The sequence below is a fragment of the Bacillus sp. ISL-78 genome, assembly GCF_018613455.1.
Taxonomy (GTDB): Bacteria; Bacillota; Bacilli; order Bacillales; family DSM-1321; genus Peribacillus; species Peribacillus frigoritolerans.
Genome location: NZ_JAGGQC010000013.1, coordinates 212,467 through 381,675 on the forward strand (window position 1 = coordinate 212,467; position 169,209 = coordinate 381,675).

Consider the following 169,209-nt stretch of genomic DNA (forward strand, 5'->3'; position numbering starts at 1 on the left):
ATGATGATGGGCGGCCAAAACGGTAGCCAGCCAGGCATGATGATGGGCGGCCAAAACGGAGGTCAGCCACCAGGCATGATGATGGGCGGCCAAAACGGAGGCCAGCCACCAGGCATGATGATGGGCGGCCAAAACGGAGGCCAGCCACCAGGCATGATGATGGGCGGCCAAAACGGAAGCCAGCCAGGCATGATGATGGGCGGCCAAAACGGAGGCCAGCCACCAGGCATGATGATGGGCGGTCAAAACGGAGGTCAGCCACCAGGTATGATGATGGGCGGTCAAAATGGATTTCAGCCAGGCATAAAGGAGATGCAAATAGGAGGTCCTCCAGGGATGATGGGCAGTCAAAACGGAGGCCAGCCAGGCATGATGATGGGCGGTCAAAACGGAGGCCAGCCAGGCATGATGATGGGCGGTCAAAACGGAGGCCAACCAGGCATGATGATGGGCGGCCAAAATGGAGGCCAGCCAGGCATGATGATGCCGGGACAATTTGGCGGTCAGCCGGACATGATGATGGGTGGTCAAAACGGAGGTCAGCCAGGCATGATGATGGGCGGCCAAAACGGAGGCCAGCCAGGTATGATGATGCCGGGACAATTTGGCGGTCAGCCGGACATGATGATGGGTGGTCAAAACGGAGGTCAACCAGGAATGATGCCGGGACAATTTGGTGGTCAGCCGGACATGATGCGCGGGCAGCTTGGGGGGCAACCAGAAGCTATGTTACCTGGACAAATGGGAGGCCAACCAGGCCAATTCGGGGGCGTTCGTGCACCTGAAACATTTGGGATACCGACATATGTAGATGAAAGCGATGACTACTAATCATCAAGGAGACAGTGTTTTTAACACTCGTCTCCTCTCTTATTTAAATCGTAAGCCAAAGAATGTCCACCATATCCAAAGCAGTGTCTATTTAATAACTTTTGAAAAAGGTCATTCAGTGATCCTTAAAGGATTTGACAGTTTTGAAAAATGGGATCGACAAAGAGAACTGACTTCTTTATTAAAACAAAAGGGATTTCATCAAACGTATTATATTCATCAGCATTTAATGCCCTTTCAATTTAAAGGGAAGTGGTATGGCAGTATGGACTATTTTCCGCCGAACAAGAAAAAATTCAGGTTTTCCAATGATAAGGACCGCTTAGAAGGCATTGAGTTACTGGAAAGCTTCCATGATGTGTCGGAAAATCTCTCCATTAACGCGCCTATGTTCAATCAATCAAAAAAGTGGAAAGAACGCTTATCACTATTTAAAAAGAACTTTTCTTATGTTCGCCAATATGTTTCCGAAGATATTATCAAGGAATGGATTAGATGGGGGGAATGGTCACTAGAGGGGTTTGATAAATATCAGTCTTTATGGGATAAGGAAAAGAAAGTCATCATTCATGGTGATTGTGCCCACCATAATTTCTTGCGGAGAGCGGACGGCACGTTGACTTTAATCGATTTTGACTTAATGGCAAGTGCCCCAAGGTGCATTGATTATTTACAGTATGCAAATCGAATTTCGCCACAACTGGAAGATGCGGCCAACGAGCTGTGGGAAGTGCCGCAATTGCAAAGGTATCAGTCAGACCTGGCTTTTTTATATGCTTTAACATACCCTACCGATATCTTCCGTGAATGGAATCGCCTTAATAAAAGTTCTTCCCAGCTTCATTCGGTCTGGAAAATGACCGTGGAAGGTTTTTCGGAGCGAATGGAGATGAATAAAAAATTGGAGAAAAGGATTTCTTCCCTTAATAGGAATTAAAACGGGTTTTTGGCCGTATCTTACAGAGTACATTTCCCGTTCGACACCCATGCTAATTATGAGCGGAATATAGCTCATTCTATTGCAATGGGAGGGTTATTGGTGCAGAAAATAAAATGGGCACAGCCACTTTGTACGGTATTGGCCGCCGTCAGTTTGGTTGGATGTGCTAATAATGATACAGCGGAAAATGAAAATATCACGAATGATACAGGGTACCATGAAAAAGATGCATTGGTGCGAAACATCAATTATGAGAATATGGTGCATGGTTTATACAATAAAGATGATGCGTACAGTAAGAGTGACCGTAACTACCATGGACATGAAAGTAAGCCGCTAAAGGCAAAATCATCTTATTATAATTCTTATGAAGGTTCTTTAGCCGACAGAGTAAATGGTGTCGCCAATAAAGTGGAGCCGGTTAGCGATGCCAGGACAATCATCATGCAAGATGAAATGCTGGTAGCCTTGCTGCTTGATGACTATAGCCAAGCAAAAGATGTTAAACAAAGAATCAAAAAGGAGATCGGACCGCTTACCAATGGCCGTACCCTATATGTAACCACCGATGAAGGTGTCTACTTCAGGACGATGACACTTGATAATAATCTTCGGGATGGCGATACGAGGGAAATGATCATTTTGGATGCCAATGACATGTTCGATAACCTTAACATCCACGAAAATCACTTAAAATAATTTGTGGGCTGACCCGACTTGGAGTCAGCTCTTTTTGATTTTTTTCTGGTTAATAATCCTTATTTGGGTCAAACTACATAAAAAGTAAACGCCTTAAGAGGTGAGTATATTGTTTAATCAATTTAGAATCCAATTTTTCATGGCACTTTTCATATTGCCATTTTGCTTGACCGTTTTTGCGGAAGAAACCGTTCAAAAGGAAAATGATCCCATTGAAAGGAAGGTCATTCTTCAGCGTATGTATTTGGATGGCGAGTTAAGTGAAGAGAAATTGACAGAAACAATTTGGTCGATGGAGGACTTTTGGGCAAAATATGAAGGATGGCAAGTAGTCGATCAAAGTGAAGAGCAGATTGTCATGAAGAAAATTGAGAATGACATATCTCCGCTGTTAAAAGCGAATGGTTACCTTGGGATGAGGGAAGATGGTACATTATCCATTTTTATTGGAAGGCCTGAGCACGCCAAGATCATTCATACATTCTACCAAATAGACGTTGGTAAACTTGAAGCATACAAGCAGGAGGAACTGCAAAAAGGGATTCCAATCATGAATAAAGACCAATATAAACAGCTCATTAAAGAATATGAGCCATATTCGGTAAACTAGGGTGGGATGATATCCCATCCTTCAGACTGTAGACTAAAACTCGATAGTAATGGAGTTGTCTGCAGTTTTTTTGGTGTTTACCATTACCGTTGATTTCCACTGTGGGCACTCGCTTTCCGCGAGCGTTCCACCCTTGGCGCTTTTGCGCCAGTCGGGTCTCCCTTGGACGCAAGTCTTGCACGCCTGTTTCAATCAACTTTGTTTTAGCTTTGAGGTGACACTCGGAATTCCTTGTGGATAGACTTTGCCGAATATGAAATAACTTTTAATGAACAACACCCCTTTTTATGATAAAATGAGAGGTACAGCAAAATCAGGGAGAGAATTAATTTGTATGATTATATAAAAGGCAAGGTCGATTATATCGGACCTGAATACATAGTTGTGGAAAATGGGGGGATCGGATATCAAGTGATGACGCCGAATCCTTTTATTTTTTCCGCTCAATACCAGAAAGAAATCCAAGTTTTCCTGTATCATTATGTTCGTGAGGATTTGGTGGCATTATACGGATTTCAGACTCGTCAAGAAAAGGCGTTATTCACAAAATTATTGAATGTAACCGGAATCGGGCCGAAGGGTGCTCTAGCCATATTGGCATCAGGCCAGGTTGATCAAGTGGTACAGGCGATCGAAAATGAAGATGAATCATTTTTGGTGAAATTCCCGGGAGTCGGAAAGAAAACGGCACGGCAAATGATTCTCGACTTAAAAGGGAAACTGGAGAACATTATACCGGATGCGTTTCCAAGCTTGTTTAACGAAGGAGTCACGGCTGCAATCAGTCCAAATGGTTATTCGGAGGAATTGGATGAAGCCATTCTTGCATTGAAGGCTCTTGGTTATTCTGAAAAGGAAGTTCAAAAGGTTGCCAAGAAATTGCAGGCTGAAGATATGACGACCGAGCAATATATTAAGAAATCATTGCAAATGATGTTAAGATAAGGAGTGGCGCAATGGAGGAGAGAATATTCAATCAGGAAGCCGATTTGAACGAACTGTCCTTTGAACAAAGCCTGCGGCCGCAAAACTTAAAGCAATATATCGGACAGGATAAAGTGAAAGCGAATTTGAGTGTATACATCGAGGCGGCAAGGATGCGTGAAGAAACGCTCGATCATGTACTTTTATATGGACCGCCTGGTCTTGGTAAGACGACGCTTGCCGTCATCATCGCCAATGAAATGGGTGTAAATATCCGCACGACTTCCGGTCCCGCCATTGAGCGGCCGGGAGATCTGGCGGCCATTTTGAGTGCACTTGAACCAGGTGATGTATTGTTCATTGATGAGATTCACCGTCTTCCCCGTGTCGTTGAGGAAGTGCTATATCCGGCTATGGAGGACTTTTGTCTGGATATAGTAGTCGGTAAGGGACCGGAAGCCCGATCGATCAGGATCGACTTGCCGCCGTTCACCCTCGTAGGGGCCACGACACGGGCAGGCTCGCTGTCTGCACCGCTCAGGGACCGATTTGGTGTTTTGAGCCGTCTTGAATATTATACGGAAAACCATTTGACTGATATCATCATCCGTACAGCAAGAATCATGGATACGGAAATGGATGATCAAGCAGCGGCAGAGCTTGCAAGAAGGTCAAGGGGCACCCCGAGAATTGCCAATCGCCTTTTACGGAGGGTCAGGGATTTCGCCCAGGTGCGCGGTGATGGGACGATAACGGCAGAGCTTGCCGATTATGCGCTTGAATTAATGCAGGTCGACCGTTTAGGACTCGATCATATTGACCATAAATTACTTAAAGGGATCATTGAAAAATTCCGTGGCGGGCCAGTGGGCCTGGAAACGATTGCGGCAACCATTGGCGAAGAGGCACATACGATCGAAGATGTGTATGAACCATATCTGTTGCAAGTCGGTTTTCTTCAGCGTACCCCTAGAGGCCGGATGGCAACACAGCTTGTTTATGAGCATTTCGGAATGGAGATGCCTGAATGATGAATATACCAAAGATGGTCATGATTCTGGGTGTGGTTATATTCGTGATTGGTTTTGCGATGAAATATGTTCATCTCGGCAGGCTGCCGGGAGATATTTTTCTGAAAAAGGGGAATACGACTTTTTACTTTCCTATCGTTACATCAATCATCGTCAGTGTTGTGTTGTCCGCGATTTTTTATTTGATCGGCCGTTTTAAATAATGATTACAGCTTGATAGACACGTAAGGAAGTGGAACAGATGAAATTGGATATGTTTGATTTTCATTTACCGGAGGAACTGATTGCACAAGTTCCTTTGGAGGATAGGGAAGCAAGTAGATTGATGGTACTGGACAAAGAAACCGGTAAGCTCCAGCATGATGTATTCAGCCATATCACGGAATATATCAAACCGGGAGATTGCCTGGTGTTGAATGATACAAAAGTGCTTCCGGCCCGACTATACGGCAGTAAAGAAGGGACGGGAGCAAAGATCGAAGTATTGCTGCTTAAGCAAGAGCATGATGATGTCTGGGAAACGCTTGTGAAGCCGGCCAAACGGATTAAGGAAGGCTCGACGATCGTTTTCGGCGATGGTAAGCTGAGTGCCGTCTGTACAGGTGTACTCGAGCATGGCGGCCGTATCCTTGAATTTAAATATGATGGCATATTTTATGAAATACTGGAGAAGCTGGGCGAAATGCCGTTACCTCCATACATCAAGGAGCAACTCGATGATCAGGACCGCTATCAAACCGTATATGCGCGGGAACGGGGATCTGCAGCGGCACCAACCGCTGGTCTGCATTTTACGGAGGATTTGCTTGAGAAACTTAAAGGGATGGGTGTCCACATCGCCTTCATCACGCTGCATGTCGGGCTTGGAACATTCCGTCCGGTAAGCGTCGACGATATTGACAGCCATGAAATGCATTCGGAATTTTATCAAATGACGGAAGGCACTGCCAGATTACTGAATGACGTAAAGGAAAAAGGCGGGAAAATCATTACGGTCGGCACTACGTCCACAAGGACATTGGAAACGATTGCGTCCCGCAATGATGGGGTTTTCAAGGAAGAGAATGGCTGGACGAGCATCTTCATTTATCCTGGCTATGAGTTCAAGGGGATCGATGCGATGATAACGAACTTCCATTTGCCTAAATCGACTTTAATCATGCTTATTTCTGCACTTGCAGGCAGGGAGCATGTCCTTCATGCCTATGAAACGGCTGTGGAAGAAAAATATAGGTTCTTTAGTTTTGGAGATGCAATGTTAATTAAGTAATATAAGAGTGAGAAGCTCTTGAAGGGAGTTATTGCGTTGACTGCAATACGATATGAGTTAATCAAAACATGTAAACAGACAGGGGCACGGCTAGGCCGGGTCCATACGCCGCATGGTTCTTTTGAAACGCCGGCATTTATGCCGGTTGGAACGATGGCTACTGTCAAAACGATGTCCCCGGAAGATTTGAAACAAATGGGGGCAGGCATCATCCTGAGCAATACGTACCACCTATGGCTGCGTCCGGGGCATGAAATCATCAAGGAAGCTGGCGGATTGCATAAGTTCATGAACTGGGATCGGGCGATTTTGACCGACTCAGGCGGCTTTCAAGTCTTCAGTTTAAGCGAGTTCCGCAAAATTGAAGAAGAGGGTGTGCATTTCAGGAACCATCTGAATGGCGATAAATTATTTCTATCTCCGGAAAAAGCGATGGAAATACAAAATGCGCTTGGCTCCGATATCATGATGGCCTTTGATGAATGTCCGCCATTTCCGGCGACTGAAGAGTATATGAAGAAGTCGGTTGAACGGACATCGCGCTGGGCGGAACGCTGTTTGAATGCGCATGAGCGTCCAAATGACCAAGGGCTGTTCGGAATCGTTCAAGGCGGGGAGTTTGAAAATCTTCGCAAACAAAGTGCAAAAGACCTTGTCTCCCTTGACTTCCCGGGTTATGCTATTGGAGGACTATCTGTAGGGGAACCGAAGGATATCATGAACCGCGTCCTTGAGTTTACAACTCCGCTGCTGCCATCTGACAAACCGCGCTATCTTATGGGGGTCGGTTCACCGGACTCATTGATCGACGGTGCACTCCGCGGTGTTGATATGTTTGACTGTGTACTGCCGACGCGAATCGCGCGTAATGGTACGCTCATGACGAGTAATGGACGGCTGGTTGTAAAAAATGCGAAGTATGCACGCGATTTTGGTCCAATCGATGAAAATTGCGATTGCCATGTTTGCAAGAATTATAGCCGGGCATATATCCGCCATTTGATTAAATGTGAAGAAACCTTTGGAATTCGCCTTACGACTTACCACAATCTTCATTTTCTGTTAAACTTGATGGAACAGGTCAGACAAGCTATTCGAGAAGATCGTCTTGGAGACTTTAGGGAAGAGTTTTTTGAGCAGTATGGTTTCAATGAACCAAATGCGAGAAACTTCTAATTCCATAAATATTTTAATGAACGAAAGGAGTGAATATACTTAAATGGGTTCTTTAGCACAAATACTTCCGTTGATTTTAATGTTCGTATTGTTCTATTTCTTATTGATCCGTCCGCAGCAAAAACGCCAAAAGGCTACGCAAAACATGCAAAGCAGTTTGAAAAAAGGTGATAAAGTTGCTACTATCGGCGGCATGCACGGGACAATCGATGCAATCGATGAACTGCAAATCGTCATTAAATCACCAGACGGCACAATACTTACTTTTGACCGTGCAGCAATCCGTGAAATTACGGAAAGCGCACCGAATAAAGAAACATCCCTATAAAACAAACGAAAACCGGGCCATGTGCCCGGTTTTTTGCTGTCTAATTTTAATCGGAGCGTGAGTCGGAACTCATGTTGACCCCAAGAACGCCACCCATCATGGCCGTAACCACAAAACAGCCATAGTATATCCATTGCTTGATGGTGAAAAGGGCATCGTGACCTAAATATTGAAAAAGGAACACGACCAACAGATAAAGCAGCCCAGTGCTTCCGCCCAAGAATAGTCCTTGCTTTTGCCCTTTGCCTCCTGATATGAATCCACCAATGAACAGCGATAAAAAGGACACGATCATGACCACGTATGTCAGGGATGATTCCGTCAATGAAGTAAAGCGAAGAAGGGTGGAAACGATTAAACTAGCAATCATCGCTATGGCAAAGATGGAGCCTACGCCATAAATTACGGCGACACTCATTTTTTTAGTTTCGATGGGTATTCCTCCTTTTTAAAAGGCTGATACGTATAGCCTGTTTATGTGTTTGTACAAGCATATTCCCGATATCGAACCTTTAGACCAGGTTTAAGAAGCTTCCCGTAAAATTAGAAAAGATTATAGAGTAATTTATCAGTTCCCAAGCCATGCTATGGATGAAGGAAGTGTTGTTGAATTGGATATTTATCTAGGGATTATATTACGAACGGCGATAATCTATCTGGTCATCTGGTTCCTTTTTCGAATGATGGGTAAGCGGGAAGTTGGGGAACTGAGCGTTCTTGATTTAGTGGTTTCCATCATGATAGGGGACATTGCTGTGCTATCCTTTGAAGATTTGGAAAAACCGTTTATCCGACAGACTATCCCGATGTTTGTTCTCGCGTTCCTCCAAATCACATTGGCATTTGCCTCATTGAAAAGTGTTCGATTTCGCTATTTCATGGACGGTAAGCCGCAGATCATCATTAATCAGGGGAAAATAGATGAAAAGGCGATGCGCAGACAACGATATAATTTTGATGACTTATTGACGCAACTTCGTGAACAAGGAATTATTGATATAAACGAAGTGCAATTTGCCATCCTTGAAACTTCAGGAAAGCTCTCAGTGATTAAAAAAAGCGACGAAGAAGGAGTGGAAAATCAGGTACCATTCCCGCTGATTGTCGACGGAGAGATACAAGAAAAAAATCTTGATAAAATTGGAAAAAATCATGTTTGGCTTTTGAATCAGTTAAAGGAACATGGAGACACGAAGGTTAAAGAGATTTCGATTTGCGGGTACATAGATGGCCAATTTTACATCGATAAAAATGAAATAAAGAAATGACCGAAGCCTTTGAGTGCTTCGGTTCACTTTATTTCCAAGCCAATTTTGACAAAAAGCCGCCAACTACAGGAATCCTGATCAGATCGGCCTTTTTTATGCTGCCGGTCATGAGCAGGAAAAATGTGAACAGCAGGATAACGACGGTTACGGAAAGCAAAAGCCGTATGCCGATAGGTTGTGAAGAAAGCGGGAATTGATAAAGATAATAACCGCCCCATCCTGAAATTAACGCAAGGACCAGAGCAGACATATAGCTTCGGAAATGAAGCGTGAAAGGGACGACCTTCAGCACGGTTGAAAAATGCAGGAAAGTAACGAGCATCGTACCGACGGCTATCCCGATTGCGGCTCCCATGATCCCGAAACTTTCCTTTGAAGCCAGCAGCCAGATCACACCGATTTTAAGGATGTTCCCAGCCAGGCTGTTGAACATGGCGGCCTTTGCAAGGTCCAGTGCTTGCAGCATGGATTGCAGCGGATATTGAAAATAATAAAGGATGAAAAAAGGTGCCAGGAATTTAATGAAAACGGCAGCATGCGAAGATCCGTACATGACTTGCAAGATCGGTTCGGCAAAGATGAACAGAATGACGATAGCTAAACAGCCTGTGATAAAGGTGATTTTCAGGGCTTGTTGAAGCCTGTGTTCAACGAGTAAAAAGTTTCCGGTCGTTCGGGCTTCGCTCACTGCCGGGACAAGCGCCGTCGCCAATGATGATGTAACGAAGGAAGGAAGCATGAGTAAAGGCAGAGCGTATCCAGTCAACTCCCCGTACTGACTGGTGGCTGCGGAAGCGGTGACTCCTGCAAGTGCTAAACTCTGGGCGACCACGATCGGTTCGAAAAACCATGATACCGATCCAATCATCCTGCTCCCGGTGGTAGGAAGGGCAATCCCCATCAATTCTGTGAACGTTCCTTTTCCGGATTTGACATTCTTGAAGAAACCCTTTCTGAACTTAAAATGTTTCTTTACTTTAAAGCTGGTCAATAAGTAAATGAGAGAGACGAGCTCACCGATAATCGATGCAAGCATTGCCCCGGCTGCTGCATATTCGATTCCATATGGCAAAAAGGCCTTGGTCAGGACGGCTATGAAAGTGATTCGGGCCACCTGTTCGATAACTTGCGAGAAGGCGAAAGGCTTCATATTTTGCTTGCCTTGGAAATAACCGCGCAGTACGGATGAAATGGCGATGATCGGGACGATTGGGGCAATCGCCATGAGAGGCCATATCGTCCGTTCGTCCGTGAATAGGTATTCTGATAGAACCGGCGCGAAAAGCAGCATCGCAGGAGTGAAAACCATCGATAGAGTAAAGGTGCAGGCCAAAGAGACGACAAGGATTTTCTTGATTTTCCGTTCATCACCTCTGGCATTGGCCTCGGCCACGTATTTCGAAATGGCGATTGGCAGGCCTAACTGGGTTATGTTCACGACGAGAAAGAGTGTCGGTAAAGCCATCATATATAAACCAACGCCTTCTTCGCCGATGAAGCGGGCGATGACAATACGGTTAATGAAACCAAGAACCCTTGTAATCAGGCTTGCGATTAATAAAATCAGCGTCCCTTTTAAAAATTTGGACATTGAACTCCCTCCCTGCCTTCTCAAAAAAGCGGTTATGCTATACAATTATCTATATGCTTGTACTTGGACAAAGCATGACAAAAGTGTTTGTTTGCGTTCTAACAAATGATAAGAAACCCCTTCTAAGAAAATGCGCATTCATTTGAGAATCATTTTATTGGAGGCAAAGTGATGGCAAAAAAGAATCATCCCTATCAAAGGTATTATTTAAAGGTGCGTCCATTTTTGAAGAGTAAGCGTGAGGAATTCCAAATGGTCGGATTGAATGCCGTAACAGAGGAAGACATATGGGGAACCTTAACCAAAAATAAATGGAAACGCCCGCAGGAAAACATTCACCTTCATGAACTTGTCGCAGATATCGTGACATTTTCGAGCAACCAGTTCATGACCTTCCAAATGGTCGAAGCTTATAAATCACCGAACCTATTCGAACCGCTTTCCGAAGAGGAACTGAAGGAGCTTTTGAAAGAATAACGCAAAGATATACTTAAATTGACAGCTGTTTGTATATGACTCATAATAGATATGGTTATGCTTTTTTTTGGAAAAAGTATGGAAAGCTGTGTCTTTTTTCTCAAAAAGCAAAGGGTATGCAGTTATCATATAAACAAAAATGACATTTTTTCAACTTCAGGAACAGGCGTATTATAGAAAGGGGCCTACTACATAATGGTAAAAAGAAGCAGGATCGTTGCGTTTTTTCTAATCGCACTTTTGATTTTCGCAGCGATGGGGACAACTTCAAAAGGAATCCTAAAGGATATCAAGCTGGGTCTTGATCTTCAAGGCGGTTTTGAAGTGTTATATGAAGTAAAACCGCTGTCAGGGGAAAAAATCACCCCGGACGTTTTACGGGCTACAGTAAGCTCACTTGAGCGGCGTGTCAATGTGTTGGGCGTTAGCGAGCCTAACATTCAAATAGAAGGGAAAGACCGGATCCGCGTACAATTGGCTGGGGTCAAAGACCAAAACAACGCTCGGGAAATCCTTTCTACACAAGCTAAATTATCCTTCCGTGATTATAACGATAAGGAAATGATGACCGGTGCCGACCTGAAAGAAGGCGGCGCGAAACAAACGTTCCAAGATAATAAACCGGTTGTCGAAGTCACGCTGAAAGACGTGAATAAGTTTAAAGAAATCACTCAAAAAATCTCCTCGATGGAAAGTCCGACAAATGTACTGGCAATCTGGCTGGATTTCGAGGAAGGAAAAGATTCCATTAAGGATACCTCTTCACAAGACAATATGATTTCAGCTCCAGCTGTCAGTGAAGTTTTCAATACGAAGAAGGTGTATATTACCGGTCAATTCACGGTGGAAGAAGCGAAAGAGCTTGCAGCCCTTCTGAATGCAGGTGCCCTGCCTGTAGATTTGAAAGAAAAGTACTCCACTTCAGTAGGTGCCCAATTCGGTGCAGGAGCATTGAATGATACCATTTTTGCGGGAATCATCGGAATTGCACTTGTTTTCATCTTCATGCTTGTGTATTACCGCTTCCCGGGATTCATTGCAGTCGTCACCTTAAGCATCTACATTTTCTTGACGCTATTAGTGTTTGATTGGATGAATGCGGTGCTCACGCTCCCAGGTATTGCGGCATTGGTACTCGGGGTCGGGATGGCTGTCGACGCCAATATCATAACCTATGAGCGAATCAGGGATGAATTGAAACTTGGCAGATCGGTTAAGGCAGCATATAAAGAAGGTACCAAGAATTCACTTGCTACAATCACGGATGCCAACTTAACGACCCTGCTGGCTGCGGCCGTATTGTTCTATTACGGAACAAGTTCGGTTAAAGGGTTTGCCACCACTTTGATCATTTCGATCTTAATGAGTTTCATTACTGCCGTTTATGGTACACGCCTGTTCATGAGCCTGTGGGTGAATAGCGGGTTCCTGGACAAACGTACGGGATGGTTTGGCGTGAAGAAGAAAAATATTCACGATTTATCCGAGAAAATGGATTTAATGTCATTGCCAACACGCTTTGATAAAATCGATTTCGTGAAACATCGGAAAGTTTTTTACGGCATTTCAATCGGTGTTACCATTATCGGGATCATCTTCCTGCTCGTCTTCAGATTGAATCTTGGGATTGATTTCACGAGCGGTACCCGAATCGAGATTGCGTCCAAAGACGTCTTGACGACTCAGCAAGTCAAAACCGAAATGAAAAAGGTCGGTATCGACGAAGATGATATCAAGGATGTCAGGCTCGCTGGACAAGACAATAAAAATGCTGTCGTTCGGACAGTCGGTGTCCTCGATAAGCAAGAGATTGCTGAATTGAAGGACCATTTCAAGAAAGATCACGGAGCAGAACCGAATGTCAGCACCGTATCACCGACAGTAGGAAAAGAGCTTGCGAAAAATGCCATGGTTGCGTTAGCGATTGCCTCAATCGGAATCATATTGTATGTATCGATACGATTTGAATGGCGAATGGCTGTACCAGCCGTGGTTGCGCTGATACATGATGCATTCTTCATCATCACGATTTTCAGCTTGCTCCGGCTCGAAGTGGATATCACCTTCATTGCTGCGGTTCTGACGATCGTCGGTTATTCGATCAATGATACGATCGTAACCTTTGACCGTATTCGTGAAAACCTGCGCTTCAGCCGTAAAATTAAAACCGTCGAAGAACTGGAGAACATTGTGAACATCAGTATCAGGCAAACGCTGACGAGATCCATTAATACGGTTCTCACCGTTCTCATTACGGTCATCGCGTTGATGATCTTCGGCAGTGAAGCTATCCGTAACTTCTCCATTGCCCTGTTTATCGGTTTAATATGCGGTGTGTATTCATCGCTATTGATCGCTTCCCAATTCTGGCTTGATTTAAAAATCAGGGAATTGAAGAAGAAAGGTCCTCTGAATACCGCAAAAGAAAAGAAACAAAGTCTTGAAGGACAAGTTTAATAGGTGAAAGGGGGCTGGCGTGTTGCCAGCCTTCTTTTTGTTGAACTAGCTTATGGAATAGGGAATTACAGCCAATTATGAGTTTAAAATAAAATTGAAACTGGTATATTCGTTTTGTATAATGAGTAGGTTGAGGGGTGAATAAATGTTAAAGCCAAAAACCCGGTGGAACTTGCGAACTGCCGATGAAAACAAAGTTGCTGTACTAGCTGAAGAGCTTCATATCACACCTTTGGTTGCAGCCCTGCTTGTGAATCGAGGCCTGGATACGATTGAAAGTGCCCGATCGTTTTTATTTGTAAAAAATCAAACTTTTCATGACCCATTTTTATTGAAGGATATGGATAAAGCAGTATATAGAATAAAAGAAGCGATTCAAAATGGAGAAAAAATACGTATATTCGGTGATTATGATGCGGACGGCGTGACATCGACCACCGTGATGATGACGGCGCTGACGAGATTGGGTGCCGATGTTGATTTTTATATCCCGAATCGGTTTACAGAAGGATATGGTCCGAATCCGATGGCATTCCGCCTTGCAGCCGAGCAAGGTGTTAAGGTATTGATAACCGTCGATACCGGAATTTCCGCAGTCGCTGAAGCGATACTTGCCGCCGAGCTAGGCATGGATTATATTTTGACGGATCACCATGAACCGGGACCGCAACTGCCTGAGGCATTGGCGATCATCCATCCTAAACTTGAGGACAGTACCTATCCATTTAAAGACCTTGCCGGAGTAGGGGTTGCATTTAAGCTTGCACACGCCTTGCTCGGGGAATTGCCTGAGGATTTGCTTGAAATAGCGGCAATCGGCACGATAGCGGATTTAGTGCCTTTACAAGGAGAAAACCGCGTCATTGCTGCAAAAGGCATAGAGCAGTTACGATTGACTCGCCGCCCGGGACTTGTTGCGTTAATGAAAGTGGCGAATGTTCAGCAGGAAGCATTGAATGAAGAATCGATCGGCTTTGCAATGGCACCGAGGATCAATGCTGTCGGGCGCCTTGGAGATGCCGATCCCGCTGTTGATTTATTGATGTCCGCAAATCTGGAAGAAGCAATGGAACTTGCTAATGAAATCAACGATATCAATAAAGAGCGGCAGGAAATGGTTGCAGCAATGGCTGAGGAAGCGATTGCTGAAGTCGAGGAAAACTTCCCGCCGGAGTCCAATGGCGTGCTCATCATTGGCAGGGAAGGCTGGAATGCCGGAGTTGTGGGGATTGTCGCCTCTAAACTTGTTGAACGCTTTTACCGGCCCACGATTGTATTGAGCTATGATCGGGATAAGGGATTAGCTAAAGGTTCTGCCCGGAGCATCGTTGGTTTCGATCTTTTTCAAAGTCTTTCCCAATGCCGTGAAATGCTGCCTCATTTCGGTGGACATCCCATGGCAGCTGGAATGACGTTGAAAATAGAAGATGTTCAGGAGCTTAGGGACCGCATGAACTTGATTGCGAAGGAAGAACTGAACGAAGAGGACTTCACACCGATTACAAACTTGGACGGTGCTACGACTTTAGCTGAAGTTTCCGTTCAAACGATTCAGGAAATGAGCTTGCTTGCACCATTTGGGGTTACGAATCCCAAGCCGAAGATTTTGATAGATTCCGTACAACTCTCAAGTGTCCGCAAAATTGGTGCCAACCAAAATCACTTGAAGGTTCAGCTGGAAGATGGTGAAAAACATAAACTTGACGGTGTGGGCTTCGGTCTCGGTCATTTTGTCGATGAAATAGCTCCGCACGCTGAAGTTTCGGTGATTGGAGAGCTCTCCATCAATGAGTGGAATAATATGAAAAAGCCCCAGATCTTTGTCCAGGATGTCTCGGTGGACCATTGGCAGTTATTCGATTACCGCGGCAAGGGACAGGCAGAGAAGTGGCTTGCCGACATTCCTGCACAAAACCGGAAGATCGTCATTTTCTCGGAAGATATTTATAGCAGATATCCATTTCTGCAGAACCATCCAGATCTCGTTCATATCGAGAATGAACTGGATGCTGAGCAGCTCGACTGCTTCGAAGGGCATTTGGTACTCATGGACATGCCGCCGTCCAGGGAATATTTGAAACGGGTGATTGCCAATAAGAACCCTTCCCGTATCTACGCTCACCTTTCCCATGAACAGGACCATTTCTTAAGTACGATGCCGACAAGGGATCATTTTAAATGGTTTTATGCCTTCCTTGCCAAGAAGGGTCCGCTTGATGTGAAAAGATATGGCGATGACCTGGCCAAATATCGCGGCTGGTCAAGAGATACAGTGGATTTCATTTCTAAGGTGTTTTTTGAGCTTGATTTTGTTACAATAGAAAATGGGTTAATTATGCTCACAACCAATGCGAAAAAACGCGATCTCAGTGAATCTGTATCGTATACAAGAAAGAAAGAGCAATTTGAGCTTGAACAAGAGCTTGTTTATTCTTCCTATCAGCAATTATTCGATTGGTTCAATCATTATTTAGTTCATGAGGCAACAGACCTTGAGGAGGAAACAAAGCAATGGATTTAAAGCAATATGTAACAATTGTGCAAGACTGGCCAAAACCGGGTATCGTCTTCAAAGATATTACAACATTAATGGATAACGGCGCAGCTTATAAATACGCAACAGACCAAATCGTCGAGTATGCTCGCGATAAAAATATCGACTTGGTGGTCGGGCCGGAAGCACGCGGATTCATTATCGGATGTCCAGTCGCATACTCATTGGAAGTGGGCTTTGCGCCAGTGAGAAAAGAAGGAAAACTTCCACGTGAAACGATTAAAGTCGAATATGGTTTAGAATACGGCAAGGATGTATTGACAATCCATAAAGATGCCATTAAACCGGGACAGCGTGTCCTGATTACGGACGATTTGCTTGCTACCGGGGGAACAATCGAAGCGACGATCAAATTGGTGGAACAGCTTGGCGGAATTGTAGCCGGAATTGCCTTCCTTATTGAATTGACTGACTTGGATGGAAAAGATAAATTAGACGGCTATGATGTCTTGACATTAATGAGCTTTTAATAAAGGAGGGCACTCTGACCAGGGTGCCCTCTTTCTGTTTTTCCCATTTTAGCTGGATTTTGTCGAATTTCCAGTGAAAAAAAGCACTATTCTTAATAAAATACACGTTTAACCCTTTACATCCTTGCCTTTTTTTTCGATAATAGTAATAATAAAGAGTTTTTCTGCTAATAAGTTTATTTGCACTTTTATCCGTTTAAGCGGATTTATTTTTTTTCGCAAAAATTGTCACGTTTTGCAGAATAAAGGGAAGTGCTACCAATCATACTCAATCCGGATCATATCCGGTGGCAGTTAAAGTGGGGTTAAGGTGATTAAATGGCTAATGATCAAATATTGACTGCCGAGCAGGTTGTAGAACGGGCCAGCTTATATCTTCAGCCGGAAGAAGCTGAATTTATTCATAGAGCGTTTAAGTATGCAGAGTATGCTCACCGAGAACAATTCCGTAAATCGGGAGAGCCGTATATTATTCATCCGATTCAAGTGGCGGGCATTCTGGCTGATCTTGAAATGGACCCTGCAACCATTGCGGCAGGTTTTTTACATGATGTTGTTGAAGACACGGAGGTCACTTTGAAGGATATTGAAGAAAATTTCAGTCCTGAAGTCGCCATGCTTGTGGATGGCGTGACCAAGTTAGGGAAAATCAAATACAAATCACAGCAGGAGCAGCAGGCGGAAAACCATCGGAAAATGTTCGTGGCGATGGCCCAGGATATACGGGTCATCTTGATCAAGCTTGCGGACAGGCTGCATAATATGCGGACATTGAAGCATCTGCCGCAGGAAAAGCAGAGAAGGATATCGAACGAGACGTTGGAAATCTTCGCACCGCTGGCCCATCGTCTCGGGATCAGCACGATTAAATGGGAACTCGAAGATACTGCACTAAGGTATTTGAATCCTCAGCAGTATTACCGAATCGTCAACCTGATGAAGAAAAAGCGTGCAGAACGTGAAAACTATCTGGAAGAAGTCATAGATGAAGTGCGTAAAAACGTTGAGGAAGTCAACATTAAGGCTGACCTGTCCGGCAGGCCGAAACATATTTACAGCATTTATCGCAAAATGGCTTTGCAGAATAAACAGTTCAGTGAAATTTATGATTTGCTTGCCGTTCGGATCGTTGTCAATAGCATAAAAGATTGCTATGCCGTTTTAGGGATCATCCATACATGCTGGAAGCCGATGCCTGGCCGATTCAAAGACTATATCGCGATGCCGAAGCCGAATATGTATCAATCGCTCCATACGACGGTGATCGGACCGAAAGGCGATCCGCTGGAAGTGCAGATCCGTACTTCCGATATGCATCGCATTGCCGAGTTCGGGGTTGCTGCGCACTGGGCTTATAAAGAGGGAAAAGATGTCGGTGAACAGCCTTCACTGGAAGAAAAATTGACATGGTTCCGGGAAATTCTTGAATTCCAGGATGATGCGACTAATGCCGAGGAATTCATGGAATCCCTTAAAATAGATCTTTTTTCTGATATGGTATTCATTTTCACTCCAAAAGGAGATGTCATCGAATTGCCATCAGGATCCAACCCGATTGATTTCGCTTACCGGATTCATTCGGAAATCGGAAACAAAACGATTGGTGCCAAAGTGAACGGGAAAATGGTACCGCTGGATTATAAACTGAAAACTGGCGATATCATAGAAATCTTAACATCGAAGCATTCATATGGTCCAAGTCAGGATTGGCTTAAACTGACGCAAACATCTCAAGCGAAAAATAAGATCCGCCAATTTTTCAAGAAGCAGCGCCGGGAAGAAAATATCGAAAAAGGCAAAGAGCTTGTTGAAAAGGAAATCAAGGATATGGAGTTCGACCTGAAGGAAATCCTGGCTGCGGAGAATATCAGGCGTGTTGCGGATAAATTCAATTTCCTGAATGAAGAGGATATGTATGCAGCAGTCGGATATAACGGAATAACAGCCCTTCAGGTAGCTAACCGCCTTACCGAAAAATGGCGTAAGCAGAAAATGGTCGAGCAAGAAGCGGATATTTCTGAAGCGGTAGCCGATCTGAAAACCTTCTCCAATACATCTAAAAAACGTGACTCGGGCGTACAGGTACCAGGGATTGATAACCTGCTTATCCGCTTATCACGCTGTTGCAACCCAGTACCAGGGGATGAAATCGTTGGTTATATAACCAAAGGCCGCGGCGTTTCAGTTCATAGGCAAGATTGCCCGAACCTGGATAGCGGGGATGCCGATCATCGCCTTGTACCGGTTGAATGGGAAAGTACGATTAACGAACGCAAGGAATACATCGTGGAAATTGAAATCAGCGGCTATGACCGTCGCGGCTTATTGAATGAAGTTCTTCAAGCCGTCAATGAAACCAAGACCAACATTTCAGCGGTCTCGGGTAAATCCGACAGGAATAAGGTCGCGACCATTCACATGTCGATTTATATTCATAACATTGCCCATTTGCAAAAGGTTGTCGACCGCATTAAACAAATTTCAGATGTTTATTCCGTTAGAAGGATCATGAACTAAGGAGTCTTTATTGCCATGCGTGTTGTTTTACAACGTTCCAAAGCGGCAAAAGTAGTTGTCGCAGACCAAATAATCGGACAAATCGACAGCGGTCTTGTCCTGTTGGTTGGTGTCACCCATGGAGATACAATCGATGACGCCGCCTATTTGGCCGAAAAGATTGTCAATCTAAGGATATTTGAAGACGAAAATGAAAAGATGAACCACTCACTATTGGATGTGGGAGGTTCGATTTTATCCGTTTCACAATTCACCTTATACGGCGATTGCCGTAAAGGCCGCCGACCGAACTTCATGGACGCCGCCCGTCCTGAAGAGGCGAAAGAATTATATGAAGCATTTAACGAGGAACTCCGCAAAAAAGGCGTCCATACGGAAACAGGTCAATTCGGTGCCATGATGGATGTTCAGCTTACTAATGACGGTCCCGTCACATTAATACTTGAAAGCAAAAAATGACCTGCTGCGGCAGGTTTTTTTGTAGAAAAGCCAGCTTCGATGCGAAGCTGGCTTTTCTAGTCCTTATTTAAAATACCGTGCCAAGCCATTATAGATGGCCGATGTGATTTTTTCTTGATACTCATTCGATGTTAATGTCAATTCTTCCACTGGATTACTTAAATAACCTAGTTCAATGAGTGTTGCTACCCGTTTATTTTCACGGGTAACATGATAATTCCCGTATCGGGATCCGCGATTGGGCACCTGCATGGTGGAACCGAGTGAATTGGCCAGTGTAGCCGCCAACGCACGCTGGTAATCATGATAGTAGTATGTGGTTATCCCGCTGGTGATCTGGTCCTTGGTGCTATCATAATGGAGGCTGATGAAAGCATCCGCGTTATGTATATGAGAAGTACTGACCCGGGAAGGGAGTGGAACATAGGTATTTCCGCTCCTGGTCAGGATCACTTTAGCTCCTGCCGCCTGAAGTTTGTCCCGCAGCAATTCTGCCGTTCGCATCGTCAGGTTTTTCTCAAGTGTTCCACCGACCCCGATTGTACCGCTATCCCTGCCGCCATGGCCGGGATCGATCACAATCGTTTTATCCTTTAGGTATTTCTCAACGCCAGGTCGTTGAATCTGCTCGGCATTCCCTTCGATCGTCACGATCCATCCGGCCACATAAGCAGTTTTTCCGCCCTTTAGTTTAATGGAATACCAGTCGCCTTCCATACCTGATGCCGTGAACGTTTCACCTGCATTGGCTTGCCCTACAATCCCCGAGTTGCCATCCGGCTCACTTCTAAGGATCGTACCATCATGAATGATGGTAATCTTGTTTCCTTTTACATCAACCCTTTTTTCCTTTGCCGTTTGCTCGACATTCTCTTTTTCCAGGTACCAACTCACTACCCAGCCCTTTTTTGAACCAGTGAGCTGGATCTGTGTCATATTTCCCTTTGTTTGGAGCACGGCGTAAGTCTCATCCTTGTTCACCGAACCGATGACCTTGCTTGAGAGCGAGGCTTCATTCCTGACAGTTAAACCCGTGGCGGTCACCCTTGCAGTAGCGCCTGTCGTGTCCTCTTTCATATCAGCATGATCTTCGCTCACCTGTATGTAAGGTTCAGCTACCCAACCGCGGGTTCCTTGGAAATCAATTTCAGCCCATTCATTTTCAACCCTGTAGACGGTCACTGACGTATTTTTATTCAGCTTTCCGAGTGCGGCACTGCTTGTTGACGGTTCCGAACGGACATTGAGCCGGTCCACCAAAGTTACTCCGGTTTTCACGGATTGATTCGTTCTTTTTTCCTTGGTTGAATCTTTCTTCGCTGCTTTTTCTGATACGGAGGGAAGCGTAATGTAGTCAGCAGAGACCCAGCCTTCGATATCCGCCGTTTTGACCTTTATCCAATTCTCATTTTTTTCAATGATGTCAACAAAAGTTCCTTTACTCAAGGACCCAACCGTTTGAAATGTAGTGCCGGGACCTGTTCGGACACGGACGGAGCTGCCTGATATCGTCCCTTGTCCGGATCCCTTTTTGACCTGATTGTTATCAGACCCTGTTTGTCTATCCACTAACCAATTGGCAACCCAGCCCGTTTTGCCGGTGCCGATCCGGATTTCAATCCAGTCGCCATCTTCATCAAGAATGGGATACGATTCCCCTTTTGACAGTTTTTTTACGATAGGGAAACTGAGACCTGCACCTTCACGGACATTGACCACTTGGGTCGTCACGATATTTTCCCCATCATCTTTTCCAAAAGCGTGATGGACGGGGAAAATCACTGAGAATATCAGCATCAGTGTCAGGCCGAATAAACCCGATTTCTTCTTCATAAGTTGTCTCTCCCTTTTAATGTCTATATGTATGTATTCTCGTTCAATGAAAATTTCCCTCTTTCCCTGTGCAAAAAACATTTTTTTTAGGAAAGAATAGAGCTTATATAACTGTAGGAGGGAAACCACATGAAATTCAGCGAAAAAGATCAAACGAGCTTAAGCGGAGGCAATCAAGTACTGGGTGTCGATTTTCACGATTTCATCCAAAAGGAACAAAGCGCAAACCTTGTTGAATTGGCATCCGAATTCGGGGTCAATGTCCGGACGATCAAAAATTTGAAAAAACGTTTGAACCAGTAAAATGCGACAAAAATCCTCAGACTGCCTTGACATTTGATGTTAACGTCCGTATGATTATAAAATATCAGACTTATTACTGCAATAACCAATGATGGAGAAGAGTAATTAAGAAACACATGAAAAGAGAGGAAATGCCGAGGCTGAAAGCATTCCACATGATGACTTAATGAAAGAACCCTCCGTAGGCTTCACTCCGAACGGATTTACTTAATAGGAGATGGACGTAAAACAGGCGTTAACTGTTTTTGAGCGGAAGCACTTTTTTTGTGCTTCAACTAGGGTGGCACCACGGGATATCCAAACTCTCGTCCCTTGTAACATATACGTTACAAGGGGCGGGAGTTTTTTGTTTGGAAAAAATCAGTATAGCGTGCCGTCATAAGAAAGGCCGCTTTGCTTTAAAGGAGGAAACACATATGTCTATTCAGATTCCTAGAGGTACCCAGGATTTATTGCCTGGCCAAACGGAAATTTGGCAGTATATCGAGGACACAGCGCGTGATATTTGTCACCGTTACCAATATAAAGAAATCCGCACACCGATTTTTGAGCACACGGAATTATTTTTACGCGGTGTTGGCGATACAACCGATATCGTTCAAAAAGAGATGTATTCATTTCAAGATCGCGGTGAAAGGAACTTAACCCTTCGTCCGGAAGGCACTGCATCGGTTGTACGGTCATATATCGAGAACAAAATGTTCGGGTGGGCCAATCAACCGGTCAAGCTTTATTATATCGGACCGATGTTCCGTTACGAACGTCCGCAAGCAGGTCGATTCCGCCAGTTCGTTCAATTCGGCATCGAAGCTTTAGGAAGTAAGGATCCTGGAATCGATGCAGAGGTTCTGTCACTTGCGATGAACCTGTACAAGGAACTTGGTTTGAAAAAGCTGAAGCTTGTCATCAACAGCCTTGGTGATAAGGAAAGCCGGACAGCGCATCGCAATGCGTTAATCAAACATTTCGAACCACGCATCGGCGAGTTTTGCGGCGATTGTCAAAACCGCCTCGAAAAAAACCCTTTGCGTATCCTGGATTGCAAAAAGGACCACGATCACGAATTGATGAACACGGCTCCTTCCATCATTGAATATTTAAATGATGAATCCCGTACTTATTTCGAAAAGGTGAAACAGCACTTAACTGATTTGGAAATCGAATTCGTCGAAGATCCGACTCTAGTGAGGGGCTTGGATTACTATAATCATACCGCATTTGAAATCATGAGTGATGCAGAAGGCTTTGGCGCCATCACTACACTTTGCGGCGGGGGCCGTTATAACGGGCTGGCTGAAGAACTTGGCGGACCGGAAACACCAGGAATCGGCTTTGGACTTAGCATTGAACGGCTGATTGCTGCCCTCCAAGCAGAAAACATCGAGCTTCCGATCAAAAAGGGAATTGACTGCTATCTTGTCTCACTAGGTGAAACAGCCAAGGATTATACCGTCAAACTTGCCCATCAATTGCGGAATGCCGGTTTTACCGTCGAAAAAGACTATCAAGACCGTAAAGTGAAAGCACAATTCAAATCAGCCGACCGCCTCGAAGCAAGATATGTGGCGACACTTGGGGATGATGAATTGGCAAATAATAAAATCAATGTAAAGTTCATGGAAACCGGTGAACAAGTCCAAATGGATCTTGCAACATTCGTTGAACAATTCAAAAAGCTACAGGCTTAAGGGGGAAATACCATGTTTGGCAGAACATACTTCAATGGTGAAGTGACAGAAGCAGCTATTGGTGAAAAAGTAACATTAAAAGGATGGGTACAAAAACGCAGGGATTTGGGCGGGGTCATCTTTATCGACCTACGTGACAGAAGCGGAGTCGTCCAGGTCGTTTTCAATCCTGACATTTCGGCAGACGCGCTTGCCACAGCCGAAAAAATCCGTAATGAATACGTCCTTGATATCCAAGGGACAGTCATCAAACGTGACGAAGCCAACTTCAATCCGAACGTAACAACAGGTACCGTCGAAGTTCAAGCCGAAAACGTTACAATTTTAAACGAAGCAAAGACCCCTCCATTCATCATTGATGAAAGAACGGATGTATCAGAAGACATCCGCTTGAAATATCGTTATCTGGACCTGCGTCGTCCGGCGATGTTCGAAACATTGAAAATGCGCAACAAAACAACAAAAGCGATCCGTGACTACTTGGACGGTGAAGGTTTCCTTGATATCGAAACTCCTATCTTAACAAAAAGTACACCTGAAGGAGCACGTGATTATTTAGTGCCTAGCCGCGTGCACGAAGGGGAGTTCTATGCACTTCCGCAATCACCGCAAATCTTCAAGCAGCTATTGATGGTATCCGGTTTCGAACGTTATTATCAAATTGCCCGCTGTTTCCGAGATGAAGACTTACGTGCTGACAGACAGCCCGAATTCACGCAAATCGATATTGAAACAAGCTTCATGAGCCAAGAAGATATCATTAACACGGCAGAAAACATGATGGCTAAAGTGATGAAAGATGTAAAAGGATTGGACGTAACACTTCCATTCCCTCGAATGACTTACAATGAAGCGATGAGCCGTTACGGTTCCGACAAACCGGATACGCGTTTCGGAATGGAACTTAAAGATGTTTCCGAAATCGTCAAAGACAGTGATTTCAAAGTGTTCACCGGTGCTGTAGCAAGCGGCGGTCAAGTTAAGGCAATCGTCGTCAAGGACGGAAATGCGGATTATTCCCGTAAAGACATTGATGGCTTGGCTGAATTTGCAGCGATTTACGGTGCTAAAGGCCTTGCATGGCTAAAAGTTGAAGAAGACGGTGTAAAAGGACCAATCGCCAAATTCTTCGCAGAAGATCAAGAGCAATTAGTATCTGAATTGGAAGCTGAAGTGGGCGATTTAATCCTATTCGTGGCGGACAAGAAAGGCATAGTCGCAGATGCACTTGGAGCACTTCGCATCAAGCTTGGTAAAGAAAGAGGCTTAATCGATCAAAGCAAATTCAACTTCCTATGGGTGACGGACTGGCCATTACTTGAATATGACGAAGAAGAAGGACGCTACTATGCGGCACACCATCCATTCACAATGCCATTCCGTGAAGACATGGACAAACTGGAATCAGACCCAGCAAGCGTCCGTGCACAAGCATATGACCTTGTCCTGAACGGCTACGAACTTGGCGGTGGATCACTGCGGATATTCGAACGCGACGTTCAGGAAAAAATGTTCAAAGTTCTTGGATTCTCCGAAGAAGAAGCAAACGCACAATTCGGCTTCCTAATGGATGCATTCGAATACGGAACGCCACCACACGGCGGAATCGCCCTTGGACTGGACCGCATGGTCATGCTGCTTGCAGGCCGCACGAACCTTCGCGACACCATCGCGTTCCCGAAAACAGCAAGCGCAAGCGACCTGCTCGTTGACGCACCGAGTACCGTAAGTGACAAGCAATTGGCCGAACTTAACCTAAGGCTTGCTGCACTTAAAAAATAATTCATTTGGGAAAAATATGAAAAAATACCTATGTGTTTTTCCTTGAAATAGAGTTAAGCATTATGCTATGATGTTTTCAACAAGTAAGAGTCCTGATGTGTTCGTTCTTTAACCTATAAGTTTTGACCGAACACTTATAGTTACCGGGAGCACTAGTTTCCTGGCCGCGTAAAAGCCTCCCTCGAAGAGGACTTACAAACGCGAGGAACCGAGCACCCACCTGCGGAGAGCGGGTTCAAAACAAAGGCGTAAACGGCACAATTGGGACTCTTACACCTTACAAAGCAACTCATGTTAAATAACATGGGTTTTTTTGTGCATTAAAATAGTTAACTTACGAGTAAATGGTGCAAACTCACGAGTAAATAGCGTGAAATCACGAGTAAATGGCGTAAACTCACGAGTAAATGGCGAACTCACGAGTAAATGGCGTGAACTCACGAGTAAATAGTGAAAACTCACGAGTAAATGGCGTGAATTCACGAGTAAACAGCGGAAATTCACGAGTGAGCTACAATTTCATGAATTAAAAAAAGTAAACGTACGGTAAAACGATTTCAGTTCCTAGCAGGAAAAAAAGGGAATAATAAAGAAGCTAAAGGAGAAGGAGTTGATGTATGGATGTTAAAACCGTGTGAAAAGCCTATGAAAATGCTCAAACTGGAGGCATTAAGCAGGAGGCTATCAGCAAATCATCCAAAACAGGAAAGAATAAAGAACGATTTCCGAAAAAATCCGTACAGGATTTAACGGGGAGCGGAGTATCGGAAAGGAGTTGAAGAATCTTCCGAAAGAATATCGAGTATTTCATGATTTGAGGTTGGACCACGATGGGAGCCGTTATTTTCAAATGGATTTCCTAATAATCACCCGGAATTACTGTATCATCATTGAAGTGAAAAACTTTGCAGGAACGCTCTATTTTGACCGTACCTATCCCCAATTGATTCGTTCAAAAGACGGACAGGAACAGGCATATCTGGATCCGCTAATCCAGGTCGACGTGCAAAAATCCCGATTAAATGATTGGCTTACTTTTCACAAATTCCCCTCGCTGCCGATTGAAACGTTAATTGCCAACGCAAACTCGAATACGATCATCAGGACTACCCCAGGTTTTACCCCCATTTTCAAAAAAATCACGGGAAAAGAAACCCTCATCACCAAAATCAATACCCTTGAAAAAAAGTATCCTTCCGAGCAATTAACCCAAAGGCAGAGCACTAGACTTTCGAACACGATTCTGCAAAAAAACACTCCACTTAATCCTGATATACTCAATTTATATCAAATCGATGAGCAAGATCTGCTAAAAAGCGTTCAATGTCCTGAATGCGCTGCTCTCCATATGCACTATCACTGGGGCAAATGGACATGCAGTCAATGTTCATACGCCTCTAAAGATGCCCACATTCAAACTCTTCGCGATTTTGCTCTCCTCATAAAACCCAATATAACAAATAAACAAGCACGGCTCTTTTTACAAATAGATTCAATTGATATCATGCAGCGGATGCTGTCTGCACTGGAATTGCCTTATTCGGGGCAATTTAAAAATAGAGCTTATAAACTTAATGGATTAATTCACGAGTAAACGGGCCAAATTCACGAGTAAATGACGCAAACTCACGAGTAAATGACGCAAACTCACGAGTAAATGACGCAAACTCACGAGTAAACGGCCAAACTCACGAGTAAACAGGCCAAAATCACGAGTAAATGACGCGAATTCACGAGTAAATTGCACAACTTCCCAAGCTCAGGCCCCAAACTCAAAGAAAACACCCAAAAAACCAGCGAATAAACTTCAAATATTCCCATTTAAGTAACACTCCGCAGTATAGATTCGTAAATTATAGTAAGGTTGAGCAATTGAAGCCAAGGATAGAAAGTAGTGAGGGCTTTGAAAGATTTATTGTATGCTAAGAGGATGGAAATGCTTCAATTAGTGGAGCGGCTAGTGAATATAGATAGTGGTTCTCATACGAAAAAGGGTATTGATGAAATTGGCTCGATTTTAAAAACCAAATTTGAAAGTCTGGATTTTATTGTGAATACCGTTGAGCAACAGAATTATGGCAATCAGCTGGTCATCCAGCATCGTGATGCGCATCAACCGCATATTCTGGTCGTTGCCCATATGGATACGGTTTTTCCGGAGGGCACAGCGCAAAAACGTCCTTTCAAAGTGAGGGGAAATCGGGCATACGGTCCTGGTGTGGCGGATATGAAGTCAAGTTTGGTTGAGCTTTTTTATGCGATCCTTTGCCTGAAACAGACGGGGCAGACAGGCTATAAGCATATCCAGATCATTCTTAATAGTGATGAGGAGATCGGGTCTCCGTCATCTGTTTCACTCATATCGGAAAAAGCGGCCAATAAGAAGTTTGCGCTAATTCTTGAACCGGCAAGGACGGACGGTTCGCTTGTCACGGCAAGAAGGGGTTGCGGTCAGTTTAAAGTGGATATTGCGGGGGTGGCCGCCCATTCAGGGATCGAGCCGGAAAAGGGACGAAGTGCAATTGAAGAATTGGCCCATAAGGTAATCGCCTTACATCGATTGAATGATCTGCAGAAAGGAATCAGCGTGAATGTCGGCAAAATTGAAGGGGGCTCCGCTGTCAATATGATCGCTTCCCATGCGGCTGCTTTCGTCGATGTGCGGATTTCGGAAAAAAGGCAGGAAGCCATCATCCTCAAGCAACTGAAAAAAATCTGTGCCGAAACCTATATTCCAGGAACGAAAACGACATTAAGCGGGAAAATGGACCGCTCTCCCATGGAAAAGAATGAGAAAACGAACGTGCTTTTAGAGTCGATCCGGCAGGCTGGGAAGGAAATCGGCATCGAAATCACGGATACGGCCACGGGTGGAGGTTCGGATGCTTCCATCACTTCTGATTTGGGAATCGCGACAGTGGATGGACTCGGGCCCATTGGAGGGAATGCACATAGTGAAGAGGAGTATTTGGAAATCCCCAGCCTTACGGAAAGGACACTCCTATTGGCAACCGTCATTCAAAAATTATCAAAAATGACCTAGCACACTAATTCCGATTAGACTGCTCATATTTCGCTTGTCATAAATGATGTTTATGATATATTGTTAATTGGGAAGCTAAATAAGAACAGAATTTATTGGAGTTGAATATATATGCTGCATCAGTTTTCACGTAATGAATTGGCAATTGGCAAGGAAGGAATCGATATTCTGAAAAACACGACCGTTGCCGTCCTGGGTGTTGGAGGCGTTGGTTCATTTTCAGCCGAAGCATTGGCACGCACCGGGGTAGGCCGTATTATTCTTGTGGATAAAGACGATGTCGACATCACAAATGTAAACAGGCAGATCCATGCTCTATTATCAACAGTCGGTCAACCGAAAGCGGAATTGATGAAAAGTCGGATTCAAGACATCAATCCTGACTGCGAAGTGATCGCTCTTAAAATGTTCTATACAGAAGAGACATTTGAGGAATTCTTCAGCTATGGTCTGGACTATGTCATTGACGCATCGGATACGGTCATTTATAAAATGCATGTGATGAAGGAATGCCTTAAACGGAATATCAAGGTGATTTCTAGCATGGGGGCCGCTAATAAGATGGACCCGACGCGTTTTCAAATTGCCGATATCTCCAAAACGCATACCGATCCGCTAGCCAAGGTCATTCGTACTAGATTGCGTAAAGAGGGCATAACAAAGGGAATTCCCGTTGTCTTTTCCGACGAGAGCCCTATTGTCATTCGTGAGGATGTGCGGAAAGAAGTCGGCAATGATGAGGCAAAAATCCGTAAAGCCCAAATGCCTCCGTCTTCGAATGCTTTCGTACCATCCGTTGCGGGTTTAATTGCAGCAAGCTGGGTGATCAATGATCTATTAAAAGACATTGAAGTTCGCCGTGTAAACGATTGATAATAAATCAACTGACTCTATAATGGGTCAGTTTTTTTGTGCCGAATAGCATATATTCCCTTTTAATAACTTTTTTATCCATATCATATAGACGGGGTCGAAAGAATGAGATAAACTATTTTCAGAATATTGTTTTTATTTAAATATTCTGAGAACATATAAAACAAGGGGGTTTCAAATGAAGAAGAAAAAGCTAGCAGGAGTGTTTCTATCACTTTCATTGGTTGCAGGGGCGCTGGCAGGTTGCAGCGGCGACTCGAAAACTAGCAGTTCAGGCGGGGGTTCATCAAAATCGGGTGACACCATTAAAATTGGGGCCAACCTTGAATTATCCGGAGGAACGGCATCATTCGGCCAATCGGCTGCCGATGGTTTAAAACTGGCCATCGATGAGATTAATAAAAAGGGCATCGACGGTAAAAAACTTGAAATCGTTAAGGTTGACAATAAATCTGATGCAGCAGAAGCTACAAGCGGTTCGATCAAGTTAGTCAGCCAGGACAAGGTTGTGGCTGTAGTCGGATCTGCAACAAGCACGAATACATTGGCACAGGTTCAAGTCGCACAAGATAATAAAGTACCTCTCCTCACACCAACTGCAACAAATCCCGACATTACCAACAAAGCTGGAAAATTAAATGATTATGTGTTCAGAACTTGCTTTATCGACCCATTCCAAGGTACGGTGGCAGCCAATTTTGCATCTGACGAAATTGGGGCCAAGACGGCTGCGATCTATGTGGATAGCGCAAGTGATTATTCTAAAGGATTGGCCGCGGCTTTTAAAGAAGCATTCACTGCCAAGGGCGGTAAAATCGTGGCGGAAGAAGCTTATGTAACGAAAGATACTGATTTCCGTTCTACATTGACACGTATCAAATCGGCAAAACCTGAGTTCGTATTCCTTCCTGGATATTATGAGGAAGTCGGATTGATCCTAAAACAGGCCCGTGAAGACGGCATGGACCTTCCATTCATGGGCGGGGACGGCTGGGATTCCCCGAAGGTCGTTGAAATTGCCGGAGCGGATGCTTTAAAGAATACGTATATTACGAATCACTATTCCCCGGAAGATGAAGATGCAAAAATCCAGGATTTCGTTGCAGCCTTCGAAAAGGAATACGATAAAACACCGGATGCTTTTGCAGCACTTGGCTATGACACTGGGTACTACCTGGCAGATGCCATCAAGAGATCTGGAGATGCTTCCCCTGAAAAAATCAGACAAGCGCTGGAAGATGTAAAAGATCTTCAATTAGTTTCCGGAACACTGAACCTTGATGAAAATCATGATCCGATCAAATCTGCGACCATCTTGGAATATGTGGATGGCAAACAAACATTCAAGACAAAAATCAATCCATAATACCTTACGTGGATAGGGGGCAAGTCCCCCCTATTCTATATTCACTTAAAAAACACCTTAACGGGGAGAGTGCAATATGGAACTGATTCAGCAATTGGTAAATGGCATTTCACTCGGAAGCATTTATGCATTGATCGCGCTTGGTTATACGATGGTTTACGGAATCGTCAAGCTCATAAATTTCGCCCATGGTGACGTATTCATGGTTGGTTCATTTGTGGGGTTTTACGCCATTACCGTAATGGACTTATCCTTCATACCGGCTTTATTGATTTCGATGGCCACATGTGCCATCTTTGGCGTTTTAATTGAACGCATTGCTTATAAACCCCTTCGTAATGCAACACGGATTGCGGCCTTGATAACGGCCATCGGTGTTTCCCTTCTGATAGAAAATGGGCTGATTTACATCCGGGGCGCCCAGCCGGAAGCCTATCCAAATAATGTCCTTCCGATGGATAAACTCGATATATTCGGGGTTTCCATCAGCAGTCAATCGATATTGATCCTATCCGTATCCATCATTTTGATGATCATCCTGCAATTCGTTGTCCATAAAACAAAAATCGGCAAAGCGATGCGTGCCGTTTCATTCGATTCCGAGGCGGCCAAGCTGATGGGAATAAATGTGAACAATACGATTTCGGCTACGTTCGCCATAGGTTCGGCCCTGGCAGGGGCAGCTGGTGTCATTTTTGGCATCTACTATATAAAGATCGAACCGTTGATGGGTGTCCTTCCTGGCCTCAAAGCATTTGTTGCAGCCGTCTTGGGCGGCATCGGCATCATTCCGGGAGCGATGGTCGGCGGTCTGCTGCTTGGAGTGATCGAGGCTTTGGTCAGTGCCGCCGGTTACTCATTATGGCGCGATGGAGTGGCTTTCGTCGTACTTATCTTGATTTTGATTTTCTTGCCGCAGGGACTGTTCGGTAAAAATAAAAGAGAAAAAGTATAGGGGAGACATGGCGATGACTACTTTAAAGAATTCAAAGGGTTTTTGGCTCTCGATCGTGCTCGCACTTATTTTTTTCGGAATCATGCAGTACACCATTTCAAACGGTATCCTCAATCCATTTTATATCAACACGCTCATGTTCATCGGCATCAATATCATGCTGGCGACGAGCCTTCATTTAATCATTGGAATAACCGGGCAGTTCTCGATCGGGCATGCCGGTTTTTTAGCGGTTGGGGCCTATGCTTCGGCAGTCATGACAATGAAGCTGGAACTTCCTTTCATCATAGCCGTATTGGCTGGGGGCGTCATCGCCGCTGTTGCGGGTATGGTGATCGGGATACCCAGCTTGCGCCTGAAGGGGGATTACCTGGCGATAGCCACCCTTGGTTTTGGGGAAATTGTCCGGATCGTCCTTTTGAATATTGACTATGTAGGCGGTGCAAGCGGGATGCAGGTATCCCACCTGACTTCTTGGCCATGGGTTTTTGCCTGTGTCATGATCACCGTCTTAGTCATCAGGAATTTCACAAATTCGACTCACGGGCGTGCATGCATATCTGTTAGGGAAGATGAAACGGCGGCTGATGCGATGGGAATCAATACGACCTATTATAAAGTGGCGGCCTTTGTCATCGGAGCTTTTTTTGCCGGAATTGCCGGATCGCTCTATGCCCATAATTTTTATATTATCCAGCCATCGAATTTCGGTTTCCTGAAATCCTTCGATATACTGATTTTCGTCGTACTTGGCGGTCTTGGAAGTCTTTCAGGTTCGGTTTTAGCCGCCATTTTACTGACGATCGTGACGACATTCCTTCAGGATTATCCGGAAACGAGGATGATCATCTATAGTCTTGTCCTGATCCTGATGATGATTTTCCGCCCGCAGGGGTTAATGGGAACAAGAGAAATCACATCATTGTTCACACATAAAAAAACGAAAGGGGGCCCAAAGGATGGAAGTCACAATACCGTTGCTTAAGGTAGATTCGGTGGGTATACGCTTTGGCGGATTGAAAGCGGTGTCCGATGTGAACGTGGAATTATTTCCAGGGGAACTTGTAGGCCTGATCGGGCCGAATGGGGCTGGGAAAACGACCTTCTTCAATTTATTGACGGGTGTGTATGTCCCTACGGAAGGAACGATCGCCTTGAACGGGGAAAATCTAAATAAGCAGCCGCCTTATAAAATTACCCGAAAAGGGATCTCGAGGACCTTTCAAAACATTCGTCTCTTCAGTGAGTTATCCGTGATCGATAATGTGAAGGTTGCTTACCACTCGCTTGCCAAGCATGGAATTCCAAGCTCCATATTCCGGTTGCCCGGATATTTTTCAGGGGAAAAGGAAATGGATGAAAAGGCGCTCGAATTTTTGCGGATTTTCAATCTTGACCATTTTAAGGATGAAAAAGCGAAGAATCTTCCATACGGACAGCAAAGGCGGCTGGAAATCGCCCGTGCCCTTGCCGCCAATCCGAAACTTCTTTTACTGGACGAACCAGCAGCCGGGATGAACCCCCATGAAACGAAAGAATTAATGAACCTCATTGCTTTTATCCGGAAGGAGTTCAACCTTACCGTTTTGCTAATCGAACATGATATGTCACTGGTCATGGGTGTATGCGAACGGATTTATGTCCTTGATCATGGACAGCTCATCGCTCACGGAAAACCGGAAGAAATCCGCAACGATCCAAAGGTTATCGAGGCATATCTAGGGGAGGAGGTTTCCTGATGCTGAAAATAGAGGACATCAATGTTTATTACGGCAATATCCAAGCGCTAAAAGGGGTTTCCATGGAGATAAATGAGGGGGAAATCGTGACCTTGATCGGGGCGAACGGGGCGGGAAAAAGCACGCTGCTCAAAACGATTTCCGGTCTTTTAAAACCAAAGCAAGGAAAAGTTCTGTTCGAAGGTGAATCGATTGGGGGAAAAGCGGCACAGGCCATCGTGAAACTGGGCATATCCCATGTACCTGAAGGACGACGTGTCTTCGCCAACATGACGGTGGCCGAAAACCTGGAGCTAGGAGCTTATTTGCGGAAAGACAAAGATGGCATCCATAAGGATATGGAAAAGGTATACGAGCTATTTCCGAGGCTGCTGGAAAGAATCAAACAGCAGGCTGGCACGCTTTCAGGCGGCGAACAGCAGATGCTTGCAATGGGTCGGGCCTTAATGGCGAAACCGCGACTATTACTGCTCGATGAACCTTCGATGGGCCTTGCACCGCTTTTGGTGAAGCAAATATTCAACATCATCCAGGAGATCAGTGAGTCCGGCACAACGATCCTTTTGGTCGAGCAAAACGCCAACCTCGCCTTATCCATTGCAGATCGGGCGTATGTCGTTGAAACGGGACGAATCGTCCTGTCGGGCAATGCCGAGGAACTAACATCAAGTGAAGAAATAAAAATGGCCTATTTAGGAGGCCACTGAACCGCCGTTTGGCGGTTTATTTGTTTGTTGATCAGTTTATGCAAAATATGCAGGAAGATAAAAAAGCACAGGGTTTCATGCATGATTTTATACATCCAATATAGTATTATTCAATTTCGATATAGGAATTAAGACTAAAAAAGCACGAAAAAACTGGGTTTAATTCCCTATCATTATACTTGTATTTTGGTAAAAATGTAATTAATAGGATGATGAAAATAAGCGAATGAATAAATTTTTTTGATCTATAAATAAGGAGTTTGTAATATCAATATAATTTAATTATCAGTTTTTTCTGATTATATCGCTTGTTTTCGCAATATTTAAAATATATAAAGATAAAAATGATATAGTACTACCTGTGAAAGATTTCCTATCTAGCGAAATCTTCTCGCAATTAATGTATAGACGGAATGAAAATTATGCGGTAAACTATTTTTCGAAATATTAATTTAATTTGAAACATTTCATCTAATCAATTTTTTTCTGAAGCATCATGAATAAATATTCATGCATCAGAGCTTGATTACAAAATGGGGGGATTATTTATGAAAAAGAAAAAATTAGCAAGTGCATTCCTTTCTCTATCACTTGCTGCAGGAGTGCTAGCGGGATGTTCCGGCTCTGGTTCATCTGAAAAATCAAGCGGGGATGGAGATACGATCAAAATCGGTGTCAACCTTGAATTATCAGGCGGTGTCGCTTCATATGGACAATCGATTGCAGAAGGTCTGGAGCTTGCAACTGCGGAAATCAATAAAGAAGGCATTGACGGTAAAAAAATCAAACTAATTAAAGTCGATAATAAATCTGAAGCGTCCGAAGCGACAAGCGGAGCGATCAAGCTGACATCACAAGATCAGGTTGCAGCGATCGTAGGCGCAGCAACAAGCACGAACTCGATTGCACAAGTACAGATTGCCCAAGATAATAAAGTGCCGGTCATTTCACCTTCTGGTACAAGCCCTGAAATCACTTTCAGCAAGGATAAATTGAACGATTACGTTTTCAGGACAAGCTTCATCGATCCGTTCCAAGGGACGGTAGCTGCAAACTTCGCCACTAAAGAAATCAAAGCGAAAAGTGCAGCCATCTATATTGACAGCGCAAGTGATTATTCAAAAGGGTTAGCCGCAGCCTTTAAAGAACAATTCGAAAAGAATGGCGGAAAGGTTGTTGCTGAGGAAGCTTACATTGCGAAGGATACTGATTTCCGTTCCACATTGACTCGTTTGAAATCGGCAAAACCTGATTTCATTTTCCTTCCTGGTTACTATGAGGAAGCTGGTCTGATCGTGAAGCAGGCACGGGAAACTGGACTTGATGTTCCATTCATGGGCGGCGACGGCTGGGATTCTCCTAAGCTAGTTGAAATTGCCGGTGCAAAAGCTCTAAATAATACGTTCATCACGAACCACTATTCTTCAGGTGATCCTGATGAGAAAATTCAGAATTTTGTGTCAGCGTTTAAAGCGAAATACAAAGATAAGTCCCCGGATGCATTTAATGCCCTAGGATATGACACAGGATACTTCCTTGCAGACGCGATTAAACGTGCCGGTTCAGCGGATTCGAAAAAAATCAAAGAAGCGCTGGAAAAAACGGCTGACCTTGAGCTTGTTACGGGTACATTCACATTGGATGAAAAACATAATCCAATCAAATCTGCCACCATCCTTGAATTTAAGGAAGGAAAACAAGTATTCAACACAAAAATCAATCCTTAATTTCGGAGAACAACTCCAACCCTTTCGCCGGCCCTTCCTTAATAAGAAGGTGCTGGCGAATTCTCATTTTTCAAGCATGCCAGGGTGCTGAACATCCCCTTAACGGAATGAAAAGAGTCTGGACTAATTATTCATAAAATTAGATTTTCAAGGAGAGTCGAACATGGAATTGATACAACAGTTAATAAACGGGGTTTCATTAGGCAGCATTTATGCCCTTATCGCTCTCGGATATACGATGGTTTACGGGATTGTTAAATTGATAAACTTCGCACATGGCGATGTATTCATGGTCGGCTCATTCGTTGGGTTTTACTCAATAACGGTCCTGGATCTGTCATTCGTGCCCGCCCTATTAATCTCGATGACGGTCTGTGCGCTGTTTGGGGTATTGATCGAGCGTATCGCGTACAAGCCATTGCGTAACGCAACGCGTATCGCGGCACTTATCACTGCCATCGGTGTTTCCCTTTTGATCGAATACGGATTCATATACGTCCGCGGTGCACAGCCGGAAGCTTATCCGAATGATGTATTGCCGACAGACAAGTTCAATATTTTTGGAGTTTCCATCAATAGTCAATCGGTTTTGATTTTTGGAGTGGCTGTAGTCTTGATGATCATCCTTCAAATCATCGTTCATAAATCAAAAATTGGAAAAGCGATGCGTGCCGTTTCCTACGATGCGGATGCAGCTAAGCTGATGGGTATAAATGTCGATAACACGATTTCCGCCACCTTTGCAATCGGTTCCGCATTGGCTGGGGCAGCGGGCGTCATTTTCGGTATTTACTATATAAAGATCGAGCCGCTCATGGGTGTGCTTCCTGGATTGAAGGCATTCGTTGCCGCCGTACTTGGAGGAATCGGGATTATACCGGGCGCGATGGTCGGTGGCCTATTGCTAGGTGTCATCGAAGCTTTGGTCAGTGCCGCCGGTTACTCATTATGGCGTGATGCTGTAGCCTTCGTCGTACTGATTCTTATCTTGATTTTCATGCCACAAGGCTTATTCGGTAAAAACAAAAAAGAAAAAGTATAGGGGAGACAAAGCAATGACTACAATTAAGCGAGCAAAAGGTTTTTGGCTCTCGATTTCACTATCATTGATCTTTTTCGCCGTAGTTCAAGTGTTAATCGGCGGCGGATCGCTAAATCCTTTTTATCAAAATACGCTCATGTTCATCGGGATCAATATCATTCTGGCAGCGAGCCTGCACTTGATCATCGGGATAACCGGGCAGTTCTCCATCGGGCATGCCGGTTTCCTGGCAGTCGGTGCCTATGCCTCAGCCGTCATGACGATGAAGCTGGAAATGCCATTTTATGCAGCATTGATAGTCGGCGGTTTGGCGTCAGCGCTGGCAGGATTGATCATCGGAATTCCTAGCTTACGCTTAAAAGGTGACTATCTGGCGATTGCGACCCTTGGTTTTGGGGAAATCGTCCGGATCATGCTTTTGAATATCGATTATGTCGGCGGGGCCAGCGGCATGCAGGTTTCCCATTTGACCACTTGGCCGTGGGTATTCGCATCCGTCATCGTAACGATCATCGTCATCCGAAACTTTACTAGCTCGACCCACGGAAGAGCCTGCATATCAATCCGCGAGGACGAAACGGCTGCCGATTCGATGGGAATCAACACGACCTATTACAAAGTTGTCGCTTTTGCGATCGGTGCTTTTTTTGCCGGTATCGCTGGAGGGCTTTACGCTCATAACTTCTATATCATCCAGCCATCGAACTTTGGATTCCTGAAATCATTCGATATTTTGATCCTTGTCGTTCTTGGCGGCCTTGGAAGTCTTTCCGGTGCCGTATTGGCCGCGATATTACTGACGGTAGTCACGACTTTCCTGCAGGATTATCCGGAAACGCGAATGATCATCTACAGTCTTGTGCTAATCGTGATGATGCTCTATCGCCCGCAAGGTTTAATGGGTACCAAAGAAATAACATCCATGTTCAAACGTAAAGGAGGAAGCAGCCATGAAAAAAATAAAAACACCGCTGCTTAAAGTCGATTCGGTCGGCATCCAGTTCGGAGGGCTTAAAGCCGTTTCTGATGTTAACGTCGAGTTATATCCAGGGGAACTAATTGGCTTGATCGGGCCGAACGGCGCTGGAAAAACGACTTTCTTTAACTTGCTGACAGGAGTTTACGTCCCGACGGAGGGCACCATTTCCTTGGAAGGTGAGAACTTAAGAAAACTGCCTCCATATAAAATCACGCAAAAGGGGATCAGCCGGACATTCCAGAACATTCGCTTATTCAGTGAGCTATCCGTGATCGACAATGTAAAAGTGGCCTATCATTCGCTTTCTAAGCATGGCATCTTAAGTTCGATCCTCCGCATGCCGATCCATTTTAAAGGCGAAAAGGAAATGGATGAAAAAGCGATTGAGTTCTTGAAGATTTTCAACCTTGATCAATATAAGGATGAAAAGGCAAAGAACCTGCCGTATGGTAAACAAAGACGTTTGGAGATCGCCCGTGCACTTGCCGCCAACCCGAAACTGCTTTTGCTCGATGAACCGGCAGCGGGGATGAACCCCCAGGAAACGCACGAACTCATGAACCTGATTGCCCTCATCCGTGAGAAATTCGATTTGACCGTATTATTGATAGAACATGATATGCCGCTCGTCATGGGTGTTTGCGAACGCATATATGTACTCGATCACGGACAACTGATCGCTCAAGGAAAGCCAGAGGAAATCCGTAACAATCCAAAAGTCATCGAGGCCTATCTGGGCGAGGAGGTTTCATAATGTTAAAAATCGAGGACATCAACGTCTATTACGGAAACATTCAAGCCTTGAAAGGAATCTCGCTTTCTATTAACGAAGGTGAAATCGTAACCCTGATCGGGGCGAACGGAGCCGGGAAAAGCACGTTGCTGAAAAGCATTTCAGGCCTATTAAAACCAAAACAAGGGAAGATCCTATTCGAAGGGGATTCCATCGGCGGAAAGGCAGCACAATCCATCGTGAAAATGGGCATTTCCCATGTCCCTGAAGGCCGGCGGGTCTTTGCTAACATGACCGTCGAAGAAAACCTTCAGCTTGGTGCTTATCTGCGCAAAGATAAGGCAGGCATCAAGCAGGACATGGAGAAAGTCTATGAATTGTTCCCGCGTTTACTGGAGCGTCTGAAACAGCAATCCGGAACCCTTTCCGGCGGGGAACAGCAAATGCTCGCGATGGGCAGGGCCCTCATGGCCAAGCCCCGTCTTCTGTTACTGGACGAGCCATCGATGGGACTTGCCCCATTATTGGTGAAGCAAATCTTTCATATCATCGAAGAAATCAACAAAACAGGTACGACGATTCTGCTGGTCGAACAAAATGCCAACTTAGCACTATCCATAGCCGACAGAGCCTATGTTGTCGAAACCGGACGAATCGTCCTATCAGGCAAATCAGAGGAACTGACCGCAAGCGAAGAAATCAAGAACGCCTATTTAGGCGGACATTAAACCGTGTTATAGCGATTCCGAACTGCAGGCAAACTCGATGAAAAGCGAGTTTGCCTGCAGTTTTTTGTTTGGAGAAAGGGACCGTTGATTTCCACTCCAGGCACTCGCTTTCCGCGGGCGGTCCGCCCTCGACGCTTCGCGCCTGCGGGGTCTCCCCTGGACTCGCATTTCCCGCAGGAGTCTCGCGTCTCGTAGATAGAACCCCATTTTGTCGACAATCCGAGACTGCTTTATAGCGGTTTTTTTGTTGTGTAAATAAGATAATTTAACTAGATAAAAAGGTTAGTAAAACCTTATCGGACGGTATACAATCTAGTTAGGAATAATAGTAGAATTGGTTCATGATATAACCTCATCGATAGCTATTCTTAATCATATTTTTTGGAGTGATTGTATGCACAAGCTTATTCAGGCTATATTGCCGGTATTATTACTGTTTATGATTCTGCCAATCTATCAGCCAGATGCTGCATCTGCAGAAGAGACGCCGCAATCTGATGGTGTCATCGTCAAGTACAAAGAGGCGAACGATGAGCCGATCAACGAGTTGATAGAAAAGGTGGAGGTTCCTAAAGGGGAATCAACCGATAACCTGATCGAGGAACTTGAAGAACAGAAGGATGTGGAATATGCAGAACCAAACTATCTTTTCAAGAAGATGGAAAGCCCGAACGATCCAGCCTACATAGACCAGTGGCACCATAAAAAGCTTGGTACGGGTGCAGCGTGGACAAAAACAATGGGATCAAAGGAATTGATCGTGGCCATCATTGACGACGGCATCGATCGCAACCACGAAGATTTAAAAGGAAGGATCGTCAATGCCTATGATACGATACGCAATCGGAAGCATATCGTCCCAAAAGGGGAGCATGGAACGCATATCGCTGGCATCATTGCCGGTTCTGCGAACAACGGCATAGGCGGAACGGGTATTGCCCCGAACGTTAAACTAATGCCGATCAACGTCTTTGATGGAGAGTATGCCGATACGGCCGATATCATTGAAGCTATACATTATGCCGTTCAGCAAAAGGCAAACATCATCAATATGAGTTTAGGCGACACAAGTTATTCGGAGTCCTTGAACAAGGCCGTCCAGGAAGCCTATAAAAAAGGCGTACTGATCGTCGCGGCTGCCGGGAATGAAGGGGATATGGGGAAAAATGTACAGCGAGTGTACCCAGCTGCATTCAGCCACGTCATTTCCGTAGCTGCCACTAACTCAAGTGACAAGCGTCCCAGTTATTCCAACTACCATTCAACAGTCGATATTGCGGCCCCTGGGGATGACATCCTTTCAACCCTGCCAAATGGTAAATACGGCTGGATGAGCGGAACATCGATGGCCACGCCGATGGTGGCGGGTGTAGCGGCATTGATTTGGTCCAATGAGCCTAAACTAAACAAAACGGAGGTTGAATACCGTCTCTATGATTCAGCCGTGGACCTAGGCACAAAAGGGAAAGACATCTACTATGGAAACGGGCGGGTCAATGCCAAAAAAGCACTGGAAATGAAGACGCTGACCAAACCGTCCGTGACTGCGATATCCGATAAGGACACCAAGATCAATGGGAAAATCCCGGCTGATTTCAAAGCGGGGACCGTCTCCATTTATACCGATAAAAAACAACTCGCCACAGTGAAGATCAGCGGCGAAAAAACGTTTACAGCGACCATCGCAAAACAAACAGCCGGAACGACTATCTCTACTAGGCTCATCGATAAATCGGGAAATAAAAGTATTCCCGTTTCATTTAAAGTGGCAGATAAAACGGCTCCTGTAAGACCGTCCGTAAATACGGTAGGTGACAATACCGTAAAAGTAACCGGCAAAGCGGAAGCAAGCTCTTCCGTCACCGTCAAAACCGGCAGAACGGTTCTAGGCAAAGCAAATTCCAACAGCGCAGGGAATTTCACCGTAACGATGTCAAAAAAACAAAAGGCCGGAAAAGTCCTATCCATTACAGCAACCGATAAAGCGGGCAATATAAGCTCGATCAAAACCGTGACCGTCGCAGACAAAACAGCACCAAGTAAACCGACGGTCAACACAGTCACGACAAAAACGACAATAGTAACCGGCAAAGCAGAAGCTAACTCCACTGTGTCCATCAAAGCATCAAAAAAAGTGATCGGCTCTGCCACAGCAACGACCAAAGGTACATTCTCGGTTAGAATTCCCAAGCAAAAAGCCGGGAAGAACCTATATATTCATGCCAAAGATAAAGCGAAAAACGTAAGCGAATCAAGAAAAGTAACAGTTAAAAAGTGATGGAAAAACAAGAACAGCCCCCAATAATCTAATTGGGGGCTGTTCTTAAATCAATCTCTATTTCCATACATCAATTCCGTGCTTCGGCTGTAAAGTTCAATGATATTGCCGAAAGGACAATATATTAAATAATAAGGCTTGTTCTTCCAGGTATTCCATAGATCGCTACGCCTTTATCCGCCGGAGGCACCATGACCTCAGCCAGCTTATCAATATCATCCGATAGCAGGCAAATATGAAAAAATCCCTTATACCGCGACGCTCACCCTTAGGCATCCTCGGCTCCTCAAACTCAAAAAGCTCAATCCCTACTGAATTATCCGCCACCAAATGAGCATTACGCATCTTTTTGATATGATCACCGAAATCATAGATCATATTATGTTGATTCTCCTCACTCGCAAATGAGTAATTGCTGTCATATGTATCTCGCTGATATAAAAAAATATCCTTTAAAGATGGAGGGGAAACCGTACTGTTTTTGGGGACAAAAAAGAAGCAATAGCCAATATTGCTTCTTAGATTACATATATCGACTTCATGAAATTCTTTAAATTTCACCCTCTTCAAGCCTCCTATTATACTCAACTTTACTGATCAATCCCTTTGCATTACAGGTAAGGCAATCTGTATAAATATCGTAGGCGCCTGTACCTGCACAAACATGGCATTTAACATGAGTTTCCGGTATATCCTTATGCATGAATGAAAAAACTTTTCCAATATACTGCAGAATAATCATTCCCAAAACTCCTTTTTTTTCTATCATACATCGAAAAAGAGAGAAGGAAACAGGGAATACAATAACATTACTTAAAACTAATAAAATCATAACATAGTTTACATGGGGTTAAAAAATGTGCTGATGCAAATGCGATAAACTGTTCTACAAAATCACTACTATTTTCAATAGGCTGTATTCGAATACTTTGTTGCCATTTACCAAGTAATGTGGTGTGGTTGATTTCCCCTCCAGATGCTCGCTTTCCGCGGGGCGGGCGGTGAGCCTCCTNNCCCACTGCTCCCGCAGGAGTCTCGCACTTCCGCTCCAATCAACCTTAAATCGTTTCGTTTTAATAACAACAATCTTTACTAAAAGACCTTTCAAAAAAAGAACATCCATAAGGATGTCCCTTATTGTGTAATTACTTCATTTTTCTTAAAATCCATAGGTAAGCCACCATTGAAATCCCCACAGAAACTGCTGCCATTATGTATATGCTTATATACCCGAACAGATAGCCGATTTGTCCAAAGAGAATGGCACCGAAACCGATTCCAAGATCAAAGAAGGAATAGAAAGTGGCATTGGCCATGCCTTTTCTGTTTCGGGCAGCGTGTTCAAGAGACCATGCTTGAAGAGCCGGTTGGACAGCACCGAATCCAATGCCATATAAAATAGCTGCTATATACAGAATCATATTACTTGGCATCCAGGCTAGCAATAGCATCGCCACTACGATAAGAAGAGTGGATGGAATGAAGACAGCTCGATGTCCTTTTTGATCATAGATCTTTCCAGCGAACATACGTGTGAAAATAAGGGCCAAGGCGTAAAGAATAAAATATCCTTGAATACCTGTCAGACCTTTTTCAATTGTATAAAGCGGTAAGAAGGTAGCGGTCCCGCCAAAAGTCACTGTAATGAAAAAAACAAGAACGGACGGAACAACAGCGCTTTTTTCATAAATATCAAACCTATTAGTTTTAACTGGGGCAAAAGCATGATCCACTTTTTTATACGTAATCGTTGAAGCCATGATCCAAGCTGCCAGGCATATTACCCCGCAAAATAAAAACAAATGCTGAAAGGTTAAAACATCTGCTAAGAAAAGCCCGAATGAAGGACCAAAAGCCATCGCCAAATTACCCGATAACGTGAAGTATCCCATTCCCTCACCCCGACGCTTGGCTGGGATAAGGTCGGAGGCAATCGTACCCGATGCCGTGGTCGTATATCCCCAACCAATCCCTTGCACAATCCTCATAGCGCAAAGAAGGAAAATACTCATCATAAATCCAAACGAACCAATCGATACAGCCAATATGGCTAGACCGAACAGGAAAACAAAACGTCTTCCTTTTGTTTCCAAGGCCTGTCCAGCAAAGGGGCGGACAATCAGGGCAGAAAATAAAAACATGCCAGCAACCAACCCAATATAACGCTCATTGCCGCCAAGCTCCTTTACAAAAAGTGGAAGGGTCGGGGAAGTCATCTGAAAAGATAAAAAAACAAAAAAGTTAGCCAAGAAAATTATAATAAAATCACGCGACCAGATTTTATTAACAACAGGAAGCTCTTCTTTTAACAAAGGTACACCCATAATAGTTATTCTCCTCAATTGATAGTAATTATCATTCTCATTTTACTAAAGTTATAGAGAACAATCTATAAAAATTAAGCGATCACTATAAATCTGAGTAATATTGATTAATTGTTAGTCCGTAAAAATTTTATTAGAAACAAAAATTCGGGTTGGAGGTCACTTTATATTCAGGAAACACAACACATAGGGTCTTATAGCGGATTTTCCATTAAACCATGTTCCTGACTATACAGAACGTTTCTGTAGTGTGGAATTAACTTTGAATGAAACAACCGTGCAGTTCGAATGGGAATTAATTAATCAAATTGGTAATTATGGTGAAAATGTAAGATACTTGGGAGAGTTGTTGAGGAGTCGTGTCATTATTATGAAATTTTTATTAAGGACCTTTTATTTACCATTTATAAGGTATATTATTTGGGAAATGAGAGATTAAAGGAGTTAATTATGGGTAGATTTACAGAGACTGTAATGGAGAGGGTAGAAGATTCTCTACATGATAGGAAGAAACCTATGGTCGTTAAACTAAATTCCGAACAACTCGAGGATTTTATACAAAAATTTTCCGGAAGACGGAGAGTTTTTTGGTTTAAGCTATCACATTCTTGATGATAAGACGGTCACTTTTAACTATATTTCAGATGGCAGACTTCTAGAAGTATTGAATTTGGTTAAGTGATTGGTACTTTGGAGTATCCAGCAGAAATGCTGGATTTTTTTGAACTTAAATAATCTTTATGAGATTAAGTGCTTATCAAAGTCGAATGATGTAGAAGATAAAACAGTATCTGTGAAACCGGCATTAAAATGGAGAGGGTACAAAACGACAAAAGTAATTGGCAAAGCGGAATAATTGCGGCTTTTATTCAAGAAACTCAAAAAGCTCAGTCTCCACTCTATTATCGCCATCAAATGAGCATTTACGCATCTTGTTAACTTAATCACCAAGAAGATCATTCGTCATATTAGGTTCATTCTCCTCACTTGCACAAACTAATAGGGACCCGCCAATAATTTGAATCCCAACACCTGCTCATGCCACTTAATCGGCCATCCAAAAATTCTTTTGCATACAGGTAAGACCATCCATATAAATAACGTAGACACCTTTACCTGTACAAACATGGCATTTAAAGTGAGTTTCCGGTATATCCTTATGCATGAATGAAAAAACTTTTCCAATATACTGGAGAATAATCATTCCCAAAACTCCTTTTTTATCATACAACGAAAAAGTGAGGAGGAAACGGGAAATACTGGGGTTGAAAAATGTGCCGATGGGTAATCATGTTTAGCATCGGGGGGAGAGTTTCATGATGAGTCCTAGAGGATTATTGTTTTAATTTCTTCAGTTAACCGACTGATTCATCTTGCCGGCGCCTCTTAAGGATCAAATTGTAAAGTAATTACTACAAATGCCTCATATACAAAGAAAGCGCTTTCAATTATGATTATCACAAGAAAACCAAGCCGAGAGGTGTGTTCAATATGATAGGTAAAAATGAAGGGAATTTCTTAAAAGGACTTTTGTTTGGTACATCTTTCTTTTATTGGATGGATAAAATTAATTGTTAATAGTTTATTTTAGAGCCCTAGGGCTCTTTTTATTTTGGCGTTGACGAGACAAAGCTGAATCCGTATTGAGCCAATAAGCTGCTCATACCACTTATCGCAACATCCAATCAGGTACAGTTAATACAATGTGAGTAATTGCCCCTTGGTAATAAACCAGATGGGTAATCATGTCCTCGAGTTTATATTGTTAAAATTTAATGAAAAGTATTTTTATATTTCAGATGAAAACATAAAAAGACTATAGGACAAATCTATTGAAATAAATTTCTAGTATTGGTTATTAAATAAAAGTCATGCCTTCTTCCCTATTGTTCATAATAGAGAACGGAGGTAAGATTTATAGTAATATTCAGGATAATTCAATAGTTCAAGGATTTTTATGAATAAAAATATCCGTTTAAGGATTTCTGGAGTTTAATAGTAATTTCCAATTATACTTATTTGTATAAAATTCATTAAAATGTTAGATTTATGTGTAAATAATTATAAAGTTTGTCCGACAGAGCGGAAAGAGGGTTTATAGATGATCGATATACACTCCCATATATTACCAGGAGTTGATGACGGGGCTAAGCACATTACAGAGAGTATAGCCATGGCTAAGATTGCTGTATCGGAGGGTATACGGACCATTATTGCCACTCCTCATCATAAAAATGGTTTTTTTGAAAATGAGAAATTTGATATTATAGAAAAAGTGGCAGAACTAAATGATGCATTGAAAGCTGAATCAATTGGTTTGGACGTGTTGGCAGGTCAGGAAACACGAATCTATGGAGATATTTTAGCGGATTATCAGGCCGAAAGAATTTTAACTTTGAATGATGGCGGAAGATACGTGTTCATAGAATTGCCGGCAGACCATGTTCCTGCATATACAGAGCCCTTATTATATGAATTGCAAATGAAAGGGCTAGTTCCTATCATCGTTCATCCAGAAAGGAATCTCGAGTTTATGGAATCTCCAAATCACCTTTACAAGCTGGTCAAACATGGAGCTTTGACTCAGATAACAGCAAAAAGTATCGTTGGTGGATTTGGAAAGAAAACTAAAAAGTTTGCCTTTCAACTCATCGAGAAAAACCTGACTCACTATATAGCATCTGATGCCCATAATACGAAAAGCCGTGCCTTCCATATGGCGGGGGCTTTTACTGAAGTAGAAAATAAGTTTGGTTTCGATATGAGGTATTTATTCATGGACAATGCCGAGCTTTTGGTTCAAGGTAAATTGGCATATAAAGAAATACCGCAGAAAATTGAATCAAGAAAATTCCTAGGTATATTTTAAATCCCCAAAAAGCCGCATCCCCAGTATAGGGGGATGCGGCTTTTTTTTATTAAAACTGCTTAATAAAGAATTCTTCCAGATACAAACTCCATATTTTATAGCCCTTTTCATTAGGTAATTCCCGCTGTTCGTTCAAGACATCTTTCATTTTATCTGATGCTTGATCAGGCCAATTACTCCAATGATTGAGATAAGGAATATCCTTATCATTTGCATACCTTTCCAATTCCTTCACTTGGTTAGGATAGTAGGTTGCATTATATAAAGGGTTAGGGGGCTGCAGAATGAATTGTGTTTCTTTGTTTGCTGCTGTGACACCCTCAATAATCGTCGTTATATTATCAAGAGAATCTTCAATTGAGACATTTCCATTGTCCTTTAAGGTGAAAGGTTCGAATAATATTAAATCTGCTTTAGCTTCTATTAAATCTTTTTGTTTGTTTTGAAGAACAAATTGTGAAGACATTAAATCGTAAAGTAAACCGTCCACTTGAACGGTGTCTCCATAAATATCTTTAAGCTGATCAGCTATATCATCAGGCAAGTTATACTCCTCATTGCCAAGGGAATTCGAACCAACCATTAAAATCTTAAAAGGTTTCCCTTCTGCCAATCTTTTTTTATATAATTCTTTGCTTGCCTGCGGCCAATTCCCAATGTATTTTACGAGTTCTTCATTATCGGGATTAGAATTACTAGTTTTCTCCTTCGTACTTTTTGGCTCAGTCTGACTGACACTAGCATCGGAGATTTTACCATTCCAATGAATATTACCTATGACCAAAGATACAACGCATGCTAAAACAATAAGAGTAGGTATGATGACCTTCATATGATTCCTCCATAATATGCCTGAATTAGACACTTTTTTATTGAAAATTATACCGATATTAAAATATCTATACCAATTTATAAGGAAATAGGTTTTAATATAAATATCAAATTACCTAAAATTATGACAAAAAAAACAATGAATGGCAAGGTTTTGTGATATAATACCAATGCTGTTATTTAAAAGTTGGAGGGAATCATGGAAGAAACAATAAGTATAAAAGACCTATTTTTGACTTTGCGAAAGCGTTTAAGCCTAATAATAATCATTACGGCACTTGCCGTTTTAGTGAGCGGGGCTGTCAGCTATTTTATTTTGACGCCAATCTATCAGGCATCCACACAATTACTTGTCAATCAATCTAAGAATGAAGAAGCACTTTATAATTACAACGAAGTTCAAACGAATCTTCAATTAATTAATACATATAATGTCATCATTAAAAGTTCGGCGATATTGGAATTAGTTAAAGAAGATCTTAATCTTGACATGACAGCAGCAGATCTAAACGAAAAAATTTCGGTAGCGAGTGAACAAAATTCACAGGTTGTTAATATCATTGTCGAGGATGAAAATCCAAAAACAGCAGTGGATATTGCTAATAAAACGGCAGAAGTGTTTCAAAAGCAAATAGTCGAGATCATGAATGTAGATAATGTGACTTTGTTGGCAAAGGCAGAATATAAAGAAAATACATCACCAATCAAGCCGCAACCATTACTTAACATTGCGATTGCTTTGGTTGTCGGATTAATGGCAGGTGTAGGCCTTGCTTTCCTTTTGGAATATTTGGATAACACGATAAAGACAGAGCAAGATATCGAGAAGCAACTAGGTATGCCTATTCTTGGTGTCATTGGGACAATTGATGGCCAAGGAGATAATAGCTTACGTTCGGAAAGACCAGCAACACGTGGAAGAGGTGAAAAAAATGGCTAAAAAGAAAAAATTGGATAATAAAAGAAAATTAATTGTGAAATTCAATCCGAAATCACCGATATCGGAACAATTCCGTACCATCCGGACGAATATTCAATTTTCTGCTGTTGATGAAGAAATGCGTTCAATCATGGTCACTTCTACAGGACCAGGAGAAGGGAAATCCACCACAGCAGCCAATCTTGCGGTCGTATTTGCACAGCAAGGAAAAAAGATTTTGCTTGTGGATGCGGACTTAAGAAAACCAACTGTTCATTATACCTTCAATTTACCTAATACCTTTGGTATGACGAATGTATTAACGAAACGCATGGATTTGAAAGATGCTGTCGTTGAAACAGATGAAAAAAATCTATATGTGTTATCCAGCGGCCCAGTTCCCCCTAATCCGGCTGAATTGCTAGGCTCAAACTCGATGAATGAATTATTCGAACGTTTCTACGAAGAATTTGACGTCATTATCATGGATACACCACCAGTCTTGGCCGTTACGGATGCACAAATTCTATCGAACAAATGTGACGGAACGATTCTTGTAATCTCGAGCGGGAAAACAGGAACTGAACAAGCGTTGAAGGCAAAAGAACTATTGAATGCAGCTTCATGTAACCTTTTGGGGGTTGTGTTAAATAATAAAAAAATGCAAAAAAACAGCCAATATTACTATTATTACGGAAATAAGTAAAAGCACTACTTATTTCCTGCTTTTTATATTATATTCATAAGGGAAAGATTGTAATTTTTATAGGTTAAAAGAATCAGAGGGGGGAGGTCGAGAAATGATAGATATTCATTCGCACATATTACCAGGGATAGATGATGGCGCTCAATCGATTGAGGATAGTTTAGAGATGGCGAGAATGGCGGTTTTAGAAGGTATACATAAGATCATTGCAACGCCGCATCATATGAATGGGAAATACGAAAATCGGAAACAAGATATCATAAACAGAGTGGCAGAGCTTAATGAGGTATTGAAAGCTGAAGCGATTCCACTGGAAATACTGCCAGGGCAAGAAACAAGGATATATGGAGAGATTTTGAAAGACTATGAACTGGAAGAGATCATCACACTGAATGATGGAGAAAAGTATCTTTTCATTGAACTGCCATCTGCACTTGTCCCGCGTTATACAGAACAATTGCTTTCAGATATACAATTCGAGCGCCTGACTCCAATTATCGTCCACCCAGAACGAAACCAAGAATTAATCGAAAATCCAGACCTTTTATACAAGTTTGTGAACAACGGAACACTTACCCAGGTAACTGCTGCCAGTGTTTCAGGTGCCTTCGGAAAGAACATACAAAAGTTTTCGATGCAATTAATAGAATCTAATCTAACTCATTTCATTTCATCAGATGCTCATAATATCACAAGTCGTAGCTTCAAAATGAATGAAGCTTTTGATGTGATTGAAAAGAAATTCAGTGTCGACTATGTTGACCTTTTTCTAGATAATGCGGAATTGCTAGTAGAAGGTAAGACGATTTATAAAGAAGTTCCTGAAAAGATTAAAAAGAAAAAAATATTGGGGATTTTTTAATCTTCGAAGCCCAATTTGTGATGAATTCTAATGGGTAGATTTGTTTTGTTTTTGTGAATGTTGCTAAATTTTAATGAAGAACAAATATTATGGCATAGTATATATCGGACTAAGACTCTAAGTTTTTAATCCTTTTTTCAATAATTAGGAAAATACATAAAATTTTATCAGCATCTAGATATTTTTAATAAATGAACAGGAAAAGCAAGAGGAGGAGAATAAATGAAAAAAGTAAAAAAAGCAATAATACCAGCAGCAGGATTGGGGACAAGGTTCTTGCCAGCCACTAAGGCTATGCCGAAGGAAATGCTTCCTATCGTGGATAAACCAACCATTCAATATATCATCGAAGAAGCGGTCGCTTCAGGTATTGAAGATATCATTATTGTAACTGGAAAAGGTAAGCGTGCAATTGAGGATCATTTCGATAATGCATTTGAACTTGAAAATAATTTAATGGAAAAGAATAAATTCGAATTACTTGAAAAGGTCCAAGCTCCTTCCAAAGTTGATATTCATTACATTAGACAAAAGGAACCAAAAGGTCTAGGCCACGCAGTTTGGTGTGCAAGGAAATTCATTGGAAACGAACCATTCGCCGTTTTATTAGGTGATGATATCGTCCAAGCGGAAACACCTTGCTTAAAACAATTAATGAATGAATATGATAAAACCTTATCTTCAGTCATTGGTGTACAAACAGTTCCTAAAGAAGAAACCCATCGTTATGGGATTGTCGATCCAAGTAACCAAAACGGCCGACGCTATGAAGTAAATAATTTTGTCGAAAAGCCTGAACAAGGAACAGCACCATCCGACTTGGCAATCATGGGTAGGTACATATTCACGCCTGAAATATTTATGTTCTTGGAAAAACAAGAACTGGGAGCAGGAGGAGAGATTCAGCTGACAGATGCTATCCAAAAATTAAACGAAATTCAACGAGTTTTTGCATATGAATTTGAAGGGAAACGATTCGACGTTGGAGAGAAATTAGGGTTTATTCAGACAACGATTGAGTTTGCGTTGAATCATGAAGAAATCAAAAATGAGTTATTGATATTCTTGGAACAAATGGTTAAGAACAATTCTTTCGAGGAAATTGATCTTAAATTAAAAAATTTAAAATCTTAATTTATATTATCAAAATGTAAATGGATATACTCGAAATATTTTAGTAAAAGAAGGGGTTTATATTGAGTTATAAAAGAAGGGTTCCGATATTTGTACTGTTAGACTCGATAATTGTATTATTTGCAATATTCATTGGGTACTTCATTTTATATCCATATTTAAATATATATACTACTATACCAATGCTTTTGGTATGCTCAATTACATTATTACTAAGCCATCATTTATTTGCAACTATTTACCGTTTATATCAAAAAGCATGGAAGTATGCAAGCGTTGGAGAGTTATTAACTATTTTTAAGGTTGTTACTTTTTCTATATTAATGACAGCAATTGTTCAATTAATAATTAACCATGATATCTATTTTCGTGTTTTAGGTATTACATGGATGTTACACATAATACTTATTGGTGGATCAAGATTTTCCTTGAGAGTATACCGGGATAGCTTTATTTCACTAAGTCCAAATAAAAAACGAACCTTAATAGTAGGAGCTGGTTCAGCAGGTACTATGGTGGTTAGGCAACTATTGAAGAATTCAGAAGCTGACTTATATCCAGTGGCATTTGTTGATGATGATCCAAATAAGTACAAACTTCAAATTTACGGAATTCCGGTAATTGGAGAAGTGAATAATATTTCTGATTTTGTCCAAAAACATGAAATTGATACTATAATTATTGCGATTCCATCTTTAAATAAAATTGAAATCAATCGCATTTTTGACGAGTGTGCAAAAACTGAAGCAAAAACACAGATTATGCCGATGTTAGAAGACCTTATGACAGGAAAGGTTTCTGTTAATCAAATAAGAGATGTTCAAGTGGAAGATTTGTTGGGGCGTGAACCTATCGAATTAGATATTAAAGGTATATCCAAAGAACTCACTGATAGAACAATTTTAGTAACTGGTGCTGGAGGATCAATTGGATCGGAAATTTGTCGGCAAATATGTATGTTTAAACCAGCAAAAATACTACTATTGGGACATGGTGAGTTCAGTATTTATAATATTGAAATGGAACTAACGAATAAATATCAATCAGAAATAGAAATTGTTCCAATTATTGCCGATGTACAAGACAGGGCTAGGATCTTTGATATTGTTGATGAATACAAACCTGATGTTATTTACCATGCTGCTGCACATAAACATGTACCATTGATGGAATATAATCCTATGGAAGCAGTGAAGAATAATATTTTGGGAACGAAGAATGTCGCTGAAGCAGCTGATGCATTTAGTGTAAACAGCTTTGTTCTTGTATCGACGGATAAAGCAGTAAATCCCCCAAATGTAATGGGATCAACAAAACGTTTTGCAGAGATGATTATTCAAAACTTGGCTAAAGAAAGTAAAACAAAGTTTGTAGCTGTACGATTCGGGAATGTGCTTGGGAGTAGGGGAAGTGTGATACCACTTTTTAAAAATCAGATTTTAGCTGGTGGTCCAGTTACAGTTACTCATCCGGACATGACAAGGTATTTTATGACTATTCCTGAGGCTTCAAGGCTAGTAATTCAGGCAGGGACTCTGGCACGTGGCGGTGAAGTTTTTGTTTTGGATATGGGAGACCCAGTGAAAATTGTAGATTTGGCAAAAAACTTGATTATTCTTTCAGGTTATACTGAAGAAGAAGTAGGTATTGAATTTTCGGGGATTCGCCCTGGGGAAAAACTATATGAAGAATTATTAAATGAGAATGAGGTTCAAGAAGGTCAAATATTTCCAAAGATTCATATTGGGAAAGCAGAGCCAATGGATAAAAATGAATTATATTCACTCATAGAAACATTAACTCAAAAAGGAACAAAAGAATTAAAGGACATTCTAATTACGACCGCAAATACAAAATTCAGTAAGCGTATTCCAGTTGCTAATAGATAACATTTAGAAGCATAGATCGTAAGCTCATTTTTTGTAAATTATTATTCTTTGAAGAAATTGAAAATGTTTATTTGAATTAAAGTACTTTATTTGGTCGCTCACTTCTTATGAAAAAGAATAAGAACCTGAGTTTGAAAATTCCTAGGATAGGATTAACACATGAAAAAGTCTAGAAATCTTAACTTGATTAGACGAAATATAAAAGAGGAGCGTGGATTATGAGAATTCCATTTTCACCACCGGATATAACACAGGAAGAAATTAATGAAGTAGTTGATACACTTAAAGGTGGTTGGATAACCACTGGTCCCAAAACAAAATTATTCGAAAAACAAATCGCTGCGTTTTGTAATACATCAAAAGCTGTAACAATGAATTCTGCGACATCTTGCATGGAAATGACACTTAGGCTTTTAGGTATCGGGGAAGGCGACGAAGTAATTACCTCTGCTTATACCTATACAGCTTCAGCTAGTGTCATCGAACATGTAGGTGCAAAGATTGTCTTAGTTGATACTGCTAAAGACTCCTATCATTTAGATTATGATGCTATAGCAGGTGCTATTACAGAGAAAACAAAAGCAATTATACCAGTAGACATAGCTGGGGTGATGTGCGATTACAATAAAGTATTTGAAGCGGTTAATAAAAAAAAGGATATGTTTAATCCAAACAATGAAATTCAAAAAGCATTTGGAAGAATTGTTGTTATTGCTGACGCAGCTCATTCATTTGGGGCCTCTTTTCAAGGTAGAATGAGTGGGGAAGTTGCAGACTTTACTTGCTTTTCATTCCATGCAGTTAAGAATCTTACGACTGCTGAGGGAGGTGCGGTTACTTGGAGAGATTTTAAAGGCATAGATGATGATGTGTTATACAAAGAATTTGTGCTTCTAACTCTTCATGGTCAGGATAAAGATGCCCTTGCTAAAACAAAGCTAGGGAATTGGGAATATGATATTGTTTCACTTGCTTATAAGTGTAATATGACTGATATCATGGCTTCGATAGGACTTGTACAACTTAAAAGATACTCTAAACTTCTTGAAAAAAGAAAGCAAATTATAGAGATGTATGATAAAGATATAAAGGGTAATAGTATACAAGTCTTAAGCCATTTTGGAGAGAATTTCTCATCAAGTGGTCATTTATATTTGGTTAGGCTTTCTGGGAAAAACGAAGGTGAAAGAAATAAAGTAATTGAAAAAATGGCTGAAAAAGGTATTGCTACAAATGTTCATTACAAGCCATTACCAATGCATACTGCATATAAAAATTTAGGTTTCTCTATAAATGATTTTCCGAATGCCTATGCGATGTACGAAAATGAAATTACATTACCACTTCATACATGTTTAACTAAAGAGCAGGTGGACTATATTATTTCGAACTTTAAGGAAGCAGTGCATATAGATAAGGAGATAATGGTGAGCTTATGAAAAAAAGGATTCTTATTTTAGGTGTTGCTTCTGTTCAAATGGATGCAATTTTAAAACTAAAAAAAATGGGTTATGAAACTTATGCATGTGCTATGTCGAAGGATGGTCCAGGGGCAGAGGTAGTAGATCATTTTGAAGAGATAAATATTTTAAATACGGACGCTATTACTCAATATATTAAAGAGAATCAAATTTCCTTGGTTTATTCAGTGGGATCTGATTTAGCTATGCCGGTAGTTAATTCCATTAGTGAAAAATTACAAATGCCGCATTTTGTCTCCGAAAAAACTGCTCGTATTTGTAATAATAAAAACTTAATGAGAACTACATTAGGAACTGATTTTAAAGGGAATTTGAATTTCCAAGTAATAAATAGTGAAGAAGAAAAAGTGAAATTAGATTTTCCATTTATATTGAAACCAGCTGATTCACAGGGTCAAAGGGGTGTAGTGCTAGTTCATAGTATGGATGAATATTTGGAAAGCTATAAACTTGCTAAAGAATATTCTCGCTCAGGATTAGTGATATTAGAACAATATATTTCAGGGCCGGAATTATCTGTAAATGGTTATCTTGTTGATGGCCAAGTAAAATATTTAGTGGCATCAGATAGAGATACCTGGCCCGAGTATACAGGATTAATACATAAGCATATTGTTCCATCTACAAATCTTACACTTAAAAATAGAGATGTATTAAAAGATATTATAGAGTCTGCATGTAAAAAATTAAATATAAATAATGGTCCTGTCTATGTACAAATGAAGTTAGAAGAAGATATGCCTTATATTATTGAAATTACACCACGTTTAGATGGATGTCATATGTGGAGTATATTGGAACTTTATACGGGTGTTAATTTACTAAAGCTGACATTTGAACATCTTCTAAATAATGAGACTTCAGAGCTGAAGAAAGAATATGATGAATTAAGAAATGGCTTCGTTTTAGAATTTATTTGTCAAGAACCGAATACAAGAGCAAATTACTCTGAATATCAAAATGAGATTCAAAATTCTTTATATAACTTTAAATATTATAAACCAGGTGAAAATATTAGGCCGGTCAATGGAAAATTCGATAAAATTGGATACTTTATTTATGAGTTTTAATAGAATCAATTTATTATTACTGAATAAAAATTTCAATATGGATAAATGAATTTTAATGGTGTTCAGTGAAAGGGAGTTTACAATGAGAATAGCCATTACAGGTGGTACTGGTTTTTTGGGGAAATATGTGGTTGAGTATTTAAAAAAAGAAAATTATACTCCTATCATATTAACGAGAAAGAAAAAAGAAATTCCGAATATTAATTGTGAATGTCGAATTACGGATTATTCTGAAAAAGACTTAATAGATAAGCTTTTGGATATTGATGCTGTAGTACATCTTGCTGCGAAGCGTGGGAGCCAAGGGAGAATTGTTGAATTCCACGATAATGAGATGTTGACACAAAATCTATATGAAGCTTGTTGCGGAATAAATATAACAAATATTGTATATGCCTCGACTATCTCAGTTTATTCTGATGAAACGTTACTGCCATGGACAGAAATACAGTTGCCTAAACCAGCACTTATGTATGGGGTTAGTAAATTAACAAATGAAAACATAGGGAATATATTTTCGAATAAAAAAGGCTTAAATATTAAGAATTTGAGATTAGCACACTTATATGGTTTTAATGAAAAAAATAACTATATGATTAATCGATTTTTCAGACAGGCCTTTCATCACGAACAACTTGTATTGAATGCTAAAAGTGTGGCAAAAAGAGAATTTCTTTACGGAAAAGATGCCGCTAAAGCGATATTTTGTTCATTAAAGCAAAGCTCAATTTCTGGTACATTTAATGTGGGTAGTGGCGATGCTTTAACAAACTTTGAAGTTGCAGATACTATCAATGATCAATTTGGAAATCGAGGAAATTTGTTAGTTATGGATAATAAAGCTAATGAAGGAATAGATTCTTCTTTTATGGACAGCAGTAAGGCTAAAACAAAACTGGATTTTTCGCCGGATTATACTTTTTCTGCTGCCATTAATGAAATATACACTATGATGAAGGGGTTAGATGATGTACCGTTATTATATTAAACGTTTTTTTGATGTGATGGTATCTATACTGGCACTACCATTTTTTATAATAGTTATGATACCAGTTTCAATTATGATAAAACTGGAAGATAAAGGTCCTGTTTTTTATAATGCTCCAAGGTTAGGAAAAGACATGAAGGAATTTCCAATGTATAAATTTCGCTCTATGAAAGTAAATGCTCCAGATATTCGTAATGCTGATGGAAGTACTTTTAATTCGGATGATGACACAAGAGTAACTAAGGTCGGAAGAATATTAAGAAAGACAAGTATAGATGAAATTCCCCAGATATTTAATTTAATAAAAGGGGATATGAGTTTTGTTGGTCCAAGACCCAGTCCTTTAGGAAATAAAGATATTTACCCGAAAGAATTTTTTAGAAAGTTTGATGTTAGTCCCGGAATTACTGGCTATAATCAAGCTATATTAAGGAACAAATCTACGATGGAGCAACGTGTTAAAAATGACATATATTATGTGGAGAATATTTCATTTCTCTTGGATATAAAAATTATATTCATGACTTTGGTTTCTGTTTTCATGTCAAAAAATATCAATCGTAATGATAATAGTAGAAAAGAAAAGGTGTGACTTTAGTGAAGAACTGTTTAATACTATTGACGAATTATTTTCCTTTCCATAAAGGTGAGGAATATTTGGAAACAGAAATAGAATATTTGTCAGCAAATTTTAAACAAATATATATAATATCAACTATGGTATCCAAGGAAATGGAACAAACAAGAAATGTTCCTGAAAATGTAACAGTTCTTCCTGTAGGAATCAAGCATTCAGTAAGTGGAAAGATAAAAATGTTTTGTCGTGAATTCATAAAGATATATAATGATCCAAATAAAAGGCAATTAATAAATGAAGACACAAATGGCAGTATTCTGTCTAAATTATATTGTTATTACTATGAAAGTCGTGCAACTTCTATCTATAATTGTGTTGAGGATAGGTTAAAAGAGTTTGATTTTGATCAGTATGAGTCTATTACATTGTATAGTTATTGGCTTTATATTACTGCAAACGTAGCTGTTCAATTAAAAAACAGTTATTTTCTAGGCAAAAATACTTATACTATTTCTCGTGCACATCGCTATGATTTATATGAATATGCATCGCCGTTGAAATATCTTCCAGAAAGAGATTATTTGTTGAAATCTCTTAATGCTGTATTCCCCTGCTCGCAGGATGGAGTAGATAGTATAAATGAAAAATACTCTGCTTATAAGGACAAGATTAAGGTTGCAAGGCTAGGAACAATGTCTACTAATGTAATTAGTAAAAGTGATAACGATAAACTTTATATCGTAAGCTGTTCAGTAGTACGTAAGGTAAAGCGTCTTGACTTGTTAATTTCAGCTTTAGTTGAGTTAGAGAAAAAGGAAATTCCTTTTATGTGGACACATATTGGTGGAGGTCCAGAATTTGAAAAGGTGAAAAAATTAGCTCAAAAAGAATTAAATAAAGACCATGTACATTTTACTGGATTTGTGAAAAATCCCGAAGTTTTAAATTGGTATAAAGAGAATCCTGCTACAGTATTTGTGAATTTATCATCTTCAGAAGGGGTGCCTGTAGCCATTATGGAAGCTATGTCTATGGGACTTCCAGTCATTGCTACGGACGTAGGAGGAACAAGGGAAATAGTTGAAAATGGGAAAAATGGGTATTTGTTGAAAGAAGGATGCACAATAACAGAAGTAGTAGATAGCTTTATGAAATTTCACAAAATTAATGAGGATGGCTATAATAAAATGTGTAATAATGCATTGGAAATTTGGGATGAGAGAAGTAACGCAAAGGTTCTCTATTCTAATTTTGTAGATCAATTAGTGAAAAATAGTCCCTTAGTTTCTGAGAAGGAACAATAGGATTGTGGTTGATTAGAAAAATTAATAGTAAGAGTAATGGAGTATTCTCAAAGAATAAAAAATCGTATTAATAACTATTTACTTTATATAAATGTTTTGAAAAGATAAATGGAGGAGTACAATTGCTGAAAATTTTTCGCTATACTATTCTTTTTTTTTCTATAGCAATGTTTTTTATAGGCATGCTATTTTTAAATTATAACATTCTATTGTTGGCTATTTGTAGCATACTTATCCATAACCTTTGGTATTCCTGTGAGAAATTCAGCGAAAGAATCATATTTTTTGCTTTTAATAGTACTTTTTTCACTTTTTTAGTTGCAAGGTTGGTAGTTAAACCATTGACTGGATATTATGATAAATATAACAATAATATGTATGGATTGGATTTTAATAATAGTCATATAATGTTACAAATTTTCATCATTTTATTTATTAGTTTGCTTTTTCTTTTTCTTGGGTATTGTGGGATCAAGAATAATGATTTTTTAATTAATAATAAATCAAAAGTATTCAATAGAATTCGTATTGCAGATATCTCCTTTGTTAGTAAGATATTATTTTATATTACTTATATATTTAATTTTTTGGTTTTATTAGATAAAGCAAGGTTTACAAGTAAAGAAGGATATACTGAATTATATGCCTCATATTCCTCATCTTTTCCATTTTGGGTTGATAAATTAGCTGAAATGTGTCCTACCGCATTATTTGTGTACTTAGGGACTTTGCCTTCTAAAAGAAATTCCCTTATACCTTTAATGCTATACCTTTTATCGGGAGGTATGTCATTGGTTGTGGGGCAAAGAAATAATTTTGTTTTAAATATATTGATAGTCTTAATTTATTTTTGCCTTCGGAATATTACAGACAAAAATGAAAAATGGTTTGGGAAAAAAGAAATTATTATGTGTATTTCCGCATTTCCTTTATTAATAATATTATTAAATGCAGTTTCATATTTTCGTATGGATGGGACGGTAATGCAAAGTTCATTTTTGGATGGAATTAGTGAATTTTTTTATGCACAAGGAGTTAGTGTTAACTTGATTGGTTATGCTCAGACCTTGGCATTACCTGAATCAAAATCATATGCGTTTGGAAGAATAATAGATTTTATAAATAATAATATTATAACTCAGACATTATTTGATGTACCAAAATATTCTTCCCAAAGTGTGGAATCTGCACTATATGGAAACAGCTTTGCAGATAGTGTGGCATACATATTAAGTCCAAGCAGATTTATAAATGGTTGGGGTTATGGGTCTAGTTACATTGCAGAACTATATAAGGATTTTGGCTATTACGGCATAGTTATTGGTAATTTTATTGTGGGTATCATTTTAGCATTAATGACAAGATTGTTTAGAAAAGGTGTTTTAGGTATTTGGATGTGTCTTTCTATGACAAGGCTTATACTTTATGCACCACGTGATACTTTTACATCATTTATTGTTTCAACATTTAGTTTAATAAATTTTTTAACACTATTTGTTATTTTTTTAGGAGCAATAATATTAAGTGGTAAAAAAGGTAAAACAAGTATTGCTTAATGAGATTGGAATCAATTTTATAGGTAACTTCGGTGGTAAAATAATAAGGAGAAAAAAATGTTAATTTCGATTATTATTCCGGTATATAATGCTGAAAAATATCTAACTAAATGTTTAGAGAGTGTTAAAAATCAAACACATCAAGATCTGGAAGTTATATTAGTGAATGATGGTTCAACCGACCAAAGTAGTTCAATATGTAATGAATATGCACAAAAAGACAAAAGATTTAATGTTATTCATAAAAAAAATGGTGGAGTCTCATCTGCAAGGAATGAGGGATTAAAAGTAGCTAAGGGGGAGTATATCGGGTTTATCGATCCAGACGATTGGGTTGAAGGATGTATGTTTGAAAAGTTATATCAATTAGCAATCGAGAATAACGCAGATATTTCAATGTGTGGTTATTATAAAGAAAAAGTGGACGGTACCGTCTTGAATAATATTATTAATTCACCAGTTATTGAATTAACACCAATAGAATCAATAAATAATATACTAAATAAAAATGATTACAGAGGCTTTCTATGGAATAAACTTTTTTCTGCAGATATTTTAAAAAAGACCCCAGTTGTCGATTTTAATAATGAGATACATTTTTGTGAAGATTTATTATTTTGTTGCCAAAGTATTTTGAAGTGTGGAAGTATTGTCTTTGACTCAACGCCATATTATCACTATATCATTCATGATAACAATGCATCTCAATCTTATTTTAGTCCAAAAAAACTTACCTCATTAGTTGCACTAGAAAAGATTATTGAACTGTTAAATGATGAAAAGGATATAGAAATAAAAAAGTTTAAAAATTATTATATGCATATGAATATCAGTTTATTAATGAACGGTATTTATGAGAGAAAATGTAAAAATGAGGATCGTAAACGTTTAAAGAAAAATTTATTTCGGTTTAAATTAAATGATTTGACAGAAAAGAATATTAAGTTTTCTTGCGCTATTACAAGGGTGAACATTATCCTATTTTATTTTTTTTGGAAAACTGTTAACAAATCTTACTTAATGAATAAAACAAGATAAAATTTGTTTTCTCTTAATTTATTTTTATACGATAAAATTAGAAAAACATGTTTATTTATAAAGTAGTAATACTAAAGAGGAAACTACATGAACAATAAAATAAAAGGTTTCATTCAAAATTTTTCTTATACATTTCTTGCGAATATTTTATCTATAATTATATCAACCGTTCTAATTTTTATTGTACCGGGATTTATTGGTGTAGATGATTATGGTTATTGGCAGCTATATATTTTCTATTCATCATACATATCATATATGTCACTTGGTTTAACAGATGGAGCTTATTTACGTTTTGGGGGATATGAATACTCTGATTTGAATAAACCAGTATTCGTATCTCAGTATTGGTTTCTAGTTTTATTTGATATCGTTGTTAATATGTCAATCTTTTTATTTTATGCTTCAATTTCAGCAGATACAAGTAAAACAATGGTCGTATTGTTGACATGTCTAACAGGAATATTTGTTGTACCCCGTTCATTATTGACATTTATGTTACAGGCTACCAATCGAATCAAAGAATATTCAATTATTTTAATGATAGAACGTATAATATATTTCATCATAGTTATAATATTTTTGTTAAAGGGAATTAGACAATTTGAATACCTTATTTATGCGGATATTTTTGGTAAGGTTTGTTCAGTGATCTATTCATTTTTTGTTTGTAGAGGACTGGTGTTTGGAAAGTTTGCATCAGTGAAATTTAGCATTAGGGAAATAATGTTAAATGTATCTGTAGGAAGTAAACTGTTGTTAGCCAATTTTGCTAGTATGCTTATAATTGGTATTGTGCGTTTGAGTATTGAAAAAAATTGGGACATAGGTACATTTGGAAAAGTATCATTAACCTTAAGTATTTCTAATATTTTAATGTTGTTTATCAATGCAATAGCAGTAGTTTTATTTCCTACTCTACGTCGAACCTCGAAAGAAAATCTACCTGCTATATATAAAACAATGAGTACAATCATAGTGATTCCTTTACTTGGTCTTTTAATGTTTTATTTTCCGGTAAAAATAATTCTTTCTTCTTGGTTACCACAGTATGCTGAAAGTTTAAATTATATGGCATTATTATTTCCAATGTGTCTTTATGAAGGTAAAACAAATTTATTGATTAATACTTATTTAAAAACTCTCCGTAAAGAAAGATTTATGCTTGTAACTAATTTAATAACGGTTGGTATAAGCATAATTTTAACTTTTATCAATGTATATATTATTAACAATTTAAATATAACTATTTTATCAATTATACTCTTATTGGCGTTTCGTTCTATTGTTGCTGAATTGTATTTGTCCAAAGTATTAAACATATATGTAATGAAAGATATAATTTTCGAACTTTGTATGACAATTATTTTTATTTTTACATCATGGTTTTTAGATATGTTTGTAGCTATATTTGTATATTTTGTTATTTATGTATTATATTTGGCGATTAAAAAGAAGGAAATAATAAATTTGGTTAAAAGTATTAAACTGATTTTAAAATCTAATCATAATTGAGAGCATATTAAGATGTTTTAAAAAAGAATGTCTTTTAATAGGCACTAATTATAATATACTTATGTGTAAATTATCGGAGTGTCTCTCAAATTCAATAAATAGAACATCCTCCCTCATTATGGTCTTATAATTTGGGGAAATACTATTTTAAATAAGACATAAGATTTATGTGTTTGTATGATTGTATTTAGAAGAAGGTTTGAAAAAAAGTATGAAAACATTATCGTCTTTGAAAAAGAATCAAAAATGCTTCTTTATATAAGTATCAGTGTCTGCCCATACAAAATTCATGGTTTAGTAGGTGAATAGTATCTAGCTATTTAGTGTTCTATATTAAAAATGGAGAGGGTCATTCTAATGGATTTTTTTGATATTTTAAAAGACACTTTTACAAAAGGTGAGTCTGGGCAGGATGTTACTGTAAATGAATTTGTGGAGGAGCTTAAGGAGAAATTAAGCGGGATCATGGAGGAGACTGATAGAGTATGATCCGTAAATACATATTCCCCATCCTTCTCATTTCATGGGCGATGCTAATCTTCTTTTTTTCCTCGCAGACGTATGAGGAGCAAAGCGTTACCCCTTTTTTGGCGCAGTTCAATACGCCGTATTGGTATGATAAGCTAAGTGGCATTTCATTCATGTATGGAGGGGTTGAGGTTAGTGCCCAAACAGCTGGAGTAAGTGGTTTTGTGGAGTTTTTCATTCGGAAGGGTGCCCATCTTTTTATCTTTTTTGTGTTTGGTTTATTGACTTTGGGTGTTTGGCGCAGTTTTGTAAGGAATCCTATACTTTCGTTTTCAGGGGCTCTTATATGTGTCCTTTTTTATGCGAGTGCAGATGAATTGCATCAGAAAATAACCGGTGGCCGTACCCCTTTATGGCAGGATGTCATGCTGGATACGTTTGGCGGTTTGCTTGGAATCTTCTGTTTTCTTTTCATTTATCGAAGAAGAAGGCGTCATCGGATCTGAAGTACTTATTTCAATACATTTAATTAAGGAGCATGTCTACAACATGCTTCTTATTTGTCGTTTATGAATGCTACGCTATGTGGGTGGCTTGTATGCTTTTCATTTACCGAGCGATTTTACAATGTGGAAGTATAGGCCTTTCAGTATGATTTCTGGGCTGATACTTAAGAATGTGAAAAACTAGTGTCTGGATTAGGTTGGGAGGCAGCATAAATCGGCCTATGAAATACCAGAGCTACACAGGTCTTCAAATCTCGCTATAGGTTGTTTATTTTGGAACAAAATTGCTATGTCGTTAAGGAAAAAGGCGAATGCTGTTTGTTATAGGATTTTCGGTTTAAATAGATTCCTCTCCTTTTTCAGGCTCCAGTTTGTTTTATTGAAAAGGGAGAGGCGATGCTCTCATATATTGCCGAAAAGAGCTACTTCTCATGAAACATATTTCATTCTTGAACGGTCACTGATGGCTTTCAGAATAAACATTTTGTCCTGTTTGCTTAGCATAGCCCAGCTGCCTGCTTTGATTTTCATTTAAATCCACTCCTTTTGTTTAGGATTATTTATTCTAGTTGATGAATGATGGTTGATGGAATTTTCCGGGTCCAAGGATAATAGTTTCAAGTGATGAAAGGGGCAAGGGGAAGATGGTATTGTCAGCTCATATTAGATTATACCGTCTTTTCATGCCTAATAAACAACAAAAATTCCAACAAATCTCTACATTTGGTGTTCGTTTTTTGTCAGAATATTGGACGGGGAAAATGAAAAAGCTGTCAGGATGCGGGTCCGGACAGCTCTTTCATTTTTTCTTATTTAATGGATAATTGTTCTTTTAATTCGGATTGAACCTTTTCTTTTTCTTCATCCGACACGATATTATAGTAGACTCCGTCGATTTTCGTTCCATTTCCTGGAATTGTCGCTTGCGTTATGCTTTTGCTTGCATCCCTGTAGTTCTTTTGGATATCCATCATGTCATCAAACGTCAAATTCGTCTGGATATTTTTACTTAAAGCATCGAATACATCATCGTATTTCGTCAGTGATGAAAGGCTAGCGCCTTCCTTGATGACAGCCTCGATGATGGAACGTTGTCTGGATTGACGGCCATAATCACCATTCGGATCGTCATATCTCATTCGGGAATATTTAAGCGCATCCTCTCCGTTAAGATTAATGCTTCCCTTTGCAAAATGGACGCCTTCATAAGTGAAATCCAGATCGTTTTGAACGGTCACGCCGCCGACTGCGTCCACGATATCCTTAAAGCCTTCCATATTGATCTTCATATAATAGTCGATTGGGATATCAAGGAAGTTTTCAACGGTATCCATGGACATTTTCGCGCCGCCGAAGGCAAATGCATGGTTGATTTTATCCTGTGTCCCATGACCGACGATCTCGGTCCGGGTATCACGCGGAATGCTTAGCATTTTGACCGATTTCTTTTGTGGATTGACTGTCAAGACGATCATAGTATCTGAGCGGCCTTTGTCGCCTTCACGTTCATCGACACCGAGCATGAGCATCGAGAAAGGCTCCTGATCTGATAGTTCAAGGTCTTTCGTTCGTTTATCGGTGGTACGGTCTATTGGTGTATGCATCGTATCAACGGTTTTAGTCAGTGAATTCCATACGGAGTAGGCAAAGGCTCCCCCAGCTAATATGAATAGTAGGACAATTACCCCGACTACCTTCAGCCATGTCCGTTTCTTTTTCTTCTTTTTTTCATGTCTCATAGTTTACTTCCTTCCTCTTTTTGTAACCACTTCATCTATTATATTTAATTTCATAGTAAAAGAATAGTATATTTTGCTATTTTATAATACCTTTGGCATATTTTAGTGCTAGTAACTAGAGCATTCTTGAGGGGGGTGGAGTTAGATAAAGGTGTGGCTGATCGGAAAAATTACACTACTTTCGTTCTTGTCTGTGCAATTTGGCCTAGTTCTTATTTTTTTAAATCCATATATTAGAGGTTGCAAGTCTATTTTAGAAGTAATGTCGTTGCCGTGCTGATAACTATTTGCCTTTCAAATTTGATATATGACAGCAAGCTCTGTACAATCGGCTCCTGGACCATAACGTCCAAGCCTGAGAATGGTTCATCCAATAAAACGACTGATATCTCCCGAGACAGTGCTAGCACTAATTTAGTGAAAATCATAAAGTAGCTTCGGAAATGAGTCCGAGTTTTTTTGTTTGGTCTAATAATTTGACCAGGTGAAATGGTTCCACTAAATATTCCAAGCTGATGAAGATTTACTTCAAAATGGGTGATAAGCAAAGTCCCTCCAAGAAAGAAGGCGCATATATATGCAATACGGATATCCTTAAAGAATAAATAAGTCTTGGAGGCTAAGCACAAATGGAATTTTTAACTGAAAGTTCATCATACGAAAGTGATTCAGCGGAAAGTTCATCATACGAAAGTGATTCAGCGGAAAGCTCATCGTACGAGAGCGATTCAGCGGAAAGCTCATCGTACGAGAGCGATTCAGCGGAAAGTTCATCATACGAAAGTAATTCAGCGGAAAGCTCATCGTACGAAAGTGATTCAACGGAAAGTTCATCGTACGAGGGGGATTCAACGGAAAGCTCATCGTACGAGAGCGATTCAACGGAAAGCTCATCGTACGAGAGTGATTCAACGGAAAGCTAATCAGATTTAATAACTAGTTAAATTATTTACTTAAAAATGGGTGATAAGCAAAGTCCCTATTAGAAAGTAGGAACATATATATGCAGTACGGATATCCCTAGAGGATAAATAAATTTTGGAGGTTAAAGAATAAATGGAATATACAACGGAAAGCTCATCGTACGAAAGTGATTCAACGGAAAGTTCCTCGTACGAAAGTGATTCAACGGAAAGCTCCTCGTATGAGAGTGATTCAACGGAAAGCTCCTCGTACGAGAGTGATTCAACGGAAAGCTCATCGTACGAAAGTGATTCAACTGAGAGTTCATCAGATGAAAGCAGTTCAACGGAGAGTTCATCAGATGAAAGCAGCTCAACGGAGAGTTCATCAGATGAAAGCAGTTCAACGGAAAGTTCATCAGATGAAGGCAATTCAAATGAAATACTTTCCGCTGAAAATTCAGCTGAGAGTGAGGAAAATGGCACTCCTCGTCGTGTGAATATATTTAAGAAAATGTGGCTGGATAATATGATTAAAGCATCGAAGGGTATCTATAAAGACGAAGATTGACCATACAGGTACAGCAACCAAAGAGTTGTTGTGCCTTCTTTTGTAAAGGGACATGCCGCTAGACCCGTACTTGACTCTAGGATTGTAATCCATTTACTAGATACGGGAAGCCTGTTTTTTCTGCGGGGAAAATTGGCCAAGCAAGGCGATCAGAGGGAATTTAGCTTAAGCGGTTTCTTAAGGAAGAACCTAACCGGAGTGTTCGGCTGACAATTGTACATATTGCCTATAATGATTAAAACACAATGGTTTATTGGTGGTTTTTTGCGGGATATTGGTCAATATATTGAACTGGAACTCTTTGGAAAGATTCATGAGTTCGGATTTTAATAGACGTGGAATGTAGCTGTACACTTTTCTGTTTACAAACCAATAAACCGGTCCGTGCTCAATTTAGTTTGCGTCCGTTTGATTAGTGGGATGATCAGTGCGGTGAAAGATGGCTTCATTGAGATGATGAATGGACAATGGGGAGGAAGTTTTGTCAACATGAGGCATGTTGAAAGTTTTCAATAAAAAAACTCCGGATTGGAAGTGATCCGGAGTTATTTCTTTTTCTCGATATTTTCATAGACCGAGGCAAGTGCTTGTTCAAATTTCCCGCTCTTTTTCGGTTTGTAATATTTTTTGCTGCGCAGTTTGTCCGGTAAGTATTGCTGTTTCACCCATCCATTCTCGTAGTCATGCGGATAAAGGTAGTCGATGCCGCGGCCGAGTTCTGTGGCCCCTTTGTAATGGGCATCCTTAAGATGATCTGGTACATCGCCGCTATGGCCGCTGCGGATGTCTGATAGAGCTGCATCGATTGCGACGATGGCCGTATTCGATTTAGGTGATAGGCATAATTCGATCACTGAGTTGGCAAGTGGAATCCGGGCTTCAGGGAAACCGAGTCGTTCAGCGGCTTCGACGGCAGCGAGGGCCCTGGGACCAGCCTGGGGATTGGCAAGAGCTATGTCTTCGTAAGCGATGACGACCAAGCGGCGGGCGATGCTGACAAGATCGCCGGCTTCGACCAAGCGACCCAAATAATGAAGGGCTGCATTCACATCACTGCCGCGAATGGATTTTTGGAAAGCCGACAGGACATCATAGTGGGCATCTCCATCCTTGTCATGCGAGAAGCTTTTTTTCTGCATGCATTCCTCGGCAATTTGCAGATCTATATGAATGGTTCCGGACTCATCGGGTTCTGTGGAAATGACGGCGAGTTCAAGTGCGTTAAGGGCACTGCGGACATCTCCGTTCGAAGCAGTCGCGAAATGGGTAAGGGCATCAAAGCTGACCTCGGTTTTATATGCACCAAGTCCCCGCTCTTCATCATGAAGTGCCCGTTCCAGCGCTTTGGTTATATCATCGGTTACCAATGATTTGAGCTCGAAAATCTGGCACCGGCTTCTGATGGCCGGGTTGATGGCATGATAGGGATTGCTGGTCGTTGCACCGATCAGGGTGATCATCCCGTTTTCAAGATAAGGCAATAGGAAGTCCTGCTTCGCCTTATCGAGCCGATGAACCTCATCAAGCAGCAAAATCACTTTACCGGACATTTTAGCTTCGGCTGCCACGATTTCCATATCCTTTTTATTATTGGTCACTGCGTTCAGCGTCCGGAACGCAAACTTCGTGCTTCCGGCAATCGCACTTGCGATCGATGTCTTGCCAATTCCCGGCGGACCATACAGGATCATGGAAGAAAGCTGCTTGGCTTTTACCATCCTTGCGATAATTTTTCCTTCACCGACCAGATGCTCCTGCCCGATGATCTCATCAATCGATCGAGGCCGCATCCGGAAAGCAAGCGGTTTAATATTCATTGCGCACCTCTCCTTTTTATATAAGGTATCACAACTGATGGGGTAAATGCGCTGATTATGCTATAAAAAGAGGGGGATTTCCCATTATGGCAGTCTCGAATGATTCGATCATGCCCCTCGAAAGGTTTACATTTCATTCTTTATTTCCACTTAACCTACCTCTCCAATTAGGATAATTTGTCAAAGGAAGGGCGGGTGAATGCATTTCCGGCGGGAATATGCTATAATTTCAAAAGAATTTAGAAACGGATAAATAATTTGAGGTGTATATGTATGAAGATATCTACTAAAGGCCGTTATGGTTTGACGATCATGATCGAGCTTGCTAAACATTATGGAGAAGGCCCGAAGAGTTTGAAATCGATTGCCCAGACGCATAATTTGTCGGAGCATTATTTGGAGCAGTTGATTGCGCCGCTTCGTAATGCGGGGTTGGTGAAGAGTGTCCGCGGTGCTTATGGCGGGTATGTCCTGTCTAAGGATCCTCAGGAGATTACTTCGGGTGATGTCATTCGTGTATTGGAAGGGCCGATTACGCCTGTTGAGGGAATAGAGGATGAAGAGCCGGTGAAGCGTCAGCTTTGGATCAGGATTCGCGATGCCGTGAAGGATGTATTGGATAATACGACGCTTATGGATTTGGCGAGCTACAAGGATACGGGTGAAATCGATTCTTATATGTACTATATTTAATTGATCAGCAATGCGCCTATTATGTAGGCGCTTGCGTTTTTTAATGGAGGCGACAAAAAAGTGGACAGAATATATTTAGATCATGCTGCGACTTCACCGATGCATCCGAATGTGATCGATGTGATGATGAGGGTCATGAGCAATGATTTCGGAAACCCGTCGAGCATTCATGCTTTTGGACGGGAGGCGCGGCATGTTTTGGATGAGGCGCGTTCGAGCATTGCAGCGAGCATCGGTGCCGGGCGGAATGAAATCATTTTCACGAGCGGCGGAACCGAGGCTGATAATACGGCGATCATTGGTGTTGCGAATGCTTATAAAGAACAAGGGAAGCACATCATTACGACGGAGATTGAGCATCATGCGGTCTTGCATACTTGCCAATACCTAGAGAAGTCTGGCTTTGAGGTCACATATTTACCTGTGAATGAAGCGGGGCTTATTTCAATTGCCGATTTAAAGGCGGCATTGAGGGACGACACGATCTTGGTTTCGGTCATGTTCGGCAATAATGAGGTGGGTACGATCCAGCCGATTGCTGAAATCGGGCAGGTGCTCAAGGGTCATCAAGCCATTTTCCATACGGATGCGGTTCAGGCATATGGTTTGATCTCTATCGATGTTCGTGAGCTGGGTGTGGATTTGCTGAGTGTATCTGCGCATAAAATCAACGGTCCCAAGGGAATCGGCTTTCTTTATATTCGTGAAGGATTGAAGCTGAATCCGCATTTATATGGCGGGGAACAAGAACGCAAGCGCCGTGCTGGTACGGAGAGTGTGCCGGCAATTGCCGGTTTTTCAGAAGCTGTTATAATTGCACAGAGCACGATGGAAAAGAAAAAGGAGCAATACAAGCGATACAAAGACGTATTGCTTGCCGTCTTTGATGAGGCGGATGTACAATATGAAATTAACGGATCCATGGAACAGTCGCTGCCGCATTTGCTGAATGTTAGTTTTCCGGGTACGAATGTGGAATCGATGCTCGTAAATATGGACTTGGCAGGTATTGCTGTATCGAGCGGGTCCGCTTGTACTGCCGGGTCAATCGATCCGTCGCATGTGCTTGTGGCGATGTTCGGGAAAGATTCGGAACGGACGAAGAATTCGATTCGTTTCAGCTTCGGTTTGAACAACACGGAAGAGGAAGTAAGGCAGGCGGCTGAAACCACCGTGAAAATCGTTAACAGATTAGTGAGAAGATAATTCTTACTTTAAATAAATGAGGTGACAGAATGAGAAAAGCACCACAGGACACCCGCGTCGTCGTGGGTATGTCAGGAGGCGTGGATTCTTCTGTGTCAGCCCTGCTATTGAAGAATCAAGGCTATGATGTGGTCGGGATTTTCATGAAGAACTGGGATGATACAGATGAAAATGGAGTCTGTACGGCAACGGAAGATTACAATGATGTAATTGCCGTTTGTAATCAAATCGGCATCCCTTATTATGCGGTCAATTTTGAAAAGCAGTATTGGGATAAAGTTTTCACTTATTTCCTGGATGAGTATAAAGCGGGCCGTACCCCGAATCCGGATGTAATGTGCAATAAGGAAATCAAGTTCAAGGCCTTTCTTGAACACGCGGTAAGCCTTGGTGCCGATTATGTGGCTACAGGTCATTACGCACAGGTTGAATACCGGGATGGCGAATACAAAATGCTACGCGGTGTCGATAATAATAAAGATCAGACGTACTTCTTGAACCAGCTTACTCAAGAACAGTTGGAAAAAGTCATGTTTCCGCTTGGACATATTGATAAGAAGGAAGTCCGTGAAATTGCGAAAGAAGCGGGTCTTGCCACAGCAACGAAAAAAGATTCCACAGGAATCTGTTTTATCGGTGAACGCAATTTCAAAGAGTTTTTAAGCAATTACCTCCCAGCTCAGCCCGGTGATATGGTCACGATGGATGGCAAGGTAATGGGCAAGCATGACGGATTGATGTATTACACGATCGGTCAGCGTCACGGTCTGGGAATTGGCGGCAGCGGCGATCCTTGGTTTGTTGCGGGTAAAGACTTGAAGCGCAATGTACTGTATGTGTGTCAAGGCTTTGATAATGATGTGCTGTATTCCAATTCCCTTCGTGCCGTGAATGTCAGCTGGGTGGCGGAACATGCGCCTGCCGATGAATTTACATGCACGGCAAAATTCAGGTACCGTCAGGACGATAGCGGTGTTAAGGTGAAGGTCTTGGACAATGGTGATGTCGAAGTCATCTTTGATGAGCCAGTCCGTGCGATAACACCTGGACAAGCAGTCGTCTTCTATGATGGTGAAGTGTGCCTTGGCGGCGGTACGATTGATGAAGTATTTAAAAAAGGTGAAAAACTGACTTACGTAGGGTAAAATAATCATGTCCCCAGCTGTGTTTGCGGTTGGGGACTTCTTTTGGATTGCGGGTGACCGCCTGAATTCGACCCCTGGCTTATGCTATACTTTTTATTATAAAAATGGAGTGTGAATGGATATGGACAAGAATCAACAAGGTATTGAATTTATGCAGCAAGGCAAATACGAAGAAGCGGCAAAAGTTTTTAATGAGGCGATCGAGGAAAATCCGAATGAGCCTGTTGCTTACATAAACTTTGGAAATGTATTGACTGCCGTCGGTGAAACGGAAAAAGCGGTCAAGTTTTACAAAAAGGCGATCGAGCTGGATGAAAATGCAGCAGCGGCGTACTATTCATTAGGAAACTTATATTATGAATCCGATTCTAAACTGGTCGAAGCGAAGGATATGTTTGAAAAGGCCATCCGCCTGGGACTGGATAACAGCGATGCTTACTTCATGCTTGGATTGACATTGATGGCATTGGATCAACCGAAACTGGCGATGCCTTATCTGCAGAGAACGGTGGAGCTGAGCCCTGAGGATGTTGATGCAAGATTCCAATATGCGTTATGTCTTGCTAATGCGGAATTGTATGATGAATTGATCAATCAACTGAATAAAGTTGTGGAACAGGATCCAGGCCATGCGGATGCTTATTATAATTTAGGCGTTGCGTTTGCAGGGTATCGTGAGGATGCCAAGGCCGCGATGGTTTATTTTGATAAGGCTTTGGAAGCACAGCCTGACCATATGCTTGCAGCGCACGGTAAGAAACTGTTGGAAGAAATGAATGCTGAGTAAATAAAAAGCATATGCATGGAAAGGTGGGGAGAAGAGTTGAGCCAGCAAGATTCGTTGGATTTGTTTTCAGAAGAGAAAATGTTCATGAAAGGCAGTCATTTAGTGACGATCTTTCATAATGAAGAAAATATGTACTCGGTTGTGAGAATTCGCGTGCATGAAACGAATCTGAATTATGAAGAGAAGGAAGCGGTCGTAACAGGTTATTTTCCAAGGATGCATGAGGATGAGATCTATATTTTTTATGGGGCCATGAAGGAACATCCGCGTTTTGGCCTTCAATTTCATGTAGAGCATTTTCGCAAGGATTTGCCTCAATCCAAGGAAGGCATCGTCAGTTATTTATCAGGTGACCTTTTCAAGGGCATTGGGAAAAAAACAGCCGAAAGCATTGTCGAGACACTGGGTGATAAGGCCATTTCAAAAATTCTGGCTCAGCCTTCACTGCTAGATGATATTCCGAAGCTATCAGGGGAAAAGGCAAAGGGCCTCTATGATACATTAGTCGAGCATCAAGGTCTGGAGCAGGTTATGATCGCCCTGAATCAATATGGCTTCGGTCCGCAGCTGTCGATGAAAATCTATCAAATGTATAAGCAGGATACGATCACAATGGTTCAGGGAAATCCGTATAAGCTCGTAGAGGATATTGAAGGGATTGGTTTTGGACGGGCGGATGAGCTTGGGCATCAGCTGGGCATTTCCGGCAGCCACCCCGACCGAATCAAGGCTGCGTGCTTGTATACGCTTGAATCCCAATGCCTCCAGGACGGAAATATTTACATAGAAGCCGAGCAGCTTTTGGAAGCGGTCAAACGGCTGCTGGAGGAAAATAAACGGGATCGCATTGAGTTCACCAACATTTCCTCGGAAATAATCGAATTGACGCAAGAGGGGAAAATAGTTGTCGAGGATCAACGAATTTATCCGCCTTCGCTATTCTATTCGGAAAAGGGAATCGTGATGAACATCAAGCGGCTGCTTGCTCAAACCGAGTATGAGGACCAGTTCCCCGAATCGGAGTTCTTGCTGGCACTTGGGGAGCTGGAAGAGCGGCTGGATGTTTCCTATGCCCCGGCCCAAAAGGAAGCGATCCAAACAGCCCTGCAATCACCGATGTTAATCTTAACGGGGGGACCGGGTACCGGTAAGACGACAGTCATCAAAGGCATCGTTGAGCTATATGCAGAGCTGCATGGTGTATCCATGGACATTAACGATTATAAAAAAGAAGGAAGCGATCCTTTTCCATTCGTGCTTGCGGCTCCTACTGGCCGTGCAGCGAAACGCATGGCCGAGTCGACGGGGCTCCCTGCAGTTACGATCCACCGTTTGCTGGGGTGGAACGGGAGTGAAGGCTTTTCCCATGATGAGGATAATCAGCTGGATGGCCGTATCGTGATCATCGATGAGGTTTCGATGGTGGATACTTGGCTGGCCCATCAATTGTTTAAAGCTCTGCCGGAAAATGTCCAAGTGATATTGGTTGGTGATGAAGATCAGCTTCCATCTGTTGGACCTGGGCAGGTTTTAAAGGATTTGCTTGCATCGAATTGTGTACCGACTGTCAGTCTCGAACATATATATCGTCAAGCTGATGGGTCATCGATTATTGAATTGGCCCATGAAATCAAAAAAGGAAGGCTTCCGGAGGATGTCACGAAACAGCAAGAAGATCGATCGTTCATTCGCTGCCAAACCAACCAAATCCCCCAAGTAATCGAGAAAGTGGTTGCCAATGCCAGGACGAAAGGCTTCACGGCCAAAGATATACAGGTGCTGGCTCCCATGTATAGAGGGCCTGCCGGAATTGATGCACTGAATAAAATGCTTCAGGAAGTGTTCAATAGCAATGCGAATGAAAAGCGGCGGGAAATAAAATTCGGAGATGTGATATATAGAACAGGAGATAAGGTGCTTCAACTGGTGAACCAGCCAGAAGAGGGTGTCTTTAATGGCGATATGGGGGAAATCGTGTCCATATTGTTCGCTAAAGAAAATACCGATTCTGTCGATAAAGTGATCATATCGTTCGAAGGCATCGAAGTGACTTACACGAAGCAGGATTTGAACCAGATTACGCATGCCTATTGTTGCTCCATCCATAAGTCGCAGGGAAGCGAATTCCCCATCGTCATTTTACCTGTAGTGAAAAGTTATTACCGGATGCTCCGCCGTAATTTATTGTATACGGCGATTACCCGCAGTAAAAATTTCTTGATCCTATGTGGTGAAGAAGATGCATTCCGTTTAGGGATCGAGCGTAATGATGAGATGCGGCGGAAAACTACTTTGCGTGAAAAGCTGCGGGAGATCTTGAGTGAAGAAGAAATGCCGGTTGAAAAGGGTGAGGTACATCAAGAGGCAAGTTATCTTGACATTCTTATGCATGCTGACCCGATGATCGGGATGGAGAATGTCACGCCATATGATTTTATGTAGGTTCATTTTGATTAATTTTGTTTAAAATTCATGGTTTTGGTGGAACTAATAAGGATATAACTTATATGTGAGCAGGGGGGATTTGATGAAAAAAGGTTGGATAATCGGGATAGTCGTTGTCGTTCTGCTGGTCATTTATGGCGCATCTTCGTACAACGGACTTGTTAGTGCCAGTGAAGACGTCGATAATAAATGGTCACAAGTGGATAATCAATTAAAACGAAGAGCGGATTTGATTCCGAATCTTGTTGAAACGGTGAAGGGTTATGCCTCGCATGAAACGGAAGCCATTAAAGCTGTGAGTGATGCACGCTCGAAGCTGGCAGGTGCCAATTCGACTGAAGATGCGATTGATGCCGATCAAGAATTGAGCGGGGCCTTGAGCCGTCTTTTGGTTGTTGTCGAGAACTATCCGGATTTAAAGGCCAATGAGAACTTTAAAGGTCTCATGGATAGTTTGGAAGGCACGGAAAATCGGCTGACAGTAGCACGAAAAGACTATAATGATGAAGTGACCGACTATAATAAGATGATTAAACGCTTTCCGAAGAATATGATGGCAGAAGCTTTCGGGTTCGATGCCAAACCATATTTTGAAGTGACCGATCAAGAAAAAGAAACGCCAAAGGTTGATTTCGGGAGCGATAAATAATGAAAAAACTCGCTGTGTTTGCGCTATTCTTCATTCTCACGTTCAGTCTAGCAAACGTGGCCGCAGCACAACCTAACATTCCTGAACCAGTTGGGGATATATATGTTCAGGACTTCGCCGGAGTCCTGGATGATCAGGAAAAATCCGAACTCATCGAACTAGGGAAACGATTGGATGATGCCACAAAAGCACAAATTTCCGTTTTGACGGTTGATTCGATGGAAGGGTCCGAGATCGAGGAGTACTCGGTCGAGGCATTTAGATCATTCAAGCTTGGTGATGCCGAGCTGAACAATGGAGTCCTCATCGTGCTGGCCATGGAAGAACAGAAAATCCGAATTGAAGTGGGGTACGGTTTGGAAGGGGCCATTACCGATATAAAATCTGGACAGATTTTGGATGGTGTGGCTATCCCCGCGCTGAAAGAGGGGAAATATGATGTTGCCCTGACGGAGACCTATAAGGCTGTATATAACGACGTCACGAAAGAATACAACCTAGGTGACGAGTTTTATCAAGATCTCTCCGTTCAGCCGGAGTCAGAAACTTTTAAGCCATCAGGTTTACAGATTTTCTTCATTATCATCGTCGTCATCATCGTATTCATCCTCGATGCCAAGTTCTTTAAAGGGTTTTTCCTTCAAACGCTAATCAATATCCTTTTGATATTCATAAGTCGCGGCGGAGGCGGCCGTGGAGGCGGAAGCGGCGGTCCACGGGGCGGCGGCGGAAGTTCCGGTGGCGGAGGTGCCAGCAGGGGCTGGTGAAAACAGGTGGATCTGACCGGGAAACCGGTCTTTTTTTTATGTATGGCCCCTGTGTTGGACCAACAATGGAAAACCTTTCAGCACATCTATTTTCAGGAGTAAAGAGATAATAAAAATGTTCGGAAAGGCGGGATGACCTTGCGGACGTTTTCTTTATTGAAAGGAATGCCGGTTTTTACAATCAAAGGAGAAAGAATCGGCACGGTCCACGATTTATCAATTTCTGAAATGGGACAGGTAACGGGCTTGGTCGTTCATCAGCAAGCATTGTTCAAAAGAGCTTTTCATTTGAGACTTGACGATATTTCTTCATTCGGTCCAGATGGGATCGTCATCAGCCAGCAAGATTCAATCTTAACGAAAGTACCTGCGGATTCCATTTGCCTCTCGAAGGACGAATTATTGGGACGCATGCTGTTTTCAGAAATGGGCGAAGAACTTGGTTTACTGCAGGATGTATATTTCAAGGAAAAAATGGGCACGATTATAGCGTATGAAACAACGGATGGGTTTTTCTCGGAGTCGACAGTGATAGAATCAAAACAGCCGCCTGCATTAGGGAAGGACACCATCATTGTTTCAGTTTATGAACAGTGAGGTGTCCATTTTGGAAATTAAATGTCCGAATTGCCGCAGTAAAGATGTTGGGAAGATTGGCGTAAATCAATATTATTGTTGGAATTGCTTTATTGAAATGACTCTGTCCGAAGGTCTCATCAATACGCACCAAGTCGAGGAAGATGGAAGTTTAAGCTCATTGGACGATTTGTTTGAGGAAAATGACCGCCGCTTCGGTATGTAAATAACGGAAGAGGTGTTTGCAATGGCTAAACGTTCACGCAATACTCTAATGAATATGGGTTCTGACTTGATGAACTCGAAGATGATCAAACGGAACATGAAGAAAATACGCAAAAGATTAAAGTCATTATTATAGCAGGAATGGGTGTCCTGATAATGAGGGCACTCTTTTTTATGTATGAAAACCTTCCGCCTTTCGAACAATAAATGAGCGGGGGGTGTTTATTGTGAGTATTCGGCTAAAGTGGTTTTATCGCCTGGGTTTTTTATTGCTCTTATTTTTCGTCATCTATATTTTTATGAAACTTAAGCCCATGTGGGGACCTGCCGTTACTGTATGTGTGACGGTACTGCTGCCCTTTTTGATCGGTGCGTTCATCAGTTACTTGCTGCACCCTGTAGTGGAATATTTTAATGAGAAAGGGATGCGTCGCTGGCTTTCGATCACGATCATCTATTTGTTGTTTTTCGGGGGGATCGGTTTTGCCGTTTATAAAGGGATTCCAGTGATCGTCAGTCAGGTTCGCGAGCTCTCGGAAAGCGTGCCGGAACTGGTTGAACAGTACCGCGGCAGGATTGATAAGCTCAATCATCAAACGGCGGCCTGGCCGTTCGGAATTCATGAAAGATTCGAAGAGGGTGTCACCCTCTTCGAAGGCTGGCTGAAGCGCATACCTGAAAAGGCGATGGAGTATGCAATGAAGATGATTGATTTCATCGTCCTGATTGCGTTGATTCCATTCATTGCTTTTTATATCCTGAAGGATTTCACCGTTTTAAAAAAAATGGCATGGTATATGACCCCGAAAAAATGGCGCAATCAGGGACGGGCATTCGTTCGTGACGTCGATGCGTCGCTTGGCGGCTATATCCGCGGACAAATCATCGTCTGTGTCGTGATCGGCTTGATTTCCTCGCTGCTCTTCTGGATAGCCGGAATGAAATATCCGCTTCTTTTGGGGGCGATAATCGGAATAACGAATGTCATACCGTATTTCGGACCGATTATTGGGGCCATTCCTGCTGTGGTCATCGCCGCGACAATGTCAGTTAAAATGGTGTTGATCATCGCGGTCATCGTGCTTGTCCTTCAATTTCTTGAAGGAAATATCCTGTCGCCGCTAATAGTCGGTAAAAGCCTTCATATGCATCCGCTGTTCATCATGCTTGCATTATTGGCCGGAGGCGAAATAGGCGGTATCGTCGGCATGGTCCTTTCGATTCCCATCTTGGCTGTGTTGAAAGTTTTTGTACTTCATGCCCGCGTTCACTTTAGAAAGAAGCCGCCCCTTATTGACAAATAAAAGTCTTGTGAATATAATCCATAACATAAGATAATTCGTTGAAGGATGAAGTATGCTGAAGTCCATCTAAAGAGAGGGGTCCCCCAGGCTGAAAGGGACTGCCAGGTGAAGAGCAGCAGAAAGCTAGTCCTGAGAGCAGCTAATACCTGCCGTCACGCCGCGTTAAGGCTTTTATGAAGGTGATGGGCCTGGGATGAATTCCTGCGTCCATAATCAGGGTGGTACCGCGAGTCAACTCTCGTCCCTGTTTTTGGGATGGGGGTTTTTTTGTGTGCTCAAAATTACATAATTTTTATAAGGAGGATATATATATGAAGTATTTAACTGGTGCTCAAATCCGCCAAATGTATTTAGACTTTTTTAGTGAAAAAGGACATAACATCGAACCAAGTGCGTCATTGGTTCCTCATGAAGATCCATCATTGCTTTGGATCAATTCCGGGGTGGCGACGTTAAAGAAATATTTTGATGGACGGGTGATTCCTGAAAATCCGAGGATTACGAATGCTCAAAAGGCGATCCGAACAAACGATATTGAAAACGTGGGGAAAACGGCACGTCATCATACGTTTTTCGAAATGCTCGGAAACTTCTCCATTGGTGAATATTTCAAAGAAGAAGCCATTACATGGGCATGGGAATTTTTGACCGATGAAAAATGGATTGGTTTCGACAAAGATAAATTGGCTGTGACGATCCATCCTGAAGATGATGAAGCATTCGAACTTTGGAATAAGAAAATCGGTGTTCCTGCTGAAAGGATCATTCGCCTGGAAGAAAACTTCTGGGATATCGGAGAAGGTCCAAGCGGTCCGAATACGGAGATTTTCTATGACCGCGGACCTGCATACGGCGATGATCCGAATGATCCGGAACTATATCCAGGCGGAGAAAATGAACGTCATCTGGAAGTATGGAATCTTGTATTTTCTCAATTCAACCATAATCCGGACGGTTCTTACACACCGCTTCCAAAGAAAAATATCGATACAGGGATGGGCCTTGAACGTATGGCTTCCGTCGTTCAAGATGTGGCGACGAACTATGATACAGATTTATTCATGCCAATCATCCGCGCAGTCGAAGAGATATCCGATGTGAAGTATGGTGTTGATGCAGAAAAAGATGTGGCATTCAAAGTCATTGCCGACCATATTCGTACGGTAGCCTTTGCAGTAGGTGACGGGGCTCTTCCATCCAACGAAGGCCGCGGTTATGTATTGCGCCGTTTACTTCGCAGAGCGGTTCGATATGCTAAGCAAATCAACATCAACCGACCATTCATGTTCGAGCTTGTGACGGTTGTCGGTGAAATCATGAAAGACTTCTATCCTGAAGTCCTCAAGAATAAAGAATTCATTGCAAAAGTAATCAAAAATGAAGAGGAACGCTTCCACGAAACCCTGAATGATGGACTGTCCATCCTTTCCGAGGTCATTAAAAAGGAAAAGGAAAAAGGCAATACGACCATTCCGGGCAGCGATGCATTCCGTTTATATGACACATATGGTTTCCCGATTGAGTTAACGGAAGAGTATGCAGAAGAAGAAGGCATGGCGGTCGATCAAGCTGGATTTGAAAAAGAGATGGATGCTCAGCGTGAACGTGCCCGTTCAGCGCGTCAAGATGTTGATTCCATGCAAATCCAAGGCGGGGTATTGGGCGATATTAAAGTTGAAAGTGAATTTGTCGGATATGATCAAGTTGCTGTCGAAGCCAAAGTTGCTGCCATCATTAAAAATGGCGAGCTTGTAACGGAGGCACAAGAAGGAGAAGAAGTTCAAGTGATATTGGACAAGACTCCTTTCTACGCGGAAAGCGGCGGACAAATAGCCGATAAAGGAACGATGGCCAGTGAATCGGTGAAGGTTGATGTCCTTGATGTCCAAAAAGCTCCTAATGGCCAAAATCTGCACCGAGTAGCAGTTACGGCCGGCACGTTAACAGCAGATTCCAATATCGTTGCTGCGGTAAATCAAGAAAATCGCATCCATATCACGAAAAACCATACAGCTACGCACCTTTTGCATCAGGCGTTGAAAGATGTGCTTGGTACACATGTCAACCAAGCTGGTTCACTCGTACAGGCTGAGCGCCTTCGTTTCGATTTCTCTCATTTTGGCCAGATAACGGCGGATGAGATTGAACAAATCGAAACGATTGTAAATGAAAAGATTTGGCAAAGCTTACAAGTGAATACGGATTATAAAAACATCGAAGAAGCCAAGGCTATGGGCGCAATGGCCTTGTTCGGCGAAAAATACGGCAAGATTGTCCGTGTCGTTCAAATAGGCGATTACAGCTTGGAACTTTGCGGCGGTGTCCACGTTCCGAATACAGCGGTGATCGGCTTGTTCAAAATCGTTTCCGAAAGCGGAATTGGTGCAGGAACTCGCCGTATAGAAGCTGTAACGGGTGCCGGGGCGTACAAATTGATGACCGATCAAATCGGTGTCTTGAAGGACGCAGCTGCTAAATTGAAAACGAACTTGAAAGACGTACCTTCAAGAATTGAAACGGTACTGGCAGAAGTGAAGGATCTTCAACGTGAGAATGAAAGCCTTACAGCGAAATTAAGTAATATTGAAGCAAGCAGCCTTGTTACTAACGTAAAAGACGTAAATGGTGTTCAAGTATTGGTGGCGAAGGTTCAAGCCACCGACATGAATAATCTGCGTGCAATGGCGGATGATTTGAAACAAAAGCTCGATTCTGTCATTATCGTATTAGGTTCGGCCCAAGGCGATAAAGTCAATTTGATTGCCGGGGTGACCAAGGATTACATCGAACGCGGTTTCCATGCTGGTAAATTGGTGAAAGAAGTTGCCTCCCGTTGCGGCGGTGGCGGTGGCGGACGTCCAGATATGGCTCAAGCCGGCGGAAAAGACCCTAAAAAATTGGATGCAGCACTTAATTTTGTTGAAGAATGGGTCTTATCGATTTCATAATCAATGGAAAGTGTTGTACAATGAAGGTAATAGTGGATTCTGGACGCTGAGGAGAGGTGCATGTTAATGAGTTCCTTTGATAAAACGATGAAATTTAATTTTCCCGAAGAACCATTCGAAAGAGATGTACAAGAAGTATTGTCTCAAGTATATGTTGCACTTCAGGAAAAAGGTTATAACCCGATAAACCAGATTGTCGGTTATCTATTATCTGGTGACCCGGCCTACATCCCGCGCCATATGGATGCTCGAAACATTATTCGTAAGCTTGAACGCGATGAAATCATCGAAGAATTGGTTAAGTCGTATCTTAAGAACCATCGAGAGGAATACTAATGCGCACAATGGGACTTGATTTAGGTTCAAAAACCATCGGCGTTGCCTTGAGCGACGCGATGGGTTGGACTGCACAAGGATTGGAAACGATCAAAATTAACGAAGCTGGAAATGACTTCGGCTTTAAACGCCTCAATGAAATTATAAAAGAGCATGATGTTTCTAAAATTGTCCTCGGTTTACCTAAAAACATGAATGGGACCGTTGGACCGCGAGGCGAGATCAGCCAAGATTTCGCTAAACGATTAGAAAACAAATTCAAGCTGCCGGTGTTTCTCTGGGATGAACGGTTGACAACTATGGCGGCTGAACGTGTCCTTCTTGAGGCGGACGTGAGCCGAAGCAAACGCAAGAAAGTCATTGATAAAATGGCAGCTGTCATGATTCTGCAAGGATTCTTGGACAGACAAACAAATTCAATATGAGGTGAATACAAATGGAACACGGCGAAAACAACATTACAGTAGTAGATGAAAACGGAAACGAGCAGCTTTGCGAAATCCTTTTCACATTCGACTCAGATAAATTCAACAAATCTTATGTACTTTACTATCCGATGTCTGCAGAAGATGAAGAGGAAGAAATTGAAATCCACGCTTCATCATTCGTACCGAGCGAAGATAATAAAGATGGTGAACTTACACCGATCGAAACAGAAGAAGAGTGGGATCTTGTCGAAGAAATGTTAAATACATTCCTTGACCAAGAAGAAGCGGAAGAAGAATAAATGAAAAAACCGGCCCCTAAAGGTCGGTTTTTTTTTTGCTTTTTTCGTAATGATTGTTGTTTTTACGAAACTATTTTAGGTTGATTGGAGCGGGTGTGCGAGACCTCTGCGGAAAAAGCATATCAAAGGAGGACCCCGCAGACGAAAACCGCGGAAAGCGAGTACCTGGAGTGAAATAAACGTTCGAATTGTAAAAACCTGTATAAAATTGCAGGCATAAAGGTCGTTTTTTCATTTTTGTACCAGTAACCACTTATCTTTTCTTTGCGAATAAAAGCATAAAAGTAGCGAACGGACCCAAAAATAATGATAGCAAGAACCAGTTCAGCGCCATTCTATTTTTCCCTTGAGCAAGTCCGGCGTTAATGAGTGCCAATGTCCCCAACCTACAAAATAAGAATGGTCCAACTCCTTCACACCTTTCCTTTTCCTCAAATTATTATGGCATTCCTATATGAATATTTCTGTAATTTTCCCTAAAATGCCAACATATGCAGGAAACATTTTAAGCTGAGTATAATTAAAACAGAGTTGATTGGAGCGGGTGTGCGAGACTCCTGCGGGAAAAGTGTGTCTAAGGAGACCCGCAGGCGGAAGCCGAGGAGGCTCCCGAGACAGCCCGCGGAAAGTGAGTCCCTGGAGCGTAAATCAACGTCTAGATTGTACAAGCCATAAAAAGACTGTGGGCAAAAAGAGTTCGGAAACATATCTTTCATCAAATGATGTTCCCGAACCAACTTACCCCAAGCGGCACCATCAACTCCTCGAGTATGGTTTCTAAGTTAATAAATAGTTGATTGGGGAGTAAGGTAGCGGGTCTCTGCGGGAAAAACGCATCAAAGGGAGTGCCTGGTGCGGAAATCAATATCCCCTCATTTTCCTATTAAATAATACCTGTATATTGACAAAACTAGTGCATTTTTGCCATAAATAGAGTATTGATGAATGTAGTTTTGCAAAAAACATGTAATTATTTGTTGATTTTAGTATAATGTTCGAAGCAAAGATTAATTAGAGAAAAAGCATCATCTAGAAACCATTCTGTAGTTGGTGTGAGTTTGCAGGGGGAATGAACATGGATGAAAAAGATAAAAATTTATCTAAAAAGGAACATATCCGAATGAAATTGTTAGAACAGCAAGGAGAAGCCAAGCTGGTTCGTAAAATCATCATGATTACGATCGCTTCGCTTATTTTACTAATTGGGATAGTTGGTCTGGTGGGCTTTTTATATATCAACTCAGCCATGAAACCAGTCGATCCGGATGATGACACCATCAAGAAAGTGAAAATCCCGATCGGTTCATCCGTTAACGGAATTTCAACTCTGCTTGAAGAGCAGGGAATAATCAAGGACGCACGCGTATTCAAATATTATATTAAATTCCGCAATGAATCCGGTTTTCAGGCAGGGGAGTATAAATTATCACCTTCGATGCCGATTGAAGATATTGTCACAAGCATCAAAACCGGAAAACTCATGAAGGAAGCGGCAATGAGAATAACGATCCCAGAAGGGAAGCAGCTAATCCAAATTGCCGATATCATCGCGGGCAAGACGGGCGAAGATCCGAAAAAGGTCTTCAAGGAATTGAATGATAAGAAGTTCGTTAATTCCATGCAAGAACAATTTCCGCAGCTATTGACCTCGGAAATCGAAAATGAAAAGGTTTTATATCCGCTTGAAGGGTACCTTTTCCCAGCTACTTATGACTTTTATGAGGAAAAGCCGACCCTTGAATCGATCGTCATCGAGATGCTGAAGAAAACCGAAGAGACATTGCAGGCTTACGAGGGCCAAATGGACAAGAACGATTATTCCGTACACGAGATGCTGACCTTCGCTTCGCTTGTCGAAGAAGAGGCGACGGCACAAGTCGATCGCGGAAAGATAGCTTCCGTCTTTTACAATCGTATTAAGGAAGATATGCCGCTTCAAACGGATCCGACCGTTTTGTATGCGAAGGGTTCACATAAGAGCAGGGTGTATTATAAAGACCTTGAGGTGAAATCCCCTTATAATACGTATAAGAACAAGGGGCTGCCGCCAGGGCCGATTGCAAATGCCGGAACGACATCGATCGATGCGGTATTGAAACCTGAGAAAACGGATTACCTGTACTTTTTGGCAACACCTGAAGGCGAAGTCCTTTACTCCAAGACCTTGGATGACCACAATAACAAAAAGGCAGAGCATATTTCCAATAAATAAAGAAAAAAATGCAAGGCTACTGAGGGGGGAGAGATATTACTTTCCCCTCGTTTTTATGATAGAATAGTACAAGTGAATTTTTGATCCGATTTTTATCGGTGACGTAACTCGGCGAATGCCGGGTTTTATTTTGAAGATAAGGAAATGTAGATCGTCAAGCATACTTGTTTCAGCTCCTTGTGAAGAAATTGTTCAATCAATTTTTTCATGTTACTGGCCAAGCGCTTTTGTTTTCCTTATAAATGGAGGAAACGTTTTGAACGGAAAAATAGAACAATATCTCCATTCCTTAATTCCGGAGCGTACGGGTTTGCTTAAGGAGTTGGAAGATTTTGCGATGGAAAATAATGTGCCGATCATGGAGCCCGAAGGAATTGAAGTGCTGCTTCAGATTTTAAGGCTTCATCAGCCAAAGGCGATATTGGAAGTAGGTTCGGCAATTGGCTATTCGGCCATAAGGATGGCTGAGACCCTTCCGGAAGCAGAAATCGTCACACTTGAACGGAATGAAGCCCGTATTGAGCAGGCAAGGGCTAACTTCAAGAAGGCGGGACTGTCGGAAAGGATCACCCTCATTGAAGGGGATGCCCTTGAAGCGGGACCGAAAGTGATGGAGCATGGCCCGTTCGATATCATCTTCGTTGATGCAGCTAAAGGACAGTACAAGCGATTCTTTGAACTGTTTGAACCATTCCTTGCTGATGCTGGCATCATCATTACTGACAATGTTTTATTCAAAGGCTTGGTTGCCGAAAACATTGAAGAAATGGAAATGACGAGAAGAAAGCGAGCTCTAATCAAAAAAATCAGAGACTTTAACATCTGGTTACATGACCATCCCCATTTCGATACTGTAATTTTGCCGATAGGTGATGGTGTGGCCATTAGTAAACATAGAGGTGACAAAAATGAAAAAGCCTGAATTACTCGTGACTCCGACAAGTGTCGATCATATAACGGAACTCATCGATGCTGGCGCTGACGCCTTCGTCATTGGCGAACAACGTTATGCGCTAAGGCTGGCAGGTGAGTTCAATCGTGAAGATGTAGAGGAGGCAATTGAACTTGCACATGCTGCGGGCAAGAAAGTGTACGTATCCATGAACGCCATTTTTCATAATGAAAAAGTGGACGAGCTTGAAGGGTATGTTACATTCCTTAAAGAGGCTGGTGCCGACCGGATCATTTTCGGTGATCCCGCAGTCTTGATGGCTGTCCGTGCCGTGGCACCTGATATGCCCCTGCACTGGAATACGGAGATGACGGTAACGAACTGGTACACATGTAATTACTGGGGAAAACGCGGTGCCGTCCGTGCCGTTGCTGCGCGTGAGATAAGTCTGGACGAGATCGTGGAAATGAAGGAAAATGCCGAAGTGGAGATTGAAGTGCAAGTGCATGGCATGACATGCATGTTCCAATCGAAGCGTACGCTCCTAGGTAATTACTTTGAATACCAAGGCAAGGCATTGGAAGTGGAAAATCGGAAGGAACATAGAAATATGTTCTTGCATGATAAGGAACGCGAAAATAAATACCCGATTTATGAAGATGAAAATGGTACACATATCATGAGTCCGAATGATATGTGCATGATTGATGAACTTCAGGAATTGATTGAAGCGGAAATCGATTCTCTGAAAATCGAAGGGTTACTGCAAACACCGGAATATGTCATTGAAATGACAAAGTTATATCGGGAAGCGATTGACGTATGCTCTGAAGACCCTGACCGCTATGAGGATATCAAATCGGAACTTTTTGAAAAAGTCAAAGCGGTTCAGCCGGATAACCGTGAGTTGGATACCGGGTTCTTCTTTAAAGAATCGGTTTATTAAAGAAAAGGGTAAGAGAAAGAGGAGGAATAGCCTTGAATGCTATTGCTGATAAAATTTCCAAGATCGTTGATGGAAAGAGAGTCATTGTAAAAAAACCGGAATTGCTGGCTCCGGCCGGCAACCTTGAAAAATTAAAAATTGCCGTCCATTACGGCGCGGATGCCGTGTTCATTGGCGGTCAGGAGTATGGCCTTCGTTCCAATGCCGGTAACTTCACGTTTGAGGAAATGAAGGAAGGCGTCGAATTCGCCAATAAGTATGGTGCAAAAGTATATGTAACTACAAATATCTTCGCACATAATGAAAATATCGATGGTCTTGATGAATACCTGGAAGGTCTTCAGGAGGCAGGGGTTCATGGTATCATCGTCGCCGATCCATTAATCATCGAAACCTGTAAAAGGGTCGCTCCGAAAGTCGAGATCCATTTAAGCACACAGCAATCGCTATCGAACTGGAAGGCTGTTCAGTATTGGAAAGAGGAAGGCTTGGAGCGTGTTGTTTTGGCACGTGAGACGAGTGCTGATGAAATCCGTGAAATGAAGGAGAAGGTCGATATCGAAATCGAGGCTTTCGTTCATGGGGCCATGTGCATTGCCTATTCCGGACGCTGCACCCTTTCGAACCATATGACGGCGCGTGATTCGAACCGCGGCGGCTGCTGTCAGTCTTGCCGTTGGGATTATGATTTATATGAGTTGGATCAAGATGGGGAAAAGGCTTTATTCGATAAAGAAGATGCTCCATTCGCAATGAGTCCAAAAGACTTGAAGCTGATTGAATCACTGCCTGGCATGATTGAAATTGGCATAGACAGCTTAAAAGTCGAAGGAAGAATGAAATCGATTCATTATATTGCAACGGTTGTCAGCGTGTATCGTAAAGTGATTGATGCATATTGTGCCGATCCCGACAATTTCAAGATTAAACAAGAATGGCTGGAAGAGCTTGATAAGTGTGCGAACCGTGAGACGGCATCATCGTTCATGGAAGGGGAAATTCCTGGGTATAAACAGCAAATGTTCGGGAATCATACCGTAAAGACTCGCTTCGACTTCGCAGGATTGGTGCTTGATTACAACGAGGAAACTAAAATCGTCACCATGCAGCAACGTAATTTCTTCAAGCCTGGGGATGAAGTGGAGTTTTTTGGACCGGAAATCGAAAACTTCACTCAAAAAATCGGTACGATCTGGGATGAGTCAGGTAAGGAGCTGGAGGCAGCCCGCCATCCGCTTCAAATTGTCCGCATTCAAGTAGATAATAGAGTTTATGTGAACAATATGATGCGGAAGGAGAATTGATATGACAAGAAAGAAACCAGTGGTCATTGGAGTTACCGGAGGTTCGGGATCAGGTAAAACAAGTGTTACCCGTTCCATTTTTGAATTCTTCCAAGGACATTCCATTTTGATGATCGAACAAGATTATTATTATAAAGATCAAAGTCATCTGCCTTTTGAAGAACGCTTGAAAACGAATTATGATCATCCGCTTGCATTTGATAATGATTTGCTAATCGATCACATTAACGCTTTGCTGCGCTATGAAACGATAGAAAAACCGGTTTATGATTATTCGATCCATACGCGGTCGGAAGAAGTCATCACGGTTGAGCCACAGGATGTCATCATCCTTGAAGGGATTCTTGTACTGGAGGATGAGCGCCTACGAGACCTGATGGATATGAAGTTATATGTCGATACGGACGCAGACCTGCGGATCCTTCGCCGGATGACCCGTGATATTAAAGAACGCGGCCGGTCCATAGATTCCGTCATCGAACAATACATCAGTGTCGTCCGTCCGATGCATAATCAGTTCATAGAACCGACGAAGCGTTATGCCGACATCATCATACCAGAAGGCGGCCAAAACCATGTGGCGATTGACCTTATGGTGACAAAAATTCAAACAATCCTTGAACAAAAGTCTTTTTTGTAATAACATAGCATAAATAATGATAGGTGCCATTTTCCTCCGTTTATTTAAAAATCCCATTTAATTAATGGGAAAGACTGGACAAATGTTGGAAAACGCAATACTCTATTCTTGATACAGAACGAACCGGCTGCTCACCGCAGTCGGTTTATATACTAAGGAACGGATTGTTTCTTAGTATCGAAGCGCGACTTTTTAAGTCGCGCAATTATATATTTTGACTCGATTTAGGGTTAAGCACTATATAGTACATAAACTTGTCACAGCGAATGCTTGCTGTAAAGAATTTGAAGGAGTGAAGGGTTTTGGCAATTGAAAAAGAATATCCAATGACTAAAGAAGGTAAGTTAAAGCTTGAACAGGAACTGGAACAGTTAAAAACGGTTAAACGTAAAGAAGTGGTGGAAAGAATCAAAATCGCCCGCAGTTTTGGGGACCTTTCCGAGAACTCAGAATACGATTCCGCAAAAGAGGAGCAGGCTTTCGTTGAAGGACGTATTACAACAATCGAAAACATGATCCGCAATGCAAAAATCATTGAAGGCAATGATTCGAATACAGATACAGTTTCACTTGGAAAATCGGTAACCTTCGTGGAACTTCCAAATGGTGACGAAGAAACATATTCCATCGTAGGAAGCGTTGAAGCGGATCCATTCGAAGGAAAAATCTCCAATGATTCCCCGATCGCGAAAAGCCTGATAGGGAAAAGGGTCGGCGACAAGGTATCGATCATGACACCTGGCGGCGAAATGAGCGTCAAGATTGTATCCATCGACTAAATAAAATGCAAAAGGGGATGTCCATCGGGGCATCCTCTTTTTTATCGGAAAAGTGCCGCGTTAAATTTGTTCATAATTGTTTAAAAATTCGCACCTCGTCAACAATGGTTACCGAGGTGTATTTTATGAAAAAGAAACGAATGAGGTTGCTGGCTCTTTTTTTGACCACTTTCATGCTGATGCTCATAGGCAGGCTTGCCTACATCCAACTTGTATCGACAGAATCTTTTTCAAAGCATGATGTGAACCTGTTGGAAGCAAGCGTGAATCAGCGTTCACAAATATTAAAGATTGATGATGGACGCGGAAAGTTCTATGACAGAAATGGAGAACCGCTAGCACATGAAGAAATCCCGACGCTCGTCCTTTTTCCCTTTCTAAAAAAAATGACATGGCCCATAGATGAAGTGGCCTCGATAATAGGAAAATCGGAAGCGGAGTTAAAACGCGCGATAGAAGAAGCGGATGAACCATTCGTATTTGGCGGGGATGAACCGATAGAGTTGACGTCCAGCCAATCTAAGGCAATCAATGAATTGAAGATTCCAGGGGTCTTTGCCGTGAATGAGAAATTATATCATGATCAAACGCCTGCAGCACAATTGATCGGAACGACGAACATATCTGATGCGGAAAAGAAAAAACGTTATCCGGACATGAATTTATCTCCTGAAACGAAAATAGGCAATACGGGACTGCAAAGGACCTTTGATGAGTTCTTGCTTTCCGCTGGGGAATCGAAGCTCGTTTTTCACGTGGACGCCAGCGGAGGACCGATGTTCGGTGTCGATGTTAAATATGTGGAACCTGCAAATCCGCTTTACCCGGTGAAGGTCATGACGACGATCGATAAAGAAATTCAGGAGAAAGCGGAGAAGCTAGTCGATGAACGCGGGATAAAAAAAGGCGGTCTCGTCCTGATCGATATCGAAAAAAGTGAAATCGTCGCCATGGTATCGCGTCCGGCGCTTAATATAAAAGATCCGAATGGCGAAGGGGCCGTCAATATGATGCTGACTCAAAAAACGCCGGGTTCCGTCTTTAAAACGGTCACGGCAGCAGCAGCCATCGATTATGAAGCGGCCAGTCCCACCCGGACATTTAATTGTAATTTGACGATAGACGGCAAAACGGATAAACAGAGGGAACTGGGCGTACTTAACTTTGAAAATAGCTTTGCCCAAAGCTGCAATAGGACGTTTGCCGAATTGTCACAGGAAATAGCGGAGAAGGATCCGGACTTTTTGGACAAATATGCAAAAAAGTTAGGGCTGGTTGGTGAAACGGGCTGGCAAGGGGACGTATATCACACGGAAGTCACTCAGCTGCATCATGAGCAAACAGGAAAGGTCTGGCATGATGACAATTTAAAAAAAGATCCCAGAATGGTTGCCAAAACGGCAATTGGCCAGCAGGATGTCCAAACGACGCCGCTCGCGATCGCGAATATGATGGCAACGATTGCCCGCGGCGGCAAGAAGGAACAGGTCAAAGCCGTTTCCAAGGTCGAATTTAACAATAGTACGACGGTCGTCGATTTTCCCAATCAAAGTATTGGCGGGGAGACACTGTCTCCATATACAACGATGAAGATGCAGCATCTACTTAGGAAGGTCGTGACGGAAGAGAAAGGGACGGGCGCTTCCTTGAGAGATTTGCCTGTGGAGGTCGCCGGCAAGTCCGGGACAGCTCAGACCAATATCGAAAAAGGGGAGCTCAATAAATGGTTTGCAGGCTACTTTCCCTATAAAGATCCCAAATATGCTCTTGTCACCGTAAGTTTTGAAACGAAGGAAAACAGTTCCAGCATGACGCCTCTTTTTTCAGATATTGTAAAAGTCCTGTACTCGAAGGACCAGGACAAAAACGAGAATTGACGAAAAGTGTAGGAAACCATTCCCTTCTATCTCTGGCTAAATCATGTTAAAATGAGGCAGTAAGAAATGGTAAGGGGAGGAATGGACCTTGGGCTCACGTTTCAATCAGAGAGATCAAAAAAGAAAAGTAAATAAAATATATAATATTGCAATCACCATCGTTTCCATTTTAATCGTCATTGTCGCAGTCTCGATTTTCTTAAGTGATGATGGCACCGATTCAAAAAAAGCCACCTCTGAACCAAAGCAAGTCGCCGAGACAGAAAAGGGGAAAGTAGTGGACAAACCTGCTGGCAAAGAGGAAGAAACGGATTCGGAGAAGGAAGACGCAGTAGGTGATAGTGAAGCAACAGAAGAAGATGCCGAAAAAGAAGATAGTAAAGCAAAAAAGGAAGATGCAGAAGAGAAGACTGAAGGTGATGCAGATTCAGAAAAAGCAGGAGATGCCGAACTTGTGGAAGTGGAAGGCAGCGGCGATGGCAATGTTGCGGCTACATATACAAGTGAGGGCTGGAAACCAGTAGGAACGGAGCAATCCGGAGAGCACACTACCAGCTTCGAAAAGAACTCGGTCGATTGGAATGAAATGAGTAAAGCGATAGCAAGCGGAGCTGGAATCGATGAAGGCAGCATGAAGCTATGGTGGCTGCAAAACGGCGGTTCGCCGACCACGGCAATCGGTACGGTTTCTGAAGGAGACAACCCTAAAACCTTCCGGGTTTACATTGAATGGGTGGACGGATCAGGTTGGAAACCTGTAAAAGTCGAAGAGCTGAAGACAAACGATAAGAGATAATGTCCAGAAAAAATGGATAAACGAAAAACCCCCGAAAGGAATTCCGCTTTTCGGGGGTTTTTCATGATGATCATTTTTTAGCTTTAAAGTGGACGACTGCACTATAAAAACGTCTGCCTTCTTCACTTACATACATTTGGTGTGACACGGATTCCACCTGAAGCATGATCGCTTTATTGATTTCAATTTGCGATTGGATTTTTTCTTCAAGATTCTTGATGCTCTCTGCCTCGAAAAATTCTATTTTATCTTCGAATAAGTTTAAGTCGAGTTGAAAACTCATGACTGTTCCCCTCCAAAATTCAGATACTGTTAGTTTACCACCATTTGTCCCGATTCTGAACTTAATGAATTTGCCTAAAAACAAGAACTGTTTCTCTTTTTATTTCATATTATGCTTATAGGTTTTATTATCTTATTATAAAAGGTGATTAAAAATGGGCAGAGAATTTATAGGTTTATTTGAAGAATGGTCGAAATCGTATGATGATACGGTTGGTGGACACGATATTGAGTATCAAGAGGTTTTTAAACATTATGATGGCATATTGGACAGCGTCACCGATCGGGCTTTTGGTCATGTGCTGGAGTTCGGGGTGGGTACCGGGAATTTGACGGAAAGACTTTTGAAGAAGGGCCTAAAGGTATCGGGAATAGAACCTTCACCTGCTATGAGGGAAATAGCGGAAAGCAAGCTGAGCGGTGAAACGGAAATTGTAGATGGTGATTTTATCGTTTTTCCGAAGCCGGAACAGGTTGATTCGATCGTGAGTACGTACGCGTTTCATCATTTAAACGATGAAGAAAAAGAAAAAGCGATAGCCAACTATGGAAAGTTACTGAATACTGGTGGTAAAATAGTGTTTGCTGACACAATGTATCAATCAAAGGAAGCGCATGAACGAGCGATTCAAGATGCAAGGCAGGCAGGCTTTCATAATTTGGCGAACGATTTGCAAACGGAATATTATACTACGATTCCTTTTTTGGAAAATGTGCTTGAAGCAAATGGATATAAAGTGAACTTCGAGCGCTGCAATCAATTTGTCTGGATCATGGAGGCGGAAAAATTATAGGAAGAGGTTTTTACTAATGAAGGTAGCCATAATCGGAGCAATGGAAGAAGAAGTTACGATTTTACGTGATAAATTGGAAGGGTTGGAGCAGGTGACCATTGCCGGTTCCGAGTTCAATACAGGCACACTGAATGGTATCGAGGTCATTTTACTTAAATCGGGTATCGGTAAAGTGAATGCGGCAATGTCCACTGCAATCCTGTTAGAAAAATTCAAACCGGATGCGGTCATCAATACTGGCTCTGCCGGCGGTTATCACCCAGAACTGAATGTAGGGGATGTGGTCATATCCACGGAAGTGCGGCACCATGATGTCGATGTGACGATTTTTGGATATGAATACGGTCAAGTCCCTCAGTTGCCTGCAGCTTTCACACCGGATGAAAAGCTTTTTGCAATCGCAGAAGAAGCAGCAAAAGAAATCGAGGATATACAAGTGGCGAAAGGGTTGATCGTGACGGGGGATTCTTTCATGAATGATCCTGACAGGGTTGAGTTCGTCAGAGGGAAATTCTCTGATTTATACGCGGTGGAAATGGAAGCGGCAGCCATTGCACAGGTAGCCTTCCAATTCAAAACACCGTTTGTCATCATTCGTTCCCTTTCGGATATTGCAGGTAAGGAGTCCAATATTTCCTTTGATAAATTCCTGGAAACTGTGGCTCTTCATTCAGCGGCGCTGATTTTGAAAATGGTTGAAAAAATGAAATGAATGGTAAGTGGTCAGCGGAAGCTTTTCTGCTGATCATTCTTTATTGCATAATCCTCATTAAATTGGTAGGATAACTACGAAAGGATGTCCGAATATGAAAGTCTTTAAAAACATTCATGAGTTGATAGGGGAAACGCCGATGATGGAAATCACCCATTTCCCGCTTCCGGATGGAGTCCGTATCTTTGCCAAACTGGAATACTTCAATCCGGGAGGCAGTGTGAAGGATCGGCTTGGTCAAGAGCTGTTAGCCAAAGCGCTGGAGACAGGGAAGGTGAAAAAGGGCGGGACGATCATCGAACCGACTGCCGGGAATACCGGGATTGGCTTGGCGTTGGCTGCGATAAACAGTGGGGTGGACGTGATATTTTGCGTTCCGGAGAAATTCAGCACCGAGAAACAGGAATTGATGCGTGCCCTTGGAGCGAATGTGATCCAAACCCCGACAGAGGAAGGGATGACAGGAGCAATCGCCAAGGCTAAGGCGCTGCTGGCTGAAATTCCGGGATCATACTGTCCCCAGCAGTTCGCCAACCCATCCAATCCTGATGCCTATTATAAAACGCTGGGACCTGAAATATGGGAACAGATGGAAGGCGATGTGGATGTGTTTGTTGCCGGTGCCGGGACGGGCGGGACATTCATGGGAACATCGCGATATTTGAAAGAAAAGAACACTGCTGTCAAAACCGTCATTGTCGAACCAGAAGGATCGATTTTAAACGGCGGAAAAGCAGGACCCCATAAAACAGAGGGGATCGGGATGGAATTTCTACCCGCCTATATGGATGAAACGTATTTTGACCGAATCCATACGATAAGCGATCGTGACGCTTTCGATATGGTGAAGGAATTGGCGATTAAAGAAGGCCTTCTTGTCGGCAGTTCTTCCGGTGCGGCATTTGCAGCGGCCATGAAAGAAGCGGCCAAGGCTTCCCGGGGGACGAATATCGTCGTCATATTTCCGGATTCAAGTGAACGTTACTTAAGTAAAAAAATTTATCAGGGAGGAATGTAAAATGAGAAAAAAAACACAATTGATCCATGGCGGCATTTTTGGTGATGAACAAACAGGGGCGGTTTCGGTGCCGATTTATCAAGTGAGCACATATAAACAGGATGGTCCGGGGAATCATCGGGGCTACGAATATTCCCGTACAGGCAACCCGACCCGACATGCCCTCGAAGAACTGATCAAGGATCTCGAGGAAGGAAAAAGAGGTTTCGCCTTCGGATCAGGAATGGCAGCGATGACTGCGGTTATGATGCTGTTCAGTCATGGTGATCATGTATTGATGACAGATGATGTTTATGGAGGGTCTTTCCGGGTCATCACTAAAGTGCTTAACCGCTTCGGGGTGGAAGCTACGTTCATCAATACGAGTGACATACACTCGATCGAAAAAGAGATAAGGGACAATACGAAAGCGCTGTTCATTGAAACTCCGACGAATCCATTATTGAAAATCACCGATTTGGAAGAAGTATCAAAAATAGCCAAAGAAAACGGCATCCTCACCATTGTGGATAATACCTTCAGTACGCCATACTGGCAAAATCCGCTTTCACTTGGAGCCGATATCGTGCTTCATAGCGCAACCAAGTATCTGGGGGGACACAGCGATGTTGTAGCGGGTCTTGTCGTGGTGAATGATGAAAAGCTTGGCAATGACCTTCATTTCATCCAAAACTCTACAGGAGGCGTGCTAGGGCCCCAGGATTCATGGTTGCTGATGCGAGGCATTAAAACGCTGGGAATCAGGATGGAAGAACATGAAAAAAATACATCTCAAATCGTTCGTTTCCTATCCGGTCATGAAGGCGTTTCGAAAATCTATTACCCAGGTCTTGAAAACCACCCAAATCATGATATTGCCAAAAAACAATCGCGTGGATTCGGCGGTATGGTTTCATTTGATGTCGGCAGTGCGGAAAAGGCCGAGTCCGTTTTGAACAAAGTGAGATACTTTACACTTGCGGAAAGCCTGGGGGCAGTGGAGAGCTTGATTTCCATTCCGGCCTTGATGACACATGCTTCCATTCCGGCTGAGCGTCGTGCAGAACTTGGGATAACTGATGGGTTGATTCGTATTTCAGTAGGTCTGGAAGATGTTGAAGACTTATTGGAAGACTTGGAGCAAGCGCTGCAAGGATAATCGTTTAGGGACCGCTTCATAGCTGACTGCCATTATTTACACCCTGTCATTTGGAATAAATATGGTAGAATGAGATATCGATATCTTATTAGCTTGAAAGAAGGTGGAATGGCATGAAAAACCGCAAAAAACAAACGGCGGCAATGCTGCGTTCGAAAATGGTCGATTTTAAACAATTTGCGATCACTTTGTTATGTGTTGGTTCGTTCTTCTATATAGGAACCATCCTTCCCACTGACGACAAAGCGATGATTGGCACATATGTCTATATGGGAGCGACAATCATGTTCCTGGGCATATCCATAGTATTTTTCTCATTATCAAAAAAATATAAGAAGATCTTGGCCGAAATGGATGACCAGGACACTTTACAACAATAGAAGCAACCTTAGTTTAGACAAAGGGTAATAAACTAAGTCGATTGGAACGGAAGGTACGAGACTCCTGCGGGGAAAGCGCGTCGAGGGGAGACCCCGCAGGCGCAAAAGCGCCGAGGAGGCTCCCGGACCGCTCGCGGAAAGCGAGTGCCTGAAGAGGAAATCGACGTTCGAGATTTTACAAACCCTTATTAAATCTGTAGACAAACTCGAGTTTATCTACAGTCTGTCCTGATTCTTTTAAAGAATCAGGTTTTTTTATTATTCCAATGGTTGTAGCCCATTAAGGGGCAGATTTATCATACGATTTACCTTCTTAAGGCAATAATGACTATTGAAAATGGGTAAAAAGATCGAAATTTTCAAATAAATAGGCAAAAGCCGTTTACAAATATCGAATTTGTGGATATACTTACCAAGTAATAAAAAATATTCCAAAGGAGGTCGAAGAAAATGACATTGTATCTACATGGAGTCGTCGCAATCAGCCGGTCCGTTTCAAATGACAATCACATAACATTCGACCTGTGCCAAGCGGAATATTTCTAAAGCAATTTGGCTTTATTAATCATTCAGACATAGCGGCCGCAGGGAGAAGTGTTTTATCCTGCGGTCTTTTTATATTCTCTAAAAAAGCCCGCAGGAGGACGTAACTTTCTGCGGCCTTTTTATGCCTTTTTGTTGGGCCGCTCCCTTAAAGGAGGTGATATTATGACACTGAATATGCTTTTTTTCACAATCACGATTAAAATGAAAAAAATGACTGCCGAGGAATGTTTGCAACAGGAGAGAATCCACAAGATTCGAGAAGAACATCTAGATAAAGCGATGAAGCATCGTCCTTTTTTCTAAAAACATATGAGGTAGGTATTCCGTTCATAAAAAAATTAAAGAAAGGTGGAGGTTAATATGTTGAACTTGTTTTACGTAAAAGGAGAGAAGCGTTGCTATTGGCAGGAGAAGGATACCGGCTAACGGATTTCCCGGTGCATGGCCAGCATTGTCATGGTTTGTATGTATATGAACAGCGGAAAATGCCATTGGAAACATGATAAATTGAAGAGATGTTGATCAAGATGGTCATGACGCTGATCTACTCGAAACGGCAACGTTAGATATGAATAGGTAAAATGGGAAAACTCGGCCCTCGGGCCGAGTTTTTTTCTTTGCCTGAATCAGCAGCACGGACCTGATCCTCCATAACCAAATCCACATCCCGGCAACCACCAAAACCCGAAAATGAGCAATAAAACCAGGAGGACAATAAACAGGCCATAACCAAAGCCGGAACCGGACCCTGCATAACAAGGCGCAGGAGCCGGATAACCATAGCTGCATCCGTATGGTCCATAGTTATATCCCATCGTAAAACCCCCTTTCCCTAAAAAATTCCCTATCATTATATGAACATTTGCCTTCGTTCGTTTGTGAATTCATCCAGGCTGGTTTGAACATTTAATACTTTCGTGATTTCTTTTTGTGGGACAGACACGAACAAGCCCACTGTTGCATAGGTATGAATAGGGAAACCAAAGAAACGGGGGATGAAGCCAATGCCCGGAATACTTACAGTTGTCGGCTATATTATCAAAGAATTTTACTTATTTGTTTCCTATGTGAAAAACAATGCTTTTCCCCAGCCCTTGTCATCTCAGGATGAAAAGAGATATCTGAAGCTTATGAGTGAAGGGGACGGTGATGCCCGCAACATCCTGATTGAACATAATCTCAGGCTTGTTGCCCATATCGTCAAGAAATTCGAGAATACGGGCGAAGATACAGAGGATTTGATTTCGATTGGGACAATTGGGTTGATAAAGGCCATTGAGAGTTATTCGGATGGTAAGGGTACGAAGCTTGCCACATATGCGGCGCGATGCATTGAGAATGAGATCTTGATGCATTTACGTGCGACAAAGAAAACGAAGAAAGATATTTCCCTGCATGATCCGATCGGTCAGGATAAGGAAGGTAATGAAATCAGTTTAATCGATGTGCTGAAATCGGAATCGGAGGATGTCATCGATACGATTCAGCTTAATATGGAAATTGAAAAGGTGAAAAAGTATATTGATATTTTGGATGAACGCGAAAAGGAAGTCATTGTAGGCAGGTTTGGCCTGGATTTGAAAAAGGAGAAAACCCAGAGGGAAATCGCAAAAGAGCTTGGGATTTCCCGCAGTTATGTATCAAGGATCGAAAAACGTGCTTTGATGAAGATGTTCCATGAATTTTACAGGGCAGAAAAAGAGAAGGAAAAGAAAGCTAAAGGATAGGAATGGTAAACAAAGAGAGTGCGAGGGAATTTCCCCGCACTCTTTTTTTAATATTTATTTCTGATCAAATCTGTAAATGCATGATAAATTTCGATTCCCTGAAAAAGGAACAGACGTGAAGCGGTTAAAGAAAAGACCCCTACCATAATTAGTCGAAACCACATATGAATCACTCCTCCATTTTATTTTTTATAAAATGTCAGAGCGTGAGGCTACGTAATTCGCCTGATAAAAAACGGGACTGAGATATCGCCGTAGAAGATTCGAGTGAAAATAAAGAAAGCCCAAAATGGAAAATTCGAAAATGAGTATTACGATAAGTGACTGCCATGAACTAAAGGACGGCACGAAAGGCTGTTTCTTGTCAGCCTTATCCCAATGGTGGACATCGGTATGTTCTTCAATGGTTAGCTGCTGTGCATGATGGTGGAACTGTATGGGCAGTGTCCAAAGGAGCAGGATGATGGCAGACATGTGAATAAAGAATTTCATATGAATCAACCACCCCTTTCCCAAGAATATATTCATCATAACATGCTTTTAATCTGGGATATAGAAAAATGTTCTGAAAGATACTGAAAATTCCTTTTAATTAGAAAAATAATGAATGAACCTCTATAATGGGGTTAGTGATAAAAAGGGGGCAATTTAGTATGGGATATTCTATGACATGGGATTTGGATATCTTTTTTAAAGGGGGAAGCTCTTCCAAGGAGTTCCTGATTTTTTTAGATGAATTCAACGAAGAGGTAAAAGAATTAGACAGGCTTGTAAGCAATATCAATCCGGTAGGAAATGATGAAATCAGTTTAATACACGCATTTGATCTTTTTAAAAATACAAATATGAAATCTTCACAGGCAGGTGCCTTCATTGGATGCCTGGAAGCTCAAAATGCGCAGGATAAAAAGGCTGGTCAGCTGCGGATCAAACAAATGAAGATAGTCGCTTCACTAAATATGGTGTTAAGCAAGCTGGATGAGAAGTTGATACAGCTTGATGATGCATTTTTTAAGAAAATCCTCGAAAAAGAACCATTGAATGAATTGAAATTCGTATTGAATGAACGTCGGGAAAAGGCAAAGGAAAAGCTTTCCGTGAAGGAAGAATCATTAATCACCCAATTGGCCATGGACGGTTTCGAAGGTTGGAGCCAAATGTATGATACGATCGTCGGTTCAATGACCATCCCTTATAAAGGTGAAAAGCTTTCTGTAGGCCAAGCGGCGAATAAATTTTCTGATCCTGATGAAAGGGCCCGGAAAGAATTATTTACTTCGTGGGAACAGGCTTGGGAGGAAAAAAGTGACCTGTTTGCCCGGACTTTGAACCACTTGGCTGGCTTCCGTCTCAGTGTGAATGAAAAAAGGGGCTGGGATGATATTTTGAAAGAGCCTCTTGAAATAGGAAGGATGAAAAAAGAAACCCTCGAAAGCATGTGGAATGTAATTGCCGATCATAAAGAGCCGCTTGTGAGGTTTTTAAAAAGGAAAGCGGAGTTACTGGATTTGGATGAATTAAGTTGGGCGGATTTGGATGCACCGCTCGCTGTTACCGCAGAATCCAAAGTAATGGATTATCAAGAAGGTGCAGACTTCATCATCCAGCAATTCTCTAAGTTCGGCTCTCAATTAGCGAACTTCACCCGAAAAGCTTTTGAAGACAGCTGGATTGAAGCTGAAGACAGACCAGGTAAGAGACCAGGCGGTTTTTGCACCGGCTTTCCATTAAATAAGCAGTCAAGAATTTTCATGACGTATTCGGGCACACCGTCCAATGTATCGACATTGGCTCATGAATTGGGACATGCATTCCATTCTTATGCGATGAGGGATATCCATCCATTGAATCGGTCATATGCAATGAATGTGGCGGAAACCGCCTCCACTTTTGCTGAAATGGTCGTAGCGGATGCAGCTGTGAAGGAAGCAGCCAGTGAGGAAGAAAAGCTGGTGCTTTTAGAAGATAAAATTCAGCGTTCAGTGGCATTATTGATGAATATCCATGCCCGCTACTTATTCGAAACTAGGTTTTATGACGAGAGAAAGCAAGGATATGTCAGTGCTGAACGATTGAATGAACTGATGGTCGATGCACAAAAAGAAGCTTATGGCAATGCTTTAAGTGATTATAATCCAACTTTCTGGGCTTCAAAGCTCCATTTTTATATTACTGGTGTACCATTTTATAATTTCCCGTACACATTCGGTTACTTATTCTCATTAGGCATATACGCGAATGCCCTGAAAGAACCTGAAGGATTCGAAGAAAAATATATCGCGCTATTAAAGGATACCGGTTCCATGAATGTCGAGGATTTGGCGGAGAAGCATTTAGGCGTCGATTTAAAGACCCGCGATTTTTGGGAAGAAGCGGTCAATGCCTGTATGGTGGATGTAGAAGAATTCATGCGTTTGACCGACCCATTAGTCCGAAAAGCATAAGATGGGTTTAGGCTGGAATAGGAACAAAAAAAGCGGATGTCCGGTTAGGACATCCGCTTTCTTATTAAACTTTCTTCAGTTTAAATGGACTGACCATAAGTAATGATAATATAATCATGAGGGATAAGAAAAAGACCGGATGGAAATACGGGATGACTAGATAACTTAAAGTGGCGATGCAGCCCGCAACCGTAATGGGCACTCCTGTAAAATATCCATTGCTTTCACTTATATTGAAGCGGGCGAGACGAAACGCGCCACAGCCAATATAGAAAACCGTGAAGAGTGTGCCAGGTGCTCCGAATTCTATCAATATTCCTTGGTATAATAATAGAGCCGGTGCGACGCCAAAGGATATGATGTCACACATGGAATCAAGTTGCTTACCCAATTCCGATTCAATGTTGAATTTCCGTGCAACCATACCGTCAAAGCGATCTGCAAGGGCTGCCAGGAAGATTAAAAGCAAGCTTAAATTCAATTGACCGTGCATCACGGCAATTATCGCAAATCCACCAAGGGATAAATTAATTAGGGTAAGTATATTTGCTGTTTGTGCTTTCACTTTTTTAATGGTTTGATCTAGGGCGTGTAATAAAAACATCTTTTCACTCCTTTCAAATGAAACAAATTAAAACAAAATATAGTAAACATAAGTATTTATTATATAATAATATTTTATTTAATACAATTTATGCAAGGGGATTTTAGAATAATTTTACAATTTAACAATTTGGAGTGGTTATATTTTGTTTCAGTCTTTGTATCGCGTTCTTATTGAACTGACGAATGGTCAGTATTCATCAGGTTTATTAAAGCACTTTAGCCAATCTCGTTGGAGCAGGCCCTTGATTTTACTTTATGTAAAAACATTCAACCTTAATCAACAGGAATTTGGTAAGGAGTTAAAAGCATATACCAATTTGCACGAGCTATTTACAAGGCAGTTAAAGGCTGACGCGAGGCCAATTACGGCAGTTCCATCTGCGGTAGCTTGTCCCGTGGACGGTGTACTTGAGGACTCAGGGGAGATACGCGCTGATAAAAAGATCGTCGTTAAGGGAAAGGTATATTCAATGGAGGAAATGCTCGGGGATGAGCTTCTATTGGAAAAGTACTTAGGCGGCAAATATCTCGTGTTATACTTAAGCCCGAGTCATTACCATAGGATCCATGCGCCAATCAAGGGTTCCGTGGTCAAACGATGGACGCTTGGAAGGAAATCATACCCCGTTAATAAATGGGGGATGAAATATGGAAAAGAGCCTTTATCAAAAAATTACCGGACAATAACTGAACTTCAAAATGAGGCGGGGAATCTGGCAATGGTGAAAGTCGGTGCCATGTTCATAAATTCGATCGTCATTACTGATGATGCGGATGAATTGGAAAAAGGGCAGGAGTTTTCTTATTTCAGCTTTGGGTCCACAGTTGTGCTTCTTTTTGAAAAAGGAAGTTTTGAACTTGAAGAAAATATATCCATTCCCGCAGATGTCCGTGTAGGTGAAACAATTGGATACATGAGAGCGGTCTAACTTCAAATGAAAATAAGAGGCTGACATTTGATGTCAGCCTATGTATTTCATATTAAAATATGGATCGGATTTTATGTGTTAGGGACCTTCGATGAATTTCCGTTTCTATGAGGCGGATGAAATCGGTACTCAACTTTAAATTCTGTGCTTTAAAATAGGATTCAAGCAACAGGTCATCAGATAGTTTTTGCATCAGAACGCCACTTAAGGGCTGCTCACCTCCAGTAGGAATTGCGAGGAATAATTTGGTGTTTACTTGCATATATTGATAAGTCTTCCTTGATGTACCCCTACTGTATCAGAAATAAACGTGGAGAACAATCGTTCTGTTATCCACAGATAAAAGTGGATAACCTGTGGTTAAGTTGTTTACAAAGTGAACGAAATGGTGTCCATCAGTATGGAAAATGTTAGTAAAGTTATCCACAGGTTGAATAAATGAAATTTTTGTCGAAATCTTTTATGACTAATTAGTTCTTTGGTTCTGGTCTGCCTGCAAATTTCCCATTATTTAATGAAAAATGCCTTTCCATATCAGAAAACATACATTATGATGTTTCTTTACCGTTAGCCATTCTTTCCTAATTTTTTTTGAAAGTGGGCTGAAAATTCGATATGATGGAAACGGTAAATTTTAATGAAAATATAGAGGTGCCAATATGCTTAAATTATTTTTGCCGAGTGAACATGTTAAAAGCATTTTTAATATAGATCCTCAAGAATTGAAAAAAAGAGGGATTAAGGGCGTCATTACCGATTTGGATAATACTCTCGTTGAATGGGATAGGCCGACTGCCACCCCCGATTTAATCAAATGGTTCGACAATATGCGGGATCATGGGATTTTAGTGACGATTGTGTCCAATAATAATGAAAATCGGGTTCGGGCTTTTTCCGATCCGCTTCACATTCCGTTTATTTTCCAGGCCAGAAAACCGATGGCAAGGGCTTTCCATAAAGCCCGTAAGACAATGGGATTGAAATTAGAAGAAACGGTGGTAATCGGCGATCAGTTATTGACGGATGTATTGGGAGGGAACAGAGGCGGGTTTCATACGATCTTGGTGGTCCCTGTCGCACAAACCGACGAATTCAGAACAAGGATCAATCGTTATTTTGAAAGAAAGATCATGGCGTTTTTTAAACGAAAAGGAATGCTAGAATGGGAGGATCACAATTGAACAATCATCAAGAATTAGTGTGCATCGGCTGCGGTGTGAAGGTCCAGACTGAAGATCCGAAGGAGTTGGGCTTTGCCCCTAAATCGGCTCTGGAAAAAGAGAGCATCGTTTGTCAGCGCTGCTTTAAATTGAAACATTATAACGAAGTTCAGGATGTATCATTAACAGACGATGACTTCTTGAAAATCTTGAATAAAGTAGGCGAAACCGACTCTTTAATCGTCAAAATCGTCGATATTTTTGATTTCAATGGAAGCTGGCTGCCTGGCCTTCATCGATTTGTAGGAAGAAATGATGTTCTTCTGATCGGAAATAAGGTCGATTTATTGCCTAAATCGGTAAAACCGAACAAGTTGATCAATTGGATGAAGCAATCGTCCAAGGAATTGGGTCTTAACCCGATCGATGTCCTGCTTGTCAGTGCGGAAAAGGGAAAGCACATACTTGAAGCTGCTGATGCGATCGAGCGGTATCGCAGAGGCAAAGATGTCTATGTGGTGGGCTGTACGAATGTAGGAAAATCGACTTTCATCAACCGTCTTATAAAAGAAGTGAGCGGTGAAAGTGATATCATCACGACTTCCCACTTCCCTGGGACTACCTTGGATATGATTGAAATTCCTTTGGATGATGAACAGGCATTGATCGATACACCTGGAATCATTAATCACCATCAAATGGCTCACTATGTGGACAAACGGGACTTCAAGGTGATTATGCCGAAAAAGGAAATCAAGCCGAGAGTGTACCAACTGAATGAAGGGCAGACGCTATTTTTTGGAGGGTTGGCCAGGTTGGACTATGTCTCAGGCGGAAGGCGTTCATTGACTTGCTACCTTTCGAACGAATTGAATATTCACCGTACGAAACTGGAAAATGCCGATGAATTGTATAAAAACCATGCCGGGGAATTACTGACTCCCCCAAGGCCGGAACAAATCGAGGAGTTTCCGAAGCTGATTCCACATGAATTTTCCTTGAAAGATGGTAAAATGGATATTGTGTTTTCTGGTCTTGGCTGGGTGACGGTCAATGAGCCAGGGGCGAAAATCGTTGCACATGTTCCAAAGGGCGTCAATGTGATCGTTCGCAAATCATTAATCTAAATATAGGGGTCGTCTAGTCTATGAAAAAGATATATGGGGTAATGGGAGATCCAATTGCACATTCGATGTCACCGGACATTCATAATGATGCATTTGAAAAAGAAAATATAGAAGCGGTTTATCACCATTTTCATGTGACGAAAGAAGGTTTGAACGATGCCGTGAAAGGCATGAAAGCCCTTGGTATAGAAGGGTTTAACATCACGATCCCACATAAGACTTCAATCATCCCTTTCCTTGATGAAGTGGATGAACTGGCCCTGGCAATCGGGGCTGTAAATACGGTTGTTAACAAAAATGGTCGGTTTATAGGGTATAATACAGACGGAAAAGGATTTTTTAAATCTTTATGCGATGAAATATCAGGTGACATCAAGGCTAAAAAAACGTTAGTGATCGGAGCGGGCGGTGCTGCGCGTGCGATTTATTTTACCCTCGTGAAAGAAGGGGTAAAGCAAGTTGATATTGCAAACCGGACAAAGGAAAGAGCGGCCCAGCTTGTTTCTGATTGCCCATATGATAAAGTATCGAAGGCACTCTCGATTATCGAAGCGGAAGAAAGCTTATCACAATATGATTTAATCATCCAAACGACTTCTTCTGGAATGAGTCCTGAACTGGATCATTCGCCGTTAAAGGTCGATCAGCTTAAAACCGGTGCAATTGTCAGTGATATCATCTATAACCCTCTGCAAACCAAGCTGCTGCGTGAAGCTAGGGAAAAAGGGGCGGAAACGCAAAATGGTCTGGGAATGTTCATCAACCAGGCCGCACTTGCATTTGAGATATGGACAGGCATTATGCCGGATACAGCAAGAATGACAGATATTGTCTTGAACAAACTAGGAGGTAACACATGTTAACAGGAAAACAAAAAAGATTTTTACGATCAAAGGCCCATCACCTCAATCCAATTTTTCAAGTTGGTAAAGGCGGAGTCAATGATAATCTCATCAAGCAAATTGGTGAGGCGCTTGAAGTACGTGAATTGATCAAGGTCAGCATCCTGCAAAACTGTGAAGAGGACCGCAATGATGTGGGGCTTACTTTATCAAAAGGTGCACGGGCGGAATTGGTTCAGATTATCGGCAACACAATTGTGCTGTATAAAGAATCAAAAGAAAACAAACAACTTAAATTACCTTAAGGAACCTATCTATGAAAAAAATTGGAATTCTTGGCGGTACATTCAATCCTCCGCATATCGGGCATTTAATTATAGCCAATGAAGTGCTGGATGCCCTTGAGCTAGATGAAATCAGGTTCATGCCAAATCACGTTCCTCCACATAAGGAAAAATCGGAGGAAGTAACCGATATGGACAGGCTGGCCATGTTGGAAAACGCGATAGCCGGAAACCCATCTTTTTATATTGAGGGTATTGAAATAGAAAGAAAAGGCACATCTTATACGTATGACACGATAAAATTGCTTAAAGAGCTTGAGCCAGCCAATGAGTTCTATTTCATCATTGGCGCAGATATGATTGAGTACTTACCGAATTGGCATCGTATCGACGAGCTGGTGCATATGGTCAATTTCGTCGGGGTGAAGCGTCCTGGATATAATGAGAATACCTTATACCCGATCACGATGGTGAAAGTCCCGCAGATGTTCATTTCGTCTTCCATGATACGAAGGAAGTTAAGAACAGGGAAAACCGTGAAATATTTAATAGCAGATCCAGTGGTGAAGTATATTAAAGGGAATGGTTTATATGAATCGTGAGAAAGCATTGGCGCTGGTCAAAGAACAAATCACCGAGCGCAGGTACATTCATACCTTGGGTGTAGTCGAGTCAGCGATTGAACTTGCTGAACGGTATGGTGCCGACGTCAAAAAAGCCGAGCTTGCAGCCATTTTCCATGATTATGCAAAATTTCGACCTAAAGAAGAAATGGAGCAAATAATAATCGCTGAAAAAATGGACCCGGCGTTACTTGAATACAATATGGAGCTATGGCACGCTCCTGTCGGGGCTTATCTGGTGAATAAGGAAGCAGGCATTCAGGACGCTGAAATCTTGGATGCGATTGCCTATCACACGTCTGGCAGGGTTGGCATGAGCCTTTTGGATAAAGTCGTATACCTTGCTGATTATATCGAGCCGGGACGTTCTTTTCCCGGTGTCGACGAAGTAAGGCAGACAGCAAAGCAAAATTTGGATCATGCTGTCATCCAGGCTTTAAGGAATACAGTTGTTTTTTTAATGAAAAGAAATCAGGCGATTTACCCTGACACATTTAAGACATATAATGATTTGATCATGAATTTGAAGGAGAAGATGTAATGACTGAACGTGAACTTCTTGTAATTGCAGCAAAAGCGGCGGATGATAAAAGAGCGGAGGATATCGTGGCATTGAATATGCAAGGTATTTCTCTTGTAGCGGATTACTTTTTGATCTGCCACGGTAATTCTGAAAAACAAGTACAAGCAATAGCTCGTGAAATGAAGAGCAAAGCTGATGAATCAGGAATCAATGTAAAGCGTCTTGAAGGTTTTGACGAGGCGAAATGGGTGCTTGTGGATCTTGGCGATGTAGTGGCCCACATATTCCATAAAGATGAAAGAAACTATTATAACCTTGAACGTCTATGGGGAGATGCACCTTTTGAAGATCTAGAGAGTGAACTGACTTCATGACTTACGAACGCTTTGCCTATGTATACGATGAATTGATGAAGGACGCACCTTATGAAAAATGGCTGATGATCCTTACGGCGAAGCTGGAACAGTATGGAATTGGTGGAAGGAAAGTCCTGGATTTGGCGTGTGGAACCGGGGAAATGACCGTTGAATTGGCGCAGCACGGATTCGAAGTCACCGGCGTGGATTTATCTGATGAAATGCTTCTTGTTGCTAATGAAAAAGCGGTTAAGCTTGGATTATCGATTCCGCTTTTCCAGCAGAATATGGCTGAACTCGAAGGACTTGGCCAATTTGATTGTGTCACGATTTTCTGTGATTCGCTGAACTACCTTCGCGACGAAGAGGATATAGTCAAGACGTTCAGCCGGGTTCATGAGCATTTGAAGGATGGCGGATTATTCATGTTTGATATCCATTCCGTTTATAAAATGGAAGAAATTTTTCGTGATCATACGTTTGCTGTCAATGGTGAAGAAGTATCCTATATATGGGATTGCTTCCCGGGTGAAGAACCTTACAGTGTGGAACATGATTTAAGTTTTTTTGTAAGGCATGATGAAAGCGGCCTTTATGACCGTTTTGATGAGTTGCATTATCAACGGACCTATCGGGTTGAACAATATAAAACGTGGTTGGAGCAAGCAGGTTTCACGGTTTCTGAAATTCTGGCGGATCTTGAAGAAGCACCGCTTGTAACGGAAACCGAAAGAATCTTGTTTGTGGCCAGTAAATGATAAAGAGGTCAAGATCCCCGTTCGTACAAGTACGAGTGGAGGTCTGACCTCTTCTTTTTTATACTTTTTAGAAGGAATTGAGATCTTGATTACGAATATTAATAAGGATGGCCGAACTGTTTTTCAACTTCGTGAAGATCCTCTGCAAACTTTTCATGTGTCGCTTGAAAAAGATGATGGAACATTTCCCCGGTTTCAGCTTCTAAAACCTTGATTCCCTCACCTGTTATTCCACCTTTTACACAAACCTTTTCCTGTAAGGTCGGCAATGTATAAACCCCTTTACCGAGCAATTCCCCTAATCCAACCAGCATATTCTCAGTCAATGTCGTAGCCGTTTCTTTATCAATCTTCGTCGTTTGGCAAGCCGCGTCAATGAAAGCTTGAGCTAAATAGCTGAAGAAGGCAGGGCCGCAGCTGACAATATCGGAAGCTACCCGGGTGATATCATTTTCAATGATGACCGGTGCCGATATGGCGGAGGCCAAATCAAATAAAGCTGACACTTTCTCCTTACTGCAGCTCTCGCTGAAACTCAGTAACGATACGCCTGAACCCACACGGTTCGTTATACTCGGGATAAAACGGGCACAGGGTGCATTCACTGCCGATTCGAGCTGGGAGACGGAAAGCGGGCTTGTGATGGAAATAACCAGCTGATCCCTTTTTATATGCTGTTTGATGCCTTGTAATAGGCTGTTAATTTGCAATGGTTTTACACAGAGAAAGATAAAGTCCGCTTGTTCGACGATTTCGGCTGCGCTTTCCGCAACTTTGATACCCGGGTGTTTCTCTTTCAGCACCAATGCTTTGGAAAGTGTGCGATTTGTAATGATTAGATTTGCCGGATTCAATATTTTTGCCTCCAGCCATGCCTCGATTAAAATGGTACCCATATTTCCGGTTCCGATAACACCGATTTTCTTCAATTCCGATCAACTCCTCTCACTTATGCGATTGATTCTCCTAAAAACACTATGTATTTTTAATCTGTCCTATGACAATGTATCGTGCGAAATCCAATAAGGAGGTAAAGAAATGGAAGGGATTTTAAAAAGGAAAATGACGATGATTACCGTTGCCGCGGCATTTGTGGCAGGGGGCATTTACTTTTTTTCTCAACAAGGGGAGGATCCGGCTGATACGGAAGATATATTTTCCGTTACTGCAAAAGAAGCTGAGATGGAACAAAGTGTAAATGAATCGGCTGCCGAACCTGAGATCATTAAAGTGGATGTTAAAGGAGCGGTCAAGTCCCCGGGCATATTTACTGCACAGGCCGGTGACCGGGTGATTGATTTGATTTCCGCTGCGGGCAGTTTTACGGAAAAGGCCGACACGGATAAAGTGAATTTTGCCCAAATCATCGAAGATCAAATGGTCATTTATGTTCCGGAAATAGGTGAAGAAGACAAAGGGAACTTGGAGAATATACAAGTCGGGACGTCTGGTAATGCCGTCACTAAGGGTACGTCAGGAGGGCTGGTGAACTTGAATACTGCTACACAGGAAGATTTGCAAACCTTGACGGGAATTGGACCATCCAAAGCGAATGCGATCCTGGAATACAGGGAGACGGTAGGGAAATTCAAGGAGATCGATGAATTGAAGCAGGTTACGGGAATCGGTGATAAAACGTTTGAAAGGTTACAGGATTCCATTTCGGTGAAATGAATGATTGAATATGCTACACAAATGGACAGGAAGAGGGTAAAATTGAAGAAAATCATTCAAGAGGTAAGGGGATACAACATGAACAGAATTAGTTGGGATCAATATTTCATGGCACAAAGCCATTTATTAGCTTTAAGAAGCACATGTACACGCCTTACTGTAGGGGCTACCATCGTCAGGGACAACCGAATCATTGCGGGTGGATATAATGGGTCCATTGCGGGAGGGACGCATTGTATTGATGACGGCTGTTATGTAATTGATAATCATTGTGTCAGAACGATACATGCAGAAATGAATGCACTTTTACAATGTGCGAAATTTGGGGTGCCGACTGATGGGGCGGAAATATATGTGACGCATTTTCCGTGTCTTCAGTGCTGTAAATCACTCATCCAAGCTGGCATAAAGGCTGTATATTATGCCGAGGATTACAAAAATCATCCATATGCCCTCGAATTATTCAAACAGGCGGATGTCAAGACCGAGAAGGTTGAAGCAAAAGGGGCCATCGATGTTAATGGAAAACAAAAAAAGGACTTTGTATTCTCATTGCTAGCACAACTTGAACAAAACGGTCTGGGAAAAGAAGATTTATTGGAACTGGAAAAAGAGGCCAATCTGATATTCGAAATTAAATAGGACGGGGGGCAGGCATGGCCAGACATCTTATCTTACTGGCCGTTTCAGCCACATTTGGTGTTATGGCCCATTCTCTTTTAAATGTAAAGCTGCTGATCGTTATCCTTATTTTTCTCTGTTTCCTTTATTTTTCGGTGGGGTTAAGTGTGAAGGCCCTTAGTTTTCATTTGGTGATCATGGGAATATTTTTAGGTGCCGCCTCTTTCTCCGATCACCGAAACAAAACTGCCTATCATGGAACGGAAAGCCAATTTATCATCACATTTACAGACCAACCGAATATAGATGGAAATTCATTAAAAGGATTCATTGGCAGTGAGAAAGGCGAACGACTAATGCTTCGTTATAAAATCACGACCGAATTGGAACAGGAAAAGCTGAGTCGGTTTCTGCGAATCGGTTTATCATGTCCGGCAGAAGGGACATTGCAAATTCCCGAGAAAAACAGGAATGAAAACAGTTTCGATTACCAGCGTTATCTTTTCCGCCAAGGCACCCATTGGATATTGAAAGCGGATTCCATTTCATTTCAAGAATGCAAAGAGGGTGGAAACTCGATCCTGGTTTCGATTCGTAATTTGCGCCTGAAGGGGATTGCATATATTAGAGAACACTTTCCAGAAGAATCAAGCGGTTTTGTCACTGCTCTCATATTCGGTGACCAGAGATATATAGATGAAGGGGACCTTACTAATTATCAGCGGTTGGGTTTGGTTCATTTACTGGCGATTTCCGGTCTTCACGTCAGTTTTTTAACGGGGATGTTATTTTACATCGGCATCAGGGTTGGGATTACACGGGAAAGAATGATGATGGCCATCCTACTCTTCCTTCCGGGTTACATGTTACTTTCAGGAGCCAGTCCATCAGTGTTGAGATCCTGTTCAATGGCTATGCTTTTTTTTCTACTCCTGCTATTCAAGAAGCGGATTTCGGCGGGTGCTGCAATCGGATCGACTTATATGGCACTTTTGTTTTTTCGGCCTAATATGCTCTATGATATAGGTTTTCAGCTTTCATTCGCGGTCACATTCTCCATTATCATGTCTTCAAGCATCTTCTTGCAATACCCGAAGAAATCGATGCAGCTATTCATCCTCAGTTCCATCTGCCAACTGGCTGCCCTTCCGATTTTGCTTTTTCACTTTTTTGAAGTATCTTTCCTTGGCGTGTTTCTGAACGTATTGTATGTTCCGCTTTATTCCATCATATTGCTGCCATTTTCACTGATTTCCCTCCTCATTCATTTATTACTGCCTTCCTTTGGTCAACCTCTCATATCATTATTGAATTTCACCTTCGTACTCTGCAATAAAGCCGCAGATGCAGCATCGGAATTGCCGCTCGCCTCCATTCCGTTTGGAAAGCCGCCTTTCCTCATGATGTTACTACTTGTTATTTCCCTTATAGGGTTATGCCTGACTTGGGAAGTATCCTTTGAAAAAAGTAAAATCTGGTGCGGAATGATAATCGTCCTTTTACTTTTGCAATATAACTTACAAAGGTTCTCACCTTTTGGTGAAGTGCAAATCATCGACGTTGGACAAGGCGACTCCATTTTAATTATCCTGCCTTTCAACCGCGGCAATTATTTGATTGATACGGGCGGTCAAATTACATTTCCAATCGATAAATGGGCGATAAAGAGAAAGAAGTTCAACACGGCGGATGATATCATTATTCCATTATTGAAAAGTAAAGGAATCCACCAATTGGACAAACTGATTTTAACCCATCCGGATGCAGATCATATGGGAAGTGCAAAAGAATTGATAGATAATTTTAAAGTTGCTGAGATCATCATTGGAGGCTGGAGTGAAGAGCAATACTGGGATATGGATCTAATAACCGTGGCGAGGGAGAAAAAAATGAAAATGACCTTCCTGAAAAGGGGGGACCAATGGGTGGCGGGCGGAGCGCGGTTTGCTGTGCTAAGTCCATTTAAGCAAGAAGAAAATAAGAATGATTCATCCATCGTTTTATTCACGGAGCTTGGGGGAGTGTCATGGTTATTGACCGGCGATATGGGAGAGGAAGGGGAAAGGGAACTTATGAGAACATTCCCGCAGTTGCAGGCGGATATCTTGAAGGTCGGTCACCATGGCAGTAAAACTTCTTCTTCCACGCCCTTCCTTGAACAGCTGCAGCCGAAAGCGGCGCTTATTTCAGTTGGAAAAGATAACCGCTACGGGCACCCTCATGGAGACGTAATAGGGAATCTGGAGGGGAATGGCATAAAGGTTTTCAGGACGGACAAGGATGGTTCTATTATTTACAAGTATTACAAAAGCAGTGGAACCTTTCGGAAGACTCTCCCATAGTATATAGAAAATCAAAAAGAAAGAGACTGCAGCAGCAGCCTCCATCAGGAAAAATAAGTGCATGTAATGAATGAAATCAGGATCCGACAGCTTTAATGACGACAGCTATGGTGAACATGGCAGCGAAAAATACAAAAGAACCGATGAATCCTATAGCGGAATCAGCGACGTCATCTGTCTTTGATTGAACATTCTTTTCGAATTCGTTCATTATTTACCCCTCCTATTTCTGCTAATAGTATAAAACATTACCAAAAAAAAATCTACAGGCTTCATTCCTTCATTTCCTTTACTGACAAGAGTTGTCACAAATAGTTTGGGATTTTGAGGTCAAAATAAAAGTACAAACAAAGCAAGCGAAAAGAAAAGCTCATTTGTTCTACATGAATACTCTACCCGCTTTCAAGGGAGATTACCCGGGCCTTTCTTGAAAGTGTTCATATAGATCCGGAACTAGCCCTTTTAAGGGCTAGTTCCCTTTATAGCTTGTCAAATGGTCCATCCACCTATACCATTAGAGAAGAATACATAGTAAAGAGGCGGATTCTATTGGTATTAGACGTTTGGAAAAGTATAAAAAAAGGGCAATTCGCGCCAGTATACTTGTTATATGGGACGGAAGCCTATCTAATTAATGAAACGAAGCAGTTATTGATCGAGAATGTCCTTCACGAAGATGAGATGGATTTTAACTTTTCTCAATTTGATTTAGAAGAGACGTCTGTTGAAACTGCGCTTGAAGATGTCGAAACCCTCCCGTTTATCGGGGAAAGGCGCCTTGTCTTCATGCAAAACCCATTTTTTTTGACAGCTGAAAAAACGAAGTCAAGAGTTGAGCATAATGTGAAAAGACTGGAAGCGTATTTGGCTGACCCGGTTCCATATTCTATTGTCGTATTGACCGCAACTTATGAGAAACTGGATGAACGGAAAAAAATCACCAAGGAACTGAAGCGTAAGGCGGTTCTTGTTGAAGCGAAGAAGCTTGGTGATCATGAGTTAAAAGGGTGGGTGAAGGAGAGGGTCGAAGCTTCTTCAGTCCGAATAGATGAGCAGGCTACGGAGCTTTTACTTGAACTTGCAGGAACGAATCTGATGATGCTGACGAATGAACTGGATAAAATGGTGCTTTATACGGAAGCTGATAAGCACATTACTGTCGAGGTAGTGGAAAAGCTGGTCGCTAAATCCCTTGAACAGAATATCTTCACACTCGTTGATCATGTGTTACAAAGAAAAATGGAGAGTGCCATGACGATACTGCATGATCTTCTCAGGCAGAATGAAGAGCCGATCAAGATCTTGAGTGTCATGGCAGGTCAGGTCAGGCTCATGTATCAAGTGAAGGAGCTTTCCCGTCAGGGCTATAGCCAGCAAAAAATTGCGGGTCAACTGAAGGTGCACCCTTACAGGGTAAAGCTGGCACTTGAAAAGACGGGGGAATTCCAGGAACGCGAGTTGTTGAGCATCATGAACGACTTAGCGGAAGCGGATTATAAAATGAAGACCGGACAAGCAGATAAGGCAATCACGCTTGAGCTGCTGCTTTTAAAAATCAGATGATAAAAAAGGTGGCAGATATCCTGTCACCTTTTTTATGCAAAAAAACGGCACAAAAAAAACGATCCGATTGGATCGTTTAATTTTTTGTCATTATGCGTTAAGAGCGTTAAGTCTTTTCGCTAAACGAGATTTTTTACGGGCTGCCGCATTTTTATGGATTAATCCTTTAGATGCAGCTTTGTCTAATTTCACAGCAGCTGTTAAAAGAGCTTCTTTAGCAGCTTCAACGTTTTCACCAGCTAATGCAACTTCAGCGTTTTTCACTGTAGTACGCATAGTTGATCTAACAGTAATGTTATGAACGCGTTTTTTGTCGTTGATTTTTACACGTTTAATAGCAGATTTAATGTTTGGCATTCCGTTCACCTCCTACAAAGAAATCGAGATTATATGAACTCGACTTTTCAAATCCATATCAAATAGCACAAGTGATATTCTATCAGACTGCTCATAAATATGCAATACTTCAGATTGAGAATCGAAAAGGAATTATAAAAGGAATTATAATTTCAGTAATAAATTCATCTCGTCATCATTCATTGTACCAAAAAAATGAATAATAAAAAAGCAAAAACGACAGAATGTTTAAGAGAGACTATTGAAAATACTAGATTAGATACAATTCAAACATCAGGAGGCCGTTATGGAAAATAAATTGGACCTTAGTGAATACGGAATTCGGACAGATTTGGCGATTGAGGCAAAGGAAATTGCCCTTGAACATAAAGGTGTTGTAGAGGAAGTGGATGTTTCCCATATTGAAGGGGTCATAATTAAGGAAAAAGATGTGGATGATTTGAAGGTATCCTTAGTCGAGGTCACGGCTGAGGGGGAAAAAGAAATCGGAAAAAAACAGGGCAGCTATTTGACCATCGAGGTCCAGGGAATCCGTCAGCAGGATACGGAAACACAGCAACGGGTGGAAAAGGTGTTCGCCAACGAACTGGCTTACTTCTTGAAACGGAATAAAATCAACAAGGAAAGCAGTTGTTTAGTTGTCGGCCTTGGTAATTGGAATGTTACCCCCGATGCTCTGGGACCTGCAGTCGTTGAGAACCTTGTAGTCACAAGACATTTGTTCGAATTGCAGCCTGAATCCGTCAAGGAAGGCTATCGGCCGGTCAGTGCGATTTCCCCCGGTGTTATGGGGATTACCGGAATCGAGACGAGTGACATCATAAAAGGCGTCATCGAAAAAAGTAACCCTGATTTCCTGATCGTCGTTGATGCATTGGCTGCCCGTTCGATCGATCGTGTGAATGCAACGATTCAAATTACGGATACAGGTATCCATCCAGGGTCTGGTGTGGGAAATAAACGTAAAGAATTGAGTCAGGCTACACTGGGAGTTCCAGTTATTGCAATTGGAATACCTACCGTCGTGGATGCCGTATCGATTGCAAGCGATACGATTGATTATATTTTGAAGCATTTTGGCAAGGAAATGAATGAAGGGGACAGACCATCACGTTCATTGGCACCTGCTGGATTCAGTTTTGGAAAACGGACAAAGCTGACCGAAGAAGATATGCCGGGTGAAAAGGAACGCCAAACCTTTTTAGGAATGATAGGTGTGCTCCCTGATGAAGAGAAGAGGAAATTGATTTATGAGGTGCTTTCGCCACTTGGTCATAATTTAATGGTTACACCAAAGGAAGTAGATGTTTTCATCGAGGATATGGCCAATTTGATAGCTAATGGATTAAATGCAGCCCTGCATCATTCAATAAATCAAGATAATGCCGGCTACTACACCCGTTAAATCATATTCAGTGCCCAAAAATGGTGTTCTACCCTTTCTAGCAAAGTCATAGGTATTAATAGACAAGCTATAGAGAGGGTGGAAAGATGAAAAGAAGAAATTCCCCAGGAATCATAACAGCCATTCACGGATCAACAATAATAAAAACTTTTCTAGGTATTCTCGCCTTGCTTCTTTTTGTTTTTTCAGTCAGTGGGGTCATGACTTCCCTAAGACCCGAGTATCGGATATCTTCGAATTCCGTACATACTGTAGCCAATCAATTCTCGGGGAAAATGCTGTTCTCGATGCTGGCCAATGAAAATCATTATCTGTTTAATGCCCTGCCGGAAGGTAAGCAGGAATCGATCATCACGAATCAATTGATAAAAGTCTCGACCAACATTTCACTCGAGGACCCGCGAAGTTTACTGGGAAGGGAACTTCCTGGCTTTTCGATTTTTGATAATGAGATACTCGTTGCTGGGGAAGGAACGAATTATACCAATATGCCTTATGAATCCTCCCCGCCAGTAGATGTCCTGAATGAAGAGAGGGATGCATCCCTGCAAAACCTGGATGAGATTGAAGAACCGGATAAAGGAGTGACCAATGAGCCGAATCAAACGACCAATGGCCGGAAAGTGGTCGAGATATACCATAGCCATAACCGGGAGTCATATCTTCCATATTTAAAAGGAGTGACCAATCCCGACCTTGCCTACCATTCTAAAATCAATATTACGAAACTCGGGGAACGGATGGTTGAAGATTTGGCTGATAAGGGAATCGGCTCCTCGCTCGATAAGACGGATATCATGGGAAATCTGAATAATAAAGGATTGAATTATGCTAAATCGTATCAAGAATCACGAAAATCCGTCCAGACGGCATTGGCCAATAACAAAGATTTAGAATATTTGATTGATATCCACCGCGATTCAAAGCGGAAGAAACATACGACAATTACAATCAAAGGTAAAGAGTATGCCAAGATCGCCTTCGTGATCGGGGGGAATAACCCGAACTATGAAAAAAATGCCGCGCTTGCCAATAAGCTTCATAAAGCATTGGAGAAAAAATACCCAGGTATTTCCCGAGGGGTTATGAAACAGGGCGGATCTAGCCATAATGGTATATATAATCAGGATTTATCAGGCAATGCCATGCTTATTGAAGTTGGCGGTGTTGATAATACTTTCGAAGAAATGTACTTGACCGTTGATGCCTTTACCGAGGTTTTCAGTGAATTTTACTGGGATGCCAAAGCAGTGGATAACCAGACCGGGGATTCGGAAGCGAGGTAATTTGAAAGGAGTTCTCTTATCATGGTTCGATTTTGGTTGAAATGTACAGGGATTGTGCTCGTATTATTTTTAGGTGTTCTAATCGGGATGCAGCAAGCGAACGACGGGATGAAAAAAATGAAGGGGTATGAAGATCCCTCTTTGAATAGTGCATTCATCATTAACCAATCGGACCAAGGGGAGATGGAAGCGGATATCCTTGGCGAAAAAGTGACGAGTCATGATTTGGAGACGAAAAAAGAAAAGCTTGAAGAAATGAAAGCTTTCAACTTTTTCTCATCGATCGGCAAAACGCTTGGAGAAACCATATCAAGTGCCTTTCAAGCCCTTATTAATATGATTTAGGTAGGAAATAAGTTGATTGAGCCCTGCCAAAAGGCTGCATCCGAATCCGGGATGCAGCCTTTTTTTATGCTTTGTCCTGCAATGATGCTTCTTTTGTAACTATTCTGTTGAATCTTGCATTTTCTATTGATATAATAAAAAATAGTGTATTGTGTCGACTAGTGGGAGTGAACGTCATGAATAGAGAAGAAAAATTAAAAAGACAATCAAAAATTCGTAACTTTTCCATCATCGCTCATATCGATCATGGTAAATCTACATTGGCGGATCGTATCATTGAAAAAACGAACGCCATGACTCAGCGTGAAATGAAGAGTCAGCTGTTGGATTCCATGGATTTAGAGCGTGAGCGTGGAATTACGATCAAATTGAATGCGATTCAATTGAAATATAACGCGAAAGATGGAGAAGAATACATCTTCCATCTTATTGATACACCGGGACATGTCGATTTTACGTATGAAGTGTCACGAAGCCTTGCCGCTTGTGAAGGTGCTGTCCTTGTTGTCGATGCGGCACAGGGAATTGAGGCCCAAACGCTTGCGAATGTGTATTTAGCTTTGGACAACAACCTTGAAATCATTCCGGTAATCAATAAAATTGATTTGCCGAGTGCAGATCCGGAACGGGTGCGCGGAGAAATCGAGGAAGTGATCGGATTGGATGCTTCCGATGCAGTTTTGGCTTCGGCTAAAGCCGGAATCGGAATCGAGGAGATTTTGGAACAGGTCGTTGAATTGGTTCCAGCCCCGCAAGGTGATCCGGATGCTCCTTTCAAGGCGCTTATTTTCGATTCACTGTTTGATGCGTACCGCGGTGTAGTTGCCTATATCCGTGTTGTTGAGGGTTCCATTAAAGTGGGCGACAAAATCAAAATGATGTCCACTGGCAAGGAATTCGATGTTACCGAATTGGGCGTTTTCAACCCTAAAACACAGCTTTTGGATGAACTGAACGTCGGTGATGTAGGTTTCCTGACGGCATCGATTAAAAACGTTGGTGACACGACTGTCGGTGATACGATCACGAGTGCCGTGAATAGTGCGACAGAACCATTGCCGGGTTACAGGAAGATGAATCCGATGGTATATTGCGGTTTATACCCAATTGACGCATCGAAATTCAATGATTTACGGGATGCATTGGAGAAATTGGAATTGAACGATTCAGCGCTGCAGTTCGAAGCGGAATCATCGCAAGCATTGGGCTTCGGTTTCCGTTGCGGATTCCTTGGACTCCTTCATATGGAAATCATCCAGGAACGGATTGAACGTGAATTCAAAATCGATCTGATCACCACTGCGCCGAGTGTTATTTATGATGTGGTGCAAACGGACGGAACGGTCCTGAAAGTGGATAACCCGTCCAACATGCCTGATGCTCAAAAGATCGAACGTGTCGAGGAGCCATATGTCAAAGCAACGATGATGGCACCGACGGAGTTTGTCGGGGCGATCATGGAAATCTGTCAAAATAAACGCGGTAACTTCATTGATATGGAATATATCGATGAGACTCGTGTGAGCATTCATTATGAAATTCCATTATCGGAAATCGTGTATGACTTCTTCGATCAATTGAAATCCAATACAAGAGGCTATGCTTCATTCGATTATGAGCTGATCGGCTACAAACCGTCCAAGCTTGTGAAGATGGATATTTTACTGAATGCTGAAACTGTCGATGCTTTAAGTTTCATCGTTCATAAGGACTTTGCTTATGAACGCGGTAAAGTCATTGTTGAAAAATTGAAGAAATTGATTCCAAGACAACAATTCGAAGTGCCGATCCAAGCGGCAATCGGGCAAAAAATCATCGCCCGTTCTTCGATTAGTGCAATGCGCAAAAACGTATTGGCTAAATGTTACGGCGGCGATATTTCCCGTAAACGTAAGTTGCTCGAAAAACAGAAAGAAGGTAAAAAGCGGATGAAACAAGTAGGTTCCGTTGAAGTTCCGCAGGAAGCTTTCATGGCTGTTTTGAAAATGGATGATACGACACCCAAAAAATAAATAAAATAAACGATAGTTAGAAAAAAGAGGGTAGAGGAGATCTAGCCTCTTTTTCTATCGACTCATTCGATTAAAAGGTTGTGAACACAATGATCAAAAGCGCCTACCTCCATATACCATTTTGTGAACATATTTGTCACTATTGTGATTTCAATAAAGTATTTTTGCAGGGACAGCCGGTCGACGAATATTTACAGATGATGAAAAGGGAAATGGTGATGCAGCTTTTTAAATACCCGACTGCAGGTTTGGATACTGTTTTCGTCGGTGGAGGGACACCGACCTCACTGGATGAAAAGCAGCTTGCATTCTTATGTGAAGCAATCAATGAAACCCTGCCCTTTGACCCTAAGAAGGCTGAATATACTTTTGAAGCCAATCCCGGGGATCTTTCAAGGGAAAAACTCAAAATACTTTATGATTCAGGGGTCAATAGACTTAGCTTTGGAGTGCAAAGCTTCAATGATGAATTATTAAAACGAATTGGCAGGACTCACCGGGCTTCAGAAGTATATGAAACGATCCATTTGGCTCAAGAAGTTGGCTTTACGAATATAAGCATCGACTTGATTTATGGATTGCCGGGCCAAACGATGGAAGATTACAAGGATACGCTGGATAAAGCGATCGCCCTTCAATTGCCGCACTACTCAAGCTACTCATTGATCGTTGAGCCGAAGACGGTTTTTTATAATCAGATGCGAAGAGGTAAATTAATCCTGCCGCCGCAGGAGCTCGAGGCTTCGATGTATGAGAGGCTGATGGAAGAGATGGAGAAGCATGGCCTGCATCAATATGAAATCAGTAATTTTGCCCGAGCTGGGTTTGAAAGCAGGCACAACCTGACATATTGGGATAATGTGGAGTATTATGGGATTGGTGCTGGTGCACATGGCTATACTGGAGGTAAAAGGGTGGCCAATCATGGGCCTGTGAAGAAATATATCACTCCATTGCTTTCGAACGAGCTGCCTGTGTTGGAAGAACACCCAGTACCGCTTCATGAACGGATGGAAGAGGAGATGTTTTTGGGTCTCCGGAAAACGCAAGGGGTTTCATTGGAAATATTCAAGAATAAATTTTTTGTAGAAATGACGGAGATTTTCAGGAAACCGCTCGAAGAAGGATCGGCAAAGGGGTTGCTTAAGGTGGAAGGCGGGTTCGTGCGCTTGACTGAGCGGGGCAAACTGCTAGGAAATGAAGTGTTCCAAACATTTTTAGGCGTTATTGATTCCGACTGAAGGAAATCCATGTTATTTTAACGATGAATTAGCGGTTTTCATTGTTGACATCATAAGCTGCATTTGATAATTTATTAGTATATTAGCACTCGATGAGACAGAGTGCTAACAGAGGTGATCATACATGCTAACTGATCGTCAATTATTGATTCTACAAGTGATAATCGAGGATTTCATCCATTCTGCCCAGCCAGTCGGGTCACGAAGCTTGTCGAAGAAAGATGAAATCACGTTCAGCTCTGCCACAATTCGCAACGAAATGTCTGACCTTGAAGAAATGGGATTTATAGAAAAAACCCATACTTCTTCCGGTAGGATCCCTTCTGAAAAAGGGTATAGATATTATGTGGATCATTTACTTTCTCCTCAAGCTCCGAAAAAGAATGAAGTGAAGATATTAAAATCCGTTTTTGTAGAACGAATTTATGAATTGGAAAAAATCGTTCAGAAGTCAGCGAAAATACTTTCGGAACTGACGAATTATACGGCGATTGTACTCGGACCAAAAGTGAATGAGCATAAGCTGAAAAAAATCCAGATCATTCCCTTAAGTCCTGAAACGGCAATAGCCATCATTATTACGGATACAGGTCATGTGGAAAATCGAATGATTTCCTTACCGCCTTCTTTTGATATAAACGAAATTGAAAAGATGGTGAACATATTGAATTCCCGTTTGGTCGATGTTCCGCTAGTTGATCTAAAGGATAAGATCTATAAGGAAGTTGCCGTTCTATTGAGCCGCCACATTCATAACTATGGATCGATGGTCTCGATCCTTGCGGAGACCCTGACGGACACAAAGCCCGAAAAAATATTTTTCGGCGGGAAAACGAATATGCTGAGGCAGCCGGAGTTCCATGATATTGCGAAAGTAAGCACGCTATTATCGATGATTGAACAGGAACAGGGATTTTATGAACTAATTACACAAAATCCATCGGGCATCCACGTCAAGATCGGCCGTGAAAATCAAAACACAGTGCTCGATGACTGCAGTTTGATTACGGCAACCTACTCAATCGGGCAGGAGCAAGTTGGCACATTGGCCATATTGGGTCCCACGAGAATGGAATATTCGAGAGTGATCAGTTTGCTTTCGTTTTTCTCGAAAGATTTAACGGCCCTGATGACAAAACTGTATCAAAAATAGTAGCAAAGGTAATATTGTTAAGGTGGCGGAGGAGTATATTCCGCGGCCTGGCATATTACTTTAGCATAAATTGTATAACCCTTTTAGGGAGGTGAGATTGTGACAGAAAATAAAAACGAAGAACAAACATTGGAAAATGAAACAATCGAGGAAAGCGCTGCAGAAGCAGTTTTCGCTGAAGAAGAAATTCCAGCAGCGGAAGAAAACGATAGTCCTGTTGAAAAAGATGAACTTCAATTGGCTCAAGAAAAAATTGCCGAACTTGAGGCGAAAATCGAAGAAATGGATAACCGTTATCTTCGTCTGCAGGCCGATTTTGATAATTCAAGACGCCGTGCCAAGCTTGATATGGAGGCGGCTCAAAAATATAGAGTTCAAAGTATTGCTAGTGATTTAGTTGAGGCTCTTGATAATTTTGAAAGAGCAACAAAGATCGAAGCGGAAAATGAACAGACGAAATCCTTGCTATCCGGCATGGAAATGGTCTATAAAGCGATTACTGGTGCATTGGCTAAAGAGGGCATCGAACCGATCAGTTCGGTTGGCGAAGAGTTCGATCCGCGTTTGCATCAAGCGGTCATGCAAGTTCAAGATGAAAACTTCGGTTCGAACATCGTCGTCGAGGAATTCCAAAAAGGATACCTTCTTAAAGACCGTGTGATTCGACCTGCAATGGTAAAAGTGAACGAATAGGATTTTTACATATAAATAATTGGGAGGTAGTGAAACTATGAGCAAGATTATTGGTATTGACTTAGGTACAACAAACTCTTGTGTATCTGTACTTGAAGGCGGGGAACCAAAAGTAATCCCGAATCCGGAAGGAAACCGTACAACACCATCCGTAGTGGCATTCAAAAATGGAGAAAGGCAAGTAGGGGAAGTGGCAAAACGCCAAGCGATTACAAACCCTAATACGATCATTTCCATTAAACGCCATATGGGTACCAACCATAAAGAAGTAATTGAAGGAAAAGAATACTCACCTCAAGAAGTTTCTGCAATCATCCTTCAATACTTGAAATCATACGCTGAAGAGTATCTTGGCGAAAAAGTCACTAAAGCGGTTATCACAGTACCTGCTTACTTCAATGATGCAGAACGTCAAGCAACCAAGGATGCTGGTCAAATTGCCGGCCTTGAAGTGGAACGTATCATCAACGAACCGACCGCTGCAGCACTTGCATATGGTTTGGATAAAACGGAAGAAGATCAAACGATCCTTGTATTCGACCTTGGCGGCGGTACATTTGACGTGTCGATCATGGAACTTGGAGACGGCGTTTTCGAAGTTAAGTCCACAGCCGGCGACAACCGTCTAGGTGGGGATGATTTCGACCAAGTCATCATCGATTATCTGGTTGAAGCATTCAAGAAAGAAAACGGCATCGACCTTTCAAAAGATAAAATGGCGGTTCAACGTTTGAAAGATGCAGCTGAAAAAGCGAAAAAAGATCTTTCCGGCGTAACGTCAACTCAAATTTCCTTACCATTCATCACTGCTGGAGAAGCTGGACCGCTTCACCTGGATGTAACGATGACTAGAGCTAAATTCGATGAGCTTTCTACAGGTCTTGTGGAACGTACGATGGGACCGACTCGTCAAGCATTGAAAGATGCCGGTCTTTCAGCATCTGAAATCGACAAAGTAATCCTTGTTGGTGGATCTACACGTATTCCTGCTGTCGTTGAAGCGATCAAAAAGGAAATCGGTCAAGAACCAAGCAAAGGTGTAAACCCTGATGAAGTGGTGGCTATGGGTGCTGCAATTCAAGGTGGCGTATTAACAGGTGATGTTAAAGATGTTGTCCTTCTTGATGTAACCCCACTTTCACTTGGAATTGAAACGATGGGCGGAGTATTCACGAAACTGATTGACCGCAATACTACGATTCCAACAAGTAAATCACAAGTATTCTCGACAGCGGCTGATAATCAAACGGCAGTTGATATCCATGTCCTTCAAGGTGAGCGTCCAATGTCAGCGGATAACAAAACTCTTGGTCGTTTCCAATTGAGTGACATTCCACCGGCACCGCGTGGAGTTCCGCAAGTTGAAGTGACATTCGATATCGATAAAAACGGTATCGTGAACGTTCGTGCGAAAGATCTTGGTACGAACAAAGAACAAGCAATCACCATCAAATCATCTTCAGGCCTTTCTGATGAAGAGATCGAACGCATGGTACGTGAAGCGGAAGAAAATGCCGATAGCGATAAACAACGTAAAGAAGAAGTTGAACTTCGTAACGAAGCCGATCAATTAGTTTTCCAAACGGAAAAAACGCTTAAAGATCTAGAAGGTAAAGTGGACGAAGCGGAAGTGACAAAAGCGAATGAAGCGAAGGATGAACTGAAAGCTGCAATCGAGAAAAATGAGCTTGAGGAAATCCGCGTGAAAAAAGATGCGCTTAACGAAATCGTTCAAGCTTTGACAATGAAGCTTTATGAAGAAGCGGCAAAAGCTCAACAAGCTGGCGAAGCTGGTGCTGGCGAGCCTGCTCAAGACGATAATGTCGTTGATGCTGAATACACTGAAGTGAACGAAGAAGAGAAAAAATAATACGTGCCCCAATCGGGACACACATATATTGGGCAGTATTTCTGCCTCCATTGTAAAAAAGTCAAAGTCAGGTTATCTTGACTTTGGCTTTTTTACAGTGAATGGAAACTTGTTGCAATCACTGATGGAGAATCGTGGGATTTTAGAGAAAAATGTGTGCAAATTGGGGCGGGCAATGCCATTTGCAAAAATGTGTTAATGCCGTTTGTACTTTTCTAGTTGATTATTATCTTCGTTCAGTGATAATATTACCTTTATGTGAATCGAATCGGGAGTGGATTTTAGATATGAGTAAACGCGATTATTATGAGGTGTTAGGCCTTTCGAAAAGTGCTTCGAAGGATGAAATCAAAAAAGCGTATCGAAAGCTCTCCAAACAATATCACCCTGATATTAATAAAGCGGACGATGCTGCGGATAAATTCAAGGAAATCAAGGAAGCTTACGAAGTATTGAGTGACGAACAGAAAAAGGCCCATTATGACCAATTCGGACATACAGATCCCAATCAGGGCTTTGGCGGTCAGGACTTTGGCGGTTTCGGCGGTTTTGAAGATATTTTCAGTAGCTTCTTTGGTGGCGGCGGTCGCAGGAGAGATCCTAATGCACCGCGTCAAGGGGCGGATTTACAGTATACGATGACGCTTTCGTTTGAAGAGGCGGCATTCGGAAAAGAAACTGAAATCGAAATTCCGCGTGAAGAGAATTGTGATACATGTAAGGGGTCCGGTGCCAAACCAGGTACAAAAGTGGAAAACTGTTCACATTGTCATGGAACCGGTCAATTGAATGTTGAACAAAACACAGCGTTCGGAAGGATTGTGAACCGGAGAGCATGTCACCATTGTCAAGGAACAGGAAAAATCATTCCTAATAAATGTTCAACATGCGGCGGCGACGGAAAAGTCCAAAAACGTAAAAAGATCCAAGTCAAGGTGCCAGCAGGTATTGATGATGGCCAGCAGTTGCGTGTAACCGGCCAAGGAGAGCCAGGAATCAATGGCGGTCCGGCAGGAGACCTGTATGTAGTCTTTCATGTGCGCAGCCATGAATTCTTTGAGCGGGATGGCGATGATATTTATTGTGAAATGCCGGTTACTTTTGCGCAGGCAGCATTAGGCGATGAAATAGAAGTTCCGACGCTGCATGGAAAAGTGAAGCTGAAGATTCCTGCTGGTACACAAACAAGCACTCGTTTCCGTTTAAAAGGCAAAGGGGTCCCGAATGTCAGAGGATATGGCCAAGGAGATCAGCATGTGGTCGTATTAGTGGTCACGCCTAAAAAATTAACGGAAAAACAGAAGGACTTGCTTCGTGAATTCAGTGATATCAGCGGTCAAGGTGTAGATGAACAAGAAGATGGCTTTTTCTCAAAAGTGAAGCGTGCTTTCAAAGATAGGTGAATAAAAGTAAAAGAACAAATTGGGAGTTGGTAGATTATGAAGTGGTCTGAATTTGCAATCCAAACAACGAATGAAGCGGTTGAACCTGTTTCGAATATTCTTCATGAGGCAGGTGCGAGCGGTGTTGTCATTGAGGATCCTCTAGAATTAGTCAAGGAACGTGAAAATGTTTTTGGCGAAATCTACCACTTAAACCCCAATGATTATCCGGATGAAGGTGTAATCATTAAGGCTTATCTGCCCGTTAACAGCTTCCTTGGCGATACCATTGATGCTATTAAGGAATCAATCAATAACCTTCTTCTTTTTGATATTGACCTTGGGAAAAATGTTGTTTCAATTAGTGAAGTGAATGAAGAAGAGTGGGCGACGGCTTGGAAAAAATATTATAATCCCGTCAAGATATCCGAACGTTTTACCATCGTGCCAACGTGGGAAGACTATACTCCAGTAAGCAGTGACGAATTGATCATTGAACTTGATCCAGGCATGGCCTTTGGAACGGGAACACACCCGACGACGGTCATGTGCATCCAAGCGCTGGAACGTACAGTAACGCCTGGGGATTTAGTCGTTGATGTAGGAACTGGTTCTGGCGTTCTAAGCATTGCAGCAGCATTATTGGATGCAAAACGAATCCAGTCGCTTGATTTGGATGAAGTGGCAGTACAGTCAGCTAGGCAAAACGTTGAAATTAATAACGTGCAGGATAAAGTGTCCGTGTCACAAGGCAACTTACTGGATGGTGTAAATGAACAAGCGGATATCGTCGTGGCTAATATTCTTGCCGAAGTGATCATGCGTTTTACGGATGATGTAGCGAAAGTCGTTAAACCTGGCGGATATTTCATCGCTTCCGGAATCATTCAAACTAAGAAACAAGATGTGAAGGATGCGATTATAGCATCTGGTTTCACCGTTGAGGAAACGATCTTGATGGAAGATTGGGTGGCAATAATAGCAAAAAGAAATGCTTAATTGGAAAAGTTACTCTGATTATCGGTTTTTTTGATAGTCAGAGTACCTTTTTTTAGCTTGAATCTTTGCACGGCTTGCATTCTGGATTCCTGACTGTTAGCCTGTAAGTTATTTAGACTAGACGAAGTAGGTGGCAGTGTGCAACGGTATTTTCTTAACGAAGCAGATATCAATGGAAACATGGTGACGATATCAGGTGATGATTTTCACCATATCGCCAGAGTGATGAGAATGGGACCAGGTGAGCGGATCATCACGGTGAAAGGTAATGGCATGACAGCTATTGCGGAAATTTCGGAAATTACTGATGATGCTGTAATAGGTACGGTAACCGCATGGAAGAATGAAGAAAAGGAACTTCCTGTAAGGGTTGTGATTGCGAGCGGTCTGCCTAAAGGGGATAAATTGGAATATATCGTTCAAAAGGGCACTGAACTGGGTGCCGTTGAATTTATCCCTTTTATTGCTGCTCGTTCGGTGGTAAAATGGGACCACAAAAAGGTAGGCAAGAAATTGGAGAGGCTCCAGAAGATTTCAAAAGAGGCGGCTGAGCAATCTCACCGCACGGTTATCCCTGCCATCAAGGAACCGATGACGGCAGATCAGCTTGCTGGGTATGCAAATGGTTTCGATCATAAATTAATCGCTTTTGAAGAAGAGGCAAAACGGGGGGAAGCGTCTGTACTCGCTTCTGTCTTGAAAGATATTACTGCTGGGCAATCCATCCTATTCGTTTTTGGGCCTGAAGGTGGTTTGGCAGATAAGGAAATTGAAAAACTGACTGATGCCGGTTTTATGGCTTGCGGTCTTGGACCAAGAATATTAAGAACTGAAACAGCACCTTTATATGCACTTTCCGCTGTTTCTTATCATGTAGAACTTTTGAGGTGATGAAAAATGGCAACGGTCGCTTTCCATACATTAGGCTGTAAAGTGAATCATTATGAAACAGAGGCTATATGGCAATTATTCAAAACTGGGGGATATGATCGTGTTGAGTTTGAAAATACATCAGATGTATATGTCATCAACACATGTACGGTGACAAACACTGGCGATAAGAAAAGCCGTCAGGTCATCCGTCGTGCCATTCGTAAGAATCCGAATGCCGTCATAGCGGTAACGGGATGTTACGCACAGACATCGCCGGCAGAAATCATGGCCATACCAGGTGTGGATATTGTTGTAGGAACACAAGACAGGGTTAAACTGCTTGATTACATTGAGCAATTCAAGGTTGAGCGTGAACCAATCAATGCCGTAGGAAATATCATGAAAAACCGTGTCTACGAAGAGTTGGATGTACCTGCTTTCACAGACCGTACACGCGCTTCACTGAAGATTCAGGAAGGCTGCAATAATTTCTGCACTTTCTGCATCATCCCTTGGGCACGTGGCTTGATGCGTTCCCGCGATCCAAAAGAAGTCGTTCACCAGGCTGAACAGCTTGTCGAGGCAGGCTATAAAGAGCTAGTCCTTACCGGAATTCATACTGGCGGCTACGGAGACGATTTGAAAGACTATAATTTGGCGATGCTGCTGCGTGACTTGGAAAAAGTCGATGGGCTGAAGCGTATCCGTATTTCATCCATTGAAGCCAGCCAAATTACAGATGAGATCATTGAAGTGCTGACGAATTCGAAAAAAGTGGTACGTCATTTGCATATACCAATCCAATCGGGTTCCGATACCGTTCTAAAACGGATGAGACGTAAATATACGATGGATTTCTTCGGTGATCGAATCGAAAAGCTGAAAATTGCACTTCCGGGTCTTGCTGTCACCTCTGATGTCATCGTAGGTTTCCCGGGTGAAACGGAAGAAGAATTCATGGAGACATATAACTTTATAGAAAAATATAAATTCTCCGAACTTCATGTTTTTCCTTATTCAAAACGGACAGGGACTCCGGCTGCCCGTATGGGAGATCAAGTGGATGAAGATATCAAGAATGAACGAGTCCACCGCCTTATTACGTTGTCCGATCAGCTGGCAAAAGAGTATGCCTCCCGATTCGATGGCGAAGTTCTGGAAGTCATTCCTGAAACGAAGTTGGAAAATGGTCTTTATGAGGGCTACTCGGATAATTACATGAAAGTCGTCTTCCCGGCATCGGAAGAAATGGTCGGTGAAATCGTCAAAGTTAAAATCACAAAATCTGGCTATCCATTTAGTGAAGGTCAGTTCGTGACGGTCGTGAAGGATTTTCCGTTGCAACAAGCATCCAATATCTAAGACAGCGGTTTTCGCTGTCTTTTTTTTATTATCCTTTTTCAGATGTGTTTTCTTGGCACTTTCGGGTAAAGACTATATATATCGTCAAAATGGATAAACTATGGTATCATGAGAGGTACGTACAACTAGGTATAGATTGTTTTTGAGGAGGATTTATTAATGTCACAAAATGTAGCAGGTTTAATTGACCACACGTTATTAAAAGCAGATGCAACCAAAGAGCAAATAAAGGTATTATGCGAAGAAGCGAGAGAGTATAACTTTGCTTCCGTATGCGTAAACCCAACTTGGGTGAAATATGCAAGTGAACTTTTGGAAGGCTCAGAAGTGAAAGTTTGTACGGTTATCGGCTTCCCTCTAGGTGCAACCACACCGGAAACCAAAGCTTTTGAAACGAAAGATGCCATCGCCAATGGTGCTCACGAAGTCGATATGGTGATCAATATCGGCGCATTGAAGGACAAGGATGATGAGTTGGTAGAGCGGGATATTCGTGCTGTGGTAGCGGCATCCACTGGTAAGGCTCTTTCAAAAGTGATCATTGAAACTTCTTTGTTGACAGATGAAGAAAAAGTCCGTGCATGTGAATTGGCCGTAAAAGCCGGAGCGGATTATGTGAAAACATCAACTGGTTTTTCGACCGGCGGAGCGACAGTTGAAGATATCGCGCTTATGAGAAAAACGGTTGGCCCGGATATCGGTGTTAAAGCTTCAGGCGGGGTCCGCAACACGAGCGATGCCCAGAATGTGATTGAAGCTGGTGCAACAAGAATTGGAGCGAGTGCAGGTGTCTCCATCGTGAAGGGCTTAACGGCTGATTCCGATTATTGATTTTGTACGGAACGTATATTCCCTAAAAATAAAGCAGGCGGAGAAAAATGAATTATTTTTTCTCCGCCTGCTTTTCATTGACTCCAAAAATAATTCAACTGGCAATTTCCCTTGCCTTTGTGCATTGGCCTATTTCGTCCATAAAAAAGAGGTCCTGCATCATTTTTGGAGGCCATACATTCAAAAATAAGTTTATTGTGGATTTAATAGATATTAGAAGGTATCAAACAGGAAGTAAACATGCTTAAATTTAATCGGGTCTTTTATCATTAACACCATTAACGATGAATGGTAAATGCATGGTGTACACTTCAATAACCATTTTATTTATAATGGCATTACCTGTTTTTTATCTCACATCATTCTCTAATGAAAGTTTGCTGATTTTGATAGTAGCTGTTGTTATATTGAGTGGTTTGACCTACTAATTATAAAAGATTAGCTGAAATCGTTTACCGCCCTTAATATTTATGCGTTTAGGTTATGTCTATCTTATTTATGGCTGTCCCATAGTCAGTTGCCAATGACTTTTGGACAGCCCTTATTTTTTTAAGTGTGGCCGATGCACCAAAAGAATGAGGTTGGAGAATTGCCGTGCGAATGGCAAGACGGCCAAAGAAGTCAAGATATTGAAAATGACACTGGCATGGGCGAGCTGTGTCCCCTTGTTTTCGGTGAAATAGGCAGCCGTACTTTCCAGGATGTCCACAAAAGGCAGGAATGCGGCAACCCCGATGACGTTCAGCCAAATATGTGCATAAGCAGTGAAGGCAGCTTGTCTGCCAGAACCGATGCTCGCCATGTACCCGGTGATGCAAGTGCCGATATTCGATCCGAGCATGATGATGATTGCCGAGGACACGGATAACTCCCCATTCAGCAAAAAACTCATGGCTATCCCGATGGTTGCAGAACTGGAGTGAATGAGTGCCGTCAATAATATCCCGGCAATCAGGGCATAACTCATATGGCCCTCTATGTAATGGATAAGCGTTTGTATGGATGGATAGGCTGCTATCGGTGTCGAAAGCGTTTTAAAACCGCTCATCGCCGTGAAGATGGCCGAGATTCCAATCAGGGACATTCCTAGGCTTCTCGGTAATGCTTTTGGCATGAAGCAAAGGAAAGCGCCGCTTACGACACCGGGAATGATCCAGCGATCCAAAGAGAAAGTCATGAACTCTGCTGTGAAGGTGGATCCGATATTCGTTCCAAGAATGATCCCGATTGTTTGCGGGAAGGTTAAGCTTCCTGCGGAAACGAGGCCGACCGTCATGACCATGACCGCCGAGCTGCTCTGCAGGATCCCGGTAAAGATGGTTCCGGCCAAGAAGCCTTTCCATGGCTTATCCGTAACCTTTGAGAGAAAAGTTTTTAATGCTGCACCGGACATATTGAACAGTCCGATTCGTAAAACTGACATGCCTGCCAAAAATATCGCAATGAATAAAATGAATAAAAATATCTCATGCATGACTGTCACCTCATAGTAAGCTTATGGCCCATCAACGGGGGACATGCTATAAATTGGAATTTCATGCAAGTTGAATCATCGCTTAGTGAAAAATTATGATAATAACACGATTATATTCAAAATAAGTTTGATTTTATTGGTTGACCTGCTAAAGATGATATATTATAATTGTTTAGTACATGTATAACATGTTGACAACTTGAGTTAGTGTGTTGTTTTCGGAGGGAGGGAAAGAGATGTCTAAAACCGTCGTTCGTAAAAACGAATCGCTTGAAGATGCTCTTCGTCGTTTCAAACGTACTGTATCTAAAGCAGGATCGCTTCAGGAAGCTAGGAAGCGTGAATTTTATGAAAAACCAAGCGTAAAACGTAAGAAAAAGTCTGAAGCTGCAAGAAAACGTAAATTCTAAGAGAGGGTGGAAAGATGAGTCTTCTCGAGCGTTTAAATAATGATATGAAACAAGCGATGAAGAACAAGGAAAAGGACAAACTATCTGTTATTCGGATGCTGAAAGCTTCTATTCAAAACGAAGCCTTGAAGCAGAGACAAGATTTAACAGATGATGAAGAATTGACAGTGCTCTCTCGCGAATTAAAACAACGCAAAGACTCCCTCCAGGAGTTTGAAAACGCAGGTCGTTCAGATCTCGTGGATAAAGTCCGCACCGAACTAGTATACGTAGAGGCATATATGCCTCAGCAACTTTCAGAAGAAGACATTTCTAAAATCGTTAACGAAACGATTTTAGAAGTCAATGCAACATCCAAAGCAGATATGGGCCGAGTTATGGGAGCTTTAATGCCTAAAGTTAAAGGTAAAGCGGATGGTTCTCTAGTTAACAAATTAGTACAACAACATCTATCTTAAACTCTAAACTTAAAACTCGAAACCAAACCGCAGGCAAATTGCCTGTGGTTTTTGTGTATTTCATGAATTTTATGCGTACATTATTGAAACGAAGCCCAAGATAATAGGGCACTTTTAATTTTATTTGCTTTTTTTGAAACCTTTTTCATATACATACGTAATAACTAAAGAACAGGGTAAAGGGCTGCTTCAATTGCTCCTTATTCGAATTTTAGTTGCGGGCTGAATTTACTGGCAGGTTCCTGGATAATGGGGCACTTACCACGTTTAATACGGGAAAGGGGGCGTTCCGTTGAAAATTTGGCGTTATTTATCTGTACTCCTATTTGGATTGCTGTTCACCATGTCTTCTTTTGGTGGAGCGACGGCATCTGCAAACGAGAAGATCGTTTACCATGTACCAATTGAAGAAACGGTGGAAAAGGGACTCTCGGCCTTTTTGGAACGGGCACTGACCACTGCTGAAGCAGCAGATGCAGATCTTGTCGTTTTCGAGGTGAATACCCCTGGAGGCGCTGTGGATGCAGCAGGGGAAATTGCAAAGTTACTGGCGGATTCACCAATAAAGACAGTTGCCTATGTCAATAACAGGGCTTTATCTGCAGGGGCATACATTTCTCTAAGTGCGGATGAAATCTATATGGTTCCGAGTGCCACCATGGGTTCTGCAGCTGTGATTGATTCAACGGGGAACGCTGCAAGTAAGAAAGCGCAATCTTATTGGTTGGCTGCCATGAAGACCGCTGCTGAACAAAATGGACGTGATCCCATATACGCCCAGGCGATGGCGGATGTTGACATCGATCTACCCGAATATGGAGCGGAAAAAGGGAAGCTGCTGACATTTACAGCCGAGCAGGCAAAAAAGGCTGGGTATAGCGAAGGCACCGTCTCTGGAAAAGCGGAGCTGTATAGTATACTTGGAGTTGAAGATGCTGATATTCGGTCGATCGAAGAAAGTTTTCCTGAGAAACTAGCCCGCTTTTTGACCAACCCGATCGTCGTTCCCATTTTATTGACGATAGCGGGAATCGGGATTGTGATGGAATTGTTTTCACCCGGTTTTGGAATTCCGGGCGTAATTGGAATCACCAGTCTTGTCTTATTCTTCTATGGTCATCTTGTCGCCGGTATCACCGGATACGAATCGTTAGCGATGTTCATCATTGGGGTCATTCTCGTACTAATTGAATTTTTTATCCCAGGGGGGATTATCGGGCTGCTCGGGTTTACAGCGGTAGTGGGGAGTCTATTCCTTGCGACAGGTGATCCGGTCCATATGACGATCTCCTTGCTAATTGCGGTCACCGTATCCATTTTGGTATTCATCCTACTTGTAAAGGTGTTTGGAAAACAGATGAAATTTTTCAGGAAAATGATATTAACCGATGCAACAAAAACGGAACAGGGATATGTCAGCAATCCGAATCGTTTGGATTTATTAGGTGTAGAAGGGAAGGCCCTTACAGATTTGAGGCCTTCAGGAACAGCTTTGGTCAAAGAAGAAAGAGTGGATGTCGTGACCGAAGGAAGCTTTATTTCCAAAGGTTCGACAATCATTATCGTTAAAGTTGAAGGATCAAGGGTAGTCGTCCGGGAAATTCCGGATTCAAATTAAAATTAAAGGATACAGGAAGGATGAATCATTAAGTGATAACTTCAGGAACGGTATTTATTGTACTGGCAGTGATTGCTGCTATCATCGTATTGGCAGTGTTTTTCACATTCGTACCAGTCATGTTATGGATTTCCGCTTTAGCGGCAGGAGTCAAAATCAGTATATTTACATTAGTTGGGATGAGGCTTCGCCGTGTTATACCAAGCAGGGTCGTCAATCCCCTTATCAAGGCCCATAAGGCTGGAATCAATGTTTCGACGAATCAGTTGGAGAGCCATTACCTTGCAGGCGGTAATGTCGATCGAGTGGTGAATGCATTAATTGCTGCAGAACGCGCCAATATCACGTTACCTTTCGAACGGGGTGCCGCCATTGACCTTGCCGGTCGTGATGTACTGCAAGCCGTTCAAATGAGCGTTAACCCGAAAGTGATCGAAACTCCATTCATCTCAGGTGTCGCGATGAATGGTATTGAAGTGAAAGCGAAGGCAAGGATCACGGTCCGGGCCAATATTGAACGCCTGGTCGGTGGTGCTGGTGAAGAGACGATCATTGCCCGTGTAGGGGAAGGGATTGTATCGACGATCGGTGCTTCGCAAATGCATACGGATGTACTGGAACATCCCGATTTGATTTCAAGAACGGTTTTATCGAAAGGGTTGGATTCAGGGACGGCATTCGAAATTCTTTCCATTGATATTGCTGAAGTGGATATCGGTAAAAATATCGGGGCCATATTACAGACGGACCAAGCCGAAGCCGATAAGAAAATAGCCCAGGCAAAGGCCGAAGAACGACGTGCAATGGCTGTTGCACTTGAACAGGAAATGGTTGCCCGTGTTCAGGAAATGAGAGCGAAGGTTGTTCAATCCGAAGCGGAAGTTCCGCTGGCCATGGCCGATGCACTGAAAAGCGGGAACCTTGGGGTGATGGATTATATGAATATCCAAAATATCACGGCCGATACGGATATGCGCGGTTCCATCAGTAAAATATCCGAAAATCCAAAAGATAACAACAATAACCATAATAATAATTAGGTCAGGGAAGGAAGGTCTTTAAATGGGAGATTTTATTGATTTCTTTCTCGAGAACCCATTCCTTATCATTGTCTTGATCGGTATTTTAACGTCCATGTTAGGAAAGAAAAAACAGCCTAAAGATCCTAACACCCCTCCGAAAAAGAAATGGCAGGAGGTCATGCAGGAGCTTCAAGGTGAAATGCAGCAAGGGAAACAGCAGCAAAGACCTGCACCTGCCCCCGTAAGGAAAGTTGAACCGCAGGCAGCGCAGGCTGCAGAAGTGATCGATGAGACGACGAACGAAGCGAACAAAAGGGTTGCGGAGCTTAGACGGCTACAGCAGAAGTATGATCAACAGCGTTTGTATCAAAAAGCGAAGGCAGATCAACTTACATCAGCGATTTCTGATAATAACAGTCCGGTTTATCGCAAAGGACCGTCTTTTGGCAAAAAACAGCTGATTGATGGCATCATCATGTCAGAGGTGCTGGGACCGCCAAGGGCGAAGAGAAGTCTCCAGAGGTCCAGAAGGTGATTCGGAGCCCCGGGCTTTTTTAGACCGTCCTTAAAATGGGCATGAAAAAATAGACTTTCATTCACTTATAATTTTGTGCTAGAACCCTCTTTCATTTCATACATTGAGATGAAAGGGGGTTCTTTTTTATGGCACGCAATTGGGGAAAAAAAGTGAAACAGCTCATGACCAAAACAATGGACCTTCCGCAAGATGTCATGATGGACCTGCCGCGAATTACAATGATCGGACAATTACATATTTATATTGAAAACCATCGTGGCTTATTGGCTTTTACAGACAGCGAAGTACGATTGATGCTGAAAAATGGGCAGCTGCTGATAAAGGGAAATGCCTTTGTCATAAAGACGATTTTGCCGGAAGAAATCATGCTCGAAGGCAAAATTGACAAGGTTTATTTTATCAATGAATGATCCCGGGAGGTCTCCATGAAAAACCAATGGACAAACTATTATACAGGCTATGTAAAGGTGAAGGCTTATGGAAAAGGTGCAGAACGTTTGATTAATATGCTGACGAGAAGGGGGCTTCATATCTGGGAAGTGAAGCGTGTCGGAAGTGAAGCCTTGATTTTCCATATGGATATCAGGGATATTCCCAAACTCCGTCAGGTCATGCGTAAGAGTGATTGTAAAGTAAAGTTCATGCAGGGAAAGGGTTTCCCTTTCCTGATGAAGAGAGTCATGAAAAACAGCGGGTTTTTAGCGGGGATGATCGCTTTCCTGCTATGTATATTTGTACTTTCCAATATGGTATGGGGCATCGAGGTTCAAGATGCCAAACCGGCAACCGAGCATGCCATTCGGAAAGAATTGGACAAGATGGGCGTGAAAATCGGTAAAGTGCAATTCTTTGTTGATGATGTTGATACGATTCAGCGTAAGCTGTCGGACCGGGTGGGTGCATTGACATGGGTGGGGGTCGAGCTAAGGGGAACGACATATCATTTTCGGGTTGTGGAAAAACGGCAGCCTAAAGAGGTCGAGAAAACATCTCCACAGAATTTGGTAGCATCAAAAAAAGCGATCATCACTGATATGTTCGTTGAAAAAGGACAATCTATTGTTAATGTGAATGATTATGTAGGAAAAGGACAACTTCTTGTTTCAGGATTGATTGGAAAAGAGGATAAACAGGAAATTGTATCCGCAAAGGGAGTAATAAAAGGGAAAACGTGGTATAAAGCGAAAGTGGAAGTGCCGTTAAAAACCAAGTTTTCTGTTTTTAACGGAGATGAAACGAGCAAGCACTTTTTGAAAATGGGGGGCTTTTCCCTTCCGGTATGGGGCTTCAAGGATCCGGGATATGAAAAACAGGAAAAGGAAACGACGGTGAGGCCTTTTCACTTTCTTCAATGGGAAATGCCGATTTCTTATAAACAAGTGACCTTAAGGAGCAAGGAAGATATTGTCCGAAGCTATACGGAGAAAGAAGCGGTGGAGGAAGGCCGGAAAATGGCTAAAGCGGAATTGAAAAAACATTTAGACGAGGCAGATGAAATCGTAGAAGAAAAAATTTTGCACGAAAGCATGGAGAATGGTAAAGTTAAATTGTCTATACATTACCAAGTTATTGAAGATATAGCGATTGGACAGCCAATCATTCAAGGAGACTAACGAATGGCAGATGATGTGAAAGTAATTAAGCTCGAAATCGAATCACCCAATGAAGCGGTCGCGTTATTGGGCAATGGAGATTCAAATGTAAAAGTGCTCGAAGAGGAACTTGGCATTTCCGTCATAACCCGAGGTGAAGCGGTGAGTGTTGCCGGGGATATCGAGCGGGTAACGATGGGGGAAGAAATCCTCAAGGCATTGTTGACTGTAGTCAGAAAAGGAATTGCAATCAGTTCCAGAGATGTGCTTTATGCAATTGAATTGGCAAGAAAAGGCACATTGGAGTATTTCGGTGAATTATATGATGAGGAAATCGCAAAAACGGCTAAGGGGAAATCCATTAAAGTCAAAACAATCGGGCAGAGATACTATATCCAGGCAATAAAGAAACAGGATCTTGTATTTGGAATTGGGCCTGCTGGAACCGGGAAGACCTATCTTGCTGTAGTGATGGCCATCAATGCTTTGAAAAATGGACATGTTAAACGGATCATCCTGACACGGCCTGCCGTAGAAGCAGGGGAGAGCCTTGGTTTTCTGCCTGGTGATCTGAAGGAAAAGGTAGATCCTTATCTAAGGCCGCTGTATGACGCTCTCCATGACCTCCTAGGGATGGAACAGACGCAAAGGATGATAGAGCGCGGAACGATCGAAATAGCTCCCCTGGCTTATATGAGGGGGCGTACGCTTGAAGATGCCTTTGTCATATTGGATGAAGCCCAGAATACGACGGAAGCCCAAATGAAGATGTTCTTGACCAGGCTTGGTTTCGGATCGAAAATGGTCATTACGGGAGACCGGACGCAGATTGACCTTCCAAAAGGCATGAAGTCAGGTCTTGTCCGAGTCGAAGAGATATTGAAGAATGTTAAAGGCCTTTCCTTTGTTTATTTTGAACAAAGTGATGTAGTAAGGCATCCGCTTGTCGCTAAAATCATTACTGCTTACGAGCAGGCGAAGTCATAAGAAAAAATCCGCCATTTCAATCGGCGGATTTTTCGTGATGTGCCTGACAAACTTTATGGTGAAAAAGTGGATATAAAATGACAGAACCTTTACATTTATCAATACGAAGGTGAAAATTCATATGAAAACTGTTATGATTTTACATATCTAGAATAATAAACATCATTTTTTTTAGGAGGACCTTCCTTGAATCGTATCCAGAAATTTTTCACTCAAATAAAAGGGCTGTTGGTCCATCGTTTTTTTCAAGTGCTTTTGTTCATCATACTTGGTTTGTTTGCGTATGGTTTAATGTTCTCCAATGTGAAGCCGGAAAGGGTTCAGGTAGAGCTTTTTAAGCCTGCGGAACAAACGATCCGATCAACCAAGACTGTGGAAGATACCTATAAGACGGAACAGGAAAAAGAAGAGATTTCAAAACAGGTGGCGGATGTTTATTCTTTAAAAAAAGAATATGCCAAAAATAAAGTCGATCTGATTTCATCCATTTTCGATTCAGCGATTGAGGTGAATAAAGAAACGAACCCTGATGAAGATCATAAAGAAGATGAGGATAAAAAAGAGACCGTAAAGACGGATGCTCAAAAAGTTTCGATATTAAAAGAAAAATTGACTGATGAAGTGAATAAAAATATCGAGGAATCCGTTTTCCTAGCATTAGTGCAGGCGGATGAAGATGAGTTGAAAATAGCGAAGGATTCGACCATTACGGCAGTGAATAATGTAATGAGCTCCCGAATCGCTGCAAGTGACGTCGAAAATGCCAAGAAAAAGGTTGTTGAGGAATTAGGTTATATGAGCATTAGTGGCGATATGAAAAAAGCCTCCACTTCCCTTGCGCGTACGGCAATCATTCAGAATGTATTTTTCGATAAGGACAAAACCGAGGAACAGCGAAGGAAAGCGGTTGAAAGCGTGGAGCCGATCAGGATCCTTCAAGGTCAGATCATCGTTGAAGAAAATCAGTTAGTGGACAGGGATGTATATAGGCAGCTTGAACTGGCAGGCTTTTTAAATACGGAGTCCACCATTTACCCGTATATCGGCCTGCTGTTATTCATATTCCTGACTTTTGCGGCTTTTTATTACTATTTCTACTTTTCCATTTCCAAAAAGGATAACAAGTACAATCAGTTATTGATCTTCAGTCTTGTCTTTATCCTTTCAATGGCTACCATGAAAACGGTCAGCATTCTGGCAGACCTGAAAAACTCGAACTTGGAATACATTTTTCCCGGTGCCATGGCGGCGATGCTCATCAAGATATTATTGAATGATAGGTTAGCGGTAGCAATGATCATATTGTTAGGTTCGTATGGTACGATTATATTTAATGGTGATACACCTGGAAATCTGGATTTCTCGATGGGGCTATATATCATTTTCGGGGGATTGACGGCAATCATCATCCTATCCAGGCCCAATTTCAAATCAAAGGTGCTGGTAGCGGGGCTGCTATTGTCTTTAATCAATATGGCGTTTGTTTTTTCGCTCATCTTTATTATGGACAGCCATTATACTAGAATGGAGTACTTGTATTATGCTTCTGCTGCCATAGGTTCTGGAGTGGGTGCAGCCGTTTTGACAATGGGCCTGTTACCGTTTTTCGAGGCTGGTTTCGGGATTTTATCATCGATTAAGCTTATCGAACTCGCGAATCCCAATCATCCGTTATTGCGGAAGATCTTGATTGAGGCTCCGGGGACATATCATCATAGTGTAATGGTCGCCAATTTGGCGGAATCGGCTTGTGAAGCCATCGGCTCGAATGGCTTGCTGGCAAGGGTCGGCAGTTATTATCATGATATCGGTAAAACGAAGCGGCCGCACTTCTTCATCGAAAATCAGATGAGTGAAGAGAACCCGCATGATCGGCTGCAGCCGGAAACGAGCAGGGATGTCATCATTGCCCATGCCGTAGATGGCGGAGAGATGCTGCGCAGTCACAAATTCCCGAAAGAGATTGTGGATATTGCAGAGCAGCATCATGGGACCACATTATTGAAATTTTTCTATCATAAGGCAAAAAAACAGGATGAGTCCACACTCGAGGCGGCCTACCGATATCCCGGGCCGAGGGCGATAATGAAGGAAGTGGCCGTCATCGGCATAGCCGACAGTGTGGAAGCTGCAGTGAGATCGATGAAGCACCCAACTCCGGAGAAGATTGAAGAGCTGGTAAGTTTCATCATTCAGGACAGGATTTCTGATGGTCAATTTGATGAATGTGATATTACTATGAGAGAATTAAGTATCGTGAAGCATTCCTTATGTGAATCGCTGAATGGTATCTTCCACTCCAGGATTGAATATCCGGAGCCGGATAAATTAGGACAGAAGGTGAAAGAATGATTTTAGCTATCGATTTAATGGATGAAACGAATGAAGTAACGGAGGAAGCTCAGCAGCTTGTTGAAAGCATTCTTCAATTTGCGGCAAGAAAAGAAAACATTGAAAAAGACACCGAGCTGTCTGTTACATTTGTAGACAATGATAGGATTCGGGAAATCAATAAAGAATATCGTCATAAAGATTCAGCTACAGATGTCATTTCTTTTGCGCTTGAAGAAATGGGGGAAGATGAAGTGGAAATTGTCGGAGCGGAAATGCCCCGCATGTTAGGGGATATCATCATTTCCATTGAACGCACGAAAGAACAAGCTGAAGAATATGGTCATTCATTTGACAGGGAACTTGGATTTTTAGCACTGCATGGTTTTCTTCATTTATTGGGATTCGACCACATGAATGAAGAAGATGAAAAAGTGATGTTCACAAAACAAAAGGAGATCTTGGAAGAATATGGACTTTCAAGAGAAGGATAAAAAAAAGTATCCTTTATTAAAAAGTTTCTCTTTCGCCTGTCAGGGAATTTTGGAGGCTGTTCGGACTGAACGCAATATCAAGATTCATTTCGCGTTAACGGCAATCGTCGTATTCTTTGGTTGGCACTTCTCATTGAATGGGATAGAGTGGCTTTTCATTTTGGCGGCTATAGCCGGTACGATTACGTTGGAGCTCGTTAATTCCGCGATTGAAAGGGTAGTGGACCTGGTAACGGACCAAATCCATCCGCTTGCCAAGCAGGCAAAAGATATTGCAGCCGGAGCTGTATTCATATATGCTATATTTTCTATAATAGTTGGATTGATTATCTTTTTGCCTAAGGTTGGCCTGTAGGTTGCCGAAATGGTACTCAATTTGAAAGGAAGATGTGAATTGAATACAAAAGAATTGATTGAGGAAGCTAAAAAAGCAAGGGATAAAGCTTATGTGCCTTACTCTAAGTTTAAGGTGGGGGCAGCTCTTTTAACAGCTGATGGAAAGGTCTATCATGGTTGTAATATAGAAAATGCTGCATACAGCATGTGTAATTGCGCCGAAAGGACAGCTTTATTCAGCGCTTATGCCCATGACGATAAAAAATTCACCAAACTTGCAGTCGTGGCGGATACCGATGGTCCCGTCGCTCCATGCGGGGCATGCAGGCAGGTTATTTCAGAACTGTGCGAAAAGGATATGCCGGTCGTTTTGACCAACTTACATGGGGATATAAAAGAACTAACAGTACAGGAATTGCTTCCAGGAGCTTTTTCACCGGAGGATTTAAATGGATAAACTATTTGACGATACACAAGTAAAAGGTTACAAATCAGGTTTCATTTCAATAATTGGACGACCTAATGTTGGAAAAAGTACATTTCTGAATCGGGTCATCGGCCAAAAGATTGCCATTATGAGTGATAAACCGCAAACTACAAGAAATAAGGTCCAGGGTGTACTTACGCAAAACGATTCACAAATGATTTTCATCGATACACCCGGCATTCATAAACCAAAGCATAAGCTTGGCGACTTCATGATGAAAGTGGCAACGAATACATTGAAAGAAGTCGATTTGATTCTCTTCATGATCAATGCGACTGAAGGGTACGGTCGCGGGGACGAGTTTATCATCGAAAAACTTCAATCCGTAAAAACGCCTGTTTTCCTGGTCGTAAACAAAATCGATGCGATGCATCCAGATGATTTACTTCCGATCATTGAAAAATACCAACAGCTTTACCCTTTTGCGGCAGTTGTCCCGATTTCTGCGCTTGAAGGAAATAATGTGGATACACTGCTTGAACAAATCAAAGAGCATCTGCCTGAAGGTCCCCAGTTCTATCCAGCTGACCAAGTGACCGACCATCCGGAACGTTTTATCATTTCGGAATTGGTCCGCGAGAAGGTGCTGCACCTGACACGGGAAGAAATTCCACATTCAGTGGCTGTTGTCATTGATTCAATCAAAAAGATGGACAATAGCGACACCATCAATGTCATGGCGACTATCGTTGTCGAACGGGATTCACAAAAAGGCATTGTCATCGGAAAGCAAGGGAAAATGCTTAAAGAAGTCGGCAGCCGTGCCAGGGTGGATATCGAAAACCTATTGGGTTCTAAAGTCTTCTTGGAACTGTGGGTGAAGGTACAGAAGGATTGGCGTAACAAAGCAAGCCAGCTTCGCGATTACGGCTTCAATGAAAGCGAGTATTAATTAACAAAATTTACGCATCATGAAAGTTAGGAAAACGGTCAAGCTAATCATATGGTCGGATATTCATATTGCTAGTTAAAAATGAAAGGTGGGCTTTATATGTTGGATTTTACCTGGGAATTATTTACTGAAACAGGTAATGTGGACACCTATTTGCTGTTTAAGGAGATAGAAGTCGAGAGACAGGAAAGACACTTGGGATTGAATGATGAGCTAGCAGAAATTGATTTTCCTGTTTCATAGGTTAGCCTTGGCGAGCATGGGTGGTGTCTTGGTATGCTCCAAAAATGTGAGGGCATTGTCATAAGGCGAACTGCATATGGAGAAAATAACAAAATCATTACTATATATACCCGAGAGCTAGGGAAAATTGGCGTCATGGCGAGAGGGGCCAGTAAACCTAACAGCAGGCTTTCTGCCGTCACACAGCTTTTTTGCTCCGGGTATTTTCTTGTAACCACATCAACCGGACTCGGCAGTCTTCAGCAAGGCGAAATGGTCGATTCACTCCGTTTCATAAGGGAGGATCTTTTTGCCACCGCTTATGCTTCATATATTGTTGAATTGCTTGATAAAAGCGTCGAGGATAAGAAGCCGAATCCATATTTGTATGAATTGCTTTCGCAAACCTTGCATTACATAAACGAGGAATATGACGCGGAGGTTTTGACATTCATTTTTGAAATGAAGATGCTGCCCGTCAATGGGATTAACCCAGTGCTGAATCAGTGTGCTGTATGTGGTGAAACGGAAGGGGAATTCTCCTTCTCGCTTCGGGAAGCGGGCTTTATCTGTCACCGCTGTCTGGGGAAAGACCCTTATCATTTTAAAATTTCACCTGCAGCAGTTAAATTGCTTAGGATTTTTTATTATTTAGATTTATCAAGGCTCGGAAACATTTCCGTCAAGCCTGAAACGAAAAAAGAACTGCGGAAGATCATCGATGCATATTATGAGGAATATTCCGGTCTGCTTTTGAAATCAAAAAAGTTCCTGAAACAGATTGATACGATGAAAGATATGTTTTAGGCTCTGACCTATTGACATTCCATGCTAGTTTGTATAAAATTCTAATCATCAAAATAAGAAGATTGCGTTGAAGGAAAAGAGTATCTGTCATTCTCCATAAAAAGCGAACCCGGGACGGTGGAAGCCGGGATATGGATTTACAGGGAAGGGCGTTTCCGGAGCATGTTGCTTTGAAAAGAGGCCGTTTTGTAAACGGCAATTAGGGTGGAACCGCGGGTATACTCTCGTCCCTATGCATTTCGCATAGGGACGGGAGTTTTTTGTTTGCCAAAATGTAATGGGTTTCCGACCTTTAATCTTAAAAAGCCGTTTAAATAACCTGGAGGTGTACGATGAATATTCAAAATATGATTTTAACGTTACAAAAGCATTGGTCTGAACAAGGCTGCATATTGATGAATGCTTATGATGTCGAGAAAGGGGCAGGAACGATGAGCCCATACACGTTCCTGAGAGCCATTGGACCGGAGCCTTGGAGCGTGGCTTACGTAGAGCCTTCCCGCCGTCCTGCTGACGGTCGTTATGGTGAGAACCCTAATCGACTGTATCAGCATCATCAGTTCCAAGTGATCATGAAGCCGTCGCCTGACAATATCCAAGAGTTGTATTTGGATTCATTAAGGGCTTTAGGGATAAATCCGCTCGAGCATGATATCCGCTTTGTGGAGGACAATTGGGAAAATCCATCTCTAGGGTGTGCCGGACTCGGTTGGGAAGTTTGGCTTGATGGAATGGAAATCACGCAATTTACATATTTCCAACAAGTGGGCGGCCTTGAGTGTAAACCGGTTTCCGTGGAAATTACATACGGGATCGAACGTCTCGCCTCTTACATTCAAGATAAGGAAAACGTATTTGACCTAGAATGGACAGATGGATTCACTGTCCGCGATATATTTGGTCAGCCGGAATACGAACATTCGAAATATACGTTCGAAACCTCCGACCTTGATATGCTGTTTCAGCTTTTCACGATGTATGAAAAGGAAGCGCATCGACAAATGGAAGAAGGACTTGTACATCCTGCATATGATTATGTTTTGAAATGTTCCCATACATTTAACCTTTTGGATGCCAAAGGTGCCATCTCGGTGACGGAAAGAACGGGTTATATTGCCCGGTGCCGTAACTTAGCGCGTAAGGTTGCCAAAACCTTCTATGAAGAGCGGGAAAAATTAGGCTTCCCGATCCTGAAAGTGAAAGGGGAGAATACAAATGAGCAAGCGTGATTTGTTATTGGAAATTGGATTGGAAGAGCTGCCTGCCCGTTTTGTGACAGCATCAATGAAACAGTTGTCAGATAAAGTGCAGCAATGGCTTACGGAAAAAGCGATAGAATTCGGGACGGTTGAAGCTTTTTCCACACCAAGACGTTTGGCCGTATTGGTGAAGGACGTGGAAGAATCCCAAAAGGATATCGAAGAAGAGGCAAAAGGTCCGGCCAAAAAAATCGCGTTGGACAGCGAAGGCAACTGGTCTAAAGCAGCATTGGGATTCGTCAGGGGTCAAGGCATGACTTCAGAGGACATTTATTTTAAAGAACTCAAGGGTGTGGAATATGTCCATGTGAATAAATTCATAAAAGGACAGCAGACCGTTCAGCTTTTATCTGAGCTTGCTGAAATCATCAGCGGCATGACGTTCCCGAAAAATATGCGCTGGGCCAATCAGGAGCTCCGCTTCGTCCGTCCGATTAAATGGCTGATTGCCTTATTTGGCAATGAAATAGTGCCATTCAGCATTGCTGATGTGGAAACGGGCCGTGAAACGAAAGGACATCGTTTCTTAGGCAATAGCGCCATCATCGAGCAGCCGGAACGGTACGAAGATACGCTGAAAGAACAATTTGTAATGGCAGATCCAGATAAACGCCGGAAAGTTATATTGGATCAGATTAAAGAGCTTGAGCAGGAGAAAGGCTGGATCATTCCTGTCGATGAAGATCTGCTTGAAGAGGTAAATAATTTGGTAGAATATCCAACAGTGTTATTTGGACATTTTGAAGAAGAATTCCTTGAGCTTCCTGCTGAGGTACTTATCACATCAATGAAGGAGCACCAACGTTATTTCCCTGTTAAAGATCAGGAAGGGAACCTGCTTGCTTACTTTGTAACCGTGCGCAACGGCGATGACCGCCATTTGGATAAGGTTTCTAAAGGAAATGAAAAAGTATTGCGTGCCCGCTTATCGGATGCAGCATTTTTCTATAAAGAAGATCAGAAAAAAGAGATTTCGGATGCTTTGAAAAAGCTTGACAGCATCGTTTATCATGAAGAAATCGGTACATTGGCCGAGAAAACTGCCCGGGTAACTGAAGTGACCGGTGCTCTTGCGGATGCTTTGAATTTAAAGGCGGAAAAAGAAATGGCGCTTCGTACAGCGGCAATTGCCAAGTTCGATTTGGTCAGTAATATGGTTTATGAATTCCCTGAATTGCAAGGGTATATGGGTGAAAAATATGCTCTCTTAAAAGGGGAAGCCAAAGAAGTGGCCGCGGCTATCAATGAACATTATATGCCAAGGCATGCGGATGATGATGTACCGCCTTCAGTCATTGGCGCGGTCGTGAGTCTGGCTGAAAAAATTGATACTTTGTCTTCGTTCTTCGCTATTGGCGTCATTCCGACAGGTTCCCAGGATCCTTACGCATTAAGAAGGCAGGCGAGCGGTGTCGTCCAAATTCTAGCTGAGAAGAAATGGAATATTTCATTAGAGGAGCTTATTGTTTTAGGTCTTAAAGGACCGGAATCAAAAGGTATCTTAAAACGTGATCTTGAAGAAGTTAAAGCGGATATGTTCACATTCTTTAAAGCACGTGTCAAACACATGCTTCAAGAACAGCAAATCCGTTACGATTTGATTGACGCAGTTTTGTTCAATGAAATCGGTTATATCCACTCAATCGTGGAACGTGCACATGTATTGGATGCGAAAAAAGAAGAAGCAGGCTTTAAGGAAAGCCTGGAAGCCTTAAGCCGGATCATGAACATTGCCGTAAAATGTGACAATCAGGTGACAGTCGACCCTGCTGCCTTTGAAAATGATCAAGAAAATGCGTTATATGTAAAATATCAAAAAGTGGCAATGCGTTATATGGAATCTAAAGATGAGAATGAGCGGTTTGAAGAGCTTGTTTCGCTTCAATCGGAAATAGAGTCATATTTCGAGAATACAATGGTCATGGCAGAGGATGAAGCAATCCGCAACAACCGTTTATCCTTAATGAAGGAAATCAGCGATTTGGTTGCAGGTTTTGCTGCCATGAATAAAATCATCCTTACATGATCGAAAGGATGTATGTAATCGGAAACCCTTTGAATATGGGTTTCCGATTTCTTAAAAAGATAAATGATCAATAAATGGGACAAAAATGCCCTAATTAAATTATTTAGTATATAATTATTAAATGAATAACTTTTGTTACTTTACTCTGCGAAAGCAGTGGGGTGGTGATTATAATCCAATTGAATAAGCGTCAGGAACAAATTTTACAAATTGTAAAAGAAAACGGACCGATTACTGGAGAACATATTGCGGATAGATTGAACCTTACCAGGGCGACACTTCGCCCGGATTTAGCGATTTTAACGATGGCAGGTTTTCTTGATGCCCGGCCGAGAGTGGGGTATTTCTATACAGGCAGGTCAGGGACACAGCTTTTGACAGATAGCCTTAACCATCTTTATGTACGGGACTACCAATCGATACCTGTCGTCGTTGACGAGGGCATTTCCGTATATGATGCAATCGTCATGATGTTTTTAGAAGATGTCGGAACAATGTTCGTCGTCGATAAGCATGCATTGCTTGTCGGTGTCTTATCAAGGAAAGACTTATTGCGTGCGAGTATTGGGAAACAAGAGCTTAACTCCATTCCAGTCAATATCATCATGACTAGGATGCCCAATATTACAATGTGTTCAAAAGAAGACCTTTTGATTGATGTTGCAAAAAAACTGATTGATAAACAAATCGACTCATTACCGGTCGTCAAAGACACAGAAAAGGGCTATGAAGTAATTGGAAGGATTACAAAAACCAATATTACGAAAGCATTCGTAGCTTTGGCTGATGAAGGCTATTAGGGGGCTTGCAAAAGGAATGACGGAGAATATGAACGGTTCTATTATATATGTTGTATCGGATTCAGTAGGGGAAACAGCGGAATTGGTCACAAAAGCCGCTGCAAGCCAGTTCTCGGGATCTGCTTTTTCCATAAAGAGAATTCCGTATATTGAAGATGAACAAAACGTGGATGAAGTGATATCACTGGCTAAGTTGGATGGGGCGATCATTGCTTATACTCTGGTGAAGCCAGCTATTAGAGCGTATATGAAAGCACAGGTAGAGAAAGAAAACCTGGCTGCTTATGACATTTTAGGGCCGCTCATGGACATCCTTCAGGAAAGGGCTCCAAAAGGGCCGCTTAATGAACCTGGTCTGGTAAGAAAGCTGGATGATGACTATTTCAAGCGTGTGGAAGCCATTGAATTTGCTGTAAAATATGATGATGGACGTGACCCTCGCGGCATTTTACGTGCAGATATCGTGCTTGTGGGTGTTTCACGCACTTCCAAAACGCCATTATCACAATATTTAGCCCACAAACGCTATAAAGTGGCGAACGTACCTTTAGTGCCTGAAGTGGAACCGCCAGAAGAGCTGTTCCTGGTACCTCCTGAAAAATGCATTGGTTTAAAGATCAGCCCGGAAAAGCTGAACCATATTCGTAAAGAACGATTAAAGTCACTTGGGCTCAATGATCATGCCATTTACGCAAATGTGGAGCGCATAAAAGAAGAATTGACATACTTTGATAAAATCATATCAAGGCTGAATTGTCCTATCATTGATGTAACCAATAAAGCTGTTGAAGAAACAGCCAATTTAATCATCAATATCCTTCAAAACAAAAACCGTTGATCCTTAAATTAAGGCAAATCAAAATGTGAGCTAGACACTCTTGTGTCAGCTCACATTTTAATGCCAAGGTCAATTAAGGGATTAATAAGAATAAATTCAAAATAATTACATAAAATTCCTCTTAGTTTCCGCATGCAAATCCATTGATTTGCATGAAAAAACATTTGGAATTTAAATGTTGGCATCTTCTAATCAAATAGACTATAATAAAAAATTGTGAGAAAAAAGTAATCTTAAGGTTTAGACTTAATTAATAAGGAATAAACTAAAGGTTAATGAGATGTCAAGGTTTTTATCATAAAAATAATTCGACATGTTCCGTATAATTCAGGAGGGGCTGGTCTTTTTCAAGGCAAATGAGGTGCTTTCACTTGAATAAAAAGGTATTCTTTGAAGGATAATGTTTGCACTTTTAGAGGGAACGCTCTGAATCAATGCTGGAAATTCACCATAACTTCATAAAGTTTAGGGGAGAAAAAGGATTATGCAGAAAGATGTAGAATTAGAAGGTATGAATAATAAACCTACGATACACGTCGATGCCGATGCATGCCCGGTGAAAGACGAAATCCTTCATTGTGCAAGCTTGCATGAAATTGACGTATGTTTTGTTGCATCATATAAAAATATGATGAATAACCCTGAAGGTAAATGGGTATATGTCGATGCAGACAAAGAAGCGGCAGATCTTTATATAGTAAACTCAGTAAAAAAGGGTGATATTGTCGTTACTGCAGATATTGGTTTGGCTGGGACGCTTCTTCCTAAAAACGTTTATGTCCTTTCGCCAAGGGGAAAAGAATACACGGAAGAGAATATTTTCATGCTCTTGGATATGCGTTATCAGTCGGCGAAACTCCGCAGGCAGGGGAAGCATACGAAAGGGCCGAAAGCATTCACAAAGGAAGATCGTGCATGTTTTACAAATAAACTTATGAAAACATTGTCGAACTTTGCAGGGAATTAGGAAACAGTATCGAATAAGAAACTATCACCAATATTGCAAGGTGGAAAAATGATAAATGGCCGTATAGAAGATGAGAAAATTAATCAAATTCGTGAAGCTGTTGACATTGTTGATTTAATTGGGGAGTATGTCCAGCTGAAGAAGCAGGGGCGCAATTACTTTGGCCTATGTCCTTTTCATGGTGAAAACTCGCCCTCGTTTTCCGTTTCAACGGAAAAGCAAATCTTTCACTGTTTCGGTTGCGGGGCAGGCGGAAATATTTTTACCTTCTTGATGGATATAGAAGGCTACAGCTTTGTGGAATCTGCAAAAGTTTTAGCTGAAAAAGGGAATGTTCCTTTGGAAGTTGAAATCAATAAGGATTCCAAGCGTTCCAACATGCCGGCAGGCGCTCAGCAAATGGTTGAAGCCCATGACCTGCTGAGGAAGTTTTATCATCATCTCCTCGTTAATACGAAAGAGGGGCAGGATGCTCTCGAATATTTACTTAAACGAGGGTTTACTGAAGAGACGATAGAAAAGTTCCAAATTGGCTACTCTTTGGATTCATGGGACTTCGTGTCCAAGTTTCTTTTAAAACGCGGGTTCCCAGCGGAATACATGGAGCAGGCAGGGCTTATTATTTTCAGGGAAAAAGACGAGTCATATTTTGACCGTTTCAGAAATAGAGTCATGTTTCCAATTATGGATCATCAAGGAAATACGATTGCGTTTTCAGGAAGAGCGATGGGGGACGATGAGCCCAAATATTTGAATAGTCCTGAAACTCCAATCTTTAATAAAAGTAAAACTTTATATAATTTCCATCATGCAAGACCACACATACGAAAGAAAGAGCAAGCAGTCATTTTTGAAGGCTTTGCCGATTGCATTTCAGCAGTTGGCGCAGGTGTGGAGAATGCGGTCGCTACAATGGGCACTGCCCTGACGGACCAGCATATCCAGCTTTTAAAAAGAAATACTGACCAGATACTTATTTGCTACGATTCGGATTCAGCGGGATTGAACGCTGCCAATCGTGCAGTTAATATGCTACAGGACCATGAGTTTTCCGTGAAAGTCGCTCTCATGCCTGATAACCTGGACCCCGATGACTACATAAAGGAATTCGGTGAAAAAAGCTTTGTTTCTGAAGTAATAGGGGCCAGTTTAACCTACATGGCATTTAAAATGCATTATTTACGTCGAGGGAAAAATGTAAATAATGAAGGAGATCGAATTCAATATATCGAAGAAGTCCTTAAAGAAATTTCGCGATTGCCCAATGCAGTGGAGAGGGATCATTATCTCAGGCAGCTATCCTCTGAATTTTCCCTTTCATTGGATGCGCTGGAACAGCAGCAGCGTCAGGTGTTCTTTACGGAACGCAAGAAGGGGACATTGCCGCAGCCAGCAGCCCAAAAGAAAATGGCCCTGCAATATGAGCATAAGTTAAAGCCTGCTCACCATAATGCTGAAATGAAGCTGATTGCCCATATGCTGAAAAGCAGGGATATGACTTTCAAAATTCAGCAGATGCTTGGGCAAACGGTCTTTCATGTAGATGAACATCAGGCAATCATCACCTATTTATATGCGTTCTATGAAGATGGACACGAACCGGATACAAGCTTTTTCCTTACTTATTTACCGGATCCAAACTTGAGAAGGATCGTTTCGGAAATAGAAATGATGTCAGTGAATGAGGAAGTTACCGATAAAGAACTGACCGATTGTATAAATCAAGTGTTGAAATATGAAAAGTTGTTAAAGATAAAAGAAAAACAAGTTGAAGAAAAAGATGCAGTTAGACGAAGTGATTATGTCACTGCTGCACAAATTGCCATGGAAATCATTAAATTGCGTAAAATGTTGTAGTCGTTTAGGTGTAAGTCCTGGAAGGAGGGGAACTAATGGCTGAAAAACCAGCACGTTCCAAACAAGTTGATAATGAATTTAGCCTTGAACAGGTGAAAGAAAAATTACTAGAGCTAGGTAAAAAACGAGGCTCTTTGACTTTAGAAAAAATCGCTGAAATGATTGGCGGTTTTGAGTTGGATTCCGATCAAATGGATGAGTTCTACGAGGTGTTAGCAGAAAACGGCGTCGAAATACTCACTGATGGTGAGGAAGACGAAGATGAAGATGATCCAGATGAGAAGAAACTTGCAAAAGAAGAAGAATTTGACTTAAATGATTTAAGTGTTCCTCCTGGCGTAAAAATTAATGACCCAGTACGCATGTATTTAAAGGAAATTGGTCGGGTCGACCTTTTATCGGCAGAAGAGGAAATCTCTCTGGCGACGAGAATTGAAGATGGAGATGAAGAAGCGAAACGCCGTTTGGCAGAAGCTAACCTCCGTCTTGTTGTCAGTATCGCCAAGCGCTATGTCGGACGGGGAATGCTTTTCCTTGATTTGATTCAGGAAGGTAATATGGGACTTATCAAAGCTGTGGAAAAATTTGATTACCGCAAGGGATTCAAATTCAGTACGTATGCAACATGGTGGATTCGCCAAGCGATAACCCGTGCCATTGCCGACCAAGCAAGAACGATCCGGATACCGGTGCATATGGTGGAAACCATCAATAAATTGATTCGTGTCCAAAGACAGCTTCTTCAGGATTTAGGACGTGAACCTTCACCGGAAGAAATTGCGGAGGATATGGACCTGACTCCCGAAAAAGTTCGTGAAATCTTGAAAATAGCTCAGGAGCCTGTTTCGTTGGAAACGCCAATAGGTGAAGAAGATGATTCACATTTAGGTGATTTCATTGAAGATCAGGATGCGACTTCCCCATCGGAGCATGCAGCATATGAACTATTGAAAGAACAGCTTGAAGACGTATTGGATACTCTTACTGACCGTGAAGAGAACGTCTTGAGACTCCGCTTTGGACTTGATGATGGCCGCACCCGTACTCTTGAAGAGGTAGGAAAAGTGTTTGGGGTCACCCGCGAGCGTATCCGTCAAATCGAAGCGAAGGCGCTGCGTAAACTGAGACATCCAAGCCGCAGCAAACGCTTGAAAGATTTCCTTGAATAGAATATATGCCCTTAACAGAGCCCTCTTTGAATGCCCAGCGTTCGGGAGCGGCTCTTTTTTTTCAATTTCGGTGTAAAAATATCCTAATAAGAACAATAGTTATCCATTTTTCCATATAACAGAAATAAATTTAAACGCTAAGCCGCTAAAAAGAAGATCATCATGAGGATGTGAGATCATGGATGAAATGAGAAAGAAGATCATCATTCAAGAAATAAACTCCTGGAAGGAAAGTCGTATGCTTCCGGAGCAATATTGTAATTACCTGCTTGCATTATACGGTCAAGGCGAACTTCCGCCATCAAAATCGAATGAAACCGCGAGCAAAAAAAACGGCATCTTTTTCGGGGTGTTGATTGGAACCTTTTTTGCATTTATTGTATTTTTGAATTATTTTACTGAAATAACCATAAGAATGCAAATGCTTCTGACAACAATTTCAATACTTGTCTTTGGGCTGGCGGTCCGCCGCTTAAAAGGCAGGAAAATCATTTTTCAGATGGCGTTGATGGGGATGGTACTATCATTGCTTTTATTAACTGTCAGTTTGGCGGAATTCATGGCACCCGGAAAAGCGGGTATCCTTTATATTTTCTTATTCATTAATTGCGGAATCTGGATTTTATTGGGCAATAAGCTGAAGCTGCTCCATTTTTCCATAGCGGGAAGCCTTGGAGCACTGGTCACTCTTTACTTTTTAATAATATAATTCAAGGACATTTCAGCGGTTTTAAATAATGATTTTTGGGTATTATGAAACATATGTAAGAAAAAGTAAAATTGTTTGGAAATATACATAAGTTTTTGACAATTTTAAGAAATTATATAATATCTTCTATTTTTGGGCTTTTACTTGAAACTCTTTTCAAGTAAAATAATATATAGCTGTTTGTATATAATATTAAATATGGTAAGTTTAGGTTCTACATAGGGGAGGAAATACTATGAATCGCAATCCAGTAATGCCTTTTATTATTATCATGGTTTTTGGTATTGGACTTATGTTTTTACTTTCGTTTAAAGGTTTGGGTGATGCCAAGGATCTTGCTAAGGAAAAAGAGGGCGGCGAAAAGACAGAAGAAACAGAAAGTGCCTCAGCATCACCTGAGGACATTTATAAGCAAAACTGTATCTCTTGTCATGGTGACGCCTATCAAGGCGGTGTCGGGCCTGCTCTAAAAGGAGTTGGCGATCGCCTTTCGGTGGACGAGGTTAAAGACGTGATCACTAATGGACGAGGTGCAATGCCATCAGGTTTAGTCGAAGAACAGAACATTGACGCCATGGCCGAATATATTCATGGACTGAAATAATTCATGAAACTGACTCAAGAAATCGTTGAAAAGCGAACTTTTTGAGTCAGTTTTTCATTTATTCAGAAAAGGAAGAATCCAGATGGCGGTTTTTCTTTTGCCCATGATAAGAAGAACCCTATTTCTCCTTTCTGTAATTTTTCGATTGAACTTGGTATAATCGAATGGGAAAGTAATTATAGCAAGACATTATTTGAATTAAGAGAGTTGATAAATGTGAATCATGAAAAACTATCGATGAGATTAGAACGTGTTGCCATACATATACCAAAAGGAAGCATCCTGGCAGACATAGGATCAGACCATGCTTACTTGCCGTGCTATGCGGTGACTAACGGCTTGTGTGCCAGCGCCATAGCAGGTGAGGTTGTAGAAGGACCCTATCAGTCTGCACGCAAGCAAGTGGCAATGACGGGTCTTGGAGACAAGATAGAGGTCCGTAAAGGAGATGGGCTTGAAGTATTGAATCCCGATGAAGCGACATGCATTACGATTGCAGGCATGGGAGGGACTTTAATATCAAGTATATTGGAAAGCGGAAAAGCGAAACTCGGCAAGGCAGAAAGGCTAATCCTTCAGCCTAATGTCGGTGCAGCGAATGTTCGCATCTGGCTAATCGAAAACGGCTGGGAACTTTGTGGAGAGGAGATCCTTGAGGAAGATGGGAAGATCTATGAGATCTTAATTGCCAAAAAAGGAGACCCGCTCCGCCCTTATGGTGTAAACAAGCAAACGGGCCTCACTTTCGGTCCATTCTTAAGAGAGCAATTCAGTGATATTTTCATAAAAAAATGGCAGCTTGAGAAAAAACATTTGGAGAGAATCATCGAACAATTGGATGAAAGCGGAAGAAGCGGACTGGAAACGAAGCGCAATGAATTAAAATCCCAAATTTTGGTAATCGAGGAGGTGCTTAAAGGTTGAAGACAGTGAATGGTCACAAAATCATTGAGATGTTTGAACAATTCTCCCCAAAGCATTATGCAATGGAGGGAGATCCAATCGGGCTTCATGTCGGGCAGCTAAATAAGCCGGTTACTAAAGTGCTGATTGCCCTTGATGTGCTGGAAGAGGTTGTAGACGAAGCGATCGAACATGGCGTGGAATTGATCATTGCCCACCATCCGTTAATTTACAGACCATTGAAAAGGATCGATACAACCACTGCTGGAGGCCGCATCATCGAAAAGCTGATCAAACATGATATCGCTGTGTACGCTGCACATACCAATTTGGATGTTGCTAAGGGCGGAGTGAATGATTTACTTGCCGAAGCGCTTCAATTGCAGGACACAGAGGTATTGATTCCAACCTATGAGACAGCTCTTAAGAAATTGGTCGTATATGTTCCAAAGACCGACGAACAAAAGGTGAGGGAAGCCCTGGGCAAGGCGGGGGCCGGAGCGATCGGGAACTACAGCAATTGTTCGTTTTCGGGGGAAGGTACCGGACGCTTCTTGCCAGGTGAAGGCAGTGAACCGGTTATCGGCTCTGAAGGAAGGCTTGAAGAAGTAGCTGAAATGCGGATTGAAACGATATTCCCGGAAAATATCGAGAAGAAAGTGCTAGCTGCGATGATTAAAGCCCATCCATATGAAGAGGTTGCTCACGATATATATAAACTGGAGAATAAAGGGGAGTCACTTGGCTTAGGAAAAATTGGTGTACTTGCCGAAGAAATGACGCTTGAACAATTTTCCGAACATGTGAAGCGGACACTCGATGTTGAAAAGGTGCGTGTCGTTGGAGATCTGCAAAGCCCGATAAAAAAAGTGGCCGTTTTGGGCGGAGACGGCAATAAATACTTTACGACAGCAAAATTCAAGGGTGCCGATGTTTACGTTACAGGTGATATGTATTACCATACAGCCCATGACGCGATGATGATTGGACTGAATATCGTCGATCCCGGCCATAATGTTGAAAAGGTGATGAAAAAAGGGGTGGCACGATTCCTTGAAAAAACGTGCCGCGAAAAGAATTACGGTGTGGAATTCATTCCATCCAGGCTGAATACAGACCCATTCCGCTTCATTTGATAACACGAAAAAGGCAGCCTTAGTGGCTGCCTTTGTATTTGTGCAATCATTTCTTCACCTTAATCTTAGGTAAAATTTTATGCAATGGCGTTTTCTTTTCGGTATTCCAAGTGGATTCATCATTTGCTTCATATTGTTCTAGAAATGCGATAACTTCCTTCGTGATCGGAGTTGGTGTAGAAGCCCCGGAAGTGACGGCAACCGTTTCTGCATCTTTTAGCCATTCAAGGTTCAGCTCGGAAATGTCAGCGATTCGATAAGCTCTCGTCCCGGCAATCTCTTGGGACACTTGTGCAAGCCGGTTTGAATTATTACTCTTAGGATCTCCGACAACGATTAAAACATCAGCTTCGCCAGCTTGCTCGGCAACGGCTTCTTGGCGAACCTGTGTCGCTAAGCAAATTTCCTTATGGACTTCGGCATGTGGAAACTTTTCCTTGACCTTATCCATGATATCCAAAACATCCCATTGGCTCATCGTTGTTTGATTGGTGACGATGATCTTTTCACTATTCAAAGTCAAGGCTTCAACATCTTCATCCTTTTGAACCAGGTGAACGACATCGGGAGCAACTCCGACAGCACCCTCAGGTTCCGGATGGCCTTTTTTGCCAATATAAATGATTTGATAGCCTTCCGCTTGTTTTTCCCGTATTAAGTCATGTGTTGCGGTAACATCGGGACATGTTGCATCAAGTGTCACAAGCCCTTTTTTCTCAGCGATCTTCCTGATCTCAGGTGAAACGCCGTGAGCAGTAAAGATGACGGTTCCGCTGTCCACCTGTTCGATGATATCGTTGCGGTTGCTGCCGTCCAACGTGATGATGCCTTCTTCTTCGAACGCATCCGTCACATGTTTGTTATGCACGATCATACCTAAAATGTAAATGGGACGTGGCAAGGTTTTATCTAAAGCCGCATTTCGGGCGATGACCATGGCATCGACAACGCCATAACAATAGCCGCGCGGGGAAATTTTAATCACTTTCATCTATGTGTCCTCCTTCAAGGCAAGAAACTCTCACTTTTTATACCTTTCTATTATATAAGACCATAGATGATATTACAAAACATCATATTTACATAAAATCAGTTATTGGTAAATTTTTTGTAGCCTTTAAATATAAAGCTTGGGACCTGAGGTTCGTTTCCTTTTGGTTTCGGGACGAACTGGGGTAGTGGGGTTACCTTCTATAGCTTTTTCTTTTTTCTTCGAAACCGATTTTACCTCACTGTTTTCTTGTGCCCCAACCGCGGGCCCGCTTTCAACGGAAGCTCCGTCGTCCTTGGTCTCATCGGCTGATGATATGCTTCGGAAAACTTTCCACATGGAAGGCAGGTTTTTAATCACTGGACCGTATTGTTCCACCATAGGCGTGAATTGTTCCGCCGCTTGCAACACTTTTTGCGTGTTGGAAAGCATATTATTAAGGGTTTCGGGGTTTTTTAATGTTTCTAAGATACCGCCTCCGCTGCTTCTTGAAGAACTTTGGTTAGTGGAACCCGCTGGCGCAAACAAATTCGGAGAACCTGCTTTTTGTTTCGACTTACCGAGTATTTTTGACAATAACCCTTCTTTCTTTGCTGGCGGCATTTCCTGCCGCTGCTGTTGGTTGAAAGGGCCGCGGAAACCTTGAGGTCCATGTGGCACCTGCGGTCTGTTTGGAATCATCGGGTGATACATCTGCTGATAAGGTTGGGGAATTTGCGGTGACTGCCTGAATGGAGAAGGGGGCTGCTGCCTCCTTAGACCATTGGGTGGCGGAAAACCGGGTCCGGGTTGACGATTTCTATTTGGGAACATAGGTTTCACCTCCTAAGAATATTATATGCTGGTGTAATCTTCTATATAAATTATGCAACTCGACAAAAAAGGTTTGAGGAAAGAGTGACTGGGCAGTTGTGAAGTAACCGGAAAGAAGGTAAGATGGTAACGGTAGTCTTTTAGCTCCATGTCTGCGGGGGATACGCTATGACCAGGACAGGGGCTTTTCATTTGCAAGAGTCCATTTTAAGAGAACTAACCTCAGCGCATGCGCTTTAGTGATATTTAAGTAAATGGGACACATCGAAAAAGGTGGGTGTCATGCCCATTATGGGACAATCCCTATTTTCTTCACGAGCAGCCCAGGCGCTTGCGCTTTTTGTGTAATCCAGCTTCAAGCGCCTAGCTCGATGTGAAAAAGAGGATTGCCCTCACAAGGCAAAAAGCGCCTTATGGGACAATCCCTATTTTCTTCACGAGCAACCCAGGCGCTTGCGCTTTTTGTGTAAAATTTATTATAATAACAGGACATGTCTTATGACTGACAGGATAAAGGGGTTTTTTGATGAAACAAAATCAATTTGAACGATTTAATTTGAAAAGCTACATTCTAGATGCGGTTCGTACTTTAGGGTTCGATAAGCCGACGGAAATTCAAGAGCGCGTGCTTCCGTCGCTTTTAAAGGGAAGTAGCTTAATTGGACAGTCGCAGACAGGTACAGGAAAGACACATTCCTATTTGCTGCCGATCATGAACAGGCTTGATGCTGGCAAAAATGAGGTACAAGCGATTATTTCCGCACCAACCCGTGAGTTAGCGAACCAAATCTACAAAGAAGCTTTGAAAATTGCTGACCATTTCCCTGAGGATGAGCAGATTCAAGTCCGTTGTTTCATCGGTGGTACTGATAAGCAGCGAATGATCGATAAATTGAAGACACAGCCGCAATTGGTAATTGGTACGCCGGGCCGGATCAAGGACTTGGTTGAAGCCCAGGCATTACAGGTGTATACAGCAAAAATGCTTGTGGTCGATGAAGCGGATCTTATGCTAGACATGGGATTCATAGAAGATGTCGATTTATTTGCATCACGTATGGCTGAAAAAATTCAAATGCTTGTCTTTTCGGCAACCATCCCAGAAAAATTGAAGCCGTTTTTGAATAAATATATGGAGAATCCAAAGTATGTTCAGGTGAATCCCAAGCAGGCGACCGCTTCGAAAATCGAACATGTTCTCGTACCGCTTCGCCACCGGAACAAAGAGCAGTTACTTCATGACATCATCGTTCGTTATAATCCATATTTGGCGATTATTTTCACGAACACAAAGAAAATGGCGGACCATGTGGCTAATTCCCTGATCGAAAAAGGGTTGAATGTCGGCCGTATTCATGGGGATTTAACGCCTCGTGAGCGTAAAAAAATGATGAAGCAAATAAATGATTTGGAGTATCAATTCATCGTTGCGACTGATCTGGCTTCCCGTGGAATCGATATTGAAGGTGTAAGTCATATCATTAACTATGAATTGCCTTCAGATTTGGATTTTTATATCCATAGGACGGGAAGGACGGCTCGTGCAGGATATTCAGGCATTGCCACTACCATTTACGATACTTCTGATGAAGATGCATTGAACCGCCTTGAAAAAATGGGCATCGAGTTCCGTGATGCCGATATCCAAAACGGTGATTGGGTTGATATCGACGAGCGTAATAAACGGAAAAACCGTAAAAAACAAAAATCTGATATCGATGTTAAAGCGAGCAGGCACATTAAGAAGCCAACTAAAGTCAAGCCAGGATACAAGAAGAAAATTCAACGAGATGTGGAAAACTTTAAAAAACGCGAACGTCGCATACAGAGAAAGAAATAGGGGAGAAATCAGATGCTGAAGATTGGATCGCATGTTTCAATGAGCGGGAAAGGTATGCTTCTTGCTGCGAGTCAGGAAGCGGCTTCGTATGGCTCCAATACATTCATGATCTATACAGGGGCCCCTCAAAACACAAGACGTAAAAAAATCGAGGATTTAAATATCGAAGCCGGAAGATTGCATATGGAGGAAAACGGAATCAGTGATATCGTCGTCCATGCTCCGTATATCATAAATATAGGAAATACCACGAATCCAGCCACATACGAACTTGGAGTCAACTTCTTACGCAGCGAAATCGATCGGACCGAAGCGATTGGCGCAAGGCAGATCGTACTTCATCCAGGTGCGCATGTTGGTGCTGGCAGCGAACTGGGAATCAAAAGAATCATCGAAGGTTTGAATGAAGTGCTGACTGCCGACGATAAAGTTCAGATTGCCCTTGAAACGATGGCGGGTAAGGGTTCCGAATGTGGCAGGTCTTTCGAAGAGCTTGCGATGATCATTGATGGTGTGACCCATAATGAAAAATTATCGGTTTGCTTCGATACTTGCCATACTCACGATGCCGGATATAATATCATCGAGGATTTTGATGGAGTACTGAATGAATTTGATAAAGTGGTCGGTGTTGACCGAATCAAGGTGCTTCACATAAACGATAGCAAAAACGAACGCGGCACGCGTAAGGACCGCCATGAAAACATTGGTTTCGGTCATATTGGTTTTAAGGCTTTGAATGATATTGTCCACCATCCGCAATTAAGCTCTGTTCCTAAAATCCTGGAAACACCTTATGTAGGGGAAGACAAAAAAGATAAAAAGGCCCCATATAAATTCGAAATTGATATGTTCAAGAATAAACAATTTGAAGAAGATTTATTGGAAAAGATCAAATTCCAATAATCACAAATAGAAAGGGACGATTCATCGATATGAAGATGAATCGTCCTTTCATTTTGCATTTGGATTAAGTATGCTCAAATAAAGACTGTCGCCAGAAGGCTTAGAATCTTTAAAAATTGGATGTAAGGTTGTTGAAGAGGGATTCTATTTCCCTGGCCGTGCTTGCTCCGGCAACTTTTGTAATTTGACCAAGTACGTTCTGTCTTTGACGTATATCAAAAATGTTAATATTTTTACCGGCTAGAAGTGCAGTAATATCCTGTGCTTGTTTTTGGGTGAGTGCAACCTTATGCTGTTTAGCAAGTGAAAGCAGTTCATCTGGGCGTATACTGTTGATTTTATGATTGACCATCATTTCAAATAATTTCAAACGATCTCCTCCTTTGTTAAAACATATGAAGGAAGTGGACGTATGTGAACATGAAACTTTGTTTGATTACGAAATTGGTTCAGATACTATTTTTTTTGTGATCCAAGGCACTTGTTCGGAGAACCGGATTCTTTACATCTGGACTTCTTTGATTTATACTAACGATTGTTAATCGTAATGATTCTTAAAAAAAAGGTGATCTCTTTGGATAATGTAGTAAACCCCATAGTTAAATTTGAAGATATATCTTACAAATATACAAAAGATCTGGTGCTGGAACATGTTTCGCTTGAGATTCCCAGAGGGGCATTCCTAGCTATCGTCGGGCCGAATGGATCCGGTAAATCAACGCTCTTGAAGTTGCTGCTTGGTCTGTTCAAGCTCCAAAAGGGGAAAATTGAATTATTCGGGGAAGACATTCGGCGCTTTAAAGATTGGCAAAAGGTCGGGTTCGTTTCCCAAAAGGCGAATTCTTTCAACTCAGGATTCCCTGCCACTGTATTTGAGGTGGTTCAGAGCGGTTTGACCAAAAAAATAGGCTTATTTAAGTTCGCTGGCAAAGAGGATAAGCAAAGGGTTAAGAAGGCTCTGGAATCAGTGGACATGCTGGAATATCAAAACCGCAATATCGGGGAATTGTCCGGAGGCCAGCAGCAGAGGGTATTCATTGCCCGTTCACTGGTCAGCGAGCCGGAATTGATGATATTGGATGAGCCCACTGTTGGCGTTGATTCAAAAAACGTCCACCAATTTTATGAAATGCTTGAGATGTTGAATAAAAAATTAGGAATAACCCTGATTTTAGTAACCCATGATGTTGGTACTGTGACCGATAAAGTCACACATGTCGCCTGCTTGAATAAAAAGCTTCATTTTCATGGGGATGCCTGTGAATATAATGAGTTGGATGAAGGTGAACTCTCGTCCATTTATGGACATGGAGTCCAATTTTTAAATCATGATCATTAATAAGTTTTGGAGGATAGCCCAATGATATCTGGGATATTGCAATTTGAATTTTTGCAGAACGCATTCTTGACCGGAATAATCATCGGAGCGATTGCGCCATTAGTGGGCGTTTTTGTCGTGGTAAGGCGGATGTCGATGATTTCCGATGCGCTCAGTCATGTAGCGCTTGCTGGTATAGCGTTCAGTTTATTGCTGCAGAAGAGCTTTCTATCTTTAGCAGGATTGAATCCACTTTATATTGGAATGGCGTTTTCTGTAGGTGGTTCATTATTCATTGAAAAATTAAGAGGGGTGTACAAGCATTACCAAGAGCTTGCAATCCCGATCATTATGTCCGGAGGCATGGGTCTTAGTGTCATCTTCATATCCATTGCTGATGGTTTCAATACCGATTTATATGGTTATTTATTCGGCAGTGTCAGTGCCGTCAGCCGGGCGGACATGTACGTCATTTTGGCAGTGGGGCTAGTCGTAGCCTTGATGCTCACTTTATTGTATAAAGAATTATTTCTGTTATCATTTGATGAAGAGCATGCCAAAGCGTCTGGAATCCCTTATAAAGCGATTCATTTCATTTTTATCGTCATGGTCGCATTGGTTATTGCCGCTTCCATGAAAATCATTGGCATATTACTTGTTTCTTCGCTCATGACGCTCCCGGTAGCAGCCAGTCTCCGCTTTGCTAAGGGCTTTAAGCAGATGATTGGTTATTCAGTATTATTCGGTGAGGTTTCCGTCATAGGCGGATTATTCTTATCATACAACCTTGACCTCGCTCCCGGTGGGACCATTGTAATAATAGCTGTACTAATTCTCATCTTGTCAATTTTGTTTGATAAGTGGAAAAATCGATAGATGGGGTGATGTATTTTGAACGTAACTACTGCCATGCAACTTTTAAAAGATAAAGGCTTTAAGCATACAGGAAAGAGGGAAGAAATGCTTCAGCTTTTCTCTTCCAGCGATAAATATTTAACGGCCAAAGATGTATTGGAGAATATGAAACAGGATTATCCAGGTTTAAGCTTCGATACGATTTACAGAAATCTTTCATTATTTGTCGAACTGGGCATCTTTGAAGCGACCGAGTTGGAAGGGGAAAAGCGATTTCGTTTTACATGCGGTCATTCTTCCCACCATCACCACTTCATCTGTTTGAACTGTGGAAAAACGAAAGAAATTGAATTGTGCCCGATGCAGGAACTTCAGGAAAGCTTGAAGGACTACGATGTTTCGGGGCATAAATTTGAAATTTACGGACGCTGTCCTGCATGTAGCGTATCTTTGGAAGCATAAAAACCATTGACCTCAAGTCAATGGTTTTTTCTTGTCTCATTTTACAGTTGCCGGTTCCCCTGACAGCCATTGATTCACCCAGGCAGAGGCTTCTTGCCAATTGTTGACCCGAATCACCCTTTCAGGCACGGGATCTTGGTTGTAAGGGGTATTAAATAAAATCACGGGTATTTTACACTCTTCTGAAATCGCCACTGCATTATCGTGCTTGTCCTCCAAAAAGAGATCGACTTCGAATTTTTTGGCTGCAGCAATCTTATCGTGTGAGCCTACAAGCTCTATATGATCATATAGGACTTGATTGTTCGTGAACCAATTCTTCGTTACATCCAATAAACGGGAGCTCCTGGCACTGATGAAATAAAGGTTGGCTTGTTCTGTCCATTTTTCCAATACATCTTTCGCACCCTCAGCCAATAATGATTCGGAATAGATGAGCGGCTCGGTCTCGATGAACCATTTAGTGAAATCCTCTTTAGGAACATTCACGAAAGGCAATAAGTCATATTCGGTTATGTCTTCATAAGCTAAATTCAGTTGAAATGCTTTATTTAAAAAGGGAACCATGGAATCAGGTCTTGTGACAGTCCCGTCTATATCGATGCCAAAACGTTTTTTCATGATGAATCTCTCCTCATTTTCAATACTTGTAATAGTGTAACATATCCCATCATAGCTTTGGTAAAAACCCGTATTTATTTCCAAGACATGAAACCATTTTCACGATGGGTTCCTGCGATTTTTACATACACTATAAATGCTTCACAAACGAAAGTGAGGGATGCACGAATGGAAAAAGATCAATACTCCAGTATTGACGATGAAATGCAATTGGCGAAAGAGGGCAGTGAACCATCCGTTGTGGATGATCAGCATCATGAGCGGTATTATAATGAAGATACACCTGAAGATGACAGACGATATGAGAGCCGTGGGACCATAACCAGTTTGGATAACCGGTATCAGGAAGAAACGTCTGCCGAGATTTCCACACCGCCTCAGCGAATCAGGTCATATGAAACTGATGAGCCTGCAGAGGATAATGGTTTAGGGGGAGTGGCATCAAGAGGAAAAGCGATTGGTGTCATAGCATTGATCATCTCCATTTTATCGTTATTCATGATGCCTTTCCTTTTAGGGATTGTAGGTATCATTGTAGGAATAGTGGCCAGAAGCCGGGGATCGAACCTGGGTACTTGGGCCATCGGCATAGGTGCTGTTTCCATCATCGTTGGCATATTTATCGCGCCGTTCTTTTAAGCATCATTAAACCCTTTGATGTCATTACATCAAAGGGTTTTTCAAATGGTAAAAAAACAAAAAATCCCGATGATGAAAATTCGGGATTCTTTGTTTTATTTATTTAGTAAAGCTGCAGCAGCAGCTTCGGCTCTTTGTTTTTCATAGTACTCTTCAGCGATTTTGTCAATTTCCTTTTTCAGTTCCTCGACCATCGTCTCTTCAGGCACTTTACGTACGATTTGACCTTTTCTAAACAGTAAACCTTCACCGCGGGCGCCGGCTATGCCGATATCAGCCTCACGGGCTTCTCCAGGGCCGTTTACCGCACAACCAAGCACTGATACCTTGATTGGCGCTTTAACCGTCTGGATGTACTCTTCAACTTCATTGGCGATGGAAATCAAATCAATCTCGATTCGACCGCAAGTTGGGCAGGAAATTAAAGTGGCCATGTTGGAAGCAAGGCCGAATACTTTTAGAAGCTCCCTTGCCACCTTCACCTCTTCGACAGGATCGGCACTTAAGGAAACACGAATCGTGCTTCCGATACCCTGACTTAGGATGGCACCTAGTCCGGCAGCGCTTTTTACGGTTCCGGAGAACAGTGTACCTGATTCCGTGATCCCAAGATGTAAAGGATAATCGAATGCTTTTGAAGCTTTTTCATATGCCTCGATTGCTAAATTCACATCGGAAGCTTTCATCGAAACGATAATATCATGAAAATCCAGATCTTCTAGGATCTTGATATGGTGTAAAGCACTTTCCACCATTCCATCAGCAGTCGGGTAGCCATATTTCTCGAGGATTTTCTTCTCTAGAGAACCAGCATTGACGCCGATGCGGATTGGTATTCCTTTGGCCTTAGCAGCTTTCACGACTGCTTCAACCTTTTCACGGCGTCCGATATTACCAGGGTTTATCCTGATTTTATCCGCTCCGCCTTCGATTGCCTTCAAAGCAAGTTTGTAATCGAAATGAATATCGACTACAAGAGGGATGTTTATCCGTTTTTTTATCTCAGAGATTGCGTCAGCTGCCCTTTCATCCGGACAGGCGACGCGTACGATTTGACATCCCGCCTCTTCAAGACGAAGGATTTCTGCAACCGTTGCTTCAACATCATGTGTTTTTGTCGTTGTCATGCTTTGTACTATAACTTCATTATTGCCGCCAATCGTTAAGTTTCCGACTTTAATTGGCCGCGTTTTGGTGCGATGTATGATTTCACTCAAGTGGAATTCTCTCCTTTAGGAAAAAATCAGTTTTGATTTTTAATTTGTTTCTCTGAAATATTGTATCAATGTACTTACCGCTTGACAAGGAAATAGGACGCATAATCTTTTTTCAATAAGTGACACTTCCTATTTCAGGATATATTTGGTTGTTGGAAATCCCCTTTAGTGTATTTGTGAAGGCATAAATTCCCATTTGAAAGTTATTTATAAACGGGAATTTTATATGTTTTGCCAATCTGCATATTTTCTGGCCTCAATCCTTCATTCAAACTTTGAAAGTCAGTGATGATCGTTTCAATTGGGTGATTGGATTCGCCTTTTTCCTTTTCAACGATGGAGAGTAAGGTATCCCCGGGTTGCATGGTGATTTCTTTATAAGCGGCAGACGGTGCGGATGCAGGCTGGCTGGCCGGCACGGCCGGTTCGCCTGTAGAGGCAGGTGGATGGGAAGCCGGCAGGGTACCCGTAGTCAAATCAAAATAAATAATAAATAAAGTGAAACAGAATGAGATAAAAATCAGAAGCCGTTTCAATTTTCCATCCTCCCAAGCATGTCTTTAATTCATCTATACTTGGAGTGGGCAAAAAATATGCCTAAAAATGGGCGATTTTTCAATGGAATGTAAGAGTGGCCATTCAAATTGTCTATTTCAGTTGAGTAACATCCTTATTATTTGATTGATTGCTGAGAAAGGAGCGAATTTCCTTTTGTGTCAGACCACTATTTTTTGCCTCCAATATGAGTAACAACCACTGTACATCAATATGACTCTCCTTCACGTCTATCACCTCTTAAATACTATTTCAATCATAAGTATAGTAATAACCTGGTGAGTATTTTGTCGAATTAAGTAGATATAAAAAATGATGACTGTAGTCATATGAGGTAATGGCAATGATTGCCCAGTTTTGTGCAAAAGCAAAAAGATCCGGACCGAGGTTGGTCCGGATCTTATTTAACCTCAATTTCCCATCTTATTGGCTGATGTTTCTTTAATGGATAAATATAACATCATTAATGTAACAAACCAGCTAATAATGGAAGCGAATGGTACAATCGCTTGAAAAGCATCCATGATGGTGAAGAATACAGTGGCAAGAGTTATGCTGTATGCACTAATTCTCCAAAGATGCCTATACGAAAGTGGACGGCTAAGAGCATTTTTGAAAAAAAGACCAAATGCAGCAATGATTGTCACTTTAATGAAGATTCCGCTAGCAGTAAACAGGTATAATATGAGTAGAAGCAATGGAATAATGATCGGCAGCACAGATTCAACTGAATCAAGCCAAGTGGATATTTCCTGATTATCTCCCTCCAAAACTGAATAAGGAGAGGATTGCACATTGCCTCCGGATACGAAAACCAGGTCAGACTTCAAAAGTGCGACAGCCTCATCAGCTTCTGCAGCTACCTTTTCCGGGGTCAAGGCTCCCGTGCCATCCACAAAAATTTGATATCCGTTTTTATTCAGGCTAAATGGCTCATCTTCTTCAGTCGTCAACGTGCCATTTTTGATTTCAAATGCCGGTAAGTCTTCGGATACTGTTTCGTGCATGGCATCTATCCCGTCAACTATCATTGTACCGAAATAAAAAGCTGAAGGGAGAAAGGCGATGAGACTTATAAAGAAAACGTATAAAATCGTTTTCCCGATACCTTGGTTTTGAAAGGAAGCAATATCTTTAGGGGAAAATATGCTAACCCATAGTTGTTTGAATATGTTCAATGTTTTCAGCACCTATCTATATAAGATTCTAACCAATTTTAACTATATGGGAAAAATAAAACAACCTGTATTCAACTTCATTGGTTTCAAACAACAGTAATGAGGTAATTATGGAGAGATAAACCAATTTATAAATTAAATGACAAAGGGGATTTTGAGATATGGACACACTATTTTGGATAATAATCACCCTCATGTTCATAATGGGATTTGTCGGTCTGATTTTTCCGATCATCCCAAGTGTTTTGTTCATTTTTGGCGGAATATTGTTATATGGACTTTTTTATTCTTTTGAACCTTTTGGCTGGTTTTTCTGGACGGTCCAAATTTTATTCGTCATCCTTTTATTTGCAGCCGATTATATTGCCAACATGGTCGGGGTCAAAAAGTATGGCGGCACGAAAGCGGGGATATGGGGCAGTACGATTGGGCTCCTGGTCGGGCCATTCGTGATTCCATTCGTAGGAATTCTGATAGGTCCGTTCATCGGGGCATTCCTGGCAGAGATCCTGGTACATAAACAAGACCCTGTTACTGCTTCCAAAATCGGCCTTGGTTCCGTTGTAGGCTTTATAAGCAGCGTAATCACAAAAGGCATCATTCAGCTTCTGATGATAGGATATTTTATATTCGTGGTATTCTCATAGGAAAATTAATCGAAAAATGAAAAATTGAGGCATATGGTTTGAAACGGTTACAAAAATTTGATACTCTATTGCTAGCGAGCTTTAGGTATCTTTCGAGAACTGAAGCCCTCAAAAAAACAGCTTACATAGGGAGGAATTTTATTATGGCTTTTGAACTTCCACAATTACCGTATGCATATGATGCATTAGAACCACACATCGACAAAGAAACAATGAACATTCACCACACTAAACATCACAACACATATGTGACAAACCTGAACAATGCGCTTGAAGGCAACCAAGAACTTCTAAGCAAAAGCGTAGAAGAAATCGTCGCTAACCTTGACGCGGTACCTGAAGCTGTTCGTACAGCTGTACGCAACAATGGTGGCGGACACGCTAACCACACTTTATTCTGGGAAATCCTTTCACCTAACGGCGGCGGACAACCAACTGGTGAATTAGCGGATGCCATCACTTCAAAATTCGGAAGCTTTGACAGCTTTAAAGAAGAGTTCGCTAAAGCTGCTACTACTCGTTTCGGATCTGGCTGGGCTTGGCTTGCAGTCAACAATGGCGAGTTGGAAGTAACAAGTACACCTAACCAAGACAATCCATTATCAGAAGGTAAAACACCGCTACTTGGATTGGACGTTTGGGAGCATGCTTACTACTTAAACTACCAAAACCGCCGTCCTGAATACATCAATTCTTTCTGGAATGTTGTAAACTGGGATGAAGTTGCAAAACGTTACAGCGCTGCAAAATAATTTGTAATTAAAAAGACGGGATTCCTTTTGTAAAAAGGAATCCCGTCTTTTTTTTGTTTCTGGAAGGGGAATATTAAAGAAAAACAAATAAAGGCAACTCATATTGCTTGTTTCTCCCAAAAGAAATGAACGAGTGAAAGCTGCGAATTTACGAGAACGCAAAAATTCACGAGTAAAACCTTCAAATTCACGAGTAAAAGCTCAAAACTCACGAGTAAATACGCAAAACTCACGAGTAAAAGCCCGAAATTCACGAGTAAAACTCCAATTCCTAAGTAAAATCTTCAAATTCACGAATAAAAGTATCGATTCACGAGTGGAAATCCCAATTCATGAGTGAAATCTCGAAATTGACGAATAAACACCCCAATTCAAGAGTGAAAACTCCAAATTGACGAACATCCCTTCGGCTTCGCCAATCGAAGAGTTTTCTTTATACTGTTCTTGAATTTATTTGAGAGAGCATTTAAGGAAAACAGTATAAGGGCAACTACTTCTCTGTCATCGCCATTTGGCTGCCAAT

At 41.9% G+C, this 169,209-nt stretch carries 168 protein-coding genes, 1 other RNA gene, 2 pseudogenes and 2 other annotated features; of the genes and pseudogenes, 143 read left to right on the forward strand and 28 right to left on the reverse strand.

The window, feature by feature from the left end:
• The 10 genes and pseudogenes from J7I96_RS14945 to yajC form a co-directional block, all read left to right on the forward strand.
• Positions 1–831, forward strand: a pseudogene (locus tag J7I96_RS14945) (hypothetical protein); the annotation flags it as partial.
• Complete coding sequence (locus J7I96_RS14950; RefSeq protein ID WP_214925030.1) at positions 821–1,768, forward strand: phosphotransferase; 948 nt, start codon at positions 821–823, stop codon at positions 1,766–1,768. The pseudogene J7I96_RS14945 and the gene J7I96_RS14950, both read left to right, overlap by 11 nt.
• A gap of 102 nt (positions 1,769–1,870) precedes the next feature.
• Entirely contained in the window at positions 1,871–2,470 is a 600-nt protein-coding gene (locus J7I96_RS14955) for a YhcN/YlaJ family sporulation lipoprotein (protein WP_214773391.1), read from the forward strand.
• Positions 2,471–2,570: 100 nt separating this feature from the next.
• Positions 2,571–3,080, forward strand: coding sequence for a BofC C-terminal domain-containing protein (locus tag J7I96_RS14960; RefSeq protein WP_396020108.1), 510 nt, complete (start codon positions 2,571–2,573; stop codon positions 3,078–3,080).
• A gap of 330 nt (positions 3,081–3,410) precedes the next feature.
• Positions 3,411–4,025: a Holliday junction branch migration protein RuvA gene (gene ruvA / locus J7I96_RS14965; protein ID WP_214773393.1), complete on the forward strand. Its 615-nt coding sequence runs from the start codon at positions 3,411–3,413 to the stop codon at positions 4,023–4,025.
• Positions 4,026–4,036: 11 nt separating this feature from the next.
• Complete coding sequence (gene ruvB, locus J7I96_RS14970; protein ID WP_034308811.1) at positions 4,037–5,035, forward strand: Holliday junction branch migration DNA helicase RuvB; 999 nt, start codon at positions 4,037–4,039, stop codon at positions 5,033–5,035.
• The gene (locus tag J7I96_RS14975; RefSeq protein WP_214773394.1) at positions 5,032–5,238 is read left to right on the forward strand and encodes a DUF2905 domain-containing protein; all 207 of its coding nucleotides are present in this window, start codon (positions 5,032–5,034) and stop codon (positions 5,236–5,238) included. Before ruvB ends, J7I96_RS14975 begins: the two co-directional genes overlap by 4 nt.
• Before the next feature lie 38 nt (positions 5,239–5,276).
• Positions 5,277–6,305, forward strand: coding sequence for a tRNA preQ1(34) S-adenosylmethionine ribosyltransferase-isomerase QueA (gene queA / locus J7I96_RS14980; protein ID WP_063575570.1), 1,029 nt, complete (start codon positions 5,277–5,279; stop codon positions 6,303–6,305).
• 30 nt (positions 6,306–6,335) lie between these two features.
• On the forward strand, positions 6,336–7,481 hold the full coding sequence (gene tgt / locus J7I96_RS14985) for a tRNA guanosine(34) transglycosylase Tgt (RefSeq protein WP_170946880.1): 1,146 nt from the start codon (positions 6,336–6,338) through the stop codon (positions 7,479–7,481).
• A gap of 43 nt (positions 7,482–7,524) precedes the next feature.
• Positions 7,525–7,809 (forward strand): preprotein translocase subunit YajC, encoded by a 285-nt coding sequence (yajC, locus tag J7I96_RS14990; RefSeq protein WP_214925033.1) that lies wholly within the window; start codon positions 7,525–7,527, stop codon positions 7,807–7,809.
• A 46-nt stretch (positions 7,810–7,855) separates the two neighbouring features.
• On the opposite strand, the gene J7I96_RS14995 is transcribed toward yajC, so the two are convergent.
• Positions 7,856–8,227, reverse strand: a complete 372-nt coding sequence (locus tag J7I96_RS14995) for a TIGR04086 family membrane protein (protein WP_214773396.1) — start codon at positions 8,225–8,227, stop codon at positions 7,856–7,858.
• A 193-nt stretch (positions 8,228–8,420) separates the two neighbouring features.
• Here J7I96_RS14995 and J7I96_RS15000 point away from each other — a divergent pair, with 193 nt between their 5' ends.
• The gene (locus tag J7I96_RS15000) at positions 8,421–9,077 is read left to right on the forward strand and encodes a DUF421 domain-containing protein (RefSeq protein ID WP_251029178.1); all 657 of its coding nucleotides are present in this window, start codon (positions 8,421–8,423) and stop codon (positions 9,075–9,077) included.
• Positions 9,078–9,105: 28 nt separating this feature from the next.
• On the opposite strand, the gene spoVB is transcribed toward J7I96_RS15000, so the two are convergent.
• On the reverse strand, positions 9,106–10,668 hold the full coding sequence (spoVB, locus tag J7I96_RS15005) for a stage V sporulation protein B (RefSeq protein ID WP_214773398.1): 1,563 nt from the start codon (positions 10,666–10,668) through the stop codon (positions 9,106–9,108).
• Positions 10,669–10,839: 171 nt separating this feature from the next.
• Between spoVB and J7I96_RS15010 the strand changes: the two genes are divergently transcribed.
• From J7I96_RS15010 to dtd, 6 genes are all read left to right on the forward strand, one after another.
• A complete protein-coding gene (locus J7I96_RS15010; protein WP_034308797.1) occupies positions 10,840–11,145 on the forward strand; it encodes a post-transcriptional regulator in 306 nt (101 codons plus the stop codon).
• Between the two features lie 195 nt (positions 11,146–11,340).
• Entirely contained in the window at positions 11,341–13,602 is a 2,262-nt protein-coding gene (secDF, locus tag J7I96_RS15015) for a protein translocase subunit SecDF (RefSeq protein WP_214773399.1), read from the forward strand.
• Positions 13,603–13,747: 145 nt separating this feature from the next.
• Positions 13,748–16,123, forward strand: coding sequence for a single-stranded-DNA-specific exonuclease RecJ (gene recJ / locus J7I96_RS15020; RefSeq protein ID WP_214773400.1), 2,376 nt, complete (start codon positions 13,748–13,750; stop codon positions 16,121–16,123).
• Positions 16,114–16,626 (forward strand): adenine phosphoribosyltransferase, encoded by a 513-nt coding sequence (locus tag J7I96_RS15025; RefSeq protein WP_034308789.1) that lies wholly within the window; start codon positions 16,114–16,116, stop codon positions 16,624–16,626. Before recJ ends, J7I96_RS15025 begins: the two co-directional genes overlap by 10 nt.
• 318 nt (positions 16,627–16,944) lie before the next feature.
• A complete protein-coding gene (locus tag J7I96_RS15030; RefSeq protein ID WP_214773401.1) occupies positions 16,945–19,143 on the forward strand; it encodes a RelA/SpoT family protein in 2,199 nt (732 codons plus the stop codon).
• 15 nt (positions 19,144–19,158) lie between these two features.
• Entirely contained in the window at positions 19,159–19,602 is a 444-nt protein-coding gene (gene dtd, locus J7I96_RS15035) for a D-aminoacyl-tRNA deacylase (protein ID WP_214773402.1), read from the forward strand.
• A 63-nt stretch (positions 19,603–19,665) separates the two neighbouring features.
• On the opposite strand, the gene J7I96_RS15040 is transcribed toward dtd, so the two are convergent.
• Positions 19,666–21,435 carry an N-acetylmuramoyl-L-alanine amidase family protein gene (locus J7I96_RS15040; RefSeq protein WP_214773403.1) on the reverse strand — a complete coding sequence of 590 codons (1,770 nt, stop codon included), beginning with the start codon at positions 21,433–21,435 and terminating at the stop codon, positions 19,666–19,668.
• A 129-nt stretch (positions 21,436–21,564) separates the two neighbouring features.
• Between J7I96_RS15040 and J7I96_RS15045 the strand changes: the two genes are divergently transcribed.
• From J7I96_RS15045 to J7I96_RS15065, 5 genes are all read left to right on the forward strand, one after another.
• On the forward strand, positions 21,565–21,738 hold the full coding sequence (locus J7I96_RS15045; protein ID WP_034308777.1) for a hypothetical protein: 174 nt from the start codon (positions 21,565–21,567) through the stop codon (positions 21,736–21,738).
• Between the two features lie 79 nt (positions 21,739–21,817).
• Positions 21,818–22,054, forward strand: a binding site (T-box leader).
• A 100-nt stretch (positions 22,055–22,154) separates the two neighbouring features.
• Positions 22,155–23,426 carry a histidine--tRNA ligase gene (gene hisS, locus J7I96_RS15050; protein WP_214773404.1) on the forward strand — a complete coding sequence of 424 codons (1,272 nt, stop codon included), beginning with the start codon at positions 22,155–22,157 and terminating at the stop codon, positions 23,424–23,426.
• Positions 23,427–23,438: 12 nt separating this feature from the next.
• Positions 23,439–25,208 carry an aspartate--tRNA ligase gene (aspS, locus tag J7I96_RS15055; protein WP_048683760.1) on the forward strand — a complete coding sequence of 590 codons (1,770 nt, stop codon included), beginning with the start codon at positions 23,439–23,441 and terminating at the stop codon, positions 25,206–25,208.
• Positions 25,209–25,294: 86 nt separating this feature from the next.
• A non-coding RNA gene (ssrS, locus tag J7I96_RS15060) (6S RNA) lies at positions 25,295–25,480 on the forward strand.
• A gap of 461 nt (positions 25,481–25,941) precedes the next feature.
• On the forward strand, positions 25,942–26,802 hold the full coding sequence (locus J7I96_RS15065; RefSeq protein WP_311315242.1) for an NERD domain-containing protein: 861 nt from the start codon (positions 25,942–25,944) through the stop codon (positions 26,800–26,802).
• On the opposite strand, the gene J7I96_RS15070 is transcribed toward J7I96_RS15065, so the two are convergent.
• Positions 26,788–26,955 carry a hypothetical protein gene (locus tag J7I96_RS15070; protein ID WP_215048088.1) on the reverse strand — a complete coding sequence of 56 codons (168 nt, stop codon included), beginning with the start codon at positions 26,953–26,955 and terminating at the stop codon, positions 26,788–26,790. The two genes, J7I96_RS15065 and J7I96_RS15070, sit on opposite strands and share 15 nt — an antisense overlap.
• A 189-nt stretch (positions 26,956–27,144) precedes the next feature.
• Here J7I96_RS15070 and J7I96_RS15075 point away from each other — a divergent pair, with 189 nt between their 5' ends.
• From J7I96_RS15075 to J7I96_RS15135, 13 genes are all read left to right on the forward strand, one after another.
• Positions 27,145–28,251, forward strand: a complete 1,107-nt coding sequence (locus J7I96_RS15075; RefSeq protein WP_214773407.1) for a M20 family metallopeptidase — start codon at positions 27,145–27,147, stop codon at positions 28,249–28,251.
• Between the two features lie 111 nt (positions 28,252–28,362).
• Complete coding sequence (locus tag J7I96_RS15080) at positions 28,363–29,124, forward strand: tRNA threonylcarbamoyladenosine dehydratase (protein WP_214925036.1); 762 nt, start codon at positions 28,363–28,365, stop codon at positions 29,122–29,124.
• A gap of 178 nt (positions 29,125–29,302) precedes the next feature.
• Positions 29,303–30,490 (forward strand): ABC transporter substrate-binding protein, encoded by a 1,188-nt coding sequence (locus J7I96_RS15085; protein WP_214773409.1) that lies wholly within the window; start codon positions 29,303–29,305, stop codon positions 30,488–30,490.
• 76 nt (positions 30,491–30,566) lie between these two features.
• On the forward strand, positions 30,567–31,445 hold the full coding sequence (locus J7I96_RS15090) for a branched-chain amino acid ABC transporter permease (RefSeq protein WP_034308761.1): 879 nt from the start codon (positions 30,567–30,569) through the stop codon (positions 31,443–31,445).
• A gap of 13 nt (positions 31,446–31,458) precedes the next feature.
• Entirely contained in the window at positions 31,459–32,430 is a 972-nt protein-coding gene (locus J7I96_RS15095; protein ID WP_214925039.1) for a branched-chain amino acid ABC transporter permease, read from the forward strand.
• Complete coding sequence (locus J7I96_RS15100; RefSeq protein ID WP_214773411.1) at positions 32,405–33,184, forward strand: ABC transporter ATP-binding protein; 780 nt, start codon at positions 32,405–32,407, stop codon at positions 33,182–33,184. The genes J7I96_RS15095 and J7I96_RS15100 overlap by 26 nt, the downstream gene beginning before the upstream one ends.
• Positions 33,184–33,891 (forward strand): ABC transporter ATP-binding protein, encoded by a 708-nt coding sequence (locus tag J7I96_RS15105; protein WP_214773412.1) that lies wholly within the window; start codon positions 33,184–33,186, stop codon positions 33,889–33,891. The genes J7I96_RS15100 and J7I96_RS15105 overlap by 1 nt, the downstream gene beginning before the upstream one ends.
• Positions 33,892–34,439: 548 nt before the next feature.
• Complete coding sequence (locus tag J7I96_RS15110) at positions 34,440–35,618, forward strand: ABC transporter substrate-binding protein (protein ID WP_214773413.1); 1,179 nt, start codon at positions 34,440–34,442, stop codon at positions 35,616–35,618.
• A 163-nt stretch (positions 35,619–35,781) separates the two neighbouring features.
• Complete coding sequence (locus J7I96_RS15115; RefSeq protein ID WP_095390668.1) at positions 35,782–36,660, forward strand: branched-chain amino acid ABC transporter permease; 879 nt, start codon at positions 35,782–35,784, stop codon at positions 36,658–36,660.
• A 13-nt stretch (positions 36,661–36,673) separates the two neighbouring features.
• A complete protein-coding gene (locus tag J7I96_RS15120; protein ID WP_034308749.1) occupies positions 36,674–37,639 on the forward strand; it encodes a branched-chain amino acid ABC transporter permease in 966 nt (321 codons plus the stop codon).
• Positions 37,611–38,393: an ABC transporter ATP-binding protein gene (locus J7I96_RS15125; protein ID WP_214773414.1), complete on the forward strand. Its 783-nt coding sequence runs from the start codon at positions 37,611–37,613 to the stop codon at positions 38,391–38,393. Before J7I96_RS15120 ends, J7I96_RS15125 begins: the two co-directional genes overlap by 29 nt.
• On the forward strand, positions 38,393–39,100 hold the full coding sequence (locus J7I96_RS15130; RefSeq protein WP_214773415.1) for an ABC transporter ATP-binding protein: 708 nt from the start codon (positions 38,393–38,395) through the stop codon (positions 39,098–39,100). Before J7I96_RS15125 ends, J7I96_RS15130 begins: the two co-directional genes overlap by 1 nt.
• Positions 39,101–39,494: 394 nt before the next feature.
• Complete coding sequence (locus J7I96_RS15135) at positions 39,495–41,378, forward strand: S8 family peptidase (RefSeq protein WP_214773416.1); 1,884 nt, start codon at positions 39,495–39,497, stop codon at positions 41,376–41,378.
• 165 nt (positions 41,379–41,543) lie between these two features.
• Here the strand turns inward: J7I96_RS15135 and J7I96_RS15140 are convergent, their stop codons facing one another.
• The 3 genes from J7I96_RS15140 to J7I96_RS15150 all read right to left on the reverse strand — a co-directional run bounded on the left by J7I96_RS15140 (position 41,544) and on the right by J7I96_RS15150 (position 43,702).
• On the reverse strand, positions 41,544–41,939 hold the full coding sequence (locus J7I96_RS15140; protein WP_214773417.1) for a VOC family protein: 396 nt from the start codon (positions 41,937–41,939) through the stop codon (positions 41,544–41,546).
• Entirely contained in the window at positions 41,929–42,120 is a 192-nt protein-coding gene (locus J7I96_RS15145; RefSeq protein ID WP_048681418.1) for a hypothetical protein, read from the reverse strand. Before J7I96_RS15145 ends, J7I96_RS15140 begins: the two co-directional genes overlap by 11 nt.
• Before the next feature lie 403 nt (positions 42,121–42,523).
• A complete protein-coding gene (locus J7I96_RS15150) occupies positions 42,524–43,702 on the reverse strand; it encodes an MFS transporter (protein ID WP_214925042.1) in 1,179 nt (392 codons plus the stop codon).
• Between the two features lie 2,101 nt (positions 43,703–45,803).
• Between J7I96_RS15150 and J7I96_RS15155 the strand changes: the two genes are divergently transcribed.
• A complete protein-coding gene (locus tag J7I96_RS15155; protein WP_214925046.1) occupies positions 45,804–46,571 on the forward strand; it encodes a tyrosine-protein phosphatase in 768 nt (255 codons plus the stop codon).
• A gap of 49 nt (positions 46,572–46,620) precedes the next feature.
• Here the strand turns inward: J7I96_RS15155 and J7I96_RS15160 are convergent, their stop codons facing one another.
• Entirely contained in the window at positions 46,621–47,403 is a 783-nt protein-coding gene (locus tag J7I96_RS15160; protein ID WP_214925052.1) for an SGNH/GDSL hydrolase family protein, read from the reverse strand.
• A gap of 198 nt (positions 47,404–47,601) precedes the next feature.
• On the opposite strand from J7I96_RS15160, the gene J7I96_RS15165 reads away from it, so the two are divergent.
• The 15 genes from J7I96_RS15165 (at position 47,602) to J7I96_RS15230 (ending at position 63,415) form a co-directional block, all read left to right on the forward strand.
• Entirely contained in the window at positions 47,602–48,342 is a 741-nt protein-coding gene (locus tag J7I96_RS15165) for a YveK family protein (protein ID WP_214925053.1), read from the forward strand.
• Positions 48,335–49,027, forward strand: coding sequence for a CpsD/CapB family tyrosine-protein kinase (locus J7I96_RS15170; protein WP_214925054.1), 693 nt, complete (start codon positions 48,335–48,337; stop codon positions 49,025–49,027). The genes J7I96_RS15165 and J7I96_RS15170 overlap by 8 nt, the downstream gene beginning before the upstream one ends.
• 94 nt (positions 49,028–49,121) lie before the next feature.
• The gene (locus J7I96_RS15175; protein ID WP_214925055.1) at positions 49,122–49,889 is read left to right on the forward strand and encodes a tyrosine-protein phosphatase; all 768 of its coding nucleotides are present in this window, start codon (positions 49,122–49,124) and stop codon (positions 49,887–49,889) included.
• Positions 49,890–50,111: 222 nt separating this feature from the next.
• Complete coding sequence (gene galU, locus J7I96_RS15180) at positions 50,112–51,023, forward strand: UTP--glucose-1-phosphate uridylyltransferase GalU (RefSeq protein WP_214925061.1); 912 nt, start codon at positions 50,112–50,114, stop codon at positions 51,021–51,023.
• A gap of 62 nt (positions 51,024–51,085) precedes the next feature.
• Complete coding sequence (locus tag J7I96_RS15185; RefSeq protein WP_214925063.1) at positions 51,086–52,912, forward strand: polysaccharide biosynthesis protein; 1,827 nt, start codon at positions 51,086–51,088, stop codon at positions 52,910–52,912.
• Positions 52,913–53,130: 218 nt separating this feature from the next.
• Positions 53,131–54,351 (forward strand): DegT/DnrJ/EryC1/StrS family aminotransferase, encoded by a 1,221-nt coding sequence (locus tag J7I96_RS15190; protein ID WP_214925066.1) that lies wholly within the window; start codon positions 53,131–53,133, stop codon positions 54,349–54,351.
• Positions 54,348–55,463, forward strand: coding sequence for an ATP-grasp domain-containing protein (locus tag J7I96_RS15195; RefSeq protein ID WP_214925069.1), 1,116 nt, complete (start codon positions 54,348–54,350; stop codon positions 55,461–55,463). The genes J7I96_RS15190 and J7I96_RS15195 overlap by 4 nt, the downstream gene beginning before the upstream one ends.
• A gap of 82 nt (positions 55,464–55,545) precedes the next feature.
• Positions 55,546–56,451, forward strand: coding sequence for an NAD-dependent epimerase/dehydratase family protein (locus tag J7I96_RS15200; RefSeq protein ID WP_214925072.1), 906 nt, complete (start codon positions 55,546–55,548; stop codon positions 56,449–56,451).
• The gene (locus J7I96_RS15205) at positions 56,432–57,043 is read left to right on the forward strand and encodes a sugar transferase (protein ID WP_214925075.1); all 612 of its coding nucleotides are present in this window, start codon (positions 56,432–56,434) and stop codon (positions 57,041–57,043) included. The genes J7I96_RS15200 and J7I96_RS15205 overlap by 20 nt, the downstream gene beginning before the upstream one ends.
• A 5-nt stretch (positions 57,044–57,048) precedes the next feature.
• Positions 57,049–58,332, forward strand: coding sequence for a glycosyltransferase (locus J7I96_RS15210; protein ID WP_214925077.1), 1,284 nt, complete (start codon positions 57,049–57,051; stop codon positions 58,330–58,332).
• Positions 58,333–58,454: 122 nt separating this feature from the next.
• A complete protein-coding gene (locus J7I96_RS15215) occupies positions 58,455–59,888 on the forward strand; it encodes an O-antigen polysaccharide polymerase Wzy family protein (RefSeq protein WP_214925079.1) in 1,434 nt (477 codons plus the stop codon).
• Positions 59,889–59,945: 57 nt separating this feature from the next.
• Positions 59,946–60,926, forward strand: a complete 981-nt coding sequence (locus J7I96_RS15220; protein WP_214925082.1) for a glycosyltransferase family 2 protein — start codon at positions 59,946–59,948, stop codon at positions 60,924–60,926.
• A gap of 87 nt (positions 60,927–61,013) precedes the next feature.
• Entirely contained in the window at positions 61,014–62,441 is a 1,428-nt protein-coding gene (locus J7I96_RS15225) for a lipopolysaccharide biosynthesis protein (protein ID WP_214925084.1), read from the forward strand.
• A gap of 357 nt (positions 62,442–62,798) precedes the next feature.
• Positions 62,799–62,930, forward strand: a complete 132-nt coding sequence (locus J7I96_RS28430; RefSeq protein ID WP_285289451.1) for a YwzD family small protein — start codon at positions 62,799–62,801, stop codon at positions 62,928–62,930.
• The gene (locus J7I96_RS15230; RefSeq protein WP_214773436.1) at positions 62,927–63,415 is read left to right on the forward strand and encodes a VanZ family protein; all 489 of its coding nucleotides are present in this window, start codon (positions 62,927–62,929) and stop codon (positions 63,413–63,415) included. The genes J7I96_RS28430 and J7I96_RS15230 overlap by 4 nt, the downstream gene beginning before the upstream one ends.
• A gap of 809 nt (positions 63,416–64,224) precedes the next feature.
• Here J7I96_RS15230 and tagU read toward each other — a convergent pair.
• Together tagU and J7I96_RS28045 are read right to left on the reverse strand one after the other, a co-directional pair.
• Complete coding sequence (gene tagU / locus J7I96_RS15235) at positions 64,225–65,154, reverse strand: polyisoprenyl-teichoic acid--peptidoglycan teichoic acid transferase TagU (protein WP_214925087.1); 930 nt, start codon at positions 65,152–65,154, stop codon at positions 64,225–64,227.
• Positions 65,155–65,432: 278 nt separating this feature from the next.
• A pseudogene (locus tag J7I96_RS28045) lies at positions 65,433–65,570 on the reverse strand (ABC transporter ATP-binding protein); the annotation flags it as partial.
• A 213-nt stretch (positions 65,571–65,783) separates the two neighbouring features.
• Here J7I96_RS28045 and J7I96_RS15240 point away from each other — a divergent pair.
• Together J7I96_RS15240 and J7I96_RS15245 are read left to right on the forward strand one after the other, a co-directional pair.
• A complete protein-coding gene (locus tag J7I96_RS15240; protein WP_214925089.1) occupies positions 65,784–66,077 on the forward strand; it encodes a hypothetical protein in 294 nt (97 codons plus the stop codon).
• Between the two features lie 133 nt (positions 66,078–66,210).
• Entirely contained in the window at positions 66,211–66,627 is a 417-nt protein-coding gene (locus J7I96_RS15245) for a hypothetical protein (protein WP_214925090.1), read from the forward strand.
• Between the two features lie 545 nt (positions 66,628–67,172).
• On the opposite strand, the gene J7I96_RS15250 is transcribed toward J7I96_RS15245, so the two are convergent.
• Positions 67,173–68,438 (reverse strand): replication-associated recombination protein A, encoded by a 1,266-nt coding sequence (locus tag J7I96_RS15250; protein WP_214773494.1) that lies wholly within the window; start codon positions 68,436–68,438, stop codon positions 67,173–67,175.
• 279 nt (positions 68,439–68,717) lie between these two features.
• Here J7I96_RS15250 and cymR point away from each other — a divergent pair, with 279 nt between their 5' ends.
• The 22 genes from cymR to J7I96_RS15360 all read left to right on the forward strand — a co-directional run bounded on the left by cymR (position 68,718) and on the right by J7I96_RS15360 (position 91,698).
• Entirely contained in the window at positions 68,718–69,137 is a 420-nt protein-coding gene (gene cymR / locus J7I96_RS15255) for a cysteine metabolism transcriptional regulator CymR (RefSeq protein ID WP_034308657.1), read from the forward strand.
• A 60-nt stretch (positions 69,138–69,197) separates the two neighbouring features.
• Positions 69,198–70,343 carry a cysteine desulfurase family protein gene (locus J7I96_RS15260; protein WP_214925092.1) on the forward strand — a complete coding sequence of 382 codons (1,146 nt, stop codon included), beginning with the start codon at positions 69,198–69,200 and terminating at the stop codon, positions 70,341–70,343.
• A gap of 29 nt (positions 70,344–70,372) precedes the next feature.
• Complete coding sequence (gene mnmA, locus J7I96_RS15265; protein ID WP_034308651.1) at positions 70,373–71,488, forward strand: tRNA 2-thiouridine(34) synthase MnmA; 1,116 nt, start codon at positions 70,373–70,375, stop codon at positions 71,486–71,488.
• Between the two features lie 121 nt (positions 71,489–71,609).
• Positions 71,610–72,275 (forward strand): tetratricopeptide repeat protein, encoded by a 666-nt coding sequence (locus J7I96_RS15270; RefSeq protein WP_214773442.1) that lies wholly within the window; start codon positions 71,610–71,612, stop codon positions 72,273–72,275.
• Between the two features lie 36 nt (positions 72,276–72,311).
• Complete coding sequence (gene recD2 / locus J7I96_RS15275; RefSeq protein WP_214925094.1) at positions 72,312–74,717, forward strand: SF1B family DNA helicase RecD2; 2,406 nt, start codon at positions 72,312–72,314, stop codon at positions 74,715–74,717.
• An 82-nt stretch (positions 74,718–74,799) separates the two neighbouring features.
• Positions 74,800–75,369 carry a LemA family protein gene (locus J7I96_RS15280; RefSeq protein ID WP_396020109.1) on the forward strand — a complete coding sequence of 190 codons (570 nt, stop codon included), beginning with the start codon at positions 74,800–74,802 and terminating at the stop codon, positions 75,367–75,369.
• Positions 75,369–76,136: a TPM domain-containing protein gene (locus J7I96_RS15285; protein WP_214925106.1), complete on the forward strand. Its 768-nt coding sequence runs from the start codon at positions 75,369–75,371 to the stop codon at positions 76,134–76,136. Before J7I96_RS15280 ends, J7I96_RS15285 begins: the two co-directional genes overlap by 1 nt.
• Positions 76,137–76,274: 138 nt before the next feature.
• Positions 76,275–76,733 (forward strand): PRC-barrel domain-containing protein, encoded by a 459-nt coding sequence (locus J7I96_RS15290; RefSeq protein WP_214925107.1) that lies wholly within the window; start codon positions 76,275–76,277, stop codon positions 76,731–76,733.
• The gene (locus J7I96_RS15295) at positions 76,723–76,938 is read left to right on the forward strand and encodes a hypothetical protein (RefSeq protein WP_034311361.1); all 216 of its coding nucleotides are present in this window, start codon (positions 76,723–76,725) and stop codon (positions 76,936–76,938) included. The genes J7I96_RS15290 and J7I96_RS15295 overlap by 11 nt, the downstream gene beginning before the upstream one ends.
• A gap of 226 nt (positions 76,939–77,164) precedes the next feature.
• Positions 77,165–78,241, forward strand: coding sequence for an AI-2E family transporter (locus tag J7I96_RS15300; protein WP_214773446.1), 1,077 nt, complete (start codon positions 77,165–77,167; stop codon positions 78,239–78,241).
• A gap of 311 nt (positions 78,242–78,552) precedes the next feature.
• Positions 78,553–81,189 carry an alanine--tRNA ligase gene (gene alaS, locus J7I96_RS15305; RefSeq protein ID WP_214925110.1) on the forward strand — a complete coding sequence of 879 codons (2,637 nt, stop codon included), beginning with the start codon at positions 78,553–78,555 and terminating at the stop codon, positions 81,187–81,189.
• A gap of 66 nt (positions 81,190–81,255) precedes the next feature.
• A complete protein-coding gene (locus J7I96_RS15310; protein ID WP_034311358.1) occupies positions 81,256–81,525 on the forward strand; it encodes an IreB family regulatory phosphoprotein in 270 nt (89 codons plus the stop codon).
• Complete coding sequence (gene ruvX, locus J7I96_RS15315) at positions 81,525–81,950, forward strand: Holliday junction resolvase RuvX (RefSeq protein ID WP_034308633.1); 426 nt, start codon at positions 81,525–81,527, stop codon at positions 81,948–81,950. Before J7I96_RS15310 ends, ruvX begins: the two co-directional genes overlap by 1 nt.
• Before the next feature lie 11 nt (positions 81,951–81,961).
• Entirely contained in the window at positions 81,962–82,252 is a 291-nt protein-coding gene (locus J7I96_RS15320) for a DUF1292 domain-containing protein (protein ID WP_034308630.1), read from the forward strand.
• Between the two features lie 1,075 nt (positions 82,253–83,327).
• The gene (gene mltG, locus J7I96_RS15325) at positions 83,328–84,464 is read left to right on the forward strand and encodes an endolytic transglycosylase MltG (protein ID WP_396020110.1); all 1,137 of its coding nucleotides are present in this window, start codon (positions 83,328–83,330) and stop codon (positions 84,462–84,464) included.
• A gap of 256 nt (positions 84,465–84,720) precedes the next feature.
• Positions 84,721–85,386: an O-methyltransferase gene (locus tag J7I96_RS15330; RefSeq protein WP_034308624.1), complete on the forward strand. Its 666-nt coding sequence runs from the start codon at positions 84,721–84,723 to the stop codon at positions 85,384–85,386.
• Positions 85,373–86,302, forward strand: coding sequence for a peptidase U32 family protein (locus J7I96_RS15335; RefSeq protein WP_214773450.1), 930 nt, complete (start codon positions 85,373–85,375; stop codon positions 86,300–86,302). The genes J7I96_RS15330 and J7I96_RS15335 overlap by 14 nt, the downstream gene beginning before the upstream one ends.
• Before the next feature lie 32 nt (positions 86,303–86,334).
• A complete protein-coding gene (locus J7I96_RS15340; RefSeq protein WP_034308621.1) occupies positions 86,335–87,606 on the forward strand; it encodes a peptidase U32 family protein in 1,272 nt (423 codons plus the stop codon).
• Position 87,607: 1 nt separating this feature from the next.
• On the forward strand, positions 87,608–88,246 hold the full coding sequence (gene udk / locus J7I96_RS15345; RefSeq protein WP_034308619.1) for a uridine kinase: 639 nt from the start codon (positions 87,608–87,610) through the stop codon (positions 88,244–88,246).
• Positions 88,247–88,548: 302 nt separating this feature from the next.
• On the forward strand, positions 88,549–89,025 hold the full coding sequence (gene greA, locus J7I96_RS15350) for a transcription elongation factor GreA (RefSeq protein WP_034308617.1): 477 nt from the start codon (positions 88,549–88,551) through the stop codon (positions 89,023–89,025).
• 125 nt (positions 89,026–89,150) lie between these two features.
• Entirely contained in the window at positions 89,151–90,902 is a 1,752-nt protein-coding gene (locus J7I96_RS15355) for a peptidoglycan D,D-transpeptidase FtsI family protein (protein WP_214925113.1), read from the forward strand.
• An 88-nt stretch (positions 90,903–90,990) separates the two neighbouring features.
• Positions 90,991–91,698 (forward strand): YrrS family protein, encoded by a 708-nt coding sequence (locus J7I96_RS15360; protein WP_214925116.1) that lies wholly within the window; start codon positions 90,991–90,993, stop codon positions 91,696–91,698.
• Between the two features lie 70 nt (positions 91,699–91,768).
• On the opposite strand, the gene J7I96_RS15365 is transcribed toward J7I96_RS15360, so the two are convergent.
• Complete coding sequence (locus J7I96_RS15365; RefSeq protein ID WP_048682770.1) at positions 91,769–91,981, reverse strand: DUF2536 family protein; 213 nt, start codon at positions 91,979–91,981, stop codon at positions 91,769–91,771.
• 154 nt (positions 91,982–92,135) lie between these two features.
• Between J7I96_RS15365 and J7I96_RS15370 the strand changes: the two genes are divergently transcribed.
• The 6 genes from J7I96_RS15370 (at position 92,136) to J7I96_RS15395 (ending at position 96,871) form a co-directional block, all read left to right on the forward strand.
• The gene (locus tag J7I96_RS15370; protein ID WP_214925117.1) at positions 92,136–92,774 is read left to right on the forward strand and encodes a class I SAM-dependent DNA methyltransferase; all 639 of its coding nucleotides are present in this window, start codon (positions 92,136–92,138) and stop codon (positions 92,772–92,774) included.
• Between the two features lie 16 nt (positions 92,775–92,790).
• Positions 92,791–93,486 (forward strand): 5'-methylthioadenosine/S-adenosylhomocysteine nucleosidase, encoded by a 696-nt coding sequence (mtnN, locus tag J7I96_RS15375; RefSeq protein ID WP_214925119.1) that lies wholly within the window; start codon positions 92,791–92,793, stop codon positions 93,484–93,486.
• Positions 93,487–93,580: 94 nt separating this feature from the next.
• Positions 93,581–94,504, forward strand: a complete 924-nt coding sequence (locus tag J7I96_RS15380; RefSeq protein WP_214925121.1) for a PLP-dependent cysteine synthase family protein — start codon at positions 93,581–93,583, stop codon at positions 94,502–94,504.
• A 1-nt stretch (position 94,505) separates the two neighbouring features.
• A complete protein-coding gene (locus tag J7I96_RS15385) occupies positions 94,506–95,642 on the forward strand; it encodes a bifunctional cystathionine gamma-lyase/homocysteine desulfhydrase (RefSeq protein ID WP_214925123.1) in 1,137 nt (378 codons plus the stop codon).
• Between the two features lie 113 nt (positions 95,643–95,755).
• A complete protein-coding gene (locus tag J7I96_RS15390) occupies positions 95,756–96,022 on the forward strand; it encodes a YrhC family protein (RefSeq protein ID WP_251025384.1) in 267 nt (88 codons plus the stop codon).
• Between the two features lie 708 nt (positions 96,023–96,730).
• Positions 96,731–96,871, forward strand: coding sequence for a YrzI family small protein (locus J7I96_RS15395; RefSeq protein WP_072273247.1), 141 nt, complete (start codon positions 96,731–96,733; stop codon positions 96,869–96,871).
• A gap of 259 nt (positions 96,872–97,130) precedes the next feature.
• Here J7I96_RS15395 and J7I96_RS15400 read toward each other — a convergent pair whose 3' ends face one another.
• The gene (locus J7I96_RS15400; protein WP_214925126.1) at positions 97,131–97,370 is read right to left on the reverse strand and encodes a hypothetical protein; all 240 of its coding nucleotides are present in this window, start codon (positions 97,368–97,370) and stop codon (positions 97,131–97,133) included.
• A 202-nt stretch (positions 97,371–97,572) separates the two neighbouring features.
• Here J7I96_RS15400 and sigK point away from each other — a divergent pair, with 202 nt between their 5' ends.
• Complete coding sequence (gene sigK, locus J7I96_RS15405; RefSeq protein WP_048682796.1) at positions 97,573–98,295, forward strand: RNA polymerase sporulation sigma factor SigK; 723 nt, start codon at positions 97,573–97,575, stop codon at positions 98,293–98,295.
• A gap of 189 nt (positions 98,296–98,484) precedes the next feature.
• Here sigK and J7I96_RS15410 read toward each other — a convergent pair whose 3' ends face one another.
• Complete coding sequence (locus J7I96_RS15410; RefSeq protein ID WP_214773457.1) at positions 98,485–98,787, reverse strand: hypothetical protein; 303 nt, start codon at positions 98,785–98,787, stop codon at positions 98,485–98,487.
• Positions 98,788–98,948: 161 nt separating this feature from the next.
• Here J7I96_RS15410 and J7I96_RS15415 point away from each other — a divergent pair, with 161 nt between their 5' ends.
• On the forward strand, positions 98,949–100,739 hold the full coding sequence (locus J7I96_RS15415) for a M3 family oligoendopeptidase (protein ID WP_214773458.1): 1,791 nt from the start codon (positions 98,949–98,951) through the stop codon (positions 100,737–100,739).
• Positions 100,740–100,803: 64 nt separating this feature from the next.
• On the opposite strand, the gene pssA is transcribed toward J7I96_RS15415, so the two are convergent.
• On the reverse strand, positions 100,804–101,343 hold the full coding sequence (gene pssA / locus J7I96_RS15420; RefSeq protein ID WP_214773459.1) for a CDP-diacylglycerol--serine O-phosphatidyltransferase: 540 nt from the start codon (positions 101,341–101,343) through the stop codon (positions 100,804–100,806).
• A 145-nt stretch (positions 101,344–101,488) separates the two neighbouring features.
• Between pssA and J7I96_RS15425 the strand changes: the two genes are divergently transcribed.
• Complete coding sequence (locus J7I96_RS15425; RefSeq protein WP_214773460.1) at positions 101,489–102,274, forward strand: phosphatidylserine decarboxylase; 786 nt, start codon at positions 101,489–101,491, stop codon at positions 102,272–102,274.
• A gap of 52 nt (positions 102,275–102,326) precedes the next feature.
• On the opposite strand, the gene J7I96_RS15430 is transcribed toward J7I96_RS15425, so the two are convergent.
• Positions 102,327–102,467 (reverse strand): sporulation histidine kinase inhibitor Sda, encoded by a 141-nt coding sequence (locus J7I96_RS15430; RefSeq protein ID WP_034311351.1) that lies wholly within the window; start codon positions 102,465–102,467, stop codon positions 102,327–102,329.
• Between the two features lie 466 nt (positions 102,468–102,933).
• On the opposite strand from J7I96_RS15430, the gene J7I96_RS15435 reads away from it, so the two are divergent.
• Genes J7I96_RS15435 through J7I96_RS15470 form a run of 8 tightly spaced genes read left to right on the forward strand, consistent with a single transcriptional unit; the run spans position 102,934 to position 107,947 of the window.
• On the forward strand, positions 102,934–103,455 hold the full coding sequence (locus J7I96_RS15435) for a YqeG family HAD IIIA-type phosphatase (RefSeq protein WP_214773461.1): 522 nt from the start codon (positions 102,934–102,936) through the stop codon (positions 103,453–103,455).
• On the forward strand, positions 103,452–104,561 hold the full coding sequence (gene yqeH, locus J7I96_RS15440) for a ribosome biogenesis GTPase YqeH (protein WP_222619913.1): 1,110 nt from the start codon (positions 103,452–103,454) through the stop codon (positions 104,559–104,561). The genes J7I96_RS15435 and yqeH overlap by 4 nt, the downstream gene beginning before the upstream one ends.
• A gap of 20 nt (positions 104,562–104,581) precedes the next feature.
• Positions 104,582–105,424, forward strand: a complete 843-nt coding sequence (gene aroE, locus J7I96_RS15445) for a shikimate dehydrogenase (RefSeq protein ID WP_214773462.1) — start codon at positions 104,582–104,584, stop codon at positions 105,422–105,424.
• Positions 105,418–105,708: a ribosome assembly RNA-binding protein YhbY gene (yhbY, locus tag J7I96_RS15450; RefSeq protein ID WP_034308574.1), complete on the forward strand. Its 291-nt coding sequence runs from the start codon at positions 105,418–105,420 to the stop codon at positions 105,706–105,708. Before aroE ends, yhbY begins: the two co-directional genes overlap by 7 nt.
• An 11-nt stretch (positions 105,709–105,719) precedes the next feature.
• Positions 105,720–106,289: a nicotinate-nucleotide adenylyltransferase gene (locus J7I96_RS15455; protein WP_034308571.1), complete on the forward strand. Its 570-nt coding sequence runs from the start codon at positions 105,720–105,722 to the stop codon at positions 106,287–106,289.
• Positions 106,279–106,851 (forward strand): bis(5'-nucleosyl)-tetraphosphatase (symmetrical) YqeK, encoded by a 573-nt coding sequence (gene yqeK, locus J7I96_RS15460; RefSeq protein WP_054400178.1) that lies wholly within the window; start codon positions 106,279–106,281, stop codon positions 106,849–106,851. The genes J7I96_RS15455 and yqeK overlap by 11 nt, the downstream gene beginning before the upstream one ends.
• The gene (gene rsfS / locus J7I96_RS15465; RefSeq protein WP_034308569.1) at positions 106,851–107,207 is read left to right on the forward strand and encodes a ribosome silencing factor; all 357 of its coding nucleotides are present in this window, start codon (positions 106,851–106,853) and stop codon (positions 107,205–107,207) included. The genes yqeK and rsfS overlap by 1 nt, the downstream gene beginning before the upstream one ends.
• Positions 107,204–107,947 (forward strand): class I SAM-dependent methyltransferase, encoded by a 744-nt coding sequence (locus J7I96_RS15470; RefSeq protein WP_214773463.1) that lies wholly within the window; start codon positions 107,204–107,206, stop codon positions 107,945–107,947. The genes rsfS and J7I96_RS15470 overlap by 4 nt, the downstream gene beginning before the upstream one ends.
• A 98-nt stretch (positions 107,948–108,045) precedes the next feature.
• Here the strand turns inward: J7I96_RS15470 and comER are convergent, their stop codons facing one another.
• Positions 108,046–108,876, reverse strand: a complete 831-nt coding sequence (gene comER / locus J7I96_RS15475) for a late competence protein ComER (protein ID WP_285289453.1) — start codon at positions 108,874–108,876, stop codon at positions 108,046–108,048.
• Positions 108,877–108,985: 109 nt separating this feature from the next.
• Between comER and J7I96_RS15480 the strand changes: the two genes are divergently transcribed.
• From J7I96_RS15480 to J7I96_RS15490, 3 genes are all read left to right on the forward strand, one after another.
• Complete coding sequence (locus J7I96_RS15480) at positions 108,986–109,621, forward strand: helix-hairpin-helix domain-containing protein (RefSeq protein ID WP_214773464.1); 636 nt, start codon at positions 108,986–108,988, stop codon at positions 109,619–109,621.
• Between the two features lie 78 nt (positions 109,622–109,699).
• Complete coding sequence (locus J7I96_RS15485) at positions 109,700–110,263, forward strand: ComE operon protein 2 (protein ID WP_214773465.1); 564 nt, start codon at positions 109,700–109,702, stop codon at positions 110,261–110,263.
• A gap of 14 nt (positions 110,264–110,277) precedes the next feature.
• Complete coding sequence (locus J7I96_RS15490) at positions 110,278–112,584, forward strand: DNA internalization-related competence protein ComEC/Rec2 (protein ID WP_214925129.1); 2,307 nt, start codon at positions 110,278–110,280, stop codon at positions 112,582–112,584.
• 76 nt (positions 112,585–112,660) lie between these two features.
• Here J7I96_RS15490 and J7I96_RS15495 read toward each other — a convergent pair whose 3' ends face one another.
• Complete coding sequence (locus tag J7I96_RS15495; protein ID WP_034308559.1) at positions 112,661–112,795, reverse strand: YqzM family protein; 135 nt, start codon at positions 112,793–112,795, stop codon at positions 112,661–112,663.
• Positions 112,796–113,133: 338 nt separating this feature from the next.
• Here J7I96_RS15495 and holA point away from each other — a divergent pair, with 338 nt between their 5' ends.
• On the forward strand, positions 113,134–114,147 hold the full coding sequence (holA, locus tag J7I96_RS15500) for a DNA polymerase III subunit delta (RefSeq protein ID WP_214925131.1): 1,014 nt from the start codon (positions 113,134–113,136) through the stop codon (positions 114,145–114,147).
• Positions 114,148–114,237: 90 nt separating this feature from the next.
• On the opposite strand, the gene rpsT is transcribed toward holA, so the two are convergent.
• The gene (gene rpsT / locus J7I96_RS15505; protein ID WP_034308554.1) at positions 114,238–114,504 is read right to left on the reverse strand and encodes a 30S ribosomal protein S20; all 267 of its coding nucleotides are present in this window, start codon (positions 114,502–114,504) and stop codon (positions 114,238–114,240) included.
• Between the two features lie 286 nt (positions 114,505–114,790).
• On the opposite strand from rpsT, the gene gpr reads away from it, so the two are divergent.
• The 13 genes from gpr (at position 114,791) to deoC (ending at position 129,956) form a co-directional block, all read left to right on the forward strand.
• The gene (gpr, locus tag J7I96_RS15510; protein WP_214773468.1) at positions 114,791–115,909 is read left to right on the forward strand and encodes a GPR endopeptidase; all 1,119 of its coding nucleotides are present in this window, start codon (positions 114,791–114,793) and stop codon (positions 115,907–115,909) included.
• 86 nt (positions 115,910–115,995) lie between these two features.
• The gene (gene spoIIP, locus J7I96_RS15515; protein WP_214773469.1) at positions 115,996–117,195 is read left to right on the forward strand and encodes a stage II sporulation protein P; all 1,200 of its coding nucleotides are present in this window, start codon (positions 115,996–115,998) and stop codon (positions 117,193–117,195) included.
• A gap of 21 nt (positions 117,196–117,216) precedes the next feature.
• On the forward strand, positions 117,217–117,540 hold the full coding sequence (locus J7I96_RS15520; RefSeq protein WP_214773470.1) for a YqxA family protein: 324 nt from the start codon (positions 117,217–117,219) through the stop codon (positions 117,538–117,540).
• Positions 117,541–117,716: 176 nt separating this feature from the next.
• Positions 117,717–119,552: a translation elongation factor 4 gene (lepA, locus tag J7I96_RS15525; RefSeq protein WP_053535739.1), complete on the forward strand. Its 1,836-nt coding sequence runs from the start codon at positions 117,717–117,719 to the stop codon at positions 119,550–119,552.
• Between the two features lie 89 nt (positions 119,553–119,641).
• Positions 119,642–120,793: a radical SAM family heme chaperone HemW gene (hemW, locus tag J7I96_RS15530; RefSeq protein WP_214773496.1), complete on the forward strand. Its 1,152-nt coding sequence runs from the start codon at positions 119,642–119,644 to the stop codon at positions 120,791–120,793.
• 124 nt (positions 120,794–120,917) lie between these two features.
• Positions 120,918–121,946 carry a heat-inducible transcriptional repressor HrcA gene (gene hrcA, locus J7I96_RS15535; protein ID WP_214773471.1) on the forward strand — a complete coding sequence of 343 codons (1,029 nt, stop codon included), beginning with the start codon at positions 120,918–120,920 and terminating at the stop codon, positions 121,944–121,946.
• 99 nt (positions 121,947–122,045) lie between these two features.
• On the forward strand, positions 122,046–122,639 hold the full coding sequence (gene grpE / locus J7I96_RS15540) for a nucleotide exchange factor GrpE (RefSeq protein ID WP_214773472.1): 594 nt from the start codon (positions 122,046–122,048) through the stop codon (positions 122,637–122,639).
• 37 nt (positions 122,640–122,676) lie between these two features.
• On the forward strand, positions 122,677–124,509 hold the full coding sequence (gene dnaK, locus J7I96_RS15545) for a molecular chaperone DnaK (protein ID WP_095389811.1): 1,833 nt from the start codon (positions 122,677–122,679) through the stop codon (positions 124,507–124,509).
• A gap of 287 nt (positions 124,510–124,796) precedes the next feature.
• The gene (dnaJ, locus tag J7I96_RS15550; RefSeq protein WP_053535735.1) at positions 124,797–125,912 is read left to right on the forward strand and encodes a molecular chaperone DnaJ; all 1,116 of its coding nucleotides are present in this window, start codon (positions 124,797–124,799) and stop codon (positions 125,910–125,912) included.
• Between the two features lie 36 nt (positions 125,913–125,948).
• The gene (gene prmA / locus J7I96_RS15555; RefSeq protein ID WP_214773473.1) at positions 125,949–126,890 is read left to right on the forward strand and encodes a 50S ribosomal protein L11 methyltransferase; all 942 of its coding nucleotides are present in this window, start codon (positions 125,949–125,951) and stop codon (positions 126,888–126,890) included.
• A gap of 138 nt (positions 126,891–127,028) precedes the next feature.
• On the forward strand, positions 127,029–127,781 hold the full coding sequence (locus J7I96_RS15560) for a 16S rRNA (uracil(1498)-N(3))-methyltransferase (RefSeq protein ID WP_214773474.1): 753 nt from the start codon (positions 127,029–127,031) through the stop codon (positions 127,779–127,781).
• Positions 127,782–127,787: 6 nt separating this feature from the next.
• Entirely contained in the window at positions 127,788–129,125 is a 1,338-nt protein-coding gene (mtaB, locus tag J7I96_RS15565) for a tRNA (N(6)-L-threonylcarbamoyladenosine(37)-C(2))-methylthiotransferase MtaB (RefSeq protein ID WP_191928922.1), read from the forward strand.
• Positions 129,126–129,284: 159 nt separating this feature from the next.
• On the forward strand, positions 129,285–129,956 hold the full coding sequence (gene deoC, locus J7I96_RS15570; RefSeq protein WP_214773475.1) for a deoxyribose-phosphate aldolase: 672 nt from the start codon (positions 129,285–129,287) through the stop codon (positions 129,954–129,956).
• A gap of 541 nt (positions 129,957–130,497) precedes the next feature.
• Here deoC and J7I96_RS15575 read toward each other — a convergent pair.
• The gene (locus J7I96_RS15575; protein WP_214773476.1) at positions 130,498–131,430 is read right to left on the reverse strand and encodes a Na/Pi symporter; all 933 of its coding nucleotides are present in this window, start codon (positions 131,428–131,430) and stop codon (positions 130,498–130,500) included.
• 236 nt (positions 131,431–131,666) lie between these two features.
• Here J7I96_RS15575 and rpsU point away from each other — a divergent pair, with 236 nt between their 5' ends.
• From rpsU to J7I96_RS15705, 26 genes are all read left to right on the forward strand, one after another.
• The gene (gene rpsU, locus J7I96_RS15580) at positions 131,667–131,840 is read left to right on the forward strand and encodes a 30S ribosomal protein S21 (protein ID WP_028391853.1); all 174 of its coding nucleotides are present in this window, start codon (positions 131,667–131,669) and stop codon (positions 131,838–131,840) included.
• Positions 131,841–131,854: 14 nt separating this feature from the next.
• Positions 131,855–132,298 (forward strand): GatB/YqeY domain-containing protein, encoded by a 444-nt coding sequence (locus J7I96_RS15585; RefSeq protein ID WP_034308521.1) that lies wholly within the window; start codon positions 131,855–131,857, stop codon positions 132,296–132,298.
• 343 nt (positions 132,299–132,641) lie between these two features.
• Entirely contained in the window at positions 132,642–133,916 is a 1,275-nt protein-coding gene (locus J7I96_RS15590) for an NfeD family protein (RefSeq protein ID WP_214925133.1), read from the forward strand.
• A 56-nt stretch (positions 133,917–133,972) separates the two neighbouring features.
• Positions 133,973–134,956, forward strand: coding sequence for a flotillin-like protein FloA (floA, locus tag J7I96_RS15595; RefSeq protein ID WP_370023731.1), 984 nt, complete (start codon positions 133,973–133,975; stop codon positions 134,954–134,956).
• A 22-nt stretch (positions 134,957–134,978) separates the two neighbouring features.
• On the forward strand, positions 134,979–135,473 hold the full coding sequence (locus tag J7I96_RS15600; protein WP_214773477.1) for a hypothetical protein: 495 nt from the start codon (positions 134,979–134,981) through the stop codon (positions 135,471–135,473).
• A gap of 128 nt (positions 135,474–135,601) precedes the next feature.
• A complete protein-coding gene (gene yqfC / locus J7I96_RS15605) occupies positions 135,602–135,886 on the forward strand; it encodes a sporulation protein YqfC (protein WP_034308511.1) in 285 nt (94 codons plus the stop codon).
• 15 nt (positions 135,887–135,901) lie between these two features.
• Positions 135,902–137,089: a sporulation protein YqfD gene (yqfD, locus tag J7I96_RS15610; RefSeq protein ID WP_214773478.1), complete on the forward strand. Its 1,188-nt coding sequence runs from the start codon at positions 135,902–135,904 to the stop codon at positions 137,087–137,089.
• Between the two features lie 3 nt (positions 137,090–137,092).
• Positions 137,093–138,055: a PhoH family protein gene (locus J7I96_RS15615; RefSeq protein ID WP_063590603.1), complete on the forward strand. Its 963-nt coding sequence runs from the start codon at positions 137,093–137,095 to the stop codon at positions 138,053–138,055.
• A 186-nt stretch (positions 138,056–138,241) separates the two neighbouring features.
• The gene (locus J7I96_RS15620) at positions 138,242–140,407 is read left to right on the forward strand and encodes an HD family phosphohydrolase (protein WP_214773479.1); all 2,166 of its coding nucleotides are present in this window, start codon (positions 138,242–138,244) and stop codon (positions 140,405–140,407) included.
• Entirely contained in the window at positions 140,404–140,880 is a 477-nt protein-coding gene (gene ybeY / locus J7I96_RS15625; RefSeq protein WP_034308501.1) for an rRNA maturation RNase YbeY, read from the forward strand. The genes J7I96_RS15620 and ybeY overlap by 4 nt, the downstream gene beginning before the upstream one ends.
• Entirely contained in the window at positions 140,858–141,235 is a 378-nt protein-coding gene (locus tag J7I96_RS15630; RefSeq protein ID WP_214773480.1) for a diacylglycerol kinase family protein, read from the forward strand. Before ybeY ends, J7I96_RS15630 begins: the two co-directional genes overlap by 23 nt.
• A 39-nt stretch (positions 141,236–141,274) precedes the next feature.
• Positions 141,275–141,673, forward strand: coding sequence for a cytidine deaminase (locus tag J7I96_RS15635; RefSeq protein ID WP_048685709.1), 399 nt, complete (start codon positions 141,275–141,277; stop codon positions 141,671–141,673).
• Positions 141,666–142,595, forward strand: coding sequence for a GTPase Era (gene era, locus J7I96_RS15640; RefSeq protein ID WP_034308493.1), 930 nt, complete (start codon positions 141,666–141,668; stop codon positions 142,593–142,595). The genes J7I96_RS15635 and era overlap by 8 nt, the downstream gene beginning before the upstream one ends.
• Positions 142,596–142,694: 99 nt before the next feature.
• Complete coding sequence (locus J7I96_RS15645; protein WP_065310843.1) at positions 142,695–142,838, forward strand: YqzL family protein; 144 nt, start codon at positions 142,695–142,697, stop codon at positions 142,836–142,838.
• A 33-nt stretch (positions 142,839–142,871) separates the two neighbouring features.
• Positions 142,872–143,624: a DNA repair protein RecO gene (gene recO / locus J7I96_RS15650; RefSeq protein ID WP_034308490.1), complete on the forward strand. Its 753-nt coding sequence runs from the start codon at positions 142,872–142,874 to the stop codon at positions 143,622–143,624.
• 58 nt (positions 143,625–143,682) lie between these two features.
• Positions 143,683–143,859, forward strand: a binding site (T-box leader).
• Positions 143,860–143,956: 97 nt separating this feature from the next.
• Positions 143,957–144,853 carry a glycine--tRNA ligase subunit alpha gene (glyQ, locus tag J7I96_RS15655; protein ID WP_034308488.1) on the forward strand — a complete coding sequence of 299 codons (897 nt, stop codon included), beginning with the start codon at positions 143,957–143,959 and terminating at the stop codon, positions 144,851–144,853.
• On the forward strand, positions 144,840–146,909 hold the full coding sequence (glyS, locus tag J7I96_RS15660) for a glycine--tRNA ligase subunit beta (protein WP_214773481.1): 2,070 nt from the start codon (positions 144,840–144,842) through the stop codon (positions 146,907–146,909). Before glyQ ends, glyS begins: the two co-directional genes overlap by 14 nt.
• Positions 146,910–147,073: 164 nt before the next feature.
• Positions 147,074–147,709, forward strand: coding sequence for a transcriptional regulator CcpN (gene ccpN, locus J7I96_RS15665; protein ID WP_161784850.1), 636 nt, complete (start codon positions 147,074–147,076; stop codon positions 147,707–147,709).
• A 28-nt stretch (positions 147,710–147,737) separates the two neighbouring features.
• Positions 147,738–148,547 carry a pyruvate, water dikinase regulatory protein gene (locus J7I96_RS15670; protein WP_034311346.1) on the forward strand — a complete coding sequence of 270 codons (810 nt, stop codon included), beginning with the start codon at positions 147,738–147,740 and terminating at the stop codon, positions 148,545–148,547.
• Between the two features lie 511 nt (positions 148,548–149,058).
• Positions 149,059–149,514, forward strand: coding sequence for a YaiI/YqxD family protein (locus J7I96_RS15675; RefSeq protein WP_214773498.1), 456 nt, complete (start codon positions 149,059–149,061; stop codon positions 149,512–149,514).
• 51 nt (positions 149,515–149,565) lie between these two features.
• Positions 149,566–151,371 (forward strand): DNA primase, encoded by a 1,806-nt coding sequence (gene dnaG / locus J7I96_RS15680; RefSeq protein ID WP_214773499.1) that lies wholly within the window; start codon positions 149,566–149,568, stop codon positions 151,369–151,371.
• A gap of 35 nt (positions 151,372–151,406) precedes the next feature.
• Positions 151,407–152,540: an RNA polymerase sigma factor RpoD gene (gene rpoD / locus J7I96_RS15685; RefSeq protein ID WP_034308477.1), complete on the forward strand. Its 1,134-nt coding sequence runs from the start codon at positions 151,407–151,409 to the stop codon at positions 152,538–152,540.
• Between the two features lie 178 nt (positions 152,541–152,718).
• The gene (locus J7I96_RS15690; RefSeq protein ID WP_214773482.1) at positions 152,719–153,249 is read left to right on the forward strand and encodes a hypothetical protein; all 531 of its coding nucleotides are present in this window, start codon (positions 152,719–152,721) and stop codon (positions 153,247–153,249) included.
• Between the two features lie 235 nt (positions 153,250–153,484).
• Positions 153,485–153,853, forward strand: coding sequence for a cytochrome c550 (cccA, locus tag J7I96_RS15695; protein WP_214773483.1), 369 nt, complete (start codon positions 153,485–153,487; stop codon positions 153,851–153,853).
• A gap of 216 nt (positions 153,854–154,069) precedes the next feature.
• Positions 154,070–154,777 (forward strand): tRNA (adenine(22)-N(1))-methyltransferase, encoded by a 708-nt coding sequence (locus J7I96_RS15700; protein WP_214773484.1) that lies wholly within the window; start codon positions 154,070–154,072, stop codon positions 154,775–154,777.
• Positions 154,774–155,892 carry a Nif3-like dinuclear metal center hexameric protein gene (locus J7I96_RS15705; protein ID WP_214773485.1) on the forward strand — a complete coding sequence of 373 codons (1,119 nt, stop codon included), beginning with the start codon at positions 154,774–154,776 and terminating at the stop codon, positions 155,890–155,892. Before J7I96_RS15700 ends, J7I96_RS15705 begins: the two co-directional genes overlap by 4 nt.
• A 46-nt stretch (positions 155,893–155,938) precedes the next feature.
• On the opposite strand, the gene J7I96_RS15710 is transcribed toward J7I96_RS15705, so the two are convergent.
• Positions 155,939–156,883 (reverse strand): 4-hydroxy-3-methylbut-2-enyl diphosphate reductase, encoded by a 945-nt coding sequence (locus J7I96_RS15710; RefSeq protein WP_214773486.1) that lies wholly within the window; start codon positions 156,881–156,883, stop codon positions 155,939–155,941.
• Positions 156,884–157,009: 126 nt separating this feature from the next.
• Positions 157,010–157,696: a VrrA/YqfQ family protein gene (gene vrrA / locus J7I96_RS15715; protein WP_214773487.1), complete on the reverse strand. Its 687-nt coding sequence runs from the start codon at positions 157,694–157,696 to the stop codon at positions 157,010–157,012.
• A gap of 526 nt (positions 157,697–158,222) precedes the next feature.
• Here vrrA and J7I96_RS15720 point away from each other — a divergent pair.
• Both J7I96_RS15720 and J7I96_RS15725 read left to right on the forward strand, forming a co-directional pair.
• On the forward strand, positions 158,223–159,536 hold the full coding sequence (locus J7I96_RS15720) for a DEAD/DEAH box helicase (protein ID WP_034308462.1): 1,314 nt from the start codon (positions 158,223–158,225) through the stop codon (positions 159,534–159,536).
• Positions 159,537–159,548: 12 nt separating this feature from the next.
• A complete protein-coding gene (locus J7I96_RS15725; protein ID WP_214773488.1) occupies positions 159,549–160,442 on the forward strand; it encodes a deoxyribonuclease IV in 894 nt (297 codons plus the stop codon).
• Positions 160,443–160,551: 109 nt separating this feature from the next.
• Here the strand turns inward: J7I96_RS15725 and J7I96_RS15730 are convergent, their stop codons facing one another.
• Complete coding sequence (locus tag J7I96_RS15730; protein ID WP_048677987.1) at positions 160,552–160,812, reverse strand: DUF2624 family protein; 261 nt, start codon at positions 160,810–160,812, stop codon at positions 160,552–160,554.
• 204 nt (positions 160,813–161,016) lie between these two features.
• Here J7I96_RS15730 and J7I96_RS15735 point away from each other — a divergent pair, with 204 nt between their 5' ends.
• Genes J7I96_RS15735 through J7I96_RS15745 form a run of 3 tightly spaced genes read left to right on the forward strand, consistent with a single transcriptional unit; the run spans position 161,017 to position 163,077 of the window.
• Positions 161,017–161,781, forward strand: a complete 765-nt coding sequence (locus tag J7I96_RS15735) for a metal ABC transporter ATP-binding protein (protein ID WP_251029180.1) — start codon at positions 161,017–161,019, stop codon at positions 161,779–161,781.
• Positions 161,782–161,802: 21 nt separating this feature from the next.
• Positions 161,803–162,636, forward strand: coding sequence for a metal ABC transporter permease (locus J7I96_RS15740; RefSeq protein WP_192205561.1), 834 nt, complete (start codon positions 161,803–161,805; stop codon positions 162,634–162,636).
• 15 nt (positions 162,637–162,651) lie between these two features.
• Positions 162,652–163,077, forward strand: a complete 426-nt coding sequence (locus J7I96_RS15745; RefSeq protein ID WP_034308449.1) for a Fur family transcriptional regulator — start codon at positions 162,652–162,654, stop codon at positions 163,075–163,077.
• Between the two features lie 36 nt (positions 163,078–163,113).
• Here J7I96_RS15745 and J7I96_RS15750 read toward each other — a convergent pair whose 3' ends face one another.
• Positions 163,114–163,698, reverse strand: coding sequence for a 5' nucleotidase, NT5C type (locus tag J7I96_RS15750; protein WP_214773490.1), 585 nt, complete (start codon positions 163,696–163,698; stop codon positions 163,114–163,116).
• A 168-nt stretch (positions 163,699–163,866) separates the two neighbouring features.
• Between J7I96_RS15750 and J7I96_RS15755 the strand changes: the two genes are divergently transcribed.
• Positions 163,867–164,337: a DUF4190 domain-containing protein gene (locus J7I96_RS15755; RefSeq protein ID WP_251025387.1), complete on the forward strand. Its 471-nt coding sequence runs from the start codon at positions 163,867–163,869 to the stop codon at positions 164,335–164,337.
• 95 nt (positions 164,338–164,432) lie between these two features.
• Here the strand turns inward: J7I96_RS15755 and ispG are convergent, their stop codons facing one another.
• The 4 genes from ispG to J7I96_RS15775 all read right to left on the reverse strand — a co-directional run bounded on the left by ispG (position 164,433) and on the right by J7I96_RS15775 (position 167,287).
• The gene (gene ispG / locus J7I96_RS15760; protein WP_034308444.1) at positions 164,433–165,554 is read right to left on the reverse strand and encodes a flavodoxin-dependent (E)-4-hydroxy-3-methylbut-2-enyl-diphosphate synthase; all 1,122 of its coding nucleotides are present in this window, start codon (positions 165,552–165,554) and stop codon (positions 164,433–164,435) included.
• Positions 165,555–165,757: 203 nt separating this feature from the next.
• Positions 165,758–166,090, reverse strand: a complete 333-nt coding sequence (locus J7I96_RS15765; RefSeq protein WP_214773491.1) for a type IV pilus assembly protein FimV — start codon at positions 166,088–166,090, stop codon at positions 165,758–165,760.
• A 112-nt stretch (positions 166,091–166,202) separates the two neighbouring features.
• Positions 166,203–166,346, reverse strand: a complete 144-nt coding sequence (locus J7I96_RS28860) for an anti-repressor SinI family protein (RefSeq protein ID WP_396020111.1) — start codon at positions 166,344–166,346, stop codon at positions 166,203–166,205.
• 173 nt (positions 166,347–166,519) lie between these two features.
• On the reverse strand, positions 166,520–167,287 hold the full coding sequence (locus tag J7I96_RS15775) for a DUF1189 domain-containing protein (protein ID WP_214773492.1): 768 nt from the start codon (positions 167,285–167,287) through the stop codon (positions 166,520–166,522).
• 161 nt (positions 167,288–167,448) lie between these two features.
• On the opposite strand from J7I96_RS15775, the gene J7I96_RS15780 reads away from it, so the two are divergent.
• Positions 167,449–167,934, forward strand: coding sequence for a DUF456 domain-containing protein (locus tag J7I96_RS15780; protein ID WP_048677991.1), 486 nt, complete (start codon positions 167,449–167,451; stop codon positions 167,932–167,934).
• Between the two features lie 143 nt (positions 167,935–168,077).
• Complete coding sequence (gene sodA / locus J7I96_RS15785) at positions 168,078–168,686, forward strand: superoxide dismutase SodA (protein WP_034308436.1); 609 nt, start codon at positions 168,078–168,080, stop codon at positions 168,684–168,686.
• Positions 168,687–169,209 lie beyond the last annotated feature (523 nt).

Bases quoted from the DNA above. Each gene is read 5' to 3' on its own strand.
- J7I96_RS14950 (WP_214925030.1), top strand. From the start codon at position 821: ATGACTACTAATCATCAAGGAGACAGTGTTTTTAACACTCGTCTCCTC.
- ruvB (WP_034308811.1), top strand. From the start codon at position 4,037: ATGGAGGAGAGAATATTCAATCAGGAAGCCGATTTGAACGAACTGTCC.
- J7I96_RS14975 (WP_214773394.1), top strand. From the start codon at position 5,032: ATGATGAATATACCAAAGATGGTCATGATTCTGGGTGTGGTTATATTC.
- queA (WP_063575570.1), top strand. From the start codon at position 5,277: ATGAAATTGGATATGTTTGATTTTCATTTACCGGAGGAACTGATTGCA.
- yajC (WP_214925033.1), top strand. From the start codon at position 7,525: ATGGGTTCTTTAGCACAAATACTTCCGTTGATTTTAATGTTCGTATTG.
- J7I96_RS14995 (WP_214773396.1), bottom strand. From the start codon at position 8,227: ATGAGTGTCGCCGTAATTTATGGCGTAGGCTCCATCTTTGCCATAGCG.
- spoVB (WP_214773398.1), bottom strand. From the start codon at position 10,668: ATGTCCAAATTTTTAAAAGGGACGCTGATTTTATTAATCGCAAGCCTG.
- J7I96_RS15010 (WP_034308797.1), top strand. From the start codon at position 10,840: ATGGCAAAAAAGAATCATCCCTATCAAAGGTATTATTTAAAGGTGCGT.
- secDF (WP_214773399.1), top strand. From the start codon at position 11,341: ATGGTAAAAAGAAGCAGGATCGTTGCGTTTTTTCTAATCGCACTTTTG.
- recJ (WP_214773400.1), top strand. From the start codon at position 13,748: ATGTTAAAGCCAAAAACCCGGTGGAACTTGCGAACTGCCGATGAAAAC.
- J7I96_RS15025 (WP_034308789.1), top strand. From the start codon at position 16,114: ATGGATTTAAAGCAATATGTAACAATTGTGCAAGACTGGCCAAAACCG.
- J7I96_RS15030 (WP_214773401.1), top strand. From the start codon at position 16,945: ATGGCTAATGATCAAATATTGACTGCCGAGCAGGTTGTAGAACGGGCC.
- dtd (WP_214773402.1), top strand. From the start codon at position 19,159: ATGCGTGTTGTTTTACAACGTTCCAAAGCGGCAAAAGTAGTTGTCGCA.
- J7I96_RS15040 (WP_214773403.1), bottom strand. From the start codon at position 21,435: ATGAAGAAGAAATCGGGTTTATTCGGCCTGACACTGATGCTGATATTC.
- J7I96_RS15045 (WP_034308777.1), top strand. From the start codon at position 21,565: ATGAAATTCAGCGAAAAAGATCAAACGAGCTTAAGCGGAGGCAATCAA.
- hisS (WP_214773404.1), top strand. From the start codon at position 22,155: ATGTCTATTCAGATTCCTAGAGGTACCCAGGATTTATTGCCTGGCCAA.
- aspS (WP_048683760.1), top strand. From the start codon at position 23,439: ATGTTTGGCAGAACATACTTCAATGGTGAAGTGACAGAAGCAGCTATT.
- J7I96_RS15075 (WP_214773407.1), top strand. From the start codon at position 27,145: ATGCTTCAATTAGTGGAGCGGCTAGTGAATATAGATAGTGGTTCTCAT.
- J7I96_RS15080 (WP_214925036.1), top strand. From the start codon at position 28,363: ATGCTGCATCAGTTTTCACGTAATGAATTGGCAATTGGCAAGGAAGGA.
- J7I96_RS15085 (WP_214773409.1), top strand. From the start codon at position 29,303: ATGAAGAAGAAAAAGCTAGCAGGAGTGTTTCTATCACTTTCATTGGTT.
- J7I96_RS15090 (WP_034308761.1), top strand. From the start codon at position 30,567: ATGGAACTGATTCAGCAATTGGTAAATGGCATTTCACTCGGAAGCATT.
- J7I96_RS15095 (WP_214925039.1), top strand. From the start codon at position 31,459: ATGACTACTTTAAAGAATTCAAAGGGTTTTTGGCTCTCGATCGTGCTC.
- J7I96_RS15100 (WP_214773411.1), top strand. From the start codon at position 32,405: ATGGAAGTCACAATACCGTTGCTTAAGGTAGATTCGGTGGGTATACGC.
- J7I96_RS15105 (WP_214773412.1), top strand. From the start codon at position 33,184: ATGCTGAAAATAGAGGACATCAATGTTTATTACGGCAATATCCAAGCG.
- J7I96_RS15110 (WP_214773413.1), top strand. From the start codon at position 34,440: ATGAAAAAGAAAAAATTAGCAAGTGCATTCCTTTCTCTATCACTTGCT.
- J7I96_RS15115 (WP_095390668.1), top strand. From the start codon at position 35,782: ATGGAATTGATACAACAGTTAATAAACGGGGTTTCATTAGGCAGCATT.
- J7I96_RS15120 (WP_034308749.1), top strand. From the start codon at position 36,674: ATGACTACAATTAAGCGAGCAAAAGGTTTTTGGCTCTCGATTTCACTA.
- J7I96_RS15125 (WP_214773414.1), top strand. From the start codon at position 37,611: ATGAAAAAAATAAAAACACCGCTGCTTAAAGTCGATTCGGTCGGCATC.
- J7I96_RS15130 (WP_214773415.1), top strand. From the start codon at position 38,393: ATGTTAAAAATCGAGGACATCAACGTCTATTACGGAAACATTCAAGCC.
- J7I96_RS15135 (WP_214773416.1), top strand. From the start codon at position 39,495: ATGCACAAGCTTATTCAGGCTATATTGCCGGTATTATTACTGTTTATG.
- J7I96_RS15145 (WP_048681418.1), bottom strand. From the start codon at position 42,120: ATGATTATTCTGCAGTATATTGGAAAAGTTTTTTCATTCATGCATAAG.
- J7I96_RS15150 (WP_214925042.1), bottom strand. From the start codon at position 43,702: ATGGGTGTACCTTTGTTAAAAGAAGAGCTTCCTGTTGTTAATAAAATC.
- J7I96_RS15155 (WP_214925046.1), top strand. From the start codon at position 45,804: ATGATCGATATACACTCCCATATATTACCAGGAGTTGATGACGGGGCT.
- J7I96_RS15160 (WP_214925052.1), bottom strand. From the start codon at position 47,403: ATGAAGGTCATCATACCTACTCTTATTGTTTTAGCATGCGTTGTATCT.
- J7I96_RS15165 (WP_214925053.1), top strand. From the start codon at position 47,602: ATGGAAGAAACAATAAGTATAAAAGACCTATTTTTGACTTTGCGAAAG.
- J7I96_RS15170 (WP_214925054.1), top strand. From the start codon at position 48,335: ATGGCTAAAAAGAAAAAATTGGATAATAAAAGAAAATTAATTGTGAAA.
- J7I96_RS15175 (WP_214925055.1), top strand. From the start codon at position 49,122: ATGATAGATATTCATTCGCACATATTACCAGGGATAGATGATGGCGCT.
- galU (WP_214925061.1), top strand. From the start codon at position 50,112: ATGAAAAAAGTAAAAAAAGCAATAATACCAGCAGCAGGATTGGGGACA.
- J7I96_RS15190 (WP_214925066.1), top strand. From the start codon at position 53,131: ATGAGAATTCCATTTTCACCACCGGATATAACACAGGAAGAAATTAAT.
- J7I96_RS15195 (WP_214925069.1), top strand. From the start codon at position 54,348: ATGAAAAAAAGGATTCTTATTTTAGGTGTTGCTTCTGTTCAAATGGAT.
- J7I96_RS15200 (WP_214925072.1), top strand. From the start codon at position 55,546: ATGAGAATAGCCATTACAGGTGGTACTGGTTTTTTGGGGAAATATGTG.
- J7I96_RS15205 (WP_214925075.1), top strand. From the start codon at position 56,432: ATGTACCGTTATTATATTAAACGTTTTTTTGATGTGATGGTATCTATA.
- J7I96_RS15220 (WP_214925082.1), top strand. From the start codon at position 59,946: ATGTTAATTTCGATTATTATTCCGGTATATAATGCTGAAAAATATCTA.
- J7I96_RS15225 (WP_214925084.1), top strand. From the start codon at position 61,014: ATGAACAATAAAATAAAAGGTTTCATTCAAAATTTTTCTTATACATTT.
- J7I96_RS28430 (WP_285289451.1), top strand. From the start codon at position 62,799: ATGGATTTTTTTGATATTTTAAAAGACACTTTTACAAAAGGTGAGTCT.
- J7I96_RS15230 (WP_214773436.1), top strand. From the start codon at position 62,927: ATGATCCGTAAATACATATTCCCCATCCTTCTCATTTCATGGGCGATG.
- tagU (WP_214925087.1), bottom strand. From the start codon at position 65,154: ATGAGACATGAAAAAAAGAAGAAAAAGAAACGGACATGGCTGAAGGTA.
- J7I96_RS15240 (WP_214925089.1), top strand. From the start codon at position 65,784: ATGGAATTTTTAACTGAAAGTTCATCATACGAAAGTGATTCAGCGGAA.
- J7I96_RS15245 (WP_214925090.1), top strand. From the start codon at position 66,211: ATGGAATATACAACGGAAAGCTCATCGTACGAAAGTGATTCAACGGAA.
- cymR (WP_034308657.1), top strand. From the start codon at position 68,718: ATGAAGATATCTACTAAAGGCCGTTATGGTTTGACGATCATGATCGAG.
- mnmA (WP_034308651.1), top strand. From the start codon at position 70,373: ATGAGAAAAGCACCACAGGACACCCGCGTCGTCGTGGGTATGTCAGGA.
- J7I96_RS15270 (WP_214773442.1), top strand. From the start codon at position 71,610: ATGGACAAGAATCAACAAGGTATTGAATTTATGCAGCAAGGCAAATAC.
- J7I96_RS15285 (WP_214925106.1), top strand. From the start codon at position 75,369: ATGAAAAAACTCGCTGTGTTTGCGCTATTCTTCATTCTCACGTTCAGT.
- J7I96_RS15295 (WP_034311361.1), top strand. From the start codon at position 76,723: ATGAACAGTGAGGTGTCCATTTTGGAAATTAAATGTCCGAATTGCCGC.
- alaS (WP_214925110.1), top strand. From the start codon at position 78,553: ATGAAGTATTTAACTGGTGCTCAAATCCGCCAAATGTATTTAGACTTT.
- J7I96_RS15310 (WP_034311358.1), top strand. From the start codon at position 81,256: ATGAGTTCCTTTGATAAAACGATGAAATTTAATTTTCCCGAAGAACCA.
- ruvX (WP_034308633.1), top strand. From the start codon at position 81,525: ATGCGCACAATGGGACTTGATTTAGGTTCAAAAACCATCGGCGTTGCC.
- J7I96_RS15320 (WP_034308630.1), top strand. From the start codon at position 81,962: ATGGAACACGGCGAAAACAACATTACAGTAGTAGATGAAAACGGAAAC.
- mltG (WP_396020110.1), top strand. From the start codon at position 83,328: ATGGATGAAAAAGATAAAAATTTATCTAAAAAGGAACATATCCGAATG.
- J7I96_RS15335 (WP_214773450.1), top strand. From the start codon at position 85,373: ATGAAAAAGCCTGAATTACTCGTGACTCCGACAAGTGTCGATCATATA.
- udk (WP_034308619.1), top strand. From the start codon at position 87,608: ATGACAAGAAAGAAACCAGTGGTCATTGGAGTTACCGGAGGTTCGGGA.
- J7I96_RS15355 (WP_214925113.1), top strand. From the start codon at position 89,151: ATGAAAAAGAAACGAATGAGGTTGCTGGCTCTTTTTTTGACCACTTTC.
- J7I96_RS15365 (WP_048682770.1), bottom strand. From the start codon at position 91,981: ATGAGTTTTCAACTCGACTTAAACTTATTCGAAGATAAAATAGAATTT.
- J7I96_RS15370 (WP_214925117.1), top strand. From the start codon at position 92,136: ATGGGCAGAGAATTTATAGGTTTATTTGAAGAATGGTCGAAATCGTAT.
- mtnN (WP_214925119.1), top strand. From the start codon at position 92,791: ATGAAGGTAGCCATAATCGGAGCAATGGAAGAAGAAGTTACGATTTTA.
- J7I96_RS15380 (WP_214925121.1), top strand. From the start codon at position 93,581: ATGAAAGTCTTTAAAAACATTCATGAGTTGATAGGGGAAACGCCGATG.
- J7I96_RS15385 (WP_214925123.1), top strand. From the start codon at position 94,506: ATGAGAAAAAAAACACAATTGATCCATGGCGGCATTTTTGGTGATGAA.
- J7I96_RS15390 (WP_251025384.1), top strand. From the start codon at position 95,756: ATGAAAAACCGCAAAAAACAAACGGCGGCAATGCTGCGTTCGAAAATG.
- J7I96_RS15395 (WP_072273247.1), top strand. From the start codon at position 96,731: ATGACACTGAATATGCTTTTTTTCACAATCACGATTAAAATGAAAAAA.
- J7I96_RS15400 (WP_214925126.1), bottom strand. From the start codon at position 97,370: ATGGACCATACGGATGCAGCTATGGTTATCCGGCTCCTGCGCCTTGTT.
- sigK (WP_048682796.1), top strand. From the start codon at position 97,573: ATGCCCGGAATACTTACAGTTGTCGGCTATATTATCAAAGAATTTTAC.
- J7I96_RS15410 (WP_214773457.1), bottom strand. From the start codon at position 98,787: ATGAAATTCTTTATTCACATGTCTGCCATCATCCTGCTCCTTTGGACA.
- J7I96_RS15415 (WP_214773458.1), top strand. From the start codon at position 98,949: ATGGGATATTCTATGACATGGGATTTGGATATCTTTTTTAAAGGGGGA.
- pssA (WP_214773459.1), bottom strand. From the start codon at position 101,343: ATGTTTTTATTACACGCCCTAGATCAAACCATTAAAAAAGTGAAAGCA.
- J7I96_RS15430 (WP_034311351.1), bottom strand. From the start codon at position 102,467: ATGCAAAAACTATCTGATGACCTGTTGCTTGAATCCTATTTTAAAGCA.
- J7I96_RS15435 (WP_214773461.1), top strand. From the start codon at position 102,934: ATGCTTAAATTATTTTTGCCGAGTGAACATGTTAAAAGCATTTTTAAT.
- aroE (WP_214773462.1), top strand. From the start codon at position 104,582: ATGAAAAAGATATATGGGGTAATGGGAGATCCAATTGCACATTCGATG.
- yhbY (WP_034308574.1), top strand. From the start codon at position 105,418: ATGTTAACAGGAAAACAAAAAAGATTTTTACGATCAAAGGCCCATCAC.
- J7I96_RS15455 (WP_034308571.1), top strand. From the start codon at position 105,720: ATGAAAAAAATTGGAATTCTTGGCGGTACATTCAATCCTCCGCATATC.
- yqeK (WP_054400178.1), top strand. From the start codon at position 106,279: ATGAATCGTGAGAAAGCATTGGCGCTGGTCAAAGAACAAATCACCGAG.
- rsfS (WP_034308569.1), top strand. From the start codon at position 106,851: ATGACTGAACGTGAACTTCTTGTAATTGCAGCAAAAGCGGCGGATGAT.
- J7I96_RS15470 (WP_214773463.1), top strand. From the start codon at position 107,204: ATGACTTACGAACGCTTTGCCTATGTATACGATGAATTGATGAAGGAC.
- J7I96_RS15480 (WP_214773464.1), top strand. From the start codon at position 108,986: ATGGAAGGGATTTTAAAAAGGAAAATGACGATGATTACCGTTGCCGCG.
- J7I96_RS15485 (WP_214773465.1), top strand. From the start codon at position 109,700: ATGAACAGAATTAGTTGGGATCAATATTTCATGGCACAAAGCCATTTA.
- J7I96_RS15490 (WP_214925129.1), top strand. From the start codon at position 110,278: ATGGCCAGACATCTTATCTTACTGGCCGTTTCAGCCACATTTGGTGTT.
- J7I96_RS15495 (WP_034308559.1), bottom strand. From the start codon at position 112,795: ATGAACGAATTCGAAAAGAATGTTCAATCAAAGACAGATGACGTCGCT.
- rpsT (WP_034308554.1), bottom strand. From the start codon at position 114,504: ATGCCAAACATTAAATCTGCTATTAAACGTGTAAAAATCAACGACAAA.
- gpr (WP_214773468.1), top strand. From the start codon at position 114,791: ATGGAAAATAAATTGGACCTTAGTGAATACGGAATTCGGACAGATTTG.
- spoIIP (WP_214773469.1), top strand. From the start codon at position 115,996: ATGAAAAGAAGAAATTCCCCAGGAATCATAACAGCCATTCACGGATCA.
- J7I96_RS15520 (WP_214773470.1), top strand. From the start codon at position 117,217: ATGGTTCGATTTTGGTTGAAATGTACAGGGATTGTGCTCGTATTATTT.
- lepA (WP_053535739.1), top strand. From the start codon at position 117,717: ATGAATAGAGAAGAAAAATTAAAAAGACAATCAAAAATTCGTAACTTT.
- hemW (WP_214773496.1), top strand. From the start codon at position 119,642: ATGATCAAAAGCGCCTACCTCCATATACCATTTTGTGAACATATTTGT.
- hrcA (WP_214773471.1), top strand. From the start codon at position 120,918: ATGCTAACTGATCGTCAATTATTGATTCTACAAGTGATAATCGAGGAT.
- dnaK (WP_095389811.1), top strand. From the start codon at position 122,677: ATGAGCAAGATTATTGGTATTGACTTAGGTACAACAAACTCTTGTGTA.
- dnaJ (WP_053535735.1), top strand. From the start codon at position 124,797: ATGAGTAAACGCGATTATTATGAGGTGTTAGGCCTTTCGAAAAGTGCT.
- prmA (WP_214773473.1), top strand. From the start codon at position 125,949: ATGAAGTGGTCTGAATTTGCAATCCAAACAACGAATGAAGCGGTTGAA.
- mtaB (WP_191928922.1), top strand. From the start codon at position 127,788: ATGGCAACGGTCGCTTTCCATACATTAGGCTGTAAAGTGAATCATTAT.
- deoC (WP_214773475.1), top strand. From the start codon at position 129,285: ATGTCACAAAATGTAGCAGGTTTAATTGACCACACGTTATTAAAAGCA.
- J7I96_RS15575 (WP_214773476.1), bottom strand. From the start codon at position 131,430: ATGCATGAGATATTTTTATTCATTTTATTCATTGCGATATTTTTGGCA.
- rpsU (WP_028391853.1), top strand. From the start codon at position 131,667: ATGTCTAAAACCGTCGTTCGTAAAAACGAATCGCTTGAAGATGCTCTT.
- J7I96_RS15585 (WP_034308521.1), top strand. From the start codon at position 131,855: ATGAGTCTTCTCGAGCGTTTAAATAATGATATGAAACAAGCGATGAAG.
- J7I96_RS15590 (WP_214925133.1), top strand. From the start codon at position 132,642: ATGTCTTCTTTTGGTGGAGCGACGGCATCTGCAAACGAGAAGATCGTT.
- J7I96_RS15600 (WP_214773477.1), top strand. From the start codon at position 134,979: ATGGGAGATTTTATTGATTTCTTTCTCGAGAACCCATTCCTTATCATT.
- yqfC (WP_034308511.1), top strand. From the start codon at position 135,602: ATGGCACGCAATTGGGGAAAAAAAGTGAAACAGCTCATGACCAAAACA.
- yqfD (WP_214773478.1), top strand. From the start codon at position 135,902: ATGAAAAACCAATGGACAAACTATTATACAGGCTATGTAAAGGTGAAG.
- J7I96_RS15615 (WP_063590603.1), top strand. From the start codon at position 137,093: ATGGCAGATGATGTGAAAGTAATTAAGCTCGAAATCGAATCACCCAAT.
- ybeY (WP_034308501.1), top strand. From the start codon at position 140,404: ATGATTTTAGCTATCGATTTAATGGATGAAACGAATGAAGTAACGGAG.
- J7I96_RS15630 (WP_214773480.1), top strand. From the start codon at position 140,858: ATGGACTTTCAAGAGAAGGATAAAAAAAAGTATCCTTTATTAAAAAGT.
- era (WP_034308493.1), top strand. From the start codon at position 141,666: ATGGATAAACTATTTGACGATACACAAGTAAAAGGTTACAAATCAGGT.
- J7I96_RS15645 (WP_065310843.1), top strand. From the start codon at position 142,695: ATGTTGGATTTTACCTGGGAATTATTTACTGAAACAGGTAATGTGGAC.
- recO (WP_034308490.1), top strand. From the start codon at position 142,872: ATGCTCCAAAAATGTGAGGGCATTGTCATAAGGCGAACTGCATATGGA.
- glyQ (WP_034308488.1), top strand. From the start codon at position 143,957: ATGAATATTCAAAATATGATTTTAACGTTACAAAAGCATTGGTCTGAA.
- glyS (WP_214773481.1), top strand. From the start codon at position 144,840: ATGAGCAAGCGTGATTTGTTATTGGAAATTGGATTGGAAGAGCTGCCT.
- J7I96_RS15670 (WP_034311346.1), top strand. From the start codon at position 147,738: ATGAACGGTTCTATTATATATGTTGTATCGGATTCAGTAGGGGAAACA.
- J7I96_RS15675 (WP_214773498.1), top strand. From the start codon at position 149,059: ATGAATAATAAACCTACGATACACGTCGATGCCGATGCATGCCCGGTG.
- rpoD (WP_034308477.1), top strand. From the start codon at position 151,407: ATGGCTGAAAAACCAGCACGTTCCAAACAAGTTGATAATGAATTTAGC.
- J7I96_RS15690 (WP_214773482.1), top strand. From the start codon at position 152,719: ATGGATGAAATGAGAAAGAAGATCATCATTCAAGAAATAAACTCCTGG.
- cccA (WP_214773483.1), top strand. From the start codon at position 153,485: ATGAATCGCAATCCAGTAATGCCTTTTATTATTATCATGGTTTTTGGT.
- J7I96_RS15710 (WP_214773486.1), bottom strand. From the start codon at position 156,883: ATGAAAGTGATTAAAATTTCCCCGCGCGGCTATTGTTATGGCGTTGTC.
- vrrA (WP_214773487.1), bottom strand. From the start codon at position 157,696: ATGTTCCCAAATAGAAATCGTCAACCCGGACCCGGTTTTCCGCCACCC.
- J7I96_RS15720 (WP_034308462.1), top strand. From the start codon at position 158,223: ATGAAACAAAATCAATTTGAACGATTTAATTTGAAAAGCTACATTCTA.
- J7I96_RS15725 (WP_214773488.1), top strand. From the start codon at position 159,549: ATGCTGAAGATTGGATCGCATGTTTCAATGAGCGGGAAAGGTATGCTT.
- J7I96_RS15740 (WP_192205561.1), top strand. From the start codon at position 161,803: ATGATATCTGGGATATTGCAATTTGAATTTTTGCAGAACGCATTCTTG.
- J7I96_RS15750 (WP_214773490.1), bottom strand. From the start codon at position 163,698: ATGAAAAAACGTTTTGGCATCGATATAGACGGGACTGTCACAAGACCT.
- J7I96_RS15755 (WP_251025387.1), top strand. From the start codon at position 163,867: ATGGAAAAAGATCAATACTCCAGTATTGACGATGAAATGCAATTGGCG.
- J7I96_RS15780 (WP_048677991.1), top strand. From the start codon at position 167,449: ATGGACACACTATTTTGGATAATAATCACCCTCATGTTCATAATGGGA.
- sodA (WP_034308436.1), top strand. From the start codon at position 168,078: ATGGCTTTTGAACTTCCACAATTACCGTATGCATATGATGCATTAGAA.